Genomic DNA, 230,686 nt, shown 5'->3' with positions numbered 1-230,686 from the left:
GATATTTTATTAACCGCGTTATCAGGGCTAATTTGATACTCTTGTATAAACCCTCTAAGATCATTTCTTTTTCCATTGAAAATAAACCACCCTGCTACAACGCCTATTACATTTTCAATTGACACTATAGGCTCTACAGGCCATTCCTCTTCAGAATAAACTACTGTGAGATTATTTGATGAATCGAGCTCCACATCCAACACTTGATGAATACCTTGAAAATACTCCACTGTTCGAAATAGTTTTCTATAGTCACTATTTAGGTAAAGCCCCTTCATACTTTTTGACCACCACTTGTGAAATTAGTTAGATTAGTATTATATAAATTTAATCGTGAGAGTTTACAGTATCTTCTTAAAAAAAAGTTTCTGACAAGAACAATTATTATTAACAAAGAATAAATTGAATAAACTACTAAACTTTGATGTGTATCCAGTATTGCAATAGTCGTAAACACCAGACTGCTACTGAAAAAGAAATAAAGGAAATTATATTTTAAAACAATCGATGATCTCTCACTCATATTTAAAGTTAGTGTGTCTAAAAGAGCAAACTGGCTCAAATAACCAAATGTGATTATTAGTGAAACAAGCAAATAATCACTTCCTGTAAAATTAATACCATCGGACATATCTAAGAGCATAAAATATGAGTTACTGAATACTAGAAGTGGTAAATAAATCAATAACATTACCCTTCTGAGCGACGTGTAAATTTTTTTATAACTAGAATCATCAGGTGCATTTATTGCTTTTATAAACTCAGGCAGCTTTGCGTTCACAAAAACTCTTGGTATTAACATTACCATTCCTAACAAAAATGTGGTTGCTGTCATTACATAAGACATAGATGTTGCTACAAATGGAAGAATCAAGGGAGGTATCAGCCAACTTAACGCTCCAGATAAACCATTTGAGAAGCCAACGAACATTGACTCCTTAATCTTGCTAAAGTTTATGCTCATCTTCGCTTTCAACCTGAAAGTCATAATAGCTCCAAAGAAAATGAACAAATATGGGGTAATAAATACGAGAAATAAATAAACCGCTTCTATTAACTCAATGTAAGTCAGCAATGTCACTCCCAAACAGATCTGCAACATTATTACTAGTTCGACCACTGTCAGTTTCCTAAAAAGCTTCAGTGCTAGTAGTTTATGTCTCAAGTTCTGATAAAAGGTAATACTAACTAAAAGTGCAATACATAAAATAGGATGCGCTACTACATCAAATGAAAAAGCTAACGTGATAAAAAAAATACCAGAGAGCAATCCCACCAAACTCTCTATTTTATATCTATTCTCTATTTCATTTGCTTCTTGCGGAGCTAAAGATATATCTTTAAGCAATACCATAGAAAAACCTATAGTGAAAAAAAGATTTATTGCCAAAACGAAAGATATATCTGAAAGAACAATATTCGTACTGTTCTCATTTGAAAAATAATAGGTTAAAAGTGTGGAAAATAAGAGTCTAGTACCACCAAAAGCACCCGTCGCATATATTATACAAATTTTATTAAATACGCCATTAAATCTCATTATCTAGCTACCTGTTCCCATAATGATGCACTCAGCTCGTAGGTAGCACGATTGGATTTATAAAGATTAGTTAATGACGGTGTGAAGTAAAAGTACTTATTTATACTTTTTTGGCGCTTAACAAAGTATCCAGTTGGGTGAGCAAGAACATTGTAGCTTCCGCTCTCTATAAAAAATTGAACTGCACGACGCATGTGGCTAGCAGAAGTTACCAGCAAAAATGTTTCCGATTTAATGATTTTACTTATTATTTTAACTTCATCTTTTGTATTTTTGACTTCTCGTATCTTGATAATTGATTTGTTAGATACACCTAAACTAATAGCTAACTCTGCTAGTACATCAGCATGATAATTGACATTTCCAACCCCCTTCCCTCCTGTTAAAACAAGCCATGCGCCACCTTCAACCTTATTAAATTGTACTATTCCCTCAATAAGCCTTTGAAGCGAGCAACTGGATATTTTACTCGTGAGCGGAAGACTTTCATCATCAGTATGACCACAGCCAAGCACAACGACGTATTTATAACTACGCGCATTGGCGTTTACCAACTTTGTAGGCTTACTTTCTATTAATCCAATCATAAAATTTGGAACATAAGGAAGAGAAAATACAAGTAATATCGTTGTAGCTAAATATAAACAAACCGCCGATCTGCCTATATTTTTTTGATAGATAGAAGAAAAGCATGAATACACAAGCAGATAGATAGAAATAGTTAGCGGTGTAAACCAGAACTTATATAGCTCAACAAAAAACTCCATTGCCCTTCCTATATCTGAATGAAATTATTTTTCATTATTTTTTAGCTTCGCACCACGTCTTAAATACTTTTGACGTAATGTAGCCAAGAAAGAAAGGTTGCTCGACAAATAATATTGAACTTTAAGCCTTTTATCACCAGTGACTAATTGCTTTATAAGCTTAGAAAAACTTAGCTTTTGATTACTTGTTTTAATCTTAAGAAACTCTTGATTCGTCAGGTTTTCGGAAGACATTTTAGCTCTGTGCTTTTCAAAAAATTGAGCCAGTCCGGTTAATTTTTTTGGAGATGCCGATATTCTCTCTTTTGAATGCCCCACATGAACAATATAAGTTGGAGTTGCCACTCTTTTTGCAATGCCATATTTTTCAACCAATCTCACCCACATATCATAGTCTTGAAATGCTACAAATTTTTCGTCAAATCCTCCCAAAGATAATATTTTATCTTTCTCAACTAAAACCTGATTAGACGCTTCATTTACATTTAGCATATCATGAAGTGTAATATTTTTATTGCTAGGAAATTTAACTACTGATTTATGGCCATAGTCCCAAAAATACGCTGAACAAACAAACGAAACATCCTTGGAAAAAAACTTATAAAGCGTAGACAAGCGGTTTGGAAGCATTTCATCATCATCATCAATTCCCGTTATTAATTCCCCCTTCGCCATTTTTATTGCCAGGTTTCTTGCTTTACATGCCCCACTTTGCTTATCAAGCTGATAAACAGATATTCGCTTGTTTTTTCCATAATATGAATTTAAGAACTCCACTGTGTTATCTGATGATGCATCATCAACAATTATTAGTTCAAAATTTTCATAATCCTGGGCAAGTACCGAATTTATAGCTCTAGTAATTAGCTCAACTCGATTTCTAGTTGGCATATATACTGATATTAAAGGGCGCTTGGAATTAGAGGGTATTGTTTCTGAAACAATATTATTCACTTTAAAATAATTATCCATTCTGTTCAGCTATTACATTTCAATTCTAACATGTTCAAATAAATACTCATACAAGCTAAGACAACATAGTGTTTTATGTATGCACTAAAAACAGCAAAACTTTAAGTACTTTTAATTTGTAACACACGGATAACCTTCAATGATAAAAGGGAATAATATATTACTGAGTTGCCGCATTCAATTTACCGCACACGCTCAAATAGCAATAAATTAATATCAAGACATTTTTAATAATTGAGATATATTGATTTTGCCATAAATCCATATCTTTGCACTTTCTGAAAGCAACATTGCTATGAGATAGAATACAATTTATCTATAACCGAATATTAATGTAGCCTTTACATTTATATTGATTATATTTCAGCTTTTCTACCACGATAATATCATCTCTATGTATATATCAATTCAAAGAGAGTAAAGCATAGCCATAAAGCCCAAATGCATTTTCGAGCGTGGCCATCAGGGCACTTCACACTTCCCCTCTACTTTTAGGGCGCTAATTTCATCTTTTGAAAAAAAGTGTTTCATAAATCTATTATCATATAACAGTTTCGACATAGACTCTGATAGCTTATAATTATCAATAAATTGTTGATAAGCCTCCCAATACCATTTATCTCTGGCAAGGTTCTTAGCTCCCAACTTAATTTCCCTCCCCACAAAACTTTCAATAATTGCAATATTTTGAGTGAGCTTATCACTTCTAAGCAATAAAAGAGAAAACTTTCCCGACTGTATTAGAGCATAGCCCTTATTAATATCAAACGAATAGTCATAGATATCAATGCCTGTGGTCGCCTTCAATTCCTCATCAAACCATTTAACAGGGTATTCATGATTAAACTCACTTGAAAAAACTTCTACAAGGAAGTTTGAGGATTGCTCTCTCGTAGATAGTTGCCTTCCACCTCCTAAACAATTTGTATAAGCAGAAAATATATAAGCATCTATGTCGTGGAAAAACATAGAAATATTTCTTGATAAGGGTTCGCGCACTAAGCTTATAATCTTAGTTTGCCTCCTTCTTTTGAATAAACACTTACATACTATGTATACAAGCTCTTGTTTTAGACGATTTAAATAATACCTCCCCCCAAATCTAGCCATACCTCTGAGCCTAACAGGACATGTATGATTCCTTGCATGGAACGTATGAACGTGAACAGCTCCGTCAATGCTACCCTCTAATGAGGTCGAGCCTACTTTACCCATTTGATATATAAAAACACTATCCTTATTCAAATAACGTTGAAACAGCTTTTTATAACGAACATAAAAGTTAAAAGATTTCACGTTGTTTCCCTATTTTTGAATTTATCAATTACGTATATGAAGCTAATAGCATTATTTACAATAACAGCCGCTGATGCAGATAAGGCAGCTCCAAGTGCACCATATACTGGAATTAACCCCCCCCCAAGTGAAACTAGTACAATTACTGATATAAAAACTGCTTTTTTCTGCACAGCTTCATTTCCAGACATTATCAGAAGATTTCCAGTGGGCCCTACTAAAGCTTTAAAAAGCTGCCCCAACAATAAAACCTGTAATGTGAGTTTAGCGTCAATAAACTCTGCACCGAAAAGCAAAAGTATTTCTGATGAGAATAGCCAAATTAAAGTAATAATTGGTACACTAATCAGTCCACATATAATTGTAGTCCTTTTATAAAGTAACTTAAGAGCTTCATTGCTACTTGCCATTGAACACTCAGCAAAACGAGGCGCAAGAACAGTGTTAAATGCAGCTAAGAGAAATACTAAAACGCTCGCAACTCGCATAGAAACACCAAATAAACCTGCTTCTTGTTGCGAACTCAAAAAACCGACACCTACTTGTAAAGAATGAAGCATAAAAACAGATAATACTGCAATGATCCAATTATCAGGGCTTGAACGATTAAGCATCACGATATCTGTAGAACCGACTTCCATATCAAGGTTTTTTTCTATAATTAACCAATGGCAATAAATAAAAAGTAAGTAAAAAGACAATACTATTCCGTGTACAACAATGTACGTCTCAATATCCAAGTATTCATAAAAATGAATAACACCAAACGCTGTACAGAGTAGTAAAAAACGAGCAACGCCATTGTAAAAACCATATAGCTTAACATTTTTTATTCCTTTGAAAGCGCTCTCATAAACAGCCCCATAGCTCAGCAACGGAGCAAAAAGGGCCGCAAAAGCAATAGCTAAATGTATACCTTTGTGTGAGGAACTAAAGTAGCTCATTCCGAAAATAGCTACTGAGATGGACACAGATATGTATGATGTAATGTGCAGCTTAGAAAACGCCCACATCAAAATAGCGCTTTTTTTTATAGACACTTTACTCGCTATAAAACGCGTTATCACATTATCTATTCCACAACGACAAAGAACAGAAGCGATAGTTAGCGCCGATACGAAGCTAAAGTATACTCCAATCCTTTCTCCACCAAAGTAACGAGACAAAAGTACACTTGAAACAAAAGAGCAAAACGTGAAAAAGACTTTCAATACAAAAACTATAGCCGTATCTTTTAGCCAAAATTGTTTATTTCGCTTATTCATGAAATAAAATCAATCTTCAAATGTGTAATTAAAAAGTAGTATATCCTCTTCATATAAAGACTCTACGAACTCTTTTGACTCTTGATCATACATTGCCTTATAACACTGAGTATCTTTAGAGGTAAGTTGCAAATTTTGGAAAAGTTGCTTCGAAACTAACTTAATTCTATTTTTAATACCTGTGGCAGTGTTCTTATTTTTATGTGGCAGCTCTGTGTTTGAAATATCTAGTCTGCTACAGACCTTACTAAAGTCAGATTGTAAAGTTTCAAATTTACCAACAAAGTCAACTAAGCAGTTACCTGACTTGTCATATAAAAAATTTGACTGCGGGATAATGTGTCTATACAAGTCTTGAGATAGATCATAATTATCGTCAGTTTTTTTGGGATAATACTGAAACAACCATGTTTTAAAGTCATGCTGATACTGACATACTGCCTGCAATCTACGATATCTATACTCTGATACTATTCTGGCCCAAGGGTTACGAACAAAACTAAATTTAAAGTAATCTATAAATTTTTTTTCAGAAATATACTTTAATTCTATATATTCAGCTGCTGTCAGATGAGCTAATCGGGGTGGACCTAAGCTTGGATCACTATTAGGCCTGAGTAATAGGTGGGAGCGTTGTTGCCATGTCAGTCCAGCACGCTTAATAAACACACTTTCAATACTTTGCCCTGCTGTTTTGGGTATATGCACAAATATACACCTGTCTTTGTGTGATATCACTTAAAATACCCTTTAATCTATTACTTCAACTTTCTTAATATTGAAATTAATTTTCTATTATTATTCTTCAAGTCAGCGATATTCTCTACTTGTATCCTAGCGTTTTTAGCTAACTTTTCTCTAAGCTTATCTTCTTCCATCAAAGTAATAAGGCACTGAGCAAGTACGTCAACATTTCTTTCAGGCGCTAATAATCCATGTAAGTTATTGGAAATTAATTCAGGAATACCACTATGGAAAGTTGAAATAACAGGAGTCCCAAGCGCCATCGCTTCCATTAGTGCTACAGGAACCCCCTCCATGTCTCCATTTGATGCAGTTATACTTGGCTGTAAGAATATATCGGAAGAGCTGATATATTTCACAACCTCCTCTTGGCTTATGGCACCTATAAATGAAACATGCTTACAAAGCCCCAAATCCTTTACAAGTTGTTTAAGTGTCGCTTCTAGTTCGCCAGAGCCCGCTAATATATATTCAAAATTAACCTTCTGTTTAACTATTGCTAATGCCCTAAGCGCAATATCGAGTCCCTTTTTTTCTGTAAAACGAGCAACTGTAAATATTTTAAGAGCTGAAGTAGTATGCCTAGGGTGTTGATAAGCAAACTCTTTTAAATCTATTCCCACCCTATTCACTTGTATTTTATCAGGTGGGCAACCTAATGAAATTAGTTTTTCTTTCCACTTATCACTTACTGGTAACATTAAATCAGTTTGAGAAAACAAGTTCTTATAATCACTATCATTTTTCTTTAGAACATTATGCATAGAAAGCTCAAAGCCATGGAAAATTGTAACAATCTTACCGTTAATTACTCCTAGCTGCTTTAATTTGTTTGCAATAACTCCTGTTGTACCAAAATGACAAATTACAACATCATACTGTTTGTAGTTTTTTTCATTAGCAGCTATAGATAAAAGTAAACCACTTCTCGCGTGATGATTGAAGCGCTTTAGATTAAGAGCTCTAAGTACTGTAGGTAGAGTTTTAAAACTAGCCCCCCCCTCAAACAAGCAACGCAAACGCTGCAGAAATTTTTGAATCGTTGAACTATAACTTGGCGTTAGATATTGCGTCTTACCCTGTAGCCCATAATCAACAAAGTTTTTATGCATGATATCCATTTTTTTGGGACAATGTATTGAAAGAATGGAAACATCAAAACCTAGGTCTATAAGGGAAGTTACTTGTTTTAAAACAAAGGTTTGCGATAAGGCAGGAAATTGTTCAACAAAAATCGCAATTTTCAATTTTAATCACTATTTAAAAACGGTTTCTATTTACAAAAAAAGCGAGCAATGCTCGCTTATTACAAATACCAAATTAAAGGTTAGTTAGCAGTTTCTTCGGCAGCCATAACTGCACGATCTTGCTCAGAAAGAACTTTAAATAATGCTGTAACATCAACACTATCTTTTGGAACGTTAGTAGTAATTTCTAGAGCAACTTTACCTTTAGTAGCACCAGCATCCGCTTTAACTGCATCCATAACCATACTAGAGATATCAGTTAAGCCAGCACTAACCTCACTAACCACCCCCAAAGACTTCCAAGAGTCTTGACCATCTTCAAGAATATAGCGTACTGACATATCGCCAGACTTAGAAGAAGTGTTAGTTAAACGTAATACAACCTGAGTATTATCGCCAAAAGGCATGTAAGGAATTTTAACTACTGAACCGTTAAGAGTCCAAGCACCTGCACTTGCATCAGTAATAACTTTAACGTCAGACTTGGCCGAAGTAGCAGTATAATCACTAGTTATTGAATACGTGAAAGACTGCTTAGCAAGCATTTTTGCATCTTCAGCTGACGCACCAGGCACAGTAATTGTAATTGTAGCTGGAGTTGCTGCTGTCATACCTTCAATTGTTACAGATGATAAGTCTGCAGCCGCAGTAACTGTACCAGAGCTAGCAGTAATTGAACCTTCGCCCGCTTCCAATTTATTATCACTGTCTGTATCAAGCGAAGTGAAATCACCATTAAGAGTAAGATCAAAACTCACGGTAGAGATAGGCAGCTTATCTACAGGAGTAAGAGCCAGATCTAAACCAAGGGCATCTGTTTTACCAGTTGTGAACTCTAAACGGTCTTGTGATACATCAATAACACCATCAAGCGCCCCTGTGTTTGCAGTAACATCCACATCAGAAAACTCAGATACTTGCTTAAGAGCTTTTTTAGCTGTACCAGTAGCATAATCACCAATCACAGTATTTACCGCACGGAAAGTTGGCGCAATGGAAGCAGCTGAAGTTGACTTAAGTGTTACATTATCAAGTGCCAAAATAGATCCCGCATTAACAGCAGCTGTTGCACCAAAAACAATACTATCACCTTCGTACTTGATGAAAGAAAGATTTGAATCTGGAGTATCGATATCATCATCATTACCAGCAGCATTAACAACCGTAAGCATACTAAGCTCAGGGTTAGCACCAGTAGTATCAAATGCTGCACCTGGGAAAGTTACATATACAAAATCACCATTTTGAACTGTAACATCAGTTTTGATATAAAGAGCAAATTCAGAAGCGTCAGGTTGAAATTCTGTAGACGGATTGTCATCGCCAGCTGGAATATCTAAAGTTGAGATTGAGCCTGCACCTGCCAAACCTTCTTTAGAAATCACAACATCAGCAGTTGCAACAGTAACATCTATAGCAGTTACATCCGCTCCTGCGCCATTCATTTGCAATTCATAGCTAACAACAGATGCATTTGCAACTGAAGATACAGAACCCACGATCGCCAAAGCGATTAGAGATTTTTTTAACATTTTTTCCATTCTCCTAGTTTCATGAAACAGGAACACACCTTAAATGGTATGACCTGATTTTTCTGGAACAGGCGTTCCAATACTTATAATTAATTTCGAAATTATATCGAAAGTGTAAAAATTCTTATACTAAGACTAAAATTTAGCATAAAGAGAAAATATAGCAAAGCTGGTTGCAATTTTACGCAGATGAAACCTAGACTGTCAAGCAAGTAAACCCAGATTATCAATGAATTATTTAATTTATGCAAATATCTTTCTATTCAAAGATAAAGCATTATTTAACAATTTCACTTTTAAAATATCTGTAACTGATCCAATCCTTGATGAAGCTTTTCCTTTATCTCAACCCATTCTTCAGCTGACTCTATAATCTTAGGTGTAACCAGCACAATTAATTCTGTTTTGGTGCCTGTATTAGATGTTGCACCAAATAAACTTCCTATAATAGGTAAATCAGATATTCCAGGTACAGCTGTTTGCTTATTACTCTTGTTCTCACTAATTAGTCCACCTAAAATAACCGTTTGACCGCTTTCCGCAACAACCTCGGTAGAAATACTCCTTTCAAAAATTGAAGGTGAATTAGCAACAGTTGACCCCCCATCCGCCTCATTACTAATACTTTGTTGAATTTCCATAATGACTACACCTTGAGCATTTACAACAGGTGTTACACTTAACTCAACACCCGTGCTTCTATATTCTATTGATGTAACTTGCTTTTCACCACTTAAAGGATCTTGCACTGTTTGGCCAACAATTGGAATGTCTGTACCAACTCTTATTTGAGCCTGAACCCCATCTCTAACAACAATTGAAGGTTTTGATATAATATTTACATTACTGTTTGTTTCAAAAAGGTTTAATGAAAGGCTACCATTAACACCACTTACTAAGTAAGATAACCCACCAAATGACTTTGAACCAAATGCTCCTGAAGTTGACAAGTTGTAGCTTCCATTGCTTAAAGCAAACTCTACACCTTGCTTAAACTCATCTGTTAAAGTTACTTCAGCAATCAGAACCTCGAGCATGACCTGCTTTGGAAGCACATCTAATCTCGTTATCAAGGGTAGCAACTGTTGATACTTTTCTCCTGTAGACTCGATAATGATTGTATTTGCCCTTTCATCAACAACAAAATTCACATCTCTCCCTTGCCCATGACTCACTGAGCTGTTAGATGTATTCATGCTCGACTTAACGGCTTTATTTTGACTATTTGCACTAACCTTATTACCTTCATTACTCCTTGATAAGTTGCTAGCGCCTCCTATAAGTAACTGTAAACTTTGACCTAAATCTGTTGCTCTAGAATAGCGAGGTGTATACACGAAGTACTGTTTTTCAGTGGTAACCAGAGGTTTATCAATTTCCTCAGCCCAATATCCCACCCTTTCTATCAAGTCCTTACTGTTAGAAAAAACAACCAATGCGCCTATACGCTCTAGAGGTACCAGCGATACAGCGCTGGTGGTAAGGTTTGCATTATTAACAGATACACCATCCTGAACTAATAATTCCTTCAATTTCTGTAAGAGCTCTTGCGTGGAAATAAAAGTGCTTTTATATATTGCAACTTTACGCTCTCTAAATCTTGGCCTGTCAATTAACTGAATAAACTCTAAAGCCCGTAAAATTTCAGCTCGCTTCCCCCTAAGTAAGGCAGCGTTGCGCTCGTGATCAATAAAAAGCTGAACATTAACAATCTGTTTGAGCATAAGGTTAAGTAAGCTAGTTTGACCATATTTAAATGGTACCATTTGAATAATTTCAGTTGCTGTATTTGGTACATCTTCAATTTCTCCACCATATCCATAAACAATATTGTGACTAGCCATACCTCCCGCGCGCTTGTGTATATAGTAAACTCCGTCGTCGTACCGTATTACATAGCCTCTCTCGGAAAGTACTTCTTCACTTAAACTAAATAGTTTTCGTTTACTAATCTCAGATTGTAGGTTCAGACTTATTCTATCAGTATCATTTTTAACATCATTGCCGATAATGTAGCTAAGACTTAGCTCTTCACCAAGTACGTAATGAATAAAGTCTTTTAAGAAAAGTTGATCCGCAGAAATTGTAAGCATCTCATTGTCACTAAGCTTTTCTTCGACATCCAATGGTTTTTTAATAAACTCACTTTCATGCTTAATGCTGTGAACATAAGATAACCCCCCCGTATTCCTGGACTGATCATCTATACTTTTATCGTTTTGACTATTAACTGACGCATCATTAGTATTTATTTTTTCAGATAAAAATGAGTTTACAGGCTCCGTTTTGACTCCTTGGCTAGATACACAACCAGCTAAAAAGAAACTTATAAATAAAAAAATTGTTGGATTAACGGTAGAATTACTCTTCATAAATTGCAGCCTATTGGCCGACTCCCTTGTACATTTTTAATAAAATAACATGTTTAGTATTACTATTAACTAACTGAATTGACGTATTTGATAAAATAGATGCGCGATAATCAAATATCGACTCGCCATCTAAAAGCTTAATCACTTTGTTTTCTTCATCAACAGACTCATTTATAAGCTGGATTAAAAAATATATTTTTTGAATACCTGCTAAATTATTTTTCTTAACAATCCCTTGCAATAATATTTTATGCTCTCCATTAAGAGTTTTCAAAGATGTGGTATTGTCCTCAGTTACTCGCTTATTATCAATACTGTTCACTGATTTAATAGTTGAAGTAGGGTTTTTGTAACTATTTTTTAATAGTTTCACTGTCTCACTATTAAGCATGTGACTTTTAAATATCAGCTCCTTTTCTTCAATATTGAATGGTTTAAATGAGTTATTATCTAGAAGTCCTACAAACCGATTATTAAAATCTATAAAATAAAAGGCAGTTATCATAGTACACGCTAATATCAAAATTATAGGGTTAAATTCTTTCATACTTTTCTCTATGAATTATGTCCATATGAATAAAAACTCAAAACAAGTCTACCATCCAACTTGGTTTGATCATTCCCTTTAATATTAAAATTAAAACTATCAATAGATGTGAAATGTATATTTGTTTCCAAGCTTATATATAAAGATACTATGTCATTAATATCTCCTTTTAATGATAAATTAACTGAGTGCTTAATTATATCGTTATTACCATCTACTAAAGTTGGTTTCTCCCAACCAATATTTCTGTATGAAATGAAATTTTTCGCAAGTAGGCCTTCTAACCACTTTTGCTGTTGTAACTGAAGCTCTGTTTCTTTCATCGGCTCAAAAACAACACCTTTTACACCTTGTAGCTTCATAGAAATATCTTGGTAATACTTTTCAATGGTGTCCTTTTGCTTATTTAACTCTGTAGTTTTTAAATATTTATTTTTAAGTAATTGTAAATTTATTATCTGTGCGTCTTGCCACTCTAAAACTGGATATAATAAAAATTTCATACACAGAAGCAAAACGATAATAAACATTGATACTAAATGTTTATTTCTCATTATTATCACCTAATTGATTTCATTAATTATAAGACTAATCACAAAGTACTCTTCCCCTCGGCTTTTTCGTGTGGGGTAATCAAATTTAGCATCTACAACCTGCTGATTAGCGCTCAATTTTGTCAGTAGCTCTGTAGCACTTTTAGTTTTTCCTCTTATAATAAATCGTTGATTGCTAAACCGTACATTTGTGTACTGAACATAAGATGCATGCTCTTTGACTATTAACCACACTAATGCTGTACGATTTTGACTTTCAATAAACTCATTATATAAGGCAGCCTTTTTTAGCTTATTATCTAAGTTACTTTTTACAGCAACAAGATTTATAACTTCCTCATCAATCTGGGCAGATTCGTAATAGAGCTTATCCTCATAAAGAAACAGAAATATACTAGTAAGGCCAATATATAAAGCTGTAATAAAAATAATCGGAATTAATAGTGAAAAAGTCACTGTTTTAAAAAGTTTTTGTTTTCTTTCTTTGTAGAAACTAACAACTCCTTGAACGCAAGACTCCTTCAATGAACTAAGAATTGCGCTTTTAAAGAATTGAAAAATACACTCTTTTGTAACTGTATTAGCTTCCGCACTTTCATTCAAGTTAACAGAAGCAGCAAACTTCATCGTAGAATTCAATAGTGGAGTTTTACATGCACTAACTATAGTGCTATTAACCTTAGTAATAAAATACGAGTTATTTGTGCTAACTTCAATTTCTAATATATAGTTATTTTCTAGAGTTTTACCTATTAATTGACTTTCCGGAATTCGAATCAAAGAGTGAGGAACATTGTCTTGAAAAGAATAAACCAAAACATGAATCGACGAATTATTAAGCTTGTAATAAATATATATATTATTGCTAACGTCAGCTTTCTCTAGAGCTATCATTTTTTTAGCATCTGAAATATTATCAACAGGGTAAATAATATGCTCTTCAGCATAAAACTCTCTCGATACAATTAAAACTAAAGGCGGTCTATTATTTTCTTCACTATTAAGTATAAGTTTACTTTTTTGTTCGACAAAACGATTTATATTTCCGTCAAAGTATCCACAAAAAAATTTAAGAATAAACGATGAAAACTTGTCAATCAACATACTTACTATCTCTGGTTTAAAAATGTACTTACCTTAAAATCACTTTGTAATTGAAAGAATATTAAATGGTGGAGCTGAACTAGATGCATATGGAAATAAATCGATATTAAACTGCTTTTCTACATTAGACTTACCTACACTACTAGATATTGTGATTTTTAATAAGTTGGAAGGATAAAAAATTGAATTTTCATTTTCTTCCAACTTAGTAATCGAAACAAACTTGTTCTTAGTAAGCGTTCCGCTTTTACGTTCTGATATTACAGCCATTGCTGTGGAGGAATTAGTTAGTGCCGATAAGAGCTCAAATGGGGAGAGCATAGGATTAAAATTAGCCCCTCTATGTAAAGTAGCATTCCTTTGCAACAATTCTATTATCTTCTGATCAACAGATTCAACATGAATAAAGTCACCTATATAGGGAATATTACCGCCTCTTGTCTTCTGTGAGGACACATTAGAATTTCTTGCTTTTTGCCAGTCTATAAGACTAGCTACAATATCCCTTGCTTTTAAGGCTGATAAACCCGATTGCTCCAAAAGCTTAAGAAGATTATCTCTATCTGGGTAATGTAGGTTTATCAATGCTGAGCGATCTTGAATAGATAATTTCACATCCATAGCCTTATTGTCATTTGAAAATGAGAAAAGGTCACCATGAAAGTTCCAATTTACCGTTGCAGTGTCAGCTCTCCCTTTACTACTTGTTAATAACTCAAAAATAATTTCGGATTCAGTACTATGCGAAATTATTAAAGCCTCTGCTTTCTGCTTCGCAACGATAGCCATTGCAACTTGCTTTCTAGCATTTTGAGAAATGTAAAGCGATATTACTGATATTATTGCCGATATTAGTAATACTTGTATCAAAGCAATTCCATTTTTACGCTCCAATTTAATCATTTTCATAGTAGTACTGAGATAGCCATTTTTCACTACTAATATCCAAAGTGGTATAAAACTCAAGTTTTATACCACCCTTAACTAAAGTGCACTTAATTAATTCAGGCAAGATTTGATTATCTATACCTGAAAATATTTCAAACCATTTCCTAAAACTCTTTGCTTTATTTCCTGTTTTAGACGTCAAATTCTTCCATCCATAATATTCAATCTTAAACTCATCCAGTCCTTTTAATAAAGTAATCGTTTGGTTAAGTGTAATCTCATCTTTTGTGTCAGTAAGTAAGGTTTCTGCAGCAGGTACCGACTGATAAATAACATCAACCTTCCCATCACTGTCAATAGTGCTATATATTCGAAAAAATTCGGGGGTTTGGGCAGAATATGGAGATATATTACTAAACGATAAAAGACTACTCTTTCCACCTACAAAATAGAAAGCAGGAATATTATTGCTTCCACTGATAACATAAGGTGAGATACCCCCTATAACTTTTTGCAAAATATAAAGGTTTTTTCCTTGCGTAAAAGACGAATCAAATTCAGTCGAAGACCTATTCCAAATAGAGGATATTAAGCCGTATGAAAATGTCCCTAGGTACAACACACCTGCCAATAGTGTGGTTGATATCATTAGTTCAATTAATGAAAAGCCTTTACTATTTTTCATTCCAGCTTAACTCTTTAAACTCAAATTCTGTTTCAACACTATTAATTGTTAGTTTTAACTGTACTTCCCAAAGTTTATATTTATGTGGAGGCGTCACAAATGAGCCTTTATCGACATCAAACCTGTTAGGCGCGCCTCTAAATTTAATCATTGTAGCAGTCCATGAAAAACGCCCGAACCATACATCCCCCCTTCCCGACAAATTAGTTACTTGTTCGTTTCCCTTACTTCTAATATCATGGCGTATTACAGATAAAATAGGTTGGATTACTGCGACTGTATTTAATTGAGATACCGCTTTCTCGCTTGATAAATAAGCCCCCTTAATTAAGGACATTGAAATAAATATACCAGCAAAAAGAATAACTGCTGAAACTAAAACTTCAATGAGGGTAAAACCTATATTTTTATCTGCTTTAACAAGTTTCATAAATCTTGCAATCTTAATTTAAGCTCTTCGTGTCGAAAAAAAACATTTATATTTGCAATATCTGAATGCCCGTACTTATCATATAAAATCACTTGGGATTCAAAGGTTATATTTTCAAAATCTATTTTTCCTATATCAGTTAGAATCTGGCTTTCTAATCTTTTAATATGAATACTAGATTTATTTAATAACAACTGATATTTCTTACCCGTTAAATAAGACATCTTACCCGTTTCTTTTAAAATATCCTTTAACAGAAGTAACTCTTTCTTTGCCTTTGCTTTTTCAAAAGTACTAACGCTTAAAGGCCCTATTAAAGACATTAAAAATATCATTAAACTTAATACCGTTAGTAGCTCCACCATAGTAAAACCGAGAATTCGCTCTCTACCACTACCTTTTATTAAGTGCATTTTAAAAATCAATATCGTTAACAGAAACCATACTCAGAAGCATAACCACCACAACTCCTCCAACGATTATTCCCATAGTCAAAATTAATATTGGCTCGATTAATGTAGTTAATTTCTGAGTCCATTCTTCAAAATCTTGTCTACTTCTACTGGCTATTTCATTAAATATTTTATCTAAATTTCCGCTTTCTTCGCCCACCTCAAGTAATGAAACATAAAACGGTGGAAACAAGGAAGTTTGTCTTAGCGCTGGAGTTAATGCTGAGCCGCGTTTAACTTTTTGGCGCACTATATCCATTTCGCGTCGTAAAAGTAGATTTTTTATGTTTCCTGTGGAAAGTGATAATGCTTGATCAATTGGAACACCCGCAGAAAGCATCATTGCAAGACCTGAATTAAACCGTATTCTTTCAGCTGTTAACACAGAGTTTTTTACCAATGGGAGCTTTAATAAGAGTTGCTGCCACTTCTGTTGAAAAGATTCTTTTTTCCAAACACTTGCTAAACCAATACCGGATAAAATAATGCCGAGGAGTAAAAAACCTTGATAATTTTGCAACCAGTCGCTTACGTTTAACAATAGTTGTGTATACCATGGCAAATCTTCAACATCTGCGAACAGTGATGACATTTGAGGTACAATAAAATTAAATATAAATATCACACATAGAATACACACGGAAAGGATAACTGCGGGATAAGTCAAGGATTGAATGATTTTTCGCTGCAAGTCGCGCCTAAACTTTAAATCTGTGGCTAACCCAGAAAATATATCAGAAAGTTGACCAGACGCTTCGCCCAGTTCAATTAGGTTAACATAAAGTGGGTCAAACGCTTTTGGATGTTCACTCGCAGCTTTAGATAAGCTGTTCCCTTTTTTTAATGATGCACTCATTTCACCTAAAAGTTTAGCTAAAGCAGGTTTTGCTTTAGTCTTTTTGATGATATCTAAACCTTTATCAATTCGAACGCCACTTGAAAGCAAGAGGCTAAGTTCAGCAGTCAGAAATTCTAAGTCTGCAAGTGAAACCTTTTGTGAAAAACCAAATAAGGATTGTGACTCTTTAAACTCTTTAATTTCTGATGGGTATAGGCCTTGCGTACTCAATTGCTTTTGAACTGAAGCAATATCACTTGCTTCTATTTGCCCATCAATTTTAGCGCCTGACTTATCAAAAGCCTTGTATTGAAATAATTTCAAGCTATCTCTACCCCATTTAAACTTAAGCAATCACTCAACGTGCTAGCCTGCAACCCTGATAACTTCTTCAATAGTCGTTAGACCGTGTAATGCTTTATAGAAACCATCTTGCAATAATGTGCGTCTATTTAAACTTTGATTATGGCCTTTGGCTTTTGGGATAAAGTTTTCATCTTTTGGTACAGACTTAATAAAGTCATCACAACGTAAATATTCTATAACGGCTAACCTGCCTTTATAGCCAGTATGAGAGCACTCATCACAGCCTTTCGCTTCGACTAGATTAAGCTCTTGAATTTGCTGCAATTGCGCAAATTTATCAAGTTGATACTTCGTAATTAAACTATGCTGATTACTATGGGGTACAGCGCAATGCTCACAAACCTTACGAGCTAAACGTTGAGCTATGATGGACACTAATGCCGCATTTAATAAAAACTCTTCCACACCTAAATCTAATAATCGTGTATAAGCACTAGGCGCATCGTTAGTATGAACCGTGGAAAATACCAAGTGCCCAGTTAGTGCTGATTGCAACGCAATTTGCGACGTTTCTTGATCTCGAATCTCACCTAACATAATGATGTCTGGATCTTGACGAACAATACTTCTTAAGCCAGCGGCAAAGTCAAAACCAATATCAGATTTGACTTGTACTTGATTGATACCTTCAAGTTGATATTCAACTGGATCTTCAAGCGTAATAATTTTTACATCATCGTTATTAAGCGCATTCAGGAATGTGTAAAGGCTAGTGGTTTTACCTGAACCTGTCGGACCGGTCAGTAGAATTACACCTGCAGTAGAGGTTAAATCTTCTTTTATTAAGTCTTGGATATCAGGAGATAACCCCAACACCGACATATCGTATCTAACAGAGTCTTTGCGTAAGAAGCGCATCACTATACTTTCGCCTTCATTTAAAGGCAAAGCGGACACACGAATATCTAATTCTTGATTAGCAATTCGCATTTCAATCTTTCCATCTTGTGGACGTCGCTTTTCTGCGATATCCATTCCAGACAAGATTTTAAGACGAGTAACAATCGGAAGTTGCATGCGAGTAGCTAATTGCTCAACCTCATGAAGCACACCGTCCACACGATAACGCACCCTGTAACGGCCATTATATGGCTCTAGATGCATATCTGACGCGCCATCTCTTAATGCACGTGTAATTAATGAATTCAGTAAATTCACCGTAGGCGCTTCAGTTGCTAGCTCCTTGAGTCTTTCCTCTTCATCGCCTGTTAGTGTTTCAAGTTCTTCGTTATCTACAACTTGATTGCTATATTTATCAGCGAGTACTTGTAGGTCAGACTCTGAAGCGACATAAACAGTAGGATTAATACTGTTTTGTTGAATAAATTGATTTACTTCTAGATCAAGTGGATACTTTGCAGCGAAGATCCAGTTTATATCTTCTACACTTAAAGGCACCCATTGTTTATCAAGTAAAAACTCCAATGTATTACTGTCAAGTTCAACACTTGGTTGCTCTAACCACTCTTGAGTATTTAATAAGGGCAGTGAGAGAAATTCGCTATATAATGAGGGAAGACGATCATCCGATAAGCTTCCCATGTTTACTAGGATTTGCTCTAACCTTCCACCAAAGCGCTGCTGATAGTTAACTGCTTTATCTAAATCAGTTTTATGTACTTGATATTTATCAAGAAGCAAAGTATTCATTGATATCATTGATGTACAATGTCCGCATTGTCTTCTTTACCGCCGGCTTGACCGTCTTTGCCTAAAGAGGCTAAATAATATGGCTGGCCATCTTCGCCTGGCGTTTTATAAACATAAGGGTTTCCCCAGGGATCTAGTGGGACGTTTTTTGGAAGATACGGGCCATCCCAATTAGGCTTATCACTTTTACGTAGCTCATCGATATTAGCTGGGTAATCGCCCATATCTAAACGATAAGTATCTAATGCTGTTTCAAACATTTGCATTTGCGCTTTTGCAACCTTTCTCATAGAAGATGATTGCTTATTAAACATTTTTGGTGCAACTAATGAAGCTAATAATCCTAAAATTACGATTACAATTAATAATTCCATCATCGTAAAACCAGTATTTCTTTTCATTCTATATATTCCACATTTCAAAAGAGAAAATTGTACTTAAATAGCGATAAGCATATTATCGCTATTTAATTATTTTTTTAAGAGGTAATAAAATTAGTTTGTAACAGATTAATTTAAGAAGCTATACGCCTTTAGTTTGCCGCTTTGCTTTTAAAGCAATTCGCTTTACTGCTCTTACAAACTTCCAGCTGTGTTGTAATGCATATGCATATGCTATAAAGCATATCATAAAACAGAGCAAGCTAAACCACTCACTTACCCCTAAGACATGAAAAGTAATACCTATAGCTGACAGCATCATTGACATCGTAGTAATTAGCAATAGAGCTTGTTTAGACGTCAACCCTAACTTTAAAAAGATATGATGCAAGTGATCTCTATCCGCTTGAAAAGGTGAGCGCCCCTTTCTAATTCGCCTAAACATTATCGCGGCCATATCCATTATCGGCACAGCAATAATCCACAAAACAGTCACTGGCTGAAATGAATGGTTTTCCCCTTGGGTTCCTATTATTAGTAACCAAATCACTGATAGACCAATAAACATGCTACCAGCATCACCCATAAATATTTTACGATGGGGTTTGCCTCCAAGGCCTAAATTGAATGCCAAATATGGAAGTAATGCAGCTACTAATATCAGAGGCAATAATATCATTGAATTATGTCCACTGATAAAAAAGAGGATGGCTATCGAAACAAAAGTGACAGAACTAAGACTACCAGCTAAACCATCAATCCCATCAATCATATTGAATGCGTTAATGGCTGCAATAACCGCTAAAATCGTAAACGGTATACCAAATACATCAATACTAATGTTGCCAAATTGAAATAAGTTACCTAAATCCGATATATATAAGCCAATACCCGAGATCATTACTATTGCTATAAGCGCTTGAGCCATTAAACGAAGTCCGACACTTAAGTCCCTATAGTCATCAAACATACCTAGTACAACGATACTAGCTGCGCAAATTAGATAGTAACTTATCGATTGCCCAAGCGGGTAAAATAATGAAACGGACATTAATACACTAAAGAAAATAGCTACCCCACCTATAAGCGGTATAGAACCTACATGCTTTTTTCTTTCATTGGGCTTATCTACCAACCCAACTTTCACAGCAATGGGTTTAATCACCATTATTGAAAGTAATGTGGCAAATACTGTGAAAATTAGTGGCAATAAAGTGTCTAGCATAAATTGTTTATCAATATTCTATATGTTTGATAAGGCTACTTACATACATTAGTAATGTATATAAAATAGCCTAGTAATTATAATTTTTAAACTAAGTATCTATTTTTAATAAAATTAGTTAATACTTGATATTGCAGCTAATGCTACACCAACCTGATAGATAATCTGCGTGGCTGTACTCCACAATGTTAGGTTGTCCATATATTCTGAATCAAGTGGTACAACAATTGTGTCGCCTGGCTGAATTTGCGTAGTTTTAGCATTAATAGCGTACCAGCTATTTCCACTAGGTACTTCAACCGAGCCATCAGCTTTAATGATATATATTCGATCTTCATCTGCTCTTGACTTAAACCCACCACTTTTTTGTATGTATTCATACAAATCATATTCATCTTCATGCATATGAGCAGTTGCGACATTAACTTCACCAATTACATTCACTGACTGCTTTTTAGTTGGAACATATAAGGTATCACCATCTTCAAGCTGAATGTCATAATCAGTTTGACCAAGCATTAGGCGTGGCACATCGATAATAAGTCGCCCAACAGGAGTCACTTGACTTAAATCATATAAAAGCTGCCTTGATTCACTATATGAAATGCTGCTCGTCGCTTTAGAGGGCTGTAAACTCTTAGTCGCCACTTCTTTTCTCAAATCTGATAGAAGCTTTTTAATTTGCTCGAACTCTTGTTCTTTCAATGATTCACGAGTAAATACCGCTGCATCAGCAGATGCGAAATCAGTGAATCCACCAGCGCGCTTTATCACTTCAACTAATGTCTCACCACGTCGTATAGTATAAACACCTGGAAATAACACTTCACCTTTCAGGGTAATTGTTACATCCTCTTGCCACTCTGGAATTGGAGAAATATTTAAACGATCTTTACTGGTTAACTTAATATTACTTGACTCATCAAGAGACATTGCATCGCCAAGTTTAAATGTTATGTGTTTTATTGAGGCTTTACTGCCTTGCTTATTAACGCGGGTTAGCTCAGCTCTCTCAAGGTAGGCAGATTCATTCAAGCCTCCTGCCGCCATTACTAAATCATTAATTTTAGCACCTTTAGATAAAGGGTATACACCAGGAACTTTAACTTCTCCTACAACCTCTACTAACTCCATAGGTTGACCAACTGATGCTTGGTTTTGTAGTTTTAAAATAACTGGTGCTAATAATAACTTTCTTGAATAAAGGCTAAACTCTTCTAAATTTTCTTCTTCATCTTCTTCTTTTTCAAGCTCAGCAAATGGCTTAGATAATTCTAATAAATCTGTTTGAGCTAATTGTAAGTCACGCCTATTTAGCTCCTGATTGGAAAGCTGAGAATTGAACTGCATATTAGCTTCGTTCTTAAACTCTTCATCTTTTAGTAAACCTAAATCCCTTTTAAACTCTTTAGAATAATACTCTTTAATTAGCTGTTCCCTCTCCAAAATAGCTAACTCTTCTTGCGTATGAGCTAACCGAGCTAATGTTCTTTGCTCAATATCTCTTTTTTCATATTTACTAAAGACAATCACTTTATCGTTAGAGTTCAATAAAATATTATCTGTTGCGTTTTTATTTTCTAAGGCATTTGCTAAGCTAATTTGACGTGTTTCGATATCACCTAACTTGCTTGTTTCTCGGACAATTAACGCATACTCTAGGTCAGCAATTTTAAGTAAGTCACTATGGAAGCTTTCAATGATGTCTGAAACTTTCATGCCCTGATGCCATTGATAGGCGCCCGGTCGGGTTACAGCCCCAATCAATAATACCGAATCTTTAAATTCATCAGACGTTGCATTAATTCTTAACACATCACCGTCTTTTACAGGCTCTTCAAATACACCTTCTTTACTCAGGTCTAAATTTATCAGTGTTTTATAATTACTCGTATTAAAGCGCTCTAGTACACTTTCTTTTAAAAATGCAGAAGACTTTGCACCGCCAGCCATTGTCAATAAGTCTTTTATTGTTTCACTTTCTACTAATTCATAAATTGCAGGTCGCTTAACTTCTCCTTTGATCGTAGCGGTGCTGCCTACCGGAGGAATAAACACAACATCGCCAGACTTTAATATGACATCCTTAGAATTATCGCCATGAATTAAGAAATCATATAAGTCTACTTTACCAACAAGTTTGCCTGCCCTTTTAACTTGAATATTCCTCAATGAGCCAATATCAGATAGCCCACCAGATGCAAATAACGCATTTGTTACTGTGGATAATGAAGAAATCGTATAAACACCTGGCTTATACGCTTCTCCCATAACAAAGATGCGAATCGATCTAAGCTCCCCCATTGTAACTGAAGCTTTTAGACCAATTGTTTGTGAGGAAATATGATTATGAATAGCTTGCTTTGCTTCTTGAAAGGTTAAACCCATTACATTTAAAGGCGCAAAATCAGGGAAATGTAGCATACCATCACGATTGACCATCAATTCATACGTGTTGCCTTCTTTTCCATAAGTATTAACTAAAAAGTTATCACCTACACCTACAATATAATCATCAGGCACAGCAACTTGGTTATTTTCTGGTTGAAAGCTGTATGGCTCATTAGCGAATAAATCATAACCAAACGGTTTTACTTCTACTTTATCTTTTAAATACTTTTCTTCTAAAGTTTCTTCTAACTCACTGAACTCTTCTTTACTGGCTCGTTCAGCAGGGGGCATTATTGTATTTTCGTATGATTGAGACTGGCTTGCTTTTTTAAATTGCGAAATATCTATACCTAATTGCTTTGCCAACATTTTTTGTTGCGAAGGCGGTAGATTCTTGAACTGTTCTATTTGCGCAGGCGTTGGAGTAACCGCGCTTACTGTAAATGACACTACCACCAACAAAAAAATATATATAATACGTACCGACACTTTACTTTCCATTTACATTATTTGAGTTTATTAACCAAGAATACTTATACAAAACCCGCGCATTTTAGAGTAATCCGGCCTTCTTTTAAACATTTAATCTTATTAATAGTGCAATAAAGCTAAAATTATGCGCAAACTGTTGCATTGCAGTGCCGCTATGCGGTATGTTTTCTCAGTTTTGTAGTAAGATTTCAGCTCAAAAATTATAATTAAAATCACAAATAATACGTTTTCAAGCTGAGCTCTTTATTTAATAAAGTTAAATTTAGGAAAATCAACATGAATAAACCGATGGCACAAGGAACACTTTTCGGACACCCGAAAGGCTTGTTTCTTCTTTTCGGAACCGAAATGTGGGAGCGTTTTGGTTACTATGGAATGCGAGCATTACTTGTTTTATATCTCGTAGCATCTGTTCAAGACGGTGGCTTTGGCTGGACTACTCAAGAAGCACTTAGCTTATACGGTACTTTTACCATGGCTGTTTACCTAACCCCGCTTATTGGTGGTTGGTTAGCTGATAACGTTATGGGCCAACGTAAAGCGATAATCTATGGTGGTATATTATTCTCCCTTGGTTATTTCACGTTAGGTATTCCAAAAACAATGATCCCTGGAATGGAAGAACAAGTATTCTATCTTGGACTTGTTTTAATCATTTGTGGTAATGGTCTATTTAAAGCAAACGTATCAAGCCTTGTTGGTGACCTATACAACGAAGGTGATCATCGCCGTGACGGTGCATTTACAATTTTCTACATGGGTATCAATTTAGGTGCTTTCTTATCGCCATTAATTGTTGGTTACTTAGGTGAACAGGTTAATTGGCACTATGGCTTCATCGCTGCTGGTGCAGGTATGTTAATTGGTCTAGCGTTACAGTTGACGTTAGCAGATAAGTACTTAGGGCAAATCGGTGTTGTCCCTTCTGCTAAAATTGCGAAAAATAACAATAAAGAATTGAAAGAAGCAGCACTTTCTCAAGAAGAAAAAGATCGCACTAAAGTAATCCTTATTATGAGTATTTTCTCTATTATCTTCTGGGTTGGCTTTGAACAAGCGGGCGGTTTATTCAATATTTACGCTTCACAATTTACTGATCGTGACTTCATGGGCTTTGAAGTTCCTGCGACTTGGTTCCAATCTTTAAATGCAATGTTTATTATATTACTTGCACCAGTTGTCGCTTCAATTTGGGTGAAAATGGGCAGTAAAGAACCAACTTCACCCGTTAAGTTTGCTTTAGCCATGATATTTTTATCTTTAGGTTTCTTTGTAATGGTATGGGCGACAATGGTTCAAGGTGGCGATACGTCAGTGAAAGTAAGTATGCTATTCCTTGTTTTTGCTTATCTATTCCATACACTTGGTGAGTTGTGTCTTTCACCTATCGGCCTTTCAATGGTATCGAAACTAGCACCGCTTAAGTTTACTTCTTTACTAATGGGTGTTTGGTTCTTATTCACTGCATTAGCAAATAAAGTCGCAGGTTTCGTAGGTTCATTTGTAGGTGAAGGTGAAGAACAAGTTGAGAATGCTTTAACTATCTTTGCTTCAGTTGGTGTGGCAGGAATAGTTACTGCTGTGATCATTTTCCTAAGTGCAAACAAACTTGTTGATTGGATGCACGGTGCTGAGGGTGACCATACTGACAGTGAAGAAGAAAAGCTTGATGAAGAATTAAGTGTGACAGGTACACATGAAGGTATGCCAGAAAAATCACCTCTGTAGTATATAGCTTTATCATTGCTAAAAATGGACTCTACGGAGTCCATTTTTATTTAAACTTCCCCTTCGTTAATCTTTAGCAAATTGAGTAATATGTATTTCCAAAGTAAACAAATTCCAACCTTAGAAAATCTTTCACATCGAGAGCGTAACCAAGCTATTTATGACGCTTTACAATCAATGTCGCCATGGAAACAGGTATTAATTAAACTGCTTAAGATCTTGTTTCTTTTCCCGCTATTTTGGCTGTTAACTGACTTCCACGGCTGGATTTCTGTGGTTGGGCTCATTGTCACCGTACTACTTTATCCAATAGTTACTAGACCCATCGAGCTAACGTTAGCTGCCGGAGAAATCAAAAAGCAACATCCGTGATATTGCACGGCTAAGGAGAATAGATTTAGGTTGAGAAATTTTGTTCGGCTGCTTAACAATTTACCCGCATAGACCTTAGTTCTATTTCTATATCTAAAGCCCTGTTCCTTAAGCCTGTAGATGTAAAAAAAACCATTGAATAAATTCAATGGTTTTTTATTAAAATAGCTTATTTTCAAATGATTAACAGTTAGTAATCTAAAGCACCTTCTGGAAATTCTTCTGCTTCTTCTTCGATAGGTACATTACCGTCAAATAACTGAAAGTCTTCTTTTTGAAAGTAAATCTCTTTCATAAAACTATATGGGTCTAAAGATTCATATAGTAACTTTTCTTGTTCCATTAACTGCGAGCGTGTTTCTAACGCGTTTACTGAAAGGCGTAACATATTTGGCCAAAATTCAATAAGCGCTAACGGGAAGTACATGCCATCAACAACATCACCAACTGTGCCACGCACTGTACTGGGGCCTCGAGCTGGAATCATTAAATAAGGGCCATAACCTACGCCCCACAGCCCTAACGTTTGAGCAAAGTCTTCATCTTCGCGTGTTAGGCCTATTTCAGATGCTAAATCAAATATCCCAAAAATACCTATGGTTGAATTTATTAGAAAGCGTCCTGTAGAAACACCCGCTTTTTTAAATTTTAACTGCAGCACACTATTAATAATTGTAGCTGGCTCTTCTAGGTTCAATGTTACATTATATAGTCCTTCACGCGCAGGCTTGGGTACGTACTCACTATACGCAACAGCCGTCGGACGCAAAACATTTTCATCTAGAATGTCCCAGTTGAAATACCACATGTCGCGGTTAATTGGCTCAAAAGGATCACGCTCGTCACCGATAGTTGTCGGGTCATTGGGTTTAGATGTAGATGCACAACCAGCAAGCATAGTGCTCAGGATAATTAATAAAAGGATATTTTTCATTGATTTACTTAGGTCCAAAAAATAAGTTTAAATAATTAGGCTATGCTGCCCTTATATCTACAGCACTGAGTTTATTTCTACTGCAACAGATTTAGAAAAAGGTTTATCGATACTTATAGAAGTCCCCTGTAAGTCTCCTGCTCCTTTATCAACCTTGTCATCCTTTGAAATTCTTGCAGTAACCACTACCTGAGAAGCACTAGAAAGTGTTAACCCTTGCATCATCGCATTCTCATCACTTAATGAAACGGTTATAGGAAAGCTAGTCACGTTTGACTTAACTACTGCAAGTGGCATTTTCGGCCCAGTTGTTGCCTGCGCAAAAATGAATAATGTAGCCCCTTCAGGAATTGAGTCCTTTAAAGAAGGTGCTAAATTCACCGTTACATTGAGCTTAGCATCATTAGAGGCGTTGATACTATCTTGTCTACCATTAGCGACATCTGAAGCGCTATCTGGAGAGATATCCGTCGTATTACCTGCCAATAAGCTCTTTACTTCACTTAATTTTTGCTTGATAAATTGGTGACGCGGGTCTGCTGGCTCATATTGAGATATTAATAAATTCCAAGCCGATCTTGCCTCCGTATAATCCCCTCTGTTAAATGCTAACAACGCCAGAAGAGATAATGCATCAGGATTTTGAGGATAAAGCGTTAGCGCCTTAGATAACATAGTTCCTGCTTGTGCAATGGATTTTTCCGTATTTTGAATGATCAATGCCTGACTAAAACTGACTAACAAGGATAATTTATTAGGATCAAGACGATAGCTTTTATTGAAAGCAGCCAACGCACCTTCAACGTCTTGCAACGACAATAGTGTACGCCCTAATAACATCCACGCTACTGCGTCGCCGTCTGTATCAGCTAACTTAGTCCTAAGTGCTAATGCAAACTGCTGCGTTTCTTGCAAACTTAAGGGTTCCCCTTGACTCAAAATAGAACGTTTACCAAATTCAGGCAGCTTCTCAACTGCACTCTGCCAGTATGTTAATTGCCTGTGAGCGCCATGAAAATAATAGAAAATGACGCAAAAACTGATTAAAAATAAGAACCCACACGTTGCTAAAAATCTTAAATTGATCGGCTTAGACGCTGACAGATGTGGCTCCACTTCTCTAAGCAAACGCTGTTTAAGCTCTTGTTGAGAAGCTTGATAGTCTTGTTCATCAATCAACTCTTGAGCCAGATCATCTTGTAACTCATTGCTTTGTAATTCATACAAAGCCACCCGGTCAGCAATGATGCCTTGCTTAATTTCATGTTGCTGAGCAAGCTCAACCTTTCTCATTTCAGACGATTTTGAAGAGGTACGAATAAACGGCAGCAAAAATAATAAGCTTGCTAAAAGGATAGCTAAAGCAAAAATAATGTACATATTGATCATTGATTACGCCCTGAGCCATACTGAGAAATTAATACGTTAACTTGCTGTTCTTTTTCTTCATTCCAAGCGCTTTCATCTTTTGCTGGATGACGCGTTTTGAACAGTACTGTTACTATGGCTAATAATATAAACACCACAGGAATCACCCACAACAAAATAGTGACCATAGTGATTGGTGGCTTGTAATGAACAAAATAGCCATAACGATCGATCATAAAACTGATCACGTCATCCTTGTCTTTGCCCTCAGTGACTAGTTCATAAACTTTATCTTTAATATCAATCGCCACAATTGCATTTGAATCAGCAACATTTTGGTTTTGACATTTTGGGCAACGTAACTCTGCGATTAACTCTTGGTAGATTCGCTGTTCAGTCGCATTATTAAAACTGCGAATTTCTTCTACCGCAAACACTGGTAGGTGAATAACTAAGACTAGTAAACTAATTAATCCATATTTCATGTGATTATAAGCTCGCATTTGTAGTGTTGATTGTAGCTATAGATGTCTCATCCAGTTCGCGATAGATATCAGCAAATTTTGTACGCCAATTTCTTTGGTTAATATCGCCCTTGTGGTGAAACCGAATGACCCCCTTTGCATCAATAAAGAAAGTTTCTGGTGCACCATCAACGCCGAGATCTAAAATCAAGCTACGATGAGTATCTAACATATTATATTGGTAGGGGTTACCACGGTTAGTTAACTTTTCTTGAACCACAGCCTGAATTCTCGGTAAGTCGACTTTATCACCAAAGTCTGGATCTATATCGTTTAAATAATATACCCCCACTATTTTAACTCCCCGTTCTCTTAATTCTGTAAGGAACCCAAGCTCTTCATTACAGGTTGGGCACCACTCTGCCCACACGTTAAGCAGCACAGGTTCCCCTAATAACTCTTTATCAGTCCAAACTTTATTCGGTTCCATTAAGTCAATTAACTGAAACTCTGGTAATGGCTTTCCAATCAGTGCAGATTCACGCTCACGTGGATCTGAAAAGAGCCCTTTCAACAGAAAAAACGTTAACGTTAAAAATATAAAAAAGGGCAGTAAAAAAAAGGCTAATTTTTTATTCATGAATTAACACCACTAAAAGAAGTCGTCGCAGAAAAATTGCGGGCAACAGCTTTCCTTCTGTAACGCTTATCAAATAGTGCGCACAAACCACCAAAGGCCATAAAAATTGCACCTAACCATACCCAGCGAACAAAAGGTTTATGATAAACCCTTAGCGCCCACTCTCCCTGTGTTGGGTGAGCAGCGTTCATTGGCTCTCCTAGCGCAACATAAAGATCTCGCCATAAGCTCGCATCTATTGCCGCTTCTGTCATCGGCATACGCTGTACAACATACATACGCTTTTGTGGTAATAACTGAGCAACTTGTTTATCTTCTTGATAAATATTGATCACACCTTCATGACCTTCGTAATTAGGGCCTTCAACACGTTTAATGTCGCTAAATACAAAGCGGTAACCACCTAAGTCTATTTGTTCGCCAACCGCCATTCTGACATCTTTCTCAGTGCTATATTGGCTCGTCACCGCTATACCTATTAGGGAGACTGCGAAGCCTAAATGACCTAAAATCATCGCCCAATGGCTACCAGATAATTTGGCTAGGCCCTGTTGCCATGAACCAAAGTGATTCATTCTAATGGTCAACTCACGAATAGTTGAAAGCGTTACCCAGACACCTAATAAAATGCCTAATAGTGTAATTGATACCATCGTATCAAACCCTATCGTTGCAACAAACCAAGTAATTGCAACACTAAAAAGCATAGTAAGTACTAACGCTCGACCAACTTTTTTAAACTTTTCTTGTTTCCATCTAACTAGTGGGCCAATACCAACCAGTACTGCAAATGGCACGATGAGGTAAGTAAACATTTCATTAAAAAATGGCACGCCTATAGATATAGAGCCCATGCCTAATTCTTTATGTACTAATGGTAGTAATGTGCCCAGTAACACCACGAGCATTGCAGCGGTAAGAAGAATATTATTCCCCCACAACATTACCTCACGCGAGAATAATTTATATTTGCCTGTGCTACGCATTGAAGACGCTCGCCATGCATACAAAAGCAAGCTACCGCCAATAACAAGAAATAAGAATCCTAAAATAAATAGTCCTCGCGTAGGGTCTGAGGCAAAAGCATGCACAGACACCACCACACCAGAACGAACTAAGAATGTACCCAATAAACTAAGTGAGAACGTTGCGATTGCCAGTAGCACGGTCCAAGACTTAAACACACCACGCTTTTCTGTTACTGCCAGTGAGTGCAATAAAGCAGTGCCTAGCAGCCATGGCATAAATGATGCGTTCTCAACAGGATCCCAGAACCACCAACCGCCCCAGCCAAGTTCGTAATAAGCCCACCAACTGCCAAGCGCAATACCCAATGTTAAAAACACCCATGCAGCCAACGTCCACGGCCTTGACCATTTCGCCCAACTTGCATCTAACTTACCAGAGATTAACGCAGCAATAGCAAATGCAAATGATACTGCGAACCCACTAAACCCTATGTATAGCATTGGCGGATGAATGATCATCCCAGGGTCTTGTAATACCGGATTTAAATCTTGACCATCAATAGGAAAGTAAGGCAATAAGCGTTCAAACGGATTAGACACTAATAAAATAAATAAATAAAAACCTAATCCAACCCAGCCAAGCACAGAGAGTACTCTAGCGCGAAACGGCCAGTTAAGTCCTTTAGAGGCAAACGCAACAGCAGCAAACCAGCAAGCTAAAATTAATACCCATAACAGAAATGAGCCTTCATGCCCTCCCCATACAGCAGTAATGCGGTAAATTAATGGAAGTAAGGAGTTTGAATGGTTTGCAACGTAAGCTACGGTAAAGTCGTTATTTACAAATGCATAAACTAAACATAAAAATGAAATAAAAGTAAAAAATAAAGCTGAATAAGCGAACACAGGACCAGATCGCATTAAGCTTAAGTTACCTCTATGCGCACCAAGTATAGGATACAAAGAAAGAAAGCAACAAAATATAAATGCTATAACGAGTGATAAATAACCAAGTTCAGGGATCACAGATTAATTACTCCCACCAAGCGTGTTTGATTCGCCACTTGACGATTCTGATGCTGTTTTGCCGTACTGTGGCTTAACATGTTTAATACCTTTTAACGCCTCTGCCACTTCTGGCGGCATATATTCTTCATCATGTTTTGCTAACACCTCAAACGCTTCAATGGTGTAAGGACCAGTTAGCACGCCTTGTGCTACAATGCCTTGTCCTTCACGAAACAAGTCTGGCAGAATGCCGTTGTATTTGATGGTAACTTCAGGCCCTACATCCACTAACACAAACTCTACATCGAGAGAGTCATCACTTCGCTTTACAGAATTTTCTTTAACCATGCCACCTATACGAAGCCGCTGACCAATACTTGGCTTAATACCTGTTTCGTTTTTACCGTTCACGATTTCTGATGGAGTGTAAAACAGATCAATATTTTGCTGTAATGCATATAAAATAAACCCGATTGCCGAACCAACAGATAATATTAATGTAATCGCAACAGTGAGTCGTTTTTTACGTCTAGGATTCATGGCTTAATTCCTTACGTGCTTTATTAATACGTTCATTACGTAATATAGATTGGGCTATCGTTCTTTTAATTTTTGAATGCTGAGTTTTTGTTACCATCACTAAACCAAGTAATAATAAAAATGACACCCCGTAAGAAAGCCATACATAAAAACCATACCCGCCCATCGCGACAAATTCTGAAAAACTAGAAAATTGCATATTATTTTTCACCTGCTACTTTCATTGCTATTGATTTAACCCAAGGTCTATGTTGCTCACGCAATAAAATTTCATTTCTTAATCGTTGGCAAACAATTGCACCAACAAAACAGCCAAACCCAACTAAATTTATTAATAGTGGCCACAGCATACTCGAATCAATTAATGGTTTATCAAATCGTGTAATGGTTGCACCTTGATGAAGGGTATTCCACCACTCTACCGAGTAATGAATAATCGGTAAATTAACGACTCCAACTAATGCAAGAATACCTGCGGCTTTACCACCACTCGCTTTATCATCAAACGCATTATAAAGCGCAATCACGCCTAAGTATAAAAAAAGAAGAATCAGCTCTGAGGTGAGCCTTGCATCCCACACCCACCATGCACCCCACATAGGTTTTCCCCATGCGGCACCGGTAAACAGCGCGATTGCGGTAAATACAGCACCAACAGGAGCAATTGCCGATACCGCCATATCCGCTGTTTTGATTTGCCACACCAAGCCAACCAACGCCATAATTGCCATAGCCGCATACACGCTCATAGACAGCATAGCGGAAGGTACGTGCATGTAAATAATACGAAAACTGTCACCTTGCTGATAATCGGCCGGGGCATACAACAATCCCCAAATCATCCCTATCGTTATTAACCCAAATGCCAAAAGACTAAACCATGGTGTTAATGCGCCGCATAACTGATACGTTTTTTCAGATTTGGCATAAGGATGTAACCATTTCCACATAGAATTTCTCAATAATCACTTAATTAATATTAATTTTTAATGCTGCTGCTGTTGCAAACGGGCTCACTGCAATTGATAGCATCATAACACCCGCCAACATTGCTAAATGACCATTATATGCCATTCCCATGCTGGCAGCATCAACTGCAGAGGTTGAAAATATCAATACAGGAATATACAAAGGTAGCACCAGTAAACTCAGTAACACACCGCTTTTAGGCAGGCTCACTGTAAGTGCAGTTGCAATAATACCAATCATACTTAAGATTGGAGTACCTAGTAATAACGTCAACATTAATGCTTCAAATCCCTGAGTGGGAATATGCAGCATATATGCAGCAACAGGCGATAAAATAATGAGCGGTAAACTTGTTAAAAGCCAATGCACAACCATTTTAGCGCACACATAAATAAAGAAAGGCGTAGAAGAAATGAGTAGTTGCTCTATCGTTCCATCATCATAGTCAGCTTTAAAAACACGCTCTAACCCCATCATGGTAGACAGTAAAGCCGCGACCCAAATAATACCCGCCGCAATTCGCGCTAATAAGTTAGGCTCAGGCCCAAGCCCTAAAGGGAACAGTGTAATTACAACCACAAAAAAGATTAATGGATTTACAATGTCGGCTTTATGTTGATATACCTGCGTAAATTCTTTTTGTATTAGTGCGAAAAAGGCTGAAGCATAAGAAATATTGGTCATCATTAAAAACGATACTCCAAAACAATCTTATGTAACGAATCAAACTTATTCGTTAAATCTTGGTGTGTTGTTAAAATAATGGTGCCACCATTTTCAATATGAGATGAAAACTTTTCCTGTAGAAGGCTTACACCCTGTTTATCTATTGCGGTGAAAGGCTCATCTAGCAACCATAATTTAGCGGTAGAGGTCCACAATCGACTCAACGCAATACGGCGCTGCTGGCCAGCTGAAAGCAAACCACTAGGGCAATCTTCCAAGCCAACTAGTCCAAGTTTTTCAAGCAGAGGAAAGGGTAAAACATCATCCACTTGATGGGTGGCGTGCCACCAACGCATATTTTCTAATGCACTGAGTGACGAAGCAATCCCAGCTTTATGACCCAAATACAATATTTCTTGCTCCGGGTCGTCAAACTTAACAGTCCCTTCATAAGGTTTTAATAACCCTGCAAGCATTTTTAGTAAGGTTGTTTTACCCGCACCATTAGGGCCTTCAACCTGCCATATCTGCCCTTTTTGGATCTGAAAACTAAGATCGTCGAATAAACATCGATCTTGTCTGATAGAAGTAAGTGACTGCGCAGATAACAAAATTCAGGCTACTTTGTTTTCAATTAAAATTGCGCGCATAATAGCATAGAATTACAGAGTACAGCCAACTGATATCTAATGGATTTCATAACTTAAATGTAACTTATATTGCATAATGCTATATCGAATACGGTAGTTATTAAAGTGACTAAAAATAACGTTATTATGCTGCTATATAGAAAGGAAATCGGTTAGTTTTAATGAATATCATTAAGGGGAAAAATTTTATGAAAAAGCGGTTAGGCAGTTATTATGTCAATATCCACTAACCACCCTAATCAAACATTAAGCAATGCAGCATCTGCAACCTCTATTTCGTTAGAAAGCGGTGCATCATCCACGCAAAAAATTGAATTTGGTAAAAGCTACCCAGTTGAAATTACTAGCACTTCCCCAAACAAACAATCAGTCAAAATTTTAACTGAGCCTAAGCCTGTCACACTGCAAATAGCAACATCACCGGAACTCAGTAAAAATATTAAGTTTGCTCAGGTGATTCAAAACCCGAATCCATCCACTGGCAATGAATTCATTTTAAAGCTAAGCACACAACCTAATAATCTATCCCCTTCCCACTCTCAAGCCCAAAGTGTTGATATTGTCATACCTACCGATGTTAAGCTGAAATTACTGTCTTACTTGCCACATTTCAACTTAAAGCACAGCACCTTAGAGGGGTTGGTTCCTTTATTGCTTTCTTCCACAAAGCCAGCATCTTCACATTCCGATAGTGCTACCATCCAAGGAACACTGACACTTCATCCCAACCAACTGTTAAAACTAAATAAAAGTATTACAGAACAGCTGGCTAACTTACTTAACTACAAAGCACATTCTACTGCCACTAGCTATCCAGCTAAACTCGTTTTAGAAGCAAAAGGCAACCAACTTAATGTTAATATACTTGCCGCGCCACAGCACAAGAGTGGCAATGCGCCAATAAATATGAATTTTCTAGCAAGGAATACCAATGAAATTCAGCATGCAATTCATAAGTTAAGTCAGGAAGGTAAAACAGCCCCAGTTAGTTTTTCATTAACAGCTAACCACTCAACAAAGCTACTTAACAGCCTTGCTAGAGAAGTTGTGCCTCCTAACAAATTGTTGACCGCCGAGCTTACGCCAAGCCAAATTAAAGGTAAGTTAACACTAAACATAGACACCAACATTCAACTAAATTTACCTCAACAGTCTGTTAGTAAAGGATTGCCTAACTTAATCCCCAAAATAGCACCATTGGAAAAGCCACTCCCGCTACAACTGGCACTAAATGAAAAAGGTGGCCAGCTTTCATTTAAAGTTACACCGCTTTCACTAAGCGCGACCACATCATCCACTGTAGAAATTAACTTAAGTAATAAGCTGGCAGCACAGATTATTAAAAATGCTCCTCAAGCGATGGAATTAAATCGTACAGCCAATCATGAACAATCAACCGTACACGACCCACAAGCCACCAATTCAAAAAGCGCCGAAATTAATCAAATGCTGGGGCGTACTCAATTTAAAAACCTTCCCGCTCAACTACAAAATCAGTTGTTGCATATCGTTCAACAAGATCTACCAAAAGAGCAAAAGCTGGCCCATGTTGCGCCTGAAATCAAACAACTTATATTTACATTGCTACCGAAATATATTGCTCATGATAAAACTCTCAAACAGAGCTTCCTTGCCCCCAAGCTTGAAAGTTTTACTGAATTAAAAGAGGTTACAAACACTATTAAATTACAGCTGGCGTCACTTACCGTTACTAAGCCCAGCACCACTGCCGCATTGGTGAGTAATGTGATGCAGAACCTGCTTAATTACGATACTGGCAAATTATTCAGTAGCGAAACAAACAGACACTCTGCTACCTCGCCAGATTCGCCTGCTAAACTGACGGATATCATGCAAACGGAGCCCATGCAAACGGAGCCCATGAAAAGTAACATAGTCACCTCGGCATCAGTTACTAGTACAGCATCACTACCGCCCAGCCTAAAAGTCGAAAATAACAGCTTATTACAAACTGCAATTAATCTACTTTTTTTATCTTCAAAAAGTAAAACAGCAACCACGCTAACCGCCCCACAAATAAGCACGCTAATTAGATCGTTAGCCCCGCAATTAACCAATCTTTCAGACGGTCAGAAAAAAAACTGGGCAAAGCAATTATTGAGTCATGCCGACAAGTCTTCATCTCTTGCGGGCAGCTTATTAAATACACATAGCCATATACGTCTAAGTCAGTTACATACATTAGAGCGTCAACTTGATCAGAACAATTTATATTTCGTCACACTTCCTATTCAATACGAACAAGGATTAAAAGAGCATGAAATACTATTCGAGCAAGAAAGCGAAAAACATGCAAAAGACGTTAAGCAATCAACATGGAAAATTACACTTAACATGGATTTAAGCCCATTAGGTCGCCTGCTCATAAAGGGGGCAATTATAGATAACCATTTAAAGCTTAATTTTTTTACTGATGAGCATGCCGTAAAAGCTAAAATAGACACGTATGTTGAGTTTTTAGAAGAGCGGCTTTTGTCTTTCGACCTATCCGTAGATTATACGCCTTGTGTAGTCACTCAGGTTCCTGAGACGATTCGTACTACTAATGCAGAAATATTAAATATAAAAGTGTGATTGTTATGTCTGATAAACCAAGGAAAACTAAAAAAGCAGTTGGACTTAAGTATGAGTCTGGCTCTGCGCCTAAAGTTATTGCTACAGGTGAGCAAGAAATTGCAGAAGAGATCATTGCTATAGCAAAAGAGCATGGTGTATTAGTGCATGAAGATGAACAGCTATCTCAAATTTTAGCGACATTAGAACTAGGCGATGAAATACCGAAAGAGCTCTATATCGTCATTGCCGAACTTATCGCGTTTTCATATATTTTAAAAGGCGAGTTTCCTGATAATTGGAACAATATGCACAATCGCATTAAAGAAAAGGTATGACAGCAGAATTTATTGGTTCTTACCATGTATGGAGAAAAGTAATTCCGCTTCAGCTCTTGGTAACTCACATTCAGAGATAATCTCTTCAATATCAGCCCCTAGCTCTACCATTTTTACTGCGCGGGAATACAGTTTTGAATCTGCATCCACATGTTGTATTTCTACCTGCTTCTCAGAAACCTCATGCGTCATGTTTTGTAATTTAGCTATACGCTTCCCCATCCCCATGAGGCCGCTACGAAGCTCTTGCACTTCGTTCTTGGCTACATCCAGTTCTTTTTTCAGTATAACAATCCGCTGATAACAAGAACTGAGCTTTTTATTGAAAGATATTAATTTTATAAATAAAACTACAACTAACAACAAGGTGGCAACAAGGCCACCCAAAAATACAAATTCATTCATGATCACTAATAATCTTTAATACACAAGTATTCACTTATGTTTAAAAGTTTGAAATTTCATCCCACTCATCGTCACTTAGAAGCTTATTAAGATCAACCAAAATAAGTAGTTCGCCATCTCTATTGCTAACACCTTGAATGAATTTAGCACTTTCGTCTGTGCCTACATTCGGTGCACTGTCAATTTCAGAGCTTCTCAGGTATACCACTTCAGCAACACTATCAACTAAAATACCAAGCACTTGCTTTTCTGCTTCAATAATAACAATACGTGAATTGTCGGTTACTTCTGTAGGTGGTAAACCAAAGCGTGAACGGGTATCAATAACTGTAACAACGTTACCACGCAAGTTGATGATACCAAGCACATAAGTTGGCGCTCCTGGAACTGGTGCTATTTCGGTATAACGCAGCACTTCTTGCACTTGCATAACGTTAATACCATAAGTTTCATCCTCTAAGCGGAAAGTCACCCATTGCAACACTTCATCATTTACATCAGCTGCGTTATTTGCAGAAATTTTTCTTTCTTCACTCATTCGCTTTGCTCCCTCGCAAGCACTTTTAACTTACAATTCTTCTTCACTAATATCTAAACCGTTGTTAAGCAAACTTGTTAGCTCTTCTACATCTAACAAAGCGCACATTTTGTCTTTAATTAATCCCGCCAACCATGGACGTCGCGTTTTATTGTCAGACCATTTAACATCATCTTGTTCTAAGGTTACGGTATTGACCAGTTGCTCACATGCCATTCCCCATGCGCTATCACTTAACATAATTACATACTTATAATCTAACGCGGCCTCTAGCTGATCGTCATATTTCTCTGGCATCACCCATTTAGCTGTATCAACCACATTCAGCTTCTCATCACGGTGAACCATTACTCCCATAAACCAGCTCGGCTTACCGATTAAACTACTTAATTTTGATAAATTATGTATTCCGCCTAGTTCCGTTAAAGGTACAGCAACGGTTAAACCTGCCACTTTGAAGAATAACGCTTGAAAACTCCCTTTTCTGTAATCTTTTTCTTCGCTAGTAACTTTAGCTGCTTTTAAGTCTAGTTCAATTTCTTCAATTTTTTCAGTAACTATTTCTTTTGTTACAGCTTTATCGTCAACTAGCAGCTTTTCTTTATAAGCTTCAACTTCTTCATCAGCTCTATTGACCACTTGAACCTGCTTTAATAATTTAGCAACAGGTTCGAGGTGCTCCTCTTCATTCTCAGGCTCATCCTCGGTCAAAAGTGCCGTAAGGTACTTTTTCATCACTTTTTCATTCGCAAAGTTTTGCTTACTCATTCATTTCACTCATTGGCTCTAACTGCATTAAATAGGTTAATAAGGTGTTGTAAGCAAACACGCCTCTTGATTTAGGTGTGTAAACTGATGGTGGCTGTTGTGCTAAGCTTGCATCTCTAAACTTGGTATCAATGGGAATAACACTCGGCCATACATTTTCTGGGTATAACTCTTTCAGCTTTTTAAACGCATCCAGCGATGCTTTGGTTCGTTTGTCATACATCGTTGGAATAATCGTAAAGTCATACGCTTTACTTTGCGATGCGTTCATTAAATCCATCGTGCGTAACATTCTATCAAGACCTTTCAGCGCCAAAAATTCTGTTTGTACAGGTATAAGTATACGCTCACAGGCTGCAAGTGCATTAACCATTAGTACGCCTAGTACAGGCGGGCAGTCAAGCAAAGCAAAGTCATATTCATCTGCAATTTTATTTAACGCTTTTTTTAGCAACAATCCCATACCGCCTTTGTTACCAAAAGTGCGGTCTAACGTTGCCAGTCCCATGGTTGCAGGCAAAATATCTAGGTTACTTAATGTCGACGGACACAAAGACTGCAAAATTTCTTCTTTGGTTATTTGCGCGCCTCTTGAAAATAAATCAAACACACTCACTTCTAGATCTTCAGAATCAATACCAAAATAATAGGTAAGTGAAGCATGGGGATCTGTATCAACTAATAAAACCCGATAGCCACGAGCCGCTAGCAACCCACCAAGTGTTACAGTTGAGGTTGTTTTACCTACTCCACCTTTTTGATTTGCTATTGTCCAAATTTTCAAAATTACAACTTTCTCGTTAAGAATTAGTTTAGTTATTATTTTCGGTCGCGTTTTCTTCAGGGGCAGTGGTGACACGTATGCCACCATTTGGAAGCTGAATAATTCTCACTTTATTCTCTTGTTCGCTTTCAGCACCTTCATTCGACTGCTGCTGAGTTGCTTGCACATCACTCACTAACTGTTTCAACATTTCAGTTCGTGAATCATTCTCTTCATCAAGCGGTACATCCAAAGCGTATTTAGAAACCGCTATAACTACTTTTCGGTTATTAGCTCTGCCCTGCGCTGTACTGTTATCGGCAAAAGGATAATATTCTCCATACCCTTCTATCGCCATACGAGCAGGATTTAGACCAGATGACTGAAATTCTCTTACTACAGCGGTAGCGCGTGCGACTGACAGCTCCCAATTCGATGAGTATATTTCATTATTAATTGGAATATTGTCGGTATAACCGCGCACACGAATGTAGTTATTTACGGGCTCTATAATTTTACTAATTTGGCTTAATACCAGCTTGGCATTATTCGTTGTCGTTGAGCTAGCACTCGGAAATAGCATGCCACTATTTAACTCAATAGTTAGCCAGTCATCATCGCGCTCTACCTCAGCAATACCTTTTTGCTCTAAATCATGAAGCGCTGTTTTAAGATCTTGCTCTAGTGCAGCTAATGGATTTCCCAGTTTTTTCTCATGAATATTAGATAACTGAGAATCACTTTCGAGTAATTCCGGCCCTTTAACTTCGAGTAATCCGTCCCCGTACAGCTGAAAGTCGGTATCTTCTTGTTCTGTGACTAAAATATCATGGTTCTTGGCGCCTTTACTCTCTCCGCCTTTTATCTCAAACACTTCACCTAAAGTATCTGATAAGATCTTATACTCTTCTTCTTTAATTAAAGACAAAGCATACAGCACAACAAATAGCGCAAACATTAACGTCATGTAGTCAGCATAAGAAACTAACCAACGATCTAAATTATCTTCATCAACTTTAGTATGTTTATTTCGATGGCGATACATCAACTACTTCCTGTACGAAGAAAGTTTCAGTTCAATACTTCGAGGGTTTTCACCGTTAGCAATAGACAAAATCCCTTCAATCAGCATCTCTTTATAAAGCATTTGTTGATATACCACTGCCTTCAACTTTTCCGCCACAGGGATAAATAACAGGTTAGCAAAGCCAACACCATAAATAGTTGCTACAAAGGCCGTTGCAATGCCATTACCTAAACTCGTAGGATCTTTTATATTTGCCATTGCTTGAATTAAGCCTAGAACCGCACCGATGATCCCAATGGTTGGGCTGTATCCGCCCATAGAGTCAAATATACGAGCCGATTTTAGCAAGTGCTCACGCTCTAAAGTTAACTCGATATCCAAAGCATCTCGAATCACTTCAGATTCCGCGCCATCGACAAGTAAGTTTAGCCCCTTGTTAATAAAGGTATCAGACTCTGCAATAGCCTCATTTTCAAGCGCCAGAAAGCCGTTTTGCCTTGCCTCATTTGCCCAATGCGAAATGCGCTCAATGCCTTCATCAACATCGTATACTGGCGTCGCAAACACCCACTTAGACATTAGTAAGCCGCGCTGAAACTGACTGGCTGGTGATTGGAGCATGACAGCACCGATAGTGCCACCAAAAACAATTAAGAATGCAGGAAAGTGAAAAAGCGTTATTAATGCACCACCTTCAATAACAAAGCCACCAATAACAGCTAATATAGCCAAAAGCAAACCAGCAATACTTAATTTATCCATAACCTGTTTCCTTTAAAATCTGATTTGCCATATCGTTTAATGGATAAGAGCCTGAAGTTAGACCTGCCGCAGTCACTGCTTGGGGCATACCATAAACAACACAGCTTGCCTCATCTTGCGCTAATATCTTTGACCCACTTTGCTTTAATAAACGTGCCCCCTCTTTACCATCTGCTCCCATTCCTGTTAATACCACTGCTAATACCTTGTTCCGATAAATTTTAGCTGCACTGCCAAATGAAATATCAACACTTGGTTTATACGTTATTCTGGGTGAATCGTCTTCGATAATTTTGATTCTAGGACTGTTATTCCCTTCAAGTACTAATTGTTTACCGCCTGGCGCTAAGTAGGCAACGCCTGGCTTAAGTGTGTCGCCATTTTCAGCTTCTTTAATGGTGATGTTACACAATGTATTTAACCGCGCAGCAAAGGCTGCAGTAAACGCGGCTGGCATATGTTGAATAATAATAATGGGGTAAGGATATGAGGCTGGAAATTGCGTCAAAATTGTTTGTAAGGCCACAGGACCGCCAGTTGAGCAACCTATTGCCAATAATTTATAGTCACCATTACTGCCTCCTTTTCTTGTTACTAAAGGAGGTGGTGCGGTAGCTGCTTTACTTTCAGGTTCTGTCCGTTTCAACGCACTCGAAGAAGTTGAACCAACACTTGAACTTCGTAAGCTGCTCAGTGAGCTTGCACTAGAAGAGGAGCTTGATAATGAGGAGGGGCGACTTCTACTTAACGGCTTAGGAGAACTAGTGCTAGGCGCTGGTGTTCCGCTAAATGGGCTAGCGCGGCCGGGCCTTTTAGCAATTGCTTTAACCCTTGTTTGTAACATTACAATCGCATCTTTTTTATCACGCGCAATGTCTTCAAACTTTTTAGGTAAAAAATCAACCGCTCCTGCATCTAACGCATCTAGCGTTGATTGCGCGCCTTCATGAGTTAAAGACGAGAACATCAGAATCGGCGTTGGCTGAACTTTCATGATCCCTTTTACAGATGTAATACCGTCCATTACTGGCATTTCAACATCCATGGTGATCACATCAGGCTTTAATAGCTTAGCTTTTTCAATAGCATCCTTGCCATTTACCGCTGTATCTATAACTTCTAAATCACTATCTTGATTGAGTATATCGCTAACTCTTCTTCGAAAAAAACTAGAGTCATCTACCACTAACACTTTGATCGACATTGGACATCCTTAGCTTGGCTCAATAAAGCTATCTCATTGAACGTTTAGCATAATGTTTAAGCAAGCTAGGCACATCAATAATTAATGCGATCCCCCCGTCTGATGTAATTGTCGCACCAGCCATTCCAGGTGTTCCTTGCAGTAAATCATCTAATGGCTTAATGACTACTTCTTCCTGGCCGATTAACGAATCTACAACAAATCCCATTTGCTGAGTTCCAATTTGAACTATTACAACATGCCCTGCATTCTTCTCATCCTTGTCATATTTGGTTGTAGCTAACCACTTTTCCAAATAAAACAATGGGACTGCTTTTTCTCTAACAATAATCGTTAGCTGGCCATCAACAATGTTAGTTTTGGTTAAATCTAGATGGAAAATTTCATTAACCGTTGCTAAAGGCAAGGCAAAAGTTTGAACACCTACAACCACCATTAGGGTAGGCAAAATAGCAAGTGTTAACGGTACTTTAATTTCTAGCGTGGTGCCCGTTCCACGCTCAGAATCGATATGTAATGACCCATTTAATTGGGTAATTTTAGTTTTAACAACGTCCATTCCCACACCACGGCCTGAAATATCAGAGATTTCAGTCTTGGTCGAAAAGCCCGGTGCAAAAATTAAGTTATATGCTTCATTGTCAGACATGCGTGCAGCAGCATCGGTGTCTAAAATCCCTTTACTAATAGCAATATCTTTTAGCTTTTCAGGGTCCATCCCCGCACCATCATCAACAATGGTCAGTAAGATATGATCGCCTTCTTGTGATGCTGACAAACGTACAACCCCCGTACGAGGCTTACCCGCAGCTTCGCGAACATCTGGCATCTCAATACCGTGGTCAACCGAGTTACGCACCAAGTGGACGAGTGGATCGGCAAGTGCTTCAACAAGGTTTTTATCTAAATCGGTTTCTTCACCTTCCAGCTCTAATACAATATCTTTTTTCAAGCTTCTGGCTAAATCACGAACAACCCGAGGAAAACGACCAAATACTTTCTTAATTGGCTGCATTCGAGTCTTCATTACTGCACCTTGCAAGTCAGCAGTAACCACGTCGAGGTTAGAAATAGCCTTAGACATGTTTTCGCTTTCTACTGAGCTGCCTAAGCTGACCAAGCGATTGCGTACCAATACCAACTCACCAACCATATTCATTATTTGATCTAGACGTTTAGTATCAACACGAACGGTCGTTTCAGCTTGTGGCGGAGGAGATGCCGCCTTTTTAGGTTCAGTTGCAGGCTTACCTGCAGGTGCCGCTTTTTTAGCGGGTTCTTTTGCCGGCTCTTTTGCTGGTTCTTTTTTGGGAGCAGGAGGCGGTGTAGCTTTAGGGGTACTTTGGTTTGCTGCTTGCCCTGCACTTTGACTAGGCGCAGCTGGTGTAGACTTAACTTCACCCGGCCCTTTACCTTGCCCATGAATATTATCTAGTAACGACTCAAATTCATCATCACTAATTTCATCATCTGATGAATCACTAGCTGGGGCTTGAGGTGCAGCTGGGCTGGCGGGTTTACTTTCGTCTGCTGAGTCAGCTTTAAATGAGCCTTTACCATGTAGTTCGTCGAGTAACGACTCAAACTCATCATCTGAAATCTCATCACCTGAATCAGACGACTCCGATGCGGCAGGCGCAGATTCTGCTGCAGGCTTCCCAGATGGCGCTCCACCACCGTGTAGCTCATCTAGTAGTGCCTCAAATTCGTCTTCACTAATATCATCGATATTCTCACCATCGCCTTGGGCGGCTGGCGTGCTTACTTCATCGAATAACTCTGGTTCTCCAGCCGCGGGCGCTGATGCAGGAGCTTCGGCTGCTGGCTCTTCGGCTGGCGCTTGCTCTACCGCTTCATCTTCACTTTCAGGCTTACTTAATCTATGTAGCTCTTCAATAAGTTCAGGATCAGCAGGATCAGGCTCTTCTCTATTTTGAACAGCTGCAAACATTATGTTGATGGTGTCTAGCGCCTGTAAAATAACATCCATTAATTCTGGGGTTACTTTACGTTGCCCTTGCCGCAATACGTCAAACACATTTTCAGCACCGTGACAGGCATCAACTAGCGTTGTTAAAGAAAGAAATCCTGCGCCGCCTTTCACTGTATGGAAGCCGCGGAAGATTGCATTTAATAAATCAGCATCTTCAGGATTATTTTCGAGTTCAACAAGCTGCTCGGATAATAACTCTAGGATTTCTCCAGCCTCAACCAGAAAATCCTGTAATATGTCTTCATCCAAATCAAAGCTCATGCAGCTGCTCCCCTTTTAAAAGCCTAAACTTGACAATAAGTCGTCTACTTCATCTTGATCCGTAACTACATCTTCACGCACTTCTGCATTCATGATCGGACCTTCCGCTTTTTCTTTATCGGACTGACTTAATTTATCTTTAGATTTATCATCAGCTTGCGCAAGCGCAGCATCCTCACCAGCAAATACCTTAAGAAGATAAATTAAGCTATCTTCCACTTCGCGCACCAATTCAATAATGCGTCGAATTACTTGTCCGGTTAAATCTTGGAAATCCTGAGCCATCAATACTTCTGTTAACAGCACGTGTAGCTGAGCGGCATCTGTTTCAGCTTGTTTGATAAAGTTGTCTAAATTGCGGCACAGCGCCTTAAATTCGCCCACTTTCAAGTCACGACTCATTAGCTTATTCCAGTGTGGTTTTAGCTGTGCGATGTCATTATTGATTTTGTCAGCGATTGGTAAACTTGACTCCACTGCATCCATCGTTCTATTGGCTGCTTGCTCAGTTAAGTTCATTACGTAATTAAGTCGCTCTTTAGCATCTGGTAAGTCATCATTTGCTAAATTTGAGATGCGCGCATCAAGTTGGAAGTTACGAAGTGAGTCGTGTAGCACACGAGTAAGTTTGCCTACTTCCGCAAACAATTCGGAGGACTCTGGAGAGCTGGTATCATGAATGATTTGATTCGCTTTATCGACTTCACCATCTTCCAATAACTGAACCAACTCTTTTGCCTGCTCAAGACTAATTAATGAAGCATTTGATGCTGACATTTTACTCTCCTTGAACAGGATTAACCTAGACGCTCAAATATTTTATCTAATTTTGCTTTAAGCGTGCCCGCTGTAAATGGCTTAACAATATAACCATTAACTCCCGCCTGAGCAGCAGCAATAATTTGCTCCTTTTTCGCCTCGGCAGTTACCATCATTACAGGTATATGTTTTAATTTATCGTCGGCTCGAATGTTACGTAACAAGTCAATACCTTGCATGCCCGGCATGTTCCAGTCAGTTACTACAAAGTCGAAATCGCCATTTTGTAACATAGGAAGTGCCGTACTGCCATCATCTGCTTCTTGTACGTTTGTGAAGCCAAGATCTCTTAACAAGTTTTTAATGATACGTCTCATTGTAGAAAAGTCATCAACAACAAGAATCTTCATATTCTTATCCAAAACACCCTCCATTGAGGCAATTTAACTTTTATTAATTATTATTTCTATTATAGCCAAGTTCGCATTTTTGCTTTCAATTTATGCATTGCCTGACTATGAATTTGGCTTACTCTTGATTCACTTACATCAAGAACTTCACCAATCTCGCGTAAATTTAGTTCATCATCATAGTAAAGTGAAAGCACCAACGCTTCCCTTTCTGGTAATGTTTTAATCGACTTCACTAATGATTGCTTAAAAGCTTGGTTTGCAATTCCTTCAAAAGGCTCATTCACAGATTTATCATCATTGTTTCCCGACAATACATCTTCCGTTACGCCTAAGTCTTCTATACCAATTATTTTGCCAACATTCGCTTCGTTAAGCATATGATGGTATTCATTTAGTGGAATATCAAGTTTTTCAGCAACTTCTGTGTCAGAAACATCTCTTCCCAGTTCTGACTCTAATTCAGCAATCGCTTCGGCAATCATTCTGCTATTTTTATGAACTGAGCGAGGCGTCCAATCACCACGTCTAATTTCATCTAGCATTGAGCCTCGGATACGAATGCCTGCATACGTTTCAAAGCTTGCGCCTTTGCTACCATCAAACTTTTTTGCTGCTTCAATCAAACCAATCATGCCAGATTGAATTAAATCATCTACTTGAACGCTTGCAGGTAGCCGCATCATTAAGTGATGCGCAATACGCTTTACAAGCCCTGCATGGGCTTCAACAAGCTGGGATAGCGTATCTTTTTTTTCATAAGTGGCAATTTTCTTACTCAAATTTCGTCTCTTGACTCAGTATGATTTCTGACTAACTGCTCTATAAAAAACTCTACGTGCCCTGTCGGTTGCACTGGAACAGGCCACTTAATCGCCTTAGCGGCTAAATTTTTAATCGCAATTGACGCTGGAGATTTAGGAAACGCGTCAACTATAGCCTTTTGTTTTCTAACCGACTTTCTTATATTTTCGTCAAACGGAATGGTCGCGACCATTTCTAGTGAAACATCTAAAAAACGATCCGCTACTTTGGACAGTTTAGCAAATAATTCTTGTCCTTCACGTAAACTACGCACCATATTCGCTACAATTTTAAATTTGTATACGCCGTGCTCTCTGCTAAGTACTTTCATTAACGCATAAGCATCGGTAATCGATGTAGGTTCATCACAAACAACCACAACTACGTCTTGTGCGGCACGTGAAAAACTCAGTACCATTTCGGAAATACCTGCTGCGGTATCTACAAGCAATACATCAAAAGAAGACTTTATTTCACTGAAAGCACGAATTAACCCAGCATGCTCAGCCGCTGATAGCTCAACCATTGAACGAGTGCCGGATGTTGCAGGCACAATCTTAATGCCGTGAGGCCCTTCCACTAAAATTTCTTCTAGCGAACATTCACCAGAAAGAACATGGGAAATATTTTTTTCAACGCGTAATCCAAGCATCACATCACAATTTGCTAACCCGAGATCCGCATCTAATACGAGTACTTTTTTTCCTAACTGCCCCATTGCGATAGCAGTATTAAGAGATACGTTTGTTTTTCCTACCCCTCCTTTTCCGCCTGTTATTGATATCACCTTAATGGGTTTACTTTGATTCATATTCCTCAGGCCACTAGCTTGGTCGAAAAGATTTTTATTCATACATTCCTACTGCTTGAGGCTCTGTTTGGGTGTACCAAACATGTTCCGAGCCACTTTGAGAGTCGAGCAAATCTGCCGCATTTTCTACGAGTTTCTTTGCAGACGCTACTTTAATATCTTCAGGTACTCTTTGTCCATCAGTAAGATAGCCAATTGGTAATGCATTTTGGATCGCGACGCTAATTATTTCTCCTAAGCTCAAACTTTCATCAAGCTTGGTGAAAATACAACCAGAAAGTGCAATGCGCTTAAAGTGCTCAATGCTTTCTTCTAGTACTCTTCTTTGTGCATTTGCTGATAATACTAAGTAGGTCTTGATGTTAATATTAGTGCTTGTAATCAATGTATCAAGTTGTTGTGTTAATCTTAAATCGCGTTGGCTTAGTCCTGCAGTATCAATAAGTACTAATTTCTTGCTTCTCATTGATTTTAATAACGCTTCAAGTTCCGTCGCATCTTTTGCAATTTTTACTGGGCACCCCATGATTTTACCATAAGTAGCAAGCTGCTCGTGCGCACCTATTCTGTATGTGTCGGTAGTAATTAAACCAATATGTTCTGCCCCATGCATTTTTGCATATTGAGCGGCAAGTTTAGCAATGGTCGTGGTTTTACCTACACCAGTAGGCCCAACAAAAGCGTACACTCCACCTTTATGGATCACATCGTTACGAGTTGTACTTAACTGGCCTTCAAGTAATTCGAGTACACTAGGCCATGCTTCATGGTCTGCAAGATCTTCAGGAATAAAACACGCCATTTGATCCGCTACTTCATCACAAATACCTAGTGCTTTTAATTTTTTAATTAGCATTGCGCGTAGCGGCTCTTTTCTTTCCAGTTCCTGCCATAATAAGCCAGATACTTGATGCTCTAATAACTTTCTTAAAGATGCAATTTCACCTTTCATGCTTTGCATGTCGGCTTGATGCTGTACAGAAGCTGTTTCTGATGTCGCAGTTTGATGATGGCTTGCCGTTTGATTATAAGCGGCCTTCGGAGCATGTGTTTTTTCTGTTTTATCTAACGTATCGAAACCGCGAGCTAAATTCGCAGGCTTACTATTTAAATGATTATTTCTATTTGGCCGTGCAGGTTGCGCTTGCTTAGCAGTTGGTGTTGATTGAGAATGAGTAGCTCCCGCTTTATGTGCCTTAATTGCATGCTGACGCGACAGTAACGCCTCTAAAGATGAAGCAATACTTTCTTTGTCATTGTTAATCGCACCCTCAGCTGCATTATTTAATAGCGCTTCAAATTCAGCAGTGGGCTTAATAGGTTCGTGACTAGGGTGCATCACAGGAGCCCTATCTTCTTCATCAGCAACAGCATGTAAGGTACTTGCCCTAGTAGGTGATTGAGTAGGCTCAGGCTGTTTTGTTTCTGCAGCTTTTGGTGAGTCGTAATCAATTGCCGCTACAATTTCGACCCCTTCAGCCACTTTTTTGTTAGACATTATAACTGCATCTACACCTAACTCTTCTTTAACTTCATTAAGCGCTGTACGCATGTCTCTTGCTACAAAACGTTTGATTTTCATTTTCTACCCCTAGTGCAATTTTACTGGCCGATAGAACTAACAATTTTAATTTGTTTTTCATCCGGAATTTCTTGATAAGAAATAACACTTAACCCCGGAATAGTGTGCTTAACAAATCGAGAAAGTACCGAACGTAACATTCCTGATGTTAGTAAAATTGATGGCTCGCCAGACAGTTCCTGATTTTGATGCGCTTCGCTCAATGATTTTTGAATGCGCTCTGCTAAACCAGGCTCAATGCCTGCGCCTTCATCGCCCGCCATTTGCATCGACTGATGCAACATCTGTTCCAGCTCTGGCGCCAAAGTAATGACAGATACTTCAGGGCTTGATCCAACTAAGTTTTGAATAATTAAACGGCGTAATGAAATACGCACCGCTGCTGTTAATACATCAGTGTCTTGGCTTCTTGGTCCGTATTCAACAAGGGTTTGAACAATCGTTCGCATATCACGAATTGGCACCCCTTCGTTTAATAAGTTTTGTAGCACTTTAACCACCGTGGTGAGTGGTAATACATCCGGCACCAATCCTTCAACTAACTTAGGATAACTTTTGGCCAGCATGTCTAATAAATTTTGCACTTCTTCATGACCGAGTAACAGTGCGGCATTATTCGTTAAAATTTGGCTTAAGTGTGTTGCCACAACCGTTGCTGCGTCCACTACGGTATACCCTAAAGACTGTGCATGTTCCTTATCTTTTCGGTTAATCCATATTGCGTCCAAGCCAAATGCAGGATCTTTCGTTGCAACACCATCTACAGGGCCAAATACTTGCCCTGGGTTAATCGCAAGTTCACTGTCGTGCTTTAACTCACCATCGCCGGTGGAAACACCCATTACTGCGATTTGATAAGCATTAGGATCTAGGTCCAAATTGTCACGAATATGTACTGCAGGCACTAAAAAGCCAAGCTCTTGAGAGAGTTTCTTCCGTACCCCTTTAATTCGGTCCAGTAACTCACCGCCTTGTGATTTATCTACAAGCGGAATTAGCCTATAACCGACTTCTAGGCCAATAGTGTCAATTTGTTGAACGTCATCCCAACCAAGCTCTTTTATTTCTACAGGCGCAGTCGGCTGCACTTCCTGCTCCCTTTCAACCACGGGGTTAGCGGCTGCTTTACTTGCTTTCCATTTGGCATAGCCTGGTACGCCTGCCAAAATACAGGCTAATAGTAAAAATGCGAAATGCGGCATGCCAGGAATAACCCCCATAACAAACATCAATCCTGCTGCAATAAACAGTGGCTTGTCGTTACCTAATTGCGTAACAAATTGATCGCCCATGTTTTGCTCGGTATTTTGACGTGTTACAACAATAGCTGTCCCTACTGAAAGTAATAATCCCGGGATTTGAGCAACTAAACCATCACCAATAGTTAGTAATGTATAAATCTCAACTGCGGTACCAAATTCTAGGCCGTGTTGAATCATGCCAATAAATAAGCCACCAATAATATTAATAAATAAAATAATAATGCCGGCAATTGCATCACCTTTTACAAATTTACTGGCACCGTCCATCGAACCGTAAAAGTCAGCTTCAGCCGTCACTTCTTCCCGTCGTGCTTTGGCTTGTTCTTGCGTGATAAAGCCTGCATTTAGGTCAGCGTCAATCGCCATTTGTTTACCCGGCATTGCATCCAAAGTAAAGCGTGCTGTAACTTCTGAAATACGTCCCGCACCTTTAGTTACCACCACAAAGTTAATAATAATTAAGATCAGGAATACAACTAAACCAACAGCGTAGTTGCCACCAATAACCACCGAGCCAAAGGCTTCAATAACGGCTCCAGCCGCATCGCCCCCTTTGTGGCCTTCTAGTAATACAACACGGGTACTCGCTACATTGAGGGCAAGTCGCAGTATCGTTGCAATGAGTAACACACTGGGAAAAGCGCCGAATTCGAGCGGCTTCAGGGTATAAACGGTCACTAGCAACACAACCAGTGCTAGCGAAATATTGAAGGTAAATAGAATATCTAAAACAAATGCAGGTAACGGTAATACCACCATGGCCAGCACAGCTAAAACCATTAAAGGCGTCGCTATACCTTTGAGGTATATCATTTTATCTTTATTTAACGAATTTAAAACCGCACTTAATTCCATACATCAACCTACTTAATCACACGCTACCTAAGCGATTAAGCAAGTAGTACGCCAAAAATTAGTAACTGAATTCTGGCGGTATGGGTAGGTTTTTACTTAGAGGTTTAGGCTTGGTTCCTTTCTTTGTTTGGAATTGCTTTAACTGGAACACGTAAGCAAGCACTTGAGCAACTGCCACGAAAAGTTGCTCGGGTATTTGATCATTCACTTCTGTGGTGTAATAAAGTGACCGCGCCAGCATTGGCGACGCAATAATAGGCACATCATGGCCTTTTGCAATTTTTCTAATTTGCAGTGCCATGTTATCGATTCCTTTGGCAATCACAATAGGTGCGCCTGCACGCTCTGTATCGTATTTTATTGCCACCGAGTAATGCGTAGGGTTAGTCACCACGACGTCCGCTTCAGGTACGTCTTGCATCATCCTACGCTGTGCCATTTCACGCTGCGTACGCCTAATCCGCCCTTTTACTTGCGGATCACCTTCTTGGTTTTTATATTCGTCTTTAACTTCTTGTTTGGTCATGCGTAATTGCTTGGCATGATTCCACTTTTGAAAAGGCGCATCCACTGCCGCAATAATGGCAAGGCTGACGGTAAGCCCTAAAAATATCCAAGCCATTAGCTCAACAGCATCAAATATATTGGTAGGTACTGACTGAATGCTTAAATGAATAATATCGATGAAATACGCTTTTAGTAAGAAAAATGCAACCGTTGCTACTACCCCGAACTTTAAAATCCCTTTTACTAGCTCAATCGCCGCCTGAGGGCCAAACATCCGCTTAAAGCCTTTCATTGGTGATAGCTTATTTAACTTAGGCGCCATTGCTTCCCAACTAAAGTTAAAGCCGCCTAAAATAATATTACCAATAAATGAAGCAACTAAAATCAGAGCAAAAATACCAATAAACGGCCCCGCGATGGCGCTTGCCACATCACTCCACACTGAGAACATTTTTGTGGTGTCGTATGCATCCGCTCTATTTAAGGTAAATAAGCGCTTCATGACCTCCATTAAACCTAACGCTAGCCCTTTACCGTAAATTAGCAGCGCTACCGCACTTACAATTAATACCGTCATGGTGCCAAGCTCTTTTGAACGCGCAATCTGACCTTTTTTCGCGGCGTCCGAGAGCTTTTTGGACGTGGGTTCTTCTGTTTTTTCTTGATCGCTATCTTCAGCCATTCTTGTTACCTAAGTAGCGTTAGCATTTAATTACATCACACATTAGTTGCACTGCATTTTCCCATTGCCCTTCAAAGTGCATGGTAAAGTTATCCATCGTTAACCAAATTATGATCAAACCTGATGTCATAGTGACCGGAAAACCGATTGTAAATATATTTAATTGTGGGGCAGCACGCGTCATAATGCCAAATGCTAAATTAACAACCATAATGGCTGTAATAGGCGCTAACGCCAATACTAACGCTGTGGCGAATAACCATGCCCCCCAATTGGCGATATCCTTAAACGATTGAATATCCCAAACATATTGCCCAATTGGAAACACCTTAAAGCTGTGCACTATCATATGGATCATAGTCAGGTGCCCATCAAATATCCAAAATAACAACGTTGCTAAAATAAGATAAAACTGACCAACTGCAGGCACGGAAGTACCATTTAAGGGATCAATAATGCTCGCAAAGCCCAAGCCTGTTTGCATTGCAAGCATTTGTCCTGCCAATACAAAAGTATTAATCATCAAAGTAGAAATAAAGCCAATAATGCTACCAATCAAAATCTCTTGCATGACAACTAAAATCATTTCAAACGAGAATAAATTTGTAAAAGTTGAAGGTGGTAGTACAGGTGCAACCACGAATGCGGTCATTAAGGCGAATGCTGACTTAATTCGCATTGGAATGGTTTTTGCGCCAATCCCTATCATCAGCATTACCATGGCACTGATGCGAATGGCAGGTAATAAGAAGTCTGCTAACCACTGCATGATGACGTCTAACGGGTATTCAAACATGCTACTCTTTCAGCCCGTCAAGCAATGGTAGAAGGAATGCGGTTTACAAGCTCAAGGGTAAAATCTATTAAGGTTTGTACCAACCAGTGAGCACCATAAATTAAGGCCAGTAAAGTCACAATTAAACGAGGTAAAAAGCTTAAGGTTTGTTCGTTAATTGAGGTGGCAGCCTGAAATACCGCCACAATTAAACCGACGATTAAAGAAGGGACGATAACCGCAGAGACAAGCAAAATAACAATGAACAATGCATCTCGTAATATATCTACAAATACCTCAGGAGACATAGTTACTCCCTAACATTGCGTTAGCAACATAGTCGGTATTGCTATAAGAGATTACGTTGCGCATTAAGTAGTACATTAAGTACCTACTCCGTAACTGGTTGCTAATGTCCCCATCACTAGGCTCCAACCATCAACAAGTACAAACATCATGAGCTTAAATGGTAAGGAAACAATCATGGGCGATAACATCATCATACCCATTGCCATCAGAATGGATGCGACAACTAAGTCAATAATAAGAAACGGAATAAAAAACATAAAGCCAATCTGAAACGCTGTTTTTAACTCACTTGTTACAAATGCAGGTACTAGCACCATAAATGGCACTTGATCAGGAGAGTCGATATTTTCATAGCCACCGATTTGCGCAAAAGTATCGATATCTTTAATACGTGTTTGCGTGAGCATAAATTGCTTAATCGGCTCGCGGGCAGCTTCAAATGCCTCTAAAGCTTGTAAATCCTCATTAATATAAGGCTGAATGGCAGTATCGTGTATTTTATTGAACACGGGCGTCATGATGAAAATCGTTAAAAATAGCGTCATTCCAATTAACACTTGGTTAGATGGACTTTGCTGTAAACCTATTGCTTGACGCAATATTGCCAATACCACAATAATACGCGTAAACGACGTCATTAATATAACAGCGGCGGGTATAAAGCTTAGTGCTGTCATAATAAATAGCACTTGCAAGGTTACACTATAGTTTTGAGTGCCGTCAGCATTAGTGGTTACCGTTAACGCTGGTATACCAATACTCTTCGCCTGAGGTGTTTGTGCCGCTTGCAAAGTTTGAGATGTTTGGGCCGCCTGATTAACTGGCGCAGACTGAGGTACCTGATTATTGGCCGATGTAGAAAGAGGTTGATCCTTTGTTGTTTGTGCAAATGAATAAAATGAACCAATTGATAACAAAACTATCAAGATTACTGAATAAAGCTTATTCATGATTTCCTTGCTGGAGTAGTTTTTTAAATTTATTTGCCATGTCTACTTGCGGGACATTTGCTGTTATATTTTCATCCAAGCTCAACAAGTAGTTAATTTGTTGCCCCGTGGCACCCAATACATGCTGTTTTCCTTGAATTTCAACTACTAAGATACGCTCTTTAGGGCCTAATTGTAAACTGGTAACTACCTTCATGTGCTGACCTGCAGGCATACCTAGATTAAAGCGCTTAACTATACTGGCTAACAATACAACAACACATAAGACAAGTAATAAGGAAAGAACTGCCGATAAATAGTCAGGCGTATATCCCTGCGCTTGTTCAGCAGCCATTAAAAATGGACTAAACAAGCAGCAAGATACTAATAAGAAGATAACTGCATTCATCGTAATTTTTTAATACGTTCAATTTGGCTGATAACGTCAGTTAATCGAATACCAAATTTATCGTTAACCACAACTACCTCACCGTGCGCAATCAGCGTACCATTAACAAGCACATCTAATGGCTCACCTGCTACGCGATCGAGTTCAACCACTGAACCTTGGTTTAACTGTAGTAAATTACGAATACTGATCTTGCTGCGCCCAACCTCCATCGCAATAGTGACTGGGATATCTAAAATGGTATCTAATTTCTTTTTTTCGTCGGCTGTTATTGGAGCTGAATCATCGGTCAATTCTTCAAGCTCAGTTGCTTCAACTTGGTCGGCGCCTAGCGCACCAGCATCGGCAGGTACATTAGGATCCGAGACTGTTTCGCCTTCTTCAATATCACCAGACTCAGCTAGGGCCGCAGCCCATTCGTCCATTGCATCTTCATCACTCATTACCAGGTACTCTCGCCACTATTATCTAAATTCAAATCTTCTTCCAAGATAGCGATATCTGCATCACTATCTAAACGCCTACCGCCTTTCGTGAATACGTTAAGTTCAGACTTAACAGATTCAGGCCGCTTAATTTTTTCAACAATCTTTAATGCAACATTATCTCTTGAACGTCCCATTTTTGCTCTAAACGTAGGTAAGTCTTCAATATATACCGTCAAAAACTCAGGCATCTCAATAGGAATAATATCGCCTTTTTCTAAATCCATTAATTGCTGTAAAGACAAATCAACTTCAACAAAAGTCGTTGAAACATCTACTTCTACATCCATAATTTCATCGCGCATGGCTTTACTCCAGCGCAAGTCGGTATCTTCTTTATCACTTTGAACACCGGCATCGAGTAGCTCTCTGATGGGCTCTAACATGGAATAAGGTAACGCAATATGGAAGTCGCCACCACCGCCATCTAACTCTATATGAAATGAGCTAATAACCACCACTTCTGTTGGACTCACCACGTTCGCCATGGCAGGGTTCACTTCTGAATCTAAGTATTCAAAAGACACGTCCATCACAGGTGCCCATGCTTCTTTATAATCTTCAAAAATAATTTTAAGGAGCATTTGCACGATTCGGCGTTCCGTTGGCGTAAATTCACGCCCTTCAATTTTTGCATGATAACGACCGTCACCACCAAAAAAGTTGTCCACCAAAATGAAGACAAGCCGCGCTTCCATTGTAATCAAGCCAGTGCCTTTTAAAGGTCTAAAACGCACCATATTCAAGCTGGTTGGTACAAACAAGGTATGTATATACTCACCAAATTTAATCATTTGCACGCCGTTAATCGACACTTCTGAACTTCGACGCATCATATTGAATAAACTGATCCGCATATGTCTTGCAAAACGTTCATTCACTATTTCTAGCGTAGGCATACGCCCACGCACTATTCGATCTTGTGAGGAGAAGTCGTACTCTAATGCGGAGCCGCCACCTTCGCCGCCTTCGCCGTCGTCGCCGTCTTCTTCCTCAACCTCATCGACACCATGGAGTAGCGCATCAATTTCGTCTTGTGATAGTAAATCGCTAACTGCCATTCTTTTACTCTTATTGCATTACAAAGCCGGTAAATAGCACGCGTTCTATTACTTTTCCGCCTGCTACGTCGATAAGCGTTGTTTGCACATCAGAAAGTGCTTTTGCTTTTAATGCATCCTTTCCTTCTGGTGTACCTAAATCATCTGCGTTGGTGCTACTAAACGTTTTTAATAGCGTACCTTCTAATAGTGGAATATGACTTTTAATTTTTTCTTCATTTTCTTCGCCGCGCATCATCATTTGTACTTTTATTTGCACTAAACGATCTCGGGATGCACCCGGCACGTTAAATACAAATGGGCGAGGCATAGCAACATAAATTGCGTCACCAATATCCGCTGATGGTGCATCACCATCATTAGACTTTGCCTCACCTTCAGCAAGTGTTTCTTCAGCAGCACCCTCTTCAGGGGCGTCATCGCCGCCAAGAAACATGAAAGCGCCAACACCGCCACCAATAAGTACTACAGCAGCAATAATAATGATCATCATCTTATTGCTTTTTCCACCGCCTTCTTCAATTTCTAATTCTTTTTCTTCTTCGGCCATTTTTCATCCAAGCTTAAATATACATAAAGTGCATCTTCATATTATTGCTAACGTTATACGTAGTCTGCAATTAATTTATGCATAAAAGTCGATTCCGCCTATTTTATTGCCAACTATTGGAACAATAGTAGCCTCTGCATCTTCAGCTTGCTCGTTTTTTGAGTGGAGCGAACTGTCTGTACCTGTATTTGGCTCGTCATCACTCCATGCATTATGCTCTTTGTCACCTTGCTCAACCGAACTTTCACCTAAGTTAATACCTGATTCCTCCAGCAACTCTCTAAGTTTAGGCATTGCTTGTTCCAGCGCTTCTTTGGCTTGCGGGTTTTGTACGACAAAACTCACACTCGCCTGCTCTTGCTGAATGGTCATTTTCACCTGCATTTTACCCAGCTCTGGAGGATCTAAACGAATGTCGGCTATTTGGACTTTTCGACCCAGCATTAATGAAAGCTTTTCTTTCATATTGGCTGCAAAATCCGAGCGAAGAATATTAATGGTCTCTTGGAGCACTTTTTGCCCCTTCTCGTTCACTTTAATATTAGCTTGTTCGTTCTTAACGTTCATTGCCGCTTCAAGGGTAGACTGAAATGCTGACACATTTTGCTGATTAGGAGCCTTACTGGTTACTTTATTTGAAGTCAGCGCCGCTAATTCCGCTTGTTCTGCCGCAGACAATTGCGCTCGTAGCATTTTTTCATCAGATTTTGCTGCACTATTTTCGGCATTATCTTTTAGTATTTCATCTTTAGTCGACTCGGCAGCTTGATGAGCATTGGCTTGGTTTACACTGCCATTAGTCGTCGTGCCATTTACAGCGTCACCAGCAATATTGAGTACTTTTGTTACAGGCGGTAGCTCGTTCTTCGCAATCGTTACCGAACTTTCGGCCCCCGCTTTTAACTCTGCAGCTTGGCTACCCTTTTCCTTATACTTTAACGAAGCCCCGTCATCTAACTGAATTGGGTTGCCATCAAAAATCGGCACTCTTGGTTTACTCGGCCCTTCAATTGGCATGGATGGAATAGAAACACGACCATCACTAATTTCGCTCATAGATAACGTGCGGTCATTTGAGTTTGCCGCTTTCAATGCTGCTAATTTATCTTCAAGTGACATATCGTCCTGACGCTGAGCGCTTTCCAAGGCTGAGCTTAGTGCTTTATCTGAGCCAGTGCCCGCTGACTCATCTATTGCTTTATGTACGCTCGTTGAAATCAATGACGCTTTCGGTGCTGTTTTATCACTATTAACCATGTCATTAAGGGTTTGGCTGTTCTTACTTAACAATGCTTTTGTCGACTCAATCAGTGCCGTTAATTCAGCATCTTCGTTCTTTGGTAACTGTTCAGCTTGTAAAGGCTCTGCATTAGTTGACGGAGTTGCTTTACTTAATAGTGTCTCAGGGTTAGTTGTTTTAGCAGCATGAGCGCCGCTAATTGTGGAGTCATTTTCTTTTGTTGCAGCTTTATCAGCGATAGGATCAGCATCGTCATCAACTGACTTAGAGGTATGTTGATTCAATTTAGCCAACTCTTCTGCGGCTAACATCCCATTATTTTTTTCCGCTAACGCGTTAGCGTTATTTGCAGCTTCATCAGACTCATTTATTATATTTTGGACAGGATTAAACGCGCTTTTTTCTGCGCTTTGCTCACCATTTATTTCCTGAGAAGCTACTTTATCAAAGTGCGCAGCGCCAGCCTTACCTTCGAATTGCTGCTCAGCAGCACTTTCAATAATAGCGAGTATCTTAGTTGCTTCTGACTTTTTATCGTTCTCTGGCTCATGCGCAGCTGACTCATCATTTGATGAGTGCGGAGTTAAATCTTTTTTATGTTCCGATGAAGAGTCTATTTCACTCGCGCTTTTAGACTGCTCGGTCGCAGTGCTGTACTCCTTACGGTCAGACGATGTATTGCTTTGTTCAAGCTTTTGCTGCGCTATTCGTTGCTCTTGCTTCTGCTTTGCTTGTGCTTTTTCATTCTGTAATTGTTTATTATTAATTTCATTATTGCGAGCTTGCTCGTTGCGCACTTGTTCGCTTCTTGCTGCGGCATTTCTAATGTCTGTATTGCGTTGCTCTTGCCTGCCATCGGCAAGTTTTGTTGCTGCCTCACGCTTTGCATCCATTTGTTGCTGTTGTTGCCTTTGGTGAGACTGTTGCATCACTGAATTAAACTCTGAATTAGCATCTGAATTTCGTTCAGGCGCTTTCTTTGGTGCTTTAGGAGCCTCCATTTCTATAGGCTCTGGCAGTATGTGCATGGGTGTTCTCATCGATGCCTCGCAAATGTATTCGTATATTGAATGGCTACTAAATCAGCAGCAACCTAACTCTACTATCTAAACTGTGCGCTTATTCTTTTGTGGATAAACAGCTATATCCAACGTCTGTACTCAGAAGCATTCAATAACTAGGCCAAGTTTATTTTTTATGGATTTAAAATATTAAGAAAGCAGCGGTTACCGCTTCTGATTTCGAATAAACTGGTTGGTGGCAATTTCATCTAACATTTGTTGTTCTGCTTTATCTAGCCGCTCTTGCTTTGCCAGTTCATGCTTTTCAATCAGCATTTCAAGTGCTTTGCGTTTTTGTTGTTGCTTCAACCACAGCTCTTTGCGTTGTTCCACAACACGTTTTGCGGTATTAACGGCATTAATTTGCTGCTCAGATGCAGAGTCTAACTTTTTCATAAATGCTTGGTACTGATTATAAAAATTCCCTTCAATACCTTGTTGCGCTTTGTAATGAAGTTGCTTCATATAATCAAGGCGATATTGTTGAATACCTTCAAGTTTTTGCTCGTTGTCAATCAGGTGGTGCTGTGCTTGCCGTAAATCGATTCCCAGCTTATCTTCCTTATCCTGTTCTACCTGTAAAACGGTTTTTAACTGTTCAATAGCCATAAATTACTACTGAGGTTGCGCTAAAGGAATAAGCTGGTTTAACCCTGCGAGTGCTTCATCATAAGGTATGACATCTGTCATTTCTTGAGTTAAATACTGCTTTATTTGGGGCATCATATTAATCGCATGATCAAGTTGAGGGTTTGAGCCTTGGCTGTAAGCGCCAATAGATATTAAGTCGCTATTTTGTTGATAAATTGAATAGAACTGCTTCAATGCTCTAGCCTGTAATTGATGTTCCTTACTCGTCACTTGCGCCATTACGCGGCTGATTGATTTTTCAATATCGATAGCAGGGTAATGACCAGCATCAGCAAGTTGACGAGAGAGCACGATATGGCCATCTAAAATAGCTCGGGCAGCGTCGGCTACCGGATCCTGTAAATCATCACCTTCCGACAGAACCGTATAAAACCCTGTAATCGAACCTTGTCCTTCACCACCATTGCCTGCTCGTTCGATCAATTGCGGTAGTTTGGCAAATACCGAGGGGGGATAACCTTTTGTTGCTGGTGGCTCGCCCACTGCTAATGCAATTTCACGTTGTGCCATGGCATACCGCGTGACCGAATCTAATAACAGCAATACATTTAGTCCTTGATCACGAAAATATTCGGCAATCGTTACCGCCGTTTCACATCCTCTAATGCGCATTAATGGCGAGTTATCTGCTGGAGACGCCACCACCACTGAGCGTGCTCTGCCTTCTTCACCTAAAATTTCTTCAATAAATTCTTTTACTTCGCGGCCACGTTCACCAATCAAGCCAACAACAATCACGTCGGCCGTGGTACCTCGTGTCATCATCCCTAACAGCACACTCTTACCTACACCACTGCCGGCAAATAGCCCCATACGCTGACCTTGCCCTACTGTGATTACGCCATTAATGGCCTTTACACCTACATCTAAGGGGTCACTAACAGGTCTACGATTTAATGGATTAAGTGGTTCTGCTTTCGGGGAAACATGATGCTCTGTATTTAACGGGCCTTTTCCATCCAATGGCTTGCCTGAACCATCAACCACCCGCCCTAGCAACTCCATACCAACAGGAATACCGTATTTTCCAGCCTTCGGCACAACTCGCGCACCGGGTAAGACACCATGCACATTTTCACAAGGCATCAAATACGTATATTCCCCATTAAAGCCAACCACTTCAGCTTCAATATCGCCTGATACGGTTTCAACTAGGCATTGGCTACCAACTGGCGTTCGGCACCCAATGGCTTCTAGCGTTAGCCCAACAACCCGAGTTAAACGACCAGCAACAACTGGTTTGGCAGACTTCACCAGTTTGGGGTATTTGTTTAAACGTTCTTGCAATGAGGCAAGTTTTTCGGCCATTGTTATTGTTACCTAAAAATAATACTGATAACGAACAATTACGATTGCTCTGCATCGTTAAGGAATTGTTCAAGCGTATCTTTAATTCGGGTGGTTAAGGTTCTATCGATTGACGAACTTTCGCTTTCTACCAATAAGCCACCTTTGGCAATTGTCGGCTCTTTTGATAAATTCCATTTTCTTTCAGCAATTTGTTCTTCGTCAAAATGCGACGTTATTGTCTCGTAATCCTCAGGATTTAATTTAATATCTATCGTGGCTTGGTTGGCTGGTAATGCTGAAATACTATCTCTAAGAGCTTGTAAAATTACTTGCTCATTCGTTTGCACTTCAACATCTATTACTGCTTTGGCTAATTGTACAGCTAAGTTAACTAACTGTTCTTCTACCGCTGCATCAACATCACGCAATGGTTTATGGATCGCTTCTACTAACGACGACCAATGCTCAACTTGCTGCTTAACCTCTTCTTCGCCTGATGCAAAACCTTCCGTTTTACCTTGCTCTAGCCCTTGTTCAAAGCCTGCTTCATGGCCTTTCGTTAATCCTTCTTCATAGCCTTTTTGACTGCCTTCTTGCTTACCTTCTTCGAAACCATCTTCAAATGCTTGTCGACGAATGTCTTCAATTTCTTCAAGCGTAGGTAACTTAGGGACTTCGTCTTCTTCAAGTTCAGTGTCAACCGCCTTCACTTTTCTGCTATCCAACCATTCATCGGTATGACCGAGCGCGTCAGTTTTAGAGCGTTTTTTTTCGGTTGAATCCATTTGAGGAAACTGCCAGTTTTTAAGTGCCTCTAGCAATTCTGGGCTTGGCTTAATTGGCTTATCCATTAAAGAGTCATCAGACATACTGTAATCCATTTATAACATGCATATTACAAGAACTCTTCGCCGCCACCGCCGCCAAGCATAATTTCACCTGCATCAGCCAGCCTTCTCGCAATGGAAAGAATTTCTTTTTGTGCACCTTCAACTTCACTCACTCTTACTGGTCCCATTGCTTCTAGGTCATCTTTCATCATATCAGCTGCACGTTTAGACATATTCTTCATAATCTTATCTGCAAGCGCTTCATCGGCACCTTTAATTGCCTTCATAAGCGCATCTTGCTGAACTTCACGCAGGATAGCTTGAATACCACGGTCATCCACGTCAATAAGGTTATCAAATACAAACATAAGATCTTGAATTTGCTGAGACATCTCTTCGTCATGTTCACGAATTGAGTCCATTAACTGACCTTCAATATTTGTATCTAAGTAGTTCATTATGTCAGCAGCAGCTTTAAGACCACCCATCTTCGCGGCTTGTGCACCAGCTTGACCCGCAAACTGTTTCTCCATAATTTCATTAAGTTCTTGCAATGCTGCTGGTTGTACTTCTTCTAAGTTAGCTATACGCATCATTAAGTCGAGTCTGACTTTTTCTGGGAATTGACCAATAATATCGGCAGACTGCTCAGGATCTAAGTAGGCTAATACAATAGTTTGGATCTGCGGGTGCTCATTTCTAATAATGTTAGCAACCTGCTTCGAGTCCATCCATTTCAAGGAATCTAGCCCTTTAGCGCCACTACCCGCCACAATCTGGTCAATTAAATTAGCGGCTTTTTCTTCACCAAGTGCAGCGGTTAACGCTTTCTTAATAAAGTCTTCAGACTGGAAGCCAATAGTACTAAAGTTCTGAATTTGTTCAATAAATGCCTGATGAACAGCCGAAATCTTAGGCTGACTTAAGTCATCTATGGTCGCCATCGCCAAACCTACTTTTTGTACTTGCTTTGGCTCTAAATGTTTAAGTATTTGTGCCGCATCTTCTTCCGACAAACTTAATAATAAAATGGCAGCTTTTTCTATACCTTCTAGCTTGCTGACATCGAAGCTAGGTTGCCCACCACTATCTTCTGTTTCTGCTACATCAGTCATCTTCTGTTAACCACGCTTTCACTACTTGAGAGGAAAGTTCAGGCTCGTTAGCTACAAGCGCTCGAACTGCTTTCAATAAATCTTCATCACCATGTAAATCCGGCAGCTGCAATGTACCATCTGCCGCAAACCCTACTGCACCTTCATCAAAGTCAGTCGACAGCATATCAATGGTTTCATCGCCTAAGTCTAAGCCTAGTGAATCTTCATCATACTCTTCCACTGTATCTTCTGGGTAAATCAGTTTACGCATCATCGGACGAACTACCGCTAATATCAAGACAATGATAATAATGGCACCAAGCAATAAACGAAGCGCTTTAATTGCCCACGGTTGCTCCCAAAGTGGAATTTCTAACGGCTCTAACTCGCCAATACGCGTAAACGGTATGGTGACTACTTCTAATGTGTCACCACGCTGCAAATCAAAGCCAAGCCCACCTTGCAATAGGCGTCTAATGTTTGCCAACTCTTCTTGAGAGCGAGGTTCCTTTGCACCATCGGCTCCTTGAATATAATCAACAGCTACCGATACGCTCAATCGTCTCAATGCCCCAGTTTGTCTGCGCTTATGACTAATTGTAGTGTCTAATTCATAGTTACGCGTTGATTCTTTATGGTTTCGCCCAGGCGTAACCGTGCGTGTGTTTCCACCTGTTGCTTGTTCTGGGATATTTGAATCTAGCGGAGGCTGATTGGTTAATGCGCCGGGGATCCCTGCTACTATTCCACCAATACTGTTATCTTCAATCGTCATTTCTGAACGCACTGCAGGTAAATCAGGATTATAACGCTTCTGCGTTTCTTCATGCGTTGTGAAGTCCATCGTTACATCTACCTGAGCGGTAAAGTTACCTAATCCCACCACAGGAATTAAAATGCCATCAATTTTAGCTTGGTATTCCGTTTCTTGTTTTCGCTTAATTTCATATTCTTTACGAGAACGAGCGGAAATAGAATCTTGTGAGCCGGAGTTAAGCAAACGACCATTTTGGTCGGTTACCGTCACTCGCTCAGGGGAGAGCCCTTGTACAGCGGAAGCAACAATATCAACAATCGAGTCAATTTCTTCAGAAGTTGCCATTTTGCCACGCTTAAGTGTGATTAACACCGTTGCAGACGGATGCTTTTCTCTGCGAGCAAAAATATTTTCTTTTGGAATGGCTAATAACACTTTGGCACGTGCAACAGAATTCAACTCTTCAATTGTACGCGCTAGCTGCTGCTCACGGCTGTGCTTTAAACGCTCGCGCTCTAAGCGCTGACTCACACCAAATCCCATATCCTGCATTAAAATGTCAGTGCCGGATTGGGGTTGGTTATCCAGCCCTTCGCGTGCCATCATCAGCTTAATGGTTTGGTATTTATCTGAAGCAACATAAATGGTATCGCCGCCTTCAAGACTATATTCAATTTTATTATTATCTAAGAAATCTAAAGTAGTAATGAGTTCGTCTGTTGGCATTTTACCTAACGGACGTAAATCAGGCTCTTGCGCCCAAATAATAATAAAAATAGCAATGGCCAAGCATATGGTAAGGGCAATAATGAGGGTAACTTGGCGTAAAATGTCGACACCACCTAGCCCACTCAAAAAGCCCGATTTTTGCTCCTGCTGTTCGCTGTCTACAACATCACCCGCGTCGTAGCTATCGCCTGATAAAGCAACTTCTGTTGATTGGGTCGAGTCAGCCACAATAGTACCTCATTACACTGTTCTTAATTACTTAGGACCATTACACTGGCATGTTCATAATTTCTTTGTAAGATTCAACTAACTTGTTTCTTACTTGGACCGTAGCTTCAAAAGCAATAGACGACTTTTGAGAAGCAATCATCGCTTCCGCAAGTGACACACTTCTATCACCCATTTCTATAGCAGTAGCCTTTTGCTTAGAGTCTTGCTGCAAGCCATTTACGTTATCAATGGCATTTTTAAGTAAACCACCAAAATCTGCACTGCTTGATTGGGTAGGAATTTTGTTTGTTTCAATCGGGTTATTTGTGGCCTGAGCACGCATTGACTGCATTTCGGCATACAACATATCAGCTTTAAGGTTCATCATAATAAGCTCCCGCTCTCGAGCGTCAAATATTTGAAGACTGGATTATGATGTTGATAAAGCAAAAAGCATACCAATTTCAACACATTGATTTTAAAAGAAAAATAAATATCGTTAGTATTCTATTGCTCAATAATGTCAGGAAAATTGATATAAACTTAAGTGCAAATGATTTCATCCGTTATATCTTTGATTTGCTTCGGAGTTTTTCCAAACTGTATTTTAAAGCAGCTTGAAAAATAAGATACTGACGAAAAGCCTACTTCAAATGTGACAATTTTAACCATATAACCTTTCTCTAAAAGCTCCTTAGCTTTATTTAAGCGGTAAACTTTCAAATACTCACTTGGACTGTAATTGAACAATGCTTTGACTTTACGACGCAATTGTCGCTCGCTTATATTTATCTGAGCAGCCATATCACTAACAGAGAAGTTTTCTTCTGAATAGTTAGCCTCAATGGTTTGATTCAATTTGTCAAAAAACAAGCTATCTTTTGGAGATAGCTCTTTTTTTAATTTTTTTAACTCATCACCATTATTCGACTTTAGCATCTCACCAAAACGCTGACGCAAAACGCTCCTAATAGCTAACAAGCTTGATATCCTTAAAAGCAATTCCTCTTCATCAAAGGGTTTAGTCAAATAACCATCTACCTGACTTTTCCACCCTGATAAGCGACTACATTTATCGCTTTTTGCAGTTAATAGAATTAGTGGAATATGACTAGTACGGTCATCTTTTTTTAGTTTATCACTGACCTCGAAACCACTCATAACAGGCATCATTACGTCACAAATGATAATATCAGGATCTCTATCGATAGCTAATGCAATACCTAATTCTCCATTTTCAGCTTGGAGAACAAGGTACTCTTTATTTAAACAGTCAGCGATATAATTACGCATTTCGCTGTGATCATCGATCACTAAAGCTACTGCTTTGGTTCCACTACTCAAGTCACATGTTGACGCCGAGTTATTAAATTCAGACAGCACAGCCATTGCTTCACTTTCATAGAGTACAGGAGATTGTGTATCAGTTTTTTCAACTCCTTCAGCTAAAACAGGTAGTAAGACTTGAAACTCTGTTCCAACACCTAATTTACTAGCAACGCTTATTTCCCCATCATTTGCTTCGACCAGAAATCTAGTCAGAGCTAGCCCAATCCCTGAACCTGACTCAACATCTGTGGCATTAGTTAAACGAGTAAAGTATTCAAATATCAGTTCGTGATTTATTTCAGAGATCCCCATACCATTGTCAGAAATTTTTAACATCATTTGTTTTTTTTGGTTTTCTTCAAGGGTGATGATAATTTCATTGTTTCCATATTTGATCGCATTTGAAATCAAATTAGTACAGATTTTTTCTAAAGCATCAGGGATCAGGTTTGCAAATAATACTCTGTCAGGCTTATATTGATACTCAAAATAAATCCCTCGCTCTTCTAGTATTGGTAAATACGAATTCACGATAAACTCAACTACTGACTGTATATTAACAAGACTTTTCTCAGCTTTCCCTGACCTTACCCGAGATACATCCATTAATTGGTTAATCATATTAAGAATTCTAGCAGTATGCGTTTTTATTACTCCCGCGTACTCCTGTGTATTTTCTGAACGAATACCTTTGGCAATGTGCTCTGCACGACCTGCAATTAAAGTTAATGGAGTTCTTATTTCATGGGATATATTGGCTAATAATAATTCCCTTTCATCAGAATGCTTTTCTGAAGTCAGTTTTTCTTTTTTCATTTGTTTTCGTTTGGTATTCGTCCATAAAAAAGCAAAAATAATAACTAATCCAATAATTACAAAAACTGCGAGTCGAATTTTTGAGCTAGCAACTTCAATGTGAATTGCTATAGGTTCACTAGTTTCATTATTTTTTATAGCCCGAACATAAAATTCGTAATTTCCTGGTTCTAATTGAGAAAATGAGAGCATATTCCCTCGGAGTTTTTTCCATTGATTATTTTGAAAAGTTTCAAATGAAGAACCACCATAATCGTTAGCTAAAAACAAAAACTGAAGATGCCCATAACTATGAGGCAGGTAGTACTTTTTAGTTATCAATTGGTGGGAATTATTAAGAATAACTTGATTTAAAGATATTTTGAGCGGCGTTTTAATAAAGCCAGCACTCATATCAAAACTTCGAAGACAAAATTTATTTAACCTTTCCTTACATAGCCAAAAAACCTTATCATCAACTTTATTGATATAGCTGTTCTTGGTATACCTTTCACTAAAAAATTTGCTATCAATAGCATATGTGCGTTGATCAATTCGATTAAGACCCAATTCGCCAATTGTCCATATAAAATCTTTGTTCTTCCATATATTATATGACTCATTGCTAATCAGTCCGTCAGAAATTGTTAAGTGCCCAACCTGTTTAAGTGATTCCATATCAAATATGAATATACCATTAGATAAAGTTGCAAGATAAACCTTTCCGCTTACCTCTACAATTGAGGTGAATTTTGAACGTGACGTGCTTTGTGCATGGAGTACCTTAACACTGTTATTCTTGGAGTTAAAAACACCTATCCCCTTGCTGGTAGCAATCCATACTTTATTGTCTGTTGTAGGTAACGAGAATAAAACTTCGTCCGTAGGTAGGCCCATTTTAGAATCAATAATTCTAATTATTTGGCCTTTTTTATCAATAATCACCAGACCTTTCGAATCAGTATTAATATAAACTTTATCGTGGTACAAATTAATCGATATAATCCACATATTGGGTAAAATGTATTTTGAAGTGTTGTCAGCTAAATTAACTCTCCTCACACCTTTACTTGTTGACATCCATAGAATATCGTTATCCGTAATCATTTTAGTTACATAAGCGTCTTCTAAACTCAAAAAAAGGCTTGTGTTTTCTATTTTTCCAGAGCTTGAAAATTTACCTTTATATATTCCCACTCCATGTTTTGCGACAAAAACATCCGTTTCATTTAAGAAACCAAAAGCAGTATTTCCGAATGAGAAGCTTTTTTCTTCTTGATGATCAAGAATACCTTCACGGTATAATTTGACTTTTTGGCGGTCAGCCCCCCAAATACCCGCATTATCATGAAATAGGTTATATAAAGAGCTAAAATACTGTTTAAAATTATGCTCTATATATACTTTTCTTGTAATATCAAAAAGTTTTAGATACCCATCAATAGTTATAACCCAAAAAACATTTTGATTTGAATGGTGTTTAAAAATATTTTCCACATCACTTAAAATAATAGATGCAGTATTATTTTCCGCTAAATTAAGCAGCTCACTTTTATACGTTACCCCCCACACACTTCCACCAAATAACTTAAGTCTCTTCACGGGTTTATTATTGAGTAGAGACTCTTTCCCATTAGTTACTTTAAAAAGACCACTTTTACTCCCTGCATAAAGTGTATTTTGATTAGTTTGGACAATACTAGTTAGCTCGTACTTTTTTAACCCACTATCTTTCGTGTATAAATTATAATACCCCTTATCAGTGGCGATAACTGGTTCATCAAAACTGTTTAGGTAGATATCTTTAATCTCAGCATTCAAGGGGTGAATTACTGGTGGCTTCTCGTATTTATAAGCATCATAAACCAAAACGCCATTCTGCTCTGTTCCTACAATTAATTGGTTTCTCTTATTAACAACCAAAGCTGTAACCCAGTTAACATCATTAGCAACTGTATCAATTTTCTCTATTCTGTCGTAGCCATTGTACCTGACTAAACCTCTTGCCGTGCCCAACCACAAATTCCCCTGTGCGTCCTTCACTATATTTTTTGCTCCATAAGCATCAATAGTTGCACTAAGCAGAGCATTAGGCTTAAGCATAAGAACGCTAAAAAACAAAAATAAATAAGTACTTTTCTTCATAAGGAAGTATTGAACATCAGTTAAATCCGACTCTGTAGTGAGTAGCTAATCTATAAGATTCAAATGATAGGTTCCAGCAATTTTTGAATAGGTATCTATGATGAGAGACTTAATACATAAACGAAACGGACAATGCCAACTCATCATTAAAATTTGGCATTGTCACAATCAATCATCAACTTTTAAATGATAAACAAGATATTTATCTTATCTAGTTGACACATAGCTCTGAAAACTTCAACGGATAATTATTCACAATCACCTCCGTATACGGCTAGATTATAGGCAGAGTTAACAGTAGCGCCTACTGCTCTACCTGCATACCACGAAAGACTCGCTGCAGAACGGTTTATAGCAGTTGTTTTTGCCACAGTGCTCCATCCAAACCTAGGGTAAGCTTTGAATTGACTCCTAGGTGCATTGATCCTACCTCTAGTGTATCTTATGGTCTCTTGCACAATTGTTGAGCCATTATAGCTTTTTGCTGCGGGACCACCCAGTAGAAAGCTGGCAGCAGTATCAGGCTGGATAGCAGGCACAGGGTTGTGATTGTCGATCACAGAGTCCACAGAGTCCCAGCTTGACTTAAACTCTTTTTTAAATTTATCCCAACCACTACATGAACAACTTTTTAGTCCAAACGGGTCAACAAACCTAACCGGGTTCGAATCCACATACTGATACGTCGAGAACTGTCCAGCAGCCAACCCAATCGGGTCACTCTGCAAATATCTCCCTAACTCCGCATCATAATCCCGAAAATAGTTATACCAACTCTGTTTTTCCTCATCGTAATATTGACCAGGAAAACCCAAGTTAACATAACCTATCACACTGTAATCCACATTCCGGTCAAAGGCCCAGTTCTTAGCTTTCCACACCACTGTATTGCTGTTGTTGGTCATAACTTCAGGCCTGCCCTGATGGTCGGTATGCACATAATAAAGGTCATTATTTTTGCTAACACCCACTAATTGATTATTGAGATAAATGTAAGCAATATGATTTGAGCCAGTGCGCTCATAAATCAATTTGCCATCCAAATCATAACCGAAATAAGTTATAGTTGAGCCGACCTTTTTAGAGACTCGTTGACCAACGCTGTTGTAGGTATAAGTCGCGCTTGTGCTGCCCTTGCTATAACCAATCAAGCGGTTAGCATCGTTGTAGGTATAGGTGGCACTGCCTTTTTGTTTGATATTACCATTATCATCATATTGAACATTAATGGAGGCATAAGACATCAACCGATTGCTGTCGGTGGCTATCTGGTAGGGCGTGGAGCCTTTATGGGTGCGATTGCCATTGGCATCATAGCCATAGGTGTAGCTTGCCCCATAGTCATTGCTATAGGTGATACGGTTCAAAGTATCGTAGCTGAAGGTGCGCGTTTTGGTAGTTGTGGAAGCTTTGGCATCGTTGATTTTCGTGATATTGCCATTCAAGTCATAATAATAATCAAGGTCCATCACAGTGCCCGAAGTGCTGCTACTGCTTTTGCCCCGTAGGCGATAACGGTTATCGCGGTCAGAAAAAAGCTGCGCACCATTGCCAAACTTGATACTGAAGACAGGGCCGAAGGGCTTATAGTTTACCTCTTGCACTAAGGTGCTATTACCCACTTTGATAGTACTGGTCTGGCCGAGATTATTAAAATCGTAAGTAACTTTTTCACCATTGGGGTAAGTCATGGATTTCACCTGCCCTACTTTGTTATAGGCCCACCACTGGGTCATAGATAAGCCAGCCAAAGAAGAGGCTTTACGAATGAGTTCACCATGAGCATTGAAGGTGAGCGTATGGGTGCCAGCTTCATCTCTAATACGGTAAAGGCGGCCTGGGTGCGCCAGATCATAGGTATAGGTACGGGTAATATCTCCAATGGTTTCAGTTTTCATGCGGTTGAGTTCATCATAGGTCCAACGAGAGGTTATGCCTTTAGCATCAATTTTTAATATAAGATTTCCCGCTAAATCATAACGCAAGGTGGTTAATCCAGTGTCGGGACTGGTGATGTGCTTAAGGTGTCCAAAGCCATCATAATCGTAAAAAGTGTTCAGGCCTTTCGGATCGCGAATACGTACAATCTGATCATGTACATTATACCAATAGGAAGTTTCACCTCCGTTTCGATCAATGATTTTTCCCACTCGGCCTAACGCACCGTAGTGATGAGTACTGCCATTACTTTTTCCATCTAAAACTTGCGTCGGCTGATTATTGGTGTTGTAACCATAGTGTTGTACCACTTTGCCTTCTGAAAAAGCGCCGTCTGGCCAGCCAAATTCATTCAGCTGCTGCCCACTGCCTTCAATAATGCTTTTCAAACGGTTCAATTCATCATAAGTGCGCTTCGTAGCCTTTAAGGTTTCTTCGGTAGTTTCGGTGCACATTTCAAAGCCATTGCCACCACCAAAACCACCGCCTGAGCAAGGAACCAGTTTGGTTATCCAACCACGAATGCGTTCTTGCGTTAAGTTGCTGGCTACATCATAGAGGTATTCTTTCGAGTCATTGTTAAGGTCAGTAACTTTGGTCAGACGATGCGCACTGTCATAAGTCATAGTAAGTTTAGAACCATCAGCGCGAGTGACGCTTTCGAGCTGACCGGCTTTATCATAGCTGTAGATGGTTGTTCGCTTGTCACCGTTGATGTCTTTGTTTTCTGTTAGTAGCCAACCTCGAGGGTGATAGGTAAAGGTATCCACTCTTCCATCAGGGTAAGTGATTTTACCAGGGCTACCAAATTGGTTGTGATTAGCAAAAGTTGTCCAGTGACCTAATGCATTTTTCATCGACGTTAAAAACCCGGTTGAGCTGTAAAAGAGCTCTAGGGTATCGGCAACACCAGTACGCGGACCATTAATAGCTTTCTTTTTTACTAAGCCGTTATCATGAAAGGTATAGGTGACGCGAGTACTGCGCGTAATGTGGTTAACGAGGTTTGTTTCTCTTTTCTCTTCAAGCAACCCGTTGTCACTATAAACAAACTCTGTTTTGAGTAAATCAGTTTTGATTTCCAGTGGCTTATTCAAGATGGAATGCCACTGGTATTCTGTGGTGCGCTCATAGGCAGTGCCTTTACCTTCGATGACCTTGAGTAGGTTACCGTAAGCATCATAGTCATAGTCGGTGAGGTTCCCCGCCCAATCGGTCTTTGTGTTCACAAAGCCATTGGCATCATAAGAGGTGTTCTTGTGAGCCGAGTAACAACTGCCTTTAGCATGGCCCTGCACCTGTCTGATTTTCCACTGGCCGCCCACGTCCACAAAATGATAGGTGGTTTCTTTGCCGTGGGCATTGCGTGAGCGGGTGTAACGACCACCGGCCTCAACACCGGAGGCCACAATGGTCACACTCTCTTGCTCATCACCATGATAACTGCGCGTGGCTTTTCCGCTTGAATCATATTCCCAGCTGGCATAGGCATCACCGTTTTCATCAATGATACGAGTTAAGCGTGTGCCACTATAAATATACTGCTTTTTTGTCGAGCCTGAGAGCGACGGATAAGTCACGGAAAGCAGATTTCCACTGGCATCATAATCGTACGTATAAATTTGATTCGCTGGATCTTTTATTTGAATAATACGATGACCTGACCAGATGAAATTAATGGTTTGACCCGAACTGTGCTCCAGTTGCGTAACTTTGGTTGAAGTGTCACTATCATAATGGTAGTAAATAACTTCACCGTTGCCGGATCTCACATACAGTAAGCGACCAGAGTTCTCATATACTTCTTCAACATCCCCGTTCAAGTACAACCAATGATCATTACTGTCTTTAATCAGGGACTCAACTTGTCCACTGTCCCGCTTCCACTCTTTAGTTGCATCATCAAAGGTCATCTTAATCACTCTGCCATCGCTTTGAAACAGTTTTACTTCAACCACTGGCTGCCCGTTTCTTTGACGAGTGCTCCACGCTAAGTATGAGCCTAGGTTGGTTGACCAGTTATTGCCAAAATGTCCTATACCATTTCCGCGGCTGTTATATTGACGAGATACGACTAGTGGTAATTGCCCAAAACCACGAAAGTCAACCTCGGTTTGCGTCTTGTTTTGCGTGGCTAAATCAATAGGATTGCCTTCACCGCAATCTGTTTTCCCTGTATTTGAATCATTGAAAGTGTCAATAAATGCTTGCGTCATTCCACCAAGTGCCACATTCAAATTATCAGCCATCAACTGATTCAAAGATCCCATTAAGTCGCCGTAATCTTCACACCGATAACTGCCCTCTTCAGCTCCCACAACTACTTGGCCAATGGGGCATCGATCAACTCTGTCACCGACGACTGTGATAGTTTCCTCTGAGAGGGCTGTAGGACTTGAAAACAGGCTTAGAAGCGACAGCGCCATAACAGATGGTGTTTTAAAGGCGGGTGAGCGCCTTCTTATGAAATTCGTCATTCGAAAAATTCTCCCTTAAATATAAAGTTTTTTAGTTTTTAACGCTTTGAAATAACCCCATTACTTTTACAAGATGAGGCATGACTTTTGAGTCAAGTCAAAAACTTATCACGGGACTTTTAAAAAACACTATTAGAAAACGGCCATAAACTTTAAACCTACGGACATTTTTTTAATGCATTGATTTTTAACGAAAAACTAGAGTTCACTATAATTGCTTTGTAATAGCGTGTGAGGGTGATGATGGCTAAAAAGTCGCAAAATATTTTAGTTCAGAATATAAATTTGTTACGGTCTGTTGATTTAGGGAGAGGAAGGTTAGCGCAAGTTAATACTGTTAAATGAGCTCTAAACGAAATAAGAATTCAGGGAAGATTGGCTCAGTAAAACTGAACACTTCTCAATGCATAGGTTACTAAAACGAAAAAGCTATATATCAAGAAAGGCAAATTCTTGCTTAGATAAAGAGAATACAAAAGTGAGTTTATAACTGGAAACACTAAAATGGTACCAGCGGGCGGACTCGAACCGCCACGCCCGTGAAGGCGGGGGATTTTGAATCCCCTATGTCTACCAATTTCATCACGCTGGCACTTTAGATTTGCTACAGGTTACTTAGCATTTTGTTAATAGCGTTATCAACAACTTACTTCGTAGCGAGAAAGGATTATACGAAAGAACAGCGCGCAAGCAAGTACTTTATTTAAAAAGATGCATGAACGGTTAAACTTTATACGTCATGATGTTTTATCAATCATAACCCTTTCGGCGAAAAGAGCTTCTCACATTAAATATATTAACGTTTCATACTTCGTGTTTTTCTTTTGGTTTGCTACACTGCGCCCTTTAAATATTTTGACTTTTTAAGTGTATCGCATGACTGACAATGTAGCCCCTTCTCTCTCTTCGTTTCCGCGCACAGGATTTTTTAGACGTTTAGCTGCACTTGTGTATGACTGGCTTGTGTGTGTCGCACTGTATATGGTGGCGGGTCTTATTTATTCGGCCATTTTTTTGGCTTTATTTCAAAATGGTGTGATTGCAAACCAAGGTTATGAGCATGCCAGTGATCTGTTAAACAATTCATTTGTGGCTAAATCGCTAATGAATATTTGGGGGCTAAGTTGGTGTGGGTTGTTCTTAGTGTGGTTTTGGACACATGGTGGTCAAACAATTGGTATGCGAGCATGGCGATTACATTTAGTGGATAATGCCGTAAAAAGCAGCGATGCCTCATCCCTTCACGCTGCTCCGGTGTCAATTAAACAAGCCATTATTCGGCTATTCACTGCACTTGGTGGATTAGGTAATTTATTAATGTTAATTGATTTCAAAAACAAAAAGGCACTGCAAGATAGGCTATCTAATACAGAAATAGTAACACTTACTAAAGAAGCCAATGGCAAACTATATAAAAGCCATAAAATTTAAATGCTGTTTTTAGCTGCGCCGTTGTGGTGGTGGCTAAAGCCCAGATTTTAAACTTCCTAAACTCAGGGCTTTTGTAGGTAGCTAGGCTCTTCGTTTCAACAGTATAAAAGCGATGCCTGCGAATAATATACTTGGTAATAGTGCCCCTAGGATTGGCGGTAATTGATACACTTGACTAAAAGGCCCAAATATTTGGCTGCTCATATAAAAAGCAAACCCGGTAATAATACCAAGTAAAATTCTAGCACCCATGGTTACACTTCTGAGTGGCCCAAAAATAAACGATAACGCCATTAATAACATCACAGCAATAGTTAACGGCTGAAAGATTTTGCGCCACAGTGCTAACTCGTAACGACTGGTGTCTTGTTTATTACTTAGTAGATAATCTAAGTATTCGCTTAAGCCTGAAATAGGTAATGATTCAGGCTTTACTGTTACTACCCCTAATTTATCTGGTGTTAAGGTAGACTGCCATGACTCTACCCCTTTTTGGGTGGTAATAATCTCGTCTGGGCTAATAGACTGTTCTACTACATTCTCTAAATGCCATTGACCATCTGCAAATACAGCCGTATCCGCTTTTACTATGCCTTGTAGTGTTAAGCTCTCATCAAACTGGTAAATACTAATTTGTTTTAAATTACCGGTGTCTTTTACTTCGCCAATATTCACAAAGTATTCGCCATCTTTGGCCCACACCCCTTGTGAGCCGGAAATTAGGCTCCCCCCTGAAATCGCTTGCGCTCTAATTTCACGTGCTTTTTGAGTTGCTGCTGGTGCACCAAACTCCCCTAACAACATCACCATTACCATCATTAGTAAGGCGGTTTTCATTACCGAAATAATAATGTTAAAGCGCGAAAGGCCAGCGGCTTGCATAACAATAAGCTCTGAGCTGTTTGCTAACATACCTAATCCGGCAAGCCCGCCTACCAGTGCCGCCATCGGAAAAAATATTTCGATATCCGTTGGCACGCTATATAACGAAAATAGTGCGGCATGCACCATGTCGTAATTACCTTTACCAACTGACTTTAATTGCTCGATAAAGCGAAACATGCCACTAATGCAAGTTAATATAAACAAACTTACAAAGGTGGTAGTAAGAATTGTACGCCCTAAATACCAGTCAAGGATTCGCATTATGCAGGCCTCCTTTTTACTTTAGCGCGAAGTTTGGAACCGAGCGGCCGGCCTCTAATAATAAGAAATGCACCTATAAATAATGCAGTTATGTGAATCCACCATAACCCAATGTGTGGTGGTATTTTGCCATCTTCAATGGCACTTCGCCCGGCAATTAATAAGATGAAATAACCTAGGTATAGGCCTAACGCAGGTAGCATTTTGGCAAACTTGCCCTGACGTGGCTGCACTGAGCTCATTGGTACAGCAATTAATGTAAGTAAAATAATTGAAATTGGAATGGATAAGCGCCAATGTAATTCAGCCATAATTTCTGGGGTAAGTGGCCCTTCCAATAACTTAGCTGTTGGTACAGCACTTAATTTTCGGCGTCGTTGCTCTACTTCTTGTTCTCGGATCTGAATTTGGTATTCAGAAAACTCTATTTTTTGAAATTGTTGATCGCCTAAACTGTTTTGATATTGCTTGCCATTATGAAGTACTAGTTTTTGCGCTCCAGTTGCTTCTTCAGCAATGTCGCCACGCTCAGCATAAACAACCGTTGTTCTGTCGTCAGCTTCGCCAATTTGAGGCATTTGCGCTACAAACACACGGTTTAACATGTTGCCTTGCCTGTTTATATCTTCAACAAAAATAACCGCTTTTTTATTGCCTGAAACCTGAAAGCGACCAGAGATAATACTGGATAATCCCGTGTCAGCATCAGCTTTATCGCGCACTTGGTATTCTTGTTCAGCAGCCCACGGGGCAACAAAAAGCGTTACGCCACCAGTAATCATACTTAATATTAAAGCGAAAATGAGCGTCACTCGTGTTACATACCACTCACTAACACCACATGCGTGTAATACGCTCATTTCTGAATCAGCATAAATACGACCATACGCCAATAAAATACCCAGAAAAACACTTAAAGGAAGGATAAGCCCTGCTAATTGGGGTAATTTAAAAGCAATAATAGACATTACTAGCTGACCGGGTAACTCACCTTCAGACGCGTCACCTAAAATTTTTACGAATTTTTGGCTCACAAAAATCGTCATTAACACTAAAAACACAGCTAATTGCGCTTTAAATACTTCGGCAATTAAATATCGAAAAATAATCAAATTGTTTTCCTAATCTTATTTCCAACACATTCACGCAACTGAAACAAATACATTATAGAATACGGCGCGACGTTAAAACCCTATATTTTATACCAAAACTCTGGCTATGTACGGTTCAAACTTTACTTATTAAGAATTTTTTTAATTGCAAAAACTAGGCGCTGATTCACACGTTAATTTTGCTGATTTAGTACACTTAAACTAAAATATTGAGTAAACTTGCTGTTTTCACAAGTAACAAAAGCTAAATAAGGCTATTATTTAAAAAAATAAAAGCAAGATTTTTCTTTTTCCCAAGCGTTCACTAGCAGTCATTTAGAACGCAAACTTTTTTGCAATCCAACTTTGCAATTTTAGGAGCCAATATGGAATTCAGCGTAAAAAGCGGTAGCCCTGAAAAACAACGCAGTGCATGTATTGTTGTAGGTGTATATGAACCTCGCCGCCTTTCTCCCGTTGCTGAGCAGTTAGACAAAATCAGTGATGGATATATTAGTAATTTACTGCGTCGTGGTGATTTAGAAGGCAAACCAGGACAAATGTTGTTGCTACATCACGTTCCAAATGTATTAAGTGAGCGTGTTTTATTAGTAGGTTGTGGTAAAGAGCGTGAGCTTGATGAGCGCCAATACCGTCAAATTATTACTAAAACAATCAGCACCCTAAATGATACAGGCTCGATGGAAGCCGTTTGTTTTCTTACCGAGCTGCACGTTAAAGGCCGAGATACTTATTGGAAGGTGCGCCACGCGGTTGAAACCACGCTAGACAGCCTTTATACCTTCGACCAACTTAAAAGCAAAAAAGATGAAACACGCAGACCACTGCGTAAAATAGTTTTTAATGTACCAACACGCCGCGAGTTAACCTTAGGTGAAAACGCAATTGAACATGGCGTTGCCATTGCAGCGGGTATGAAGGCAACCAAAGACGTGGCAAACATGCCGCCAAATATTTGTACTCCTGCTTACCTTGCTGAACAGGCAAAAGATCTTGCAATGACTTACGACACTGTAACCACCAATATTATTGGTGAAAAAGAAATGCAAGAACTCGGTATGCATTCATATTTAGCGGTGGGCCGTGGTTCGAGAAACGAATCTATGATGTCGGTGATCCACTACCAAGGTACAGATGAAAAAACAGCACCTATTGTATTAGTCGGTAAAGGGTTAACCTTTGACTCTGGTGGCATTTCAATCAAGCCAAGCGATGGCATGGATGAAATGAAATACGATATGGGCGGTGCAGCAGGCGTTTACGGCACAATGAAAGCGCTTGCCGAAATGAATTTAAAAATTAACGTTATTGGCGTACTTGCAGGTTGTGAAAACATGCCAGGTGGTGACGCTTATCGCCCAGGTGATGTGCTCACAACTATGTCTGGTCAAACGGTAGAAGTATTAAATACAGATGCTGAAGGCCGCTTAGTATTATGTGACGCCCTAACGTACGTTGAAGCGTTCGACCCCGAACTTGTTATCGACGTAGCAACCTTAACAGGTGCTTGCGTAGTTGCTTTAGGGAAACACGCTACTGGTTTGTTGAGTAGTCATAATCCATTAGCTCATGAACTACTAAACGCTTCAGAACAAAGTGGCGACCGTGCATGGCGCTTACCATTATGGGATGAATACCAAGATCAGCTAGAAAGTCCATTTGCCGACTTTTCTAACCTTGGTGGCCGTGCTGCTGGCACCATTACGGCGGCTTGTTTCCTATCACGCTTTACCAAAAAGTATAACTGGGCTCACCTAGACATAGCAGGTACAGCTTGGCGAAGTGGCGGTAAAGACAAAGGTGCGACGGGTCGCCCAGTACCTATGTTAAGCCAATTTTTGATGAACAAAGCTGGCGTAGAAACAGAGCATTAATGCTAAGTACTACGTCAAAAATTTTTTACATAAGTTGTAGTTAATGAATGCAACCTTTTATGTATTAAAGCTAGAAAATGAGCCGACATTACCTGTGCCGGCTCATTTTCATCTTGCCTGTACTCTGGCAGCAACGCTTTACCGTAAACAAAGCCGCGTTTTTATCGCGACAGAAAATATTGAAGATGCACATGCCATTGACGATTATTTATGGGCATTTGATGCTGATAGATTTGTGCCACATAACCTAACAGGTGAAGGGCCAAAACAAGGTGCACCCGTTGAAATTGGTTTTCAGCTACCAAGCTCTGGTAATCGCAATGTTTTAATTAATTTAAAACAAACAGTGCCACCGTTCGCTCAACAATTTCAGCAAGTGATTGATTTTGTACCTGCAACTGAAAATGAAAAACAGCAAGCAAGAGAAAGATATAAATTTCTTCGTCAAATGGGCACTAATTTAAGCACAATTGATATAAACACGTTAGAATAACCCTCTTATCTAACGGCTGCTGATGTGATAACTTACATCAGTTTTGCTAATGAGCGTAAAATCCAATTGTTTACCAACAACTGTTACCAATATCGCTCACAAAGAATTTAGGTGTATTACTCAATTTAACGAGAAGTGACTTCGTTTAATCGTTATTTGAAATTGATAATGTTTTAAATAATTAACGACTTTAGTAAGAATAACAAACTGCCACTTCGCAATTACAAATAAAGAGTAATAGCAATATATTATTCACGATAGTCATAACCGCTTAAAAGTCTATTGTTGAAATACATTAATTTTATAGGGCAATAAGCCCAGTACTGTTACAAAAGGTCGCATGATTGACGATGGAAAAGACATATAATCCGCAAAATATTGAACAAGACATTTACCAAAAATGGGAAGAGAAAGGCCACTTCAAACCGTCAGGTGAAGGTGAGTCATATTGCATCATGATCCCACCACCAAATGTCACAGGTAGTTTGCACATGGGGCATGCTTTTCAACAAACAATCATGGACGCATTAACGCGCTATAAGCGCATGTCAGGTAACAATACCTTATGGCAAGTAGGTACAGACCATGCGGGTATTGCCACTCAAATGGTTGTAGAGCGTAAATTAGCCGCAGAAAATGGACCTACTCGCCAAGAATTAGGCCGTGATGCATTTATTGATAAAATTTGGGATTGGAAAGCGCATTCAGGTGGCACAATCACAAACCAAATGCGTCGTTTAGGCACATCTGTAGACTGGGAACGCGAGCGTTTCACAATGGACGATGGCTTATCTGAGGCGGTAAAAGAAGTATTTGTTCGTTTATATAAAGACGACCTAATTTATCGCGGTAAGCGCTTAGTAAACTGGGATCCTAAGTTACTAACAGCTATTTCTGATCTAGAAGTTGAAAATAAAGACAAAAAAGGCCACATGTGGCACTTCCGTTATCCATTAGCAGATGGCGCAAAAACCGCAGATGGTAAAGACTACTTAGTTGTAGCAACTACACGTCCTGAAACTATGTTAGGCGACACAGGTGTTGCTGTTAATCCTAACGATGAACGATATAAAGATCTGATTGGTAAATATATTGATTTACCGCTAGTAAACAGACGCATTCCGATTGTTGGCGACGACCACGCCGATATGGAAAAAGGCACAGGTTGTGTAAAAATCACCCCCGCACACGACTTTAACGATTACGAAGTCGGTAAACGCCACCAACTTCCTATGATCAACATTCTTACGTTTAATGCTGATATTCGCTCTGAAGCGGAAGTGTACAATACAAATGGTGAAGCATCAGATGCCTACCCTACCGATCTGCCTACAGAATTCCATGGATTAGAACGTTTTGCTGCGCGTAAAGCAATTGTGGCTAAGTTTGAAGCGTTAGGTTTACTCGATGAAGTAAAAGATCATGACTTAACCGTTCCTTATGGCGACCGTGGCGGTGTAGTTATCGAGCCTATGCTAACCGACCAGTGGTATGTACGTGTTGCACCATTGGCTAAAACTGCCACAGAAGCGGTAGCGAACGGCGACATTGAATTTGTTCCTAAGCAATATGAAAATATGTACAACTCATGGATGCGTGACATTCAGGATTGGTGTATTTCACGCCAATTATGGTGGGGCCACCGTATCCCAGCATGGTATGACGAACAAGGCAATGTGTATGTAGGTCGCACTGAAGCAGAAGTACGCAGTGAAAATAACCTTGCTGACGATATTAAGCTTAGCCAAGATGATGATGTATTAGATACATGGTTCTCTTCTGCGTTATGGACATTCTCAACTCTAGGTTGGCCAGAAAACACCGAAGACTTGAAAACGTTCCACCCTACTGACGTATTAGTGACAGGGTTTGACATTATTTTCTTCTGGGTTGCACGTATGATTATGATGACGATGCACTTTATTAAAGACGAAAATAATAAGCCACAAGTACCATTCAAAAAAGTATATGTTACTGGCTTAATTCGAGATGACGAAGGCAACAAAATGTCTAAGTCTAAAGGTAATGTTATTGATCCATTAGACATGATTGATGGTATTTCATTAGAAGATTTACTCGAAAAACGCACAGGCAACATGATGCAACCTCAGCTTGCTGCCAAAATTAAAAAGCAAACTGAAAAGCAATTCCCTAATGGTATTGAAGCTCACGGTACTGACGCATTGCGCTTTACATTAGCAGCGCTTGCTTCTACTGGTCGTGACATTAACTGGGACATGAAACGCCTTGAAGGTTACCGCAACTTCTGTAACAAATTATGGAATGCAAGTCGTTATGTATTAATGAATACAGAAGAGCAAGACTGTGGTTTTGGCGACAGCCCTGGCGAAATGACGTTCTCGTTAGCGGACAAGTGGATTATGGGGCAATATCAAAACACGATAAAAGCGTACCGTGATGCAATGGATAACTACCGTTTTGATATTGCAGCACAAACCTTATACGAGTTCACTTGGAATCAATTCTGTGACTGGTATTTAGAGCTCACTAAACCTGTATTATTCAAAGGCAATGAAGCGCAGCAACGTGGTACACGTCATACCCTAGTAACCGTGCTGGAATCACTGTTAAGGTTAATGCACCCAATTATGCCTTTCATTACAGAAACCATTTGGCAAAGCGTAGCACCATTAGCAAACCGTCAAGCTAACACTATCATGAACCAAGCCTACCCTGAGTTTGAAAGTGATAAAGTGGATACACAGGCTATGGCTGACTTAGAGTGGCTTAAGAGCTTTATTCTTGCTATTCGAACCGTGCGTGGTGAAATGGATATTGCACCAAGCAAGCCACTAGATGTGCTACTACGTAATGTTTCTGAAGACGACCAACGCCGCCTAGACGAAAACCAAACGTTCTTAAGCGCAATGGCAAAATTAGAATCTATTACGGTTCTAACTGAAAATGAACAAGCACCCGCATCAGCAGCATCGATTCTTGGCGATATGGAAATACTCATTCCAATGGCTGGGTTAATTGATAAAGATGCTGAACTAGCGCGTATTGCAAAAGCGCTTGAAAAAATCGAGAAAGATCTTCAGCGCACAGCAGGCAAATTACAAAATGAAAACTTTGTGAGCAAAGCGCCGCCAGCGGTCATCGAAAAAGAGCAAGCGAAGTTGGCCGAAATGGAATCAACTAAAGCTAAGCTAATTGCACAGCAAGAAGAGATCAACGCGATTTAACAGCCTTGTATCACTGATGTGCTTTTTAATATCAAGCCCTTATTTTTTAAGGGCTTTTTTGTATCTGATATCTTGTACTCACTTAACTACCCTTTTACCATACGGCTGATCAGGTAATCAGGTAATTGATAGGCATAAAAAAGCCGAACTTACCTTTCAAGTTCGGCTTTTACATTTATATTTTAGTAAATGGCAAACAAGCCCTTTATAGAAGCTTCTTAACCTTATTCATCATCTTCAGTCAACGTCATCAATGACGTATTACCACCCGATGCCGTGGTGTCAGTACTAATGGTTTTTTCCGTTAACAAACGTTGTATCAGGTTGTCATCATATTCTGCTGATATAGTAGGCAAAATCGCACCTTCACGCTGTGCCAGCATGTTTGCCATATACGCTTTACGATCACAGTTAGAGTCAATAACAACACCTGCTAATGCTTGATGCTCTAATAACGGTTCTAAATGCTGTAGTCTTGCGACAGACAATACACCTTGCTCTGCACCTGTGGCCATAAACTTATCTCTAAATGCAATCGCTTCATCGTAGAATAAGTCTGATACAACAGCTATTACGGTGTTACCCGTTGCTAATGCAGTAACCACTGACATTGCCCAGTAATGGAATGTAACGTCTTTATCGGCAAAACAAACCAAAATACCTCTAGGCTCTAAGTAAAGAACATTAGACTCACCAGTCGGCCCCGGTAGTTGCATTGGACGTTTCATTTTCTTTTCAATGCTAATCAACTGAGAACGTGCAGCCGCAAGTGTACGATTTAAGTCATCAGCAAGATCGTCAACAATATCAACCTTCGCAATTTTAGCCAGTAGCTGCCTAACTAACGAGATACGAGTGTTTAAATCTGTTAAGCGCCACTCATTCTCTGAAGCTTGCGCATGCGCCATAATAGCTTCTGCTTCTTTAACAGATTCAGTGGTACTTGCCAGCGCTTTATCTTGTTCAGGTAAAGACTGCGCATCAAGGGTTCTTGGTGTTGCTTTTTCTTTTACTAAACGTGGTAAGTAATTTGGACCACCTGCTTTAGGGCCTGTACCAGACAAGTTACGCCCACCAAACGGCTGTACCCCAACGATTGCACCAATCATATTACGGTTGATATAAATATTGCCGGCACGAGATAGCTTAGCTAGCGCTAACGCACGCTCTTCAATGCGTGAATGTATCCCCATTGTTAAGCCATAACCCGTTGCATTTATTTGCTCTATTACTTGGTTAATTTGCTCACCTTTAAAGCGCACTACATGTACGCATGGACCGAATACCTCTTTTTTAAGCACTGACAGGTTATCAATTTGATATAAACGTGGCGCAAAAAAAGTACCATTATTTGCTTCTTCACTTACTTCACACTGATACAGTAGTTCGCCATGTTGCTGCATATATTCTGCATGTGCATTCAAACTATTTAATGCTTTATCGTCGATTACGGGACCTACATCAGTAGATAACATGGCAGGGTTACCAACGTGTAGCTCTTTCATGGCACCTTTAATCATACGCACCACATTGTCTGCAATATCTTCTTGTACAAACAATACACGTAGTGCGGAACAGCGCTGCCCGGCACTTTGAAAGCCTGATGCGATAACATCATCTACTACTTGCTCAGGTAGTGCTGTAGAGTCAACAATCATACAGTTTTGGCCGCCCGTCTCAGCAATAAGTGGAACTTGTTCAGTACCACGAGCGGCTAATAGTTGCGAAATTAATGTGCCTGTTTGCGTTGAACCTGTAAACATAACAGCCTGAACACGCACATCAGGAAGCAGCGTGTCACCTACATCTGCACCTTTGGCAATGATTAGCTGCATAATACCTTCTGGCATACCAACCGATAACATAAGCTCAAGTGCACGCACCGCGATTAAACTTGTTTGTTCAGCTGGCTTTGCAACAACTGTATTACCTGTCACTAATGCGGCAACCACTTGGCCTAAAAATATAGCAAGCGGAAAGTTCCAAGGGCTTATACATAGAATAACGCCACGTGGAACTAAGCGTTCATCTTCACTTAATTCTTCAGCACGAGCTGCGTAATAACGGCAAAAGTCAACCGCTTCACGCACTTCATCAATACTATCTTGGGTAACTTTACCAGCTTCTTTAATACATAACGCAATCAGTTCGTCAGTGTGACGTTCTAAAATATCTGCCACTCGGCGTAGCAAATCAGCACGTTCTTTCACGGGTGTATTTGACCAAGATGCAAATGCATTATGAGCAATATCGAGTTTTTGACGCATTTTTTCCGATGTATCAAATACGTGATAGCCAACAATTTCACTGTGGTTTGCAGGATTTCTTACGGCATGCGCCCCCTCTGGTAGATCGTCAACTGTAAATGCGTGCGTTTCATCCCACTTATCTAAATTGTCTTTTAGCGGTATGAGCTTATTGATATCAACTAAATCGACACCGCGCGAGTTCTCACGTTCTGCACCATATAGCTCAATCGGCATATCGATTTGTGAATTGAACATGTTTTTTAAACGCTGAGTTTTTTCGACAGGATCTTCCAGTAGCTCTTCAACAGGTTTGCTGTCATCTACAATCGCATTTACAAAAGATGAATTGGCACCATTTTCGAGTAAGCGACGTACTAAATAAGCAAGTAGATCTTCGTGTACTCCAACAGGGGCATACACTCGCGTCTGAATACCTTCATTACTAACTACTTGGTCGTATAGGGAGTCGCCCATACCGTGTAGACACTGAAACTCAAAACCTTCTTTATCATCACCTGCTAACTCTAAAATAACAGAAGCGGTATAAGCATTATGCGTGGCGAACTGAGGATATATTGAATCACGGTAATCTAAGAGGCGGTTCGCGCAGGCATGATAAGACACATCCGTAGAAGATTTACGTGTAAAGACAGGAAAATCTTCTAAGCCGTCTTTTTGCGTGTTTTTAATTTCCGTATCCCAGTATGCACCTTTAACTAAGCGCACCATCATTTTACGGCCTACTTCTAGCGTTAGCTTCCGTAACCACTCTATAACGAATAACGCTCTTTTTTGATAAGCCTGTACAGCTAAGCCAAAGCCCGTCCAGTTACCTAGATCAGGATCTGAAAAAACAGCTTCAATAACGTCTAATGAAATGTCTAAGCGCTCAGACTCTTCGGCATCTACCGTTAATCCAATATCATAGCTTTTCGCTAATAAGCATAGCGCTTTTAGCTTTGGTACTAATTCATTCATCACACGCTCACTATGTGTAAATTCATAGCGGGGATGAATGGCAGAAAGTTTGATGGAGATCCCTGGACTTTTTCTAGGGCCACGGCCTTTTGCAGCATCACCAATTACTTTAATTGCTTTTTCGTAAGCCAGATAATAGCGATCTGCGTCTTCCATATTACGTGCGCCTTCTCCTAACATATCGTAGGAATACACGTAACCTTTTTGTTCTTTCTCTTCGGCTCGCTCGGTAGCATCTTCAATGGTTTCACCCATTACAAACTGCTTGCCCATTATCTTCATTGCATAATTCATTGCACGACGAATAACAGGCTCACCCACACGGCCTAGGGTTTTCTTTAAAATACCCCATTGCTTGTCTGCATTTTTGTCGGCATATCGCACCATATTACCGGTCAGTAATAAGCCCCACGATGACGCGTTTACAAATAATGAGTCACTTGAACCTAAGTGAGAACTCCACTTACCTTGCGATAACTTGTCACGAATCAACTCATCTTGTGTGGCTTTGTCTGGTACACGTAGCAATGCTTCTGCCAAACACATTAATACAACGCCCTCTTCAGACGATAGCGAGTATTCATTTAATAACGCATCTATGCCACCATGACCTTCTTTATCTCGACGAATTTGCAGCACCATGTTACGAGCACGTTCCCATGCTCGGCTTCTTGCGCGCATGTTGACTTCAGCTTCAGGCAGAATATGTTGTACAGCTACATTTTCATCAATTCGATAAAAATCACGGATCTTTTGTCTGATCGGACAGTCAGTTAGCAAAGTGCCGCTAAAAAGCATAAGCTGATCCTCAATAAATAGTTGTGATAATGGATAATTGGCGCGCATTCTATAGTAAGTTTTGTCGCTCACGCCAGTAATTTTTGCCACATTAACGCAACCCGTAATCCCTTACCAGCACTGTGATTTATTTTGTGAACTAATCCTACCAGCGCAATAGAAAATACTGCTCTTTGTCATTCCTATTTTAGGTAATATTATTGGCGTAAATATGCTCGATCATTATTACAACATTGCGCTTACTAATGATTTATATTTACCTTTCACCCAAGTAATTGAATCAATTGAAGAACTCATTTTTTTGCTAAAAACACAAAAAAATTGGCGATAAATAGTCTTGGTTATTATTTGTTCTGCTAAAGTTAAATAATGTTGATGTAAGTATTTTTGGTTAGATTTTGTATTCAATTATGGAAAATATTTCTATTGATGAGCTCAAGCCTGGAATGTTTGTGCAAGGTGTTCTTAAGCAAACCGGAAAAGCCAAAGTTAAATCTAGTGGCTGGGTAAAAACACAACAAGCAATAGACAAATTACGTCAAGTTGGGATCACCGAAATTACCATTGATCCCGACAAAACGATCACGGATAAACCTAAAAAGCCTGAGCCAGAGCCTGAACCTAAAGAGCCAGAAAAGCCTGTACCTCCACACCCAACTATTCCTCGCGTCGCATTAGAGCAAGAATTAGGTAACGCGAATAAACTGTTTGAACAAGCAGTCGAATTACAAAAGAAAACCTTGGACGATGTTAAGTCTGGGAAGCCTTTAAATGTAGCTCCGTTGGAAAGCTTAACGAAAGGCGTTATTGAGTCTGTTTTTAACAATCAAGATGCCTTGGCGTGTCTTACTCGCTTACATGATAAAGAAGGTTATCTGTTCGATCATGCAATCAATAGCTCTATCTTAATGTCGATATTTGCTAAGCATATGCAATTTGATGAAGACATTATCGAACAGCTAGCTATGGGAGCGTTATTACACGATTTAGGCGAAGTTAAGTTACCTAATAAATTGCTCAGCAAGAAAGGAAAGTTAACTGCCGAAGAATATGACACAGTAAAACAGCATATTCATGAAGGCTGGACACTACTGAAACAAACGAATGGCATATCAGACATTGTATTAGATGTAGCGCTAAATCACCATGAGCGCTTAGATGGCAGCGGTTATCAAGCTAAAGCTGGTGATGATATTTCGCAATATGCAAGAATGATGGCCATCATCGACTCATATGAGGCAATGACCTCTGAGCGCAGTTACAGAAAAGACAGTAACCCCATTCAGGCATTTAAAAAGCTTCGACGAGACTGCCCAAACTGTTATGATGAGTCTCTTTTGGGTGCCTTTATTAGCTGTATCGGATTGCATCCGGTTGGCACGTTAGTAAAATTAAAAAGTGGTAAGCTTGCACTTGTCACAAAATCAAACTTCGATGATCCATTAAGGCCAACCGTGAAGGTTTTCTTTAATGCAAAATACGAGCATTACACTGCGGTAAACGATCTCGATTTGGCAAGTAAAAAAGTTGATGATGAAATTGAGTCAAGTATTAAACCTGAAGAGTTTAAAATAGATTTGCTCAAATTCTTTAAACATGCGGTAATTGCAGAATAGCTTAAAGTTATTTTAATTTAGCCGATAGATATACAATGCAATCAAACAAGGATTACTAGGTATGAGTCAGTTGGTACGTGTTCCTATAACACAGTTACAGCCAGGTACCTATGTACAAGCGGTAACTAAACAAATTGGCGACGTAGTTGTTAAGCAAAGTGGCCGTGTACGCGACTACGCATCTATTATTCGCCTTAAAAAATTAGGTATTGTTGAAGTATTGGTTGATCAAAGTCGATCGACGGGCTATCAATTTGCTGATCAGCCTACTGATACGGCTGAAATCAGTTCGCCTGAAGACAAAACCACCTCTGATCCTACTCAAAATGCTGCTAATGATCCTCAGCCGAATGTTACTATTATCACGCAAGATCTGTATGTTGAAATTGACAAAGCAAAGTCTATCTTTAGCGAAGCGAAAGTAATACAACAACAGCTTTTTGAAAATATTCAAACCGAGAAAAATATTGATTTAACGTCAGTTGAAGTTGTTAGCGATGAAATGATTAATTCATTATCACGAAACGACAGTGCGTTAGCTGCAGTGATTAATATTCGTGATTGTAACGACTTTTTATTTGAACACAGTATTAGCTGTGCAGTGTTAATTATTTTATTTGCTAAATATCTTAATTTAGATAAATCGATTATTCACGATCTAGCTATCGGAGCCTTACTGCATGACGTGGGTAAAGTTCAACTGCCATCAGACATCTTAAATAAACAAACTGCCCTTAGTGAATTTGAACAACGCGTTGAGCAACGTCATGTTAATTACAATCAACCTATTTTAAGCAATATTAGCGGGTTATCGAATATAAGTTATCGTATCGCAATGCAGCACCATGAGTATTTAGATGGCTCAGGTTATCCAGCGGGTTTAAACGCTAACCAAATTGATCGCTTTAGTAGAATGATGGCTATTGTTGATGTGTACGATACGTTAACCGCAGGAACTGTTCGACAAGCTGGCGTAGGCCCTATTGTTGCCTACCGAGAAATGCTAAAACGGGTGCCAAACCATTTTGATGAAGAATTATTACAATTATTTATTAAAGCCGTTGGCATTTACCCAGTGGGTACGACCGTTAAATTAAGCAGTGGTAAATTAGGTATCGTTGTTGCACGAAATCACAACACGCCTACCCAACCCAGAGTTAAAGTCGTTTATCATTCTAAGTACAATCATCACATTGATGTGAAAGAAGTCGATTTAGCTGACCCCTTTCATGATGAACAAATTCAGGCGGTGATTAATTTTAATAACTTTGGACTTTCTTTAGATAATTACTTGTAAATACCATTAGTAAGTGTGTGTATTCTAGAATAAATGAGTAGATGAAAACACACACCAAATACCACTGTGGCTAAATTGACAACAGTTCCGCTTTTTAAATTATCATTTCCTTTATTCAGTTAAAAAATCGTATTTAGTGCCTCTTCAATTAATGCATTGGGAAATTGCCGGTAATCAAAATATGGTACTGTCCATATTGCTGAACCATCTTCTGCCTTATCAATGCTGCTAACTTCAGATGTTAATTGCCATAACCTTACAGGTTCACCATTTTTTTCTTTTTGCCAGTTCACATCAGGCAATAAAGCTGCTGCATAAGTAAAGCCACAAATTAAATGTACCCCAGCGCAACTAAAGCAATGAGCATCACTCTCCCATTGAATTGCACCAATACAGTGTTCAGTTAATAGCACGGTATCCCGATAGTCTTGCCAAGTGTTAGGTAGGCTTCTTTGAGAATGATGCTGGTATTGAGCCTTTGTAATAGCGAAAAGCAACTTGGCATAAATTGAAAATATCTTGCGCCAATGATTACCACTCTGACTAATAATATTTTTTATCTCGTCGGCTCTAAGTGGTCGATATACGCCTTCATTGATAAGTTGTTTATACTCGTCCAAAGGTGGGTGATTTTGAACATGTAAAATGACTTTTGGTTTGCTACAGCCGACACCTATCATATTGATGGTTATCTTTATTGAGTATCAATAGGATAGCCAGCTTCGCTCCATGCACGATAGCCTCCATCAACTGAAAATACATTGTTATACCCCATTTTTTGCAATGCATCAGCAGCCAATGCTGAACGATATCCTCCACCACAATATAAATACAGCGGCGTAGCAAAGTCAGGAAAACGCTTCTCTATGTCTCTTTCAATCACCCCTTTACCAATGTGCACAGCTGAAGGCCAATGACCTTGTTGCCACTCACTTTCTTCACGCACATCAATAAGATTAAGTTGGTTTTGATTGGCGAATTGCTCACGAATAAAGCTGATACTTACTTCGTTTATACGCGATTTAGCATCGTTCACTATATTCACAAATTGAGGACTGTGATCCATAAATGTTTTTCCCATCACTTTGACATAATCTTAAGTATAACAATAAGTAATTAGTACGTATTTATCATTTATATAGGCAAGGGATAATAAGTGAAGTTATTCGCAATAACACAGTGTAAGTAATAAACACCACCATCATTCAAGTTCATTGATAAACAGTCATCATGCCCTAGCTTTTAATAACTGTACTATAGTTAAGTGAAATGTCTTTACACAGCTTTTATGATTAAAGCTCATTAACTTAGTTACAGCGTTTGGGTGTTTATGTTATTTAGAACCGCTTGCGTTTTGTGTTGCTTAATTAGCTGCTCTGCAACTTCAGCTAACAATACTGATGACTTGTTTTCATTATCTCTCTCTGAACTATTACAGTTGCCCGTATATGGTGCCTCAATGCTCAATAACTCCCTTTTAGAGTCGCCAGCAAGGGTACTGGTATATGACAGAGCAACCTTAGACACCATGGCGGTAAATGATTTAAGTGAATTACTACAACATGTGCCGGGGATCGACCTTACTGATAATAGCTATTGGTACGGTGAGTATTATTCAATTCGCGGTATTAACGGGAATGACCGCTTTCTTGTTATGTTAAATGGCAGAAGGCTAAATGCTCAAACGGGTTTTCCTATTTCTATTGGTAATTCTATTTCTTTAAAGCTCGCCCACTCAGTTGAAGTTGTGTACGGCTCAACATCTGTTGTTCACGGACCAGATGCGTTTTCTGGCATTATTAATATTGTGACTGCAAATAATGTGTCAATAAACCAGCAACGTGCTGGTGTTGCAGCGGGTAGTTATTCCAGTTATGACTTCTGGTTTGAAAGCCAATACAAACAGAATGAAAACAAGTGGCTGCGCGTTTTTGCACGCCAATTTAAATCTGATGGATTTGATTTTGATGGTGAGGCGTATCAACAAGCAGTTGCTAGGTATCAACCTCCTTTAAATCCTGAATTTGAACAACCTATTAATGACTATAATATTTTACTTGAGTGGCAATGGAATAATTTAAAAGGCGGCTTCTTTCGACAAAAGTTTGAAGAAGGTGGTGGCAGAGGCATTGGTCAAGGTCGCTCACCTCACCTTACCATTCTTAATAAAGAAAACCGGTGGATGTTTACTAATGATATTTATTGGTTAAATTGGCAGTACCACTCCGAATACGCTGAATTAGATATTGATTTTTCATATCACGACTTTGCAGTGGATGAAGATGCCAAATTTCTTGAGTTTACCGATATATCATATCAAGAGTTTATACCAATTTATCGTTATACCGAAGATGAGAGTCTAAAAGCCAGAATCACCTATACCTATAAACCTAAAACCAAATGGCATGTTTTGTTTGGTGGTGAAGCCATCCGTATTCGCAGTATACCTCCTTTCGCTAACGACGCTGTATTTGGCACGTCCACCATACCCTACAGTAAAGAAACAGCAACTCAGCTAAAAGCCACTCGCCAGTGGGAAACTAAGTCAGCACTATTCAATGAAATTAATTACAGGGTTAATGATAAATTTTCGGTACAAGCTGCATTTCGCTTCGATCACTCCACAAAGTATGGCAGTAACACAACTGAACGTATCTCTTTATGTTACACCCTAAACCCAACCAGTAGTATAAAGCTACTATACGGCACTGCCTTTCAGGCTCCATCACTTTATTATGTTAATGAACAATGGGGAAATGCCGCGCTTTACATGACACCTAACACCACGCAAGATTTCAATTTAAAAAACCAACAAGTGAAAAGCTGGGAGTTACTCTACTTCAATCGAATTAACCAACACTATATATTTAGAGCATCTTATTACGAAAGTCAGTTAAGCGACTTAATACGCTATACCCCCTTAGAGCGAATATATAACCCAATTGCCAATGACTACACTGCTGGGTTACGATTTGAAAATATCGGAAAAGAAAATACCCAAGGGGTCGATATATCACTAAACGCTAAATTTAATAAATTTACTTATTATGCACATTACTCATTTGCCGATGCCACAAATAAAAGCTCGCCAGTACCTCAGCCAACACCATTAATCTCTAAGCATAAACTGTGGGCTGGCGTAAGCTATCAATTCGATCACTTTACGTTATCCACACAGTTTAAATGGGTAGACAATCCTACAACGCTACCTAGTAACCCACTATTTTCTGACAGTAAACAAGGCCCAAGTTATCATTTAATAGATACGGCGATAACTGGCCCTAAACACAATAAACAATGGCGTTGGTATGTAAAAATAAATAATTTATTGAATCGCAACATTGAGCATGTTGGCATTAGAGAAGTGGATAATGCAGTTATTCCGCAGCCTAGCATTAATGGTATGGTAGGAGTGCAATATACCTTTTAAATAAAATTTCAAACGCTTATAAAAAGAAAAACCGCCTGAACTAGGCGGTTTTAAAAGATATAAAGTGCAATAATACCACGAAAGCCTCTACGGCATCATCGCTTCTTGATCTGCACCTTCTTTTTCAACTTCTACTGGTATTAAGTCTTCTTTACTTATACCTAAAGATAGCGCCACTGAGCTAGCTACATAAATTGATGAATAAGTACCAATAAATACACCAAACAATAATGCCGTAGCAAAGCCGTGTATTAATGCGCCACCTTGGAAAAACAGCGCCATTAGTACAAGCAACGTTGTTATTGAGGTAACTAACGTACGATTTAACGTTTGCGTTAATGAAATATCAATAATTTCTTTAGGTGTGCCGTTGCGAATTTTGCGGAAGTTTTCACGAATACGGTCAGACACAACAATTGTATCGTTTAGTGAATAACCAATTACGGCGAGTACTGCTGCTAATACAGTTAAGTCAAACTCAAGACCTAGTATCGAGAATAACCCGACCGTTAAAATCACATCATGCGCAAGTGCAATAACAGAGCCTAAAGCGAAGCGCCATTCAAATCGCATCGCAACGTAAGCTAAAATACACAATAGTGCAGCTAGCATTGCTAACCCGCCTTGTTCGCGTAGTTCATTACCAACACTTGGGCCAACAAATTCTATTCTGCGCATTTCAGCTTGGTCTGCACCCGCATTAATTGCAGCAACAATGTCATTGCCTAATGTTTTATTGTCAGTACCTTCAAGCACAGGAATACGCACCAGCACTTCACGGCTAGTACCAAAGTTTTGTACTACGGCATCCGTAAAGCCTGCATCAGCTAACAGTGTACGCACTTCTTTTAAATTGGCTGGTTTTTCAAACCCTACCTCTATTTGCGTACCACCAGTAAAGTCTAACCCCCAATTTAAGCCTTGCGTAGCAAACGAAATAATTGAAGCAGCTAACAATAAGCCTGACAATAACATCGCCGGAACGCGTACATTCATGAAACCTATGGTTTCTTTTAATTTAAGTAATTGCATCATCGTCTCCGGTTAGATGGACAGTTTTTCAACTTCTTTAACAGACTTACCGCCCCACACTGCATTTACGACTGCACGGGTACCAACAATTGCTGTAAACATTGAGGTAAGAATACCTATTGCTAATGTTACCGCAAACCCTTTAATTGGACCTGTACCTACAGCAAATAATATTACCGCTGCAATAAATGTAGTGATGTTGGCATCTGCAATGGTCGAAAATGCGCTATCATAACCATGATGAATAGCTTGTTGTGGTGAGCGACCGTCACGAATTTCTTCACGTATACGTTCAAATATCAGCACGTTAGCATCGACCGCCATACCTACGGTTAATACAATACCCGCAATGCCCGGTAAGGTAAGTGTTGCACCTGGGATCATCGACATCACACCAATGATTAATACTAAGTTTGCAGCTAGCGCTAAGTTCGCAACCAAACCAAACTTTTTGTAATAAACCAGCATAAATAACAAGACTAGTGCGAAACCTAGCACCACAGCTTGTACGCCTTTGTTGATATTTTCTTGGCCAAGGCTTGGTCCAACCGTACGCTCTTCAACAATTTGTATTGGCGCAATTAACGCACCAGAGCGAAGTAAAAGTGCAAGGTTATGTGCTTCTTGAGGAGAGTCTAAACCAGTAATACGGAAGTTACGGCCTAAGCGCGTTTGAATCGTTGCTACGTTTAAGATTTCAACCACTTTTTTGAATTCTGGTTTACCGTCCTTACTAACGCGTGTTGTTGGCTTGTATTCTATGAATACCGATGCCATTGGCTTACCAACGTTATCTTTTGAAAAGCGTGACATGATATTGCCACCTTTTGCATCAAGCTTAATGTTTACTTGAGGACGACCATTTTCATCAAAACTTGAAGAAGCACCAACTATACGGTCACCACGAAGCATTACACGTTTTTTAACTAACACGGGTTGACCATTATCACGGCGAGGGATAATTTCTGAACTACCTGGTACACGACCATTTAGCGCATCTCGCATATCGGTTTTAACATCAGCTAAACGGAATTCTAATGTTGCAGTCGCATTAAGAATTTGCTTGGCACGCGCGGTATCTTGAATACCCGGAAGTTGTACAACAATACGATCTGCACCTTGGCGTTGAACCAGTGGCTCAGCAACACCAATTTCATTTACACGATTACGAATAATCGTTATGTTTTGTTGTAGCGCATACTCTTTCGTTTCTTTTAGTTTTTGCTCTGTCATTACCGCGGTAACGTCAAGTGCATCCGTTGAGCCATCTTCTTCAACAATTAAATCGCGATAGTTTTTCTTTAATAGCTTTCGGCCATTTTCTAAGTCTTCAGCATTACGGAACTTAACCACAACACCTTGCTTACCAGAAATTTCTTTAATTGAACTATAACGGATCTTCTCGCCTAATAAGTCACTTTTAAAGTCAGCTACCATGCCTTCTTTTGCAGCATCAATGGCCGCGTCCATATCTACCGCCATAGTAAAGTGAACACCACCACGTAAATCTAAGCCTAACTTCATTGGATTACCACCAATGTTTTTCAGCCATTCAGGTTGTGCAGGCGCTAAGTTTAAAGCGGTAATATATTTGTCGCTTAAGGTATTAGCGATAATATCTTTTGCTTTAAGTTGATCGTTAGTATCTGTAAAACGCACTAAAATACGCTCATCTTCCAACGTCATCTTTAAAAAGCTTATGCTATTTTCATCTAGTGCAGCTTTAATTTTATCTTGAGTGCTTACGTCTACTACCGCGTTTCTAGTGCCTGATATTTGTACGGAAGGATTTTCCCCGTACAAATTTGGTGCTGCGTATAAAAATCCTATTGCTAGAACCATCAGCACCATTATGTATTTCCATAATGGATATTTGTTTAACACAGTTAATAATCCCTAATTGTTATTACAGCGACTTCATCGTGCCTTTCGGTAAAACAGCAGTAACAGACGATTTCTGAACAGTCACTTCTACTTCATCATTTAATGCTACTAATACAAAATCTTTTTCATCAGAGACTTTTACAACACGACCAACTAAGCCACCTTGTGTTAATACTTCATCGTTTTTGCTAATCGCATTTAGCAATTCTTTGTGCTCTTTTACACGCTTAGCTTGTGGACGATAAATTAGGAAATAGAAAATAAGACCGAAAATACCGATCATTACTAAAAATTCCATGCCACCACCTTGTGGTGCAGCAGTTTGCGCGTAGGCATTACTTATAAACATTGAGGATCCCCTTACTACATAGACTTGTTTTATATAAAGCAACCATAAGTAAAAGCTAAGTTACTTTACTTTGTTATTGAAGGAATAGTGGGGGCTTAAATTTACATTCTCAACCCTGCTATTCATTGTTGTACTTTCCCAGCACAAAAATTGCAGCTATTCTAGCAGAAGGAACACAGGAGGTGTGGAGTTTTTCAGCAGATTTTAACGAAAAATCTCCAGATAAATTTGTATCCCTAAACGAATTAGGGATACATCTTCAGGCAAAGCTTAAATAAACGAAAGTAACGCCGTATTTAAGACCTAGCGACGGCTTGTAACACTTTCGAATTGTCCAATCAGCTGATCCAACGTTTCAGCTAGCTTATGAAGCTCGCTAGTTTCATCAGCAATTCTTAATACATTTTCCATATTACTGTGCGAATTAGCCTGAATGTCGGTCATATTTAGGTTAATGTTCTCTAAACTGACTGATTGTTCTTCCGTCGCAGTAGCAACCAAACGGTTCATATCAGATATTCGATTAAAGTTTTCACGGTTGGCACGTAAGATCTCTTCCGCCTTGGAGATTGAATTCGTCGTGATTTCAGATTGCTTAATAATCTGAGAAATTTCACTCGATGCCGAAACAGACGTAGACTTTAATGCATCCATAATAGATTGAATTTCATGCGTGGAGTCAGCGGTTTTCTTCGCTAAATTTCTAACTTCTTCTGCAACAACCGCGAAGCCTCTTCCATGTTCGCCCGCACGCGCGGCCTCAATTGCGGCGTTCAATGCAAGTAAGTTAGTTTGATCGGAAATCGTTTGAATGACTTCTAGCGCACTCACTATTGTTTCAGTATTCTCATTCAATGAGTCAATGACTTTAGATACATCATGTATGTTGTGAGACAAGCCATTAATATCTTCAATGGTATTACTTACAACATCGCGAATGATAGAGGCGTTCTTCTGTATTTGACTTGCTACATCTGCCGCATCACCAGCATTTCTGGCTACATCAACCACTGATACGTTAATCTCACTCAAAGTATTTGAAATTTGCGCAGTGTTATCGTCGTTCGCTTGCGAGCTGGCTAAGGTATTTTCAGCTTTATGCTTTAAGCTTTCAGCCACATCACGTAGTTTATGACCACTACTGGCTATTCTGCCAAAAACGCTTTCTAGCTTGTGCGCAAACTGGTTATAACCCTTTGCCACATCAACCAGCTCTTTTTGCCCCGACTCAGGTAAACGATATGATAAATCTGCATCGCCTTTACCCATTTGCAAAAATAGCTCAGCTAAATGATTAATAGGTTTAGCAATTGAGCCGCCAATAAACATCGCAACAACACCAGAAATTAACACGACCAGTAATGTCCAAAGCATCATTTTCCATGATGCCGCATCTAGTCTGGAAAACATTTCATGATAAGGCACCTGTGCTACAACGTACCACTGCATACTAGGCACATAGCTTGTGGCGACTATTGTTTCTTTACCATCAAGTTCTAGTATTGAAGCGCTGAATGCCTTTTCAGATAACAAATTATTCGCCGTATTAGCGCCCAAAATGTCACTCAACGACTTTTTACCTACTTTACTACGGTCTTTGTGAATTTGTATGGCACCTTGTTTATTAACCAAGTACACAAAGCCAGATTCTTCAATTTTAAAGCTGTTAAGCATATCAACAATGTTGTCGAACGATTTTGCAGTACCTGACAAGCCTCTACCGCCGAGCTGCTGGTAATTTACAAATAAGTTAGTTTTACCTGTATCAGGCTCCTGATAAATACTCACCATGACAGGTTCGCCACTGTCGATATATGAGAAAAACCAACTATCTGCCGCTCCGCGCTGTAGCGTTCTTAAAAAGCCGTCTTGATTCCAATATTTAGCAGTAGATCTATCAGCAAAAGAGGCGGCACTAAGGTTATTTTGTTCAACCGTTTTTTTTAGCTTTTCTATTAGTATTGCTTCACCAGCAGCATCTTGCTTGTTTACATTCCAATCAAGAATAAATGCATCGCTCGCTATCTGTTGCGAAATCACCTTCATCAAGGCAATTTCTTTTTCGATTTGACCACTAATTTGCTTAATAATATTTGGCAGCTCTGTGCTTACTACCCTTTCTTCAATGATATTTTTAGCAGTCCATTGACTCAGCGAACCAATCAATACACTGGTAAAAACAACGAATGAAATTAGTGTAAATATGATTTTTTGTTTTATGGATAAGTTATTCATTTGACCTCACTACTCTATAGGCTAAGGCATTTTTACCTAAAAGGTGCATGGATGTCACGCCAATCATGTACATTTATCTGCTGTATTTAATATTTATTGAGTACATATTTCACTAAAAATAAAAAAGGCCTTAAATTAAGGCCTTGATTAACAAATGATTAAGCTTCTTCTAACGCTGGGACGTCTTTGCCTTGGCGGCCGTAAAAAACTTTTACATATTCTTCTAATTTATTTTCAGCAATCGCATCTCGCAATTCTTGCATGATGCGTTGATAGAAACGTAAGTTATGAATTGTATTCAAACGTGCACCTAAAATTTCATTGCACTTATCCATGTGATGAAGATATGCACGTGAGTAGTTTTCGCAAGTATAACAATCACAGTGTTCATCTAACGGTGCGGTATCATCTTTATGACGAGCATTACGGATTTTAATTACGCCTTCAGTCGTAAATAAATGGCCATTCCTAGCATTACGTGTTGGCATCACGCAGTCAAACATGTCTATACCACGACGTACAGCTTCCACGATGTCCTCGGGTTTACCTACTCCCATTAAATAACGTGGCTTTTGATCCGGTAATTTACTCACTGTGTGGTTAAGCACATTAATCATGTCTTCTTTCGGCTCACCTACCGACAGGCCGCCAATTGCATAACCATCAAAACCTATTTTTTCTAGTCCTTCTAATGAAATATCACGTAACTCTGGGTACATCCCCCCCTGAACAATACCAAATAACGCAGAAGGATTGTCACCGTGTGCCTCTTTTGAACGAGCAGCCCAACGTAGCGATAACTCCATTGATTTACGAGCTTCATCTTTCGTTGCAGGATACGGCGTACATTCATCAAAGATCATTACAATATCAGAACCTAAATCGCGCTGAACTTCCATGCTACGCTCAGGTGTTAACATGATTTTTTCACCATTAATTGGTGAACGAAATAACACACCTTCTTCTGTAATTTTGCGTAAATCACCTAAACTGAATACTTGGAAGCCACCTGAATCAGTAAGAATTGGTTTATCCCAATGCATAAAGTCATGCAAGTCACCATGTTTTTTAATGACTTCAGTGCCCGGGCGTAACATTAAGTGAAAGGTGTTCCCCAAACAGATGTGCGCACCAGACTCTTTTAGTTCTTCTGGTGTCATACCTTTTACTGAGCCATAAGTGCCAACAGGCATGAAAGCTGGCGTTTCAACCACACCACGCTCAAAAGTTAAACGACCGCGACGTGCTTTACCGTCAGTATTAATTAGTTCATATTTCATGTTTTTTCTCTTATCAGATAAACAGTCTGATTCACGTTAGTTTAAAGTTAGATTTAACCTCATCCGCTAAGCGGTGTTCGCTTAGCGGACTAATTGTAGTTTAATCCTAAAATAAGTATTCCTAGAAGCGTAGCAGAACCAGGATAAGGGTGTTAAAAAGTATGTGGATTAGCGTTCTTGTTTTTCTAAAAACATTGCATCGCCGTAACTAAAAAAGCGGTACTGTTCTTCAACTGCGACATTGTACGCATTCATGATATTTTCAAAGCCACAAAACGCGCTCACCAACATTAATAACGTAGACTCTGGTAGATGGAAATTTGTTACCATGGCATCAATAACTTTAAATTCATATCCTGGATAAATAAAGATATCGGTATCACCATAATAAGGTGCAATTTCACCCGTTGTTGATTTCCAAGCAGCACTTTCTATTGAACGAACGGAAGTAGTCCCCACGGCTATTACACGCTTGCCGTTTTGCTTAGTTCTCTGAATAGCGTCAACTACATGTGGAGGCACTTCAATGTACTCTGAATGCATAATATGCTCATCAACCGTGTCTACTCGAACCGGCTGAAAAGTACCAGCACCCACGTGCAGCGTAACAAACGCAACTTCTGCGCCCTTTTCTTTTAGTTGCTCGATTAACGTCTCATCAAAATGCAAACCCGCGGTTGGTGCAGCCACAGCGCCCGGCTTTTCACTATAAACCGTTTGATAACGCTGCTTATCTTCGTCATTGTCTGGACGGTTAATATAGGGCGGTAGTGGCATGTGCCCTACTCGTTCAAGGATGCTAAGTACGCTTTCTTCCGCTAAAAACTTAAGCTCGAACAAGTCGCCTTGGCGCTGAACCATTTCCACTTCAACTGCGTTTTCTAACGTAATGCGATTACCAGGCTTGGGGGCTTTATTAGCACGAACATGAGCTAAAACTGAGTGCTCATCAAGTACTCTCTCTACGAGCACTTCAACTTTTCCGCCAGAGCTTTTACTGCCAAACAAACGCGCAGGAATAACCTTGGTATTATTAAAAATAAGTAAATCGCCTTCATTCACTAACGACACAATATCGGTAAATTGACGATGAACAAGCTCACCAGAGTTACCATCTAAATGCATTAGCCGGCTACTACTTCTTGCCTTTTTAGGAAATCGAGCTATTAACTCATCTGGTAAATTAAAAGTGAATTTAGATACTTGCATAATAAGCCTGTTGTTTTACTTAAATCAGGTGAAAAATAAATCGGCGCTAGTCTATTGATTGCACGCTTTAATAGCAAGTGAAAGCGACTTATATTGGCGTGCTTCACTATTTTGGCATCTACGTTATTAACCTAAACATGGTAACTATGCTAGTTTTAAAGATGCCTGTGTGAATTCTATTTAATTAGCAGGTTTTGTTTCAATCATCATAGTTAATTTTTCTCATTCAAATAAATAATAAGGATAAACAAATGGAAATGGTAACGAATGCGATTAACTGGTTTGAGATTCCAGTAGAAGATTTTAATCGTGCAAAACAGTTTTATAGTAAAATTTTTGATTTCGATATGCCTGAGCATGAAATGGAAGGCATGAAAATGGGTTTTCTATTATGTGAAAAGGAAGGGGTGGGCGGTGCCATTATTAATGATCCAAACAACAAACCTTGCACTGAAGGCACTACCATTTACCTTAACGGTGGGAAAGACTTAAATACCGTACTTAACCGCGTACAAGACGCAGGTGGCTCAGTATTAATGGCTAAAACTCAACTGCCAGATGAAATTGGTTATATTGCCATGTTTACCGACACCGAAGGCAACCGTTTGGGCTTACATTCGCATAATTAATACGGAAAAACTAACACTGTCGTTAATACAGCCGTAATGTTGTGCTTAAGCCTTGTGAATAAACCACATAGTTTATTCCCGCATCATAAATAAGCTTAAGCACATAATTTTAATTACTGATCACTCTGCTTCTTTAGTAAAATAAAAACCCAAGCTTTGCTTTAATGTAGCAGGTAATTCTGGCAGCTGATCTTTACCAATTAAAAACGTCGCCATTTGAAATAAATCTAAAAAAATACGATTTTTTTCAGTAGTACGTTTTAAATAATCGTGTCCTGATGAACCACCTGTGCCAATTTTTGTACCTAACATTCGCTGAACCATCATCGCGTGTTTATAACGCCATATTGTTAGGTTTTCATCGATATCAGTTAAGCAGGTTAAAAATTGAAAAGGTAAATTAAAGGCTGGCTCTTCACGATACAAACTGATAAACAGTGCCGACAACATAGCACGCTGAGATAATCGAAATACGCCCTCTTGTTTTAATTTTTGGTATTTCTGTTCGTCGAGTAATGCCGCAAACTTTTCTCTGGTTGCCTCAATCTCTTTTAACTGCACTTCTCTATCGGTATCAGATATAGCTTCAATACTCTCAACAATTTCACTATCTCGTTTAAGCATGTCGGTCGTAGCATTTTGATACATTTGCCAGAAATTAAACTCACCAAACTCCAAAAATGGCATGCGCTCTAACCACTGCTCTACCCGCTCAAACAGACTAGGGCTTTTTTCAAATGATAGTAAAAATTCGCGATCGTTTTCATTTAGTCGAGAGTAGAATGATTGTTTATCAAAGTCGATTCTATATTCACTTTTTAAGCCCAACCCCATTTCTAACATTTTGAATTGAACCGATTGGAAGCCAGAAGCAGGAACAAGGTAATCACGAAATGATAAAAAGTCTTGCGGCGTCATTGTTTCCATAACACCAATTTGCTGATTCAACAATTGTTGAATAGTAATTACTCGCTTCAAGCGATGCACCACGGTGATGAGTTTATCGTCGCGCACTTGTTGCTCAGAAAAGTCATTAAGTACGGACTTAATCTCATGTAGAATTTGCTTAAACCATAGCTCGTATGCCTGATGCACAATAATAAAAAGTGTTTCATCATGAGCTTCATTGCCGTATTTCGTGCTTTCTGGTTCTTGCGCACTTAAAATTTTGTCTAACTGTAAATAATCGCCGTAGTAACAAGGTTGCTGGTTTTTTTGCATTGTACTCTCGTTGCTTTTAATTCTAATTATTATTAAGCGAACGCCTTACCGCAATTTGCGTTCATACATAGCCCTATATTTACTGATACCCAAAGCAATTGAAGACGTCGCTAAGCAATAGATTACTGAGCCCCAATAAACCAGATAAACTGAATAATTGAGGTGACAGCGCAGACAGCAACACTGCATCTTCAAGCGGGTTAGGTATATCTTTTCACAAAGTCATTGTTAAATACAGGTAAAAAATAATTAGAGCTTTTCGCCAATAACGCTTATGCTAAAGCTATAACAATTAGAAAGTTAATCCGAAGGGTCTCAACGATGAAATTAGATAACGACATTCATAATTATTATGAGCATTTAGTGATTGAACATCTTACTGAGCTAGGTATTGATAAAACCAAAAGCGCTGATTATGTATCTGACTTAAGCTGCATTGTGCTTAATCAACTCCCTCCGCGTTATATACGTTTTCAAGTAGACATGGCATTTTATATGCCACAACATGACCGCATTGAAATGGAAATGAAAGTAAAAGAAGCCATTGAGCGTGCCATTAATTATTTAGACAGCAAAGACCTTCGCAAACAGCATGAAACAACCTAATACATTAGACAACGCCCCTGAGCACATTAAATTAGCGGTCGATTTAATTATGTTACTAGAGCAAAATAAAATTGACCCTAACACCGCACTGCAAGCGCTTGAAATAGTAAAAAATGACTTAGAAAAACGAGCACATCCCCCACAATGTGAGTAGCATTCAACATTATAGTATTTATTCCACACTAAACTATTTATAAACAGCGCATACAGAGTGCGATATAATTAAGAGCCGAACACCTTATCTGCGAAAATCAAAAATAAATTGGAATATCCTCAATGAATCGCCGTAAAAAAATTAACGAAACACTTAAACGTAAAGCTAAAAAAGCCAATGCAAAAAAACAAAAAAGCAATAAGCCGGGATACATCAGCAAGGCCGACCGAAAAAAATTAGAGAACAATTCTGAGCAATCTATTCAGAAACACATTGATGCATAAGCAAGCTCCTTTTAACAAGTTTTATTTACTGTGAACTTTCGAGCCTCACCACTATTGATTTATTGTGGCCTAATCAATTATTAACTTATTCTTTATTATTGTGATATTTAAATTAAAAGCCTCCTCCTTGGTAGAAAAAGCAGAGCCGTGAATAAGTAAAGCTCACCCTAGTATGAAAATTGACTTAAAGGCTTACGGTAAGATATTGAAAACCCTACGAGGACGAGCCAAGTGCTTTGAAGTAACACAGCACACTACTCATGATGCGCTGACACTAGAACAAACCTCATTGAATATATTGAGCAATATAAAAGGCAAGGTGAAGAAGTTATATAACTAGATCAACTAGCTTTGACAATATATTAAAATTAAGAAAATTGGCTGAGGCTGTGAACCCGCAACACTAAGGTAGCGGACTTACAACACTAGCCAGAAATGATGCTTAAAGGAGAGTTGCGCTAGTTAAGCACAGTTATTTTTAGGCGCTGACTTGTATATTTTTAGCACGGGTTGCATATTTTTTTGTAGATCTTCAATCCGTGTTTGTGGCGCTGGGTGAGTTGATAATAATTCTGGTGGGCGTTTGCCTCCTGCTGCTTTATCCATATTTTTCCATAGCTGAACAGCTTCTTTAGGATTAAACCCTGCTTTTGCCATTAACTCTAAGCCAATTAAATCTGCTTCACTTTCGTGTGTGCGACTAAATGGTAAAGTGAAACCAACCTGCATACCTAAACCAAGTGCAGACATCCACTGCGCTTTGCCACCCACATCGTTCGCGGTTAACACCGTATCAGCCACTTGTAAGCCCATTTGTGCTACCGCACTGGTCGACATACGTTCGTTACCATGTTCTGCAATTACGTGGCCGACTTCGTGCCCCACAACAGCTGCGAGTTGATCATTAGTTTCAGCTACTTTTAATAAACCTGTGTAAATGCCTATTTTCCCACCAGGAAGCGCAAATGCATTCACTTGTTCATCATCAAACACTTTTACTTCCCAAGTGCCGTTAAATACCTCTTTTCCAACCTTTGCAGTAATTGAGTTCGCAACACAGTTTGCTCTAGCTAAATGCTTTGGATTGGTTGATAGCTTAGTGCTTTCTTTCATTTCATCAAATGCATCAACACCCATTTTTTGAAGGTTTGATTCAGAAAATAGTTTTAACTGCTTTCTGCCAGTAGGCGACTCTGCACAACCCGCAAGTAATACGGTGGAAAGTAAGGGGATGAATAGGTATTGAGTGTGTTTCATAAAGCCTCTATTGTTTTTAATTAGTATCAACAGCGTGCGGGCAAGTTATTGTGCTTTGATATAACCAACAATAACACGCCTGAGTATTGTATTTATGATAGACGTTTTTTTTGATTTAAATGCGCCGTTTATAATAGCAAATAAGTAAAAAGGCTCCTTAGTAGAGCCTTTACGTTAGTGCTTGTTAAACCGTCTCTTCTGTATTGTTTTCAACCGCATCTATGGCAATACTTTCAACGCGCTGAAGGCCGCGTGGTAACTTATTCCCTCTTCGCCCTCGCTCCCCGCGATAATGTTCAATATCAGAGGGTTTTAACGTTAACTTACGCTTACCTGCATAAAGCGTGATTGCGCTATCGCTAGGGATTGCGGTTAACACGCTAACAAATTCTTCACGGCTTGCAGCGCGCGCTGAAGGAATAGAAATAATCTTATTACCTTTGCCTTTACTCAGTTGAGGTAAGTCGGCCAGTGGGAATACAAGCATTCGTCCTTCATTAGAAATGGCTAAACATAGGTCATTTTCTACATTCTGTACTGGTGAAGGCGGTAATAACTTAGCGCCTTTGGGTAATGACACGACCGCTTTACCATTTTTGTTACGGCTAACTAAATCTGCAAACTTTACAATAAAACCATAACCTGCGTCTGATGCCATTAAATAATAATGGTCGTCATTGCCCATTAATACGTGTTCAAAGTTAACACCTGCGGCTAAATTAAATCGGCCTGTTAGCGGCTCTCCTTGACTGCGTGCAGACGGTAAGCCGTGCGCATCCGTAGCAAAGCCTCGTCCACTGGTATCTAAAAATACAGCGGGTTGATTGCTTTTACCTTGTGCCGACGAGCGATAACTGTCGCCTGCTTTATAGCTTAGAGCTTGGGCATCAACATCGTGCCCTTTTGCACAACGTGCCCAGCCTTTCTCTGACAATACAACCGTCACTGACTCGCTCGGCATCAACTCCTTTTCAGTTAATGCTTTCGCTTCACCACGTTCAACTAGTGGAGAGCGGCGCTCATCACCGTACTTTTCTGCCGCTTCTTTTAATTCTTTTTTAATTAATCGCGTCATTTTAGCTGCTGAACCCAGAGTCGATTCAATTTGATCACGCTCTTTCGCCAGCTCGTCTTGCTCGCCACGAATTTTTACTTCTTCAAGTTTCGCTAAATGACGTAATTTAAGCTCTAAAATAGCTTCTGCTTGAATCTCTGAAATACCAAACCGCTCAATTAATACGGGTTTGGGCTTATCGTTATTTCTTATTATTTCAATAACTTCGTCAATATTTAAGAATGCAACCAATAAGCCTTCTAAAATATGTAAACGCGCTAATACTTTGTCTAAACGGTACTGAAGTCGTTTCGTTACCGTTTCACGGCGAAAACGCAACCACTCAGACAGAATCATTTTTAAGTCTTTAACTTGTGGTCTGCCATCAAGGCCAAGCATATTTAAGTTAACGCGATAGTTTTTCTCAAGGTCGGTAGTTGCAAAAATATGCGCCATTAACTGTTCAATATCAATTCGATTAGAACGCGGAACAATCACTATTCTAGTCGGGTTTTCATGATCAGATTCATCACGTAAATCTGTGACCATAGGCAATTTTTTCGCCTGCATTTGCTGCGCTATTTGCTCGAGAACTTTTGCACCCGACGTTTGATGCGGCAACGCAGTAATAACTATTTCACCCTGCTCAACAATATACACGGCACGCATTTTTATGCTGCCACGTCCTGTCTCATAAATTTTTTGAATATCTTTTCTTGGCGTGATGATTTCAGCTTCGGTAGGAAAGTCTGGCCCGTTAACGTGTTCCATTAACTCTTCTGTGGTGCATTTAGGGCTATCAAGCACATGCAGGCACCCCGCTACCACCTCACGTACATTATGGGGTGGAATATCGGTCGCCATACCTACTGCAATTCCCGTAACCCCATTTAATAGAATATGAGGGAGGCGAGCAGGCAAGTTTTTAGGCTCATTTAATGTGCCATCGAAATTAGGCAACCAATCAACCGTACCTTGACCAAGTTCAGATAATAATACTTCAGAGAATTTTGATAACCGAGCTTCAGTATAACGCATCGCAGCAAATGACTTTGGATCGTCCGCCGCCCCCCAGTTTCCTTGGCCGTCAACTAAAGGATATCGATAAGAAAAAGGCTGAGCCATTAGCACCATGGCTTCATAACAAGCCGAGTCTCCATGAGGGTGATATTTACCAAGTACATCACCAACTGTTCTTGCAGACTTCTTATATTTAGCAAGCGCAGATAGTCCCAGTTCCGACATTGCATACACAATGCGTCGTTGTACTGGCTTCAAGCCATCACCAATATGCGGTAATGCTCGATCCATAATTACGTACATTGAATAGTTTAAATAAGCTTCTTCTGTAAATCGCCTTAATGGCAATTGCTCTACTCCATCGAGGCTTAAATCATTCATATCAGTCATTATTCACTTCTCAATTATCTTTATCTGCGCTAAAAGTTGCTGTTGCCTAGGGTTGTGTTCAGGTAAAACGCTAAGGTAAGGCCACTTCGGCTTTATCACCTTTCTGTTCTAACCACACTTTTCTGTCGCCAGAGCGCTTTTTCGCTAATAACATATCCATTAGCTCCATTGTTTGCTCAACATCATCAAGAGTTAGTTGTACTAAGCGACGGGTATTAGGATCCATGGTGGTTTCGCGTAATTGTAATGGATTCATTTCACCAAGCCCTTTAAAGCGCTGTACGTTAATTTTTCCTTTTTTCTTTTCGGCGGCAATTCGATCAAGAATACCTTCTTTTTCTGCTTCATCTAGTGCGTAATACACATCTTTTCCAACGTCCACGCGATATAACGGTGGCATTGCAACATATACATGGCCTTGCTCTACTAATGTTTTAAAATGCTGTACAAATAGCGCACACAATAATGTGGCAATATGCAATCCATCTGAATCAGCATCTGCAAGGATACATATTTTACCGTAACGCAAAGATGAAAGGTTTTCACTGTCTGGATCGATACCAATGGCTACTGAGATATCATGCACTTCTTGCGAGGCAAGAATTTGACCCGATTCAACTTCCCATGTATTTAAGATCTTGCCGCGCAGCGGCATAATGGCTTGAAATTGACGATCTCGCGCTTGTTTTGCAGACCCACCAGCGGAGTCACCTTCTACTAAAAACAGTTCGGTTTGATTTACATCTTGGCTAGAGCAGTCAGTTAATTTTCCCGGTAGTGCAGGTCCTGAAGTTACCTTCTTACGCACCACTTTTTTACTCGCGCGTAGTCGTTTTTGCGCATTATTGATGCAGATTTCAGCAAGTTGCTCTGCTATTTCGGTGTGTTCATTAAGCCACAAACTAAATGCATCTTTTACCACACCAGAAACAAACGCCGCGCACTGTCGTGAGGACAACCGTTCTTTAGTTTGCCCAGCAAATTGCGGTTCTTGCATTTTTACTGAAAGAATATAATTACACTTGTCCCAAATATCTTCTGGAGAAAGTTTTACACCACGCGGCATTAAATTTCTGAATTCACAAAATTCGCGCATAGACTCGAGTAAGCCCTGACGTAAACCGTTTACATGTGTACCACCTTGCGCGGTTGGAATAAGGTTCACATAGGATTCAGTAACCGACTCTCCGCCTTCTGGTAACCAATTTACCGCCCAGTCTACTGCTTCGTGATTTCCTTTAAACGAGCCAATAAATGGCTCTTCAGGTAATGAAACCCACTCTTTTACTGATTCAAAAAGATAATCACGAAGGCCGTCTTGATAACACCAGTCTTCTTGCTTGCCTGTAATTTTGTCTTTGAATTTTATTTGTAATCCCGGACAAAGCACTGCTTTAGCGCGCAAAAGGTGTAATAACCTAGCAACGGAAAACTTTGCCGTATCAAAATAACTCGCATCTGGCCAAAAACGTACTCTGGTACCCGTATTACGCTTTCCTACTGTGCCAATTTGGGTTAAATCTTGTACTTTATCACCGTTTTCAAATGCAATTTCATATTCAATACAATCGCGTTTTACAACCACTTCTACACGCGTTGATAAAGCATTAACCACTGAGATACCAACACCGTGCAAACCGCCTGAAAAAGCGTAATTCTTGTTGGAGAATTTACCACCCGCATGCAGTTTACAAAAAATCAGCTCAATGCCGGGTATACCTTCTTCAGGGTGAATATCAACCGGCATACCACGCCCGTTATCAATGACCTCTAAAGATTGGTCTTCATGAAGTATCACTTCAATTTTATCTGCATGGCCAGCGAGTGCTTCATCCACACTATTATCAATGACTTCCTGTCCTAAGTGATTGGGCCGGACCGTATCGGTATACATACCCGGACGACGACGAACGGGCTCTAAACCATTGAGGACTTCAATGGATTCTGCGTTGTAATCTTGTTCTGCCATAAATAATAAGTCTAATGCTGTGGTGTTATTAATTAAGAATTTGTTTTTATTGGTTTTACGCTAATTCGAAAAATTTCACAATATCTGGTAAAAATCTCTCATAACCAATAAAAGCATGATTGCCGCCAACTTCTACTGTTTGCCGTGCATATTTGTATTTTTCTACTGCCAGCTGATAGTTTAACACTTCATCTTCCGTTTGTTGCAATAACCAGTACTGCTTGGGAAAATTTATCGTGGGTGTATTCATTTCATGTAACTCGTTTACATGATGTGGAGCCAAAACATATCGCTCTTCGGTATAAAGGTTTACCTGCTCGCCTAAGAATTGCGGAAATAAGTTGTATGGATCAACGGCTGGATTAATCAATACCGCTTTTAACGGCTTTTTAATCTTTTCAACAAAATACGTTGCCAAATAACCACCTAACGAGCTACCAATAAAACCAATTAAATTATCTTGATGCCTGTTTATCAATTCTGTTATTTGTTCAAGCGCAGCTTTAGGTGTATTACATAATTGCGGAATCACGCAATGCACTTGGATGTTGTTATCTTTAAAGTAACCTTGTGTCAGAGTCGCTTTTTCAGAGTATCGCGAGCTATTAAAGCCATGTAAGTAAATAATCACAGGCAATGTGGAGTGAGCAATGTCTTGCTTTAGGTTGAATGTGTGTAAATTATCACACTTTGTATTTATCATTATTAAGTGCTAACTCCTTATTCATGCTAGCCACTCAACAAACGTTTCAATAGTAGCAGGTTGCGTACAGTGCGCTTCTGTTTTAGACAAAGGTAATAAAATGACTCGATAAGCAGGCGGTAGCTGACTAATTTGCCAGTCGACTGTCTGCTTTTCAAACTGTATAGAGGTTGCGGGTGTAGCGAATATATCTATTTGCTTAAAATTAATATGGTACTCATTATGAACGTGACCATGGAATATACAACGAACTTGGGGATACTGAGACACATTCGTTAACCACCCACTCCCGTTTTCCAAAATGTGTTTGTCTAAGTATCCATCAATGGGTAATGGATGATGATGACAAAATAAGATGGCGTGTTCATTTTCCGGAATAGCGTTTAATACGTGGATTATTTCACTTTGATGTTCTTCACTTATCCAACCAGCGGGCGTACTGCCTTTAGAATTGCAAAGCAAAATATGCCAATCAGCCACTTTTAAATATTTCTCAGTCATAAATGGCGCGGCAAAAAAGTGTTCATTCATAAGCGCAACTTCGTCATGATTCCCGGGCAACCATACCACTGGCAAAGCCAAATTTGATTTAGCTATTGCTTGCTGTAAAGTTTGCTGTAAAAGTTGATAAGAAGCTGTCGTATGATCTTGTGTTATATCGCCAGTCATAATTAATGCATCAGCATCACCGTGGTGCTGCGCAATGTGTGAGAGTACATTAAGTAAGTTCTGATACGTATTACCATGAAAATAGCAGCTTTCTTGATCAGCAAATAAATGTAAATCTGTTATTTGAATAAGCTTTGCAGCATGCGCATTAGCATTGCCTTGCTTATTTTTTGATACTGGTAATGAAGATGGCGGATTAAACCAAGGGTCATCTAACGGCAAACTTAATACCTCAAATACGACGTTGCAGTAGAATTAAAAATTAACGGCGATATTAACTCGGCCAGAATTAAGACAAAACTGAACCCACTCCTTTAAGAATTGATTAGTTAAAAACTTCTCATTCTGTTGATGCATTTTTTCATTAGGATAATCATAGCTCGGTTTAATACGACTAATGTTCTGGCTACTGATCACTTCTGCTAAGCGTGCATCATGATACAACCTCACATCCATATGCGGCCTTAAGTATTCAGGTAAGCCATTTTGCAATTGTTCACACGCAACTAATGTAGTGTATTTACTGCACTCTTTAATGGTGAGTTGGTACGTTAAGCCATCATTTACAAAAAACTGACTATGAAAGCCTACAGGTTCAATTTGAGGTAGCAGTTTCAGCAAGTTGGCGTAATTCCCTTCGCACAGAGTCATAAACTGCTTAATACTTGGCACATAGCGTTTCGGCTTGTTACCTAATATATGTGAATTTGTGCTATTCGATACACCCATTAATGAATACGCCTTAATTTGTATTAGCTACAAGTAATAAACTGTGTAACATTTATAACCATGCAGCTTTCACCTTTGCCAAGTTTAATTGTAACCATTGCAAGCTAATAACGGTAGCCGCATTTTCTATTTTCCCGTCGTTTAATAAATTCATTGCGTGCTCGCGGGTCATAACATGCACTTTTATATCCTCATGTTCTTCCGGTAACCCATGCACACCTTCAGCCAACTCACTATTTACATTAGCAATATATAGGTGTAACCGCTCACTGGTACCGCCTGGGCTAGATAAATAACTTAGCATTGGCATCACTTCTGTTACATCTAATCCTGACTCCTCTTTAGTTTCACGAATTGCCACTTGTTGGGGCGACTCACCCTGCTCAATCACTCCCGCTACGCACTCCAATAACCAAGGAGAATGCTGCGAAGACATTGCTCCCATTCTAACTTGCTCAATTAACACCACTTTGTCATTACTAACATCATAGGGCAGTAATGCAGCGGCGTTGCCTCTTTCCATAATTTCTCGGCAAACTAGTTCACTCCACTCACCAGAAAATAAGCGATGACGAAAAAGATACTTTTCAACCGAAAAGTATCCGTTGTAAACTGTCTCTGTTTTTTCAATATTGATATCTGAATGTTTAAACATTATTCAATGTTGTCCCGCTTTTGGATTAAATTTTTACAAGTTTAATAAAAACATTATGTTACACTTGAACGCTTGTGGTTACGAATGAGTGGTTAACAAATTAATTATTCACCGTACAATAACCCCATTATAAATAATAATATTCGCCACCGGATGACGGAACATAACACAATGAAAAAAACCATACTCTCATTACTTATCAGTGTGGCAGCAGTTACTTCTGCTCAAGCCGATGATTTAGTCAGTGTTTATCAATTAGCGCTAAAAAATGACCCTCAATTATTGAAAGCCGCTGCAAATATCGATTTAAATAAAGCACGCGAAAGCCAAACTTCAGCAGTGTTGCAACCACAAATCGATTTAGAATCAAGTTTATCTCGTACTGATACTGATGGTGGTGGGTTTTACGACAGAGACCCATTCACAGGCGTTCCGATCACAGATGAAGACGGCAACTTAGTTCAAACGCCATTCAATTACGAACGTGAAGTTGACCAGCTAATTACTACGATTAGTTTAAGACAGTCATTATTCGATATGAGTAAATGGTACGACTTAGACGCCGCGGAACAAAGAACACTTCAAGCAGAAGCAAATTACGCGTTCGCTAAGCAAGGCCTAATTGTTCGTACTACTCAAGCTTACTTCGACATTCTTAAGTCTCAAGACGATTTAGAGTTTGTTCAGTCTGAAAAGAAAGCCATTGAAAGGCAGTTAGAGCAAACTAAGCAGCGCTTTGAGGTTGGTTTAACCGCAATTACTGACGTTCACGAAGCACAAGCACAGTTTGATAACGCTGTAGCGCAAGAAATTCGCGCAAGAAACGGGGTTGAAATTGCTAAAGAAGTATTACGTGAAATCACGAATACCTATCCGAATGAATTAAATCAATTAAATACAGCTCGTTTTTCAACGAATAACCCTGTTCCGGCAACCGTTCAGGAGTGGATTTCATTAGCAGAGCAAAATAATCTTGAGCTAAAAGCAAATCAGCTAGCGGTTGAAATTGCTAAACGTAATATAGATGCGGCACAAGCAGGACACATGCCTACCCTTTCATTTAGCGCAAGCCAGAGTTATACAGAACAAGAAAATAATGACACAAATATCTTCGCTAATGGCTCTATCAATCAAGTGACTGAGCCACCTACTGTTGAAACAACCCGCTTAGGATTAACACTTAACTTGCCTATTTATAGCGGCGGTGCAACGACAGCGATTGTTAAACAAGCTCAAGCTCAATTTGTCGATGCTAGTGAAACACTTGAGCAAGCACATCGAAATGTAATTCGTAAAGTAAGAACGTCTTATGCTGACGTTGCGTCATTAATTCCAACCGTTCGCGCATTAGAACAAGCGGTGGTATCTGCAGAAAGTGCTCTAAAAGCAACAGAAGCAGGTTTTGAAGTAGGTACACGTACTATTGTCGATGTATTACAAAGCACACGTAATCTATATGATGCAAAGCGTAACCTTGCTGGTACACGTTATGATTATGTTTTATCTATTTTGGCGTTAAAACAGTCTGCGGGCACACTATCGCAAAAAGACTTATTAGCCATTAACAAAGGGTTAAGTAAATAGTTAACCTTTGCTCTATATTAGTAAAAATAAAATGGCGACTCATTGATGTCGCCATTTTTCATTCAGTTATTTCACTTTATTCACTCAATACGTAACTCATCTGACCCGCAGGCTAAATTGCACTAAACACTCCACTTTTTCGCTAGTTTAGTTACAATAGCGCCCCATTATTTTTGCCATACAATTAAGTACGTTAATCTGAATAGGTTAACTAACGAGGATGCATTGTGACTTCAGCCCCTCAATTTCAATTGAAATTTCTGTCTCCGGTATTTTGGCCAGTTTGGCTAATGTTGTTCATCATGTGGGTAATCTCGTGGTTACCTTTCAGAATTCAGCTTGCGCTAGGTCGTGGACTTGGCAACTTATTTTATTTGCTGGCAAAATCTCGCCGAAAAGTTGCTGAACGTAATTTAGAGCTATGTTTCCCAGATATGCCAAAAGACGAACGCACCCAACTAGTAAAGCAAAACTTTAAAGAAACAGGCACAGCTATGCTGGAGTCAAGCATGGCATGGTGGTGGCCAACATGGCGCGTGAAACAGGTGGCGCACTTTAAAGGTTTTGAACATATTCAAAAAGCCTTAGATCAAGGAAAAGGGGTGCTTCTGCTTGCCTCTCACTTTCTGCATCTGGAAATGGGCTGTAGAATTTTTGGGTACACACATCCTAGTGTTGGCTTTTATCGCCCTCATAACAACGCTTTAATGGAATACTTTCAATATCATGGACGCGCACGCTCTAACAAATACATGATTGGGAAACGCGACGTGAAAGGACTTATTAGTGCGTTAAATGACGGTGAAGTTTGCTTTTATTTACCAGATCAAGACTACGGTAAAAAACGCAGTTTATTTGCGCCTTTTTTTGCCGTAAAAGACACCGCGACCACGACAGGCACATTATTATTTGCTAAAGAAGCAAATTGTGTAGTTATGCCCATTTACACTAAACGACTACCTGGCACTCAAGGTTACGAGCTAGAAGCTGCACCCGCATTTGATAACTTTCCTTCAGGTGATGATTTAGCCGATGTGACTCGAGTCAACCAATGGGTAGAAGATGCTGTAAAAAGAAACCCGACTCAATATATGTGGTTACATAGACGGTTTAAAACGCGCCCTGAAAACACCCCCTCATTATATAGTTAAGCTGTTCGGTGGTAAGTTTTTTATTGGCAATGTTATTTATTACGAGTAGTATCAAGGATTAATTTGAAAGGAACAACGATGTGGTTTTGGGTTAGACATATTTCGATCGCGCTAGTATTAGTGATTTTAGCGGTCTTGCTGTTAGTCAACCAAGATGCGTTGTTTTCAGGTAGCGGTAACAATAACAGCCCTGCAACGTCGTCTGGTAGTTCATTTGCAAAAGCGTATGAAAAATTTCGCGAGGCACTAAGTAATACGAGCGATCCCATTGACGAGTTCATCATCAATTTAAAGCTTAGTGATAACACCCTTGAGGAAGATTTAACCGAACGTAAGCGCTTCACTAAGCCAATGCCACGTAAATGGAAAGGCGCAGTTAGAGACCGACGGTTTAGACCCGGCGATACCCTAAAAGACAAAATGGAAGACTTTGCTCAAGAAGAGGGCTTAGTCATGTACTGGCGTTTAGAGCGCGATTACAAAATAAAACATTACTTTCAAACTGATTCTACTTTTCTTCACACCTTAGCTAAAACTGCACAAGCAATTGGCAGCGATTTTGAAGTAGAAGTAGTCGCTTACTTTTGTCCAAACGAACGTGCAGCAGTTATCGCCAAAAGCCCTTCAGGCTATTTAGAGCGTAACTGCATTCGAGCAAAGATTTAATTTATATACCCTGCTACCACCCTTTTGATAAATGCGGCGGCTTGATAGTTGTGCAGCATGCACGATTAAACACTATTGGTTATCCATAATTTCATGCCATGATTTCATGCCATATCTCAGCACACGCTTGCATACAGCTTTTAATCTTAACTTTATTGCTGACAAGTGGCAGCCCTTTTAATGATAAGTGGTGCCCTTCATCCCTTAACAAGCAATACCCTTCTTTTAACGCTGTGGCTTGCGCGCCTGAAATCAGTGATAACTTTTCCAGTTCCTTAAAAATACGCAAGGTATCAGAGTGCTCTGCAAGTACTGAATGTTTTTCGGCATGTAGCAACACTAAATATTGAGCAATAAACTCTATATCAGCAATTCCACCTCTGTCTTGCTTTAAATCTGCTTGGTCTTGCGCTGACTTAGATAAGTGATTTCTCATCTTTTCGCGCATTTCTACTACCTGTTCACGCAGCACTGCTTGCTCACGTGATTGTGCTATTATCTGTTGCTTAATGTTGTAAAATTTCTCAGTAATTGATGGTTGCCCGAACACAATACGACTTCTAACAAGTGCTTGATGCTCCCAAGTCCACGCGTCTTCTAACTGATATTGTTGAAAAGTGTCAATATGAATAGCCAGTAACCCTGAAGCACCTGAAGGGCGAAGTCTAGTGTCTAATTCGTACAACATTCCAGTTTGCATATTAGTGGTAAAAATATGCTGAATACGTTGAGCTAACTTAATATAAAACTGTCTTGAGTCGATACTTTTGTTACCATCAGTTGCGCCTTTTATATCGCATTCATGTATAAAAACCACATCTAGATCAGAGCCATAGCCTAGCTCGATACCGCCGAGTTTGCCGTATGCAATAACCGCAAACTGCTTGTTTTCTTCGCTTGTACCAGCCGGATAACCATAACGATGTACCATTTGATGCCAAGCAATATTGACCACTTCTTGAATAATAACTTCAGCTAAATGGGTTAAATGATCACTTACTTTGGTTACTGCCAACGCCCCCGACAAATCACTAGCTGCAATTCTTAATTGTTGTGTCTGCTTGTATTGTCGTAACACCTCCATCTGTAATTCAAGATCATCTTCATTTACTCGCAGCATGTGCTGGCGCAATTCACTGGCAAATTCTTGTGGCGAAATAGGATTGTGAATATATTGAGGGTCAATTAGTTCATCCAGTAACATAGGATATTTTGCTAGTTGCTCAGCTAACCACTCACTTTCAGCGCACAGATATACCAGTTGACGCATGGCGCCATGATTTTCATACAGCAACTCTAAATAAGCAGTGCGAGTAGCAATTGCTCCAATCACTCTCGATACTGAACGCCACTGTGCAAGCGAGACTTCTTCGGTTTCACACGAACGCAGTAAGATTGGCATCATTTTATCTAATACATCTCTACCGCGAGTACCTAAAGAGCGTTTACGCATTTCAGCTTTAAATTGATGAACAGATCGAATAAAGCTTTCGGTGTCGTCGCCTGCTAACCAAGGCAGCTGAATATCCAATTTATCTTCTATTTTATTTAAGCCCCATAGAAGCTGGAAATGTTCGTAGTCGGTAACATGTTGCTCTGCTTCATCGCCTATTATCCACTTAAATTCACGGCTGACTTGTGCAGTAATTTGCTGTACTTTATCTAATACAGCTTGCCAGTTTTCAGCTTGGCAAAGATAGATTAACCGAGACTGATTAAGCGTATCGTCTGGTAACGTTTGAGTTTGTTGATCTTCAAACGCTTGTAGGTAGTTTTCCCACTGCCTTAGTTGCAAATACGCAGATTGCAGACGCAAGCATTCGTCTTCTAAAATAAGCCCCATTTCAACTAACACAGGAAGGGCTTTTAGTAAGCTTTTCACTTGCACTTTAGGCTCTCTACCACCTTTAATTAATTGCAACGCTTGAACAATAAATTCCACTTCACGAATACCACCTGCCCCTAACTTGATGTTATTTGCAAGCCCGCGTCGCCTCACTTCTTGCTGAATCATCCGTTTCATTTTTCGTAGCGACTCCATGACACCAAAGTCAATATATCGACGAAAAACAAAAGGTTGCAACAGTGCGTATAATGCATGGGAATATTTATTAGGCTCGCCTAGCACTCGCGCTTTAAGCATGGCATAACGCTCCCATTCGCGCCCCTGTTCCTGGTAATAGTCTTCAATTGCGGCATGGCTCATCACTAATGGCCCACTATCACCAAACGGACGTAAACGCATATCTACACGAAATACTTGCCCATCTTGCGTTTGCTGATCAAGCGCAGCAATTAGCTTTTGCCCTACCTTGGTATAAAACTCATGATGATCTAATGACTTTCTTCCGCCCTTTGTCTCCCCAGAGCAAGGATAAATAAAAATTAAATCGATATCGGAAGAAAAATTAAGCTCTTCACCTCCTAACTTTCCCATCGCCAATATTTGCATTGGTATAGGCTGCTCGTTTTTATCAAGAGGTAAGCCAAAGCGGTTGGATATTTGCTGCACCGCCCAATCATAAGCCATCAGAATCAAAGCATCGGCTAAATGTGACTGGTATTGAATGGCGGACGCAATTGATATCTGCCCAAGCATATCCGCAGCAGCAATTTTAGCCAGCTCGGTATGCCTAAATTTACGTAAAGCTTTAAAAAACTCGTCTTGATTTTGCTCAGCATTAACGTATTGCTGAATTTCACTGTGATAATTTGGATTGATGCCGATCGTTTGGGCGCTTAATTCAGGTAGTAACTCTTTATATCGGCATAATTGCATTGCAATAAAGTCACTTAGCCCTGCCAATATTTTTAGCTGTAACTGTTGCGCCTTTGGTAGCGCTTCAAACCTTTCTCGCGTGTTAGCATTAAATTGTTGAGTATTGCATTCTGATCTTTTTTTAATTTCTTCAGGTAGCAAATCAAAAGCGTGTGCATTAGCTGCTCGCTTATTTACCATGTTATGCAAAGTAGCTGTATCCAATTGATCTGCTCCAATATTTTTTAATTAGGCTTAATAACTATAAAACATTTATACTAACTTTATTCTGTATTAACAATTAGGCCATCTCCTAATTAACTGATTTTAATCCGATAAAGGGAAACAATGGAATATCTTCGTATTAACCAAGACAGTTTAATTCATTTTGGCGTGTTATTGGCGCTACTGCTGTTTATTATTCAAGGTAATCGCTACTTTACTTATTTTCGCTTTAAACGCCGCTTAACCGACGAATTAGCTGAGCGTGACAACTTCGCATACGCTATCGCTTATGGTGGAACATTATTTGGTTACTTTATTAGTTTGTCCGAGCCTGTCGCTCAGCTCAACGCACTGAACAGCCTAGACTATGCGCCTTCTTTTATTCTTGCGGTTGTTACTACCATTGTATTACTTGAAATAGGTCGTTCGTTACATAACCGTGTATTCTTCAGCCACCTTGATGAATACGAGCAAATAAAAGAAAAGAATATCGCCTCAGCGTTAATGGACGTTGGCGCAATGTTACATAACGGCATTTTGCTTTATGCGTTAATGAGCTGGTTTGGGATTAACTCATATTCTCAATTAACCTTTGTTGTCATCAGCTTTTTTCTGTGTCAGATCCCTGTATATTTAACCATTAGATGGCGTGAACGTTTATTTAAGCGGCACAATCAGGGGTGTTCAATGCAGCACTTTCTTGGTCAAAATAATATCGCGACGGCGCTTCGCCAGTGCGGCTATTTGTTAGTGACAGGCTTAAGTTTTCCGTTAGCTAATAAAATAACAGCTTATCAAGCGGCTTCTCAGCTCGACAGTTTAATGGCGATTTTTATAGTTGGCTCTATGACTGTTTTAGTGATGACGTTAACCAGTTTTTTATTGAGCCGATTTGCATTGCAAAACATTCCAACGAATGTCGAAATTGATCAGCAAGATAATCTTGGGGTGGCGCTAGTAGAAATGAGTATTATGGTGTCTTACGCATTATTAATGCTGTTTAGTTTTAGCTAATGTAATGTGAAGCTTAAAGAAGATTGAAGAAGCTTTATCTTGAACAATAAAGCTTCTTTAACTCGAGCGATTACCAATATGGTTCCATATTTAAGGCAGAGCGCTTAGTTTGCTCTAGTGCAACTAACAGGCTTTCTTTTCTATCATCTAACCACTTAGTTGTTGTTTTAGTAACAGGCTTCTGAGTCACTATCACTTCTAAATCCTCTTCTATTGCCTGCTCCTGTTCATTTATCGCGTCGTCATAAATCTGCTGTAATAAACATAAGATCTTAAGCTCATCCACACCTTCCGACAAATCAACCCACGGTGCTCTGAACGGGTTTCGATCTTCTCTTTCATACAAGTTACCCAAACAAACACCTGTCAGTAAATGACGCTTTAAACGGGCATCGTAATCTTGGTAGTCTTGTGTCGTTAACTCTGCTTTATCTGTCACTAAATCACATAAAATTTGCCATGCGCGAGTTAGCATTTCAGGTGATTTATGCTGAATAGGACTATTACCATATTCACGCTGCTCTTCAGATAAATGTGCTCGCCAACCACGTGTAACTAGCCAGCGCGTTAGCTGCAATAGTGTATGGTTATACTCTGTTGAATAGAAAAACTGATTCACTTCATCAGGGGTTGGGTTTCGACCTTTTCGCTCTTCAATAACGCTGATAAGTTGCTGACAGTCAGCCAAACGTTTGCGAAAGGATGATTTCTTAGAAGTGATGTTTTTTAACTGCCTTGCTGACTCAACCCATAGAAAAGAACGTAATAAACGTTTTAATTCCATACGAAGCGCTGCTGTTGCATCAGGATCTAGCATGCCTGCAAACAACCACACACTATGTCGCACTAATGCAACGCCATCTGTTAATCGTCTTAAAGCCAATAAGGACGGTTCTTCACTGTACGACTGTTCATGATGCTGAATAAAATGAATGCCGCTTTCAATGCATTTAATAAATGCTTGTTCAACAGTGTCATTTGGCGCTAACTTAACGCACTCCATCATTTTCTTAGGTTCTGTTTGCCACTGCTCGCTTAATTGATAGCCTCTTGCAGCTTTACTTAAAAAACCTAACCGAACAGAGAGCAATTCATTCAGTTGCTCAGCTAATACAAACACATCATCAACATTACCGGTAATGAGCTCTATTTCTATTTCATTGATAGGTTGACTGTCACTGCCACAACGAATATCACCGACATCATAAACCAACTCCACTTCCGTTCCCGATGGCATCCGTAAATGCCACTTAGTACGTTCAAAATCAGTGGTAAAAAGCGCCTCAATATTGTCTTGTAGCATTTCTATATTGGCTTCATTCGGCCATATATTTTCAGGAAATAATACCAGCTCAGGCCAACGTGACGATAAAGGCACATTGTACTCAGGTCGTTGATGTAAGCCCCCTGTTACTTGCCCTGCTGTTTTAATGGTTTGCTCAATTTTATCTTCGTGTTCACGAGTACGTAGGCCAATATCCCATTGTCTTAACAGCCTTTCAGGCGTATCAAAATATGTATTGGATAATTTATTAACGGTATGGCTAAGCACATCAGCAGACACTGACTGTATTTGACTAACAACATCTTGATCGGTAGGAGCAACAAGAAATTTTAGTTCTATCTCTGTTTCCATAAGGGGTAGTTTGAAGGATATCTCGGAAAAAGCTTTAACAATAAGACATACTCTAGCTGTAAGCACTATGCAAATCAATAAAAAAGCCTAACACTTGTTAATTCCCCATCCCTAAGCACAATCAATCTTCAACATAATGGCGTATAGAAGCGTACACCTCTTACTTTTTGCACAAAATAGATTAGCACTTGCTATCAAACTGCTAACCCCCTAATATTCAAACTATAAATAAATAACTCGCAACGTTTGAATGACATTCAAAAAGTTTCAGGACAGTTATGATAAAAAAAATAATTCTCGCAATCGCGCTTAGCAGCACAGCAGTTGTATTTGCGCAAGAGGAATCTACGTCAGAAACGGCTAATGTTGCTGTTAGTAATGACACCACCCAGCGTGAAACCGATGGTTTTGTTAAAGATGACTTATATATTTTTATGCACGCTGGACCAAGTAGTAACTATCGCATTATTGGTAGCATAAATGCTGGTTCACAAATAAACGTACTTGAAGCAAACGAAGAAACCGGTTACATCAAAATTAAAGATGAAAAAGCGCGTGAAGGCTGGATTGACCGTCGTTTTTACTCAACCGACTTAAGTATTCAACTTCAATACGACGCACTCAGTAAAGAGCTAGAATCAACGCGCGCAGAACTGAATGAAATTGCTGAAGCTAATGCGCCACTGCAACAACAAATGGATGAATTAAGTGGTCGAAATGATCAGCTTACTCAACAAGTAAAAACACTAACAACGAATAATAAAACATTAAAACAACAAGCCGATAAAAAGGGAAAAGAAGAAGCCAACCAGCAAATGCTATATGGCGCAGGTATTGCGCTTGGTGGATTAATTCTTGGCTTAATTTTACCTCACTTGATTCCAAGAAAACGACGTGGTGAAGATCAATGGATGTAGCTTTATAATCCATTTCAATGATGAATAGGTTTCAGCCTCAGTAGAGGCTGGAACACCACTTAACCAATAGAAGCTGCATTAGTCCCCTTCAAGCATAAAACGCTCTACCCGCTCTACCCTTCTTGGCTTGCCTTTTATGACTAAAATATCATGCTCTTGCAAAATAATGTCACCATCGGGTTCGGCAAACTCTTCACCGTTTCGCCTTAGTCCATGCACCATTACTCTGCGCTCTTCTAGTGCTAATGATTGAATTGACTTACCTATGGCATAAGCATTACGAGGCAAGGAAACCGCATGTAAAAACTCTAACCTGTCGCGTTGCGTCATGCTCATATCAGTGGTTTCACCCGGAAAAAAGCCATGTAAAAAACCATACCGATTTTTTCTTTCTTCACGTACGCGTTTTATTACACGAGCGACTGGCACCCCAGTCATATAAAGTACATGAGAAACCAACATTAAGCTTCCCTCTAACGATTCGGGCACGACTTCTGTTACCCCAGCTTGTTGGAATGCTTCTAAATCATCATCATTTGGCGTCCTTACCAATATTTTGGCATCAGGCGCAATTTCTTTAATGGTACTGATGATAGGTTCCACTTTTGCTAAATCACCAAAAGTAATAATAACAAGCTTAGCGCTGGTTACGTTGGCAGATTTCATAATGCTTTTATCTCTTGCATTACCGAATTGCACGTTCTCACCTGCTGCTTGAGCTTCTTGCACTCTGATGGGATCAGAGTCTAATGCAATGAACGGTACGGCCTCTAGCTTTAAAAACCGCCCTACTGTTTGTCCCACTCGGCCAAAGCCGCAAATAATGACATGGTCGTGCAACGCACTTTCTGCATTTCCTTTTTCATTAAAATGATCAACTAGTGGATCTCTACCACTTAACCAAGTAGCTAGTTTTACACTGTGCAACATTAAGTATGGCGTTATCGCCATACTGATAATTCCAACACCAATAAGGTAGGACGCCGTGATGCTGTCTAATAAACTATTTTGTAATGCCAGTGCAATAAGCACAAAACCAAACTCTCCCATTTGAAATGTGATCAAGCCCGACGCCCAACTATTGACTAATGATTCACCACTCATTTTTGCCAAGGCCATTGTGACAACTGTTTTTATGAGTAACAGCGCCAACACACCAATCAAAATCCAGTGTAAAGTATCAGCCAATACATTTAAGTCTAATTGCATGCCAACCGTCGCGAAAAATAAGCCCATTAAAATATCTCTAAATGGTCTAATATCAGACTCTAATTGATGACGATATTGGCTTTCCCCTAACATCATGCCTGCCAAAAATGCGCCTAGCGCCATTGATAACCCAAATAGATACGTAATACCCCCCGCAATCACAACAACCAAAATAGTGCTAAGCACAAACAACTCATCTGTTCTTGCTTGCGCTATTTGATTGAATATTCTGGGTAGAAGCCACTTTCCAACGGAAAATAAAATAAATACAACAACAATCCCTTTTGCTAGCGCTAACGCTAAAGAAGTCCATAAACTATCAATACTGTTGCCTGACAGAATAGGGATAGCAATAAGTAATGGAACAACTGCAATATCTTGGAATAGCAGTATACTTACAGCAATTTGTCCGCGCTTTGAATGTAATGCTCCGTTTTCATTCAGTAATTTAATCACAATGGCCGTTGATGATAGAGCTAATATGCCGCCTATGGTAATCGCACTTTGCCACGTATAATTCAGCCCTACAGCGACACACATAATTAAAAACATGCTTAATATCACCTGGGCACTACCAACCCCAAATACTAAATGCCTCATTGCCAATAACTTTGGCACTGAAAACTCTAACCCTAATGAAAACATTAAAAACACAATGCCTAATTCAGCGATTACATGGATGTCGTCTTGGTTGGTAATTAAGCCAATACCACTACTTCCAGTAATAACCCCAGCTACCAAGTACGCAAGAATAGGCGGTAAATTCATTTTTTTAAACGCCCACACCAATACTACGGCTACAGATAATAACCCCAGCAATTCTAAATAGGCGCTATTAGCTATCTCTGTAAAATCCACACGCACTCCATATTAGCCATCCATCTTATTTTTGATATTCATGAGGCAGTCTATTGCCGCCAATTTTTTGAACAATTTGTACAGTTATCATCCTTAATCATAGTATCGATACATTTACTTTGCTATATCAACTGCTTGCATTTTTGGCACACTATTAGCATAAAGCTCATTATCTAAATATAGCTAGCGCCATCCATGAGGAGTGTTATTGTGGAAAATATGCAAATGCTTGATGTTGTAAGTGTATCGAATAACGAATATCTACATGTTCCGTCCGTATCGTCGTACGCTATGCAAGAAAATGCAGACAAGACCAGCTTAATTGAGCTACTACAAACTACGCTTGAGTTGCCTAGATTATTGGAAATTTTTTCCATGGAGGCTGCAAAAATTACAGCATTTAATGGCTTGAGCTTTCTCTATGAAGGCACTGAAATCACCGTAAGAGGCTCAAATAAAGGCAATCTCATCCATGAATTCCCATTAATGGTGGAAGACGAAGTCATTGGCCACTTAATCTATCATACTAGTGAACCTATAAATGCAATTGCAAAAATGCAACTTGCAACGCTTCACCAAAAATTAGGTTACCCACTCAGAAATGCGATTACTTTCGAAAAAGTACAACGTTATGCACTAGTCGACAGTTTAACGGGGCTAGGAAATCGTCGATACTTTGACGAAACACAAGAGCGCATGCAGCAACGTGCGGCAAGAAACGACGCACCTTACGTATTAATGCTTTTAGATCTAGACAATTTTAAGCAAGTTAACGACAGATATGGCCACCAAGCGGGTGACGTTGTGCTGTCACAATTTGCTCAAGCGTTGAAAGGCATGGTAAGAGGAAATGATACCTTGTTTCGTTTTGGCGGCGATGAATTTGCTATTTTACTTGATAACTGCGACAGCAATACTGCCAACTTAGTGGCTCAGCGCATTAAATTATTCAGCAGTACCAATGAAGTTATGCGTATGTATCAAGTTTCTTCAAGTATCGGTTGTGCTCGCTGGAAGCAGGAAGACAATTGCCGCACTATTTTTAGCCGTGCAGATAATGCGTTATACACAGCAAAAACAGCAGGTAAAGACTGCATGAAAATCGCGTAATAACGACAACGCTTTAAAATACAAAGGGAGCCAATCATGTGGCTCCCTTTATTATTTCGTTTCTAAGTTAATTTCTAAAATAAAAACTACTTATTCCAGTAAGCATCTAGCTTAACACTTGAGAATGCACTGTAAGCGCGAATACCAATGTGCCAAGTACCTGCTTGAGGATTTGTGAAAGTACATGTTTCGTTATTACCATATAAGTAAGGACGACAGTTGTAATACCAAGTTGTTGGCTGGCTACCGAAGCGAACATATAAGTCAGCATCACCACTACCACCACTAATATCAACATCTAGACTCGTTGCTCCAGCTGGCACTTCAATTGTACGACGGATCCAGCTACGGCGACTTGCAGCCAAGTTTTCTTCTGTAAATCCGCCGGTATTTGCCGAACCATCAGAAACATCAACTGACTGAGAAGTACTATTTGACGCGCCATCATTATCAGTTACTGTTAAAGAAACCGTGTAAGTACCACTTGCTCCGTAAGTATGAGATGGGTTTTGTGCACTAGACGTTGCACCGTCACCAAAGTTCCAGCTCCAGCTTACAATGCTACCATCTGGATCCGAACTACCGTCTGTGAAGCTTGCTGTTAATTGGTTAGTTGATACACCAAAGCTTGCAGACGGGCTTTGATTGCCACCGCCGCCACCTGCTGCTGCAACAGCTGCTGCCGCATCTACTATACCTGCACCACAACCACCTGAACAACTACCAGGTAAAGTACGTGCAGTATTTTTCATTGCCGTTTCAACTTGATCAGGCGTAATACTTGAATTTGCAGCATACATTAATGCCGCTACACCCGCAGCATGTGGTGCTGCCATACTCGTACCTTGATAGTATGCATAAGACTCTGAAGCTGGAGATTGGCTACCAGAGTTGAGTGTAGAAAGCACTCCATTTGACGTTGTTGCAGTTTCGCCGCCTGGCGCTGCTAAATCAACAGAACTACCGTAGTTTGAATAAGAAGCGCGGTTACCTTGACGATCATTTGATGCGACAGAAATAACGCCGTTACAGCTTGCAGGACTAAAGCCACTTGCGTCAGCATTACTGTTCCCTGCTGCTACCACAACCGTGGTGCCATTTGCTCTTGCCGTATTAATGGCCGATTGATAACTGCTGCTACAAGAACCACTTCCACCCAGGCTCATATTAATAACATCAGCTGGATTTGCGTTTGCAGGAACCCCTGACACGCTGCCACCAGATGCCCAAACAATGGCGTCTGTAATATCAGATAAATAACCGCCACATTTACCTAATACCCTTACTGGTACTACTTTAGCGTTATAAGCAACACCTGCTACACCTGCACCATTGTTACTCACGGCAGCAATAGTACCTGCAACATGAGTACCGTGCCAACTGCTACTTACCGCACTTGGTGGGTTGAAGAAACCACACTCATTTGCCGACAACCAATCACCTGGGTCACTTGCGTCAGAGTCTCGTCCGTTACCGTCATTTGCAACCGACGTATCACTGATGAAATCATAACCAGGTAGCATATTTGCGTCTAAATCTGAGTGATATACATAACCAGTATCGATAACCGCAACAACGGCGCCGCTACCAGTAGAGTTATCCCAAGCCGACGGAGCATTAATGCCACCGGTCGCTTCAAAATAGTGCCATTGATCGTTGTAACGCGTATCATTAGGAACTGACTGAATTGTCATGATTGAATCTTTTTCTACGGTTACAACGCCAGACATCGCGCCTAATCGTTCAATCATAGATTGAAATTTTACACTGTCGACTGGCTTTTCTAGCTTGAAAAGATGATGCTTGTTTACCGCCAATTGACGCATGTATTTAACATCATTTCCCGCAAACATTGAAATCACTTGCGCTTCGTTCTGCCAATCTTTCGATTCGTCAGACTCGTAAGTCACAATAAAACGTTGTGTTAAATTAGAAAAATCGTTGCTTATCATGCCTCTTTCAACCGCGTGTACAGCGTTAGATACAGCGATGGTTGATAGTAGTAGGGTACAAGCAGGCAGCAATAAGCCTGTTGACTTGCGGTCAACTTTTTTGCTTTGCATTGAGGTATCTCCAAATAATTATTATTTTATTGGTTTGCTCAAAGCACTTGCTGCCCTGAGCATTATTGTAACTTGTTCAGGAACTTAACCAAATGAACAAGTTTATTTAACCTAGGAGATAATTTTTAAACTGTCTAATATTTAAACAAAAAAATTTAACGTTAATGCAATATACAAGTAATACAATTAAGATTTCTCTCATTTATTGCTTTGTTTGAATTGTACCAACCTCCAGCAATGGCGCAGCATCTAGCTCTTCTGCATCCATCATTTTCGCCAGTCGTTGCATTGTGGCAACCATTTGTGTTTGTTCCCACTCATCTAAGCCTTCAAACCGATTAATGAAATGATCTTGGAGCGGTTTAGGGGCCGAAGATAGCACCTCGTTACCCCTATCGGTAAGAAATAAGTCCACTTTACGTTTATCTGCAGTAGAGCGCTCACGAGTAACCAATCCACGGCTCTCTAAACGATCAAGAATGCTAGTGACAGTAGCTGAGCTCAAATTAATATTTTCAGCGATTTGCTTAACCATGATCCCTTTCCCCGCAGCAATTTCCTGTAGAACAATTAGCTGAGGACTGGTTAAGCCTGTTTCTTTGCTTAACTTTTTAGAATAAAGATCTATCGCACGAATAACTCGTCGTAACGAAATAAATAACTCATCATATTTTTTCATCATAATTTTTACGCTTAATTACTACTAAACTCAGATTCGAATGGTCAGCACGTCAAGCTAAACACATAACATGTTACTCACGCACACCGCTAAATGGTAAACCCAAGCAATCATACCAGCAAAAGTTAGTATTCAAATGATTTTATTCGACTATATAAAGAATATCGCTGATAAATTAATAGAACCATCGCATAATTAATTAGTACTAAACTCATATAAAATCAATTTAAAAGATATAAAGCGCTATAAAACAAGCTTGAAATTATTAATAACGAACAAAATTTGATATTAATGTTTAATGCGCGTACAATTTTAATTCGAACACTAATCATTTTAATACTAATTAATTTCTGAAGTTGTCAAATATCACACATAAAGCATTAATTAGTATTCAAATGAAATAACCTCAATTTACACAACGAGCAAAAGTATTTTATGTACACCGTAAACACTAATTTCATCCTTATTTCAAATGAGCGCAACGCGCAATCTGGTAAAACTCCCCCTCTTCCACATATAGCTATCGGTTCATCTCCTATTCGGTGTTACGCTAAGGAAAGTTGAGCCACAGCAACATTGTGGCATTATCAATTTCGCCCCTTAATAAAGTAAAACGATAACAATTAATAAATTACTTAATTTCTTACAAACGGAATAGAACAATGAATACAACGATAGCAGTTGAAAGTTTGGCATCTCTCGGCATTTATTTTGTCGCAATGCTTGCCATAGGGTTATTCGCATACCGTAAATCAACGAGCGACATTTCAGGTTATTTGCTTGGCGGTAGACAAGTTAGTCCACAAGTTACCGCACTTTCTGCGGGAGCTTCTGATATGAGTGGTTGGATGCTTATGGGCTTGCCCGGTGCAATGTTTGCTGCTGGCTACGACACAATATGGATTGCTATAGGTTTACTAATCGGTGCACTATTTAACTATCTACTTGTTGCACCTCGATTGCGTGTATATACAGAGATGGCAGATAACGCCTTAACACTACCTGAGTTTTTCTCAAAACGAATTGGAAATAGTCAACATACGTTACGCATTGTTTCTGCTTGTGTCATTATTCTATTTTTTACTCTGTATACCTCTGCTGGCCTAGTGGCTGGCGGTAAGTTATTTGAGTCAGCATTTGGCATTAATTATCATATGGGACTAATTATCACGGTCTCTGTAGTGGTTGCATACACTTTATTAGGCGGTTTCCTAGCCGTAAGTCTCACCGACTTTGTGCAAGGATGTATCATGTTTATCGCATTGGTATTAGTTCCCATTGTTGCCTTGCAATCATTCGATAATGCCGCAGAGGTACCTGCTTATGCAGCTAATAGCATTCCAAGCATTTCAGACGCCTTGGGAAGTTTAACCGTACTTGGTCTCATCTCTAGTTTAGCGTGGGGACTCGGCTATTTTGGACAGCCGCACATCATTGTTCGCTTTATGGCTATCCGCTCGGTGAATGATATTTCCACTGCGCGAAATATTGGCATGAGCTGGATGACGGTCACTATTTTAGGTGCATTAGCCACAGGTTTTGTGGGTGTCGCATACGCTAACAAGTTTAATTACCCTATTAGCGATCCTGAAACAATTTTCATCGTATTTTCGCAAATCTTATTTCACCCTTTTATTAGTGGCTTTTTATTAGCAGCTATCCTTGCTGCAATCATGAGTACGATTTCATCTCAATTATTAGTGTCATCAAGTTCACTCACTGAAGATATCTACCGCGTATTTACTACAGAAGAAGTATCAGAAAAACAACTCGTCAACATTGGTCGCATCGGTGTACTTGTAGTGGCACTTGTCGCGGTGATACTGGCGTTTGACAAGTCTAATAGTATTTTATCCCTTGTAAGTAATGCATGGGCGGGGTTTGGCGCGGCATTTGGCCCACTTGTACTGTTCAGTTTGTTCTGGCCAAAACTCACCAGTAAAGGCGCTATTGCAGGCATAGTATCAGGCGCTGTCACCGTCATCGTATGGAGTCAATTCCCAATTTTGGCTAATGCAAAACCACTTTCTAGCATTATATATGAGATGGTTCCTGGCTTTATAGTTAGCTCATTATTTATCTATTTTGTGAGCCTTCAAAGCAGAGAACCTTCAAACGCTGTAACAACTCAGTTTTACAAAGTTCAACAGCACTTTTCGTCAAACAACGCTTAACACCTGAGGTTATATGAAATCGTTTAACTGGAAACGCATCGTAGTAAAAGTTGGTAGCGCACTCATTGCGCCTAATAATACTGGATGTAGTCCCCATCACCTGCTCAGCATCGCACGCTTTATTGTGCATTGTCGCGCGCAAGGCGTACAAGTTGTTTTAGTTTCGTCTGGCTCAGTGGCCGCAGGCGCCCACCAATTCGCACAAGGCGAAAAGCGTGATATTGCACTGAAAAAAGCAATGGCAGCAACAGGACAAACTGAAATGATGGCAACGTGGGACAAGTTATTCGATTTCCCTTCTGCCCAAATTTTATTAACACATGGCGACCTTCGTGATAGAGAGCGCTACGAAAGTATTCGTGCCACCATATTTTCGCTGTTAGAACATGATGTGTTACCCATTATTAATGAAAATGACACGGTTACCACAGACAATTTAAAAGTAGGTGATAACGACAATTTATCAGCTATGGTAGCAACCGCCGCCGATGCGGATGCCTTAATCATGTGCTCTGATATTGATGGATTGTTCACCAGCAACCCAAATCTTGATAAAAACGCCAAGTTACTGTCAGATGTGGCTGAAATTAATGATGATATTTATGCTATGGCAGGCGGTGCCACCAGCGGCGTAGGCACAGGCGGTATGCGTACTAAAATTGAAGCGGCCGAAAAAGCCGTATCACATGGTATTAGCACCTTTATTATCAATGGTTTTAATGAGCAGGTATTCAATGAACTGCTTGCAGGTAGAAACCCCGGAACGCATTTCCATAGCCATAAAACACCTATGCAGGAAAATGTTCATTGGATGAAACATACATCAACTGAACAAGGTGAGTTAATTGTTGATAGCACATTCGACATGCCGAATGAAGATGAAGTGGAACAAATTACCGGAGACGAAATCATCCAAGTAAAAGGTAACTTTTCTATTGGTGATACTATTTTGTTACGTAAGAACGACGGTACAAAAATCGCTAAAGCGCGCACTAATTACAGTAGTTGTTTATTAAATTACATTGCTGAAAACGAAACAGGACCAACAACTGCACAATACATAAAAAAAACCGGTCCTATCGTATCAGACGAAAACATCGCAATTCTGGAGAAATAATGAGTTTAATTACACAACTGGCAAAAAATGCAGCAACATCATCACGTATTCTTGCGTCGCTCACTACCGAAAAAAAGAATGCGGTATTACTTGATATGGCGCACGCACTGAGAGCTAATGCGACACCTATTTTAGCCGGTAACGAAATCGACCTAGTTAGCGCAAGAGAGAATAACTTAGCAGAAGCTATGATCGACCGTCTTACGCTTAACGCTGAGCGTATCAATGATATGGCGGAAGGCATTGAAACAATTGCAAAATTAGACGACCCAGTAGGACAATTACGCGATTTAGGACAACGTCCTAATGGCTTAAAAATCAGTAAAATGCGCATTCCTCTTGGAGTGGTGTGTATGATTTATGAAGCGCGTCCAAATGTAACCGCGGATGCAGGGGCATTATGTTTTAAGTCTGGTAATGCAGTAATTTTACGCGGTGGACGCGAAGCCTTAAATAGCAGTAAAGCCATTGCTGAAGTATTACATCAAGTATTAAGACAACATGAGTTGCCTGAAGCACTTATTACGATTATCCCAAATCCTGATCGCGCATTATTAATGGAGCTGATGGCACAACGCGAATACATTGACGTTATCATCCCTCGCGGTGGTGAAGGGCTAATCCAGTATGTTACTGATAATAGTAAAATACCTGTGATTCAGCACTTTAAAGGGGTGTGCCATTTATACATCGACAAAGACGCGGATCTTGAGCGCGCAATTAATTTATTAGTGAATGGAAAAACTCAGCGCACTGGCGTTTGTAATGCCCTTGAAGGTTTAATCGTTCATAAAGACATTGCTGATAAATTTTTGCCACTAGCCGCCGACATACTTAGTCAACACAATGTAGTTTTAAATGGCTGTAATCAAACTCAACAGTACATTGCACTTGATAATGTGCTGAACGATAATGACTTTGGTCAAGAGTACTTAGATTTGGAAATTGCTATTAAGCTAGTTGACGATTTACAAGGTGCATTTGATCATATCGCAGAGTTTGGCAGTAATCATACTGAGGTCATTTGTACTGAAAACGCAACTACAGCCAACCTGTTTCAACGTCTTGTGGATGCATCCGTTGTTATGGTTAACGCATCTTCGCGTTTTTCCGATGGCAGTCAACTTGGCTTAGGTGCAGAAATAGGCATAGCAACGACCAAGCTACATGCTTATGGGCCGATGGGGCTTGAGTCATTAACTGCTGAAAAATATATTGTAAATGGTCACGGTCAAATCCGTAATTAAACGTCGCTAAAAAGGAGCATCTCATTTTAAACGAAAACTTAAAAATCGCTTTCATTGGTGGTGGCAACATGGCTAGCGCAATTATCGCTGGCTTAATTAAAAGCGGCCACAATAGCAAAAACATTTTAGTTTGCGCACCTACTGATAAAACACGTAACCGATTATCAGAAGAATATGGCGTTATAACTAATCAAGATAATAGTAGTGTACTTAAATTTGCTGACGTCGTTATTCTTTCGGTTAAACCGTATTTAATAAAAGAAGTGTGCGAAGAGTTAGTACACGCCAGTAACGATGATCATCAAGTGATCGCAAATAAGTTATTTATGTCAATTGCCGCAGGCGTGACTGCACAAGCTATTTCATCTAGTTTAAATAACTCGCCACGTGTGGTTGCTACTATGCCTAATTTACCTACCGCAATTGGTGAGGGGCTAACAGGTATGTTTGCTGAAAGCAGTTGTAGTAATACAGATAAAGCTACAGCCGACGATATTATGAATGCAGTTGGCAGCACGGTTTGGGTAGAAAGTGAAAACGCTATGCCCGCTATTGTTGCCGCGGCAGGAAGCTCTCCAGCGTACTTTTTCTTATTTATGGAAGCAATGGTAAAAGCGGCTATAGGACAAGGACTGGATGAGGAAGGAGCAACTAACGCCGTCATGCAAAGTGCTAAAGGCGCTATTATGCTAGCGGCTAACAGCCCCCACTCTTTTGCTGAACTTCGTCGCCAAGTAACATCTCCAAAAGGTGCTACAGAGCAAGCAATCAACGCATTTCAAGCGGGCGATTTAGATCAGTTAGTTAAGCAAGCGATGAAAAGTGCGGCTGCTAAAGTTGAAGAAGTGTACAAACAAATATAATCACTTTTTCAGCTTCTCTAGCGTTTTAAACTGACAATTGAAAGCCTGCACTTAAAACTATGCACTTAAAACTAAAGTGTAGGCTTTTTATATGGATGGCAGCTTATTTTATTTGCGCTCTAATATTTTTAGCCAACTCTTTGGCATCATAAACACGATTACGATCTTCAGGTGTGCCAGATCCCATTGTGATTTCAATTGAAGATACGTAGGCACCGTCCTCTTCTGTAGTAGTAACAAATCCACCAATATAGTGCGGCGTGACCACTGTTCTACATCCTAATGCACCACAGCTACGATACACGGTAGTGCCCGTTCTAATTGCGGGTGAAGTTTGAGTAACTTTACGTTTTTCAGTTTCACTATCCTGACTAATAACTAAAAACCAGTCATGCCCTTGCTCTATTGTTAAATCTGCTGCTCGCAGCAATGCATAATCTTTCACCGTCTCTTTATCGGTGATCCTGTTTCCGCGAAAAGTAATACGGTATTGATTGCTAGTCAGCTTTGTTTGCGAGTAACCATAGTCCCGCTTATTACTCGCCTTCTCGTAAGTCGTTGGGCTAGCACAACCTACCAGTAACAATACTAACAACGTAAATAACACTACTAACTTCATAAAACCTCCAGTTAATACATAAAATTGGCGTGACATACGTTCAGTATAGTTTATGCATTCTCTTCAATTACTCTTTGCCTTCAGGAGTAACCGTAAATCGTAGTACACCAATCATTTGCCCGGCATCTGTAAGTACTTGTATTTGCCATTTACCTACAGAATCTGCCGGAAAATTATTTTTATGTGTCCAAGTTCGGTAGCCATCTTTGCGCCCTCCTGTAATTGACAATGCAATTCTGTCTACCTCTTTACCTTCATGTTTCCATACGTGAAAAACCGTTTCATTTAAACCGCGTGGCGCTCTAATGGCTGTAAAGGCATACAATCCTTGAGAGTGTAATGCTCTATCGGTTAGCGTTTTAATTCCTTCACTGCTCTCATTTTTTTCACTTTTCTCACTGGTTATATGAACTTGAGTTAACCACAAGGTTGCGGGTGGGACGAAAAGTCGTCCATACCACAGCACTGCTGCCAGTGAAGCAATTAATACTCCCGTTCGTAGAATGCTTGCCCACCGCCCCGATTGTGCAGCCAAACGAAATAGTGTGGGAATTGCGAGCACTACAGTAGCCACAGTTGCATACCGATAGCTTTGATCTGTTGTCAAGTGAAGGACAATTGGCAGTACGGTTAATAGCATGATGAAAAGCGTAAGCGTATGAAATGCCATAAATAATAAGCGACGAGCGGCTAACCATCGATAATAAAAGGGATCAATCACTGAGAACAATGCCGCAACAACCAACAAGCCTGTAAATATTGCTTGGCCACTGTCCCACGTCGTGGTGATCAAAAAGAATGGCAGCACAAAGAACAAACTTTCTTGATGAATTAATTGTGTGCCATAGCGCAATAATGTGGAAGGCACTTTTATAGCAAAATGCTGATTAATTTTATCGACAACGATGTTTTCCAGCATTAACCAAATCCAGCAAATAATTAAAACTACGGCTATAACCCCGCCCGTTTTATGTTGCCGATTTATTAAGAAAAAGCTTGCCACTCCTGACATAAAACTAATGACAGCGAGCAAACGCGGATAGCGCTGAAAAATGGATACTGCAAAGGCAGTCAAATACTTTATTTTTGTCATGGCTGCTTACTACTGATCGAATAATGCTAAACACCAATAATCGATTAAGCAAAATATTTAGACGTTTAACCCCAAATCAGCGCACTCGATTATCCAGACTTCAAGCTGATAACAAATACAACGCATTGTTAGCTTTGTATTATTACTCACCTGACATACTACGTTAGTTCATCTAACCTAGAATGTCGATGATTGTGAAAATAAAGCAATTAATCAATTACGCTCCCAGAAGCGGTAAATGTTTAACTTTATGGTAGCTGAAAGCTAGCTCGATACAGTGCCGAACAATGAGGCTCTTACTTGAATGGCATGAAAGTGGATCATGTAACGAAAAGACAATGGCACGGTTTCTCTCAAACTCCAAAGTGTGTGAATACAACTCGCGAAATGTATCAACAAGCTTTGACTGACAATGAAAAAACATGAAGTACTTAGTTGGTTGTTCTGGCTTCCAATCAATTCTAATCGTGCTGCCTCCTTTTACTCTGTAACTTGGCTCACCCCACTTTAAACTTTCTTCAACCTCACCAAGCTTTAACGTTTTAGCTGTTTCAAAAATAAGTAAACGCAACTCCTGCATAACTGGCTTTACATGCTCAGGGTAACAACTAAATTTATTATCTATGCTTCTCACCATGCCTTTACCTTTACTGCACTCACTATCGCTGAATAACTATTTGAATATTAAATATATGTTTAATACTTGAATTTGCTCTCCAGCGCCCAAAGTGCACTATAGTGTACCGATAATATTAAATGTAAAATATTTTTTAATTTTAGCCGTGTTTTTATTCATCATTTCAATTTGGAGACTCACATGACATCAGTCGATAACCGGAAGTTTGTACTTGCCTCACGTCCAACAGGCGCACCAACAGAAGATAATTTTGATTTTAAAACCGAACAATTACCTGAGATAAAAGACGGTGAACTATTGCTTCGCACTATTTATTTATCGCTAGATCCCTATATGCGAGGACGAATGAATGATGCAGAGTCATATGCTGAACCTGTTAACATTGGCGAAATCATGGTTGGCGCCACGGTATGCCAAGTTGAACAATCCAAGAACGACAAATTTGCCGTGGGTGACTGGGTACTTGCATATACGGGCTGGCAAGAATACGCCATTTCGAATGGGAAAGAACTAATGCCCCTGGGTAATGATCCTAGTCGTCCTTCATACGCACTAGGTGTAATGGGAATGCCAGGTTTTACCGCTTACATGGGTTTGCTAGATATAGGCGAACCTAAAGAAGGTGAAACTGTTGTTGTGGCAGCGGCTACGGGCCCGGTGGGTGCTACCGTCGGACAAATTGCCAAAATTAAAGGCTGTAAAGTGGTCGGTATTGCTGGTGGCACCGAAAAATGTCAACACGCGGTAGAAAAACTTGGCTTTGATGCTTGTATTGATCACAAAGCGGATAATTTTGAAGAGCAACTAAAAGAAGCCTGCACTGATGGTATCGATGTGTACTACGAGAATGTAGGTGGTAAGGTATTTGATGCAGTTTTACCCTTGCTAAACATATCCGCTCGCATTCCTTTATGTGGCTTAGTCTCGCAATACAACGCAACCTCGTTGCCAGATGGCCCTGATCGCATGTTTGCATTAATGGGACATATATTAACTAAGCGTATAAAAATGCAAGGCTTTATTATCTTTGATGATTACGGCCATCGTTATGACGAATTCGCCAAAGATATGCAGCAGTGGCTTAACGAAGGCAAAGTTCATTATAAGGAGCACATGATAGACGGATTTGAAAACACCGTTACTGCATTCAATGATATGTTAAACGGAAAGAATTTTGGAAAAACAGTAGTTAAAGTCAATAATCCACTTTAAAAGTGGTATTTATAGGATGGAAAGCGCGTAACACAAGCTTTCCATCTTCAACCGCATTTATTTTTTCTTAAAGAGTACGTGTATCCAATTTGCTTGCTCTTTGATAAACGGCTTTTGTATATTTCTGATATAAAATGAGGCTTTAGTAAACAGCTTTTGTAACATCGTTCTTTGAGGTGGCTGCATTAATTTTGCGTTACAGTAGACACAAGGCTCATCTTGTAAATACGTGCCGTAAGGGTTACCTGCTAAATCTAATAACCATGTTGATATTGGATTGGTAAACGAGTTTGTTTTACTCACGTACGACACTTCACAAACGTCGAACCCTGAAAACAAATGCTGTAAACGGTCTTCGTCGAACTTATTGACGTGCCCCCAAGCCGGATTCTTTTTTCCACAACTTAAACAGGTGGTTCTACCTACCCGTAAGTCTTGCTTGTAGGGAACACCGGTGAGTATATATTCATTTGCAACGCGCCCTAACTCTGTACATGCTGTTGCAAGTAAATGAGGGGAAATATGCTCAAGCACCTCTGCACAAAACACAAAGTCAAAGCAATTATCATTAAATGCTAAGTCTGTAATATCACCTTTTACACAGGTGATTTTTTCATGCTGTATTTGAGGTTTTACTAAGTCCAGCGCTGTTACATTTTCAAAGCAACTAGCAAGTAATAGTGAAAAATGCCCATCTCTAGCGCCAATATCTAATGCTTTTCCTGCAGCATGCTCAGAAGCGTTAATGAGGCGCAACAAATCACTTTCTCTTTGCTTCTCTCGATCTGACTCGCGGTATTCTGACAAATCCATTAATTTTCCCTAGTCGATGTAGCTTATAATCAGATAAATTTGCGCGCATAACATAGCACATTTTCGGCTCATATAAATGAGTGTTGAAAAGTTATTTATATGTTAAGTTTTTGGATTCAGGTTGAGCTACCGCAATACGAACAATGCCACACTGGCTAAAAGTATTAATACAACATGTGGGAACGCAATGGTTGGTCTAATCGCTTGGCGGCAATACTCACCAATCAAGCCAAGCCCTGTTGAAGCGCTTTTTTGGTATTCTGAATTGAATTGGAACGCCGTTTGGTCAGTACAATTTACCAGGCTTGACTCAATTTGCAGTAACCTTGGCTCAATGCGTGATTGAAACGTTTTCCAGATAGCATCTTGCCCCCAAATAATACCTAATAGCAATAAGCTAAATACGCTAAGACTATGCGTTATATACATGGCTGTGAGTACGCTAATACTCAATAACTTAATCATTAGCGAATACTTTTCATAGCTATCAAACTGGTTTTGTAATAGTGACCATTCTTTTTGTAGGGCTTCTTGTTCCATGTTTTCACTTACTCTATTTTTATTATTTTTATCGGTTAACCATAAGGCCTACACACTCTAATGCAGTGCAGCCCTGAACGGTAATTTAGCGCAAATTTCGGCTTCAGCTATTAATATTTCTTCTAGCCTCTCATCTACCGTTTCTTTGGGAAAGTATTCATACGCCAGCTCTACAAACAAATTTTTATGCTTTTCTTCTGATTTAGCAATCGCAACGTAAAACTCTTTTTCTTTACCTTGTGGTAATGCCTCAGCCACAAGTGAAAAACGTTCATGCCCCCTTGCCTCAATAACTCCTGCTACCAGCAATCTATCCATTAAAAATACCTCACTGCCATTACGAAATAGCGCGCGCAGTTGTTTTACGTAAGTGTCTTTTTTATCATCACCTAAGTTGACATCACGATCTAAAAGCAGTTTTAGCACTTGCTTGAAGTGGATTAACTCTTCTAAAGCCAAATCTGTCATTGCTTTAACTAACTTTCTACGGTCTGGATAATGCGACAGCATAGATAGCGCCATGCCAGATGCTTTTTTTTCTGCTGCGGCATGGTCTTGCAAAAAGGTATCAAAATCAGCCAAAACTGCATCTGTCCAAGCACTTGGCGTTAAGTATTTAAGTTCAAACATTCTTTTTCTTTATAACATTTATAAGACAGGAGGATTCTACTTTGGATTTGACGAAAGTGAAGTGAAATTATTAAGGCGGTTAATGTAGCCACAAAGCGATTGAGCATTTCATGAAGAAGTTACGCAATTAGTTTACAACCCGCTATCAACCTTACCATTGCGGGTAGACTCTACTTTCAACGGATGTTTAATACTTTTCCAAGTAGTCACTTTGTTACCTGTATTAACTACTTCAAATCCTGCGTCTTCATTTACATTGTTACTCGCATTCAAAAAACGAGTAAACGTTGCAAAACTGCCTGCTTCGCTAACGTCTATGGTTAGTAGTCGCTCGGGGGCTGATTTAAAATATTTTTCTATTTGAGTTTGATGCTGCACATAGCAACCTAACAAAAAGTCATCGCTGTCAATATTGTCAAGCGTTAAGGGAAAAAACACCTCGTTATAACAACGCTTTAATATTGGATTAAACCCACCATCTTGACGCTGTAGATTAACGTACATTCTTTGCAATAATTGTTTAATTGAAGGCAGCCACTTTTCAGGTTTGCGCGTTAAATAAATAAACTTCGCAGCTGGATATTGCTCAGCTAATTGAGGGTAGTCACAAAATATTGGTGTATCTGCAATTACCTCAGCCTGCTCGAACGCCTCTTTTACGTAAGCGGTATGCGCCGTTTTAAAACCTAACTTTAGCGCTGCAACACACACACTGGTGGTTGCGGTTCGAGGTAAACCAATGATGAAGTATTTTCGGGTCGCTGATGACCTTGATTGGCTAGGAGTTGTGTTGCATTCAGTCATAGTAATTAGCCATAATAATCAGTCATAACAGTCGGTTGCTATTGTTGTTCACAATTATTGGTCGCAATTATCGATCATAGCGACTTAATAAATTGTGCGGGATTACCCGCAAATAAACTATTATCAGGCACCAATTTTGTAACCACGCTCCCTGCCCCTATCACGCTATTATCACCAATCGTTACTCCAGGTAAAATGATAACACCTGCTGCAATCCACACATTAGCGCCTATTTTCACGTCTTTTGCATAATTATGTTTTAACAAGCGCGCTTGCGGCTCAACACCATGCTCAACAGCCATAATCTGTACGTTTGGTCCAATTAAACAATCATCGCCTATCGTCACATTCCCCGCATCTAACACGGTGCAATTGATGTTGATAAATACACGATCGCCAATCTGAATTTTATCGCCATAATCACAATAAAACCCTGACTCAATCACGACTTGCTCGCCACAACTGCCAAATAACGCCTTTAAACGTTTTAAGTTACCTTTACTTGGGCTGCGTGCAAACTGACGGCAAATTTCATGCACCTGCTGACGTTGTGCAATAAGCGTAGAAGTTAAACTATCGAATTGTGACCTCATATTCTTGCTCTTCGTTCAGCCTAAAAGTTTGGCTTATATACCAAAGTTAGAAGCAAATTCACTAGGTGTTGCGATTAAGCTTTCTCCAGCAACATTTGGTTGTATAGCCAGCTGAAAGCCATCGTTCTCCATTCCTACCACCCAAGCATTTAAAAAAGCACTGAGTTCAATTTCAAGCGGCGTGCATTCAGGGTGATCAATTGCCGCCCATGTTGTCGCTAATTGTTTATGCGAAAATATCGCTAAACATTGCTCTTCACCGGTATTAATCAGTAAGCAGCCCTTCTCGTCACTTAATGTCCATATTTTTTGATGTTGCTTAGCTTGAGAGACAATATATTCATAACGGGTTTCGTCCGACATATTGTTAATGACTTCTACTTGCTTATCGGTTAATTGCGCATCACTCATGTTATTTCCAGCGGTTACATTTAGTTAATTGCTGTAATGATAACAAACTCGCACCCAGCTACGAAAATAAATGCACCAAATAGCGCACAAAACAAGCGCAAAAAAATAAGCGTATAGCCTCATTTGATCTTTCTTTTTTCATCATTTAACGCAAAGCATTATATTAACGTTTAAATTAATTGGTACTATAAGAAAAATAACAATAACGAACATGGAGTTAGAAAATATGAAAATGCCTCAATTTTCATTACTTGGTAGCCTAGGGATATTTATTTTGAGTATGCTTTCAGCTACCAGTTTAGCAAAAACCCCTATTGTTGAAGGATATGTATTTGAGCATAGCTCTGAAGTATTAGACGAGCAGCGCCGATATATGATTTCATTGCCAGAGCGTTACTTCTTAGAAAATTCAGAACAGCGAAACTACCCAGCGCTATATATTGTTGATGCAGATTTTCAATTTCACCACACTGCGGCTACCGCCAAGCATTTAGCCCGCGTTGGAAAACTTCCGCCCATGATTGTAGTAGGCATTGCCAATCAAGGTAATCAGGACTACATGTACGCAACAACCTGGAGCTCAAAGAAAAAACAAGAAACGGATCAAAAGTCAGACGACCCATTTGGCGGGGCGGAACAATTTCACAAATACTTAAAAAATGAGTTAGTACCATTAATTGATAAACGTTACCGTACAAGTAAGGACAAAGCGTTAGCCGGGTACTCGTTAGGAGGCTTATTCTCACTATATAGCATGATGAATGCTGACACGCCATTTAATGCCTTCATTGCCATGAGCCCAAGCGCTTGGTACGACGATAATGAACTAAAAACTAAAGTAGAGCAGTATTTACAACATGCTAAACCAAGTAGCCCAGTGTTTTTATCGGTCGCGAATGAAGAAGGCATGGGCGTCACTGAAATTAACCTAGCTTTTGAAAAATACGCACCTAAAGATCTTCGCTGGAAATTTAAACAATACCCTGAAGAAAACCACTTCACCACCTCATTACCCGCACTATATGACGGTATCACTTTCTTATCACCTACTTATAGCAAAGACGGTTCCGATTTAGTTGCACTAGGCGATTACCACGCAGTACTCGACTATTTTGAGCAACAAAAACAGCAATGGGGCGGGTTCACATTTGGATGGCTGCAAGCTTATCAATTCTCTAAATATGTTTTCTGGTCAAAACAAGTGGATAAAGCCGATGAGATTCTAGCCGCAGTGAAAAAGCGCTTTCCTGAGTCGTACGTAGAAGTCACTACGCAATTAACAAAAGGATTTCTGGCCAAGAAGAATCTTGATAAAGCTGAACAATTATTACGCTCTATTCAAACGTCGGCCGAACACTTTCCAGAGTGGCACAGCCAGTTAAGTAAAGTATTAGCGGCTCAAGGCAAACAAGAATTAGCTGACAAACATCACCAAAAAGCGATTAAATTTGCTAGTAAGGCGCAGCTTGCATCATGGGAGGTGTGGGAACTTCATTAAGTCTTGTTATAAGCATAAACAAACAATGCCAACCGAATTCAGTTGGCATTGATATATGTGTGAGCGTAGTTATTTGTTTAACTGGTTAAATTCGCGCTCTGCTTCTTCTCTTTGCATACCGTATCTTTCTTGCATTTTTCCGCAGAATTTATCGCAACGTCCATTTATTTGCTGAACATCATCATCAGTAAGCTTCCCCCACTTTTGTTTAACGCTCCCTTTCATTTGTTTCCATTTACCTTCAGCAATATCTTTATTCATTTGATTTCTCCTAATTTGAAAAATGTAAACGATGGTGAGCTTAATGCCCAATTACTGCCACGCTAAGTATAGGGCATAAATCAGTTGTTGCATGAAATTTAACAATAAAATCATAAATAGGTAACACTTTGATTTTATATAAGATAATTTGACGGGGGGATCGTTTTAATATGAATGTAAAGCTGGGTGTAAACTTAATGAGTCACTTATCGTAGGATGAGCTTAATGGATTGGATGTTTGGCCAGCTGAATACGCTCATCTAAATTTGGATGAGTGCTTAACCATGAGATCTCCTCTTTTTCATGACGCTTTAATTTTTCAAAAATCGATACCATGCCATCGGTATTACCATACTTTAATTTGAGGTGATGAATAGCAAATTGATCGGCTTCTTTTTCGGCACTACGTGAAAAGTTAAGAGCAAGGCCAAGTGCTGTGCCTTGTAATAGCACATCAACGACACTTGACATATCACCAAATAGTAATGATATCGAAACTGACACAAGCGATACGCTTACCAAATTCTCCATCACATGGTTATTTTCAACATGCCCTATTTCGTGTAACAGAATAGCCGCAATTTCTTCGTCACTTTCTGCCAGCGCAACCATTTGATCCGTGATGATAATCGTGCCATTTGCCAATGCTAGCGCGTTAGGCTCTTCCCGCCAGCTTTTAAATATCAATTGATATTGTCTACCATCGCGTGAATGCTCAAGCTCTTTTTTGTTAGTGTTCAGTGCTTCTTTTGACGCTTGCTTTGCCGTTAACCTGTTAAACAGCGTTTGTATTGCTTGCTGACGTTCAACACTTAACGCAGTAGGTTTAAATTCAGCCTCGTCGAGGGACTTTAATGTGTTCTCATCTAAATACTCATAGGCTTTATCTGGAATGTTGCTTGCAATTTTTTCTGAAAAATAAGGCAAACCAACATACGTAAATTGATAAATAGCGATAGTAATAACCAGTAAAGAAACAGCTATAATTTTAAGCCATTGCTGGTTATTACTCTTTTGAAATTGTTCATGAAGATGGTTAGTCATGATAATGACTATGTGAGGCAGATCGAGCGATCCCTGAATGCATCTTTTTACATTCTTCTAGGGCAGATTTCATCACTTCGTTATTATAGTGCTGCACAATTTTTTGACTATTAAATAACTGGGGTAGCTCAAAAATAAAAATGCTCAAAATAATCCAAATACCAAAGCTACTAATCGTGATGAGTCCAACTAACATCACAATAACATTAATCATGCCACGGCCATTCTCTCCCAAATAGAAGTGATGTAGTCCTGCTACAAAAAACCAGTTCAAAACAGCATAAGTATCGGGATCTTTTACTTGGCTTTTTTCAATTTGATAGTAAATACGCTTCTGTTCATCAGACAGCGTTGCGATTTCTTTTCGAAGCTGATCTTCTTCCATTTTCAACAAATCAATATCCATGCTTAATATCCTTTAAACCAGCGGGTCGTTTATTTTATGAATACAGTCAGGATCATTACACCGCTTAATGCGCTGTAAGCCTTTACTTACACCAGCCAATACGCCGTATTGACTAATGGCTTGATACGTATATTCAGAACAAGTTGGCTCAAAATTGCATTCAAGATTAAAGTGCTGTTTCGAGCCACCTGTTGTTTGATATTTTCTAATAGCTAACAGAATTAGCTTTTTAACCATACTTTCGTCCAAGTGTTACAATGACGGCTTCTCTAGACCAAAATAACATAAAGCGCTTGTTCTCTAACACCTGAAACACAACTTGCCAGCCATCAGCAGCTTCAGCATTTAGCGTTGCTTCTAGCTTTTTAAGTGGCAATCCACTTGAACCAAGTAAAAGAGTACCACAACCACCTTCAACAACGTGGATCACCTTATATTCATCATAATGCGTCATAATATATCCTTATTCGCTTTTTCTATAAATTTCAGACAAATATACACAAATTCATAAATTTTAACAGCCATTAAAATTTATTTGATTATTTTTCATGCAAAACTTTGTTTTGTTACTTTTTTGTTACTAAGCTTTCCTAGCTCAGTATCACAATTGAGCGAAAATAATAGAGCGGTTGACACTAACACGCTGCCAAAAACATTCAATTTAATCGCATTGATCTTGTATTGCAGGCTGGAGGTTTGATTTATCAAAACTAACGGCCAGCACGTTACAAAAGTGCGATGAGTATTGAATAAAAAATAATACAGCAAAGCTCAACACGCTCTAATTTCTAATAAATAAAATAACGAAGGAAGTGAAATATATGAACAAGGTTAGAGCAGCCATTGTTTCAATTTGTTTTGGTAGCATGGCAGGCATTCCGTTAGCGAGTGTTGCTAATGAACCCGCAGATATCCAACAACTGATGGAAGAAGAAAAAGCCCAGCAAAATATTTATCGAGCGTACTATCCCAATATGGACACGGCGCGCAAAGCTGCAATCAGCTTGCATTCATTTTTGCTTGAAAGTAATCATGAAGAAGGCTATTTAATTTTAGAATTAAGCGACGAAGAAAAACTAAAACTAAGTAAGTTTGGTTTTCGGTTCGAAATCGCTCATACATTTATTAAAAATCGGAATTTAAGATTAACCGAGCTTCAAAAAAACATCGCTGCTGCCGACAGCAGCATTACACCTACCGCTGGCATTCCCGGTTACTCATGTTATGAAACGGTAGAAGAGAGCTTTGCAGCAGCGCAAACCATTGCCAGTAACAACCCTACATTAGCTACTTGGACAGATGTTGGTGATTCTTGGGAAAAGTCTGACGGACAAACAGGCTTTGACATGAAAGTATTAAAGCTCACCAAAAATAATGGCATCACAACAAAGCCCAAGCTGTTTATCAATTCTGCTATTCATGCGCGTGAATATACGACAGCGCCACTCGCTCTAGACTTTGCACGTTGGCTCATAGATGGCTACGGAACAAATGCAGATGCAACATGGATATTAAATCACCATGAAGTGCACTTGATGCTGCAAACAAACCCAGACGGCCGTAAGAAAGCTGAAACGGGCCTTTCTTGGCGTAAAAATACTAACCAAAACTATTGTGGCGCCAACAGTAACAGTCGCGGTGCCGATTTAAACCGAAACTTTACATTTACATGGAATAGCTCGGGCGGCTCAAGTGGTAATGTATGTAATGCCACCTACCGCGGCCCAAGTGCAGGCTCTGAGCCAGAAACACAGGCCATTGAAGGTTATGTTCGTAGCTTGTGGCCAGACAGCCGGGGACCTAATCAGAACGATCCCGCACCAATGGACACAAGCGGTATTCACATTGATTTACACAGTTACAGTGAACTCATTTTATGGCCTTGGGGAGGCACCAATCAAGTTGCTCCTAATGGCATAGAGCTACAAACTCTTGGCCGTAAATTTGCGTTTTTCAATAACTATTACCCACAGCAATCCATTGGTTTATATCCAACTGATGGAACCAGTGATTCGGTCAGTTATGCTGAGTTGGGTGTAGCGGCATTTACCTTTGAGTTAGGTACTAGCTTCTTCCAAAGTTGTTCTACGTATGAAAACACCATTAAGCCTAACAATTTACCAGCACTGATTTATGCTGCCAAAGTAACCCGTACACCTTATATAACACCAGGTGGCCCTGATGTTACAGCAGTTAGCTTAGCGGGTAATGCCTCTACCACTGGCGTTCCTGCGGGTACGCCAGTTAACATTACGGGTAGTGCAAGCGATCAGCGATTTAGTAATGCTAATGGTAATGAAGGTACGCAAAACTTAACCCAAGCAGAATACTATATTGATGTGCCGCCTTGGGAGGCAGGCGCTCAAGCATTTAGCTTAAACGCAAGTGACGGCAGTTTTAACTCAAAAACTGAAGCGTTCGACGGCACCATCAATACAGGAAGTCTTAGCGAAGGTCAGCATATCGTTTATGTTCGTGCTAAAGACGGTTCTGATAAGTGGGGAGCAATTAGCGCTGTATTTTTAAATATCGACAATAGCGGAGCTGGCGATCCTGTAGCCAACTTTACCTTTGATTGCACAGAACTAGCCTGTAACTTCGACGCATCTAGCTCTACCGATGTAGGTGGCAATATTGTTAGTTATAGTTGGGACTTTGGTGACAGCAGTAGCGGCACTGGCGTAAATGCATCCAATACTTACGCAGCCTACGGTAACTACACTGTATCGCTTACCGTCACTGATAACGACAATAACACTGCATCAATTAATAAAGTTGTTGAATTGGTTGATCCCAGTAATGGTTTAGTGAACGGTCAACCTATAACAGGCTTATCGGGCAGTCAAGGTGATGAGAAACGCTATGAAATGCAAGTTCCAGCCGATGCAACGGGGTTAAGTTTTGCTATCTCGGGCGGCACAGGTGATGCTGACTTATATGTGAAATTTGGTTCTGCGCCAACAACGGGTGACTATGACTGTAGACCATGGAGAAACGGTAATAACGAAACCTGTAATATTGATCCAACACAACAAGGTACTTACCATGTAATGATTCGCGGTTACGCAGCTTATTCAGGGGTAACGTTAGTTGGCTCATATAGTACTGGTGGCACTCCAGGGGATAGTGGCAGCAACTTAAATATCAGTGTAAGCCAAGGGTATTGGTTTAGACACACTATTGAAGTACCTGCTGGCACATCAACGTTAACAGTTACAACAACAGGTGGTAGTGGCGATGCTGACTTATATTTAAGATCAGGATCAGCGCCATCAACCATCAACTATGATTGCCGCTCATGGAACAGCAGTAACCAAGAGTCTTGTGTAATCAATAACCCTGCCGCAGGCACGTGGCATGTTGGTGTATACGGTTATCGCCGCAGCGCAGGTATAGATGAAAACTGGAATTATGAATAATCCAACTTTTATTACTGAAAAGTAACTTCAAGCCCTACTAGGGCGTGTTGACCTTTATAGGTCAACCTGCCCTAGTAGGGCTTTTTATTCAATACAACAAAGCGAGGATTTATAATTTTTACTACCCTTAGTCATACTGATACTAACTGGAAAACACATGTCAACGATTGCCCCTCCAACAGCAAAGCAAAAGAGTCCGTTTTTACAAGCCGTTGCTGGGCAAGGCGTTATTCTTGTAATTGCGTTAGTCTTAGTATTTTGGCCTTCAACTGCTATTAACTGGTGGAACGATAACTGGTTTTTTGAGTTAGGGTTAGGGTCTGTTGTAGCAATTATCATGTACTTTTTTCTGTATTTACTGCTCATCGTTAGCTTGAATTTCACTGACACATTTCACCAGTTAGTACGCGCAATTAGGCCAATGCTAACAAGCTTCTCACAGCCACAACTAGTTTTACTAGCCGTGTTGGCAGGTACTTCTGAAGAACTTCTATTTAGAGGCGTATTTCTTTATTGGTTAACGATTGGAATAGAAAGTGGCGTAGCGCTTTTGGGAATAGAGCTAACCAAGCTAATCATGCTATCAGAAGGTGTATCGGTGAGCCTGTTAAGTATAATGTCTGGGATTTTTTTATCGTCACTATTATTTGGTTTAGCACACCCTATTTCTAAGGTATATATTTTGCTGACGAGCTTAATTGGAGTCGTACTAGGTGTGATTTATGTAAGCATTAACAGCATGTTAGTAGTAATAGCTGCACATTCTATATACGACTATCTTGCGTTTTATGTGCTAACCAAGCGCCCAGACTGGTTAAAAATCGGCGAGCGCTTGGAAAACGCAGGTTGATTAGTTTTACCAATTACTGTTGGTTTGTACCATCTTCGAAGTATGTGCCCCAGCCGTCATATTCAATATTTGTTTCTTTGGCAAATTGCACCAGTTTATTCACATCTTCAAGCATTAACTCTTCTTCAAGTGGTTGTTCAATAACAATATCAAAGCCTAGCACTCGGCTGCCATCTTCCAATTCAAACTCTTCCGGCTCTCCCACGTCATAACCTTGTTTAAATGCCACTACAGCAGCCTTTTCAAGTATATCAAATCGCTCGGCAGAAAAGTGATGCTCAATCGTGTGTAGCGCATCTGGATCGCTTCCATCTTCTAAAAGTTCATCAATAATTTTTACAGTAAATTCTTGCCAGTCTTGCATGGTTGCGCCTTATTATTTTCAATTCGTGTTATTCAGTATCACTTCAAAAGAAGCTTACATGCACTATTATACGAGCATTTGATTATAAGTGATACGTAGTACAAGTTCCCAAATTAAGGAATTATTCCTTTATGCCCACTTCGGCATCTAATTGCTTAATTTTATCGTGCATTAGTGCATGGGTTTGATTGGTGATTTCTCGTATATTTTCTTTGGCATTGTTCGGCAGTTTTATCGGCTCTAACATTTCAACAATCACTTTGCCGTTATTCCATTTATTTAATGAAATACGTTTGCAGGTTGAGTTCATACATACTGGCACCATAGCAACGTCAGCTTGTACCGCAGTATGGAATGCCCCTGTTTTAAATGGCAATAAACCTTTACCATAACTACGCGTTCCTTCTGGGAACATCCAAATAGATAATTTATTATCTTTTATTTTATTAGCAGCTTGAGAAATGGTGCCTGCTGCACGAGAGCGATTATTTCTATCAATAAGGATGTTGCCGCTTAGCCAATAAATCCAACCAAAAAATGGCACCCATTTTAAACTTTTTTTACCAATACTTACCGTGCGTGGTTGAACCGCCGCAGAGATTGTAAATAAATCATAATTATTTTGATGATTCGCAATATAGACATATTGTTCATCGCTTTTAATTGAAGGGTGTTTACGCACTTCAAGCTCAACGCCAAAAAGTTTATGCATCGAACCATATAGCTTTGCAACATGGTATACATTGTTTCGATGAAATGGCCTTATTATGCAAAATAACATCATCGCAATCGTCGACATTACAAAAAATAAAGCAAGAATAAGTAAACGTATAACGGCTAACACAACAATCCTCCAAAAATTTGAGCGGCGATTATACATCAATTAACTTACACTTGTACGCTGAGAAACAAAATTTCGATATTAACTTGTAATCACTTTAAGCGAAATTATTTAACGTGACTTAAAATATCATCTATAAAGCTTTCATGATCTTGATAGGTGCGACCACCATAATTCTTATGAGAACCATCACTTGTCCAGCCTCCTACAATACCAACAAGCTCGTCATCATATAAATTTAAAGCCATTTCGTAGGTTCGATAATGAAGCTTATCATCATCTAAATATGCCAAGGTATAAAAGCAATTGGCTGGGCTTTTTGGTCTTGGAAAAATAAATAATACCGCTTCAACACCCCATTTTTCTATTGGCCTAATTTGCACAGCCGCTGCATATTCAGGAGAAATAATCTCTGACATCGCGCCCCTTATTTGACCGTCTTTCTGGGTCAAAAGATCATTAAAAAACTCTCCTTCGCTTACAAACAACCAGTCAGGTATCAATTTATGCTGTACATAATATATGTTTTTGCTGTAGTCCGATGTTTCATACGCTGAATCTTTTGCAGCATTACCACGGGTATTTTGGTGCGTGCTAGCACAAGCAGCCACTAAAAAACTGAGTAGTAAAATTAATACGTTTTTCAATTTATTCTCTCAACATTAAAAGACTATTCATTCTCAACGTATTTTAGCCTATCAATAAATCCAACGCATTACTCATTCATCCAGCTTGTGCACTTGCGGAAAATTTGTTGATTAAATTTTTATCGTAAAGTAATGCTAATGAGATTGATTCTCATTGATATGCTGTTATAATCCATCGCAATTGAGAATTATTCGTATTCTAATTTCGGCTTTATATAAAATTAAACGCGCTATATATCATTATTAATGAGTATCTTTTCAATACAATCACATAATAGTGAAGAGCGTTAAAATAAAGTGGTTAGATTAAAACAACACGTTCGTCGTACTAGGAATTTAAAACAATGAAAGCATTTAAAAAGTCATTGATTGCAACAACTGTTATTTTGCTTACTTCTGGTCTTACCGCATGTGGCGGAAGCTCTTCATCAGACACTCCTGCTACAGAAACGCCTACCAATACAGCGCCAACAGCGATCACACTTTCATCTGCTACTGTTTCAGAAAATGCAGCTGGAGCGACGATTGGAACACTAAGTGCAACTGATGCAAACAGCACTGACACATTCACTTATTCTATAAATGACGAACGTTTTGTTATTTCTGGAAACGAACTAAAACTTGCAGAGTCTACTTCACTTAACTTTGAACAAACAAATAGTGTTGATGTAGATGTAACTGTAACAGACAGCGCAAATAATAGTTTAACAAAAACTCTTACCATCACTGTTGAAGACGTATTAGACGTATATGCTTTTACAAGCAATTTCACCAATGAATCTAGCGTAAATTACAGCGGTCAAATTGCTCGTCATGTTTTAATTTCAGAGTTAACTAACTACATTTCTTCTGGCTTGAAAGCCGATTTAGATGCAGGTGAGCTTACTAATAAAGCGGATGTTGTCGCAAAGCTTATGTCACTATATAAAGTGACCAGCGAAGAATATGATTTAGTACTGGGTGAACGTGCTCTTACAATTACAGCCTCTCCTGAAACCAAACAAAAAACCCTGAAAGACATTTCCTCTTCTAAGAAAGACTTAAGCGGTAAAATTGCAGGCAACGACGCAACTGGTCAACATAAAGACTGGAGCACAGACTTTGAAGGTTGGGGAGCAAAAGGCGCTTATACGCCAGAATCACTCGTTGAATTATATTTCGATATGTTAGGCGATCACGCACAAGCATATTTAGATGGTGCTATTCGCCAAGATGCATTAGGTAACGACATTAACAAAATTTACCTAACGGCTAATGGTCAAGATTTAAAGCAACTAGTACAAAAGTTTTTACTAGGCGCGGTTGCATTCTCACAAGGCGCTGACGACTATTTAGATGATGATGTTGCAGGCAAAGGATTGTTGTCTGACAATACTCAACAAGTTGACGGTAAAGCTTACACCGCACTAGAGCATAATTACGACGAAGGTTTTGGTTACTTTGGCGCGGCTCGTGACTATTTAGATTACTCTGATGACGAAATTGCCGCAAAAGATGGCCGTGAAGATTGGCAAGGTCACCACGATACTGATGGTGATGCAATGATCGACCTGAATTCAGAGTACAACTTCGGTAACTCTACTAATGCAGCAAAGCGTGATCGTGGTACGAAAGACAATACTAACGCAACCGACTTCACAGCAAATGCAATGAACGCGTTCTTAAAAGGTCGTGAAATCATTACTAATGCTGGTGCAACAGCACTTACAGATGAACAAATGAGCGAGCTTAAAGCACAGCGCGATATTGCTCTAAGTAACTGGGAAATGTCTATTTCTGCAACGGTTGTTCATTATATCAACGACGTATTAGCAGATTATGATGCATTTGGCAGTGACGATTTCAATTATGAAAATCTTGCTAAACACTGGTCAGAGCTAAAAGGGTTTTCATTGGGCTTACAGTTTAACCCTCACTCTCCCGTTTCTGATGAAAATTATACAACTATGCAGTCACTCATTGGTGATATGCCAGAATTAAATGCTGAAGCAATTGCAACTTACCGCGCAAAATTAATCACTGCGCGTGCTTTATTACAAGATGCATACGGATTTGATTCAGAAAATGTTGAGAACTGGTAACAGCAACTCAATCAATACATAACTTAATAGGGCGATAGATTTTTAATCTATCGCCCTTTGTCGTACATATACACTTGAAGATTTATAGGTAAAAGAATGTTTAATAATCAGATAGTTAAATCGTCTTCTATCGCGTTAATTGCACTTTTTGCAATTTCTGGGTGCGGTGAAAGTACTAGTAGTTCAGAAGGTTCGCAATTTAGAACCAGCAGCAACGATAACACTACCACTTTCGATAAAAAAGCCATGATTACACAGATTGTCGATCAGGTTATTACCCCCACTTTTACTGACTTCAAAGCGTTAACTGAAGCACAAGTAAGTGCAACACTTGCATACTGCGACGCGGCAAAAAGTAACACTGACAACATTGCAGCGCTAAAAGAAGCCGCGCAGCAATCATGGCAAAATGCCATGAATACATGGCAACAAATAGAAGTCATGCAAGTAGGTCCTTTATTAACTGACGGCAGTAAACTACGTAATAAAATTTATTCTTGGCCACTGGTTGGACACTGCGCTGTTGATCAAGATGTTGCTCACTTTGAGAACGGTGAAATAAACGGTGTACCTTACGACATCACACGCCGTACCGACACTCGCCGAGGCTTAGATGCACTTGAATATTTATTATTTAATGAGAGCTTAGCTCATAGCTGTAGCAGTGACGCATTAGCACCGTCAGGTTGGAATGCGCGCCCTGAAGCAGAGCGATTAGCGGCAAGATGTTCGTTTGCGGTTGAAGTTGCTAACGATTTAACACATAGCGCAAACGAACTATTAACTGAATGGACGGCTCAAGATGGGTTCGCTGCTCAACTCACAAGTGCAGGTGAAAATAGTAATACGCTATTCCCAACAGCAAATGACGCTATTAATCATATCAGCGATAGCTTATTTTATATTGATAGTGTTACGAAAGACGCCAAAATGGCCGTACCAATTGGTTTGCAAGACAATAGCTGTAATTTAGCGCCTTGTATTAACGATATAGAGTCAACATTAAGCGCCAATGCGTTATCAAATATTAAAAACAACTTAATTGGTTTTTCTCACTTATTCTTGGGTCATCGACAAAACGCAACTGACGGATTAGGCTTCGATGATTACTTAATTGCGGCAGACGCTGCTAATGCTGCTCAAGAGATGCAAGCCAACATTAATGCTGCAATTGAAGCAATTGATAGTGCTGAGCATTCATTTCAGCATATGATTATTAATGATCAGCAAAAAGCGCAAGACCTTCATCAGCACGTCAAAAATGTTACCGATCAACTGAAAACCGTTTTTATCACCACCTTAGCATTGGACTTACCTGAAACGTCAGCAGGAGATAACGACTAATGAAATCATCATTATCGCGCCACAAGTTGTCATTAATCACGATTGCGCTAAGTGGAATATTTAGTTCGCCGGTGTTAGCAAATGAAGATATACAGCCAAGTGTACCAACCCAACAAGCTGAAGCTAAAAAAGCGAAATTACAGGAAAACCCTACTGGGGTAATTGAACATATTCAAATTATTGGACATGAGAACAAACTTCGTACTGAAGCAGGCTCTGCTACATTAATCGACGAAATGGAACTTGAAACGTTTGAGTATGACGACATCCACCGCGTATTAGCCAATGTGCCTGGCGTGAATATTCGCCAAGAAGACGGCTATGGCTTGCGTCCAAACATCGGATTTCGTGGTGTAACACCTGAACGTAGTAAGAAAATTACCATAATGGAAGATGGCGTATTAATTGGTCCAGCCCCCTACTCTGCTCCTGCGGCTTATTACTTCCCTACGGTTAGCCGCATGACCGCTGTTGAAGTGTTTAAAGGACCGTCAGCCATTAAGCATGGCCCAAATACCGTTGCTGGTGCACTTAACATGAACACTCGCAGTATACCGGCAGATACTAATGGACAATTTGAAGGGCAGTTCGATTTTGCGATTGGCTCTGATGCCTATAACAAAATTCATGCGTATGCAGGCACTAGTAAGAATGACATTGGCTTTCTTGTTGAAGCACTTCACAGTCAAGCTGACGGCTTTAAAACTATCGACGGCGCTAACAACAGCCAATTTAGCGAAGATTCTGGTTTTGATAAAAACGACATCATGACTAAGCTGAGCTACCAATTAGACAATAACGACTTAACCCACTATTTCGAGCTAAAACTCGCCTATGCTGATGAAACCTCTAACGAAACATACTTGGGCTTAACTGATCAAGACTTTGATGCCAACCCGTTTCGTCGGTATGCAGCAACGCAAGTGGGTTTAATGGATTGGGAGCATCAACAATTCCAGTTAACGCATAATGTGTCGTCGTCAACGTTTGCCGTGACTACCCGCCTTTATCGAAATGAGTTTGAGCGCGCATGGCGTAAAGTAAATGGTTTTTCTGCTACTACGCAATCTACCGCTCGTACATTGCAAGATATTTTAGCGGATCCTACTAACGGCATTAATCAAACCTACTATGAAATACTAACTGGCCAAAAAGACAGTGAAAGTAGAGCTGAACAGTTTATCGTTGGCACTAATGACCGCGAATACTATTCACAAGGCATACAGTCAGATGCCAGCTATCGTTTAGCACATAACAGCGTTGAGCAAGTGTTTGAAGCCGGTATACGTTTTCACGAAGATCGTATTACCCGTAATCACTTTGAAGAAAACTATGCGATGCAATCTGGTGCCATGACATTAGCATCTGATGCAGCCACATTTACATCACAAAATTATGAGCACAGCGAAGCCATTTCAGTCTATTTACAAGATACAATCAAATGGCAAGCACTTGAAGTTACCGCAGGTGTACGTGGCGAATTTGTTGATAGTCGTTATCAAAATTTGAAATCAGGCCAAGAACAAGACTGGTTAGAAAAAACGACTCGGGTATGGCTACCAAGCGTATCAGCATTTTATCAGCTGTCAGATAGCGCTGGATTATTTGCAGGCATACATGAAGGCTATGTGCCAACCAGCCCAAAACAGTCTCCTGAAGTGTTACCAGAAAAAAGTACTAATTATGAGCTGGGTGGTCGTTACAATAATGGCACGATGAAAGCTGAGTTAGTTGGCTTTTTCAACGACTTTGAGAATTTAAAAGAAAGCTGTTCATTTTCAACCTCTGCTAGCTGCGCGAATTCAGCTCGGTTAGATCAAGAATATAATGGCGGAGAAGTCGATGTTTACGGTCTTGAAGCATCATTTTCAAACACTGTAAACCTAACTAGCAGCTACGATTTACCTTGGTCTGTGACCTATACTCATACTCAGTCTGAATTTAAAGAGCCGCTAGATTCAACGTTTGAATTATGGGGTAACATCACACCGGGTGACGAGGTACCTTACTTACCAGACCATCAAGTAACACTGATGTTTGGTCTTGCCGCTAATAACTGGCAAGCAAATATGTTAGTGAAATATGTTGGTGAAATGCATGAAGCGGCAGGTGACGATGTATCATTAAGCGGCATCACTACTAACGCTTACACGGTAGTGGATTTATCGGCAAGTTACGACTTTGGTGAATACGGTTCTATTTATGCAAAAGTCGATAACTTATTCGATAACGTTGAAATAGTTAGTCGCCGCCCTTACGGTGCACGTCCTAGCAAACCTCAACAACTTTACCTTGGTTATAAATACCGTTTCTAAATGAGTGTTTATCTAGCTACACAAAAAGTACTGTTTAATAAGTATGTTTGAGCAACTACTTACCATCTTAAACAGTAACTTGTATGCGCTGGTTGGCTACCTTAGTGATGCCAACCAACGCATTTATTATGGCTATTTGCTATCAACACTTGTGCTAACAATCCCCGTATACTTTTTTTACCATCATGTTGATAGCTCCAAGAATCACACCAGTAAAAAAACTGCCGCTGGCTTCATAGGTTTTCTTTTTCCTAAACGGATATGGCTGGCAAAGAGCGCAAAGCATGATTATGGATTATGGATAATCAATCGGTTTATCCGAGCATTGATATTTGCCCCAATTATTGTGGCTATGGTTCCTATCGCCATTGGCTTTTCTGATTGGTTATCGAGTTGGTTTGGCGATATCTCCCCTCTGACAAAAGATCGCAGCACCATTATATTTTTTTTTACTTTACTGCTCTTTATTATTGACGACTTAACCCGCTTTATATTGCATTTCTTGCTGCATAAAGTACCGATCCTATGGGACTTTCACAAAGTGCATCATAGCGCAACGGTACTGACCCCTTTTACCATATATCGTAGCCACCCTATCGAGAGCTATTTTTATGCATGTCGCATGGCAATTGCGCAAGGGATCGCCGTTGGCATCGCATATTATTTATTTGGCCCACGCATAAGTATGATGGATATTGCTGGGGCAAACATTTTTGTATTCTTGTTTAACCTGATGGGCGCAAATTTACGCCACTCACATGTTTGGCTAAGTTGGGGCAATAAACTAGAAAACTTATTCATTAGCCCTGCACAACACCAAATTCATCATAGCGATAACCCGCTACATTTCGATAAGAATTTAGGTTCAGCACTTGCCATTTGGGACAAGCTTTTCGGCACCCTTGTGAAAGCCTCAACTATCAATTATAAGGCTGGCGAACGACTACAATTTGGCGTTGGAGGGGGCGATAAAGGGCATCCGAGGCTGATTGATTTATATCTTCTTCCATTTAAACAAAACTTCGAGCGGATAAGAAATCGTTTACCTACACAGCTTACCAGAACGAAGATGAAACACGAATAAAGTTGCATCCGATCTCCCCTAGTTCTAGACTGACAAGTGATCATCAACAGGTTGCTTGATGCTTCAACGTTAGAAAATACACCCTAAAAATTTATAATAAAAACAATAACTGGTTAGCTTTATGAAACATGAATTCGATATAGATATTGATGTTGCACTCATTTGGTTCCACTTTTATCAGTTGGGAATCGCATTCTTACTTTCTATACCCATTGCTATCAATCGTGAGAACAAATCTGAGGGTGCAGGGTTACGCACTTTCCCTTTAGTTGCCATTTCATGTTGTGCGTTTATGCTGGTCGCTATGGATGTTTACAGCACCAGTGAAGATGCCGAAGCCAGAGTCATGTACGGTATCATCACAGGAATTGGCTTTATTGGTGGTGGCGCTATTATCAAACAATCTAAAAACGTACGCGGCACCGCAACAGCAGCAGGCATTTGGCTTACTGGCGCAATTGGCGTATCAGTGGCTTACGCACGTTATGAGATAGCAATTGTCCTGTCGCTGATTGGTTTTCTACTCTTTCAGTTTGCAGATCCAGTCAAAAGTAAATATAAAGCAGATAACCCTTAGGGCTTTATAGTAGCGATTGCAATAACGGGTTCGCACTATTATCCACCCTTTCAAAAACCATTTTACTTGCTCGTTTATATTGTCCTCGTAAATGAGACTTTAAATGCGGTAATACATGCTTCTTATCTATTTTTTTCAATTTTGCGAACAGTGCCAACGCATACATTACTTCCGGTTCTGACAATGCCGCTTGACGATTGGCATAAGGGTTATAACAAGACCCACACCCGCCCCTAAAATGATAGGCAGTATTTCCTAACATCACACCATAGCCTAAAAAACAAGATACCAAATCAGCAGCTTGCGGGATCAGCGCTTCGCCACCTGGTGGCAATGCCTGCCCTTGCTTGATGAGAATAAGCGCTAACGCTTGACTGAATGAAGCAATTAAGTCTTGAGGCTGATTAATTTGCTGCGGGTTATACGACACTAAAATGGGAGGAATAGTTTGTTGTTGAGCAGAGACTGAGTAATCTGCGGAAGACCAAGTTGCGGCTTGGCTGTAACCGTGCGAGTAATCAGTTAACGGTTGTGAACTTGACGGCGCACTGGTAAGCAAATACGGGGCAGCCTCCTCTCCTCTCACTCTGCCTTTAAAACCAAATAACGGAAATGACTGCGCAATCATTTGCTGCGGCGCCACTAGCTTTATTGGCCACTTACTCATCCCGCTAAACTGCATTACCTGAGAAAACACATGCTGCGCCATTTCCTCAATACTATTCACTGACTTTGGGAAAAATGCAGGTGTAGGGAGAACAAGCTGCGCCTCTTCAACAAAAAACTCGCTGTCAAACATTTCAAGCGCCCAACAAAACGTTTCCAACAACCATGTTTCCTGTTCATCCGTAATCAATGGTTTAGTTTTAAATAAAGACAGCATGATTCAGCAAGTATTCCTATATCAAGTTAGTTATCTTAAATAGTAAATTTATCTTACCTAACGTCAGAATTCACTACCTTTGTATAACATCATCCATATGAATGAATTTATTCACGCTTTTTTACATATTCGTTATTGAAGGTTAATTTTATACATGGTTAACTTGAGCGTTATAATTTTTCTAGTGATTCCATCTATTTAAAAAGACTCTTAGAAATCAAAACGTGTCGTAAAATTGCTAGAATACTCGCTTTCTCAATAAGTAAATTACAATAAAGTAAAAAAGGAAGTCACATGCCAAAAAACTCATTAGGCAAACTTAAAACCAACTTGGTTTGGAGTGCTGTCGTTTCTACGTTGTCATTAACGTCTGCCTCTGCACTTGCTCAAGAAAATACAAACAATAACGAAGAAACAGTCGAAAAAATTGAGGTCACTGGTTCGCGTATTTTACGTGAAGGAGCAATCGCACCTTCACCAGTAACAGTAATTAGTGGCGAAGACCTGCTAAAAACTGGTGCTATTAGTATCGGTGAAGCGCTTAACGACCTACCTGCACTTGCTAACACTTTTTCTTTAGCGAATGCTGGTAACTCCATTGGTACTGCAGGCCTTAACTTATTAGATCTACGTGGTATGGGTACAGACCGTACATTAGTACTTGTTGATGGCAAACGCCATGTATCAAGTAGTCCTGGCACTGGCTCAGTTGACACCAATACCATTCCTACTGCATGGGTAGAACGTGTTGAAATCATTACTGGTGGTGCTTCTGCGGTATATGGTGCAGATGCTGTAACTGGTGTTGTTAACTTTGTTTTGAAAAAGGACATCGAAGGCTTAACCTTTAATGCTACTAAAAGTTATGCTGAAGAAGGCCCTTATGACAATGACAAAGTAACAATATCATTCGGTCAAAACTTTGATAATGACCGTGGTAATTTTGGTTTATCTGTGTCTCATTATCGTCAAGACGGCATGAATGCAGCAGATCGAGAGCAAACACGCACTCCAACTGCAAGTGGTCTTTCGAATCCAGCTGATGGCGATACTGATGGCATCCATGATGGCATTCCAGACAGACTATGGCTAAAAGATGCAGCTTGGTATGATGATTCAACAGCTGGTAACTTTTACACTTATGACGCAAATGGAGCGCACTGGTATATTTTCAATCCAGATGGCAGTGTTCGCCAGCAACAACTAGGTACTACATACAATTGGGGCCGATGCTCTGGTGAATGTGACATGCTCGACTTAAATAAATACACCGAGCTACAGCCTACTTTTAAAACGTTAAACATCAATGCAAAAGCAAATTACGATATCACTGACGAAATTAACCTTTATGGTGAAGCTAAGTTTGTAAGAACTAAAGCTGACTCAATTGGCCAACCGTCATTCTTCGAATACGGCAGCGGCTTTACAATTCAGCGTGATAACGCATTTATCCATGAGTCTTTAGCTACGTTAATGGATAATGAAGGATTAGATAGCATTAATCTTCACCGCTTTATGGAAGATGTTGGTCGTCGTGCAGAAGTAAATGTCCGCGAAACTAAGCGTTTTGTAGTGGGCGTTGATGGTTCTATCGGCGACGATTGGAATTTTGACATCTATGGTGTGCATGGCGAAACAACACGTGAGCAAACTAACCGTGCCAACGTAATTACCGAGCGACTACGTCAATCTGTTGATGCTGTGGTACTTGATGATGGCTCAATAGGCTGTAGAAGTGAAGCTGCGCGTGCAGATGGTTGTATTCCTACTACATTGTTTGGAGCAAATAACGTAGACCAATTAGCCGCAGATTGGTTCAGCACTACTTCTATCAGTAACAGTAAAGTTCAACAAACTGTCTTTGCCGCTAACTTCAATAATAGTGCACTATTTGACGTACCAGCAGGCCCTGTAGGCTTTGCAACAGGTGTTGAATACCGTAAAGAAAAAAGTGATGACATTCCAGATCCTTTCGCTGCAACTGGTGCAACCTTCTTCACAGCCCTTCAGGAAGAGCATGGTGAATTTGATGTAAAAGAAGCATTTGCAGAAATGTCTGTTCCTGTTATTTCTGATGTTTTCTTGATTCAAGATTTAACATTTGACGCAGCACTTCGTTTTGCAGACTATAGCACCATTGGTAGTGCGACTAGCTGGAAAGTTGGTGCTGACTGGGCAGTAAATGATCAATTAAGATTCAGAGCAACCGCTTCAGAAGCAATTCGTGCACCAAATATCAGTGAATTATTTGGTCCATTGCAACAAAGCTTTGGTCAGGTAAATGATCCTTGTCAGGAAGGCCGTCCGCAAGATCCTGTTACTATTGCTAACTGTGCTGCGCTAGGTATTCCTACTGACTTCCAAGCACTAGCAACCGTTGCATCTATTGAACTTGAAGTAGGTGGTAACCCAGACCTTAAAGAAGAAGAGTCAACCAGTTTCACATTTGGTTTAGTTTATCAGCCTGAATTCATTGAAAACTTCGTAGTAACAGTAGATTACTGGAGCATTGAAATTGAAGACGCTATTGACCAAGTTGATGAACAAGATATCTTAGATAAATGTGTTCAATCTGTTGGCGGTATTGATAACCAATTCTGTGCATTAGTTACTCGCGATGCGGATCATGAAATTCGTCTAGTACGTACCATTACGCAAAACGTTGCAAAACAAAAGGCGCAAGGTATCGACTTTGAAGTAGGTTATGATTTTGATACGTTAGGCGGTGCTTGGTCAACGCAGTTTATTGCTACTTACTTAAAAACACGTAAAGAGTTTCCTTTCCAAATTGAACCTACTCAATTTATTGAAAATGCAGGAACAACTGGTGAAGCGGAATGGCAGGCAAACTTATTAGTGGGCTATACACGCGATAAGTGGTCAGCTAACTGGAGAACTCGTTACCTAGAGGACGTAAGTCGTTTTACTCCTCAAGAGTTAGAGCTTAACCCAGATCGAAGCAATATTATGGGTTACCCAAGCTATGTTATTTCAGACATTCGCGCCGGATACTCATTTGAAAACGGTGTAACAATTGAGTTTGGTATTGATAACGTATTCGATAAAGATTTGCCTAACTTTACTACTGGTACGGGTGTGGGTACTGCAAGTTATGACAACATCGGTCGTTTATATTACACAAGCCTTACTTATAAGATGTAATAGCTAATAATTAGCTTCTATAAAAAAGCCCAGAGCATGCTCTGGGTTTTTTATTGCTTTAATTTGCTTCGATTTTTATCTAAGACAATACCGATAAACTGGTGTTATATAAATTCAGCATGGATCTCTAGGATATCTTCTCTGAAAGCTTGCTTAAGTGGCTCTAATTGCACTTCATAGTTCTTCCACATATCCATTCCTTTACGGTTTAATGGCTGCCTTACTTGATCACTACTTGCAGTGCGAACAGCACGGTCGTTTGAATAAAAGCGTAAACAGCCTGTTTCAAACTCTAAATTGCAGAAAGCTAATAGTTCTGTTATTTGTTCTTCTGGGTTTTCAATTAACTTTTCATACTGACAGTAGAATATCTCTTCTGGTAAGACTGCATGCCAATGTTCCATAAGCAGTAAATACTGCTGATAATAGAATGCGATATGTGAAAGATCATAACTAAAGTCATGACCGTGACCAAAATACTGCTTAAATATCCCAAAACCGCAGGATAAAGGCTGCCTTCTCACATCTATGATTATTGCTTCTGGTAATATTTTCTTTATTAAGCCAACGTGTTGAAAGTTAGGTGGCAATTTATCAATAAAGTAAGGCTTGTCAGTGCGATAAATTTCGCTTTCTGCTAGGTACATATCACCAAACTGGGATAACTCTTCTGGCGTAAAGCGCTCAAGACTGCCACTAGCATTTTGATTTTTTTGGACACTTAATAAAAATACTTTTCTCGCAATGGCCGGTAGTATTTTCAACTCCATTGTACCCTCAACCAAAGAGTGGCTTGCAAGGATTTGTTCAACCAACGTTGAGCCAGAACGCGGTAGTCCTATAATAAAAATAGGGGTGGCAGCGCCTTCTTTTTTTGGCGCGCACACACTTAACGACTGCTCTGAAAATGTGTCGATTAACGATAAGCATTTTTGCTGATATTTATCTGGATTAAAACTAGCCCCAGGCTTATTTAAATTTGCTGATTGGTACGTAGAAAATGCACGATCGTATTGCTCATTATCTTCATAGTGCTTTGCTAAAGCAAAAGCTGCTTGGCAGGCTTGCTCTGGGGATAAGTCAGGATCAAGCGCCATATTTTCAAGTTCAGACACCTCATCATCGGAAAACGTTACTTTTGAAATATTTGCCAGTGCCCAAAATGCAGATCCTTTGGTAGAGGGGTTTGCTAAACATATTTGATAGTAATGAATGGCCTTGGCTGTATCGCCCAATGCTTTGTATACATGTGCTTGCTGAAGGCTTATCTGATGATCTTCGCCTAGTATGCCTATCGCTTGTTGGTAAGCTTCTAACGCTTTATGGTATTGCCCTACATTAACTAAATGATCGGCATGCAATAGCCAGTAATTAGCTTCTAAGGGTTTTTGAGCCACAAGGACTTCAGACTCACTCAATGCCTTACTATAAAAGCGTGTTTGCGCATGTAATTGTGACAGTAAGTTTCTTAGTTGGTCGTCATAAGGGCAATATCCAAGTCCTATTTCAAGATACTTAATTGCTTGCTCTAACGCTCCATTTTTAACGGCAAGTAAAGCAAGAATAAATAATGCTCGCGGATGACGATTATGTTTAGCCAAGATAGCTTCACAAATACGAACCGCTTCGTTTGTGTTTCCGGATGATAAAGCATCACTAGCTTGGTTTACCGCACCTGCAAAAGCGTCATACTGCAATGCGTTGGCTTGGTATGATACCAATTCAACATATCGCTTTTTAGTAAATTGAATAACCGCCAAAAAGTGCCAAGCTTGGCTATGCTGCTCATCAATTTCGAGCACTTGTTTAAAGTTTTTTTCAGCAAGCTCTACTTGGTTATTTTCAAAATACATTCCGGCCAAATTAGCCCATGCACTGGCTGAGCTTGGCTGCAACTCTGTCACCTTGCTAAATGCTGCAATAGCTTGGTCAAATTGCTTCATACCCAAATAGCAATAAGCCAGTCCTTCATATACTTCACTAGCTTGTGGTTTGTGTTGCACTAACTCTTTAAACAGTTGTTCTGCTTGTTTGTGTTCGTGTCCTGAAAGCAGCTGTAAAGCCTTAGCGTACTTTTCACTTAATGTAGAACTATTCAAATCAATTGACTCCTTCCACGCTTTCTTTGTTATGAAACCGTTGTAAATATTCTAAATGATCATAAAATTTCATCGCCGAACTGTGGCTTTTCTCAGCAGCTATATCTTGATGCTTAAGTGCTTCAGCACTTGGGCTTAACTGGTTGGATTCATTAAAAAAACTTTTGCCTGCTAGTAAGCAGTACCAAGATGTCTTGAGATAGGCTAGTTTCGCCATGTTTCGCTCTAAAGCCATGTCGAAGTTACCCGCTGCTTTCCAGCTATCTAATAGGTCTACCAACACAGGGGATAACATTGTATTTTCTCTGCAGTCTTTCCAGTACTGAGTGTCATTACGTGAATTTATTTTATAATGAGCTTGAAGGTAATCGCGCGTGCCATCAATAATATTGTTGATTTCATTATTAAAGGCTTGCTGATATTCGTCGGTGAAACTCCCTTGGGTAAACTTTTCGATAAAGCTTTCAATGCTGCGTTGCACTAAATACAACATTGGCGCTTCTAACGGTTCTAAGAAGCCCTGTGATAATCCTATTGCTACACAGTTTTTCTTCCAATGATTTTCTATTCGGCCAGGCTGCCAATGAAGATGTAGCGCCTTCTGCCCTATTGCTTTATCTCCTAGCAACTCTCTAAGTTCAAGTTCAGCAGCCTCTTTACTACTGTGAGCAGAGCTATACACATACCCATTCCCCATGCGATTTATCAGTGGAATATGCCAAACCCAACCATGCTTTAACGCCTTAGAAACTGTTTCGCATGCCATGCCACTTAAGCCATCATGAAGTGTTGGAATTGCCACCGCACTGTCGTTAAATAAGTAGTCTTTATACGAAGTAAGCTTCTCTCCTAACGCATCCTGAATTAGCAAACCTTTAAATCCAGAGCAGTCTACGAAAAAGCCTGCCCTAATTGGACCATGCTTTTCTGTATTTAATAACGCAATATCGCCTACTTTATTGGCAATCACTTGCGTAATTGTGTCATCAATATGCTTAACACCTAAGCTAATAGCATGCTTGCTTAGGAACTGCCCTAATAACTCTGCATCGAAATGATAACCATAACTCAATGAATGTTCAGTATCGTGATTGAGTGCTTTGGGTGCTTTTTTAGCATTTGCCAGTGCGGAAGTGACAAAAAAACTATCAGGATTTGTAGGTGCGTTTTCACCATTACGTTTAGTGTTGGCGTTATAAAAAAAGCGTTGCGCTAATTCGCCGTCAATATCAGAGTAAAATGGATGAAAATAGCTTGTATTGTTAGCTACCGTAGACCAATCTGGAAAACGTATACCGCACTTATAGGTTGCATTGCATGCAGGCATCCAAACATGTTCAGGAATATTTAATGTTTGAAAAAAGTCTTTAAGAAAGGGAGTGCTTCCTTCCCCGACTCCTAAAGTACCCATTTTTTTCGACTCAATAAGGGTTATTTTAACACCTAACTCTCGCCATTTATGCGCCATCAAATTAGCGCTCATCCACCCAGCGGTGCCACCACCAACAATTACAATGTGTTTGGGGATTGTTGTTCTTATCATAAGTTACCCAAGCAAATACTTCTATTGATGCTTAAGGTAACATATCACTTAGGTGGCAGGCTATTTTCAGTAACCAACTGACGATAAATATTAGTTACTAAGTTAATTATTACTTTCCCAATTTGGTGGAAGATCATCCCCATCATTAGGCTTTAAAAAAGTACTAAATAAGATATCAACTTTATTAGTGTCACTATGCATAAAATAGTCATCATTGTTCAAATCGAGTATTTCTGGCTGCCATGGCTCAGAACCTGCGTACATCAAATCTTTGTTACTATCGGTGGTATGAGCGACGCCTAAAGCATGCACCACTTCATGTATTAAAACGTGTTCAACATAACCATTCGAGTCAACACTACTGGACAGTTGATTATTGGAACAATTGTAGGCAGGGTTTTCAGTGGCGTTGTGAAGGTATAAGGCAATAATATGCCCGCCAGTAGTTGATGCATCGCCACAAGTATTCTGATGTGAACCTTCAAAATATACCGCATACAGCTTATTCGGGTTGTACCAATTTGTTTCTTTTATTTTTGCTTCTAGTACATCTCTCATGTGTTGTTCACCATCGCGTAACTCTGTATTTGTTACACTTAGTGCCCAATACGTTACATCAAGATCACCGTTCTCCTGTAAATCTAATTTCAGCTGTTTGCCGTTTGAAATTGCCTTAAACCAGTTATCAGCAGCTAACACTGATGTTTGCAACTCATACGTTTTGTCTCTTTCTAAATCTTCATTTCCTTTGGGTACAGCATAAACTACATGAATTGTATGCTGATCTTGGCTTACATCTGGTTGATCATCGATAGTTCGAGTATATGTAGAGTCACTCGGTTGCGTTTCAACTGGTGGATTTATCGCCGGAGGCACAATAGGTGTATCACCTTCACTTCCATTTGAACCACCACCGCACGCACTTAATAACAATAGTGTGGTAATTATTGCTGCAAACCTTTTCAAAACTATACTCCCACTTAATCTGAACATTGTATTGCACTCCTAAGATTTATTACTTTATTGCAACCCTAATCGTTGTACTTAGCTAGAATGCATCTACAAGTTTCATTTAAAAATAAAAAAGGCAATGAACCAACTCATTGCCTTTAGGATACATAACTTGCTGCTTAATGATTTTCAGACACCTGATTAACGGTGTACTTTGGGATCTCTACGACTAAATCTTCGTCTTTAATAATTGCCTGACATCCCAAGCGCGATTCAGGCTCTAATCCCCATGCTTTATCTAGCATGTCGTCTTCTAGCTCGTCGCTTTCATCCAGCGAGTCGAACCCTTCACGCACAACAATGTGACAAGTTGTACATGCACACGACTTTTCGCACGCATGCTCAATGCCTATGCCGTTTTTTAATGCAACATCCAGAACCGTTTCGCCTTGTTCAGCTTCCAATGCGGCACCGTCTGGACAAAGCTCTTCATGAGGTAAAAATATAATTTGTGGCATAACGTTTAATCCTACTTAACTCTTATTCTTTACTATAAATTTAGGGAAACTAAATATCATCTACACTGTGGCCGGTTAAGGCAGCTTTAATTGAATTATCCATTCTACGTGCTGCAAATGCTTGACTTAATTTATCTACTTGCTCAATTTGTTTTTCGATTGCTGCCTTATCTTCACTTTGACGGAGTTGAGCAAGCTCTACAATTGCGGCTTGAATAACCTTAAACTCATCTTCAGTTAATAACTGCTTACCGTCTTTTAGTAACGCAGAATGTAATGCTTCAATCACTCTATCTGCTTCTACTTGTTGTTCACGAAGCATACGCGCTGAAATATCTTCTTTGGCATTTGCCATTGACGCTTTTAACATTGTTGCAATTTGTTCGTCATTTAAACCGTAAGATGGCTTAACTTGAACCGAGGCCTCAACACCTGATGACTTTTCCATTGCTTTAACACTTAATAAGCCGTCAGCATCTACTTGGAAAGTCACACGGATGTGAGCAGCACCCGCTGCCATTGGCGGGATATCATTTAATACAAACCGAGCGAGTGAGCGGCAATCTTGAACTAGTTCACGCTCTCCTTGCAACACATGAATAGCCATTGCAGTTTGGCCATCTTTAAATGTGGTAAACTCTTGTGCTTTAGCTACTGGAATTGTGGTGTTGCGCGGAATGACTTTTTCAACCAGCCCCCCCATGGTTTCTAACCCTAATGACAACGGCGTCACATCTAATAACAACATGTCACTATCAGGCTTGTTACCTACTAGAATGTCAGCTTGTGTTGCAGCACCTAACGCAACAACTTTGTCAGGATCGATTGACGTTAATGGTTGTTTATCAAAAAATGCCGCTACTTGACTTTGCACAAGTGGAACTCGTGTTGAACCACCCACCATAACTATTTCCATCACTTCATCAACTTCAATTTCAGCATCTTTCAACGCACGACGACAGGCTTTTAGCGTTTTTTTAACCAATGGCATCGCCATCGCTTCAAACTGTTCCCGTGTTAATTCACCTTGCCATTGTAGTGCTTCTGACTCGAGAGTAATTGAAACAGTGCCGTTATCTGATAACTGCTCTTTTACAGTACGCGCCGTATCTAATAAATAACGAAGCTCTGTTGCTTTTAATTGCGCAATATTTGCCTGTTGTTGTAACCAGCTTGCAATTAAATGATCAAAATCATCACCGCCAAGTGCTGAATCACCGCCAGTAGCTAGCACTTCAAATACGCCTTTATTCAGACGTAAAATAGAAATATCGAATGTACCACCGCCAAGATCGTAAACCGCAATAACACCTTCTTGTGCATTATCTAAACCGTATGCAATCGCAGCAGCGGTAGGTTCATTTAACAAGCGTAACACGTTTAAATTAGCTAATTTTGCAGCGTCTTTGGTGTCTTGACGTTGTGCATCATCAAAATATGCAGGAACAGTAATCACCACACCGTCTAGCCCATTTTCAGCAGCCAAACTCAGTTCAGCGCGCTGCGCTAAGGTTTTTAAAATATCTGCTGATACTTGAACAGGGTTAACTTCACCCGCAACTGTATTAATTGAAACGCTATGTTCATTCGCAACAAAGTCGTAAGGTAACTGTCCGTAAGTTGCTTTAATATCATTCAGTGAACGGCCCATAAAGCGCTTTGCCGAAACAATCGTATTTTTAGGATCTTTAGCCGCTATCTGTTTCGCTTCATGCCCTACTACCACATCAGTTTCTGTATAATGAACTACTGATGGCAGCATGTCCTGCCCATTTTCGTCTTTAATCGTATCTGCTTGACCACTGCGAACTGTCGCGACTAGCGAGTTAGTTGTACCGAGATCGATTCCTACTGCAAGCTTACGCTGATGCGGTGCTGCGGTTTGTCCTGGTTCTGCAATTTGTAATAATGCCATAATTGTCTAAATCAGCTCTGTTGTTCAGTATTATTAAATCTATAGGAAACACGCACTAATCATCTAGCAACTTATCTTCTAAGCGCGTTAGTTCGTCCCGTAGTTTATACATAAATTTAAGTTTTCTTACCCAGTTCGCAGCGTCTGCAAGTTTTAGCTCACACGTTGCTGTTAGCAATGGTTTAAGCTCGTCGGTATAGTGACGAATAGTGGTTTTTATTTCATTGTCAAAATCAAAAATGGCATCTTCAGGATCGTCACTATGAGGAATATCTTCGAGGTGCTCACGCAGTTCCATTTGCTCCATCAAAAACTCAGGATCTTGAATGGTTTGTTGTTCGCCACGAATGTCTACCCCTTTTTCTGCAAGCATATACTCTGCTCGCTTTAAGGGGTGCTTAAGTGTTTGAAATGCATCATTGATTTCTGCTGTTTTTTGTACAGCGTATAAACGGTCGCGTTCTGGGGCGTTGGCAAATTTATCTGGGTGTACCGCACGTTGTAAATCGCGATATTTTGAAGAAAGTTCGGCTACATCAATATTGTAGTCAAAAGGAAGGTTAAATAGGTCGAAGTAATTCAATGTAGGCCTCAAATTGAATTCGCAGGCACCTAATTAGGTTAGCCTGCGAGAATAGTTAAGAAAGCTGATTTTGAACAAATAGTGCTATCATAAAAATTAAAACAGCAATACATAATAACTACACGGTGAAGCTTTCACCACAACCACACTCACCTGCAATATTTGGGTTATTAAACTGGAAGCCTTCATTAAGCCCTTCTTTAACGAAGTCTAATTCTGTTCCATCAATATAAACCAAGCTTTTTTGATCTACTATTAAAGTAACACCTTGATCAGTAAACGTTTCATCATCTTCATTCAGCGCGTCCACAAACTCTAAGACGTATGCTAAACCAGAACAGCCAGTGGTTTTTATGCCTACACGCAAACCAATGCCTTTTCCACGGTTTTCAATAAAAGACTTTACTCGTTCTGCAGCTGCAGGTGTCATCGAAATCGCCATAACAATCCTTAAACTATTTTAATGCTTGCTTATCCAGCTTGCTTCTTCTTATAGTCTTCTACTGCTGCCTTAATTGCATCTTCAGCTAAAATTGAGCAGTGAATTTTCACTGGCGGTAATGCTAGCTCTTCTGCAATTTCGGTATTACTAATTTCAGTTGCTTGTTCAATGGTTTTGCCTTTAACCCATTCTGTTACCAGTGATGAGGATGCAATCGCACTACCGCAACCGTATGTTTTAAATTTTGCGTCTTCAATTACGCCATCTTCATTAATTTTTAATTGAAGCTTCATCACGTCACCACAAGCCGGTGCACCTACCATACCTGTCGCAACATTCTTATCACTTTTCTCGAAAGAACCTACGTTACGTGGGTTCTCATAGTGATCAATTACTTTTTCGCTATATGCCATCTTTACAATCTCCTAAATTCATTACTTACGCTGTTAGTGCGCAACCCACTCTACGCTTTCTAAATTAACACCATCTTTAAACATTTCCCATAATGGTGACATGTCGCGTAGTTTACCAATCGCTTTGTGAACTAAGTCGATAGTAAATTCGATATCTTCTTTAGTGGTATAACGACCAATGCTAAAACGAATAGAGCTGTGTGCTAATTCGTCATTTAAACCTAATGCACGTAGTACGTATGAAGGCTCTAGGCTTGCTGAAGTACATGCTGAACCAGACGATACAGCTAAATCTTTAAGCGCCATGATTAATGACTCACCTTCAACAAAGTTGAAGCTTACATTTAAAATACCCGGCACATGATGCTCTAAATCGCCGTTAATGTATGTTTCTTCAATATCTTGTAACCCTGCCCACAACTGTTCACGTAACTCACGAATGCGTGCAGATTCTTGTTCCATTTCTTCTTTTGCAATACGGAAAGCTTCACCCATGCCAGTGATTTGGTGAGTAGCTAAGGTACCTGAACGCATGCCACGCTCATGCCCACCACCATGCGTTTGTGCTTCTAAACGAATACGAGGCTTACGACGAACGTAAAGCGCACCAACACCTTTAGGACCATAAATTTTATGAGCAGAAAATGACATTAAATCGACTTTTAACTGCTGTAGATCAATGGCTACTTTACCTGCACTTTGTGCAGCATCTACATGGAAAATAATTTTACGTTCGCGACACATTTCACCGATTGTTGCGATATCTTGCACTACACCAATTTCGTTATTAACGTGCATTACACTAACCAGTACTGTGTCTTCGCGCATGGCAGCTTCTAGCTTTTTAAGATCAAGTAAACCGTTCGCTTCAACTTCCATATAAGTTACTTCAAAGCCTTGTCGCTCTAATTCACGACACGTATCAAGCACTGCTTTATGTTCAGTTTTAACGGTAATAACGTGCTTACCACGTTTATTATAAAAGTTTGCTGCACCTTTGATAGCTAAGTTGTTAGACTCTGTAGCACCAGAGGTAAATACAATTTCTCTTGGATCAGCATTAATTAGATCTGCAATTTGATGACGCGCAATATCAACCGCTTCTTCTGCCTGCCAGCCAAAACGGTGAGAGCGAGATGCAGGATTACCAAAATTGCCATCCATTGTAAGAGCTTGCATCATTTTTTCTGCAACACGGGGATCTACAGGAGTGGTTGCGGCATAATCTAAATAAATCGGTAACTTCATTACTTTCTCCGTCTTTAACTAAACCAGTTATAACTGGCAGTTAACGTTTAACGTATTTGCATCAAACAGTTTATCAATACCATGCTTATCTTGGCGTTGTGAAACTGTTGTAATATCTTTTCTGGTAACCAGTTCTGCTAAACTGATCCCATTTAAAAACTCTTCAATTCTGACGCTTAAGTCAGACCATAATGTATGGGTTAGACAGCGTTCACCATTTTGGCAATCGCCTTTGCCTTGGCATCGAGTGGCGTCGATTGACTCGTCAACAGCGTGAATAACTTGGCCTATTGAAATACCTTGAGCGTCACGACCTAAATGGTAACCACCACCGGGCCCTCTAACACTAGAAACTAAGCCGCTTCTGCGCAGCTTGGCAAATAATTGCTCTAAATAAGACAGTGATATTCCTTGTCTTTCTGATATATCAGCCAAAGGCACTGGGTTCTCTTCAGAATGCAAGGCGACATCAAGCATTGCTGTAACCGCGTACCTACCTTTTGAAGTTAATTTCATTAAATTTAAAACCCATATTGATGAATGCGCGCATTCTACATTTCCGACTAAAATAGTCAAGTAATTACCTGACTAATTTACTCGGGTATTATCGATATGTCAAATTTCAACCAGATGTTAACTTCGTAAATAACTGACATTTGTAAATAATAATGTGGCACCGTTAAATTTTGGGATCAAACGAGTCAAACGCTTCTTTACGTTGGTTCGCAGCTTGTTCTTCAGCCTCTTTAAAGTCAGGGCTATCCACATCAATGTCGGGTAACCCTTTATCACATACGTTACCGCCCATCTGATTGATCACTTTGCACATGTCATTTAATTTAGCGTCCATCATGTGAATATGATCAAGCAAACGACCAATTGTACTAGCAACAGGATCGGGATTGTCAGGCGATACGGCGTATGCATCAAAACCGTATTTCTGAGCTATTTCTTCGCGTTTTTGGGTTTCTTTCTTGTCGGTTACCGTCATCACAACCCTTCCCGGAATACCAACCACTGTTGCATCTGACGGCACGTCTTTTACGACGACTGAATTTGAGCCTACTTTTGCGTTTTTGCCTACCGTTAATGGGCCTAACACTTTTGCGCCAGCACCAATTACCACACCATCATGAAGTGTTGGATGGCGTTTACCAGCGTTCCAGCTGGTTCCACCTAATGTAACCCCATGATATAGAGTACAGTCGTTACCTATTTCAGCAGTTTCACCTATGACCACTCCCATACCATGGTCGATAAAAAATCGACGACCAATAGTGGCTCCGGGGTGTATTTCAACTCCAGTTATCCAGCGTGCAATGGTAGAAATAAATCGTGCTAATAGTTTCCAGTTGTTTGTCCAACATTTGTGGCTAAGACGATGCGCCCAAATTGCATGCAATCCGGGATAGTTTGTTAACACTTCAAAAAAAGTGCGCGCAGCAGGATCGCGATTAAAAACGCTATTAATGTCTTCTTTTATGCGTTTAAACACGAAGCAGTTAACCTTTATTTGTTAGTTTTTGAACTGAAGCAAGAATACCTCGTAAGATATTTAATTCTTGCTCTTCTGGACGCGCACGATTAAATAAGCGGCGTAATTTTGTCATTACCTGTCCAGGATGCTGCTTAACAATAAACCCTGTTTCCAATAATGTCTCTTGTAGATGACCATAGAATCGCTCTAAATCAGCCGATCTTGGGTACTCTTCTTCTACTTCTTGATAGTGGCCATTTTCTTTATCTAGCCACGCCATACGCGTTTCATAACTAAGTAACTGAACGGCCATCGCTAGGTTTAATGACGAATACTCTGGGTTTGCAGGCACACAAACGTGGTAATGGCACTGTTGCAACTCTTCATTCGTTAAACCGTTATTCTCTCTTCCGAAGACTAAGGCAACGGGATATTTCTCACCTTCAGCGACAAGTTTTTTGCCACATTCACGCGGTTCAACCATAGGCCAAGATAAGGTTCTTGAGCGCGCAGAAGTACCCACTACTAAACCACAGTCTGCAATGGCTTCCTCTAGCGTATTAACGGTAACTGCATTAGCAAGTACATCGGTTGCCCCAGCAGCAAGTGCTGATGCTTTACCGTCAGGAGCTGAAACAGGGTCAACTAAATATAACTTAGACAAGCCCATTGTTTTCATGGCACGAGCTGCAGAGCCGATATTACCCGTATGGGACGTATTAACTAACACAATTCTGACTTGATCTAACACTGAGTGAACCCTTGTTTAATATGAATAAGGTAAGGTTTAAACCGCTAATCAAAGCAACTAATTACGCCTAGCGGTCAAAAAGGTGAAAAATTATAGCATAGCTCTATTAAAGCTCGCATCCATAAAGTTATAGCAACCAGACATACTTTATAACCTTAAGCGGTTTACCTTCATTTTGCTTATCTCTAGTTTGCTTTGATTAAAAAATTGCTTTAGTTTTGACCATATTGGATAAAAAAATAACAACGGAGCAACAATGAACTTAAACTTAACAAATAAAAATGCATTGGTATGTGGTAGTAGCCAAGGCATTGGTAAAGCAATCGCTAAAGAGTTGGCTTCACTGGGCGCTAATGTCACGCTATTTGCCCGTAACGAAGCGAGTTTAAATGATGTAAAAGCTGAACTTGATACGAGTAAAGGCCAAAAACATCTATGTTTAGTTGCTGATTTTAGTGATACGGACGCAGTGAAAAAAGCGATTGAGCAGCAACTTTCACAAATTTCTACTTATCATATTCTCGTAAACAATACGGGAGGCCCCGCACCTGGCCCAGCAAATCAAGCCGAACCTAGCGCGTTTATCAATGCGTTTAATCAGCATTTAATTAATAATCATCATTTAGTGCAGGCATTACTGCCCGGAATGAAAAGTGCAATGTATGGCCGCATCATCAATGTTATTTCTACATCGGTTAAGCAGCCACTCCCTAATTTAGGTGTTTCAAATACCGTACGTGGTGCTGTGGCAAGCTGGGCCAAAACCCTTGCTAATGAGCTAGGCGCTTTTGGCATCACAGTCAACAATGTATTGCCCGGTGCAACGAACACTGCGCGATTAGATGCAATTATTCAAAATAAAGCGAACAAGCAAAACAAACCTATCGAACAGGTAATTGAAGAAGAAAAGTCATTAATTCCACTACGCCGTTTTGGCGAGCCTGAAGAGTTTGCTAACGCCGTGGCGTTTTTAGCATCACCAAGTGCAGGCTACATTACTGGTACAAACTTACCAGTAGATGGCGGTCGCACAGCCTGTTTATAGCAGCTAACTTAAGTAATATTGCCCAATGACTAAAACAAAAATAATTAACTACATTGGTGGTGAACTAGTACCGCCTGTATCAAATACCTTTTTTGATAATATTGAGCCCGCTACTGGCAAACCTTACTCGCTAACTGCTGATTCAGATGAGCAAGATGTTGCTAATGCTGTGGTAGCAGCGGAATCAGCCTTTAACACGTGGCAGTTAACAAGTATTGATGAGCGTGCAGCAGTGTTAATGCGTTTAGCCGACCTTATTGACCAAAACGCTGAAGCCCTTGCACAAGCTGAGTCGGTAGATAACGGCAAACCTGTAAGCCTTGCTCAGCAAGTAGATATACCGCGTGCATCTTCCAATATTCGTTTTTTTGCCCACGCCATTACGCAATACGCCAGTGAGTCTCATACCATGGCTAATGAGGCGATTAACTACACTTTACGCGACCCCATTGGTATTGTTGCTTGTATTTCACCATGGAATTTACCACTTTATTTGTTCACTTGGAAAATAGCACCAGCACTAGCAGCGGGTAATTGCGTAATTGCTAAACCGAGTGAAATAACGCCCATGACAGCATTTTTGCTTTCATCATTGTGCCAACAGGCAGGGCTACCACCGGGTGTGCTAAATATACTGCATGGCTACGGCCATAAAGTTGGTGAAGCAATCATTACCCATCCAAAAATAAAAGCAATTAGTTTTACTGGCGGAACAAAAACTGGAGCACACATTGCGAGCTTAGCTGCACCTAAGTTCAAAAAGCTATCATTAGAGCTTGGTGGCAAAAACCCTGCCGTTATCTTTGCTGATATATGTAACGATGAGCCCGATTTAGATACATTTGATGACGTTGTAACTCAAGTGGCAAGAGCGAGCTTTGCTAATCAGGGACAAATTTGTTTATGTAGTTCACGTATTTATATTGAGCGTCCAATTTATGAAAAGTTTAAGCGGGCATTAATAGCTAAAGTAAGTCAGCTCAATGTTGGCGATCCAAAAGACGTAAACACTCAGCAAGGTGCTATCGTGTCGCAGCAACACTTGAATAAAATTCTTTCATATATTCAATTGGCTAAGGAAGAAGGCGGAACGATTCTGCTGGGTGGGGAACAGCGTTACATTGAAGGTCGTTGCAACGAAGGCTATTTTATTGAGCCAACATTAATTGAAGGGTTACCGCTTAATTGCAGAACAAACCAAGAAGAAATTTTTGGCCCAGTTGCAACCCTGCAACCGTTTGACAATACCGAAGAAGCGCTTGCACTGGCAAATGGAACAGAATACGGCTTAGCGGCCACCGTATGGAGTAATAATATTAAGCGCTGCCATTCGTTTGCTCAGCAGCTAGACTTTGGCATTGTATGGGTAAATACATGGTTGATGCGTGATTTACGCACCCCGTTTGGTGGAATGAAACAATCAGGTGTGGGACGCGAAGGCGGTGTTGAGGCATTAAGGTTCTTTACAGAAGCGAAAAACGTTTGTATAAAGTACTAAAGATGTATAAATATCAATCAACACTATCTGTTTTTTATAATTGATAATAACAATAATATTTATGGTTAAAACAAATATCATTAAAACTTCAGGTGCCATTTTTGCTAGCTGCCGTGGCTGCAAATGGATACTCGCCTGACCTCTCTTCATTGCTAATTTAGCGACTTCGGGATCTGAATAGATTCTGCTTTGATGTGCATGTTTTTCGTTATTGTTATCTTCACCATGATAACTAACGAGCAAAGTTAATTTTTATAGGTTCATCAAAGCGCTACATAAAATATCTTTTTTACAAAAAATAAAATAACCCAAATTTTAAAAGATAGGTAAAGACATGAGCGACCACCCGCAACGATTCGACTCAAATAAAGCCCCAGCACCAGTTGGACTATACCCGCATGCCAGACGTGTCGGTGATTTGTTATTTTTATCAGGCGTTGGCCCCAGACAAAAAGGCAGCAAAGCAATCCCAGGCGTAACCCTAGACGATAACGGCAATATTGCAGATTATGACATTGAAGCGCAATGTCGCAGTGTATTTAACAATGTGCGTTATATTCTAGAAGAGTCAGACTCTAGTTGGGAACAGTTGGTAGACGTTACCGTATTTCTAACCAACATGAAGGATGATTTTGCCACTTATAATAAACTGTATGCCGAATACTTTGCTGATAATCAACCTTGTAGAACAACCGTTGAAATTAACTGCTTACCCACCCCCATTGCTATCGAATTAAAGTGTATTGCAACTATTAATTCAGATGCTAAACCTAGTGCTCACAAGCCATCTTCATTATAAAAAGGAGCAACACCATGGCAAATTCAGCAACCAAAATAACGCCTCCTTTTAATTTTAAAACGTGGATTGATGAACACAGAGATCAACTCCAACCGCCGGTTTGTAATAAACAAGTATTTGATGATGGCGACTTTATTGTCATGGTGGTTGGCGGCCCAAATGGCCGACGCGATTATCATTACAATCAAGGGCCAGAGTTTTTTTATCAGCTTGAAGGAGAAATGGAGTTACGTTTAATGATTGACGGAAAACCCCAAGTACATCCAATTAAAGCTGACGAAGTTTTTTTATTGCCTCCCCAAGTGCCTCACTCCCCCGTACGTTTTGAAAATTCAATTGGCTTAGTCGTTGAAGCGAAGCGTAGAGAGGGTGAGCAAGACGGTTTGATGTGGTTTTGCGAAAATTGTCATCACAAATTGTACGAAGAATACTTTCCGTTACGAGATATTGAAAACGATTTTCAAGCTGTATTTAGCCGATTTTTTGAGTCTGAGAAAAATCGCACATGTAATCAATGTGGCACGGTGATGCCAAACTCAAACAAACTATAACAATAATAGACATACATTGAGGTGGGATTAATGCTTAAAATTGATATTCATACCCATATATTGCCGAAAAACTGGCCTAATTTAAAAGAAAAATACGGCTACGGCGGCTTCATTCATTTAGACCATCACAAGTGTGGTTGTGCTCGCATGTTTCAAGACGACAAGTTCTTTCGTGAAATTGAAGCAAATTGCTGGGATCCTGACGTACGACTAACTGAATGTGCCACTCATCAGGTTGATGTTCAGGTACTCTCTACCGTACCTGTGATGTTTAGTTATTGGGCTAAACCTGAAGATGCCTACGACCTTTCTCGTTTTCTTAATGACCATATAGCCGGTGTTGTACAGCAACACCCTTCTCGATTTATTGGTTTGGGCACCATTCCAATGCAATCCACTGAACTCGCCATTAAAGAATTAGAACGTTGTGTTAATGAACTTGGATTAGCAGGCGTGCAAATTGGCAGTAATGTGAATGATCGTAATTTAGACGATGCCGCGTTCTTTCCAATATTTGAAGCCGCTGAGAAGCTAGGTGCAGCAGCATTTGTTCATCCATGGAACATGATGGGTAAAGAGCTGATGCCTAAATATTGGCTGCCATGGCTAGTCGGTATGCCAGCAGAAACCAGCCGAGCAATTTGCTCACTTATTTTTGGTGGGGTGTTAGAGCGCTTACCAAACTTACGCATAGCTTTTGCTCATGGCGGAGGTTCTTTTCCCGCCACCATTGGCAGAATTGAGCATGGTTTTGATGTGAGGCCAGATCTGTGCGCAGTGGACAATTCTGTGAACCCGCGAAAATATTTAAAGCAAATGTATTTCGACTCGTTAGTTCACGATCCGCTCAAGCTTAAATATATGGTCGATTTAGTTGGCGCTGACAGAATTGCACTTGGAACTGACTACCCCTTTCCTTTAGGTGAATTAGCGCCGGGTAAACTTATTGAAACAACCGCATTTAGTGACGAAATAAAAGCGCAAATGCTTCATGGCACAGCATTGAAATGGCTGAATCTAGATAAAGCACAATTTATAAACTGACTGTAATAATAATAAAAAGCTTCCCAATTAAGCGCAGAGCAGCATTATGAAATTAACCATTGAGCTAAATCAGCAACAATATAAAGTGCTAGTGAACCAGCCCACAAGTATTGCGATAGATTTAGCGTTTATTGAAGCGTCAGCCACTGAACATCTAACAGCAAACAAACTGGTGCAACCTAACCATTTTGGTGCCGATTACGCACAGGCATCGTCAATGAAAATAGCACAGTTTATTGGTGATACCCGTGTTGGTGGCAGCTGTAATGTCACACAAATAACCATGAATCCCCATTGCAATGGCACTCATACTGAATGTGTGGGTCACATTGTGCATAACCCCATTAGCATTAACCAAACCCTGAATGACAGCTTAATACCTTGTACTTTGATATCGGTCACACCTACTCCTTCACAAAATCAATCAAAAGAACAATACGATCCAAGTATTGATGAGGGTGATAAATTAATTACTAAACAGCAGCTGATGCACCAAATACAACATATTAATAATGAATGCTTAACAGCGTTGGTTATTCGCACTTTACCTAACGAGCAAAGTAAACAGCGAGCCTGTTACAGTGAGCATAATCAGCCGCCCTACTTCACTAACGACGCTATCGAATATTTGAATGAACGCGGGGTTACCCACTTACTGGTAGACATGCCCTCTATCGACAAAATGTTTGATCAAGGCCATATGAGCAACCATCATATTTTTTGGCAAGTGGCACCGCTAGCAAGGTTATGCGGAGATGACACGCAGCTTTCAAAAAGCATTACAGAAATGGTGTACGTAGGGAACACCCTTGAAGATGGTTTGTATTTATTAAATTTGCAAATTGCACCATTTGAATTAGATGCAGCACCTAGTAGACCGTTGCTGTATTCCTTACAAGCCATATAAATTGAATTAAAAGAGCAACCAATGACTGAACAAGTGCAAAACAATCAATTTCAGCCCAATTTGGCGTTTGCCCAAACACTGGATCAACAAGATCCACTCGCATCATTTAAAGACGCATTTCATATTCCTAAACAAGCAAACGGTGAAAATGAACTTTACTTCGTAGGTAATTCATTAGGCTTACAACCCACGCTTACCGCTGAATACGTCAATGAGGAGCTAAAAAAGTGGCAAACTTTAGGCGTTAAAGGACACTTTGATTGCGAATTTCCTTGGATGCCATATCACGAGTTTTTAACTGAGCAGTCTGCCGACTTAGTAGGAGCAAAACCTAATGAAGTGGTTTGCATGAACTCACTCACTGCTAACCTTCACTTTATGATGGTGAGCTTTTACCAGCCCACTAAAACGCGTTATAAAATTCTAATTGAAGATCATGCCTTTCCCTCCGATCATTACGCTGTAACATCGCAAATAAAGCATCACGGTTTCGACCCTAACGAGGCGTTATTATTAATTGCTCCGCGCGATGGAGAAGAGCTTATCAATCACGATGATATTAAAGAGCTGATTGAGCGTGAAGGCGACTCTATTGCCTTAATTCTCCTGCCCGGCGTGCAATATTACACAGGGCAAGTATTGGATATGCAAAGAATAACCCAGTGGGGACATGCAAAAGGCATTAAGGTTGGCTTCGATTTAGCTCATGCAGCAGGCAATATAACCATGCAATTGCATGACTGGCAGGTAGACTTTGCCTGTTGGTGCTCATACAAATATATGAATTCAGGCCCCGGCTCGGTCGCAGGCTGTTTTGTGCACGAGCGCCACAGCAGCAACACCAACTTAAACCGATTTGCTGGTTGGTGGGGGCACGACAAACAAACCCGCTTTAAAATGGAAAACACCTTTAACCCTATTCCTACTGCTGAAGGCTGGCAATTAAGTAACCCGCCGATTTTATCACTTGCTGCTATTCGTGCTTCTTTAGCGGTATTCAAAAACGCTGGCGGCATGTCGGTGCTCTGTGAAAAATCAACACGTTTAACCAATTACTTTGAATATTTACTCCAGCATGAATTAGGCGACTTGGTGCGTATTATTACGCCGAGCGATCCCGCACAACGTGGCTGCCAATTATCGTTAACTGTCAATATTGCAGGAAAACAAGGAAAAGAAGTATTCAAGTCATTAGAAGAAGCAGGTGTAACCACCGACTGGCGAGAGCCTAATGTGATTCGTGCCGCACCTGTACCACTGTACAACAGTTTTACTGATGTTTATCACTTTGTACGAGTTTTAAAAAGCTGTTTGATATAACTCGAATAGATATTCTTAATGCCAAAAGGAAGCACTTATGACAAAGCAAGCTATCACAATTATTGGCGCTGGGTTGGTTGGCTCATTGCTAGCTATGTTTTTAGCCAAACGAAATTACCAAGTAACGGTATTTGAAAAGCGATCTGATATGAGAAACACCGAAATTTCTGCAGGACGCTCAATAAACCTTGCGCTTGCCAACCGAGGTATTTTCCCGCTTGAACAAGTTGGAATAATGGATGAAGTAGAAAAAATGCTAATTCCAATGGCTGGTAGAATGCTTCACGATGAATACGGCGAGCTCAATTTTCAACCTTATGGCATTAAAGAGCATGAAGTAATTTACTCCGTCTCGCGAGCAGACTTGAATAAACGCTTAATGGACAGTGCAGAAAGCACAGGCAACGTTACCTTCCATTTTGATCACAATGTAGAAAATATTGATTTTACCCAACAGGTTTTACAGTTAAAACATGCTAACGCGGGTAAAACTTTACTTCATAATTTTTCGCTGTTAATCGGCGCAGATGGCACTGGCTCAAAAGTCAGGGAGCAAATGCTTTGTGCTCTTAATAAAAGCGCAACTGACCATAATATCATTGAAACCTTGCCTCACAGTTATAAAGAGTTATGCATTCCAGCAACAACTACTGGTGATTTTCAAATTGAAAAACAGGCTTTACACATCTGGCCTCGCGGACAATATATGTTAATTGCCCTGCCAAATATGGACGGCAGCTTTACTGTGACGCTATTTTTACCTAATGAAGGCAAAAACAGTTTTGCCACACTCTCAAACCGAGATGCGGTGATGACGTTTTTTCAGCAAGAATTCCCTGACGCACTGGCATTGATCCCTGATTTAGCAAATGCATTTTTTGATAATCCAACCGGTAAATTAGGAACAGTAAGATGTAAGCAGTGGCACAACATAACCAATACCTTGTTAATTGGCGACGCAGCACATGGCATTGTGCCATTTCATGGACAAGGCATGAACTGCGGCTTTGAAGATTGTAGTGAATTAAACCGCTTATTAATCGAGCATAATGATGACTGGCAAGCTGTGCTTCCCGCCTTTCAAGCCGTTCGGCAACCCAATGCCGATGCAATTGCAGAAATGGCATTAGAAAACTACATAGAAATGCGGGACAGTGTTAGAGACAATGTATATATTCTCAAAAAAGCACTCGCCTTTGAGCTTGAAAAACGCTTTCCTAATCGCTTTATCCCTCGTTATTCTATGGTGATGTTTCATCGCCTGCCATATGCAGAGGCTCAATCGCGTGGGCGTATTCAGCAAAATATTATTGCCGAGCTACTAAAAAGTGCAAAGTTAGATGAAAAGCTGACACAGTTAACTAAGAACACTGATATCGAGTTGCGCGATTGCGAGCCATACTTGGAAAACATCGATATGGATTATGCCAAAGCATTAATAGAGCAGCAGTTACCGATGTAACACCTGCTGGCTAGGTAAGGCACAATAAGAACAGAAAAAATTGAGCTTGCATAAACACTTAGCCTATCCTAGAGTGCATTTATTTATATTGCCGCTTTTTAGGATCACTATTATGTCGCCGTCAGCTAAACGACATACTCGTCGCTTCCACTTTTGGGCAGCGCTGATTATTGCTATCCCCGTCGTTATTGTGATTGTAAGCGGGCTACTACTACAGGTGAAAAAGCAATTTGAGTGGGTACAACCCCCCACTGCTAGAGGTCAAGCGGCAGAACCGACTATTGCATTTACACAAATACTTTCCATCGCCCAGAGAATAGATAAGTTGTCAGTATCAAACTGGCAGGATATACAAAAGCTAGATGTTCGCCCTAGTAAGGGAGTCATAAAAATATTAGCGGTAAATAATTGGGAGGCGCAAATAGATGCTGACTCAGGTAAGCTATTACATATCGCCTACCGTCGCTCAGATACAATTGAAGCAATTCATGATGGTAGCTTTTTTCATGATAGCGCGAAACTTTGGATATTCTTGCCCGTTGCAATTGCTCTACTATTAATTTGGCTATCAGGCATATTTTTACTAGGCTGGACACTAAGAAATAAATTTAAGCGCCGGCACCGACACACATAATATGCGCGCTCAATGTAATCGTTAAGGTAATTATTAGGACACTTCAATAGTTTGCCAAGGCTGGCTAATAATAATGAAACAACAATGAGGCTAGAACTTTATTCGCACCTTTAACATTATTCTTATTAGCTTTATCAGTTACTTAATTGCGACCCAAATTGGCATGCAGTTTACGATACCGCCAGGTTTCGCTAGCGCCATTTGGCCTGCAGCGGGGATTGGTTTGGGTTTGTATCTTTGCTTAGGTAGAGCAGCCCTTTTTGGTGTATTGCTAGCCAGTGTATTTGATCATTACATTGCTTTTAATATTAGTTTCCAAACTATTGAAGTACGCAATTTATTCATTTCGGCCACGCTTACTTGTGGCACTATCGCACAATTCATTATCACCAAATTGATGATTTATCGCTGCTGCCCTCGCCCCATCAGGCTTAGCTCAATTGCAGAACTGTCTCGACTGGCTTTTGTCGCTGGGCCCATTGCATGTACGATTAGTGCAACTATAGGCACATTTGTGCAGGTATATTCAGGCATTCATGCGCTTAACGAGGCCATATTTGTTTGGTTTATTTGGTGGGCTGGCGATGCTGTTGGCGTACTCTTCTTTTTACCTATTGTTTTAAGCTTATTGAAAAATGACATTTTAGAAGAAAGTCATCACAAGCTACAAATTGTCATTCCCTCGTTATTAATTTTTGTTGCGATTAGCTTTATATTTTGGCTCTCGCGTGAGCAATACATAAAAGATCAAAAAACAATTTTTGTTGATCACACTCAAACGTTTAGTAAAGAAATTGCCATATTAAGAAACACCATTGAGCTTCGCTTAATTTCACTCACTGCTTTTTTTCAAAGCAGTGAACTTGTCTCGCGTGAAGAGTTTGCGCAGTACGTAGAAATTGTAACGCAAAATGATATTAGAACACGGGCAATGGGCTGGTTACCCAAAGTCGAACATGCTCAACGTGATCAGTTATACCTTGATGCCAAGCAACAAGGGATAGACGATTTTTACATCAAAAAAATGCTCTACAACCAGCAAATGGTGCATGCACCTGTTCAAGAGTATTACCTGCCAATTTTTTATATTGAGCCACTTGAATCGAATAAAGCAGCACTTGGCTTAGATGTTTTAACTCACCCAAGTGTTAAGCAAAATATCAAATATGCCATTGAAAACGCGAGTTTTGTTTCAACGCCACCAATAAGGCTAGCCCAACAGGACGTAAAGTTCACAGGTAATGTTATCTACTATCCTGTGTACGGTAATATGTTATCGATACCCGAGCAAACTGATCGCTATGCGCAATTAAAAGGGCTGGTAGAAGTGGTAATTGAACTAGATGCCATGATGGCAAAAATTTACCAATCATTAAGCCAGCAAGGGTTCGACTTTATCTTAAAAGCACAAAATAATGGTGAAGACATTATTGTTTACGACAGTGGCTACCGTAATGATGCTTTGTATAAATATAATATTACTTTGCCTTGGTTTAATCGCTCATTCGATGTGCTATTTGCTTCCAGCCGCGACTTTGAATCGCAATTAGCAGACTGGTCCAGCTGGCTTACCTTTATTCTTGGCTCATTGTTTGGCACCGTTGGCATGTTCTTTATTATGTTTGTAATTGGCTTTAACCGTCGCCTCTCAACGACGGTAGATAAAAAAACAAAAGAACTAAAAAGCCTCATAAAAGACCTAGAAGAAGCCAGTCATGCTAAAAATCGCTTTATGGCCAACATCAGTCACGAGTTTAGAACCCCACTCAATGCGATTATCGGTTACACCGAAATTGCTAAACGTAATTGCAACGAAGCAAAAGCACTCGACTACTTCAAACACATAAAACATTCGTCACACCTATTATTAAATATCATTAATGATGTGCTTGATATCTCAAAAATTGAAGCAGGTAAAATTCAATTAGAGTTTATTAGTTTTAATTTATACGACTCAGCAGAACGGATTAAAAGTATTTTTAGCGAGCAAGCAAGACAGAAAGGCTTAGACTTCATCATCAAAACACCTAAAAACCCAATTCCGTTTTTAGTGGGTGACGCAATGCGGCTTGACCAAATCATAGTAAATCTATGCTCTAACGGCATTAAGTTTACTGAGCACGGTAGAGTGACTCTTGACCTCCGCCTAACTCAGATACATGAAGGGCAAGCTTTACTTTCTATTACCGTTGAAGATACTGGCATTGGCATTCCAGCCAATAAAATTGACGGTTTATTCGCTCCCTTCATTCAAGCCGATTTATCAACCACCCGCAAATATGGTGGTACAGGTTTAGGCTTGTCGATCACCAGCGAATTGTGCGACTTGATGAAAGGCACTATAGAAGTACAGAGTGAGCAATATATTGGCTCTACCTTTAATGTTCAATTGCCTTTTGCAATAGACAATAACAAACCCGAAACGTCAGCACCTACTCCACAAGATGAAAGTAACGAGCTATTACAAATATTACCAACAGCGCTCTCCTCTGACTTTCCTAATAACGAAAAAGTTGAAGCCACATCCAACGAAGCAGACAATGAAGAATCTCCTATATTCAAAGTCACTGCACTGATTGTGGAAGACAATGAAATAAATCAAATTATCGCTACCGAGTTGCTGCGCTCATTAGACTTAAAATGTGATATTGCAAATAACGGCCAAGAAGCATTAGATTATTTAAAAAGTGTAAAACCTGACATTATTTTTATGGATTTACACATGCCCGTTATGGATGGCTTTGATGCAGCAGAACACATAGTTAATAACCCTAACACTACTAATATTCCCATTATTGCCATAACAGCTGACGCTAATATAGAGCAAATGGAGCGAGCTGAGCTAAGCGGCATGTGTGACTACATCACTAAACCTATTGAAACAAAAGAATTAATCCGCGTTTTGAAAAAATATACGTCAATTACCCTCTGAAAAACCCTAATACGAATTGAGTGATACTGAGGCGTGTTGTCCTTTTAAGCTTGTTTTTCCAGCTGTTTGTTTATCATTTATAGTAGGCATCCATGCACATGCAATAACGCAGTATAAATGACAAACAAGCGCTGCCTTGAGCTCATCTAACCGTTTTCTTCTCTTTGTAATGACACGCTCACAAAACGTTTATCTTGAACAAAATCCGTCCGCCAAAAATCAACACAGTCCCGCTGTATTAAACGAATTATTAAATACTAATAATCGTAACGAAAATTAAATATTGAACTTCGCTCAAGTTAGACTATTTACATCATCAGTACATTATATTCTCATGAAATTTAATTAAACCTAACCTTGAACAACAACCACGACTGCTGCTATCTTACTGCGCTCGCTGAATTTTGATACAAATTGAAGCGACTGAAATAACAAAAAAACAATTAATTAATGTTAAAGGAAGTAAAACATTATGAATAATTTCACCAAAATAGGTGTTGCTTTATCCTTAGCTTCACTTTCAAGCACAGCCAATGCCGGACTTATGTTCAATATCACCTCAACGGGTAATTCACAAGCAGATGCAGGATTTCAATTGGCGGCTGACACTATTTCTTCATTGTTCAAAGATGATATAACGGTAAATATTACTGCGGGATTCAACTCGTTACGTGCTGGTGTTTTAGGGCAAGCTAGCTCTAATAGAGAATTATTTGACTTTTCATCGTGGAAAAGTGGAATGGCTAGCGATATGACATCAACATTCGATCAGACTATGGTAAGCCATCTACCAACAGGCGATACATTTAACCCCTTCATGAATGGTACTGGCGACAATCCGCATGGTGCTGGTTCAACAGAAGGTTATACCGATAACGATGGAGGTGCCAATAACTCTGTTGTTAGATTAACTCGCGCAAACGCAAAAGCGTTAGGCATGTATGACAGCCAGGGCAGTGAAGAAGATGCAGCTATTACGTTCAGCTCTGACTTCTCATTCGACTTCGATCCAACTGATGGTATCGAGGCTGGTATGATTGACTTCGTTGGCGTAGCAACACATGAAATTATGCATGCAATGGGCTTTACATCAGGGATAGACATTCTTGACTATTACACAATGTCAGGCCCTGCAGGAGATTTATATTCTGATGACGCATTTACGTTTGTTACTGGTTTAGACTTTACAAGACACTCTGCTTCAAGCCAAGCATTCAATGCCGACTTAGACTGGACAGCTGATTCTCGTGAGAAATACTTTTCAATTGACGGCGGAAAAACCGCACTAGGAACTGGTAGTTTTTCGCAAGGAAGATATAACGGTGACGGTCAACAAGCTTCACACTGGAAAGATCACCGTGGCGTAGGGATTATGGATCCGACAGCAGCGCCAGCAGGTAACCTAAATTTTGTTTCTGATCTGGATATTGTTGCTTTAGATGTCATTGGCTGGGATATGTCAGGTGCATTCGCAGTGCCAACACCTCCTATCGCTTTTCTTTTTTCGATCGGATTAGCAGGCCTATTTGTAAGTCGTAGAAATAATTAGACTATATTTTTATAAATTGCGATTGTACAAAAACAAAGACGTATTACGTTAGCTTAGTACGTCTTATTCACCTCAAAAGTTCCCTCAAATTTTGTGTTAATCTCTTTACACTACTCACTCTTTCCAGCTGCTCTGAGTGTTCCTACAAGTAGCATATTTTCTATATCCATACTTTAATCTATAAAGCCTTTAACACATGTATTGCAAGTTAATTACCCCTAGCACTTTCATACCCATGAACTGGAAGCTAAGTTGGAGGAAAAGGAATATGAATAACGTTGCCAAATTGTGTGTTGCTTTATCAGCATTACTCACTTCGAATACTACCAGTGCCGGTCTTATTTTTAATATATCTTCAACTGGAAATACTCAAGCCGATGCAGGGTTTCAACTCGCGGCTGATAACATATCTTCACTCTTTAGTGATGATCTTACTGTGAATATTACCGCTGGTTTTAGCTCATTAGGTTCTTCTATATTGGGACAAGCACGCTCACAAGTCACACTGTATGACTACGCCTCTTGGAAAAATGCAATGCTACTTGATGCAGTGTCTGCGGATGATTTATCTATGGTAAATTCACTTCCAAGCGGGAGTACATTCAACCCCTTTATTAATGGAACAAGTGACAACCCTAATGGGGCAGGTTCTGTCATACCCTATACAGATAATGATGCAGGTGCGAATAATGGAATTGTAAGGGTGACGCGTGCTAATGCAAAAGCACTTGGCCTACAAAATGTGCAAGCCCCCGAAGAAGATGCTGCAATCACATTTAGTTCCGACTTCGCCTTTGACTTTGATCCAACCGATGGCATTAATGCAGGCATGATAGATTTTGTCGGCGTAGCCATGCATGAAATTTTGCACGCCTTGGGGTTTTCATCCGGTGTTGATATTTTAGATGTGAATACTATGAATGGTCCCGCGGCCGGACTATTTCCGGATAATGCTTTTACCTTTGTTACCGGATTAGACTTCACTCGGCACTCAGCGGCAAGCCAAGCTGCGGGAGCTGATTTCGACTGGACAGCAGACCAAAGAGATAAATACTTCTCTATTGATGGTGGAGCAACTCAAATCGGCCCCAATAGTGGCTTTTCTCAAGGTCGGTATAACGGAGATGGAAGACAGGCATCTCATTGGAAAGATAATTTAGGGATTGGAATTATGGATCCTACTGCAATGCCAGCTGGAAGAGAAAACATAGTCACCAAACAAGATATTCAAGCATTAGATGTAATAGGTTGGGATCTTGCCAGCGCATTCAGCATCCCTGCCCCTCCTGTGATTTTTATGTTTTCAATCGGCCTACTGGGGATATTTGTTAGTCGTAAAGCTCAATAATCCAGAGTCGCCTTTTCATTGTACCCGCTCAGTTTACAACGAAGCGGGTACTGGTTACCTGTTTTCTACTCCAACTTAATACATTCTGCTGGTATACTCACCCCGCTTACACATCAACCTAATATAGATAATTCAAAACGACTTATGCAGTTACAGACAATTGATAAAAAAACCTACCGTAAACACCTTAATATCGCGATGTTTGCTGGTGCGGTGCTCTTTGCCGCGTTAGCCTTAGGCATATCAACATTAACGATCTTTTTATTTACCGATGGCCAAGGCACACACTTTTCGCACAATTTAGCAGGTGTCGCTGTCGCACTGGTGATCATGCTACTCACTTTTAAACAGCTTAGAGCACGTCCATTTTTTAAAGAAATTAGCTATGTGCTCGACTTAAAACATCAGTTGAATTTAATCTATCGTAAATCTAGCAAAATTAATGAAGCGCTAAAACAGAATGATACTCATGCAATTACTATCATGTACTTCAACTACCAAGGTATGAAACAGCTTTACACGCTAGACGACAACACCATCACCATGGATGAACTTTCGATACAAATTGCAGCACTCGACACGCAAATTAAAGAGTTAAACTTATCGGTTTCAAGCGATGATTATTCACCCGAATTATTAGACAAGTTCTAAACGGTTGTCTCAAATGAAAAAGCTTTTCATGGTTTATTTAGGAGGCAAGGCACAAAACTGTAATATTGAATTGCATGATGTACGCTTTGTAGTTGGTGAATCAATAGAAGATACCTACAGCCAATTAAAACAACAATGGTTTGGTGAGTTGAAGGGATTACATATCGATAGCTATAAAGAAATTACAGGGGTATCTGGTTTTACTGTTAACATTATAGATAACCCTGAAAGCACTACTAGGGATTCGGCAGAATACGCATTGTATTTTGTTAATTTAGGTGGCTACCAGCCAAATAACATCGCTGAATTACATCAGTTTGGATTGTTTGCAGCAAAAAACGCCCAAGAGGCAAAAGCCAAAGCATTAGCTTCGCTACTCACCAATGCCGAGTTACAACATAAAGACAATCTACACAGTGTTGATGACTGTATAAACCTTTCTGTGATTGATAATTACGCCATTGTGTTAACACCCAGCGAGCTAGAATACAATCTAGCTCCTGACTGGTTTGGTTATCAATTGTTATAAAATTAGCATACTTAGCCGGTTACTTTTCTTATCACGGCACGACTTACCGCACGAATTTTTTCACTGGTACTAAAGCGTTTTAAGTTGGTTTTTACCACACCTTGAGTGAAACGTGTTCTTTTCGAGTAGTCTACGTTTACATTCACAATTACAGGCTTGTTTTGCTCCGCATACAGCAACGCTCGGCTAATACCTGTTTCAATATCTCCATTGTCTTGAATATCCACGAAGTTCGCACCAGTAGCGATGGCAACACCTTCTGGTTTTAAACTTGCTAATACTGTGCAAGTTTTACGGTTATAAGGAATTTCTTGTGCTTGAGATATTTGTGACAACTCGCCATCATTAAAGATAAAAATAACCGCACCCAAGTTTAAATTAGTGGCTGTTAGCGTTTCCATTCCTGTCATCAAAAAGCCGCCATCGCCAACAATGCCAACAACTTGTTTCGTTGGGTTTGCCAACTTGGCCCCAACTGTTGCTGGAACGCAGTACCCCATAGCATTAAAGTCACTCGGAGAAATAAAGTGCTTAGTTTGATGAATGGGCAATAATTCAGCAGCTAGAAAAGTATGGTTACCATCATCCGCCACCACGATAGCATCGTCTTTGAGTTGCTTTCTTAACTCGACTAAAAAACGTGCTGGATTAACTTTTTCTTCTACGTTATGTGCAAACCACTCCGCTACATAATGCGCTTTATCACGTTTAATTTGCGCAGCTAAATGTATGTGCCGATTTTGATAACTTGAGGCAATACCAGACGCTGCTACTTCGGCAACTAACGCAGGCAATATTTGAGTTGCATCCCCTAAAATTGTGCACTTAGCAGGGTAGTTAGCATTAAAAACTTGCTCATTAATATCAATATGAATTAAGTTCTCTGGCGGGTTAATACCAAAACTTCCTGTAGGTATTTCACTAAAGCGTGTGCCTATTGCAATTAAGCAATCAATATCTTCAAACGCATTGGTTGCTGCAGGTACTGCATATTTACCCATTCCCATCCCAGTATGCAGTGGATGGTTAGCAGGAAAAACACTTAAACCTTGTAGCGTTGTTGCAACTGGCGCATTTAATAACTCAGCCAGCTTCACTAGGTAAGGCTCACAGTTTGCCGCCCCCCACCCAGCAAAAATACCAACCTTTTTACCTTGTTTTATCGCGTCTATCGCGACAGAAACATCGTCTGATTTCCATGTCACAGAGTTCGATGAACGGACGTAACTAGGCATATTCGCTACTGTCCCTTTAAAATTTGAAATATTATAAGGCATCTCAATAAAAACAGGGCCCGGCTCACCATGAGTTGCAATATCATAAGCCTGATAAAAAGTACTAATAACATCTTCATGAGAGAGTACTTTAAATGTTGCTTTTGTAATCGGCTTTAACAGCGCATGCTGATCCATATCGTGAAGTTGATACTGATGACCACTTTCACTGTTAATCCCCCCAGAAATGATTAACATTGGGATGCCATCTAAACTTGCCTCACCAATACCGCTAGCAGCATGAGTTACCCCTGCTGCGGGCACAATCAACATAGTGCCAATACTGTCTGACGTACGGCTAATTGCATCAGCCATAAATGAGCCGCCACCTTCATGAGTCACTAATACAGGCTGAATATCCGCAGACATATTTAGTTCATCATAAATTTCGGTATTGTGCACACCAGGTATGCCAAAAGTATACTTCACACCCAGTTGCTCTAACGCAAACCTCACTAATTGTGCACCGGTTTTCTTCATAGTATGTCTCTTCATTTCAATGGTTAAGTTTTGTATATAAAAATGCGTTTAACTAGGGCGTGTTAACCTTTCTAGGTCGAATTTTGTTCAATCTAAACGTTTTTTGATCGCGGCGTGACAAGTGTCGCTTGGTTATTCCAAGTAAGCGCGTCACAACAAAGAGCAAGAAACGTTTAGATGAACCCAAAGGCAGCGCTTGTTTGCCGTTTATACTGCGTTATCGCAGTTGCGTGTGGAACAACCACACTTTACCTGCTCTGTCTTGTATAAATGACAAACAAACTGCTGCAAAAATGACCTCGAAAGGTCAACACGCCCTAGATTATGTTGATCTAATCAAATAGCTTCTTGCCTGCGATGTCATGCGCCGCAGCACGACCATTTAAAATACAGTTAGATAAAAATGTGCCTTCTAGCGAACGAATTCCGCTAATACCACCACCTCCAAAGCCTGCGGCTTCACCCACCGCATACAAATTGTCAATCACATCGCCATTTGCATTTAATACTTTCGACTGCAAGTTAGTTTCAAATCCGCCCATGCTTTTCCGGCTAATCAAATGGCTTTTAATGGCAATCAAAGGAAATGCTTTCTCGTCTAATATAGGCTGGTTTTTACATGTTCGAACCTTGTCGCCGCGCCACTTTCTAACCTGCATAATTTTACGAAGCTGATCATCGTTATAAAACCTTTCACCGCGCTTTATCATGTCATCATAGGCTTCAATATCGCGTTGCATATTGTCTAGCGATACCGTCTCATCATGAGTAAGCGCATTCATTTTGTTGACAAGTTCAGGAAGTGAATTAGCCGTCACTACATCTTCACAATCGTCAATTAACGACTGCACTAAACGGCGATTACCAAACATGAGCTCGTAGGCTAATTTCAGTACATTTTTATCTCTGATATGAGGGTTTTGATCAGTGCCAGAAACAGCTAATTCTTTTATTGCTATTTTCCAGTTCATTACTTGCCAAGAGTATTGGCGAGGTAATGCACCAGTCTCTTTGCATAAATCGTGAGTATCGAATCCAGTCATCATGGGCTTTGGGCCAACTCGGTTACCATAGCAGTCCATCCATAATGAAGAACGAGGGGGAATAAGGCTCAAACCATGATGCTTAAACTCTGGCTGTGGGTGCCTTACTCCTGCGGCATAATTCCACATTTGGTTTAAGTTGATAACGTTTGCGCAAGCGCAATCTTTGCTTCGAAGTTTATCGTGTAACAGGCCATCAACAGTAGGATGTGTACCGATAAGTATGTTGTCTGGAAACTTACCATAACAGGGATCCCAAACCTCTTTTACCTTTGCTAAATTGCCATTGATCCCACCACAAGCAAGAATAATATTCTCTGCCGTAATGCGAACATCTTCCTTTGCATTATCGCTGTTACTTTCTTGGTTTTGTGCCGTACAGCCAATCAACCTGCCATTGCTCAGTTCAAAGTCATGCACTTTATGGTTAAATAATAGAGTAAGGAGGTGTTTGTTTGGATGTTGTTCTAATCGTTCAATTAACGTTTGCACCACATTTCTACCGCACCCCCACGCAATATGGTATCGAGGAACTGAATTACCCGGACGAAAATCACCGCGCTCAACCCAGTGCACAACAGGTAAAAATTTGATGCCAAAACCGGTTAACCAGTTAAATACTAATGATTGACTATGGTTGATATAAGCATTGGCCCACATCTTACCCCATTGATCACTTTCCTTAAATTCAGCCGCTGAGTGCCAATCAGAAAGTGCTAATTCAATTGAGTCTGCAATGCCATTTTTACGTTGAATGGGCGTATCCACAAACAACATGCCACCAAAAGCATGGTTTGCCTGACCACCAAATGCAGCTTTGCTTTGTGCATCAATTAACGTTACTTGTTTGCCATGATTAAGTAGCTCTAGCGCAGTGGTGACTCCTGCTAGCCCTCCACCTATAATCAAATTTTCACATACTGTCATATTGTCACTTTGTTATTTTTATTAGTTATTCAGCAATTTATTCATCACTTATATAAGGCAAAGTATGTAAAGTATGGTTATTCGCGATAACGCGCTCTACCCTTCAGGCCCATTTATTCTCAGCCTAAAAAGGCTAACCCACTTAGCATACTAACTATCACAAGAATAAAGGCATGACATTTTACGACACCAAACTTGACACTTTACGACAGGCCAGTTTACGATTTACCTTCCTTGTGCTCTAGTTTGTACTGCTAACTATCTGAGCTTATAACTATCTGAGCTTAGTCGAAAAAATAAACGCTAATAATAAGAATTTTAATGTACTAAATAATAAGGGGTGAACACCAAATGCCTGCGTTAGCCAGAAGTGCAGTATTTGTCGGTTTTACTGAGTTATGTGCAAAATACCACATCAACCCAATTGAAATAGTCCTGCAAGCAGGCCTTGAGCCAGTTGTGTTGCGTCATAATGATTTATTTATTTCTTACACAAAATTCGGGCAAGCACTCAACATTGCTGCTCAGCAATCTAATAATCCTTTATTTGGTTTAATGCTAAGTCAGTACCACGACTTTTTAATGTTGGGGCCACTTGGCTTGCTAATCTCTCAAGCAGAAACCTGTGAAGAAATTTTGCACATTGCCCAACAATACGTTCATCTGCACGCTCAAGGAGTGGAGATAGAAGTAAAACTAACAAATGAACATATTTATTTGTGTTATCAAGTTAAGTTAGCTGAACTAAACCATTGTCAGCAGCTAGTTGAACTAGGCATGGGGGTTATTCTGCAAGCATTTAATAAGCTGTTCAGCCCCACCTCTAAACCCAATTGGATACAATTTTCTTGCCCACCTCCTACTCACAAACAAGACTACTTGAGTCACTTAGATTTACCAGTACACTTTAGCGCAAACTGCAACGCGATTGTGTTTGATATCGCCCTACTAAAGCAGTCTCCGATAGAGCAAAAGGCACAATTAAAGCAACACTTTCTGTCACAACTAACGCCAAGAACTAACGACGCTCAGCAAAATACAACACACTCCTCTATGTTGCATGAAAACATTTTTCTTGATGAAACATCATCTTCGAATACTCTTCCGTTAGACTACGTGAGAAAAATATTAGGGGATATGTTGATAAGCAGTGATATGACGCTACAAACTACAGCTAGTCTTGTGAACATTCACCCGCGTACTTTGCAGCGCCGTTTACAAGAGCATCAGCTCACTTTTAGACAATTATTGGATGAAGTTAGGCTGATGCACGCAAAACAGCATTTACGCTTTTCAAAGATGCGTATTTTAGACTTAGCACTTAATTTAGGTTACGCAGACGCAACCGCATTTAGCCGTGCATTTAAACGTCTTACCGGCTCAAGCCCTGCGACATGGCGTAAAATATCAGCAGATAAAAAATAATTTTTATCGTAGAATTAGTGCTTAGGCGAAATTTAATGGCTGTTCCCTGCAAGAAATATAAAAAGGTATATTCATGTTGATACATACTCGTTGCACGTTTCTCATCAGTTCAATCTTACTGCTCTCAACATTTTCAGTTTTGTCTCAAACTAGCTCCACCTCTGTTGACGCTCAACAACAATCAATGGCCCAAGACTACAGCCAAAATATTGTAAAAGATGATATTTATGCCGAAGATTTTCAAACCGGTTTAACGGCCGCCAATGAAGGCGAGTTTGATACCGCTATTGCACTATGGGAACCTCTCGTTGAAATTGGTTATGGGCCTGCACTATATGAAATGGGCCTGCTTTATGAAAATGGTTTCGGTTTAACAAAAAATGCAACCAAAGCATTTGAGCTATATCAGCGAGCAGCTAAAATTGGCGACCCTGATGCACAATTTGCACTATCACTCATGTATGCACAAGGCAGTGGTACTGATAAAGATGCAAACCAAGCTTTTTATTGGGTACAACGTGCGGCCGCGCAAGGGTTAGCCCGTGCACAATTTAATTTAGGCGTAATGTATCAAAATGGTGAAGGGACAATACAAAATGATGCTAAAGCTGTGGAATGGTATCAAAATGCGGCCAATAAAAATTACGCCCTAGCTCAATATAATCTCGCGTTAATGTATTTTGATGGACTAGGCGTGGCAAAAGACAAGGAGCTTGCCTTCGCGTGGAATGCAATTGCAGCAAGAAACGGTTACCCAGCTGCTGAAAAAAGCAATGTATTTTACTCACGTGCGCTCTCTCGTAAAGAGCTAATACAAGCACAAAAAACCGCTGAAAGAATATACGAAAATATTAATCCAGAAAATTAGGGATACCTATTTCTACTATAGGTAAGAATACAGTGATACAACTAAGGAGAGAAAAGATGAGAAAGTGGACTTCAAGCGTTACCGTTTTTGCTATAACAATACTGATAAGCGCCAATGCGCACGCAACACCAAAAAATACCATTTCCAAACAGCAGTGCCTTGGGTTAGATCATAAAATTGAGCAAATTCGAGCTGAATTCAGAGCTGGATATACTGCAAAACGAGGCGAAACACTTAGAAGTAAATTAAAAAAGCTTCAAGAACATCGATTTAAGTGCAAATCTAAACGCTATCCAACCCACTAAAACGCATTGAGCGCTAAGATAGCGTTATTTTCTTAACGGGCGCTAGTGCTAGAGCACTTTGCAGACCTACGGTGCTTTTAATAAAGTAGCGTATAAAGTTTTCTGCGATACTGCGTTGCTAGCACATCACCACTTGGAAGCGCAGCAATAATGTCTAAGAACGTTTTCTTTGCATCTTGAAACGCCAAGTCTTTTTGAAGGACTTGAAACAACATAGCAAGCGCTTCTTCATCACGATGTGCACCGTGCAATTGAATAGCTAAACGCACTTTAATCTCGTCGTTGTTAGGCTCTACTTCTAATTTTCTAAATAAGTCTTTAATTTCTGGCGAGTCTGCAGCTTCTTTTGCTAACTCTAATTTAGCGACAAGCGAATGGAAGTGACTATCTTGATCGACTAGCTTGACTGTCTTTAAAATGTCGTCAGCATCGTTTAATTTACCTAGTGCGATAAGCACATCAGCATACAATAGTTTAATATCTACTCGTTCAGGGGCAATTTGGTAGGCTTGCAAAATATTTGAATATGCCTCTTCAGCCACCCCTTCTAACACTTGCTGTTGAGCCAAAGCAAATAGAGCATCTTCAGGTTTTGGCAGGTGTTTGTTCAAAATATCTCTAATAACCGCTTCATCCTGCACACCAGCAAAACCATCAACGGGTTGGCCATTTTTCACTAAAGCAACGGTAGGAATTGAACGAATACCAAACTGCATTGCAATTTCTTGTTGCTGATCACAATTTACTTTGGCTAATAATACATGCTCTGTGTGTTCTTGCGCTAAGCGTTCAAGTGTATTCATCAATCCTTGGCAACTTTCACTGCGCTCACTCCAGAACTGAACCACAATCAGTTTATTTTCGGATTCTTCAACTAAAATTTTCTGAAAGTTTTCAGGCGTCAAATCAACACTATTACTTATTTGCACTAAACTATTTCCTATTATGAGCATATTGTAATTAACACTATGTAGTGATGTATGGCTTAGCGAGTGAAATTCAATGCTCAATGCCGAATTAACCAAGCTGGCGAGTCTGGTATGTTCTACGACTCACGTTTTTTATCTGCGCGTTTGAATAGGAACTAAATATGTACGTTGTTATTTTTGGTAAAGAAGGCTGTCCGTATTGCGTAAGAGCCAAACAATTAGCAGAGCAATTATCGAATAATGATAACCAACATAAATACCGTTATGTTGATATTCACCAAGAAGGTTTGTCAAAAGCCGATCTTGAAAAAACAATAGGAAGGTCTGTAAATACGGTGCCGCAAATTTTTATTGATGAAGAGCATATAGGTGGCTGCGATGAATTCGAAACTAAAATTAGAGAGATGTCATTGCTATAAGTTAGTTATTGCGCTGACTACCAAAATATCAGCTGACTCTGTTTAATACCAAAATTTACCTTGAAGCCACAAAACAACTGTTAAAGATACGTTATTAAATCGCTGGGTTCATTTACAGGTACAACATTCACGCTTATTTTTTAAGCTATACTTCAGTGTATTAGCAGTTTAAATAAACTATTTTGTGTCGCAAAGCCTGTAAACTTACAGCAAGACCATCAAAATAATAAAAAGTTCAGTGTTTTTGTGATTTTTAACAAACATACCTACAGTTACTATAGTATAATCCCCGCCCGATTAAATGACGGAAATTATGCTCATGGAAGCTCGTTGCGTAATAAAAACTATTCAAATCGGAGAAATGTGTCATGCGTTCTTTTAAGAAACTTGCGTTAGCGACAGCAATTACTGCTACTTTAGTAAGCGGTACAGCTTATGCTCAAGAAACCTCTTCGGGTATTCGTGGTTATGTTGTCGACCCTTCAGGAAATCCACTTTCTAACCTTTCTGTGGAAATCATTCATCTTCCTACTGGCGCGAGAAAAACAGTAGTTACTTCCGATGGCGGTATCTTCCAAGTTCGCGGACTCAATGTAGGCGGCCCATACCTAATTAAACTCGCTGACGGCTCACAGCTTGAAGCTGAATCAATTGATGATTTATTTTTAAAACTTGGCAAGCCAGCTAACGTAAATTTAGTTGCTAAGCAGCCGCAAGAAGACTACGAAGTTATTGAAGTAACAGGCCAACTTTCAATGGCTGGTGCGTTTAAGAAGGGCCCTTCAAGCGAATTCTCAGAGCAAGCAATTGCTAATACACCAGCGATTAGCCGAGACTTAAAATCAGTATTAAAGTCTGATTCTAAAATTGTGGTAGACACCACAGTTGATGGTGGTCCTGCGCTTTCTGTTGCGGGCGCAAATGTGCGTGGTAACAGCCTTACCGTTGACGGCGTTAAACAGAATGACGACTTTGGTTTGAATAAAAACGGCTATCCAGGACGTAGAGCCCCTATTTCTCTTGATGCTATTGAGCAATTATCAGTTAATGTTGCACCATTCGACGTGACATACGGCGACTTCCAAGGTGGAAACATTAATGTAGTAACTAAGTCTGGTACTAATGAATTCCATGGTACTGCTTATTATTATCGCTCTGACGACAGTATGGCTGGCGATAAAAGTGAAGGCGAAGATCTAAACATTGGAGACTTTGAAGAGGACACTTACGGTTTCACGCTTGGTGGGCCAATTTTAGAAGACAAGCTATTCTTCTTTACTTCTTATGAGAAGTTTGAAGCTTCTAAGCCCTATCAATTTAGCTTAGACAACCAAAATGGTGTAGTTGAAGCAAACGAGAAAATTGGTGTGACACAAGCTGACTTTGATCAAATTTCAGAAATTGCTCAGCGTGTATGGGATTACGACATTGGTGGCTACAACACTACACCAAAAGAAAAAGCTGAAAACCTGCTGATCAAACTAGATTGGTTCATTAATGACGATCATCGCGCATCTTTCACTTACCAAGACAATGACGGAAATACCGTTCGCGATTTCTGGGGTGAAACCTTCCCAAATGCCGATTGGGCGACAGCAGAATCTAACCGTTACAACATGGCGGAAGCACTAAAGGCTTATAGCTTACAAGTATTCTCTGACTGGAGCGACGACTTCTCTACTGAAGTAAAAATTGCTCGTAAAGAAAGCGTAACAAACCAAGACCCATTACTCGGCGCTAACTTTGGCCAAATGCTTATTCGTACCGATAACGGTGGTCGTCTTTACATAGGCCCTGATCAGTTCCGTCATGCAAACGAATTAGAAAACAACCGTAACATGTTTAAAGTGAAAGCAAATTATTATGCCACTGATGAACATTTCTTAACGTTCGGTTTTGAGCACGAGCAACTAGATATATACAACGTGTTTGTGTTCGGTTCATTAGGCATGAGCGAATTTGAAAGCGTTGAAGCATTTGAAAATAACGCAGCATTCCACGTATTCCAGAACTCGACTACTGGCGATGCAACAGATGCAATTGACGAATTTAAGTACTCTACTACAACTATTTATGCACAAGATGAATGGTCAACAACAGATGATTTAACGCTACGCTTCGGTTTACGTTACACCAAGTACTCAAACGATGATAAGCCTGTGTTAAACCAAAACTTTGTTGACAGACACGGTTATTCAAACCAAGAAAACTTTGACGGCTTAGACTTGATCGAGCCTAGATTAGGTTTCACATACACGTATGACGACGAAACAATCGTCCGTGGTGGGGTTGGCTTATTTGGTGGTGGAGCACCAAATGTTTGGTTATCAAACTCATACGGTAACGACGGTGTAAGAAAAACTTTTGCAGGTTGTTTTGGTGGTTGCTTCGATGGTAAAAATACTCCTCAGGAAGTATTAGACTTCTTGGCTGCAGGCGGATTCAGTGGTGGCAATGGTGACACTAACAGCATTCACCCTGACTTTGAAGTACCAAGCTCTTGGAAATGGAACTTAGGTATTGAGCGTACTCAGGACTTAGGCTTCTTAGGTGAAGATTGGTTACTGACTGCTGACGTACTTTACACTGAAGTGAAAGATGCAGCTATTTACCGTGAATTAAATATGAACCAAACGGGTACAGCACCAGATGGTCGTCCTATTTATAGCGCACCAAGTCAGTTTGATTTATCTTTAGAAAATACCTCAAAAGGTGAAGGTCAGGTATGGAGCTTAGCGGCTAGCAAAAACTTCTATACTGATCACGGTATTTTCAACTTCTCAATGGGCTATACATACCAAGATATCGTAGAAGTTAATCCAGGTAATGCGTTTGTTGCATTTGAAGGTTATTCAATGCCTGCAAATGATGACTTCCAAGCACAAACTCTTTATAACTCAGAGTATGAAGTACGCCACAGATTTACAGCAAACTTATCTTGGAGCGAAGAGTTAATCGGCGAAAACCTAACTACAGTATCACTTGCATATACAGGACGCTCTGGTCGTCACTACAGTCATACTATGCGCACAGCTGGCACATTTGGCGGTTTTGTAGACTTTGCATCTTGGGATGGGTATAACTCACAATCGTTATACGTACCAACAGGTTCAGGTGATGCAAATGTTGTGTTTGCAGACGGCTTTGATACTGAAGGCTTCTTTAACTACATTAACTCTCAACCTTGTTTAAATGCAGGTGAGATTTCACGTCGCCATGCGTGTACAAGTGAATCAATTCATCGCTTCGACCTACAAATTGCGCAAGAAATTAAAATTACTGAAGAGCAAGCTGTTGAGCTTTACCTAAATATCGAAAACTTAGGTAATTTAATCAATGACGATTGGGGTCGTGCTGAGTCATATATTCAACCATTCAATGCACCAGTGGTTGATGTAACTATTAACGACAATGGCCAGTACGTTTATGACAACTTCACTATGCCTACACCTACAGTGGCTAAAATCCCTTCTGTATGGAAAGCGCAGTTAGGTATTCGTTATAAGTTCTAACGTATTTATTCCTTTAGGAATAAATAATTTATAAATAACAAAAGGCAGCTTAGGCCTGTCTCTTATACACAAATCCCTGCTAAGTAATTAGCAGGGATTTTTTTGAACTAAATTAAACTTGCCAGATCAGATCTTCAAACATTAATTGGAGATAGTAAATGCTTGAGAACGCAACTGTTTGGGCAGAAAAACAATTTGGAAAAACGAACCTAGGGGACCCACGTAGAACGAATCGTTTGGTAAAGTTAGCAGCTACGATAGCTAACGAGCCAGGAAAACCTTTAGTGAATATCACTCAATCTCCCGCCGATATGGAAGGCGCTTACCGCTTCATTAGAAATGACCATGTTGAGCCTAATGCGATAGCCGATGCTGGCTTTCAAGCCACGGTTGAACAAGCGCAAGAGCATGAACTGCTACTTGCTTTGGAAGATACCACCAATATAGTCTACAGCCATCGTTCTGTTCGAGATGATTTAGGCCATGTAAACCAAGGTAATCGGCACAGAGGAATGCTAGCGCATAGTATTCTACTATTTGCGCCACAATCATCTAAGGTTGTCGGTTTAATCGAACAGTCTAGATGGACAAGGGACATCACAACAAGAGGCAAGCGGCGTTTACATGCTCAAACGCCGTATCAGGAGAAGGAAGGATACAAATGGGAATCCGCTTCACGAAACATGGCTGATAGATTACAAAGTAAGATGTTGGATGTTATTTCTGTTTGTGATAGAGAAGCTGATATTTACGAATACCTCGAGTACAAACTCGACTCTCAGCAACGGTTTATAGTGCGCTCAATGCAGAGTCGCCACATTGAAGAAGGCGAAAATAAACTCTATGCCTTCGCTTCAGAATTACAAAGCGCAGGTCAAAAGCAAGTTCATATAGCGCAGAAAGGCGGCAGAAAAGCGCGATGTGCAACACTTGATATTGTCTTTACACCAGTGACCTTAAAGGTGCCGAGCAATAAACAAGGAAAATCATTACCTGTTTATTATGTGGGGTGCAGCGAGCGTGAAAACCCAGACAGCGAATTAAATTGGCATCTGTTGACCAATGAACCAGTCCACAGTAAAGAAGATGCATTGAAAGTTGTCAGTCACTATGAGTACCGCTGGTTAGTCGAGGAATATCATAAAGTTTGGAAAAGTGACGGTACAGATATCGAAAGCTTAAGGCTACAAAGTAAAGACAATGTGGAACGACTGGTGACCATAAACGGTTTCGTTGCGACAAGAATACTTCAACTCAAATTCACCAATGAACAAGGGCACGCTAGTTGCGAACAAGTACTGTCGCCAACAGCGTGGAAGTTATTATGGTTAAAGCGAATGAAAAGCCAACTGCCAGACAGCGTACCTAATATGTCATGGGCTTATCAAGAGTTGGCTAAATTAGGTGGCTGGAAAGATACCAAACGCACGGGCCGTGCTTCAGTTAAGGTGTTATGGCAAGGATGGTTCAAATTGCAAACCATCCTTGAAGGTTATGAGCTAGCTAAGTCTCTAGAGTCTAACTTGTGATCAAGAGACAGGCTTAGGCTGCCTTTTTACTTTTAATAACCGGTTTTGAACAAGACTCTCTAGCTGGTTAAAATATTAACCGCTACTTTAATGAACCTGCCAATTCTAATAAACACATAGCCCGTCGAACTGACATCCACTCGATTAATCTAACAAAGTATTAAATTAAGGTTGGCTTCTATTATTAAGGTAATCGCTCATTATTTTCTCAAAAAAACTTTCTGTAGCTAACTCATTGAACGCTTGATTCAATACATCGTACGTTTCGTTACCAACTTTTTTATGCAACGCAATCCCGCCATCACTCGGTTCAAACACATAAATCATTTTATAATCAGGCAGTTTTTCGCCTAATTTTTCCAACTCCCACATTATTGTTGCTTTATCACTAGTAACAAATTGCAGCCGATCTTTTATCAACATTCGCGCTAACTGATCAACCGTGCTTACCTTAACTAAACAATCTTCTTTTACACCACGCCAAAGTAGCTCATTAATATCTGAGCTATGCAGTAAGACCCCAATACCACAATTTTTCTTTAAATTTATATGATTAATTAATGACACATTTTGCTTGTAGCTCTTTAATGCATCTGACTTAACAATAATGCCATTATCCGACAGCCCATTGATGGGTCCCAAAAACCGAAATAGCTTTTTTCTAGGGTCGCTCATTTTCATTGGAAATAAAACGTATTTCTTATCCGTTTGGGCCAGTTTATACGCCCTAGCCCAAGGCAGTACAGAGATTTTAGTGTTTGCATCAATACCTGCTTTTTTCCATAAAGCCTTTACAATATTGACGTATAAACCGTCTGGCTCGCCTTGCTCATTTACGTAAGCAAAAGGTGGATAGTCTTCAGTAAGCCAAACCAGCTCCTCTAACTCCTGAGCGGTTGTAGCCTGCACGCAGCAAAATATAGAAAGGAATAATAAAATAAGAATATTGAAATACTTCGCAAACAACATATACACCAGTTAAAAAGGCCACGATATAACAAATAGTATAGATACTGATGAAAATGTAAACAAAGCATAAGACAAAAAAAGGGAGCAAACGCTCCCTTTAATATAAACAGGTTTAAATTAAATGTTTAGAAGGATAGGAATAATCCTGCAATTGCCGCACTCATTAAGTTTGCTAATGAGGCAGCCAGAACAGCTTTCAGGCCTAGTCTTGCAATATCATGACGGCGTGACGGCGCCATACCACCTAAGCCACCCAACAATATTGCTATTGATGATAAATTAGCGAAACCACATAGTGCAAATGTCACAATGGCTTGCGTAGATTCACTTAATTGATCTTTATATTGAACAAAGTCTGCGTAAGCTACAAATTCGTTAACTACCAATTTTTGCCCAATAAAACTACCTGCCATTTGTGCCTCATGCCAAGGTACACCTAGCACCCAAGCTAAAGGCTGAAAAACATAACCTAGTACAAGTTGTAGGGTGAAATCGGGGTACCCAAACAAGCCACCAACATAACCTAATAACCCATTAAGTAATGCAATCAATGCCACAAATGCTAGTAACATCGCACCTACATTTAGCGCAAGTTGCATACCGCTTGATGCCCCCGAAGCCGCCGCATCAATCACATTAACAGGCTTGTCGACTGGTTCATCCAATTCTTCTAAATCGTTCGTTGGTGTTTCTGTTTCTGGCATAATTAACTTAGCCATTAATAAGCCGCCAGGTGCCGCCATAAAACTTGCCGCAACTAAATACTTGATATCTACACCTATACCGGCATACCCAGCCAATACAGACCCCGCAACAGAGGCTAAACCACCTACCATTACGGCGAATAATTCTGACTGCGTCATCCCTTTGATAAAAGGTCTAACAATTAATGGCGCTTCAGTTTGCCCAACAAAGATATTAGCCGCAGCCGACATAGACTCTGGACGACTAGTACCTAGCGCTTTTTGCAAAATACCACCAATAGCATTAATGATTTTTCCCATTAAGCCAATATGATATAAAACCGCAATAAAAGCCGAGAAAAACACAATGATTGGTAAAACATGGAACGCGAAGATAAAACCTAATTTAAACTTAGCAATATCACCGAATAAAAATGTAATACCTTGCTGACCAAAACCTATTACGCTTGAAACGGCAGAAGAAACACTTAAAAGCATTTCCTTTCCCGCAGGGATGTATAATACAAACGCACCAAAAAACACTTGAAGCGACAATGCAATACCAACCGTTCGCCAGTTAATACTTTTTCTTTTGGCTGACGCTAAATAAGCGATGCCAAACAATACTAGAATACCTAGCAAGCTAACTAAACCTTGCATGATTTACCTTATAATTCTTATTGATTCAGAAGTTGTCTGATTTTTGCTTTGAGGATTTCAATAGCAGTTCTATTTTGTCCACCGCGCGTTACAATCACATCTGCATGTTGCTTTGATGGCTCAATAAACGCTTTGTACATTGGTCTAACGGTATGGATATATTGCTCTACTACCGAGTCAAAATTTCTGTCTCGCTCTTCCATGTCGCGCTTAATTCTTCTTACTAAGCAAATATCAAGTGGCGTATCCATGAAAACTTTAATATCAAATTGAGACACTAACTGTGGGTTAGTCAGCAACATGATACCCTCAACTAGCAAAACTTGCACAGGTTTAACGGTATTAGTTTCTTCTGTTCTATTGTGGCTTTTGTAACAATATTGTGGTACTTCAACCGATTTACCACCACGCAGGTCTTGCAAGTGCTGTGATAGAAGATCATGCTCAAACGCATCAGGGTGGTCGTAATTTGTCTTGATTCTTTCTTCAAGCAACAAATGATCTTGACGTTTATAGTAAGAGTCTTCTGAAATGATCGCAATTCTATCTTTGCCTAGCTCATCAGCCAGCTCTCGATATATTGTCGATGAGAATAAACTTTTTCCAGAAGCCGATGCTCCCGTTATTGCGAGTATAGTGGTTTTCAAGGGATTCACTTATCAAAACTAAAAACGCGCGTATTATCGCAAAAAAAACAGTAAAACTTAATAAAAAACCTACAATAAATGATAGTTTTTATCGTTATTTTTTTGAAACCATTAAAACTTAAGCTCTTTAAGGCTTAAATAGCGTCTAGAAATCTCCTTTTCTTGCTAGCATTTCGCCTTTTTCAATGATTATAATACTATGAATACTTACAATTATATCAGTCAAGCTTTATGCGTTATTGTTCTAAGCAGTCTTATATCACCAGATTGCTGGCTACGATTGATATTATTACTCTCAAACTGATTATGGACTACATACTGTAATGAAGCTCTCCTTATCCCCTATGCTTTTATCCTTCCGAACATTTAAATCATTGGTTTTAATTTCAATAATAGCAGTACTCCAACTTCAAATAACGGTTAACGCAAAAGAAACTCAAACATTCACTATTGCTTTTGGTTCATGCGCGAAACAAAGTAATGAGCAAGTTATATGGCAAGCCATCGCTAAAGACACACCCGATTTAATGCTTATGTTGGGAGATAATGTATACCATGATACCCACGACCCAAAAATCATTAAAGCCACTTATGAACAACTTGGTAGTAATAGCAACTTTAAAGCATTTCAGCAACGCTTTCCTATTTATGCAACTTGGGATGATCACGACTATGGTGAGCCTGATGGTGGAAAACACTTTAAAGGTAAACAGGCTTCAAAAAAAGCATTGCTAGACTTCTTTAATATTCCTAAAAACTCTGAACTGTATGAACCGTCTCGTGGCATTCAAGATGTCATTTATCTTGGTGAGAATAACGAACTACAAATTATTATGCTGGACACTCGTTGGTACCGAGATACAATCGAGCTTTCTGATGAGCCAGAAAATATCAGACAACAAAAAAAGCTCGGGCCTTTTTCTCCTACCGTTGATACGAAAAAAACCATGCTAGGAAAAGAACAATGGCAATGGCTTGAAGAGCAATTAACACGCCCAGCTAAAATACGCATTATTGTAAGCAGTATTCAAGTTATACCTGAATTTACAGGTTGGGAAGCGTGGGCGAATTACCCGCATGAACGTACAAAGCTTCTAAATTTATTAGCAGAAAAACCATCAGAAAAGATATTATTACTGAGTGGTGACGTACACAGGGGAGAGTTTTCAAAGCTTCAGAGCACAAATGGCGCAACACTTTGGGAAGTTAGCTCAAGCGGCCTAGACGCTAAAGTTTACCCTGCCGCCCCCAACAAACATAGAGTGGGGAATGCCGTGGTGAGCTTGAATTATGGTTTAGTGAATATTGAATTAACTGGTGATAAAGCAAAAGTAACAGCAAGCCTTAAAAACGAAAAAGGGAAACTTCTACAAACTCATCAAATGATGAATTAAACCTAACATGATTATCATTTAGTTTATTAGAGGCGGCTTAAAGGCTGCCTACTTATTTTCAAGGAAGAATGACATTTTATGAAAAAAGTTTTTTTTAATTTACTTACACTGTCCACCTGTTTATTGCTAATAAGTTGCGCAGGTACAAACACAGCGACAACCTCTTCTAGTCAACACACCATAATTCCGATAAATAATTCATTATTTTCAACTAACCACCTTATTGTCCCCTCATCTGATGAAATTTTAGAGTTAACACCAGAGCAAGTTGAAGATTTTTTTGTCTATTACCATAAATGGTTAGCAAAAGAGAAAGCGCCACCAAAAATCATCTATGACTTTCTACAATCACAAATGTCGTCATTTAATTATTACGACAAAACTTATATGCCAAGTAAGGCCATGCGATTAAATGAAGGTAACTGCATGAGCTTAGCGATGATTACTACCGCACTCGCTCAGTTAGTTAATTTAGAATTTGAATACCGTAAAGTTTCTCGTTTTCCGGTTTTTAGTAAAGAAAAAAATATTATCTTCTCTTCTTCACATGTTAAAACCATATTATATGATCCAAATGACAAAATAGACGAAGACTCTTTTTTCTCATTTCGGCAAGGCTACATTATAGATTACTTCCCAGAGCAGGCTGACTACACAGGCAGTAAACTCTCTTTTGAGAAGTTTATAGCGCACTATTATCGCAATATCGCTTCTGAATACCTTATTGAAAATGAATTAGATCTCGCCTATGCCTATACGGCCAAAGCAAATCAATACGATATAAACAATGCTGAAACACTTAATTTGTTTGCCATTCTGCATAAACGAAAAAATGACAACAAAACCGCTGAGACGATCTATAAATTGGGCATTAAGTTACACCCTAACTCCATTAGGTTACTCAACAACTACACTACTCTACTATTATCACAGAACAGGTTTGACGAAGCCTCAGAGATAGAGAGCAAACTTGAGTTTTTGGATGACCCAAATCCATACACATGGTATGAGCAAGCATTGCAGGCAGAAAATAAGCAACACTTTACTAAAGCAATTAAGTTTTATAAAAAAACCATCGACATGGCGCCTTATGTTCACGAAGCTTATGCAAAGCTGCACAACTTATATAAACGCTCTGGCAGAGTTTATGAAGCGAATAAGATATTAAAGCAAGGGCTTGAATGGACATATGATCCAAATACCCGCATTAAATATAAATACAAATTAACGCTCGAAGCCCCAAATTAGCATACTAAAGCTGGCTAGCCGAAAAAAAGCGCTTAACGCGCTTTTTATTCAGAGATTTCTGAGTAGTAATGCTTTCTGCACACTGAAACATAGCGTGAGTCGCCGCCAATTTCTATTTGTTCACCGTCTTTGACCGCTTGGCCAGATTCGTCAACACGCAATACCATCGTTGCCTTTCGCCCACAATGACAAACTGTTTTAATTTCAGATAATTTATCAGCCCAAGTTAGTAGGTACTTACTGCCTTCAAACGGTTCACCTAAAAAGTCTGAACGAAGCCCGTAACACAATACTGGGATATTTAATTGGTCCGCAATTCTAGCTAATTGTTTAACTTGAGAACGACTTAAAAACTGCGCTTCATCCATTAAGATACAATCAACTTTTGATGTTTCTAGTTGTGAGTGTATTTCAACCCAAAAGTCAGTCTTTGAATCAAACAAATTGGCATCAGCTGCCAAGCCTATACGAGAGCTTATCTTACCTACACCAAATCGATCATCAATTGCGGCGGTGTATAAACTAACTTCCATTCCACGCTCACGGTAATTGTACGCAGACTGTAAAAGGTTAGTGGACTTTCCGGCGTTCATCGCCGAATAATAGAAGTATAACTGGGCCATACTGCTCGCCTATATGTTGCCTAGATTTACTAATGAAGAGAAATTAATGGCCTTTACATCACATACAACATAAAGGCTCATTGCAGAAAACTGATAATTACAGAGTAATCGCTGCGTCTAGTGCGATTCTAACCATGTCATCAAAAGAGGTTTGACGTTCATCAGCTGAAGTTGCTTCGCCTGTCATTACATGATCACTAATCGTCATAATAGCAAGTGCATTAGCACCAAACTCTTGAGCAACACCATATAAGCCAGCAGCTTCCATTTCTACAGCTAAAATGCCACGCTCATCCATTAACTTAAATATTTCACTATTTGGAGTGTAAAATAAATCAGCAGTGAAGATATTACCCACTTTTACATCAATGTTGTGCGTTTTTGCTGCTTCAACTGCGCTTTGCAATAAGTTGTAATCTGCGATAGCAGCAAAGTCGTGACCCGCTAAACGCATACGATTTACATTTGAATCTGTACTTGCACCCATGGCAATAACAACATCACGAAGCTTAATGTCTGATGATACACCACCAGCACTGCCTACACGGATTAAGTTTTTAACGCCATATTGTGTCACTAACTCGGTCGCATAAATAGACATTGAAGGAATGCCCATGCCAGAACCCATAACACTTAATTTTTTACCTTTGTATGTGCCGGTATACCCGAACATATTTCTTACTGCAGTGACTTCTTTGTAATCATCAAAGAAAGTTTCAACAATGTGCTTTGCGCGGAGCGGATCACCAGGCATTAAAACCGTTTCAGCAAATTCGCCCTTTGCAGCACTAATATGAGGTGTAGACATAAGTTTCTATTCTCCAAACCCAGCGTTTAATGGTTGCTGGTGTTTATTAATTTTAAAAACGATTCACCGTGATTCATCGGTGATAATGTAAATAATTCAGCTAATGTTTGCCCTAAATCAGCAAATGTTTTTCTATGGCCTAACTCGGCAGCAGTTATCTTTTTACCATAAGCAAGCATAGGCACAAATTCACGAGTATGCTCGGTGCCTGGCCAAGTTGGATCACAACCATGATCAGAGATAATAAAGAGCAAGTCATCTTCATGCATTGCATCGATAAAATGACCAAGACGACCATCAAAATACTCTAGGGCACGGGCAAAGCCTACTGGATCTCTGCGGTGTCCAAAATTCTGATCAAAGTCAACTAAGTTAGTAAACACGATACTTTTATCTGGCGCATCAGTAATTTGTTGCTGTGCGGTATCCATTAACGCTTCTAAGCCCGTGGCTTTAAATTTTTGCGTGATCCCTTGATGCGCATAAATATCAGCAATTTTACCAATACTTACAACTTCTTGGCCATTTTCGGCAGCTTTATCTAATAAGGTAGGTTCTGGCGGCAATACCGAATAGTCTCTACGGTTTCCTGTTCGCTCAAACTCTAATGCGGTTTCACCAATAAATGGACGCGCAATAACACGACCAATGTTATAAGGCTTTAATAGCTCGTAAGCTATCTCACATATTTCGTATAAACGCTCTAAACCAAAGTGACTTTCATTACAGGCAATTTGAAATACACTGTCAGCAGAGGTATAGCAAATAGGCTTGCCCGTTGCGTTATGCTCTTCGCCAAGTCGCTTGATAATATCAGTGCCTGAAGCATGACAGTTGCCTAAAATGCCATCTACGCCCGCTTTTTCACAGAATGCGTCAATAAACTCTTGAGGGAAGCTGTTTTGTTTTTCGTGGAAATAACCCCAATCATATAATACAGGCACACCCATCATTTCCCAGTGCCCACTTGGTGTATCTTTACCACTAGAAATTTCTGCTGCGTAGCCCCATGCACCAATAACAGGTTGGTCAGCATATTGATTGGTTACGGTTTGATTAGCTGCACCTGAGGCCGCTTTCATTAAACCTAACTTTGTAAGTACCGGTATATCAAGTTCTCGCTGCTCAGCCTGTTCAAACTTTTCTTTTAAATGCAAAAAGGTATTTGCACCAACATCGCCAAACTGCTCAGCGTCTGGCGCATGACCAATACCAAAACCATCTGTGACAAGAATAAAAGCGCGAGCCATATTCCGATACTCCAATTTAAAAAGGGCACGTATTATAGCTCAATATTTAAAAAGACTGTAGTGGCGATTTAAAAGCAAGCTAAGCACTTGATTTAAAATGTAATAGTTACTTTTCCACTACTCAAACAGTGAACCTTGTAGCTGTTCTTCATCGGATGAATTTTCGTGTGAAATTTGTTTGGCCAATCTCCGCTTTTTCCGTAATTTGCACAACTTTAATACTTTTAATTTATCAGCGTCAGATAATTGGTTCCAATAAAAACGTTCATCGCGATTACGCATACAGCCTAAACAATAACCTTTATTGTCGGTCTGACATACATTCCGACAAGGGCTAGGTATATTGAAAATTTCTATTTGTTCCATACCGTTAATTTTTCACAACTTAAGTAAAAAGTCGAGACTCATATTTAAGTATATACCTAAGCGACTGGAAGCACAGGTTTACGATAAGTGACTGAAAAAGCTGACTTCAATACGGCGCAAGTAAAACAGTCTACACAGTAAAAGACAGAAAATTGGCTTTTACTGCTATCTCAATTTATAGTTTTAGGAATCATTATTTACAGAGTCACTTTGTCATTGAACGGAAAAAGTATAAATATCTGCTATTTATTTAACGTATTTTATCATTCAGTATGTACGCTCACTTAATACGCTTAATATCAATTATGTTAGTTAGCATTTGCACTGCTTCGGCCTGTGCAGAACAACTCCTATTTGATAAAGAACGGGGTGGTACGCTTACTAGCTTTAAATACTCGTGGATTGACACCCATGGCAGAACTCAAAATTTTAACTTTTCGATTGATAACAAAAAAATAAACAGCAAGTTTCGCAATTTCAAAAACTATAAGCCCTACTCTGCAACGCGACATATTCATAAAGCGCTCGAAAGAACAGCATCAAAACTTAACCCAAGAGAAGCCAAAGCGGAAATTACTCGCAGAATGAACACTATCGAGATCAGTGTTACTAGCAAGAGTGAAGAGTTGCAGCAGTCCACAATGGAAGCCCTGCAAGTAGCTAGAGAACAAGCGCTAACTGACTTTCTGAAAAAAAACTATTACATTCGATTTGAAACACCACTTGGTGAAGCCGGAGTAAAACCTGATCATGTTCGCTTCGCCACTGAAAGCAAAGATGACCTGCAACCACTCACAAAAGAGTTAGTCAAAAAATTTCCAAGCATCACAACTAAAGGACTTGTAGAATACATTTTAGGCTTTATTCAAACGATACCTTATTCAAAGCTAGACTCGCGAATTGAAACCAGTGGTGCAGGTTTCTCGCCGCCACTAAAATTGCTAAGTGATAATTTGGGAGACTGTGACAGTAAATCCGTGCTTATGGCGTCACTCATGAAAAATGCATTTCCACAATTATCTGTAGCAATTATTTATATTCCCAACCATGCATTATTAGGATTACAACTTCCACATGTTAAAGGTGATGACACCGTTGTGATTGAAGGAAGTGAATATTTACTTGTAGAACCCACAGGACCAGCTACCTTGCCGTATGGAAAAGTGGCGGAGCAATCTAAAATGTACCTAGATTCAGGTCAATTTTCTTATGAGCTTCTGTAATGCTTAAGGCAAGCAATCATGGGGAAGTGGATGACTTTTCCGATAAAACCAATTCGGGTGCAATCACCACTCTATTTCGGCCTTGCTGTTTTGCCAAGTACAACATTTTATCCGCTTGATTGATCAACGCTTCGTATGAACCATTCTCATCAGCAATAGCGACGGCACCACCAAGACTAATTGTCACTGACGAACACGTAGACGAATGCTCATGTGTAATACCCAAGTTTTGGATGGCTTCTTTAAATCCGGTTGCCACATGCTCTAGATCATCCAAACTCGTCTCAGTAAGAATGGCTACAAATTCTTCTCCACCGTAGCGAGCAATAAAGTCACCTGCGCGCTTACAGTTTTCCTGCAAAGCATGAGCAACTTTTACTAAACAATCATCCCCTTCTCTGTGACCATAATGATCGTTAAATTGTTTAAAGTGATCAATATCCATCATGATGATTGCAATGGGTTGTCCGCTACGGCAAGCTCTGCGCCATTCCTTTTCAATGATTTGATCAAATGAACGTCTATTTGGGATCTCGGTAAGGCTATCAATTGAAATAAGCTGCTCAAGCATGTCTGTTTTTCTTTTCAATTGCATTTGATTGTTCACACGAGCCATAACAATAGGCAAATTAAAAGGTTTACGAATGTAATCCATCGCGCCTAGTGCCAACCCTTTTGCTTCGTCTTCTGGCGAGTCGAGACCTGTAATAAAAATAATTGGGATCTTATTGCTACGCTCATCATGTTTTAATAACTGACAAACCCGATAGCCATCGATGTCTGGCAGTTTTATATCAAGTAGAATGAGATCAGGCGGATCATCTGAAAATACGATGTCTAATGCGGTTTGCCCTTTAATGGCAGTTTTAACACGATAACTCTCTGACAACAGTTGTCCTAATACTTTGATATTGGTAGGTTCATCATCAACTATCAGAATGGTGTCAGCGTGTCGTGTTATCATTCAATTACCCTTTATCAATATCAAAGACTGTATAACTCTGAATTTCTGCAATAGTAACGTTTAAAGCATCTGAGAATGCATCGAAAGAAAGTGAGTGACCAGTGGTCATCTTACTACTTGTGTTAGCACTTTCTTGGTAATGCGCTTTTATTTCTTGTTCAATTAATTGTGCTTCATGCTTTAGTCGCTTTAGCCCTAAATTACCTGAAATTCCTTTTATGGTATGCGTGCTATGCATAACTTGATCAGTAGCACCCTGCTCATACTTTTCAATTAATTCTTGATCAACGAATTGATAACTCTCAACAAACTTTAATAACAAGCTTTGATAAACACTCTCATCATTAGCAAATTGAGCCAACCCGAACTCAGTATCAATAATCTGCATTTGATCATTACTAAGTTTAGCCTGATTAACTGAATCCAGTAGTTTTATCAAGTCTTGCTTCATTATTGGTTTTGTTAAATGCTGGTTCATACCTACATCTAAACATGTTTGCTTTTCTTCATCACCTAATTGCGCTGTCATTGATACAATTGTTAGCTCATCTTTATCATATTTTTTTCTAATCAGCCTTGTTGCAGTTATACCATCCATAACTGGCATTTGAATATCCATTATGATCAAATCAAACTTAATTTTCCCTACAATTTCAACGGCTTCTTCCCCATTATGGGTAACCACTGGTGCTACGCCCAAGTCTTCTAGTAAATGTAACACCACTTGTTGGTTAATTGCATTATCTTCAACTACCAATACATTAAGGTGGCTGTAATGGGTGGACTTCGCATTTCCTATAACTGACAGTTTAGGAGATAAAAGCCGAGGCTCATTGTGCCAACTACTAAGTAAGCAAAAATGACAAAATGGCACATCTATAATAGGAAAACTCTTGAAAATGCTAATGCCAGCATCTATACCAAACTCTGTATTGATGGGTTGCAAAATACTGTTGTTATTAATTTGCTCTACCGTTTCAGTATCTAAATGCATCATTTGACGCATTTTTTCACAGTCAATAATGATGACATCAGACAACTGATTAAGTAGGTCGTCTTGACTTTCAATGAGATGTATTTGTTCGACTTCACATAATGTGAGCTTATTTTGAATACTTTCGACTAGCTGCTGAGAAGCGCAAAAAACGGACACAGAGTTAACACCTGATGGCAATGAAAGCGGTTTGCTTGGTTCAATACTTAAACGAACATTAAAAGTAAAGCAACTTCCTTTTCCCACTTCACTTGTGAAAGAAATATCACCTCCCATCACCTCAACTAGTTTACGACATATTGAAAGCCCTAAGCCTGTACCGCCATGTTCACGGGTTAATGAACTATCTCCTTGTGAAAACTCATCAAATAGTTGTTCATGCTTATCTTCAGGTATGCCTATCCCCGTATCCCTAATATGAAAAGTGAATATGCCTTGACGCTCATCCAATTGTTCAAATTCTGTGTTTAATGTAATACACCCCATCGGGGTAAATTTAACAGCATTAGTGATTAAATTGATGAATACTTGCCCCAAACGAACTGGATCCCCTTTCACCTCAATTGGCATATTTTTAGCGAAGTTGAAATCCGTAAATAAACCTTTTTTCATGATTTCATAATTTGATAGTACAAAAGCACGCTGCACAACATCTGATAGATTAAAAGAAACTTGTTTAAGCACAAGCTTACCCGCTTCTGCTTTTGAAAAGTCTAATACATCATTGATAATGGCCAATAAGCTAGTCGCAGAACTGGTGCATTTTTCAATATAATCCAGCTGTCTAATATTTAAATCCGTAGTCTGAAGCAATTGCAGCATGCCAAGTACGGCATTTATTGGGGTGCGAATTTCATGGCTCATGTTGGCAATAAATGCGCCTTTTGCCATACTGGCTTTTTCTGCTTGTTCTTTTGCTTGTTTTAACTCTATGGCAACTTGTTTGGTGTCGCTTATATCTTGAATTTGAGCAATAAAATACAATGGCTTATGCTCACTATCCCAAACTAACGCGGCACTAATTTGTAGCCATATCGTTTCGCCAGACTTCAAATGCAAAGGTAATTGCGAGAATACCGCTTCATTGCCTTTATCAAATAAGGTAAGCCATTCAATTTGTAACTGTATGGCAATACCTCTGGGCAAAATATTTGAAAGCAACGCCCCTTCATATTCAACAATATCAACATCAAGCATTTTACTTAACGCTTTGTTTCCTTGAATTAGCTCAAACGATGGCGAAACTAATAGCACCCCATTTGCGGCATATTCCATCGCAGAACGGAAACGAATTTCACTTTGTTTCAGTGCTTGAATGGTTTGTTCTTGATGCGTAATGTCTCGTGCAATACATACCAAACCTAGTAATTCATTATTATTACTATAAAAAGGCATATGAAGAGTATCGTAAATACCTTGAATAGCCTGATGACTCGTTTGAATTCGCTTATTACGCAGCACCACTTGCTGAGTTAAGACCTCATTTTCACACTCTGTAATTTCTTGTGCTTGAGAGTGTGGTAAATATTCAAAGGAAGTATTCCCCACCAAACGCTCTTCTTTTTCTCCAATAAACTCTTCATACGCTTTGTTACAGCCTAAGTAGCTGCCATCAATATTTTTAAAGTAAATATGATCAGGAATCGTATCCATAATTGAGCGTAGTAACGCTAAGTTACGCTCTTTAACTTGATTGCTATATTGTAACTCTTGCGTTTTTTGCGCGACTAATGAATCTAACTCCTGATTCTGCGCCTTCAAGAAGCCAAGTAACTTTCTGTTTTCATTAAACGCTTGGTTCACTTTATCAAACCAGCTTACCCAGCCTGGCGGTAAATCTTGATACGACTTTGATATACCAATCGAAGCATGCTCAATGTGCTTCACTAGCAAAGCAGCAGGCTTTATAAAATATTTCTTCGTTAGCCATTGCGCCCAGTAAGTCAGTAATAGCAGTACCGCAGCCACAGCAATAAACATCAAACTAAAACGAGCAATCATAGGCAGTAAAAAAGTATGATATGGCTCCACATAAAACACCGTCCACGGCGTTTTCTTTAACTGGCTATATTCAATCACATACCCATCAACAAATACCTGCCTATCATCATTTTGCAAGCCGCTTAACACGCTTGCAGCGGTTAAATCATCTGGTAGTAACGTTGACAACCTATGCACTTCTAATGGTATTTGTGACGCAAATCGAGGATGCGCGATAACATGCTCGTACTCATCAATTACAACGTAAAATCCTTTGTTAGCACTGTACTCATTGATAATCTGGCTGATGTAGCTCAACGAAATGTCGACCACTATAGCGCCGATAAAGGTTTGATCTGCGTATATTGGACCACCAACAGACATTGAATAGGTGTTATTTGATTGATCAATAGCAGGTTGAGTGAGGTAAATATCGCCTTTAGCATTATTTTGAGGTATTGCCTTTTTAAAGCTATCAAAATGAGAAAATGCGCTTTTATTTTGCCACTTTGAAGAAGCTAGCCACGGGTAATGATAGGCAAATCGATCATTAGATAAAAAGTAAAAGCCCGACGCAGCACCAATTAGTTGCATACCTGCATTAAATGCACTGTCTAATTGATTCACCAGTTGTAGCTGACTGTTGATATTTAACTCTGTTCTTCGCTCGTCTGCTAAACCGATTAAACTACCAAGTAATGTTAAATTACCAGCATCACCCTGCCTTTCAGGCAACGAGCTTGGTGGCAAGGAGGTATATGAAGCAGCGTTATATGAATGTGGTGAATTTGAAACTAAAAACCGAGAAGAAAAGTCACGTGCGCTACCAATAAACTTAATACTTTGTTGGATATAAGCATCAATTTGTTGGCTCAACATATGATGGCGTGCTTGTCGGTGTTTTGTAATTTCGCTTAAGCTATCTTGATAGAGCAGCCAACTTATCAAAAAAGAAAAACACAGCACGAGTAAATGACTGGTAAAAACAAACTTATTGTAACGCGAGAGTACAATCAGCTTCACTGCAATTAATCCTGTTTAAATTAAGCAACTCTGTAGCCTATTGAGTGTAGCAGCCTAGGTTTATTTTCCAACTTTATTTATACCTTTTATATAGTTAGTATGCCTGTCTTGCTTGTCAGTAAAGAATGAATATTTATTAAAAAGGAGTCTAGGGCGTGCCCTAATATAGCACCATGGCCAATCACAGTTTAAATAAACGATATTTTCAAAGCGTATTTCTTAGCTGCTTGTTAATACTCACAGGCTGTTCAAGCGTTCATGTTCATATCGCGAATGAAGGCTATTCAGAAGAAAAAGTAACAAGTATCACTTCTCAACTTGAACAAGAAGGGTACAAAGTAAGCCTTGTCGACTTTTCAATCCCAAGTTATTTTGAAGATACCGCACTACTTTATAGCCCTTCTTTAAAAAACGAACGTGCACTAACTAATATTAAAAAAGTACTCAGCGAATCTGGCATTTCCGTTCAACAAGAAAATAATCTCGGCCAAAATAAGCAGTTTTATACTAAAAATAATATTGGCTTATACCTCCGAAATGCCAAAAACAGGCAACATTATCCCCCAGCTTTTTTAATTTCAAAGCCTTGTGGTAAAAAAGGTGGTTTAGTGCAGTTTTCAAGAAATGGCAGTGCCTTAATTGAAACAGACATCTTTATTAATGGCGATTACGAAACCGTGAAACAACAAGCTAAATGGCAATACGATGGCAAAATATTAAATATTTTTGTAGATAACGCCTCCCCTACCTCCTTTATATACAAAGATGAAATAGTGCCTACTCACATAGGCCCGCGCCAAGCAGATACATTCGAGTTAATTACAAGCAATGTTGAAGTAGCAGGTCTGCAATGTAGTTTAAGCATTACCAATATGGATGGGTTGCAGTGATCCCTCTTTGTTTCATTAGACATTAAAAGTGCATTATTACTCCTATTGTAATAATGCACCTTATATTTTCATCTTTAAAATTTATAAATGCTCTTCCGCAAACGATGCGAGTCGGCTGCGCACTACACCATTTAAGTTAATGGTGGCACTTCCTTCAAAATTTTTAAATTTTTCAACTATGTAAGTTAAACCAGAGGTCACAGCACTTAAGTAACTGCTATCAATTTGAGCCAAATTTCCCGAACAAATTAATTTAGTTCCTTCGCCGCAACGAGTAATAATGGTTTTTAATTGTGATGCTGTTAAGTTCTGACTTTCATCCAGAATAACAATGGCATTCTGAATACTTCGCCCTCGCATAAAGTTAACAGATTTAAACTGAATATTCGCTTTATCCATTATGTAATTTAAGCTGCTATGCGGGTTTTCATCATTTTTATGAAGCACTTCTAATGAGTCAGTAATAGCAGCTAACCATGGCGCCATTTTTTCTTCTTCCGTGCCGGGCAAAAAGCCTATCGACTCAGCTATTTCAGGCGTGTTTCGGGTCACTATTACTTTGTCATATAACCCTTTTTCGATTACAAGTTCGAGCGCCGAAGCAAGTGCAAGTAAGGTTTTCCCACACCCTGCAGGCCCGGTTAAAACCACAAGTTCAATGGTAGGGTCTAATAGCGCATTTAACGCCATCGCTTGGTATACATTTTTTGGCGTTATACCCCATGCGGTACGCCCCATTAAACGATCGTAACCTAAGTCTAAAATAGTCACGTCTTTATCTTCAATTCGGGTAACACGCCCTGCAAATTGTTTTGCTTCGTCAACCACGTATTGATTAATAAACACACTCGGTAATACATCTTTATTCACGGTGTGGTATGTCTCACGCCCTATTGTTTCACTGTCGCACCGTTTTATTGTTTTCCAAAAGTCACCAGTGACTTTTTCGTAGCCTTTCGTTAAAAATCGTACATCATCAATCAGTTGGTCAGTTCGATAGTCTTCTACACGCTCAAGCCCAGCACCTTTGGCTTTTAATCGCATGTTGATGTCTTTCGTCACTAAAACTACGTTTGCGCCTTTACTTTGCTCCTGTAAAAAAAGTGCCGTATTAATAATACGATGATCATTTTCGTTGCCGGGTAACCCAGATATTTGATCCTCTAAGTGATGGTCGTTTAGAATTTTAAGGTGTCCACCTTTGTTGCCAGCCTGCTGCTCTTGCGGCAGCTCTACACCTGCTAACATTTGTTCTGGTGTTACATCTCTAAGAATATCTTCTAAAGCACGAATCGCGATACGAGCATCTCTGCTAACGTCTTTTTTTCTGTCTTTTATGTGATCAAGTTCCTCAAGCACTGTCATTGGTATTACAACGTCGTGCTCTTGGAAACATAAAAAGGCAAAGGGTTCGTGTAGAAGAATGTTGGTGTCTAGTACATAGACTTTTTTTTCGACGGGTAAAACTGATATTGCGCTACTTCCCATAGGTTCGCTCCTGCGTAAAATATTCGCAAATTCGTGTTTTTTTTCTATGCTTATAAGCCTCACACGAATGTCGGTATACGGTCGATAACCACACATCTATCGATGTATCTATACCCAAAAAGATGGAGGTACATCTTCGAATAAAGTGGGCATACAACCTATATTAAGCGTAGTTTAGATTAATTGTCTATGCATAGAATTATGAACTTTATGTAACAGCAATAAAAAAACCACTTTAAAATCAATAGATTTATAAAAAATTAATAAGCAGCTTTACGCGCACGCCGTATTTACTGTGTATGGGCAGGTAAACTTTTGAAGATACTTTAATTTAGGCTCTTCAGCAGCGGCTTGTAGAAAAACCTAACGGCATTATGAAGTCCTTAAAAGTCAATACTTTTAACACCAAAAAAAGCAAGTGTTGTCCTTGCTGAGGTAGCCGAATATCTGTACCATAGCCGCCCTTTTTTTATGACAAAATTGATTACCATTGAGAGGTTGAACACATTGGCTGAATTTACACTTGGACAACGATGGATAAGCGATACAGAGTCCGATTTAGGACTAGGTACTGTAGTGGCAATTGAAGGCCGCATGATCACATTATTGTTTCCTGCTTCAGGTGAGTCGCGATTGTACGCGTCAACCGAAGCCCCTATTACCCGTGTAATGTTCAATGTTGGTGACACCATTAAAAGTGCAGAAGGATGGTCACTATTAGTCAGTTCAGTGGAAGAAAGTAATGGGCTAATTGCTTATCACGGCATTAATACAGAAACTGAAGAAGAAGCGATTCTTAAAGAAACGTTTTTAGATCACTTTGTTAAGTTTAATAAACCACAAGATCGTCTTTTTGCTGGTCAAATTGATCGTTTCGACTGGTACACGTTACGTTACCAATGCTGGCAGCAACAATATGCTCAACAGCAATCAGCATTAAAAGGACTTGTTGGCCCGCGTGTTAGTTTAATTCCTCATCAGCTTCATATTGCTGAAGAAGTAGGTAAACGTTATGCGCCACGTGTTTTATTATCAGATGAAGTTGGGCTAGGTAAAACTATCGAAGCCGGTATGATTTTACATCAACAACTCATTAAAGGCCTTGCTTCACGCGTATTGATTATTGTGCCAGAAACACTTCAGCATCAATGGTTAGTTGAAATGTTACGTCGTTTTAATTTACGCGTTTCAATTTTCGATGATGAACGATGTAATGAAGCTTATGCAGATGCACCAAATGTATTTGAAACCGAACAACTTATTTTAGTTAGCTTAGAGCTACTAACAAAGAAAAAGCGTTGGTTTGAGCAAGCCTTAGAAGCACAGTGGGACTTGATCATAGTTGATGAAGCGCATCACTTAGAATGGTCTAATGACAAGCCAAGCACTGAATACCGTCGTGTGGAAGCCCTTGCAGAAGAAACGGCTGGACTTATTTTATTAACCGCCACACCAGATCAACTAGGTCACGAAAGTCATTTTGCTAGATTACGTTTACTTGACCCAAATCGTTTTTACGATTATGACAAGTTTGTTGAAGAAGAAAGTCATTATCGTGAAGTAGCGAATGCGGCTAATAGCCTGCTTAGCGACAATGTACCAAGCCAAGATGAACTAACTATCATCAGCAACATGCTTAACGGCACAGACATTAGTAACGAGCTGGCATTAGTTACTAGTGACAGTGCAGACGCACTAGATGTGCATACAGCGAAGCAATCTCTCATTGATCAATTACTTGACCGTCACGGTACCGGACGCATCTTGTTTAGAAATACACGTAGTGGTGTAGAAGGCTTCCCTGAACGTCAATTGTTAGCGCACGAATTTGAATTACCGAAACAGTACACCACAGCTATTAACGTAACTGCATCATTAAATGCTAATCAGGACGTGACTAAAAAAGCGCACCAAGCTTTATTTCCTGAGCAAATTTATCAGTCTTTTGAAGGTGATGCTGCGAGTTGGACCGAATTCGACCCACGCGTGCAATGGTTAATTTCATTCTTAAAAGAAAACAAATACGAAAAAGTATTAGTGATCTGTGCTCATGCACAAACCGCATTAACACTTGAGCAAACGTTATTCCAAAAAGAAGCGATCAAAGCTGCTGTTTTCCATGAAGGGATGAGTATTTTTGAGCGTGATAAAGCTGCCGCTTACTTTGCGAAAGAAGAAGATGCGGCGCAAGTGCTCTTATGTTCTGAAATAGGATCTGAAGGTCGTAACTTCCAGTTTGCGCACAACTTAGTGTTGTTCGACTTACCACTCAATCCAGATTTACTAGAACAACGAATTGGTCGCCTAGACCGCATCGGCCAAACTGAAACAGTAAAAATTCATGTACCGTATTTCAAGCAAACGGCACAAGAAAAGCTGTTAAAGTGGTATCGTGATGGTTTAAATGCATTTGAGCATACTGCAAATACTGGCCATAAAATTTTTGAACAATTTAAAGAGTCACTATTAGAACATTTAGCTGCGAATGTGTTTGATGATGAAGCGTTGCTGGATTTGGTAGAAAGTACCCACGCCGTAAATGCAGACCTAAAAGCGCAGCTAGAGCAAGGTCGTGACAAACTGCTTGAAATAAACTCGTCAGGCAATCAAGACACCATGGCGTTAGCAAATGAAATAAGCAAACAAGACAATGATATTTTGCTGCCGCAATTTATGATTAAAATGTTTGATGTATATGGCGTGAATCAAGAAGATAAGGGCGATAATGCCATTATCTTGCAGCCGTCAGAACACATGTTAGTACCAAGCTTCCCAGGGTTAAAAGACGATGGAGTCAGCGTAACATTCGACCGTAACACGGCCTTATCACAAGAAGATATTCAATTCTTAACGTGGGATCATCCAATGGTACAAGGGACATTTGACCTAGTATTAACGGAAGATTTAGGCAATAGCTCAGTCGCCTTGTTAAACAACAAAGCCGTACCAGTAGGCACATTCTTTGTTGAGCTAATTTTTGTTGCTGAATCATCAGCCGAAAAAGCACTACAGCTTGGCCGTTATTTACCACCTACCCCAATTCGTATACTGCTTGATAAGGGTGGAAACAATTTATCGAATAACGTTAGTTTTGATCAATTTAACCGACAGCTAAGCCCTACTGGTCGTCAAACGGGTTCAAAATTAGTTAACGCATTACAACCTGCAATTCACCCACTGATTGCTAAAGGTGAAACTTTAGCTAGTGAGCAAATGGAACAGATTCAGCAAGATGCTAAATCTGCAATGAACAACTCTCTAGAACAAGAAATTGCACGCCTAAACGCGCTAAAACAAGTAAACCCTAATATTCGTGACGAAGAAATCGACTTTATTGCGAATCAGCAAAGCCAACTATTAAGTGCTATCGACAGCGCACAATTGAAGTTAGATGCGATTCGTTTAATTGTGGTTAGTCATCAGAAGTAACCTGAGCCTTAATAAGTAGCGCTATTTAGTCAGCGCTACTTATTACTTTACTTCGTCATCACCAAAACTGCACTACCCTAACCCATCACTCAACGAATAAGATAACTTGCATTTAATACTAAAAAACGTACACTTCTGCTCCCAATTTAGCGTATAGAATGACCATGGCATTACTGAATTACTCACCTCCCACTAATCCGTACCTTGATGTTGTTTACCACGACGATGATATTGTTGTGTTAAATAAACCCAGCGGCTTATTGAGTGTGCCCGGTAAGCATGAAGATCATAAAGACTGCCTTGAAACACGAGTACGCAAAGTGTGGCCAACAGCCACAATTGTGCATCGTTTAGATATGGCAACCTCTGGCATTTTAATTATGGCGCTAAATAAAGCTGCACACCGCCATATTAGTCGACAATTTCAAGACCGGTTAACTGAAAAGCAATATATCGCACGTGTTTTCGGTGAATTTGAACAACCAACGGGTGAAGTAAACTTACCCTTAATTTGTGACTGGCCCAATAGGCCAAAACAAATGGTTGATTTTGAGCGCGGCAAACCCTCGTTAACTAAATACAAAGTACTAGAGCAAACCAGCGTAATGCAGGAACATAGTGGCAAACAGCATACTGTTAGTCGCGTTGCGCTCACGCCTGTAACAGGTCGCTCTCACCAATTAAGGGTGCACATGCTAAGTTTAGACCACCCAATTTTAGGCGATAAGCTGTACGCCCACTCAGAGGCCCTTGCATTGGCTTCTCGATTACAGCTGCATGCACATTGGCTAAAGTTAACCCACCCTGTTACAGAAAAAAGTATAGAATTTAGGATTGTCTGTCCTTTTTAGCTAAATCAATTTTAGTCGTTGCCGATATAACTAACATGAAGCCCCTTTTTGTTTTTCTTAGTGTTATTGTACTCATTTGTTTTTGTGGTTTATCACAAGAAGTCTCAGCGCAAGAAAACCAGACACAAGAAAGTCAACCGGAAGACACGCAAGAGCAGCCTGCGGCGGATGAAAGTGCCGCAGACGGCAGCGCCACTAAACCGACAACAACATACATTTTCCCTCAGCCACTGGAGTCGTTATATGCTAACGACATACAGCATTATTTGCGGGGCGACGAAATCAAGCAAATGGTCGCTGCGGATGACACCTTTTTAGTGCTATTACGTGAAAACATGACAGGCCAAAGCAAAGGCGTGATGATTTTTATTCCAGACTGGAGTGAGCCTGCCACAAGTGCGAAAGGTATTAATTATTTACGAAAAGAGATGAATGATTATGGTTGGGTTACCATGTCCATGGCTGTATCAGGCCCCGTTGTCAATGAACAATACTTTCCCGATTACAACCGTAAACCGACACCCCCCTCATCCGACGAAGCAGGTTCAACAACCGAAACCACTAGCCCGGCGTCAAGCAACGAAAATAACGAAGCTGTAAATTCAGAAAATACAGAGGAAGCGGCAGGAAATACAGCCGACAATAGCAACGCCATACCCACATCGCAACTTGCAACTATTGATACTACTAACGCATTTAATGAAGCGTCTGTCACTACCTATAAACAACAATTATTATTGCGCATTCAAAGTGTGATGAATGAAGCACAAAATTATCCAGGTTATTTTGTAGTGGTTGCTCAAGGCGCGAGTGGCGCTTGGCTTACCAGCCTCTATGCAACAGAAGCACTAGAGCCGCCACAAGCGCTTATCCTACTCAGTGCCACCGTAGAAAATACAACACTAAATCGTCAATTCGCCCAAGATATTGGCCGCACTGAGATGCCGATTTTAGATATTTACCAAACGAATGATCGTTCATGGTTACTTTCTTCGTTAAAGCTACGTCGCCAATACGCAAAAAAATTCTTCAAAGTACATTATCGTCAACGTGAGTTATTCGGTGATACATCTTATACCGCACAATATGAACGCCTACACAAAACCATTTATGGCTGGCTAACCTCTTTAGGTATATAACTTATTGTTTTCCCGATCCGTTAAACCTTAGCTAAGCTTTTCTAAGGTAAAAACGCTAATTTTAAGCTATACCTAAATGACGTAAAAATTTGCCGTCCTTGTGATGTAAGTTATGGTTGCAACAGAACTAAGACCGCACCGATTCACCATCGTATTATCGCCCAATCGGTCTGCTACTTGGCAACAAAGTAAACTACTTATTTTTATTTTAGGTGGTGTTACGTTAATAATCGCAACAATTTGGACCCTACTTGGTGTATGGTTAGTGCTTCCATTCGCAGGGTTAGAGGTAAGTTTGCTTGCTTATTTAACCTATCGGGTTTCGTGTTATACCTATCAAAAGCAGATCATTGAATTTACCGACAATACCATTTCAATACTGGCAGGGCGCACAAAAATCCTACCACAGCTGAGTTTTGCCAGAGATGACTGTTATTTGGTGATTATAGAGCCAGAACACGAGTTTGATACCACCTCGTTGGTTTTAACCGATCACCAACATAGTTGCCATGTGGGTAAGTTTTTAAATGAGCAAGATATTTCAGCAACCCGAGCCGCACTCAAAAAAGCGGGGATTAGAGAATGCCCTCGGCAATGGTGGAAGCATTAAATAGAGATTATTGCCGAGTATTAAACACAAAGTTTAGCAATTATGGAGGTTACTCTTATCATGATAGTTAGTACTAACTTCAGAATAAGAGTAACTCTACATATTGTTAAGTATCTCAGAGTTAAAGCACTTTTTCAGAGTCAGGCGTAATTATGGCTGCATGAGCTAGGAGCTCTTGCTCACGTAAATAACGCATTATTGACATAAATGACGCAACCTCAATGTCACCACTATGGTCACTAGTAAAAATATCATCTTTAAACATGTTACCTAACATTAATTTAAATGGATTCACCTTCACTGGCTGAGGTTTAAAGTATGACTTTGCGTTTGCTTTAAGCTGCGCTATGTCGGTTGTGTTATATATTGACGCGTTAATCACATCAAGCGTATGCTCTGTACAGTTCTGGCGTTCAGCATTAAATGGATTCGCAATCAATGAATAACGAGAGTTATGCACTGCGGCTGGCACACCATTGTTGATTGCATTTATTATTTGGGCTTGCAACTTAGGCACAGGAACAGCAATTCCAGCCTCTAATTCATATACTGACCAAAAGAAGTCCGTTGGGTAATCAATAACTAGTGAACTCTTACTTAAATCATCTTCATATTGATAAAGATTATGAATGGCATAACCTTTTTTCTTGGCACCGTCATCAGTTGTGATTTCTGAATACACAGCTAAAGCAACATGTGTAAATTCAAACCCTTTTGGTAAATCTTTCTTTGGCTGGCCAACACGACCAATTATAAATACATTAGCTTGCTGAGCTGCAGCATAGTGCTCAACCTGCTTTGCAAACTTAGAAATCTGAGGGGCAGCAAATTTGCTTTCTTCAAACTGAGTACTTCCTGCGTTGACAGGCGCATTGAATAAAAGCGCCGCGCCAAGAGCAAGTGTAACCAGTGATTGTTGAATAGTAGTTTTCATATTATCTCCCTAATACAGCTTCTTTAGGCGCAGGGCCAGCAATTACAACATCGTCAGATATTTCTAATGGCTTTACTTTTGAACGACTTAAGCTTTCTGCCGCTTGAACACTTGCACTGCCAGCTGCTAAAGAACCAAAACCCACCACCATTAATGGGGCTGCAACCACCGCTTTAGAAACTCTAGCCCCAGTAGATGCACTATCACCCACAGCTAACGCACTATATTTCACAGCCTGACTGCCATGTGTACTCGCTCGAGAGGCATTACTATCATTCGCCATTGTAACTGAAGAGGTTAAAAGTAACGCTGTTGCACTTACTGTATTTATTAATGTTTTCATCATTATTCCCTTGTTTGAAAATTCGCTTAATAAACTATCACAAGACTTACTCTTGTATACTTATTTGATAAATGTATAGTTAAAGTAAACCTAGAGTATCGTTATTTAATACCATGAGCCAAATAAAACAAATCACAGCCACATTAAAGCACTTGCTAAAGCAGCAACACTTAACATACAAAGACGTAGCCGAACACCTTGAGTTAAGTGAAGCCAATATCAAGCGAGTATTTGCGAACGAACAGTTTAGCTTGCAGCGTTTAGAACAAATTTGTGAGCTTTTAAATCTTTCATTGTGTGACTTATTCAGCCTGTGTGAACAGCAACAACCCCTTTTAAGCCAACTCACTCCCGAGCAAGAAAAAGAACTGATTGATAACAAAAAATTATTTCTTGTTGCTGTTAGTGTGCGTGACGGCTGGCAATTTAACGACATCATCACGCAGTATGAAATTGAGGAACACGAATGCATAAGATTACTTGCAAGGCTTGATAAGCTGAAAATGATTCAGCTACTACCAAATAATCAATATAAGTTATTAATAGCACAAGATTTTAGGTGGATTCCAGGAGGCGTGCTAGAGCGATTTATTAACCAGCAGGTCATTGGAAAATTTCTTTCTGGTGATTTTAACCAACCAGATAGCTTTCGCTTTTACTTGAGAGGAAATTACAGTGATGCAACGATAGCGTTGGTCAGACGTCGCTTAGAGCAACTTACCAAGGAAGTCGCTCAACTAAACCAGCAAGATTCACAACTACCACTCAATAAGCGACGAAGCGTGGGTCTTTTGATGGCAATGCGCCCATGGCAACTCGGTTTATTTAACGACTTAAAGCGAACTTAAATTATTCACTGTCAATTGCCTAAGTTAATTACACACCAAACGCTTCACAATTAATTGCTATCATCACTTGTTTGGAAAAAATAAACGGGCTTTTCCATTGAGTGGTCAGCTCGAGTTGCGCTTTAGGAGCTTGTGTACAAAGCGATTGCACTTCTTCGCAAGACGAATGCTGATATGCCAATAATTCTTTCACTGTATTTTGGCAATGCTCAATAGATAATACGGTGATAGTGGATACTTTATTTTCTACTTCATCAAGCAGGTAAAGATCTGCTGCGTTCCCAGCAAGCGATAAAGCACAAAAACTAGATAGGATAAAACGATAAAATAACTTCAATTATCTTCCTTGAAAAATGACTCAATAACAAAATGTTAGCGTTAGCGTGTTTATACACAAACACACTTAACAGTACAAAGTGTTTTAAAAACGATAAAATGAAAGTTAAATGCTGCTCAAACAACATGAATAGTAAGAACTAACAGCTCGCTTTAATCGTCAAATTAACAGCAGTACCGAAAAGTATTTTAACCAAAAAGCTCAGTTTTAAATAAACTGAGCTTTATCAAATTCATTAATATATGAATTACATATTACATTTGAAAAAATTATGAAGCACGTTGGGACTCGTAGTCCATACCTTCTTCATGGTGCATCATGCTTTCTTCTGCTAAATCTGCGTCGTCGTTATCCGGTGCAGCAACCTCAACTTGCGCGTCTACGCGACGGGTGTGTAAGTCCGAATTAAGTACGCCTTTCCGGTGAGACAGCGCCGACTCTAACTTTTTAACACTACTCGCAATAGCTTTGTACATTTCCATATCAGTTGCTGTTACTGATATAGGTGCCCCCTCATAATTGGTGTGTAATTCTATAGTTTGATTTTTTTTCTCTACCGTTAATGTGGCCTCTATGGCTAGTAGACTAGGATAGTGATTACTTATTTTCTGAAGCTTTTTTTCTACTACGTCTTGAATGGCATCTGTAATTTCTACATGGTGACCGGAAATTGTAATTTGCATAAACTTCTTCCTTTTTTCTGTTTCACTCAATTTAATACTGATGCCGTTGCACACAAATTTCAATGCTATTTTTTAAAATAAATGTCATTTTTTTTATTTAACCTAACAATTTTTCCTAACAAATTGATCTAGTTAGATTAATAATTGACCGCCTATTCCCTTTAAGCTATGGTTAAAATTCATGTTGTAAATATAATTCCAAGCCCATGATTTTTTGAAGATACAGTATTAGCGGTCAATCAAATTTCGTTATGGTGAAAATATTCATAACACCATAATAAATATAAGAATAATCCGTCACTGGTTTTGCTTCTCGTGGGTAATAAGGCATACTCAAGGAAGAAATCTAAGTGATAGAATTTCTACTAAATACAACAAAAATAACCATTGAGCGATGCGATCCTAACTTAACTGTTTTACGTTATTTGCGTGAACATCATCAACTTATGGGAACCAAAGAAGGCTGCGGCTCTGGCGATTGCGGAGCCTGTACTGTGGTTGTTGCACAGCTAAGTGCCAATGAGAAACTCACCTATAAAACAATAAACAGTTGTATTACTTTAGTCAGCCACTTGCATGGTAAACAACTCATCACCGTTGAACATTTAGAAAATAACAATAAGCTCCATCCTGTGCAGCAGGCAATGGTAGAAAACCATGGTTCGCAGTGCGGTTTTTGCACTCCTGGCATTGTGATGTCGTTGTTTGCACTAAAGAAAAATATTCGTACTGCCAGCAAACAACAAATTGAACATGCTTTATCGGGAAATTTATGCCGATGTACAGGTTACGTGCCTATTATTGCAGCAGCTCGGCTTAATAATGGCATTACTATTAAAGATCAGTTCTCTAAAAATGCGACAAACACCATTCTTGAACTGAAGCAAATCGCCACGAATATTAACAACACACCCACAATAAAGCTTGAGCGCTCGCAGTGCTATTTACCTCAAACGTTGGCCGAAGCTACCGCATTACTTCAACAATCTCCCAAAGCCAGAATAATTGCTGGTGGTACCGACTTATCGTTGGAGATAACACAACAATACAAACAATTTAAAACCTTGGTGAATCTTAGCCAAGTTAAAGAACTGTCCTCTATAGACAGTGAAGGTGACGCATTAATTATTGGAGCCAGTTGCACATTGGCACAATGCACCAAATTACTAAGAAAGTTTTATCCCAGCATTAGTGAAATGCTTGAACGCTTTGGGTCCAGTCAAATTCGTAACCAAGCGACCATGGCAGGCAGCATTGCAAATGCCTCCCCCATCGGTGACTTAGCGCCGATTTTAATTACATTAAATGCCCACTTAACGCTTCAAAGTGCGAATAGCACGCGTCAAATCAGTGTTGAATCTTTCTTTGTAGATTATAAAAAGACTGAATTAACGGAAGGCGAATTAATCTCGTATATCACCATTCCTAAGCCTCAAAAGGGCTATCAGTTAAAAGTGTATAAAATATCAAAACGCCCAGACGACGATATCTCAGCCGTATTAGCCGCCTTTTATTATTCGATTAAAGATAAAAAAATTGATGATATTCATATTGCATACGGCGGAATGGCAGCAACACCTAAGCGAGCAACCCATTGCGAGCAGGCGC

General features: G+C 39.6%; 199 protein-coding genes and 1 tRNA gene (2 of these 200 cut by a window edge). 65 read left to right on the top strand and 135 right to left on the bottom strand.

Annotated features, from left to right (window positions below; translation table 11 throughout):
- The 22 genes from HUU81_RS05600 to HUU81_RS05495 all read right to left on the bottom strand — a co-directional run.
- Positions 1-278 carry the start of an asparagine synthetase B family protein gene (locus HUU81_RS05600; protein WP_199611278.1) on the bottom strand. 1,234 nt of this gene lie to the left of the window's left edge, so only the first 278 of its 1,512 coding nucleotides appear in the window; its start codon is at positions 276-278; its stop codon lies beyond the left edge, outside the window.
- On the bottom strand, positions 275-1,540 hold the full coding sequence (locus HUU81_RS05595) for a hypothetical protein (protein WP_199611277.1): 1,266 nt from the start codon (positions 1,538-1,540) through the stop codon (positions 275-277). Before HUU81_RS05595 ends, HUU81_RS05600 begins: the two co-directional genes overlap by 4 nt.
- Positions 1,540-2,307, bottom strand: coding sequence for a YdcF family protein (locus HUU81_RS05590; protein ID WP_199611276.1), 768 nt, complete (start codon positions 2,305-2,307; stop codon positions 1,540-1,542). The genes HUU81_RS05595 and HUU81_RS05590 overlap by 1 nt, the downstream gene beginning before the upstream one ends.
- A 24-nt stretch (positions 2,308-2,331) precedes the next feature.
- Positions 2,332-3,279, bottom strand: coding sequence for a glycosyltransferase (locus HUU81_RS05585; protein ID WP_199611275.1), 948 nt, complete (start codon positions 3,277-3,279; stop codon positions 2,332-2,334).
- A 462-nt stretch (positions 3,280-3,741) separates the two neighbouring features.
- Positions 3,742-4,575, bottom strand: a complete 834-nt coding sequence (locus tag HUU81_RS05580) for a putative capsular polysaccharide synthesis family protein (protein ID WP_199611274.1) — start codon at positions 4,573-4,575, stop codon at positions 3,742-3,744.
- Positions 4,572-5,840, bottom strand: coding sequence for an MATE family efflux transporter (locus tag HUU81_RS05575; RefSeq protein WP_199611273.1), 1,269 nt, complete (start codon positions 5,838-5,840; stop codon positions 4,572-4,574). Before HUU81_RS05575 ends, HUU81_RS05580 begins: the two co-directional genes overlap by 4 nt.
- A 9-nt stretch (positions 5,841-5,849) precedes the next feature.
- The gene (locus HUU81_RS05570; RefSeq protein ID WP_199611272.1) at positions 5,850-6,578 is read right to left on the bottom strand and encodes a sulfotransferase family protein; all 729 of its coding nucleotides are present in this window, start codon (positions 6,576-6,578) and stop codon (positions 5,850-5,852) included.
- 20 nt (positions 6,579-6,598) lie between these two features.
- The gene (locus tag HUU81_RS05565) at positions 6,599-7,831 is read right to left on the bottom strand and encodes a glycosyltransferase (protein ID WP_199611271.1); all 1,233 of its coding nucleotides are present in this window, start codon (positions 7,829-7,831) and stop codon (positions 6,599-6,601) included.
- An 80-nt stretch (positions 7,832-7,911) separates the two neighbouring features.
- A complete protein-coding gene (locus HUU81_RS05560; protein WP_199611270.1) occupies positions 7,912-9,363 on the bottom strand; it encodes a hypothetical protein in 1,452 nt (483 codons plus the stop codon).
- A gap of 296 nt (positions 9,364-9,659) precedes the next feature.
- Complete coding sequence (locus HUU81_RS05555; RefSeq protein WP_199611269.1) at positions 9,660-11,735, bottom strand: secretin N-terminal domain-containing protein; 2,076 nt, start codon at positions 11,733-11,735, stop codon at positions 9,660-9,662.
- Between the two features lie 10 nt (positions 11,736-11,745).
- The gene (locus tag HUU81_RS05550) at positions 11,746-12,282 is read right to left on the bottom strand and encodes a hypothetical protein (protein ID WP_199611268.1); all 537 of its coding nucleotides are present in this window, start codon (positions 12,280-12,282) and stop codon (positions 11,746-11,748) included.
- Positions 12,283-12,290: 8 nt separating this feature from the next.
- Complete coding sequence (locus HUU81_RS05545) at positions 12,291-12,836, bottom strand: hypothetical protein (protein ID WP_199611267.1); 546 nt, start codon at positions 12,834-12,836, stop codon at positions 12,291-12,293.
- A 9-nt stretch (positions 12,837-12,845) separates the two neighbouring features.
- Positions 12,846-13,940: a hypothetical protein gene (locus HUU81_RS05540; RefSeq protein ID WP_199611266.1), complete on the bottom strand. Its 1,095-nt coding sequence runs from the start codon at positions 13,938-13,940 to the stop codon at positions 12,846-12,848.
- Between the two features lie 39 nt (positions 13,941-13,979).
- Positions 13,980-14,876 (bottom strand): type II secretion system protein GspK, encoded by an 897-nt coding sequence (locus tag HUU81_RS05535; RefSeq protein ID WP_199611265.1) that lies wholly within the window; start codon positions 14,874-14,876, stop codon positions 13,980-13,982.
- Positions 14,836-15,513: a prepilin-type N-terminal cleavage/methylation domain-containing protein gene (locus HUU81_RS05530; RefSeq protein ID WP_199611264.1), complete on the bottom strand. Its 678-nt coding sequence runs from the start codon at positions 15,511-15,513 to the stop codon at positions 14,836-14,838. The genes HUU81_RS05535 and HUU81_RS05530 overlap by 41 nt, the downstream gene beginning before the upstream one ends.
- On the bottom strand, positions 15,503-15,943 hold the full coding sequence (locus HUU81_RS05525; protein ID WP_199611263.1) for a PulJ/GspJ family protein: 441 nt from the start codon (positions 15,941-15,943) through the stop codon (positions 15,503-15,505). Before HUU81_RS05525 ends, HUU81_RS05530 begins: the two co-directional genes overlap by 11 nt.
- Positions 15,940-16,356 carry a type II secretion system protein gene (locus HUU81_RS05520; protein ID WP_199611262.1) on the bottom strand — a complete coding sequence of 139 codons (417 nt, stop codon included), beginning with the start codon at positions 16,354-16,356 and terminating at the stop codon, positions 15,940-15,942. Before HUU81_RS05520 ends, HUU81_RS05525 begins: the two co-directional genes overlap by 4 nt.
- A 1-nt stretch (position 16,357) precedes the next feature.
- On the bottom strand, positions 16,358-17,557 hold the full coding sequence (locus tag HUU81_RS05515; RefSeq protein ID WP_199611261.1) for a type II secretion system F family protein: 1,200 nt from the start codon (positions 17,555-17,557) through the stop codon (positions 16,358-16,360).
- A 42-nt stretch (positions 17,558-17,599) separates the two neighbouring features.
- Positions 17,600-19,258 (bottom strand): GspE/PulE family protein, encoded by a 1,659-nt coding sequence (locus HUU81_RS05510; RefSeq protein WP_407644834.1) that lies wholly within the window; start codon positions 19,256-19,258, stop codon positions 17,600-17,602.
- Positions 19,255-19,650: a type II secretion system major pseudopilin GspG gene (gene gspG, locus HUU81_RS05505; protein WP_199611259.1), complete on the bottom strand. Its 396-nt coding sequence runs from the start codon at positions 19,648-19,650 to the stop codon at positions 19,255-19,257. The genes HUU81_RS05510 and gspG overlap by 4 nt, the downstream gene beginning before the upstream one ends.
- A 121-nt stretch (positions 19,651-19,771) precedes the next feature.
- A complete protein-coding gene (gene wecA / locus HUU81_RS05500) occupies positions 19,772-20,854 on the bottom strand; it encodes a UDP-N-acetylglucosamine--undecaprenyl-phosphate N-acetylglucosaminephosphotransferase (RefSeq protein ID WP_199611258.1) in 1,083 nt (360 codons plus the stop codon).
- A gap of 114 nt (positions 20,855-20,968) precedes the next feature.
- Positions 20,969-23,734 (bottom strand): SLBB domain-containing protein, encoded by a 2,766-nt coding sequence (locus HUU81_RS05495; RefSeq protein ID WP_233520578.1) that lies wholly within the window; start codon positions 23,732-23,734, stop codon positions 20,969-20,971.
- Positions 23,735-24,013: 279 nt separating this feature from the next.
- Between HUU81_RS05495 and HUU81_RS05490 the strand changes: the two genes are divergently transcribed.
- Positions 24,014-25,465: a peptide MFS transporter gene (locus tag HUU81_RS05490; RefSeq protein WP_199611256.1), complete on the top strand. Its 1,452-nt coding sequence runs from the start codon at positions 24,014-24,016 to the stop codon at positions 25,463-25,465.
- A 90-nt stretch (positions 25,466-25,555) separates the two neighbouring features.
- Complete coding sequence (locus tag HUU81_RS05485) at positions 25,556-25,837, top strand: DUF6170 family protein (protein WP_199611255.1); 282 nt, start codon at positions 25,556-25,558, stop codon at positions 25,835-25,837.
- A gap of 190 nt (positions 25,838-26,027) precedes the next feature.
- On the opposite strand, the gene HUU81_RS05480 is transcribed toward HUU81_RS05485, so the two are convergent.
- Genes HUU81_RS05480 through ccmA form a run of 10 tightly spaced genes read right to left on the bottom strand, consistent with a single transcriptional unit; the run spans position 26,028 to position 34,005 of the window.
- Positions 26,028-26,771, bottom strand: coding sequence for an MlaA family lipoprotein (locus HUU81_RS05480; RefSeq protein WP_199611254.1), 744 nt, complete (start codon positions 26,769-26,771; stop codon positions 26,028-26,030).
- A 57-nt stretch (positions 26,772-26,828) separates the two neighbouring features.
- Entirely contained in the window at positions 26,829-28,160 is a 1,332-nt protein-coding gene (gene ccmI, locus HUU81_RS05475; RefSeq protein WP_199611253.1) for a c-type cytochrome biogenesis protein CcmI, read from the bottom strand.
- Entirely contained in the window at positions 28,157-28,624 is a 468-nt protein-coding gene (locus tag HUU81_RS05470; RefSeq protein WP_199611252.1) for a cytochrome c-type biogenesis protein, read from the bottom strand. The genes ccmI and HUU81_RS05470 overlap by 4 nt, the downstream gene beginning before the upstream one ends.
- A gap of 4 nt (positions 28,625-28,628) precedes the next feature.
- On the bottom strand, positions 28,629-29,243 hold the full coding sequence (locus HUU81_RS05465; RefSeq protein WP_199611251.1) for a DsbE family thiol:disulfide interchange protein: 615 nt from the start codon (positions 29,241-29,243) through the stop codon (positions 28,629-28,631).
- Complete coding sequence (locus HUU81_RS05460; protein WP_199611250.1) at positions 29,240-31,237, bottom strand: heme lyase CcmF/NrfE family subunit; 1,998 nt, start codon at positions 31,235-31,237, stop codon at positions 29,240-29,242. The genes HUU81_RS05465 and HUU81_RS05460 overlap by 4 nt, the downstream gene beginning before the upstream one ends.
- Before the next feature lie 3 nt (positions 31,238-31,240).
- Positions 31,241-31,759, bottom strand: a complete 519-nt coding sequence (gene ccmE / locus HUU81_RS05455) for a cytochrome c maturation protein CcmE (protein ID WP_199611249.1) — start codon at positions 31,757-31,759, stop codon at positions 31,241-31,243.
- Entirely contained in the window at positions 31,749-31,958 is a 210-nt protein-coding gene (gene ccmD / locus HUU81_RS05450) for a heme exporter protein CcmD (protein ID WP_199611248.1), read from the bottom strand. Before ccmD ends, ccmE begins: the two co-directional genes overlap by 11 nt.
- Position 31,959: 1 nt before the next feature.
- The gene (locus HUU81_RS05445; RefSeq protein ID WP_199611247.1) at positions 31,960-32,709 is read right to left on the bottom strand and encodes a heme ABC transporter permease; all 750 of its coding nucleotides are present in this window, start codon (positions 32,707-32,709) and stop codon (positions 31,960-31,962) included.
- Between the two features lie 19 nt (positions 32,710-32,728).
- Positions 32,729-33,415: a heme exporter protein CcmB gene (gene ccmB / locus HUU81_RS05440; protein ID WP_199611246.1), complete on the bottom strand. Its 687-nt coding sequence runs from the start codon at positions 33,413-33,415 to the stop codon at positions 32,729-32,731.
- On the bottom strand, positions 33,415-34,005 hold the full coding sequence (gene ccmA / locus HUU81_RS05435) for a cytochrome c biogenesis heme-transporting ATPase CcmA (RefSeq protein ID WP_199611245.1): 591 nt from the start codon (positions 34,003-34,005) through the stop codon (positions 33,415-33,417). The genes ccmB and ccmA overlap by 1 nt, the downstream gene beginning before the upstream one ends.
- Before the next feature lie 252 nt (positions 34,006-34,257).
- Here ccmA and HUU81_RS05430 point away from each other — a divergent pair, with 252 nt between their 5' ends.
- Entirely contained in the window at positions 34,258-36,639 is a 2,382-nt protein-coding gene (locus HUU81_RS05430) for a flagellar hook-length control protein FliK (protein ID WP_199611244.1), read from the top strand.
- A gap of 5 nt (positions 36,640-36,644) precedes the next feature.
- Positions 36,645-36,956, top strand: a complete 312-nt coding sequence (locus HUU81_RS05425) for an EscU/YscU/HrcU family type III secretion system export apparatus switch protein (RefSeq protein WP_199611243.1) — start codon at positions 36,645-36,647, stop codon at positions 36,954-36,956.
- Positions 36,957-36,965: 9 nt separating this feature from the next.
- On the opposite strand, the gene HUU81_RS05420 is transcribed toward HUU81_RS05425, so the two are convergent.
- From HUU81_RS05420 to HUU81_RS05265, 32 genes are all read right to left on the bottom strand, one after another.
- Entirely contained in the window at positions 36,966-37,361 is a 396-nt protein-coding gene (locus HUU81_RS05420) for a DUF2802 domain-containing protein (protein ID WP_199611242.1), read from the bottom strand.
- Between the two features lie 40 nt (positions 37,362-37,401).
- Entirely contained in the window at positions 37,402-37,899 is a 498-nt protein-coding gene (locus HUU81_RS05415; RefSeq protein ID WP_199611241.1) for a chemotaxis protein CheW, read from the bottom strand.
- A 30-nt stretch (positions 37,900-37,929) separates the two neighbouring features.
- A complete protein-coding gene (locus HUU81_RS05410) occupies positions 37,930-38,667 on the bottom strand; it encodes a chemotaxis protein CheW (protein ID WP_199611240.1) in 738 nt (245 codons plus the stop codon).
- Positions 38,660-39,451 carry a ParA family protein gene (locus HUU81_RS05405; RefSeq protein ID WP_199611239.1) on the bottom strand — a complete coding sequence of 264 codons (792 nt, stop codon included), beginning with the start codon at positions 39,449-39,451 and terminating at the stop codon, positions 38,660-38,662. The genes HUU81_RS05410 and HUU81_RS05405 overlap by 8 nt, the downstream gene beginning before the upstream one ends.
- A gap of 28 nt (positions 39,452-39,479) precedes the next feature.
- On the bottom strand, positions 39,480-40,475 hold the full coding sequence (locus HUU81_RS05400) for an OmpA family protein (RefSeq protein ID WP_199611238.1): 996 nt from the start codon (positions 40,473-40,475) through the stop codon (positions 39,480-39,482).
- 3 nt (positions 40,476-40,478) lie between these two features.
- Positions 40,479-41,219, bottom strand: a complete 741-nt coding sequence (locus HUU81_RS05395) for a flagellar motor protein (protein ID WP_199611237.1) — start codon at positions 41,217-41,219, stop codon at positions 40,479-40,481.
- The gene (locus HUU81_RS05390) at positions 41,212-42,423 is read right to left on the bottom strand and encodes a protein-glutamate methylesterase/protein-glutamine glutaminase (RefSeq protein WP_199611236.1); all 1,212 of its coding nucleotides are present in this window, start codon (positions 42,421-42,423) and stop codon (positions 41,212-41,214) included. The genes HUU81_RS05395 and HUU81_RS05390 overlap by 8 nt, the downstream gene beginning before the upstream one ends.
- A gap of 28 nt (positions 42,424-42,451) precedes the next feature.
- Positions 42,452-44,677, bottom strand: a complete 2,226-nt coding sequence (locus HUU81_RS05385; RefSeq protein ID WP_199611235.1) for a chemotaxis protein CheA — start codon at positions 44,675-44,677, stop codon at positions 42,452-42,454.
- A gap of 15 nt (positions 44,678-44,692) precedes the next feature.
- Complete coding sequence (locus tag HUU81_RS05380; protein WP_199611234.1) at positions 44,693-45,454, bottom strand: protein phosphatase CheZ; 762 nt, start codon at positions 45,452-45,454, stop codon at positions 44,693-44,695.
- A gap of 20 nt (positions 45,455-45,474) precedes the next feature.
- The gene (cheY, locus tag HUU81_RS05375) at positions 45,475-45,858 is read right to left on the bottom strand and encodes a chemotaxis response regulator CheY (protein ID WP_199611233.1); all 384 of its coding nucleotides are present in this window, start codon (positions 45,856-45,858) and stop codon (positions 45,475-45,477) included.
- Between the two features lie 47 nt (positions 45,859-45,905).
- Positions 45,906-46,628 carry an RNA polymerase sigma factor FliA gene (locus HUU81_RS05370; RefSeq protein ID WP_199611232.1) on the bottom strand — a complete coding sequence of 241 codons (723 nt, stop codon included), beginning with the start codon at positions 46,626-46,628 and terminating at the stop codon, positions 45,906-45,908.
- Entirely contained in the window at positions 46,625-47,503 is an 879-nt protein-coding gene (locus HUU81_RS05365; RefSeq protein WP_199611231.1) for a MinD/ParA family ATP-binding protein, read from the bottom strand. Before HUU81_RS05365 ends, HUU81_RS05370 begins: the two co-directional genes overlap by 4 nt.
- Entirely contained in the window at positions 47,496-49,043 is a 1,548-nt protein-coding gene (gene flhF / locus HUU81_RS05360; RefSeq protein WP_199611230.1) for a flagellar biosynthesis protein FlhF, read from the bottom strand. Before flhF ends, HUU81_RS05365 begins: the two co-directional genes overlap by 8 nt.
- A gap of 20 nt (positions 49,044-49,063) precedes the next feature.
- Positions 49,064-51,160, bottom strand: coding sequence for a flagellar biosynthesis protein FlhA (gene flhA / locus HUU81_RS05355; RefSeq protein WP_199611229.1), 2,097 nt, complete (start codon positions 51,158-51,160; stop codon positions 49,064-49,066).
- A gap of 58 nt (positions 51,161-51,218) precedes the next feature.
- Complete coding sequence (gene flhB / locus HUU81_RS05350) at positions 51,219-52,349, bottom strand: flagellar biosynthesis protein FlhB (protein ID WP_199611228.1); 1,131 nt, start codon at positions 52,347-52,349, stop codon at positions 51,219-51,221.
- A 19-nt stretch (positions 52,350-52,368) separates the two neighbouring features.
- Positions 52,369-53,145 carry a flagellar biosynthetic protein FliR gene (gene fliR / locus HUU81_RS05345; protein WP_199611227.1) on the bottom strand — a complete coding sequence of 259 codons (777 nt, stop codon included), beginning with the start codon at positions 53,143-53,145 and terminating at the stop codon, positions 52,369-52,371.
- Positions 53,146-53,162: 17 nt separating this feature from the next.
- Positions 53,163-53,432: a flagellar biosynthesis protein FliQ gene (gene fliQ / locus HUU81_RS05340; RefSeq protein ID WP_199611226.1), complete on the bottom strand. Its 270-nt coding sequence runs from the start codon at positions 53,430-53,432 to the stop codon at positions 53,163-53,165.
- Positions 53,433-53,507: 75 nt separating this feature from the next.
- Entirely contained in the window at positions 53,508-54,383 is an 876-nt protein-coding gene (fliP, locus tag HUU81_RS05335; RefSeq protein WP_199611225.1) for a flagellar type III secretion system pore protein FliP, read from the bottom strand.
- The gene (gene fliO, locus HUU81_RS05330) at positions 54,376-54,771 is read right to left on the bottom strand and encodes a flagellar biosynthetic protein FliO (protein WP_199611224.1); all 396 of its coding nucleotides are present in this window, start codon (positions 54,769-54,771) and stop codon (positions 54,376-54,378) included. Before fliO ends, fliP begins: the two co-directional genes overlap by 8 nt.
- A complete protein-coding gene (gene fliN / locus HUU81_RS05325) occupies positions 54,768-55,214 on the bottom strand; it encodes a flagellar motor switch protein FliN (protein ID WP_199611223.1) in 447 nt (148 codons plus the stop codon). The genes fliO and fliN overlap by 4 nt, the downstream gene beginning before the upstream one ends.
- Entirely contained in the window at positions 55,214-56,317 is a 1,104-nt protein-coding gene (fliM, locus tag HUU81_RS05320; RefSeq protein ID WP_199611222.1) for a flagellar motor switch protein FliM, read from the bottom strand. The genes fliN and fliM overlap by 1 nt, the downstream gene beginning before the upstream one ends.
- A gap of 10 nt (positions 56,318-56,327) precedes the next feature.
- Entirely contained in the window at positions 56,328-56,867 is a 540-nt protein-coding gene (fliL, locus tag HUU81_RS05315) for a flagellar basal body-associated protein FliL (RefSeq protein WP_199611221.1), read from the bottom strand.
- A 75-nt stretch (positions 56,868-56,942) separates the two neighbouring features.
- Complete coding sequence (locus HUU81_RS05310) at positions 56,943-59,147, bottom strand: flagellar hook-length control protein FliK (protein WP_199611220.1); 2,205 nt, start codon at positions 59,145-59,147, stop codon at positions 56,943-56,945.
- Between the two features lie 186 nt (positions 59,148-59,333).
- The gene (fliJ, locus tag HUU81_RS05305; protein ID WP_199611219.1) at positions 59,334-59,777 is read right to left on the bottom strand and encodes a flagellar export protein FliJ; all 444 of its coding nucleotides are present in this window, start codon (positions 59,775-59,777) and stop codon (positions 59,334-59,336) included.
- Between the two features lie 6 nt (positions 59,778-59,783).
- Positions 59,784-61,127 carry a flagellar protein export ATPase FliI gene (gene fliI, locus HUU81_RS05300; RefSeq protein WP_199611218.1) on the bottom strand — a complete coding sequence of 448 codons (1,344 nt, stop codon included), beginning with the start codon at positions 61,125-61,127 and terminating at the stop codon, positions 59,784-59,786.
- A 38-nt stretch (positions 61,128-61,165) separates the two neighbouring features.
- Positions 61,166-61,978: a flagellar assembly protein FliH gene (gene fliH, locus HUU81_RS05295; protein ID WP_199611217.1), complete on the bottom strand. Its 813-nt coding sequence runs from the start codon at positions 61,976-61,978 to the stop codon at positions 61,166-61,168.
- A gap of 26 nt (positions 61,979-62,004) precedes the next feature.
- Positions 62,005-63,054, bottom strand: coding sequence for a flagellar motor switch protein FliG (gene fliG / locus HUU81_RS05290; RefSeq protein ID WP_199611216.1), 1,050 nt, complete (start codon positions 63,052-63,054; stop codon positions 62,005-62,007).
- Complete coding sequence (gene fliF, locus HUU81_RS05285; protein ID WP_199611215.1) at positions 63,047-64,750, bottom strand: flagellar basal-body MS-ring/collar protein FliF; 1,704 nt, start codon at positions 64,748-64,750, stop codon at positions 63,047-63,049. Before fliF ends, fliG begins: the two co-directional genes overlap by 8 nt.
- 40 nt (positions 64,751-64,790) lie before the next feature.
- Positions 64,791-65,117 (bottom strand): flagellar hook-basal body complex protein FliE, encoded by a 327-nt coding sequence (gene fliE, locus HUU81_RS05280; RefSeq protein ID WP_199611972.1) that lies wholly within the window; start codon positions 65,115-65,117, stop codon positions 64,791-64,793.
- A 158-nt stretch (positions 65,118-65,275) separates the two neighbouring features.
- Positions 65,276-69,001, bottom strand: coding sequence for a hybrid sensor histidine kinase/response regulator transcription factor (locus HUU81_RS05275; protein ID WP_199611214.1), 3,726 nt, complete (start codon positions 68,999-69,001; stop codon positions 65,276-65,278).
- 248 nt (positions 69,002-69,249) lie between these two features.
- Entirely contained in the window at positions 69,250-73,416 is a 4,167-nt protein-coding gene (locus HUU81_RS05270) for an RHS repeat-associated core domain-containing protein (protein ID WP_199611213.1), read from the bottom strand.
- 505 nt (positions 73,417-73,921) lie between these two features.
- Positions 73,922-74,008, bottom strand: a tRNA-Leu gene (locus HUU81_RS05265).
- Positions 74,009-74,292: 284 nt separating this feature from the next.
- Between HUU81_RS05265 and HUU81_RS05260 the strand changes: the two genes are divergently transcribed.
- The gene (locus tag HUU81_RS05260) at positions 74,293-74,847 is read left to right on the top strand and encodes an RDD family protein (RefSeq protein WP_199611212.1); all 555 of its coding nucleotides are present in this window, start codon (positions 74,293-74,295) and stop codon (positions 74,845-74,847) included.
- 81 nt (positions 74,848-74,928) lie between these two features.
- Here the strand turns inward: HUU81_RS05260 and lptG are convergent, their stop codons facing one another.
- Together lptG and lptF are read right to left on the bottom strand one after the other, a co-directional pair.
- The gene (gene lptG, locus HUU81_RS05255; protein WP_199611971.1) at positions 74,929-75,996 is read right to left on the bottom strand and encodes an LPS export ABC transporter permease LptG; all 1,068 of its coding nucleotides are present in this window, start codon (positions 75,994-75,996) and stop codon (positions 74,929-74,931) included.
- Positions 75,993-77,105, bottom strand: coding sequence for an LPS export ABC transporter permease LptF (lptF, locus tag HUU81_RS05250; RefSeq protein ID WP_199611211.1), 1,113 nt, complete (start codon positions 77,103-77,105; stop codon positions 75,993-75,995). Before lptF ends, lptG begins: the two co-directional genes overlap by 4 nt.
- Before the next feature lie 365 nt (positions 77,106-77,470).
- Here lptF and pepA point away from each other — a divergent pair, with 365 nt between their 5' ends.
- The 3 genes from pepA (at position 77,471) to HUU81_RS05235 (ending at position 82,678) form a co-directional block, all read left to right on the top strand.
- Positions 77,471-78,979, top strand: coding sequence for a leucyl aminopeptidase (pepA, locus tag HUU81_RS05245; protein ID WP_199611210.1), 1,509 nt, complete (start codon positions 77,471-77,473; stop codon positions 78,977-78,979).
- Positions 78,980-79,022: 43 nt separating this feature from the next.
- Entirely contained in the window at positions 79,023-79,472 is a 450-nt protein-coding gene (locus HUU81_RS05240) for a DNA polymerase III subunit chi (protein ID WP_199611209.1), read from the top strand.
- Between the two features lie 350 nt (positions 79,473-79,822).
- Positions 79,823-82,678 carry a valine--tRNA ligase gene (locus HUU81_RS05235; RefSeq protein ID WP_199611208.1) on the top strand — a complete coding sequence of 952 codons (2,856 nt, stop codon included), beginning with the start codon at positions 79,823-79,825 and terminating at the stop codon, positions 82,676-82,678.
- 224 nt (positions 82,679-82,902) lie between these two features.
- Here the strand turns inward: HUU81_RS05235 and putA are convergent, their stop codons facing one another.
- Positions 82,903-86,703 (bottom strand): bifunctional proline dehydrogenase/L-glutamate gamma-semialdehyde dehydrogenase PutA, encoded by a 3,801-nt coding sequence (gene putA, locus HUU81_RS05230; protein WP_199611970.1) that lies wholly within the window; start codon positions 86,701-86,703, stop codon positions 82,903-82,905.
- A 410-nt stretch (positions 86,704-87,113) separates the two neighbouring features.
- Between putA and HUU81_RS05225 the strand changes: the two genes are divergently transcribed.
- Complete coding sequence (locus tag HUU81_RS05225; RefSeq protein ID WP_199611207.1) at positions 87,114-88,319, top strand: HD-GYP domain-containing protein; 1,206 nt, start codon at positions 87,114-87,116, stop codon at positions 88,317-88,319.
- Positions 88,320-88,380: 61 nt separating this feature from the next.
- Entirely contained in the window at positions 88,381-89,616 is a 1,236-nt protein-coding gene (locus HUU81_RS05220; RefSeq protein ID WP_199611206.1) for an HD-GYP domain-containing protein, read from the top strand.
- A 119-nt stretch (positions 89,617-89,735) separates the two neighbouring features.
- On the opposite strand, the gene HUU81_RS05215 is transcribed toward HUU81_RS05220, so the two are convergent.
- Positions 89,736-90,296: a DUF6942 family protein gene (locus HUU81_RS05215; RefSeq protein ID WP_199611205.1), complete on the bottom strand. Its 561-nt coding sequence runs from the start codon at positions 90,294-90,296 to the stop codon at positions 89,736-89,738.
- A 14-nt stretch (positions 90,297-90,310) separates the two neighbouring features.
- Positions 90,311-90,682, bottom strand: coding sequence for a rhodanese-like domain-containing protein (locus tag HUU81_RS05210; RefSeq protein ID WP_199611204.1), 372 nt, complete (start codon positions 90,680-90,682; stop codon positions 90,311-90,313).
- A 393-nt stretch (positions 90,683-91,075) separates the two neighbouring features.
- On the opposite strand from HUU81_RS05210, the gene HUU81_RS05205 reads away from it, so the two are divergent.
- Positions 91,076-93,046, top strand: coding sequence for a TonB-dependent receptor plug domain-containing protein (locus HUU81_RS05205; protein WP_199611203.1), 1,971 nt, complete (start codon positions 91,076-91,078; stop codon positions 93,044-93,046).
- Positions 93,047-93,133: 87 nt separating this feature from the next.
- Here HUU81_RS05205 and secF read toward each other — a convergent pair whose 3' ends face one another.
- The 6 genes from secF to queA form a co-directional block, all read right to left on the bottom strand.
- The gene (gene secF, locus HUU81_RS05200; protein ID WP_199611969.1) at positions 93,134-94,078 is read right to left on the bottom strand and encodes a protein translocase subunit SecF; all 945 of its coding nucleotides are present in this window, start codon (positions 94,076-94,078) and stop codon (positions 93,134-93,136) included.
- 12 nt (positions 94,079-94,090) lie between these two features.
- Positions 94,091-95,962, bottom strand: a complete 1,872-nt coding sequence (gene secD, locus HUU81_RS05195; protein WP_199611202.1) for a protein translocase subunit SecD — start codon at positions 95,960-95,962, stop codon at positions 94,091-94,093.
- A gap of 22 nt (positions 95,963-95,984) precedes the next feature.
- Entirely contained in the window at positions 95,985-96,311 is a 327-nt protein-coding gene (gene yajC, locus HUU81_RS05190; protein ID WP_199611201.1) for a preprotein translocase subunit YajC, read from the bottom strand.
- 303 nt (positions 96,312-96,614) lie between these two features.
- Positions 96,615-98,546, bottom strand: a complete 1,932-nt coding sequence (locus HUU81_RS05185; RefSeq protein ID WP_199611200.1) for a methyl-accepting chemotaxis protein — start codon at positions 98,544-98,546, stop codon at positions 96,615-96,617.
- A gap of 158 nt (positions 98,547-98,704) precedes the next feature.
- Complete coding sequence (tgt, locus tag HUU81_RS05180; RefSeq protein ID WP_199611199.1) at positions 98,705-99,826, bottom strand: tRNA guanosine(34) transglycosylase Tgt; 1,122 nt, start codon at positions 99,824-99,826, stop codon at positions 98,705-98,707.
- Between the two features lie 168 nt (positions 99,827-99,994).
- Positions 99,995-101,035, bottom strand: a complete 1,041-nt coding sequence (gene queA / locus HUU81_RS05175; RefSeq protein ID WP_199611198.1) for a tRNA preQ1(34) S-adenosylmethionine ribosyltransferase-isomerase QueA — start codon at positions 101,033-101,035, stop codon at positions 99,995-99,997.
- Between the two features lie 251 nt (positions 101,036-101,286).
- Between queA and HUU81_RS05170 the strand changes: the two genes are divergently transcribed.
- A complete protein-coding gene (locus HUU81_RS05170; RefSeq protein WP_199611197.1) occupies positions 101,287-101,664 on the top strand; it encodes a VOC family protein in 378 nt (125 codons plus the stop codon).
- Between the two features lie 120 nt (positions 101,665-101,784).
- Here the strand turns inward: HUU81_RS05170 and HUU81_RS05165 are convergent, their stop codons facing one another.
- The gene (locus HUU81_RS05165) at positions 101,785-102,885 is read right to left on the bottom strand and encodes a tryptophan 2,3-dioxygenase family protein (RefSeq protein ID WP_199611196.1); all 1,101 of its coding nucleotides are present in this window, start codon (positions 102,883-102,885) and stop codon (positions 101,785-101,787) included.
- A gap of 321 nt (positions 102,886-103,206) precedes the next feature.
- On the opposite strand from HUU81_RS05165, the gene HUU81_RS05160 reads away from it, so the two are divergent.
- From HUU81_RS05160 to HUU81_RS05150, 3 genes are all read left to right on the top strand, one after another.
- Positions 103,207-103,491, top strand: coding sequence for a late competence development ComFB family protein (locus tag HUU81_RS05160; protein ID WP_199611195.1), 285 nt, complete (start codon positions 103,207-103,209; stop codon positions 103,489-103,491).
- Positions 103,478-103,645, top strand: a complete 168-nt coding sequence (gene rsmS, locus HUU81_RS05155; RefSeq protein WP_199611194.1) for a pleiotropic regulatory protein RsmS — start codon at positions 103,478-103,480, stop codon at positions 103,643-103,645. Before HUU81_RS05160 ends, rsmS begins: the two co-directional genes overlap by 14 nt.
- A 122-nt stretch (positions 103,646-103,767) precedes the next feature.
- A complete protein-coding gene (locus tag HUU81_RS05150) occupies positions 103,768-103,929 on the top strand; it encodes a DUF2986 domain-containing protein (RefSeq protein WP_199611193.1) in 162 nt (53 codons plus the stop codon).
- 462 nt (positions 103,930-104,391) lie between these two features.
- On the opposite strand, the gene HUU81_RS05145 is transcribed toward HUU81_RS05150, so the two are convergent.
- The 7 genes from HUU81_RS05145 to nudF form a co-directional block, all read right to left on the bottom strand.
- A complete protein-coding gene (locus tag HUU81_RS05145; protein ID WP_199611192.1) occupies positions 104,392-105,186 on the bottom strand; it encodes a M48 family metallopeptidase in 795 nt (264 codons plus the stop codon).
- A 184-nt stretch (positions 105,187-105,370) separates the two neighbouring features.
- Positions 105,371-107,650 carry a DNA topoisomerase IV subunit A gene (parC, locus tag HUU81_RS05140; protein WP_199611191.1) on the bottom strand — a complete coding sequence of 760 codons (2,280 nt, stop codon included), beginning with the start codon at positions 107,648-107,650 and terminating at the stop codon, positions 105,371-105,373.
- A 70-nt stretch (positions 107,651-107,720) separates the two neighbouring features.
- The gene (gene parE / locus HUU81_RS05135) at positions 107,721-109,619 is read right to left on the bottom strand and encodes a DNA topoisomerase IV subunit B (protein ID WP_199611190.1); all 1,899 of its coding nucleotides are present in this window, start codon (positions 109,617-109,619) and stop codon (positions 107,721-107,723) included.
- A 55-nt stretch (positions 109,620-109,674) separates the two neighbouring features.
- The gene (locus HUU81_RS05130; RefSeq protein ID WP_199611189.1) at positions 109,675-110,322 is read right to left on the bottom strand and encodes a YqiA/YcfP family alpha/beta fold hydrolase; all 648 of its coding nucleotides are present in this window, start codon (positions 110,320-110,322) and stop codon (positions 109,675-109,677) included.
- Positions 110,323-110,343: 21 nt separating this feature from the next.
- Complete coding sequence (locus HUU81_RS05125) at positions 110,344-111,213, bottom strand: metallophosphoesterase (protein WP_199611188.1); 870 nt, start codon at positions 111,211-111,213, stop codon at positions 110,344-110,346.
- Positions 111,214-111,246: 33 nt separating this feature from the next.
- Positions 111,247-111,720, bottom strand: a complete 474-nt coding sequence (locus HUU81_RS05120) for a DUF1249 domain-containing protein (protein WP_199611187.1) — start codon at positions 111,718-111,720, stop codon at positions 111,247-111,249.
- A 52-nt stretch (positions 111,721-111,772) separates the two neighbouring features.
- The gene (gene nudF / locus HUU81_RS05115) at positions 111,773-112,375 is read right to left on the bottom strand and encodes an ADP-ribose diphosphatase (RefSeq protein WP_199611186.1); all 603 of its coding nucleotides are present in this window, start codon (positions 112,373-112,375) and stop codon (positions 111,773-111,775) included.
- Between the two features lie 171 nt (positions 112,376-112,546).
- On the opposite strand from nudF, the gene tolC reads away from it, so the two are divergent.
- The 3 genes from tolC (at position 112,547) to HUU81_RS05100 (ending at position 115,776) form a co-directional block, all read left to right on the top strand.
- Complete coding sequence (gene tolC, locus HUU81_RS05110; RefSeq protein ID WP_199611185.1) at positions 112,547-113,959, top strand: outer membrane channel protein TolC; 1,413 nt, start codon at positions 112,547-112,549, stop codon at positions 113,957-113,959.
- 227 nt (positions 113,960-114,186) lie between these two features.
- Positions 114,187-115,110, top strand: a complete 924-nt coding sequence (gene lpxL, locus HUU81_RS05105; RefSeq protein WP_199611184.1) for an LpxL/LpxP family Kdo(2)-lipid IV(A) lauroyl/palmitoleoyl acyltransferase — start codon at positions 114,187-114,189, stop codon at positions 115,108-115,110.
- 78 nt (positions 115,111-115,188) lie between these two features.
- Positions 115,189-115,776 (top strand): TcpQ domain-containing protein, encoded by a 588-nt coding sequence (locus tag HUU81_RS05100; protein WP_199611183.1) that lies wholly within the window; start codon positions 115,189-115,191, stop codon positions 115,774-115,776.
- Between the two features lie 91 nt (positions 115,777-115,867).
- On the opposite strand, the gene glnE is transcribed toward HUU81_RS05100, so the two are convergent.
- Positions 115,868-118,759 (bottom strand): bifunctional [glutamate--ammonia ligase]-adenylyl-L-tyrosine phosphorylase/[glutamate--ammonia-ligase] adenylyltransferase, encoded by a 2,892-nt coding sequence (gene glnE / locus HUU81_RS05095; RefSeq protein WP_233520577.1) that lies wholly within the window; start codon positions 118,757-118,759, stop codon positions 115,868-115,870.
- Between the two features lie 123 nt (positions 118,760-118,882).
- Here glnE and HUU81_RS05090 point away from each other — a divergent pair, with 123 nt between their 5' ends.
- Positions 118,883-119,773 carry a DUF350 domain-containing protein gene (locus tag HUU81_RS05090; RefSeq protein WP_199611182.1) on the top strand — a complete coding sequence of 297 codons (891 nt, stop codon included), beginning with the start codon at positions 118,883-118,885 and terminating at the stop codon, positions 119,771-119,773.
- Between the two features lie 70 nt (positions 119,774-119,843).
- Here HUU81_RS05090 and HUU81_RS05085 read toward each other — a convergent pair whose 3' ends face one another.
- Positions 119,844-121,409, bottom strand: a complete 1,566-nt coding sequence (locus HUU81_RS05085) for a CYTH and CHAD domain-containing protein (protein WP_199611181.1) — start codon at positions 121,407-121,409, stop codon at positions 119,844-119,846.
- A 278-nt stretch (positions 121,410-121,687) separates the two neighbouring features.
- On the opposite strand from HUU81_RS05085, the gene HUU81_RS05080 reads away from it, so the two are divergent.
- Positions 121,688-122,326: a TIGR04211 family SH3 domain-containing protein gene (locus HUU81_RS05080; protein WP_199611180.1), complete on the top strand. Its 639-nt coding sequence runs from the start codon at positions 121,688-121,690 to the stop codon at positions 122,324-122,326.
- Between the two features lie 78 nt (positions 122,327-122,404).
- Here HUU81_RS05080 and HUU81_RS05075 read toward each other — a convergent pair whose 3' ends face one another.
- Entirely contained in the window at positions 122,405-124,393 is a 1,989-nt protein-coding gene (locus HUU81_RS05075; protein WP_233520576.1) for a monovalent cation:proton antiporter-2 (CPA2) family protein, read from the bottom strand.
- A gap of 219 nt (positions 124,394-124,612) precedes the next feature.
- On the opposite strand from HUU81_RS05075, the gene HUU81_RS05070 reads away from it, so the two are divergent.
- Complete coding sequence (locus HUU81_RS05070; protein ID WP_233520610.1) at positions 124,613-125,503, top strand: GGDEF domain-containing protein; 891 nt, start codon at positions 124,613-124,615, stop codon at positions 125,501-125,503.
- Between the two features lie 86 nt (positions 125,504-125,589).
- Here the strand turns inward: HUU81_RS05070 and HUU81_RS05065 are convergent, their stop codons facing one another.
- Complete coding sequence (locus HUU81_RS05065; RefSeq protein WP_199611178.1) at positions 125,590-127,566, bottom strand: S8 family serine peptidase; 1,977 nt, start codon at positions 127,564-127,566, stop codon at positions 125,590-125,592.
- Positions 127,567-127,768: 202 nt separating this feature from the next.
- Positions 127,769-128,245, bottom strand: a complete 477-nt coding sequence (locus HUU81_RS05060) for a MarR family winged helix-turn-helix transcriptional regulator (RefSeq protein WP_199611966.1) — start codon at positions 128,243-128,245, stop codon at positions 127,769-127,771.
- A gap of 662 nt (positions 128,246-128,907) precedes the next feature.
- Here HUU81_RS05060 and putP point away from each other — a divergent pair.
- From putP to proC, 4 genes are read left to right on the top strand one after another with little or no spacing between them, the layout of a single operon-like run.
- Positions 128,908-130,419: a sodium/proline symporter PutP gene (putP, locus tag HUU81_RS05055; protein ID WP_325071769.1), complete on the top strand. Its 1,512-nt coding sequence runs from the start codon at positions 128,908-128,910 to the stop codon at positions 130,417-130,419.
- A gap of 13 nt (positions 130,420-130,432) precedes the next feature.
- Positions 130,433-131,536: a glutamate 5-kinase gene (proB, locus tag HUU81_RS05050; protein ID WP_199611177.1), complete on the top strand. Its 1,104-nt coding sequence runs from the start codon at positions 130,433-130,435 to the stop codon at positions 131,534-131,536.
- Complete coding sequence (locus tag HUU81_RS05045; protein ID WP_199611176.1) at positions 131,536-132,783, top strand: glutamate-5-semialdehyde dehydrogenase; 1,248 nt, start codon at positions 131,536-131,538, stop codon at positions 132,781-132,783. Before proB ends, HUU81_RS05045 begins: the two co-directional genes overlap by 1 nt.
- 23 nt (positions 132,784-132,806) lie before the next feature.
- Positions 132,807-133,646, top strand: coding sequence for a pyrroline-5-carboxylate reductase (gene proC, locus HUU81_RS05040; protein WP_267983425.1), 840 nt, complete (start codon positions 132,807-132,809; stop codon positions 133,644-133,646).
- Positions 133,647-133,749: 103 nt separating this feature from the next.
- Here proC and HUU81_RS05035 read toward each other — a convergent pair whose 3' ends face one another.
- From HUU81_RS05035 to HUU81_RS05025, 3 genes are all read right to left on the bottom strand, one after another.
- Positions 133,750-134,265, bottom strand: coding sequence for a CC0125/CC1285 family lipoprotein (locus HUU81_RS05035; protein ID WP_199611174.1), 516 nt, complete (start codon positions 134,263-134,265; stop codon positions 133,750-133,752).
- A 67-nt stretch (positions 134,266-134,332) separates the two neighbouring features.
- Positions 134,333-135,358 (bottom strand): DUF5924 family protein, encoded by a 1,026-nt coding sequence (locus HUU81_RS05030; protein WP_199611173.1) that lies wholly within the window; start codon positions 135,356-135,358, stop codon positions 134,333-134,335.
- 217 nt (positions 135,359-135,575) lie between these two features.
- Positions 135,576-135,995 (bottom strand): DUF1801 domain-containing protein, encoded by a 420-nt coding sequence (locus tag HUU81_RS05025; RefSeq protein ID WP_199611172.1) that lies wholly within the window; start codon positions 135,993-135,995, stop codon positions 135,576-135,578.
- 180 nt (positions 135,996-136,175) lie between these two features.
- Here HUU81_RS05025 and HUU81_RS05020 point away from each other — a divergent pair, with 180 nt between their 5' ends.
- Positions 136,176-137,207 carry an NADP-dependent oxidoreductase gene (locus HUU81_RS05020; RefSeq protein WP_199611171.1) on the top strand — a complete coding sequence of 344 codons (1,032 nt, stop codon included), beginning with the start codon at positions 136,176-136,178 and terminating at the stop codon, positions 137,205-137,207.
- A 57-nt stretch (positions 137,208-137,264) separates the two neighbouring features.
- Here the strand turns inward: HUU81_RS05020 and HUU81_RS05015 are convergent, their stop codons facing one another.
- The 6 genes from HUU81_RS05015 to HUU81_RS04990 form a co-directional block, all read right to left on the bottom strand.
- A complete protein-coding gene (locus HUU81_RS05015) occupies positions 137,265-138,020 on the bottom strand; it encodes a class I SAM-dependent methyltransferase (protein WP_199611170.1) in 756 nt (251 codons plus the stop codon).
- Positions 138,021-138,146: 126 nt separating this feature from the next.
- On the bottom strand, positions 138,147-138,560 hold the full coding sequence (locus HUU81_RS05010) for a hypothetical protein (protein ID WP_199611169.1): 414 nt from the start codon (positions 138,558-138,560) through the stop codon (positions 138,147-138,149).
- Positions 138,561-138,617: 57 nt separating this feature from the next.
- On the bottom strand, positions 138,618-139,190 hold the full coding sequence (gene miaE / locus HUU81_RS05005) for a tRNA-(ms[2]io[6]A)-hydroxylase (protein WP_199611168.1): 573 nt from the start codon (positions 139,188-139,190) through the stop codon (positions 138,618-138,620).
- Between the two features lie 132 nt (positions 139,191-139,322).
- Complete coding sequence (locus tag HUU81_RS05000) at positions 139,323-139,994, bottom strand: sulfotransferase family protein (RefSeq protein ID WP_199611167.1); 672 nt, start codon at positions 139,992-139,994, stop codon at positions 139,323-139,325.
- Positions 139,995-140,068: 74 nt separating this feature from the next.
- Positions 140,069-140,587 carry a sugar O-acetyltransferase gene (locus HUU81_RS04995; protein WP_199611166.1) on the bottom strand — a complete coding sequence of 173 codons (519 nt, stop codon included), beginning with the start codon at positions 140,585-140,587 and terminating at the stop codon, positions 140,069-140,071.
- A gap of 33 nt (positions 140,588-140,620) precedes the next feature.
- Positions 140,621-140,998 (bottom strand): DUF2750 domain-containing protein, encoded by a 378-nt coding sequence (locus HUU81_RS04990; protein WP_199611165.1) that lies wholly within the window; start codon positions 140,996-140,998, stop codon positions 140,621-140,623.
- Between the two features lie 226 nt (positions 140,999-141,224).
- Between HUU81_RS04990 and HUU81_RS04985 the strand changes: the two genes are divergently transcribed.
- Positions 141,225-142,496, top strand: coding sequence for an alpha/beta hydrolase-fold protein (locus HUU81_RS04985; protein WP_199611164.1), 1,272 nt, complete (start codon positions 141,225-141,227; stop codon positions 142,494-142,496).
- A 69-nt stretch (positions 142,497-142,565) separates the two neighbouring features.
- Here HUU81_RS04985 and HUU81_RS04980 read toward each other — a convergent pair whose 3' ends face one another.
- The 5 genes from HUU81_RS04980 to HUU81_RS04960 all read right to left on the bottom strand — a co-directional run bounded on the left by HUU81_RS04980 (position 142,566) and on the right by HUU81_RS04960 (position 144,661).
- Positions 142,566-142,757 (bottom strand): CsbD family protein, encoded by a 192-nt coding sequence (locus HUU81_RS04980; RefSeq protein ID WP_199611163.1) that lies wholly within the window; start codon positions 142,755-142,757, stop codon positions 142,566-142,568.
- Positions 142,758-142,979: 222 nt separating this feature from the next.
- Positions 142,980-143,801 (bottom strand): M48 family metallopeptidase, encoded by an 822-nt coding sequence (locus tag HUU81_RS04975; RefSeq protein WP_199611162.1) that lies wholly within the window; start codon positions 143,799-143,801, stop codon positions 142,980-142,982.
- Positions 143,794-144,207, bottom strand: coding sequence for a TM2 domain-containing protein (locus HUU81_RS04970; RefSeq protein WP_199611161.1), 414 nt, complete (start codon positions 144,205-144,207; stop codon positions 143,794-143,796). The genes HUU81_RS04975 and HUU81_RS04970 overlap by 8 nt, the downstream gene beginning before the upstream one ends.
- A gap of 12 nt (positions 144,208-144,219) precedes the next feature.
- The gene (gene yidD / locus HUU81_RS04965; protein ID WP_199611160.1) at positions 144,220-144,444 is read right to left on the bottom strand and encodes a membrane protein insertion efficiency factor YidD; all 225 of its coding nucleotides are present in this window, start codon (positions 144,442-144,444) and stop codon (positions 144,220-144,222) included.
- Complete coding sequence (locus tag HUU81_RS04960; protein ID WP_199611159.1) at positions 144,437-144,661, bottom strand: DUF4177 domain-containing protein; 225 nt, start codon at positions 144,659-144,661, stop codon at positions 144,437-144,439. The genes yidD and HUU81_RS04960 overlap by 8 nt, the downstream gene beginning before the upstream one ends.
- Before the next feature lie 367 nt (positions 144,662-145,028).
- On the opposite strand from HUU81_RS04960, the gene HUU81_RS04955 reads away from it, so the two are divergent.
- Positions 145,029-147,626 (top strand): M14 family zinc carboxypeptidase, encoded by a 2,598-nt coding sequence (locus HUU81_RS04955; RefSeq protein WP_199611158.1) that lies wholly within the window; start codon positions 145,029-145,031, stop codon positions 147,624-147,626.
- 157 nt (positions 147,627-147,783) lie between these two features.
- A complete protein-coding gene (locus HUU81_RS04950; RefSeq protein ID WP_199611157.1) occupies positions 147,784-148,476 on the top strand; it encodes a CPBP family intramembrane glutamic endopeptidase in 693 nt (230 codons plus the stop codon).
- 13 nt (positions 148,477-148,489) lie between these two features.
- On the opposite strand, the gene rraB is transcribed toward HUU81_RS04950, so the two are convergent.
- The 3 genes from rraB to HUU81_RS04935 form a co-directional block, all read right to left on the bottom strand.
- A complete protein-coding gene (gene rraB / locus HUU81_RS04945; protein WP_199611156.1) occupies positions 148,490-148,840 on the bottom strand; it encodes a ribonuclease E inhibitor RraB in 351 nt (116 codons plus the stop codon).
- A 121-nt stretch (positions 148,841-148,961) separates the two neighbouring features.
- On the bottom strand, positions 148,962-149,684 hold the full coding sequence (locus HUU81_RS04940) for a 1-acylglycerol-3-phosphate O-acyltransferase (RefSeq protein ID WP_199611155.1): 723 nt from the start codon (positions 149,682-149,684) through the stop codon (positions 148,962-148,964).
- Positions 149,685-149,788: 104 nt separating this feature from the next.
- Entirely contained in the window at positions 149,789-150,328 is a 540-nt protein-coding gene (locus HUU81_RS04935; protein WP_199611154.1) for a hypothetical protein, read from the bottom strand.
- A gap of 344 nt (positions 150,329-150,672) precedes the next feature.
- Here HUU81_RS04935 and HUU81_RS04930 point away from each other — a divergent pair, with 344 nt between their 5' ends.
- The 5 genes from HUU81_RS04930 (at position 150,673) to HUU81_RS04910 (ending at position 157,729) form a co-directional block, all read left to right on the top strand.
- A complete protein-coding gene (locus tag HUU81_RS04930; RefSeq protein ID WP_199611153.1) occupies positions 150,673-152,409 on the top strand; it encodes a DUF4856 domain-containing protein in 1,737 nt (578 codons plus the stop codon).
- A 96-nt stretch (positions 152,410-152,505) separates the two neighbouring features.
- The gene (locus HUU81_RS04925; protein ID WP_199611152.1) at positions 152,506-153,753 is read left to right on the top strand and encodes an imelysin family protein; all 1,248 of its coding nucleotides are present in this window, start codon (positions 152,506-152,508) and stop codon (positions 153,751-153,753) included.
- Positions 153,753-156,068, top strand: coding sequence for a TonB-dependent receptor family protein (locus tag HUU81_RS04920; RefSeq protein ID WP_199611151.1), 2,316 nt, complete (start codon positions 153,753-153,755; stop codon positions 156,066-156,068). Before HUU81_RS04925 ends, HUU81_RS04920 begins: the two co-directional genes overlap by 1 nt.
- Before the next feature lie 43 nt (positions 156,069-156,111).
- On the top strand, positions 156,112-157,152 hold the full coding sequence (locus tag HUU81_RS04915) for a sterol desaturase family protein (protein WP_199611150.1): 1,041 nt from the start codon (positions 156,112-156,114) through the stop codon (positions 157,150-157,152).
- A gap of 121 nt (positions 157,153-157,273) precedes the next feature.
- Positions 157,274-157,729, top strand: coding sequence for an MgtC/SapB family protein (locus tag HUU81_RS04910; RefSeq protein ID WP_199611149.1), 456 nt, complete (start codon positions 157,274-157,276; stop codon positions 157,727-157,729).
- Between the two features lie 4 nt (positions 157,730-157,733).
- Here the strand turns inward: HUU81_RS04910 and HUU81_RS04905 are convergent, their stop codons facing one another.
- Positions 157,734-158,612 carry a hypothetical protein gene (locus HUU81_RS04905; protein WP_199611148.1) on the bottom strand — a complete coding sequence of 293 codons (879 nt, stop codon included), beginning with the start codon at positions 158,610-158,612 and terminating at the stop codon, positions 157,734-157,736.
- A 294-nt stretch (positions 158,613-158,906) separates the two neighbouring features.
- Between HUU81_RS04905 and HUU81_RS04900 the strand changes: the two genes are divergently transcribed.
- A complete protein-coding gene (locus tag HUU81_RS04900; RefSeq protein ID WP_199611147.1) occupies positions 158,907-161,774 on the top strand; it encodes a TonB-dependent receptor plug domain-containing protein in 2,868 nt (955 codons plus the stop codon).
- A 104-nt stretch (positions 161,775-161,878) separates the two neighbouring features.
- Here the strand turns inward: HUU81_RS04900 and HUU81_RS04895 are convergent, their stop codons facing one another.
- The 12 genes from HUU81_RS04895 to trmJ form a co-directional block, all read right to left on the bottom strand.
- Entirely contained in the window at positions 161,879-163,873 is a 1,995-nt protein-coding gene (locus HUU81_RS04895) for a tetratricopeptide repeat-containing sulfotransferase family protein (RefSeq protein ID WP_199611146.1), read from the bottom strand.
- Between the two features lies 1 nt (position 163,874).
- Complete coding sequence (locus HUU81_RS04890) at positions 163,875-165,416, bottom strand: tryptophan halogenase family protein (RefSeq protein WP_199611145.1); 1,542 nt, start codon at positions 165,414-165,416, stop codon at positions 163,875-163,877.
- Positions 165,417-165,518: 102 nt separating this feature from the next.
- The gene (locus tag HUU81_RS04885; protein ID WP_199611144.1) at positions 165,519-166,382 is read right to left on the bottom strand and encodes a matrixin family metalloprotease; all 864 of its coding nucleotides are present in this window, start codon (positions 166,380-166,382) and stop codon (positions 165,519-165,521) included.
- A 164-nt stretch (positions 166,383-166,546) separates the two neighbouring features.
- On the bottom strand, positions 166,547-166,885 hold the full coding sequence (gene fdx / locus HUU81_RS04880; protein WP_199611143.1) for an ISC system 2Fe-2S type ferredoxin: 339 nt from the start codon (positions 166,883-166,885) through the stop codon (positions 166,547-166,549).
- Between the two features lie 49 nt (positions 166,886-166,934).
- Positions 166,935-168,800, bottom strand: a complete 1,866-nt coding sequence (gene hscA / locus HUU81_RS04875) for a Fe-S protein assembly chaperone HscA (protein WP_199611142.1) — start codon at positions 168,798-168,800, stop codon at positions 166,935-166,937.
- A gap of 55 nt (positions 168,801-168,855) precedes the next feature.
- The gene (hscB, locus tag HUU81_RS04870; RefSeq protein ID WP_199611141.1) at positions 168,856-169,383 is read right to left on the bottom strand and encodes a co-chaperone HscB; all 528 of its coding nucleotides are present in this window, start codon (positions 169,381-169,383) and stop codon (positions 168,856-168,858) included.
- Positions 169,384-169,501: 118 nt separating this feature from the next.
- Positions 169,502-169,825, bottom strand: a complete 324-nt coding sequence (gene iscA / locus HUU81_RS04865; RefSeq protein ID WP_199611140.1) for an iron-sulfur cluster assembly protein IscA — start codon at positions 169,823-169,825, stop codon at positions 169,502-169,504.
- 29 nt (positions 169,826-169,854) lie between these two features.
- On the bottom strand, positions 169,855-170,238 hold the full coding sequence (gene iscU, locus HUU81_RS04860) for a Fe-S cluster assembly scaffold IscU (RefSeq protein WP_199611139.1): 384 nt from the start codon (positions 170,236-170,238) through the stop codon (positions 169,855-169,857).
- Positions 170,239-170,271: 33 nt separating this feature from the next.
- Positions 170,272-171,486, bottom strand: coding sequence for an IscS subfamily cysteine desulfurase (locus HUU81_RS04855; RefSeq protein WP_199611138.1), 1,215 nt, complete (start codon positions 171,484-171,486; stop codon positions 170,272-170,274).
- 27 nt (positions 171,487-171,513) lie between these two features.
- On the bottom strand, positions 171,514-172,002 hold the full coding sequence (gene iscR / locus HUU81_RS04850; RefSeq protein ID WP_199611137.1) for a Fe-S cluster assembly transcriptional regulator IscR: 489 nt from the start codon (positions 172,000-172,002) through the stop codon (positions 171,514-171,516).
- A gap of 163 nt (positions 172,003-172,165) precedes the next feature.
- Positions 172,166-172,981: a serine O-acetyltransferase gene (cysE, locus tag HUU81_RS04845; protein WP_199611136.1), complete on the bottom strand. Its 816-nt coding sequence runs from the start codon at positions 172,979-172,981 to the stop codon at positions 172,166-172,168.
- A gap of 7 nt (positions 172,982-172,988) precedes the next feature.
- Positions 172,989-173,714, bottom strand: coding sequence for a tRNA (cytosine(32)/uridine(32)-2'-O)-methyltransferase TrmJ (gene trmJ, locus HUU81_RS04840; protein WP_199611135.1), 726 nt, complete (start codon positions 173,712-173,714; stop codon positions 172,989-172,991).
- A gap of 256 nt (positions 173,715-173,970) precedes the next feature.
- Here trmJ and HUU81_RS04835 point away from each other — a divergent pair, with 256 nt between their 5' ends.
- The 14 genes from HUU81_RS04835 (at position 173,971) to HUU81_RS04770 (ending at position 189,983) form a co-directional block, all read left to right on the top strand.
- A complete protein-coding gene (locus HUU81_RS04835; protein ID WP_199611134.1) occupies positions 173,971-174,759 on the top strand; it encodes an SDR family oxidoreductase in 789 nt (262 codons plus the stop codon).
- Between the two features lie 25 nt (positions 174,760-174,784).
- Positions 174,785-176,257 (top strand): aldehyde dehydrogenase, encoded by a 1,473-nt coding sequence (locus HUU81_RS04830; protein WP_199611133.1) that lies wholly within the window; start codon positions 174,785-174,787, stop codon positions 176,255-176,257.
- 334 nt (positions 176,258-176,591) lie between these two features.
- On the top strand, positions 176,592-177,056 hold the full coding sequence (locus HUU81_RS04825) for a RidA family protein (protein WP_199611132.1): 465 nt from the start codon (positions 176,592-176,594) through the stop codon (positions 177,054-177,056).
- Positions 177,057-177,070: 14 nt separating this feature from the next.
- On the top strand, positions 177,071-177,607 hold the full coding sequence (locus tag HUU81_RS04820; protein WP_199611131.1) for a 3-hydroxyanthranilate 3,4-dioxygenase: 537 nt from the start codon (positions 177,071-177,073) through the stop codon (positions 177,605-177,607).
- A gap of 30 nt (positions 177,608-177,637) precedes the next feature.
- Complete coding sequence (locus HUU81_RS04815) at positions 177,638-178,651, top strand: amidohydrolase family protein (protein ID WP_199611130.1); 1,014 nt, start codon at positions 177,638-177,640, stop codon at positions 178,649-178,651.
- 46 nt (positions 178,652-178,697) lie between these two features.
- On the top strand, positions 178,698-179,558 hold the full coding sequence (locus HUU81_RS04810; RefSeq protein ID WP_199611129.1) for a cyclase family protein: 861 nt from the start codon (positions 178,698-178,700) through the stop codon (positions 179,556-179,558).
- Between the two features lie 21 nt (positions 179,559-179,579).
- The gene (kynU, locus tag HUU81_RS04805) at positions 179,580-180,878 is read left to right on the top strand and encodes a kynureninase (RefSeq protein WP_199611128.1); all 1,299 of its coding nucleotides are present in this window, start codon (positions 179,580-179,582) and stop codon (positions 180,876-180,878) included.
- Positions 180,879-180,915: 37 nt separating this feature from the next.
- Entirely contained in the window at positions 180,916-182,340 is a 1,425-nt protein-coding gene (locus HUU81_RS04800) for an FAD-dependent oxidoreductase (protein ID WP_199611127.1), read from the top strand.
- Between the two features lie 112 nt (positions 182,341-182,452).
- Positions 182,453-182,974: a PepSY domain-containing protein gene (locus tag HUU81_RS04795; RefSeq protein ID WP_199611126.1), complete on the top strand. Its 522-nt coding sequence runs from the start codon at positions 182,453-182,455 to the stop codon at positions 182,972-182,974.
- A gap of 100 nt (positions 182,975-183,074) precedes the next feature.
- Positions 183,075-185,906 (top strand): CHASE domain-containing protein, encoded by a 2,832-nt coding sequence (locus tag HUU81_RS04790; protein ID WP_325071798.1) that lies wholly within the window; start codon positions 183,075-183,077, stop codon positions 185,904-185,906.
- A 472-nt stretch (positions 185,907-186,378) separates the two neighbouring features.
- On the top strand, positions 186,379-187,455 hold the full coding sequence (locus HUU81_RS04785) for an NF038122 family metalloprotease (protein ID WP_199611124.1): 1,077 nt from the start codon (positions 186,379-186,381) through the stop codon (positions 187,453-187,455).
- 268 nt (positions 187,456-187,723) lie between these two features.
- Complete coding sequence (locus HUU81_RS04780; protein ID WP_199611123.1) at positions 187,724-188,803, top strand: NF038122 family metalloprotease; 1,080 nt, start codon at positions 187,724-187,726, stop codon at positions 188,801-188,803.
- Positions 188,804-188,947: 144 nt separating this feature from the next.
- The gene (locus HUU81_RS04775; RefSeq protein WP_199611122.1) at positions 188,948-189,454 is read left to right on the top strand and encodes a DUF3087 family protein; all 507 of its coding nucleotides are present in this window, start codon (positions 188,948-188,950) and stop codon (positions 189,452-189,454) included.
- Between the two features lie 13 nt (positions 189,455-189,467).
- A complete protein-coding gene (locus tag HUU81_RS04770; protein WP_233520575.1) occupies positions 189,468-189,983 on the top strand; it encodes a DUF1543 domain-containing protein in 516 nt (171 codons plus the stop codon).
- 11 nt (positions 189,984-189,994) lie between these two features.
- On the opposite strand, the gene HUU81_RS04765 is transcribed toward HUU81_RS04770, so the two are convergent.
- Together HUU81_RS04765 and HUU81_RS04760 are read right to left on the bottom strand one after the other, a co-directional pair.
- Positions 189,995-191,737 carry a thiamine pyrophosphate-binding protein gene (locus HUU81_RS04765; RefSeq protein WP_199611121.1) on the bottom strand — a complete coding sequence of 581 codons (1,743 nt, stop codon included), beginning with the start codon at positions 191,735-191,737 and terminating at the stop codon, positions 189,995-189,997.
- A gap of 332 nt (positions 191,738-192,069) precedes the next feature.
- A complete protein-coding gene (locus HUU81_RS04760) occupies positions 192,070-193,707 on the bottom strand; it encodes an FAD-binding dehydrogenase (protein WP_199611120.1) in 1,638 nt (545 codons plus the stop codon).
- 351 nt (positions 193,708-194,058) lie between these two features.
- Here HUU81_RS04760 and HUU81_RS04755 point away from each other — a divergent pair, with 351 nt between their 5' ends.
- From HUU81_RS04755 to HUU81_RS04745, 3 genes are all read left to right on the top strand, one after another.
- Positions 194,059-195,132 (top strand): AraC family transcriptional regulator, encoded by a 1,074-nt coding sequence (locus tag HUU81_RS04755; protein ID WP_199611119.1) that lies wholly within the window; start codon positions 194,059-194,061, stop codon positions 195,130-195,132.
- 73 nt (positions 195,133-195,205) lie between these two features.
- Entirely contained in the window at positions 195,206-196,000 is a 795-nt protein-coding gene (locus tag HUU81_RS04750) for a tetratricopeptide repeat protein (protein ID WP_199611118.1), read from the top strand.
- Positions 196,001-196,056: 56 nt separating this feature from the next.
- A complete protein-coding gene (locus HUU81_RS04745; protein ID WP_199611117.1) occupies positions 196,057-196,305 on the top strand; it encodes a hypothetical protein in 249 nt (82 codons plus the stop codon).
- 77 nt (positions 196,306-196,382) lie between these two features.
- On the opposite strand, the gene HUU81_RS04740 is transcribed toward HUU81_RS04745, so the two are convergent.
- Complete coding sequence (locus HUU81_RS04740) at positions 196,383-197,234, bottom strand: thioredoxin family protein (protein WP_233520574.1); 852 nt, start codon at positions 197,232-197,234, stop codon at positions 196,383-196,385.
- Positions 197,235-197,395: 161 nt separating this feature from the next.
- On the opposite strand from HUU81_RS04740, the gene HUU81_RS04735 reads away from it, so the two are divergent.
- From HUU81_RS04735 to HUU81_RS04725, 3 genes are all read left to right on the top strand, one after another.
- Positions 197,396-197,653 carry a GrxA family glutaredoxin gene (locus HUU81_RS04735; protein ID WP_199611115.1) on the top strand — a complete coding sequence of 86 codons (258 nt, stop codon included), beginning with the start codon at positions 197,396-197,398 and terminating at the stop codon, positions 197,651-197,653.
- A gap of 368 nt (positions 197,654-198,021) precedes the next feature.
- On the top strand, positions 198,022-201,165 hold the full coding sequence (locus HUU81_RS04730; RefSeq protein WP_199611114.1) for a TonB-dependent receptor: 3,144 nt from the start codon (positions 198,022-198,024) through the stop codon (positions 201,163-201,165).
- 158 nt (positions 201,166-201,323) lie between these two features.
- The gene (locus tag HUU81_RS04725) at positions 201,324-202,694 is read left to right on the top strand and encodes an IS4 family transposase (RefSeq protein WP_199611113.1); all 1,371 of its coding nucleotides are present in this window, start codon (positions 201,324-201,326) and stop codon (positions 202,692-202,694) included.
- A 165-nt stretch (positions 202,695-202,859) separates the two neighbouring features.
- On the opposite strand, the gene HUU81_RS04720 is transcribed toward HUU81_RS04725, so the two are convergent.
- The 3 genes from HUU81_RS04720 to udk form a co-directional block, all read right to left on the bottom strand.
- Positions 202,860-203,663: a substrate-binding periplasmic protein gene (locus HUU81_RS04720; protein WP_199611112.1), complete on the bottom strand. Its 804-nt coding sequence runs from the start codon at positions 203,661-203,663 to the stop codon at positions 202,860-202,862.
- 125 nt (positions 203,664-203,788) lie between these two features.
- A complete protein-coding gene (locus HUU81_RS04715) occupies positions 203,789-205,006 on the bottom strand; it encodes a NupC/NupG family nucleoside CNT transporter (protein WP_199611111.1) in 1,218 nt (405 codons plus the stop codon).
- Between the two features lie 17 nt (positions 205,007-205,023).
- Positions 205,024-205,653, bottom strand: coding sequence for a uridine kinase (gene udk / locus HUU81_RS04710; protein ID WP_199611110.1), 630 nt, complete (start codon positions 205,651-205,653; stop codon positions 205,024-205,026).
- Between the two features lie 323 nt (positions 205,654-205,976).
- Here udk and HUU81_RS04705 point away from each other — a divergent pair, with 323 nt between their 5' ends.
- Both HUU81_RS04705 and HUU81_RS04700 read left to right on the top strand, forming a co-directional pair.
- A complete protein-coding gene (locus HUU81_RS04705) occupies positions 205,977-207,047 on the top strand; it encodes an alkaline phosphatase D family protein (protein WP_199611109.1) in 1,071 nt (356 codons plus the stop codon).
- 78 nt (positions 207,048-207,125) lie between these two features.
- A complete protein-coding gene (locus HUU81_RS04700; protein WP_199611108.1) occupies positions 207,126-208,295 on the top strand; it encodes a hypothetical protein in 1,170 nt (389 codons plus the stop codon).
- A 44-nt stretch (positions 208,296-208,339) separates the two neighbouring features.
- Here the strand turns inward: HUU81_RS04700 and HUU81_RS04695 are convergent, their stop codons facing one another.
- The 4 genes from HUU81_RS04695 to HUU81_RS04680 all read right to left on the bottom strand — a co-directional run bounded on the left by HUU81_RS04695 (position 208,340) and on the right by HUU81_RS04680 (position 211,342).
- Entirely contained in the window at positions 208,340-208,918 is a 579-nt protein-coding gene (locus tag HUU81_RS04695; RefSeq protein WP_199611107.1) for a thymidine kinase, read from the bottom strand.
- A 97-nt stretch (positions 208,919-209,015) separates the two neighbouring features.
- Entirely contained in the window at positions 209,016-209,726 is a 711-nt protein-coding gene (deoD, locus tag HUU81_RS04690; RefSeq protein WP_199611106.1) for a purine-nucleoside phosphorylase, read from the bottom strand.
- Between the two features lie 26 nt (positions 209,727-209,752).
- Positions 209,753-210,976 (bottom strand): phosphopentomutase, encoded by a 1,224-nt coding sequence (locus tag HUU81_RS04685; RefSeq protein ID WP_199611105.1) that lies wholly within the window; start codon positions 210,974-210,976, stop codon positions 209,753-209,755.
- 117 nt (positions 210,977-211,093) lie between these two features.
- Entirely contained in the window at positions 211,094-211,342 is a 249-nt protein-coding gene (locus tag HUU81_RS04680; RefSeq protein WP_199611104.1) for a DUF1289 domain-containing protein, read from the bottom strand.
- Between the two features lie 305 nt (positions 211,343-211,647).
- On the opposite strand from HUU81_RS04680, the gene HUU81_RS04675 reads away from it, so the two are divergent.
- Positions 211,648-212,565, top strand: a complete 918-nt coding sequence (locus HUU81_RS04675; RefSeq protein WP_199611103.1) for a hypothetical protein — start codon at positions 211,648-211,650, stop codon at positions 212,563-212,565.
- Positions 212,566-212,581: 16 nt separating this feature from the next.
- On the opposite strand, the gene HUU81_RS04670 is transcribed toward HUU81_RS04675, so the two are convergent.
- Both HUU81_RS04670 and HUU81_RS04665 read right to left on the bottom strand, forming a co-directional pair.
- Complete coding sequence (locus HUU81_RS04670) at positions 212,582-213,529, bottom strand: GGDEF domain-containing response regulator (protein WP_199611102.1); 948 nt, start codon at positions 213,527-213,529, stop codon at positions 212,582-212,584.
- Positions 213,530-213,533: 4 nt separating this feature from the next.
- Positions 213,534-217,526: an ATP-binding protein gene (locus HUU81_RS04665; RefSeq protein ID WP_199611101.1), complete on the bottom strand. Its 3,993-nt coding sequence runs from the start codon at positions 217,524-217,526 to the stop codon at positions 213,534-213,536.
- Between the two features lie 173 nt (positions 217,527-217,699).
- Between HUU81_RS04665 and HUU81_RS04660 the strand changes: the two genes are divergently transcribed.
- The gene (locus HUU81_RS04660; RefSeq protein WP_199611100.1) at positions 217,700-218,416 is read left to right on the top strand and encodes a hypothetical protein; all 717 of its coding nucleotides are present in this window, start codon (positions 217,700-217,702) and stop codon (positions 218,414-218,416) included.
- A gap of 81 nt (positions 218,417-218,497) precedes the next feature.
- Here HUU81_RS04660 and HUU81_RS04655 read toward each other — a convergent pair whose 3' ends face one another.
- Complete coding sequence (locus HUU81_RS04655; RefSeq protein WP_199611099.1) at positions 218,498-219,904, bottom strand: PhoH family protein; 1,407 nt, start codon at positions 219,902-219,904, stop codon at positions 218,498-218,500.
- A gap of 471 nt (positions 219,905-220,375) precedes the next feature.
- Here HUU81_RS04655 and rapA point away from each other — a divergent pair, with 471 nt between their 5' ends.
- The 4 genes from rapA (at position 220,376) to HUU81_RS04635 (ending at position 225,933) form a co-directional block, all read left to right on the top strand.
- A complete protein-coding gene (gene rapA / locus HUU81_RS04650) occupies positions 220,376-223,333 on the top strand; it encodes an RNA polymerase-associated protein RapA (protein WP_199611098.1) in 2,958 nt (985 codons plus the stop codon).
- 164 nt (positions 223,334-223,497) lie between these two features.
- On the top strand, positions 223,498-224,184 hold the full coding sequence (gene rluA, locus HUU81_RS04645; RefSeq protein ID WP_199611097.1) for a bifunctional tRNA pseudouridine(32) synthase/23S rRNA pseudouridine(746) synthase RluA: 687 nt from the start codon (positions 223,498-223,500) through the stop codon (positions 224,182-224,184).
- 35 nt (positions 224,185-224,219) lie between these two features.
- On the top strand, positions 224,220-225,323 hold the full coding sequence (locus HUU81_RS04640; protein ID WP_199611096.1) for a DUF3530 family protein: 1,104 nt from the start codon (positions 224,220-224,222) through the stop codon (positions 225,321-225,323).
- A 112-nt stretch (positions 225,324-225,435) separates the two neighbouring features.
- The gene (locus tag HUU81_RS04635) at positions 225,436-225,933 is read left to right on the top strand and encodes a DUF2244 domain-containing protein (protein ID WP_199611095.1); all 498 of its coding nucleotides are present in this window, start codon (positions 225,436-225,438) and stop codon (positions 225,931-225,933) included.
- Between the two features lie 121 nt (positions 225,934-226,054).
- On the opposite strand, the gene HUU81_RS04630 is transcribed toward HUU81_RS04635, so the two are convergent.
- Positions 226,055-226,867, bottom strand: a complete 813-nt coding sequence (locus HUU81_RS04630) for a DUF2145 domain-containing protein (RefSeq protein ID WP_199611094.1) — start codon at positions 226,865-226,867, stop codon at positions 226,055-226,057.
- A 1-nt stretch (position 226,868) separates the two neighbouring features.
- Positions 226,869-227,213 carry a hypothetical protein gene (locus tag HUU81_RS04625; protein ID WP_199611093.1) on the bottom strand — a complete coding sequence of 115 codons (345 nt, stop codon included), beginning with the start codon at positions 227,211-227,213 and terminating at the stop codon, positions 226,869-226,871.
- 110 nt (positions 227,214-227,323) lie between these two features.
- Between HUU81_RS04625 and HUU81_RS04620 the strand changes: the two genes are divergently transcribed.
- On the top strand, positions 227,324-228,058 hold the full coding sequence (locus HUU81_RS04620) for a helix-turn-helix domain-containing protein (protein ID WP_199611092.1): 735 nt from the start codon (positions 227,324-227,326) through the stop codon (positions 228,056-228,058).
- A gap of 28 nt (positions 228,059-228,086) precedes the next feature.
- On the opposite strand, the gene HUU81_RS04615 is transcribed toward HUU81_RS04620, so the two are convergent.
- On the bottom strand, positions 228,087-228,395 hold the full coding sequence (locus HUU81_RS04615; protein WP_199611091.1) for a hypothetical protein: 309 nt from the start codon (positions 228,393-228,395) through the stop codon (positions 228,087-228,089).
- A 269-nt stretch (positions 228,396-228,664) separates the two neighbouring features.
- Entirely contained in the window at positions 228,665-229,078 is a 414-nt protein-coding gene (gene hpf, locus HUU81_RS04610) for a ribosome hibernation-promoting factor, HPF/YfiA family (RefSeq protein ID WP_199611090.1), read from the bottom strand.
- Positions 229,079-229,428: 350 nt separating this feature from the next.
- Here hpf and xdhA point away from each other — a divergent pair, with 350 nt between their 5' ends.
- Positions 229,429-230,686, top strand: the 5' portion of a protein-coding gene (gene xdhA, locus HUU81_RS04605; protein ID WP_199611089.1) for a xanthine dehydrogenase small subunit. Its footprint extends 191 nt past the window's final position; 1,258 of the gene's 1,449 nt are visible here — the first part of the coding sequence; its start codon is at positions 229,429-229,431; its stop codon lies off the right edge, out of view.

Origin of the sequence: Flocculibacter collagenilyticus, from assembly GCF_016469335.1 — a bacterium.
Lineage (GTDB): Bacteria > Pseudomonadota > Gammaproteobacteria > Enterobacterales > Alteromonadaceae > Flocculibacter > Flocculibacter collagenilyticus.
Note: the sequence above shows the minus strand (reverse complement) of the source record. Positions and strands in the feature narration are given on the sequence as shown.

Coding starts and splice junctions, on each gene's coding strand:
- HUU81_RS04620 (WP_199611092.1), top strand. CDS start 227,324: ATGAGCCAAATAAAACAAATCACAGCCACATTAAAGCACTTGCTAAAG.
- fliE (WP_199611972.1), bottom strand. CDS start 65,117: ATGAACCTTAAAGCTGATATGTTGTATGCCGAAATGCAGTCAATGCGT.
- HUU81_RS04685 (WP_199611105.1), bottom strand. CDS start 210,976: ATGGCTCGCGCTTTTATTCTTGTCACAGATGGTTTTGGTATTGGTCAT.
- ccmI (WP_199611253.1), bottom strand. CDS start 28,160: ATGATCAATATGTACATTATTTTTGCTTTAGCTATCCTTTTAGCAAGC.
- HUU81_RS05210 (WP_199611204.1), bottom strand. CDS start 90,682: ATGGATCACAGTCCTCAATTTGTGAATATAGTGAACGATGCTAAATCG.
- HUU81_RS04670 (WP_199611102.1), bottom strand. CDS start 213,529: ATGATAACACGACACGCTGACACCATTCTGATAGTTGATGATGAACCT.
- HUU81_RS05430 (WP_199611244.1), top strand. CDS start 34,258: ATGTCAATATCCACTAACCACCCTAATCAAACATTAAGCAATGCAGCA.
- ccmD (WP_199611248.1), bottom strand. CDS start 31,958: ATGCAATTTTCTAGTTTTTCAGAATTTGTCGCGATGGGCGGGTATGGT.
- HUU81_RS04770 (WP_233520575.1), top strand. CDS start 189,468: ATGAAAAAGCTTTTCATGGTTTATTTAGGAGGCAAGGCACAAAACTGT.
- HUU81_RS05100 (WP_199611183.1), top strand. CDS start 115,189: ATGTGGTTTTGGGTTAGACATATTTCGATCGCGCTAGTATTAGTGATT.
- hpf (WP_199611090.1), bottom strand. CDS start 229,078: ATGCAAATTACAATTTCCGGTCACCATGTAGAAATTACAGATGCCATT.
- HUU81_RS04810 (WP_199611129.1), top strand. CDS start 178,698: ATGAAATTAACCATTGAGCTAAATCAGCAACAATATAAAGTGCTAGTG.
- iscU (WP_199611139.1), bottom strand. CDS start 170,238: ATGGCATATAGCGAAAAAGTAATTGATCACTATGAGAACCCACGTAAC.
- HUU81_RS05425 (WP_199611243.1), top strand. CDS start 36,645: ATGTCTGATAAACCAAGGAAAACTAAAAAAGCAGTTGGACTTAAGTAT.
- HUU81_RS05020 (WP_199611171.1), top strand. CDS start 136,176: ATGACATCAGTCGATAACCGGAAGTTTGTACTTGCCTCACGTCCAACA.
- fliO (WP_199611224.1), bottom strand. CDS start 54,771: ATGAATGCAGTTATCTTCTTATTAGTATCTTGCTGCTTGTTTAGTCCA.
- HUU81_RS04660 (WP_199611100.1), top strand. CDS start 217,700: ATGGCCAATCACAGTTTAAATAAACGATATTTTCAAAGCGTATTTCTT.
- secF (WP_199611969.1), bottom strand. CDS start 94,078: ATGCAATTACTTAAATTAAAAGAAACCATAGGTTTCATGAATGTACGC.
- HUU81_RS04780 (WP_199611123.1), top strand. CDS start 187,724: ATGAATAACGTTGCCAAATTGTGTGTTGCTTTATCAGCATTACTCACT.
- HUU81_RS05030 (WP_199611173.1), bottom strand. CDS start 135,358: ATGACAAAAATAAAGTATTTGACTGCCTTTGCAGTATCCATTTTTCAG.
- wecA (WP_199611258.1), bottom strand. CDS start 20,854: ATGCTAGACACTTTATTGCCACTAATTTTCACAGTATTTGCCACATTA.
- putA (WP_199611970.1), bottom strand. CDS start 86,703: ATGCTTTTTAGCGGCACTTTGCTAACTGACTGTCCGATCAGACAAAAG.
- HUU81_RS05185 (WP_199611200.1), bottom strand. CDS start 98,546: ATGAATAACTTATCCATAAAACAAAAAATCATATTTACACTAATTTCA.
- HUU81_RS05420 (WP_199611242.1), bottom strand. CDS start 37,361: ATGAATGAATTTGTATTTTTGGGTGGCCTTGTTGCCACCTTGTTGTTA.
- kynU (WP_199611128.1), top strand. CDS start 179,580: ATGACTGAACAAGTGCAAAACAATCAATTTCAGCCCAATTTGGCGTTT.
- HUU81_RS04695 (WP_199611107.1), bottom strand. CDS start 208,918: ATGGCCCAGTTATACTTCTATTATTCGGCGATGAACGCCGGAAAGTCC.
- HUU81_RS05555 (WP_199611269.1), bottom strand. CDS start 11,735: ATGAAGAGTAATTCTACCGTTAATCCAACAATTTTTTTATTTATAAGT.
- HUU81_RS05480 (WP_199611254.1), bottom strand. CDS start 26,771: ATGAAAAATATCCTTTTATTAATTATCCTGAGCACTATGCTTGCTGGT.
- HUU81_RS05045 (WP_199611176.1), top strand. CDS start 131,536: ATGAGTTTAATTACACAACTGGCAAAAAATGCAGCAACATCATCACGT.
- HUU81_RS05090 (WP_199611182.1), top strand. CDS start 118,883: ATGGAATATCTTCGTATTAACCAAGACAGTTTAATTCATTTTGGCGTG.
- HUU81_RS05445 (WP_199611247.1), bottom strand. CDS start 32,709: ATGTGGAAATGGTTACATCCTTATGCCAAATCTGAAAAAACGTATCAG.
- HUU81_RS05015 (WP_199611170.1), bottom strand. CDS start 138,020: ATGGATTTGTCAGAATACCGCGAGTCAGATCGAGAGAAGCAAAGAGAA.
- ccmB (WP_199611246.1), bottom strand. CDS start 33,415: ATGATGACCAATATTTCTTATGCTTCAGCCTTTTTCGCACTAATACAA.
- flhB (WP_199611228.1), bottom strand. CDS start 52,349: ATGGCTGAAGATAGCGATCAAGAAAAAACAGAAGAACCCACGTCCAAA.
- HUU81_RS05000 (WP_199611167.1), bottom strand. CDS start 139,994: ATGACTGAATGCAACACAACTCCTAGCCAATCAAGGTCATCAGCGACC.
- HUU81_RS05215 (WP_199611205.1), bottom strand. CDS start 90,296: ATGATAGGTGTCGGCTGTAGCAAACCAAAAGTCATTTTACATGTTCAA.
- HUU81_RS05270 (WP_199611213.1), bottom strand. CDS start 73,416: ATGACGAATTTCATAAGAAGGCGCTCACCCGCCTTTAAAACACCATCT.
- HUU81_RS05380 (WP_199611234.1), bottom strand. CDS start 45,454: ATGTCAGCATCAAATGCTTCATTAATTAGTCTTGAGCAGGCAAAAGAG.
- rluA (WP_199611097.1), top strand. CDS start 223,498: ATGGCATTACTGAATTACTCACCTCCCACTAATCCGTACCTTGATGTT.
- HUU81_RS05165 (WP_199611196.1), bottom strand. CDS start 102,885: ATGCAAAAAAACCAGCAACCTTGTTACTACGGCGATTATTTACAGTTA.
- gspG (WP_199611259.1), bottom strand. CDS start 19,650: ATGAAAAGAAATACTGGTTTTACGATGATGGAATTATTAATTGTAATC.
- tgt (WP_199611199.1), bottom strand. CDS start 99,826: ATGAAATATGAACTAATTAATACTGACGGTAAAGCACGTCGCGGTCGT.
- HUU81_RS04905 (WP_199611148.1), bottom strand. CDS start 158,612: ATGCTGTCTTTATTTAAAACTAAACCATTGATTACGGATGAACAGGAA.
- HUU81_RS05585 (WP_199611275.1), bottom strand. CDS start 3,279: ATGGATAATTATTTTAAAGTGAATAATATTGTTTCAGAAACAATACCC.
- HUU81_RS05415 (WP_199611241.1), bottom strand. CDS start 37,899: ATGAGTGAAGAAAGAAAAATTTCTGCAAATAACGCAGCTGATGTAAAT.
- hscA (WP_199611142.1), bottom strand. CDS start 168,800: ATGGCATTATTACAAATTGCAGAACCAGGACAAACCGCAGCACCGCAT.
- HUU81_RS05525 (WP_199611263.1), bottom strand. CDS start 15,943: ATGAAACTTGTTAAAGCAGATAAAAATATAGGTTTTACCCTCATTGAA.
- HUU81_RS04760 (WP_199611120.1), bottom strand. CDS start 193,707: ATGACAGTATGTGAAAATTTGATTATAGGTGGAGGGCTAGCAGGAGTC.
- HUU81_RS05545 (WP_199611267.1), bottom strand. CDS start 12,836: ATGAGAAATAAACATTTAGTATCAATGTTTATTATCGTTTTGCTTCTG.
- HUU81_RS05510 (WP_407644834.1), bottom strand. CDS start 19,258: ATGATATCAATGAATACTTTGCTTCTTGATAAATATCAAGTACATAAA.
- HUU81_RS05490 (WP_199611256.1), top strand. CDS start 24,014: ATGAATAAACCGATGGCACAAGGAACACTTTTCGGACACCCGAAAGGC.
- fliN (WP_199611223.1), bottom strand. CDS start 55,214: ATGAGTGATGAAGATGCAATGGACGAATGGGCTGCGGCCCTAGCTGAG.
- fliJ (WP_199611219.1), bottom strand. CDS start 59,777: ATGGCTATTGAACAGTTAAAAACCGTTTTACAGGTAGAACAGGATAAG.
- HUU81_RS04985 (WP_199611164.1), top strand. CDS start 141,225: ATGAAAATGCCTCAATTTTCATTACTTGGTAGCCTAGGGATATTTATT.
- HUU81_RS05575 (WP_199611273.1), bottom strand. CDS start 5,840: ATGAATAAGCGAAATAAACAATTTTGGCTAAAAGATACGGCTATAGTT.
- HUU81_RS05385 (WP_199611235.1), bottom strand. CDS start 44,677: ATGAGCTTTGATTTGGATGAAGACATATTACAGGATTTTCTGGTTGAG.
- HUU81_RS05590 (WP_199611276.1), bottom strand. CDS start 2,307: ATGGAGTTTTTTGTTGAGCTATATAAGTTCTGGTTTACACCGCTAACT.
- iscR (WP_199611137.1), bottom strand. CDS start 172,002: ATGAAATTAACTTCAAAAGGTAGGTACGCGGTTACAGCAATGCTTGAT.
- HUU81_RS05470 (WP_199611252.1), bottom strand. CDS start 28,624: ATGAAATATGGATTAATTAGTTTACTAGTCTTAGTTATTCACCTACCA.
- HUU81_RS04745 (WP_199611117.1), top strand. CDS start 196,057: ATGAGAAAGTGGACTTCAAGCGTTACCGTTTTTGCTATAACAATACTG.
- flhA (WP_199611229.1), bottom strand. CDS start 51,160: ATGGAATTAAGTGCGGTTTTAAATTCGTTAAATAAAGATAAAATGATA.
- HUU81_RS04925 (WP_199611152.1), top strand. CDS start 152,506: ATGTTTAATAATCAGATAGTTAAATCGTCTTCTATCGCGTTAATTGCA.
- HUU81_RS04855 (WP_199611138.1), bottom strand. CDS start 171,486: ATGAAGTTACCGATTTATTTAGATTATGCCGCAACCACTCCTGTAGAT.
- HUU81_RS05400 (WP_199611238.1), bottom strand. CDS start 40,475: ATGTATCGCCATCGAAATAAACATACTAAAGTTGATGAAGATAATTTA.
- HUU81_RS05275 (WP_199611214.1), bottom strand. CDS start 69,001: ATGAAGAAAAGTACTTATTTATTTTTGTTTTTTAGCGTTCTTATGCTT.
- nudF (WP_199611186.1), bottom strand. CDS start 112,375: ATGTTTAAACATTCAGATATCAATATTGAAAAAACAGAGACAGTTTAC.
- HUU81_RS05225 (WP_199611207.1), top strand. CDS start 87,114: ATGGAAAATATTTCTATTGATGAGCTCAAGCCTGGAATGTTTGTGCAA.
- HUU81_RS04990 (WP_199611165.1), bottom strand. CDS start 140,998: ATGAGTGATGCGCAATTAACCGATAAGCAAGTAGAAGTCATTAACAAT.
- pepA (WP_199611210.1), top strand. CDS start 77,471: ATGGAATTCAGCGTAAAAAGCGGTAGCCCTGAAAAACAACGCAGTGCA.
- HUU81_RS04775 (WP_199611122.1), top strand. CDS start 188,948: ATGCAGTTACAGACAATTGATAAAAAAACCTACCGTAAACACCTTAAT.
- fliL (WP_199611221.1), bottom strand. CDS start 56,867: ATGGCCGAAGAAGAAAAAGAATTAGAAATTGAAGAAGGCGGTGGAAAA.
- HUU81_RS04675 (WP_199611103.1), top strand. CDS start 211,648: ATGTTAGTTAGCATTTGCACTGCTTCGGCCTGTGCAGAACAACTCCTA.
- HUU81_RS04950 (WP_199611157.1), top strand. CDS start 147,784: ATGTCAACGATTGCCCCTCCAACAGCAAAGCAAAAGAGTCCGTTTTTA.
- tolC (WP_199611185.1), top strand. CDS start 112,547: ATGAAAAAAACCATACTCTCATTACTTATCAGTGTGGCAGCAGTTACT.
- HUU81_RS04715 (WP_199611111.1), bottom strand. CDS start 205,006: ATGCAAGGTTTAGTTAGCTTGCTAGGTATTCTAGTATTGTTTGGCATC.
- fliR (WP_199611227.1), bottom strand. CDS start 53,145: ATGTTTGAATACCCGTTAGACGTCATCATGCAGTGGTTAGCAGACTTC.
- HUU81_RS04900 (WP_199611147.1), top strand. CDS start 158,907: ATGCCAAAAAACTCATTAGGCAAACTTAAAACCAACTTGGTTTGGAGT.
- HUU81_RS05080 (WP_199611180.1), top strand. CDS start 121,688: ATGATAAAAAAAATAATTCTCGCAATCGCGCTTAGCAGCACAGCAGTT.
- HUU81_RS05010 (WP_199611169.1), bottom strand. CDS start 138,560: ATGGAACAAGAAGCCCTACAAAAAGAATGGTCACTATTACAAAACCAG.
- HUU81_RS04820 (WP_199611131.1), top strand. CDS start 177,071: ATGGCAAATTCAGCAACCAAAATAACGCCTCCTTTTAATTTTAAAACG.
- HUU81_RS04995 (WP_199611166.1), bottom strand. CDS start 140,587: ATGAGGTCACAATTCGATAGTTTAACTTCTACGCTTATTGCACAACGT.
- HUU81_RS05465 (WP_199611251.1), bottom strand. CDS start 29,243: ATGAATAAAAAATTAGCCTTTTTTTTACTGCCCTTTTTTATATTTTTA.
- yajC (WP_199611201.1), bottom strand. CDS start 96,311: ATGTTTATAAGTAATGCCTACGCGCAAACTGCTGCACCACAAGGTGGT.
- fliP (WP_199611225.1), bottom strand. CDS start 54,383: ATGAATAAGCTTTATTCAGTAATCTTGATAGTTTTGTTATCAATTGGT.
- HUU81_RS05070 (WP_233520610.1), top strand. CDS start 124,613: ATGCAAATGCTTGATGTTGTAAGTGTATCGAATAACGAATATCTACAT.
- HUU81_RS04975 (WP_199611162.1), bottom strand. CDS start 143,801: ATGACTAACCATCTTCATGAACAATTTCAAAAGAGTAATAACCAGCAA.
- HUU81_RS05310 (WP_199611220.1), bottom strand. CDS start 59,147: ATGAGAACACCCATGCACATACTGCCAGAGCCTATAGAAATGGAGGCT.
- HUU81_RS04735 (WP_199611115.1), top strand. CDS start 197,396: ATGTACGTTGTTATTTTTGGTAAAGAAGGCTGTCCGTATTGCGTAAGA.
- HUU81_RS04700 (WP_199611108.1), top strand. CDS start 207,126: ATGAAAAAAGTTTTTTTTAATTTACTTACACTGTCCACCTGTTTATTG.
- HUU81_RS05170 (WP_199611197.1), top strand. CDS start 101,287: ATGGAAATGGTAACGAATGCGATTAACTGGTTTGAGATTCCAGTAGAA.
- fliM (WP_199611222.1), bottom strand. CDS start 56,317: ATGGCAGTTAGCGATTTACTATCACAAGACGAAATTGATGCGCTACTC.
- deoD (WP_199611106.1), bottom strand. CDS start 209,726: ATGTCTACACCTCATATTAGTGCTGCAAAGGGCGAATTTGCTGAAACG.
- HUU81_RS04655 (WP_199611099.1), bottom strand. CDS start 219,904: ATGGGAAGTAGCGCAATATCAGTTTTACCCGTCGAAAAAAAAGTCTAT.
- HUU81_RS04795 (WP_199611126.1), top strand. CDS start 182,453: ATGTCGCCGTCAGCTAAACGACATACTCGTCGCTTCCACTTTTGGGCA.
- HUU81_RS05150 (WP_199611193.1), top strand. CDS start 103,768: ATGAATCGCCGTAAAAAAATTAACGAAACACTTAAACGTAAAGCTAAA.
- rapA (WP_199611098.1), top strand. CDS start 220,376: ATGACAAAATTGATTACCATTGAGAGGTTGAACACATTGGCTGAATTT.
- fliI (WP_199611218.1), bottom strand. CDS start 61,127: ATGGCCGAAAAACTTGCCTCATTGCAAGAACGTTTAAACAAATACCCC.
- HUU81_RS05060 (WP_199611966.1), bottom strand. CDS start 128,245: ATGAAAAAATATGATGAGTTATTTATTTCGTTACGACGAGTTATTCGT.
- HUU81_RS05260 (WP_199611212.1), top strand. CDS start 74,293: ATGACTGACAATGTAGCCCCTTCTCTCTCTTCGTTTCCGCGCACAGGA.
- HUU81_RS04640 (WP_199611096.1), top strand. CDS start 224,220: ATGAAGCCCCTTTTTGTTTTTCTTAGTGTTATTGTACTCATTTGTTTT.
- HUU81_RS05395 (WP_199611237.1), bottom strand. CDS start 41,219: ATGGATAAATTAAGTATTGCTGGTTTGCTTTTGGCTATATTAGCTGTT.
- HUU81_RS04980 (WP_199611163.1), bottom strand. CDS start 142,757: ATGAATAAAGATATTGCTGAAGGTAAATGGAAACAAATGAAAGGGAGC.
- HUU81_RS04720 (WP_199611112.1), bottom strand. CDS start 203,663: ATGTTGTTTGCGAAGTATTTCAATATTCTTATTTTATTATTCCTTTCT.
- ccmE (WP_199611249.1), bottom strand. CDS start 31,759: ATGAATCCTAGACGTAAAAAACGACTCACTGTTGCGATTACATTAATA.
- iscA (WP_199611140.1), bottom strand. CDS start 169,825: ATGGCGATTTCGATGACACCTGCAGCTGCAGAACGAGTAAAGTCTTTT.
- HUU81_RS04930 (WP_199611153.1), top strand. CDS start 150,673: ATGAAAGCATTTAAAAAGTCATTGATTGCAACAACTGTTATTTTGCTT.
- queA (WP_199611198.1), bottom strand. CDS start 101,035: ATGCAAGTATCTAAATTCACTTTTAATTTACCAGATGAGTTAATAGCT.
- HUU81_RS04765 (WP_199611121.1), bottom strand. CDS start 191,737: ATGAAGAAAACCGGTGCACAATTAGTGAGGTTTGCGTTAGAGCAACTG.
- HUU81_RS05485 (WP_199611255.1), top strand. CDS start 25,556: ATGTATTTCCAAAGTAAACAAATTCCAACCTTAGAAAATCTTTCACAT.
- HUU81_RS04705 (WP_199611109.1), top strand. CDS start 205,977: ATGAAGCTCTCCTTATCCCCTATGCTTTTATCCTTCCGAACATTTAAA.
- proB (WP_199611177.1), top strand. CDS start 130,433: ATGAAATCGTTTAACTGGAAACGCATCGTAGTAAAAGTTGGTAGCGCA.
- rraB (WP_199611156.1), bottom strand. CDS start 148,840: ATGCAAGACTGGCAAGAATTTACTGTAAAAATTATTGATGAACTTTTA.
- flhF (WP_199611230.1), bottom strand. CDS start 49,043: ATGAAAATCAAACGTTTTGTAGCAAGAGACATGCGTACAGCGCTTAAT.
- HUU81_RS05065 (WP_199611178.1), bottom strand. CDS start 127,566: ATGCAAAGCAAAAAAGTTGACCGCAAGTCAACAGGCTTATTGCTGCCT.
- HUU81_RS04750 (WP_199611118.1), top strand. CDS start 195,206: ATGTTGATACATACTCGTTGCACGTTTCTCATCAGTTCAATCTTACTG.
- HUU81_RS04755 (WP_199611119.1), top strand. CDS start 194,059: ATGCCTGCGTTAGCCAGAAGTGCAGTATTTGTCGGTTTTACTGAGTTA.
- HUU81_RS05560 (WP_199611270.1), bottom strand. CDS start 9,363: ATGTTAAAAAAATCTCTAATCGCTTTGGCGATCGTGGGTTCTGTATCT.
- putP (WP_325071769.1), top strand. CDS start 128,908: ATGAATACAACGATAGCAGTTGAAAGTTTGGCATCTCTCGGCATTTAT.
- HUU81_RS05390 (WP_199611236.1), bottom strand. CDS start 42,423: ATGTCGATCAAAGTGTTAGTGGTAGATGACTCTAGTTTTTTTCGAAGA.
- HUU81_RS04730 (WP_199611114.1), top strand. CDS start 198,022: ATGCGTTCTTTTAAGAAACTTGCGTTAGCGACAGCAATTACTGCTACT.
- HUU81_RS04625 (WP_199611093.1), bottom strand. CDS start 227,213: ATGATGAAAACATTAATAAATACAGTAAGTGCAACAGCGTTACTTTTA.
- HUU81_RS05160 (WP_199611195.1), top strand. CDS start 103,207: ATGAAATTAGATAACGACATTCATAATTATTATGAGCATTTAGTGATT.
- HUU81_RS05205 (WP_199611203.1), top strand. CDS start 91,076: ATGCTCAATAACTCCCTTTTAGAGTCGCCAGCAAGGGTACTGGTATAT.
- HUU81_RS05550 (WP_199611268.1), bottom strand. CDS start 12,282: ATGAAAGAATTTAACCCTATAATTTTGATATTAGCGTGTACTATGATA.
- HUU81_RS05130 (WP_199611189.1), bottom strand. CDS start 110,322: ATGATAAATACAAAGTGTGATAATTTACACACATTCAACCTAAAGCAA.
- HUU81_RS05365 (WP_199611231.1), bottom strand. CDS start 47,503: ATGAATAAAAATCTTTTCGACCAAGCTAGTGGCCTGAGGAATATGAAT.
- fliQ (WP_199611226.1), bottom strand. CDS start 53,432: ATGTCTCCTGAGGTATTTGTAGATATATTACGAGATGCATTGTTCATT.
- HUU81_RS04785 (WP_199611124.1), top strand. CDS start 186,379: ATGAATAATTTCACCAAAATAGGTGTTGCTTTATCCTTAGCTTCACTT.
- fliH (WP_199611217.1), bottom strand. CDS start 61,978: ATGTCTGATGACTCTTTAATGGATAAGCCAATTAAGCCAAGCCCAGAA.
- yidD (WP_199611160.1), bottom strand. CDS start 144,444: ATGGTTAAAAAGCTAATTCTGTTAGCTATTAGAAAATATCAAACAACA.
- fliG (WP_199611216.1), bottom strand. CDS start 63,054: ATGACTGATGTAGCAGAAACAGAAGATAGTGGTGGGCAACCTAGCTTC.
- rsmS (WP_199611194.1), top strand. CDS start 103,478: ATGAAACAACCTAATACATTAGACAACGCCCCTGAGCACATTAAATTA.
- HUU81_RS05240 (WP_199611209.1), top strand. CDS start 79,023: ATGAATGCAACCTTTTATGTATTAAAGCTAGAAAATGAGCCGACATTA.
- HUU81_RS05035 (WP_199611174.1), bottom strand. CDS start 134,265: ATGAAGTTAGTAGTGTTATTTACGTTGTTAGTATTGTTACTGGTAGGT.
- HUU81_RS04635 (WP_199611095.1), top strand. CDS start 225,436: ATGGTTGCAACAGAACTAAGACCGCACCGATTCACCATCGTATTATCG.
- HUU81_RS05540 (WP_199611266.1), bottom strand. CDS start 13,940: ATGTTGATTGACAAGTTTTCATCGTTTATTCTTAAATTTTTTTGTGGA.
- parC (WP_199611191.1), bottom strand. CDS start 107,650: ATGACTGATATGAATGATTTAAGCCTCGATGGAGTAGAGCAATTGCCA.
- HUU81_RS05410 (WP_199611240.1), bottom strand. CDS start 38,667: ATGAGTAAGCAAAACTTTGCGAATGAAAAAGTGATGAAAAAGTACCTT.
- HUU81_RS04830 (WP_199611133.1), top strand. CDS start 174,785: ATGACTAAAACAAAAATAATTAACTACATTGGTGGTGAACTAGTACCG.
- HUU81_RS05220 (WP_199611206.1), top strand. CDS start 88,381: ATGAGTCAGTTGGTACGTGTTCCTATAACACAGTTACAGCCAGGTACC.
- HUU81_RS04800 (WP_199611127.1), top strand. CDS start 180,916: ATGACAAAGCAAGCTATCACAATTATTGGCGCTGGGTTGGTTGGCTCA.
- HUU81_RS05025 (WP_199611172.1), bottom strand. CDS start 135,995: ATGGTGAGAAGCATAGATAATAAATTTAGTTGTTACCCTGAGCATGTA.
- parE (WP_199611190.1), bottom strand. CDS start 109,619: ATGGCAGAACAAGATTACAACGCAGAATCCATTGAAGTCCTCAATGGT.
- HUU81_RS04970 (WP_199611161.1), bottom strand. CDS start 144,207: ATGGATATTGATTTGTTGAAAATGGAAGAAGATCAGCTTCGAAAAGAA.
- HUU81_RS04835 (WP_199611134.1), top strand. CDS start 173,971: ATGAACTTAAACTTAACAAATAAAAATGCATTGGTATGTGGTAGTAGC.
- HUU81_RS05520 (WP_199611262.1), bottom strand. CDS start 16,356: ATGCACTTAATAAAAGGTAGTGGTAGAGAGCGAATTCTCGGTTTTACT.
- HUU81_RS04825 (WP_199611132.1), top strand. CDS start 176,592: ATGAGCGACCACCCGCAACGATTCGACTCAAATAAAGCCCCAGCACCA.
- HUU81_RS04920 (WP_199611151.1), top strand. CDS start 153,753: ATGAAATCATCATTATCGCGCCACAAGTTGTCATTAATCACGATTGCG.
- HUU81_RS04680 (WP_199611104.1), bottom strand. CDS start 211,342: ATGGAACAAATAGAAATTTTCAATATACCTAGCCCTTGTCGGAATGTA.
- HUU81_RS04725 (WP_199611113.1), top strand. CDS start 201,324: ATGCTTGAGAACGCAACTGTTTGGGCAGAAAAACAATTTGGAAAAACG.
- HUU81_RS04630 (WP_199611094.1), bottom strand. CDS start 226,867: ATGAAAACTACTATTCAACAATCACTGGTTACACTTGCTCTTGGCGCG.
- fdx (WP_199611143.1), bottom strand. CDS start 166,885: ATGCCACAAATTATATTTTTACCTCATGAAGAGCTTTGTCCAGACGGT.
- HUU81_RS04815 (WP_199611130.1), top strand. CDS start 177,638: ATGCTTAAAATTGATATTCATACCCATATATTGCCGAAAAACTGGCCT.
- HUU81_RS05085 (WP_199611181.1), bottom strand. CDS start 121,409: ATGGAAACAGAGATAGAACTAAAATTTCTTGTTGCTCCTACCGATCAA.
- HUU81_RS05235 (WP_199611208.1), top strand. CDS start 79,823: ATGGAAAAGACATATAATCCGCAAAATATTGAACAAGACATTTACCAA.
- HUU81_RS05120 (WP_199611187.1), bottom strand. CDS start 111,720: ATGGGTGTATCGAATAGCACAAATTCACATATATTAGGTAACAAGCCG.
- HUU81_RS05145 (WP_199611192.1), bottom strand. CDS start 105,186: ATGAAACACACTCAATACCTATTCATCCCCTTACTTTCCACCGTATTA.
- HUU81_RS04955 (WP_199611158.1), top strand. CDS start 145,029: ATGAACAAGGTTAGAGCAGCCATTGTTTCAATTTGTTTTGGTAGCATG.
- HUU81_RS04960 (WP_199611159.1), bottom strand. CDS start 144,661: ATGACGCATTATGATGAATATAAGGTGATCCACGTTGTTGAAGGTGGT.
- HUU81_RS04890 (WP_199611145.1), bottom strand. CDS start 165,416: ATGATAAGAACAACAATCCCCAAACACATTGTAATTGTTGGTGGTGGC.
- miaE (WP_199611168.1), bottom strand. CDS start 139,190: ATGTTTGAACTTAAATACTTAACGCCAAGTGCTTGGACAGATGCAGTT.
- HUU81_RS05530 (WP_199611264.1), bottom strand. CDS start 15,513: ATGAAAAATAGTAAAGGCTTTTCATTAATTGAACTAATGATATCAACC.
- HUU81_RS04910 (WP_199611149.1), top strand. CDS start 157,274: ATGAAACATGAATTCGATATAGATATTGATGTTGCACTCATTTGGTTC.
- HUU81_RS05595 (WP_199611277.1), bottom strand. CDS start 1,540: ATGAGATTTAATGGCGTATTTAATAAAATTTGTATAATATATGCGACG.
- HUU81_RS04915 (WP_199611150.1), top strand. CDS start 156,112: ATGTTTGAGCAACTACTTACCATCTTAAACAGTAACTTGTATGCGCTG.